Raw genomic sequence first — 228823 nt, forward strand, 5'->3', positions numbered from 1 at the left:
GCCTTGCCCGCGAAGGGGTTGCTCTCGCTGCTGGCCTGCGGGGTCCACGAACCGCTCAGGCTGGAGGCCGTGAACGAGCGGAAGTAGCGCTGCTCGTTCGCGCCCCGAGCCTCGACGATCATCAGGTACTGGTTCTGGCCCTGGACCTTGTAGACCTGCGGCGCCTCGAACAGGTTCTTCGCCGTGTCGCTCATGACCGTCGTGTACGACGAGCCGAAGTTGCCCGGGAAGTTCCCGATCGGCATGCTCGCCCGGTAGATCTTGCCGTTGTCACCGGCGAAGAACAGGTAGATGTTCTGGTCGTCGGCGATCAGTGTCTGGTCGATCGGGCCGGTGGGGGATTCAGTCTTGGGGATGCTGCCGGTGAACAGCGGCTGCGGCGCGGACCAGCCGCCCGGGTTGGTGGGGTCGCTCGACGTGCGGTAGACGAAGGGCGACGCGCCCCACTGGGACGCCAGCACCCAGATCTTCTTGGGCGCGAAGTAGAACAGCGTGGGCGCCACCGTGGACTGGCTCATCCCGGTCTGGCCGGCCGACGCCATGTCCGACCAGTTCGTGAACGGCTTGAACATCATCGAGCCGTACGACGACCCCGACACGCTCGACGCGTAGACCAGGTGCTTGCCGTTGTACACGACGTCGGTGAAGTCCTTCACCGCGTCCCATCCGTTCGCCGGCTGCGCCAACGCACCCGTCGACGTCCACCGGTACGTCGACGGAAGCGCACACGTGCCGCCCGCCGACGCGGGCGTCGACGGCCTGAAGTTCCAGTGCTGGTTGGCGCCGCCGCCCGAGTCCCCGATCTGGACGGGAGTGCCGTTGGCGGTCCGACCGCCGGGGATCTCCAGCGCCCGGCCGCTGGCGACGTTGGTCAGTGTGTAGGAGCCGTCGCTGTTGCGGGCGGCCCGCCAGTGCTGGTTGGCGCCGCCGTTGGAGTCCCAGACCTGCGTCCTCGTCCCGTTGGCCGTCTGGTTGCCCGGCTCGTCCAGTACCCGGCCGCTGGCGACGTTGGTCAGCGTGTAGGAGCCGTCGCTGTTCCGGGCGGCCCGCCACTGCTGGTTGGAAGCACCGCTGGCGTCCCACACCTGGAGCGGGGTGCCGTTGCCGTTGTATCCCGCGGGCTCGTCGAGAACGCGTCCGGCGGCCACGTCGGAGAGCGTGTAGACGGTGCCGGAGGTGATGCCCCCGCCCGGCGTGTCGCCGCTGCTGCCGCTGCCCAGGGCGGTGAGCACCGCGCTGTAGGCGGGCTTCTTGTTGCCGCCCGCGTCGAACAGCAGCGGGTTCTCACCGGTGCGCCAGGAATCACTGTCACGGATGCCCCACACCGTGATGCCCGTGCACCGGGCGACGTTCATGCACGCCTGGACGGCGTTGGCGTACGCCGTCGGCGACGCCTGGGCGATGTCCAGCTCGGTGATCTGGACGTCCACGCCGAGCGCGGCGAACTTGGACAGAGTGGTCTGGAAGCTCGCCGGCGGGCCGCCGGCACCGAAGTGGCTCTGGAAACCGACGCAGTCGATGGGCACACCGCGGGACTTGAAGTCCTTCACCATCGCGTAGACGCCCTGCGTCTTGGCGTCGGTCCAGTTCTCGATGTTGTAGTCGTTGTAGCAGAGCTTGGCGGAGGGGTCGGCGTTCCGGGCGGTGCGGAACGCCTCCTCGATGAAGCCGTTGCCCAGCACGTCCTGGAAGACCGAGCTGCGGTGCTGACCGCTGCCGCCGTCGGCGAACGCCTCGTTGACCACGTCCCAGGCGTAGATCTTGCCCTTGAAGTGGGTCATCTCGGTGGTGATGTGGTTGTCCATCACACTGCGCAGGGTGTTGGCGTCGGTGATGGACTTCACCCAGCCGGGCAGTTGGGAGTGCCAGACCAGGGTGTGGCCCCGCATCCGCTGGCCGTGCGAGGAGGCGTGGCCGACGATCTGGTCGGCGGGACCGAAGTTGAAGGTGCCGCGGGACGGTTCGGTGGTGTCCCACTTCATCTCGTTCTCCGGGGTGATCATGTTGAACTCCCGGTCGAGAATGGTGGAGTACGTCGAGTCGCCGAGCCTGCCCGAGGGCACCGCCGTACCGAAGTAGCGGCCGCTGCCGGCCGCTGCGGCGGCCAGCGTGCGGGCATTCGGCGTGTGTGCGGCCAGAGCGACCAGGGGTACGGCGGCACCCGCGGCGGCGAGCACCACGGCGGCGGCGAGCACACGGCGGGTCGCCGGACGGCGGCGATGAGAGCGGTTCTGATCTGACAACGGCATGTCCTTCTGGCACAGCGGGCCTTGATCCGGCCCCGGTTACCCGCCAGTTGCCGCCACGCACACAAAGGTTGCCGCGATCGAGGGAAGAATTTTCACGGCCGCCGTCACCATCCCCACCCAGTGCCACGGCGACCTGCCGGCCACCATGGAGGCCACCTACGCTTCGCTGGTACTCGACCGGGGGCGCCTCACCGGGATCTGCTCGACCATCGAGCTGTGCGGCAAGGGACTCGTCCCCCTTGCCGCACAGCGGCCTTCACCGGGTCGGGACGAACCCTCCCCGGACCGACGCGGAGCCGCCCGAACCCTGCGCGTCGACGCGGTAGCCGTCGCCCGCGGCACTGCGCTTGCCGGTGCCGTTGTTGAACTGGGCGGCGAACTCATAGCTCCCGGCCGGCACGGTCAGGCCCGGCTTGAGGACCCAGCGGTAGACCAGCGTGCCGCCCGCCTCCTGGGCGGTGACGGTGAAGTCAGCACTCGGCAGGGTCTGCCAGGTGCCGGTGCTCTTCACCCCGCCGGTCTGCACGATCCGCATCTCGATCGTGAGCGCGGTGAGCGGCTGGGTCGTCTTGAGGACGAGGTTGCTCTGCGTCCAGTAGACGGTGCTTTTCGGGTCCACCGAGCCGGCCGACCACAGCGGCCCGTTCTGGCTCTCACCGGCGGCCGGTGACGGACCGGCGGCCGGCGGAGTCGGGTGCGAGCTGCCCGGGGTGGTGACCGGGGCCGGCGCGACAGGGGTGGGGCGGGTCGACGTCGGCTTCCGGGAGGTGGCGTCCGGGGACGGGGTGGCCGGCGTGGTCACGGTGGCCGACGGCGACGAGTGCGTGACGATGGCGGCGACGGCGAGGCCGCCGGTTCCCAGGATGCCGGCCGCGGCGAGCCCGGCGAGCGCGACCCTGGTACCGGACCTCGCGAACGGCCGCGCGCGATGGCGGACGGCGGGGCCGGCCATGCCGCGTTGCACCCGGGCCAGTATCCTCGCGCGGTCGGGCCGGTGGGCCTCGGCGGCCTCGCGCAGCTGACGGGCGATCTCCTCGTTCACCGGTTCCTCCTCCCTGCCACCAGGTCCCCGACTGCTCGCTCGCCCAGTATCCTTTTCAGCTCGGCCATTCCCTTCGAGGTCTGGCTCTTCACCGTTCCGACCGAGATGCCCAGCGCGTCCGCCGTGTCCTTCTCCGACAGGTCGAAGGCGTGCCGCAGCACCACACAGGCCCGCTTGCGGAACGGCAGCCGGGCGAGCGCCGCGCGGACGTCCAGTACGGCCGCCATGTCCGGCCCTTCCACCTTCTCGGGGCTGCGGGACCAGAACAGCGTGATCCTGAGTCGTTCGCGCACCGCGCTGCGGATGCGTCCCCGCGCCAGGTTGGCCACCACACCGCGGGCGTAGGCGAGCGGGTGGTCGGCCTGCCGCAGTCGATCCCAGCGCTGCCACAGGGCGACCAGGGCATCCGCCGCGAGGTCGTCCGCCGCGTCGGTTTCGCCGGTCAGGAGGTGTGCCAGACGGGCGAGTTCGGCATAGTGGCGTTCGAAGAATTCGTGGAACTCCGCGGACGCGTCGTCGAGGAGCATCCCCCGGTCGCCCTCTCCTGGCAATGATGTGCGCGTTGGTTGCGCGTTTAACAACATCGGGGCGCGTAGCCTAACAGTCCCCAGCCCGGGATTCGAACAGCGGTCGTGCTCGGTTGAGGGCCGGTGAAGGCTGACCGGCGGGCTGGTCAATGCCGGGCGAACTGGACGCCGGTCGGCTGCGCGACGTCCGGCCGCACGGCGATGCCGTCGACGGTCAGCCGCTGCCCGTAGATGTCGGTGATCCTGAGCGCCCCGCCGCAGCCGGTGCCATCGGCGGACAGGAAGTAGTTGTAGTCGGTGCGGGGCAGCTGCCGCCAGCCGCCGGCGGTCCGCACCTCCAGCGCGGCCACCGGGTTCCGGTGACCGATCACCTGGATCCCGCACCACCACTTGCTGGACCCGGTCTTGTACCGGACGGCGATCGTGCCCGGCAGGTCCGGGCTCAGCAGCGACCAGGTGATCGGGAGCCGGCCCACCGACAGGTCGGCGAGCTTGGCGAACGCCTGTCGGCTGAGGTCGAGTTGTCCCGGCGCGCAGGGCGATGGGCATTCGTTGACGATCCGTACCGTGACGGTGGCCCCGCCGGCCGCGCGGACCAGCACGTAGGCCCCGCACGCCTTGGCCGACTCGTAGTCGGTGACGTTCATCGCCGCGATCATCAGGTCGTCGGAGGGCCCGTACAGGCAGGAGCCGTTGCCGTCACCAGCGGCGTAGGCGGTGGCGACCCCCCGGTAGCTGACGGCCGGTCCGATCCGTCCGGCCAGGGCCGCCGCCCTGGAGCTCGCGGGCGCGGTACTGGTGGCCGAGGCCGTCGCAGTGACCGAGACCGAAGGCGACGGCGTGGCCGAGGCCGAGGCCGGGATCGTGGGACTGGCCGAGGCCGTCGGCTGCACCGTCGCATCCGCACCGCCGCCCGCCGCCGCCCCGGCATCGGACGGGGCGGCCGCCCGCGCGCCTGCGGCGGACGCGTCGGCTGCCCGCCCGGCACCGGTTCCGCTTCCGGGGAGGACGGTCAGGGCCAGGCACGCCAGCACACCGACGACCAGCAGCGCCAAGGGAATGCCCGTGACCAGTCCGCGCCTGCGCCACGGTTGCGGCGCGGCGTGCTTCGTTGCTCTCATGCCCGTCCATCCGGTAGTTCGACTCGGCCTTCCGGCTCCCAGTTGCCGCAGGGGACGAGAAGGTTGCCGCCCGACGCTGATTTCCCGGCGACCGGTGCACGGCACGAAGGGGACCTGAAGAACATCGGGTACGGCGGCAACCTTTCCCTCCCGAGCGGCCACCTAGGGGTGCACCAACCACGGCGAGCGCGGTCAGCTGCGCCATGTCACCCGTATCCACGCACTCCGATCGGGAGCCACACGTGTCACCTGACGACCCGATAACCACCGAGCAGCCGATGCCCCGGGGCCGTACGCACCGCCGTAGCCGAACGCGCCGCCGCATGGTCGCGGGGGCGGTGGCGGCACTCGTGGCCGGCGTCGGCGCCGGCGCCCTGGCGCTCAGCGCGGGCGCCGCGCCGACCGTCGCGGTCACCGTCGATGCAGGCACCTCCCTGGGTACGGTGCCCAGCACCGGGGTCGGCCTCAACACCGCGGTCTACGACACCTACATGAACGACCCCTCGGCGGCGTCGCTGATGAAGGCCGCCGGAGTCCGGCAGCTGCGCTTCCCCGGCGGCTCGGTCGCGGACGCCTACCACTGGAAGACCCACACCGTCACCGGCGGCAGCTGGGCCGCGCCCGGCACCGACTTCGACCACTTCATGGCCACCGCGAAGAAGGTCGGCGCCCAGCCGATCATCACCGCCAACTACGGGTCCGGCACCCCGCAGGAGGCCGCCGACTGGGTCAGGTACGCCAACGTCGACAAGGGCTACGGCGTGAAGTACTGGGAGATCGGCAACGAGGTCTCCGGCAACGGGTACTACGGCAGCAAATGGGAGGTCGACAACCACGCCGACAAAAGCCCGAGGGAGTACGCGAAGAACCTCCTCGCCTACGCGAAGGCGATGAAGGCCGTGGACCCGAAGGTGAAGATCGGGGCGGTGCTCAACACTCCGGGCTCCTGGCCGGACGGGGTGAAGGCTTCCGGCGACGACGCCGACTGGAACCACACCGTGCTCTCCATCGCGGCCAAGTCGGTCGACTTCGTGATCGTCCACTGGTACCCCGGCGGTTCCAGCACGGCCAACCTGCTGAACAGCCCCGCCAGGATCGCCGGCACCGCCTCCGCGGTGCGCTCGCTGATCAACACCTACGCGGGCCCGCACGCCGCCTCGGTGAAGATCGCGATCACCGAGACCTCCAGTGCCGATTCGGTGGCCCAGACCAGCCAGGCCGCGGCGCTGTTCGCGCCGGACACGTACATGAACTGGCTCGAGCAGGGGGCCGTCAGCGTCGACTGGTGGGATCTGCACAACGGCATGGGCAAGCCCACCACCGTCAACGGCGAGACCGACTACCAGGACGGGGGCGTCCTCTCCGTCGGATCCTGCTCCGGCGGGACCTGCGAGCCGGCCCGCGAGACGCCCTTCTCCACCTACTGGGGCATCCGCTCGCTGACCTCACTCGCGCAGCCCGGCGACACCATGGTCAAGGCATCCTCGGCCAACCCGTCGGTCGCCGTGCACGCGGTACGGAGCAGCAACGGCGGCCTGAACCTCATGCTGATCAACAAGAACCCGCAGAACGCGGCACAGGTGTCGCTGTCCTACAGGGGATACACCCCGGCCCCGGGAACGGTCAGGACCGTTTCCTACACCAAGGGCGGCACCGCCCTGACCACGGCGACACGGGGAACGGCGGCCGCACAGACACTGCCCCCGTACTCGATCACGACGCTCCAACTGAAGCCCTCGTCCGCGGGCACCCGCACCGACACCCCGTCACCTGCCCCCACGCCGACCGCCGCCGCGCCGGTCGCCTCCGCCTCCGGCACGATCGGCACCCGAGCGCAGGCCTCGGCAGCCGGCGTACCCGTCGGCCGGCCGGACCGGAGCGACCCGGCCGGCGGCCTGGCTTCCACCGGGATGGGCAACGCCGTCACCTACAGCGCCCTCGGTGGCCTGCTGGCCCTCGCCGCCGGCTCCGTGCTGGTGCTTCGCATGCGCCGCAGCAGGGGTTCGCACGCCAGGTGAACCCCCGCCGCGCCGGCGCCTGACGGCCCGGCGGCACCGCCGCCCGTCCGCGGCGTGTGCCCCGGGCCGTCGGCCTCCGAGCCGCCGGTCGTCCGGCTGCGGTCACCTGCCCGTCATGCCCGGGCACCCCGGATGTCGACCGGCTGTCCGTATGGTGCGCAGTTCGCCCAGTGCCGAGCGGGCACCCGTTTCGATGGCCCGCAGCGCCTCACGCGCCTGTTCGGGCCGCTGGACGAACACGTCGTCGGCGGCGCCCGCCTGAATGACCAGCACGGAGAGGGTGTGCGCCACGACATCGTGCACCTCGCGCGCGATCCGCGCCCGCTCCTCCACCACAGCCCGGCGCGCCTCCGCCCGTATCCGGTCCTGCTGTGCCCTGCGCCACTGCCCCGCGGTCCACGCCAGGACCACCGCCAGCAGATAGACCGACGGCCCCGCGGCGCCGGCCGCCCCGAGGGCCAGCGGCGCCGGCAGGCACATCGCCGCAAGCGTCCACGCCGACACCCGCCGCGGCCTGGTGGCCGAGAGCACGCACAACGTGACCTGCGCGGCGAGCAGCGCCCCCGTCAAGGACACCGCGGGCAGCAGAGCCCACACCGCGAGCCCCGTCAGCGCGTTGACGGCCAGTACGGCCATGGGTGCGCGCGTCTGCCACCGCAGGGCACATGCCTGAGCAAGGACCAGGACCACGGCCACCGGCAGGCGCCGACCGTGCTCCGCACCGTCGACGAGCACCGAGGTGCCCAGCACGCCGAGCACCAGACCGCCCGACCCCCACCACAACGCCCGGGGCGCCGGCCCGCCCCGGGCTTCTCCGGCGAACGCGCGGTTCGGCTGCGTGCCGCTTGGCCGCACGCCCCGAGCCTGTCCAGCAGCGCCGGCCGGGCCGTTCAGCGACGGGGCGCGTCGTGGCAGACAGCCACCGTGACAGGGCCCCGGCGGCCCACAGCCACTGGCTGAGCCAAGGAGATCGTCCAGGTCTGCGTCCTTGGACGTGGTGTTACGGTCGCGCTCCGCGGCCGAGGCGGGGTGCCGGGCCCCCATGGCCCGGTGGCCCTCTGCACCACGGCCCGTCCAGTTTTCGTGATCGGCGTCCGCCCTCACCCGTCTCATAGGCATGCATGTGACACAACAGATCAGCCGCCGGGCCGTACTCAAGGCCACGGGCGTCGCAGCCGGAGCCGCCTCGATCGCCACCGCCGCCACCCCCTCAGTCGCGGCGGGCGGGGCCTTCGCGCACCCCGGCCTCCTCCACACCGGCGCCGACCTCGCCCGTATGGCCGCCAAGGTGAAGGCCGGCGCCTCCCCCTACACCGCCGGGTACGCGAAGCTGACCGCCAACCGGCATTCGCAGAGCGACTGGACGCCCAATCCGCAGGCCATCGTGTACCGGGGCGTGGAACTGCGCCCCCGCAGCACGTGGAAGCAGAACTACTGGACCCTCTTCAACGACATCCACGCCGCGTACCAGAACGCCCTGCGCTACCACGTCAGTGGCGACAGCGCCCACGCCGACACCGCCGTCGCGATCCTGAACGCCTGGTCGGCGAAGCTGACGAAAGTCGACGGCAGCGCCGACCGGTTCCTGGCCGCCGGGATATACGGGTACCAGGCCGCCAACGCAGCCGAACTCGTCCGCGACCACAAGGACTTCCAGCTCGAGAGATTCCAGAAGATGCTGGTCGACGTCTTCTACTCGGTGAGTGAGGACTTTCTCGTCAGGCACAACAACGGCACCCCGGCCCCTCACTACTGGCCCAACTGGGACCTGTGCAACATGGCCTGCGCGCTGGCCACGGGCATCTTCTGCGACGACCAGGCCAAGGTCGAGCGGGCCGTCGAGTACTTCAAGCACGGCGCCGGCATGGGCTCGATCAAGCACGCCATCCCGGTCGTGCACGACGACGGGCTCGCCGAGTGGATGGAGGCCGGGCGCGACCAGGGGCACTCGCTGATGGGCGTCGGCCTGATGGGCACCTTCTGCGAGATGGCCTGGAACCAGGGCATCGACCTGTACGGCTACGACGACAACCGCTTCCTCAAGGGCGCTCAGTACGTGGCCAAGTGGAGCATGGGCGGGAATGTGCCGTACACGCCCTACGCCCAACTGGACCAGCGTCCGGGAATCCAGCACCCCACCGCGGTCGCCCAGGCCAGCCCGACACAGGTACGGCCGGTCTGGGCCATGGTCGCCAACCACTACACCAAGCGGCGCGGGCTGTCCGCCACGTACCTCACGCAGATCGCCGCCAAGGCCGCGCCCGAGGGTGGCGGCGGGGACTACGGGCCCAACAGCGGCGGGTTCGATCAGCTCGGCTTCGGGACGCTGGCGTTCACGCGGGACAAGGCGACGGACACCAAGGCCGCCCCGAAACCCGCCGCTTCCGCCTCCCCCGCCGTTGGGGGCGGCCTCGCCGCGACCGGCTCCGGGGAGATCGTCGGGTGGACGGCCGCCGCGGGCGTCACCGCCGTCGCCGGCGGCCTGCTCTTCCTGCGCCGCCGCGACCGGGGGCGCCATGGGGCGTCGTAGCACGACGTAGCACATGGCCGGGATCTGTTGCATTCCGGCCAGGGTCTGGTCCGCGAAACCGGGTGGATCCGGCCCTGGCCCCCGGTTCCCACGCCTGCTCGGGGAGCCTGCGCGATCGCCGCCTCGTCCCTCGGGTGTGATCTTCCAGCCGACCGTGTACCGGACCGTGCGCCGCAACAACAGAGCCCTGCGGGTCCTGCCCAAGAGGGACGACGAGGAGAGCCCCTGACCACCAGCCCGGTTACCGGCGAAGAAGGAGATGTGGTTCCAGGAGATCCAGCGCCTCTTCCCAGCGGAAGCGGTCGGGCCCACCGCCGGCTTTGGGCTTGTGGGGCTCGTACGACCCGATAAGGACGCCCATCTCGCGGAGTTGGTCCAGACTCCGGCGGTACGCGGGGTGGGCGGCCTGGGCCGAGTTCAGGTACGGCAGGACGGTGGTGGGGATACCCATGCGGCCCTACCGCTGCTGGCCGCCGCCGCAGCGCTGGGCAGCCCGGTGCAACGGAACAACATCCCCGGCAACACGGATGTCTACGGCACCGACCCCCAGGACGTCCGCGACGGAGTCCTCCACGAAGCCCTGCACCGCCCGCCCGGCGAGGCCGTGGAATACACCCGTATTCCTCCGCTACATGCTCGACCCCGCACAAGCCACCGAGTCACCCGGCTTCGGCCCGGACTGGGTCAAGGAATCCCTGCAGATCCACACGAAGGCGAGTGCGTGTTTGGTGTTGCGCCGGCGCAGGTAGGCGTGCAGGGCCCGGGTCTGAGGGGTCGCCGGCGCCCGCTTCTGGCGCATCCGCCGCCACCGCGAACTGACCAGCCTGGGGCAACAGCGGGGCGGTCGAAGCCATGGACGCCGGCTTCGACCGCCCCATGGGCGTCTGCTGACATGCCCGGGCCGCCGCAGGCGGCCCCGGCCGCCTGCGCTGTGCGGTCTGTCAGCCCAGGTCCGCCAGGAGGGCGTTCAGTTCCTTCTCCTGCTGCGCCGGCGACATCGGAGGGTTCGAGTGATCGATGCCGAAGGTCTTGAGCACCTTGTCCATCTGGGCGTCGATGGAGGTCCAGCCGGTTCCGTCCAGCGGCTGCAGCGAGTCCTGGTCGGCATCCCACAGGTCACGCAGCGACTGGGCGGCCGCGTGGGCGCCGGTCGCGTTCCCCGAGCGTGCGTCCTTGAGGGAGGTGGAGGCGAGGCTCTTCAGCGCGGCGACCTTCGCGGGCGGGAACTTCTTCACCGCCTGGCCGGGAGCCATCTGGACGGCGGAGGTGGCGTCGGTCTCCGGCGCCGGGCCGACGTGCGGCTGACCGTGGGCCCAGACCAGCAGGCCCGCGGTGGCGACGGCCAGCAGTCCGAAGCCGGCCAGCGCGACGCGCTCCTTGCGCGGGTCGCCGATGACGTGTGCGGCGTGGGTCGCCTCGTGGGTCTCGGTCACGTCCGAGCGCGTCACCGTCAGGTAGACCACCGTCGCCAGGATCAGGCCGAGGAAGATCAGGCTGGTGGTGAACGTGCCCAGGTCGAGACCGGTCGGGTCACCCGGGTTCTGGGCGACCTTGGGGGAGGCGAGCCAGTCGCCGATGTTCGCGCCCAGCGGGCGGGTCAGGATGTAGGCGAGCCAGAAGGACAGCACCGGGTTCGCGCCGAACCTCCACAGCGCCGTGATCGCCGCGATGAGGCCGAGCGGCAGCAAAACGGAGACGCCCGGGCTCCAGCCGGTCAGCTCCAGAGTCCAGTCACCGGTCGCGGTGCCGAGCGCGAAGGTGACCAGGACGGTCAGCCAGTAGAACGACTCCCGCGAGAACGTGGTGACCGAGTGGATCGACAGCGTGCGCTCACGCGCCCACCACACGCCGAAGACCACCGCGAGCAGCACCGAGAAGACCGCGGAACTGATCCACAGCGGCACGTTCAGCTGGTCGGTCAGGATGTCGGTGTACAAGGTGCCCGTGACGCTGACAACGACCACGGTCAGCCAGTAGGGGAACGGAACGTACCGCTTCAACCGCAGCTGGACGGCCAGGACCACCACGAACACCGCGGTGAAGATCCAGGCCGTGTTCACCAGGCCGACGCCCAGCTTCATGTTGATCCAGTCGGCGAAGCTCTCACCGACGGTCGTGCACAGGATCTTGATCACCCAGAACCAGATGGTGACCTCGGGGACCTTGTTGAGCATGAGCCGCCCGCTGCGCGTGCGTGCCTCCGTTGTCGTTGTCATGCGGGGAGGTTTACGCGGGGAACCTGCACGCAACCTGACTACGTGGCCGCACGCGCGGCCGGGAGCGTCACCTCGACGTGACCGCGGCCGTCCGCGATCGCGCGGACCTCCACACCGGCCGAGGCGGCGATGCGCCGGACCACCGGCAGCCCCAGCCCGTACCCATCGCCGCCGGTCACACCCGCTTCGAAGACCCGGTCCACATCTGCGGGATCGAACCCGGGGCCGTCGTCCAGGACATCGACCACGACGGCCGCACCCTCGTTGCGGGCGGTGATCCACACACGCGACCGCGCGTGCCGCAGGCCGTTCTCCAGCAGGGGGGAGAGCAGTGATACGGCGACGTCGGGCGCCACGGCCACCTCGACCTTCGCCGGGATGGCGACCTCGACCGCGCGGCTGCCGATCGCCTGCCGTGCGGCCGAGCGCAGATCGCACCAGGTACCGTCGTCCGTCCGTGCGCGCGCGGCGCGCAGAATCGTCGTGATCGCCGCATCGAGGCGGTCGACCTCGCTCAGCACCGCCTCCGGCGGCACCGGCTCGCCGGACAGCTGCGCCAGCTGTGCCTCGCCCCGCAGGACCGTGAGCGGTGTCCGCAGCTCGTGGGCGATCTCATCGGTGAGCCGGCGCTCGTCCGCCAGCGCGTTGTCGACGCGCTCCAGGAGGTGGTCCAGGGTCCGCCCCAGTTCCCCGAACTCGTCGCGGGGGACTCCGAGGTTGAAGCGGCGCCCGGGTTCGTGATGGCCCCAGTCGTCGGCGAGGGCGGCCATCTCCTGCACGACCCGCAGCGCGCGGCGCACCACGAGATGCGCGACACCGCCGGCGAGGAGGATCGTGAGGCCGCCCAGTATCAGCGACAACGCCAGGCTGCGCTGCTCGGATGTCTCGTAGGGCGTGAGGTCCACCCGGACGATCACCATGACGTGGTGGCCGTCGATCGGGACCTTCCGCGCGTACAGGAGGTAGGTGCCGACGGCGGCGGTCTGCGATCGCCCCGAGTCCGCCAGCGCCTCGACGCGCTCGACCATGCTCGCCGGTACGTTCCCGTCGATCAGGCGGCCGTCGGCGTACACCCAGGCGACCTCGTCCAGCGCCTCGCTGCTGTTCTCCGTCAGCACGACACGGCCGCCCACGGCGGTGACGTTCGCCGCGACCGCCTCGGTGCGGGTACGCGCCAGATCGTGCGCGTCGGCGTCCGTCACCCCGCTCAGCAGCACGTGCGAGACCACGACCAGTATCGCGACCACGGCGGTGGCGATCAGCACAGTGAGCGCGACGACCCTGCTGCGAAATCCCGTCACTGCCATCGGTAGCCCACGCCGCGGACAGTCGCCAGACGCTCGGCCACCCCCAGCGGACCGAGCTTGGTCCGCAGTCGGCGCACGAACGAGTCGAGGGTGTTGTCGCTGACCTGCGCTCCGTGCGGCCAGCCGGCGGCGATGAGGGCGTGGCGGCGTACCGCGTCGCCCTGCGAGGCGATCAGGCGGCCCAGTAGCCGGAACTCGGTCGGGGTCAGGCTCATGCTCACCGAATCGTAGGTCACCACATGCTTCGCCGGATCGAGGACGACCTCGCGCGGTGCGGGCGCCACGGTTGCCCGGCGCAGCAGCGCTCGGACGCGGACCAGCAGTTCCGGGATGTCGAAGGGTTTGGTCATGTAGTCGTCGGCGCCGGCCTCGAAGCCGCCCACCTTGTGATGCAGGCCGTCCAAGGCGGTGAGCATCAACACCGGCGCGTCGACGCCGCGAGCCCTAAGGGCCAGGCAGACGTCGCGGCCGTCGGCGTCCGGGAGCCCGAGATCCAGGACGACCAGATGGGGCGCCGGTGCGAGCTGCCGCAGCAGGCTGTCGGCCGTGGCGGCGACGGAGACGGTGTGGCCGTCATGCTCCAGGGCGCGCTTGAGGACGCCGCGGACCGCCGCGTCGTCTTCGCACACCATGATGAAAGCCACGTGCTGACCCTAGATTCGCCCGTCCCAGTTCTCCATCTTCCCTGATCAGCCGCCTGACGGTCGGGAGCAGGCCGCTGGTGCCGCACACGCCCCTGCCCTGCAGGACCACAATGGGTCACATGGACTCTGTGCAGGAGTACATCGACGCCATCGCGCCAGGTCACCGCTCGCTCTTCGACCGGGTGAGCGGGCTGATCCTGGAGGAATTCCCGCAGGCGAGCGTGGCGCTGTCGTACGGAATGCCCACCTACCGGGTCGAAAGGCGCAGGCTGCACATCGGTGTCTGGCAGCACGGTGTCTCGATCTACGGGTGGGGAACAGACCGCGATGGTGGCTTCAGCTCCCGCCATCCCACGCTCATCAGCGGAAAGGCCACCATTCGGCTGCGGTCCACGGACATGGCGGCCGTCACCGACGATGAACTGCGCGCTCTCATCCGTGCCGCGCTGAAGACCTGACCGGGGACCCGGCCCTGCACGCAGGCACAGCCGTGGCCGTGGGACGAGTCCCGGAGCCGCAGCCTTCAATCTCGCTGCACCGCCTTCGCCAGGCCCTCGCTGTCCAGGACCAGGGCACCGCTCATGCGGCCGCCCCGGCATTCGAGGTCCCGCCCGTGAGCCGGGCCCGCTTGGCCGCCACCGCCTCCGGGTCGGCCGGTCCGTGCACCTTGTCGAAGTCGGCGATCAACTCTCCGATCTTGCGCGCAGGTGGCAGGTCGGCCGCTCTGCGTCAAGCGCCGCTCACAGGCGAGGCAGCCGTTGTGTCTCGGTCCCGCCGATCATCGTGACCACGCAGATCGATGGTTCGCAGCGCGGCGGGGAGGTCTGCCCGGGGAGACCTCCGCGCTCGGCTCACCCCCGCGCGCTCCTCCGCTGCGCGGCTTCGGTCAGCGTGGTCGCCGTGTGTACCGCGCTGGCGATGGCGTCGTCGGGGGCGAGGCCGCACAGGTCGGTGAGGGAGAAGAGGGCTTCCGCGCTGACGACCACGGCGAGGTCCCGCTTGAGCTGGGCGAGGGCTTCCGGATCCGTCGCCCCCAGCGTGCCCTCCAGGGGGAGGAGCGCGAGGTCGATCAAACCGAAGCGGACACCTGGCCTGGCGGTCGCCGTCCCGGGGCGGGTGATGGTGGCCGCGATCATGGCGCGCACCGCTCCCTGCCGCAGGAGTACGCCGCGCAACAGGAACTCGCAGGCGTAGGCGACCCGTTCGACGGGGTCGGTGGAGTCCACGACCGGCGCGAGCGCCTCGGCGGGGGGCGGCCAAGCGCCGGCCAGGGCCTCGCTGATCAGCGAGGGGAGGTCGGGGAAGTAACGGTAGGCGGTGGCCTCGGAGACCAGGGCCGCGCGCGCGATCGCGGGCATGGTCACCTCGTCGCCCGTGCCGATGAGTTCGCGGGCGGCTTCGACGATCGCCGCACGCGTGCGCCTCTTCTGATTGCTGCGGCCGGTGTCCGTGTCCGCCTGCGTCGTCGCCACCCGGTACGTCCCCTTTCGTGTCTGTCCATCCGCCGCCATCTTATCACTGACCACTCTCGTCGTGAGAGTCGACTTGCATGCCGAGACCTCACCCTCTAACCTCCTTCGTGAGAGCTGACTCTTACGAAGGAGATGGCGATGACCGAGGTTTCCGTGGTCGGCCCGGACGACGGCGAGACGATCCGGCTGGGACCGGCACAGATCCGCATCCTCGAGGACGGCAGCACCACCGGGCACCGTCTCGGCATCGGCGAGATCACCCTCGCCCCGCACACCGAAGGGCCCCCGCAGCACCGCCACGCCCAGCACGACGAGGGCTTCTACGTGGTCTCCGGCACCGTGCACTTCACCGTCGGGGAGACGACCCACGTCGCGCCGGCCGGCACCCTCGCGATGATCCCGCCCGGTGCCCCGCACACCTTCGCCAACCTCGGCGACGAGCCGGCGGTGATGCTCAACACCTTCACGCCCGACCTGTACGTGCAGTACTTCCGCGACCTGCGGGACATGGTCGCCGGCGGCCGGGAGCTGACCCCGCAGGCGACCGTCCAGGTGATGAGCCGGTACGCCACCGTGCCGGCGACCGACTACGCGTGACGGCCCGGCGCCAGTAACCCCCGCCGCCAGCAACCGACTTGGAGACTTCCATGACCAGCACCGCCCGCACGATCACCCTCACCCTCGACTCCGGCGACGTCGACCTGAGCTTCACCGTCGACGAGCGGGGCAAGGGTCGCCCCTTCCTGCTCCTGCACGGCGGCGGCGGTCCGCAGACCGTCACGGGGTTCGCCGCGCTCCTCGCCGAGCAGCGGCCGGCCCGGGTCATCACCCCGGTCCACCCCGGCTTCGGCGGCACCGCCCGGCCCGACTGGCTCACCGACGTGCCCACCCTCGCCCAGGTCTACGGACGACTGCTGGACGAACTCGGCCTGGCGGACGTCACCGTCGTCGGCAACTCCATAGGCGGCTGGATCGCCGCCGAAATCGCCCTGCTCGGCAGTGACCGGATCAGCGGCGTCGTCCTCGTCAACGCCGCCGGCATCCAGGTCCCCGGCCACCCGGTCGCCGACCCCTTCACCCTGACGCCCGCCGAACTGTCCGCTCTCTCCTTCCACGACGTCGAGAGGTTCCGCATCGACCCCAGCACATTCTCCGACGAGCAGCGCGCCGTCGCGGCCGCCAACCGGGCCGCGCTGCAGGTCTACTCGGGCCCGCACGCCATGGCCGACCCCACCCTGCGCGAGCGCCTGGCCAAGGTCACGTCCCCGGTCCTCGTCGCGTGGGGCGAGAGCGACCAGGTCGTCGACACCGAGTACGGACGTGCGTACGCCGCCGCCGTCCCCGGCGCCGGGTTCGAACTCCTCCCCCGCACCGGTCACATGCCCCAGATCGAGACTCCCGGGCAACTCCTTCCCGTGGTCTGGGACTTCGCCGACGCTCACACCGCCCGTCGGCCCGCCAACTGAACGCGGGAGCCGACGTGCCCGATCCCGCACAGGGGCGGCGCGCCCCCGTCCTGGCCGTCTGCTGCCTGAGCGTGCTGCTGGTCAGTCTCGACGTCACCGTCCTCAACGTCGCACTCCCCTCGATGCAGCGGTCCCTGCACTCCTCCGTCTCCGGCCTGCAGTGGACGCTCGACGCGTACACCATCGTCCTGGCCTCGCTGCTGACCCTGGCCGGAGCCACCGCCGACCGCGTCGGACGACGGCGCGTCTTCCAGCTCGGTCTCGTGCTGTTCACCGGTGGATCGGCCCTGTGCAGTCTGGCGCCCACAACGGGCTGGCTCGTCGTCTTCCGTATGGTGCAGGCGGTGGGCGGCAGCATGCTCACCCCCGTCGCCATGGCCATCCTCACCAACACCTTCACCGCACCACGGGAGCGGGCACGGGCCATCGGCGTCTGGGGCGCGGTGGTCGGCCTGAGCATGGCGGCCGGGCCGGTTCTGGGTGGCGTACTGGTGGAGTCGGCCGGGTGGCGGTCGGTGTTCTGGCTGAACGTGCCGACCGGGCTGGCCGCGCTGACGCTCGCCGCACTGTTCGTCCCGGAGTCCCGCGCGCCGACGGCCCGACGCGCCGACCCCGTGGGCCAGCTGCTGGTGATCAGCCTGCTCGGCACGCTGACGTACGCCGTCATCGAGGCGCCCGGCGAGGGCTGGACCGCGCCGCCGATCGTGGCCTGCCTGATCGTGGCAGCGGGCACGCTGGCCGCCTTCGTACCGTACGAGAACCGGCGCGCCGAACCGCTGATCGAGCCGCGGCTCTTCCGCAGCGCACCTTTCAGCGGGGCCACCGCGACAGCGGTCCTCGCCTTCGGCGCGCTCGGCGGTTTTCTGTTCGCCAACACCCTGTATCTGCAACGGGTGGTGGGACTGAGTTCCCTGGGCACCGGGCTGCACCTGTTGCCGATGGCGGTGCTGTCCCTGGTGTGCCCGCCGCTGTCCGGACGGATCGTGGGCAGCCGCGGTCCGCGGATTCCCCTGGTGCTCGCCGGGGCCGGCATCGCCGCCAGCGGTGTACTGGCCGTCGCCGTCACCCGCTCCGCCCACCCCTCGGACATCCTGCTGGACGTCACGTACGCGCTGTTCGGTCTCGGCTTCGGCTTCGTCAACGCGCCGATCACCTACACAGCGGTGTCCGGCATGCCGCGCGCCCAGGCCGGGGTGGCCGCCGCGGTCGCCGCGACCAGCCGTCAGGTCGGATCCTCGCTCGGCATCGCGGTGATCGGCGCCGCGGTCGCCTCCGGCGCGCGGCCCACGGCTTGGTGGATCATCGCCGGGTGCGGGGCGGCCATCCTGGTACTGGGCACCGTCACCTCCGGCCGCTGGGCCGCCGCCACCGCCGAACGCGTCGCCGCCCCGCTCAAGCCCAACCCGCCGCGCGCCACGGCGGACACCGCGGGGTGACCGCCGGCGGATCCCTCGCCCCTCGCGCCGCATCCCGTGGCAGCCTCCTCGCACGGGGCGGACAGTGGAGGCAGGGGCATCAGGGAAGCGAGATGATCATGGACCGTTACCCGCCCATCGCCGACCACGGCCTCGTCGGCGACCTGCAGACCGCTGCTCTGGTGTCATCCCAGGGGGTCGTCGACTGGTTCGCGGCTCCCCGGTTCGACTCGCCCAGTGTCTTCGCAGCCCTGCTCGACCACGACCGCGGCGGGTACTTCCTGTTCGCTCCGGAAAGCCGGAACACCGCCTGCAAGCAGCTCTACTACCCCGACACCGCGGTCCTGGTGACGCGGTTCATGTCGCCGGACGGAGTCGGCGAGGTTTTCGACTGCATGCCACCGGACCGCACCGGCACCCCCACGGACAGGCATGTACTGATACGCGGCGTGCGGGCGGTGCGCGGGACGGTGCGCTTCACCCTGGAGTGCCGTCCGCGCTTCGACTACGGCCGGGCCACCCACCATCTCGACGTGCGGGACGGTACCGCCACGTTCCGGGCACCGGACACCACCGCCTATCTGCAGAGCACCTTTCCGCTGCGGCAGGACGGCAACGACGTGCGGGCCGAGGTGACCCTGGGACCGGGTGAGGTGGCCGCGGCCGTGTTCACCGTGGGCGGGCCCGATGGTGACACCCCGCCGCCGGTCACCCCGGACAGGGCGTTGGAGCGGTTCTGGGACGTGGTGGACTTCTGGCAGCGCTGGGTACGCCACTCCCGGTACCACGGGCGGTGGCCGGGTGTGGTGCATCGCTCGGCCATCACGCTGAAACTGCTCACCTACGCACCCACGGGTGCTCCCGTCGCCGCCGCCACCATGGGCCTGCCCGAGCAGATCGGGGGTGAACGCAACTGGGACTACCGCTACACCTGGGTCCGCGACGGCTCCCTGTCCGTGCGTGCCCTGCTCGATCTTGGGTTCGCCGAGGAGGCGGCGCAGTTCACGCACTGGATGGGCGACCGCCTCCAGGCCCGGGAGGGCGTCGACGGCGAGCCGCTGCAGATCATGTACCGCGTCGACGGGGACCCGGAGCTGCCGGAGGAGGTTCTCCCGCACTTCGAGGGCTATCGGGGGTCCTCTCCGGTGCGGGCGGGAAACGCGGCGGCCGACCAGCTGCAGCTGGACATCTACGGGGAGGCGCTCTACGGCTTGTCGGAGGGGCATGAGGTCGCCATGGGAGGCAGCTACCACGGCTGGAAGAACGTCGCGCGGACGCTGGACTGGCTGGCCGATTCCTGGGACCGCCCCGACGAGGGCGTCTGGGAGACCCGTGGCGGGCGCCAGGACTTCACCTTCAGCCGGGTGATGGCCTGGGTGGCCTTCGACCGGGGGCTGCGCCTGGCGAGAGAGTTCAGCCGTCCCGCCGACGCCCCTCGGTGGACCGCGGCTCGCGACGCGATCCTCGAACAGGTGATGGAGCGGGGCTGGAACGAGAAGGAGCAGGCCCTCGTCCAGCACTACGGAGGCGATGTCCTCGACGCCTCGCTGCTGCTCATTCCGCGCGTCGGGTTCCTGGCGCCCAGGACGCTGAGCTGGCTGTCGACCCTGGACGCGATGGACCGCACGCTGGTGTCGGACAGCCTCGTGTACCGCTACGACCCGGCAGCCTCCCCGGACGGTCTGCAGGGCTCCGAAGGCACCTTCAGCCTCTGCACCTTCCTCTATGTGGACGCTCTTGCCCGCGCCGGGCGGATTCGTCCGGCGCGCTACGCCTTCGAGAAGATGCAGACCTACGCCAACCACGTCGGCCTGTTCGCAGAGGAGATCGGTCCCAGTGGCGAGCAGTTGGGCAACTTCCCGCAGGCCTTCACCCATCTGTCGCTGATCATGGCCGCCACCACCCTGGACGACGCCCTCGACCAGCAGCGCGACTGAGCACCACGGTCCCGCCCGCTCCTGTGGGGCGCGAGCTCCTGGGCGAGTGTCGCCATCATCATCTGCACGCCGCCCTTGGAGGCGGCGTAGTTGACGTGACCGGCCCACGGGATGAGCTGGTGCACCGAGCTCATGCAGATGATCTGCCGGTGAGGTTGACGTCCAGCACCTGCGAACCGCACGACAGCGGCACCGCGGTGTCCTTCACCATCCCGGCCGGGAGCAGCGAGGCGTACGTCTCCGGGTACCGCCTCTACCGCAGCAGTGACCCCGTGGCCGGCGACAGGAACGGCCAGTTCGGCGAGGGCGCGCCCTCCGGCGTCATCGCCGTCGACCGGGACGTCCAGGCTTACGCCCATCCGAGCCCGCCCCAGCTCACCGTCGTCCAGGAGGGCAGCCGCGGCACCCGGGACGTCGTGGTGGACGTAGCACCCGCCGAGGCGGACAAGAACCACCGACTCAGCGGCTACGAGTGGAGGTTGTCTCCTGACCCTGTGGTGCGTCAGCTGTCCGGAGCGAAGCGCTTGTCGAGTGCGATGCTCAGCAACTGGTCCATGCTCAGCGCCGGTTGGGGACGGGTCACCGGACCGCTCTCGGCGTAGGAGTTGACCTCGCGGACCACCACCCGGCGGCCGTCCGGGTGCACGGTGTCGACCAGCCACACCTGGGCCGCGCCGCCCTTCTCCGAGGGTCCCTGGACCTTCTTGACGCGGGTGCCGTCGGTCAGTGTGGTGGCCTCGCAGTGGCCGGAGACACCGGTGCAGTCCATGTGCCCGGCCAGGAGGTCGGTCATGTGGTACTGCGCGTCGGCCTCGACCATGTTCTTCCCGCGGCCGTCGTCGTAGACCAGCTGAACCAGCCCGTCACCGGCGTTCAGGTCGGAGACGGTCCCGCCCCGGGGCAGGCGGGATGTCAGGACCTGGGTCATACGAGCTCCGGTCACGCGCTTCTGGGGCGTGGACGGGGTGGCGGAGGGGGCTCCCTCCCGGGTCGGCAGTGCGGTGATCGCCTTGTTCCACGCCGGGCTGCGCACGATCGAGGTCAGCTGGTCGATGGACAGCGCCGGATCGGCTCCACCGGTCGTCGCCTTCTCGCCGCCACCGCCGAACTCCTGCACCGTCAGCTGAACTCCGTCAGCGGTGGTGAGCACCACGTACCAGCGCTTCTGCCCGGTTTCACTGCTGGGGTAGGTGAAGGACCTGGTGGTGTTGAGCACCCCGCCCCCGGGGAGTTTCTCGGTGGTGCACGTGTCGTAGGGACGCACCTCCACCGGCAGGCAACCGCCCTCGCCCTGCTGGTCGGCGGGGATGCCGGGGTCCAGGCGTGCGAGGGTGATGTCGAGGCCGGAGGACGCCCGCGCGGTGGAGTACGTGAGCTTGGCTGCCGGCCAGACGACCGGCGGGCCGGCCTGGGACGCCCTGCCCGAGGCCGCCGAGACGGTGCCGCCGGCCGGCAGCAGGCTCTTGAGCGTACGGACCATCTCCGCACCGCTGACCGACGAGGCCGCCCGGGAAGGCGGCTGCTCGGCGGAGCGCACCGGGGCACCGGTCCGCAACCGACCCGGGTCGCCGGCACCGTGGCTGCCGAAGGTGCCCGTGGCCATCAGGGTGCCGCCCGCGGTGACCACCGCGACGGCCGTGACGGCGATACGGGTGGCGGCGAACAGCCGCATCCGGCGGCCCTGGGCGACGGATCGCCGTACCAGGTCGGCGGAGTGGGGCGGGAACCCCCCGGTGGCGCGGCTCATGGCGCGGGTCACCCGGGTCTCGAAGTCCTCGTCGAGGGACATGGCGGGTCTCCGTTCTTCTGGGCGTGCTGAAGCGTTCTGGGACGTGCTGAGGCGTACTTGGGCGTGCTGGAGCGTTCCTGGGCGTGCCGGGACGTACGGGAACGTCCTGCGGCGTTGCGGCGCCGCGGGGTGTGTCAGGGCATGGCCGTCATGCCGTCATGCCGTCATGCGGCCAGGTCGGCCAGGTCGGCGCCGAGGAGGTCGCGCAGCCGGTGCAGAGCCCGCATGCTCCGGGCGCGGACGGCCCCCGGCGACAGCTTGAGGACCTGGGAGGTCTCGTCCACCGAGCGGTCCTCCCAGTAGCGGAGCACCAGCACTGCCCGGTCCTTGGCCGTCAGCCGGGCCAGGCCGTCCAGCAGCGCCATCCGCAACTCCGCGTCCGGCGCCGGCCCTGCCGCCTCGGGCAGCCGGTCGCTGGGACGCTCGGTGGAACTGCGGCGACGGCGCTGGGAGATGTAGGTGCGCACCAGCACGGTGTCGGCATAGGCCACCGGGGAGCCCGCACGGCTGATCCGCCGCCAGGAGCGGTACATCTTGGCGAGGGTTTCCTGGACCAGGTCCTCGGCGAGGTGCCAGTCGCCGGTGAGCAGGCAGGCCGTCCGGAACAGAGGTCCGCTGCGGGCGGCTGCGAACTCCAGGTAGTCCGCGGGTGCTTCCCTCACCGTGTGTGTCCTTTCATGGTCGGACGTCACCTCTTACACGCGGTGAGGGTGCTTCCGCGTTACGCCCCCGGCGGGTGCGCGTCTAGGACAGGGGGGCGTGGCGTTCGACCGCGCGGCCGAGTCTGTCCTCGATGCGGTCCAGGACGCGGATCACCGTGTCCAGTTCGTCCGCCTCCAGACCGGCGACGACGCTGTCCTCGAGCTCCGCCCACACCCGTTCGACCTCCTTGCGCAGCGCGAGGCTGGCGGTGGTGGGTTCGATGATGGAGGCGCGCCTGTCGGTCTCGCTGGGCCGTCGGCGGACGAAGCCGGCGTTCTCCAGCCGCTTGACCGTACGGGTCATGGTGGCCGCGTCCGACCCGAGCAGGCGCACGAGGTCGGTCTGACGCTGTGGGCCGCGGTCCCACAGCTGCATCATGACGAGCTCCTGCCCGGGGTGCAGCCCCACCCGGCGCAGCAACTGCCCGGCGAGCATCCGGTGCAGGCGGGCCACCCGGAAGATCGCGTGGTTCATGGCCCCGGCCCGGACCGAGGGCGGCATCGACACGTCCGACACGTCGTTCACGACTCCTCGGTCTCGAGAGATGGCGGATTGAGGTTGTTTGAACAGGGAGATTTTAAACCGCTCGCCGACGCAGCCCTACTGGGGCCGCTGTTATGCAGTTTACTCCGCCATCAGTGACGTACGTCACACCCGCTCGGGAATGGGTTCCCCGATTTACTTGTTCGAGCAGGTAATCGCTTCGAAAGGAACCCGCCCATGACCACGGCCTTCGCCCCCTACGACCTCGGCGGCATCCCGCTGTCCAACCGCATCGTGATGGCCCCCATGACCCGCAGCCGCGCCTACGGCCCCGGGCAGAGCGCGACGGAGCTGATGGCGACGTACTACGCGCAGCGCGCCGGCGCCGGGCTGATCGTCACCGAGGGCACCCAGCCGTCGGTGGTCGGTCAGGGGTACCCCGACACGCCCGGCATCCACTCCGCCGAGCAGGTCGCGGCCTGGCGGAAGGTCACGGACGCGGTGCACGCGGAAGGCGGCGCGATCTTCCTGCAGCTCATGCACACCGGCCGGGTCGGTCACCCGGGTCTGATGGGGCTCACCCCGGTCGGCCCCTCCGCGGTCCGGGCCGCGGGGCAGGTCTACACACACGACGGGCCGCAGGACTTCGTCACCCCGGACGAGCTGACCGAGGACGGGATCGCGCGGACCGTCGCCGAGTTCGCCGACGCGGCGCGCAACGCCGTGGAAGCGGGCTTCGACGGCGTGGAGCTGCACGGCGCCAACGGCTATCTGATCCACCAGTTCCTCGCGCCCAACTCCAACCAGCGCACCGACGCCTGGGGCGGCACCCCCGAGCGGCGCGTCCGCTTCGCCGTCGAGACCGCCAAGGCCGTGGCCGAGGCCATCGGCCCGGACAAGGTCGGCTTCCGCATCTCGCCCGGCAACCCCTACAACGACATCGACGAGAGCGACCGGGCGGACCTGGAGGCCACGTACACCGCCCTCGTCGAGGCCCTCGCCCCGCTCGGCCTGGCCTATCTGCACCAGATGGAGGCGCCCGAGGTGCGCGACCTGGTGCTGCGGCTGCGCAAGGCATGGCCGGGCACCTTCGTCCTCAACCCCTTCACCGGCATGGAGCCCACCGGACCCGACGCGCTCGGCCTCATCGAGGACGGCACCGCCGACCTGATCGCCTACGGCGGTCTCTTCCTCGCCAACCCCGACCTGCCCGCCCGCCTGGCCGCCGGCGGCCCCTTCAACACCCCTGACCGCGCCACCCACTTCGGCGGCGACCACCGCGGTTACACCGACTACCCCGCCCTCGGCTGAGCTGCCCGCAGCGCCGCATCGGTCCGACCGCTCACGGCGCCAGGAGGCCGGACCCCGGTACGGGTTCGGCCTCCTTCCACACCGTGTGGAAGGCCAGCCGCAGGCAGGCCGCGAGGGCCGGGTGTTCGATGAAGAGCGTGGTGGTGGTGCCCGCGCCGGCCACCGGGTCGGGCATGTCGCACAGGACGAGGGAGGCGTCGGCGATGACGAGCTTCAGCGGCAGTTCGGGGGCCAGGCGGGCCTCCTCCCCGGCGGCGGAGAAACGCCGCACGTGCTCGACCGTCTCGGGGTCGGCCAGGGCGTCGTCCAGGTAGATCGCCCGGACGGTGCCGCCCGTCCGGTGGAGGCGGCGGACCACCTCTATGCCCTCCGTGTTCTCGGTGGGGGCGACGAACGGCGGTTTGCAGAAGGTGAGGAGTTCGTGCCGCGCCTGCCGCTGGATGTCGGCGAAGCGCTCGGAGATCGCCCTCGGGTCACGCAGGATCTCGATGTAGTCCAGCGGGTCGGTGTGGTCCCGCCCCTGGGACCAGAGGGGTTGCAGGAGGCCTGCCAGGTCCTGCGAGACCCGGTCCAGGCGCTCGACGGACTCCCGTTGCAGGGCCATCAGCCGGGCGAGGGCCAACTCCGGCGTGACGGCGGAGTACGTGGCCACGCGCCCGGGGTGGGTGGTGGCCAGCTGCCGCCGTACGAGCGCGTCCAGCACGTCGTACACGCGCTGGCGCGGCACGTCGGCCTCCCGGGCCACCTCGGCGGCCGTGTAAGAACCACGCCTGACGAGGGCCAGGTAGACCCGTGCCTCGTACCGGGCCAGGCCCAGCGACATCAGGTCGTTGACGGTTCCATCATCCAGCTCCATGGCTGCACAAGGTACCGGTTGCCGCTGAGGAGTTGAGGCCAATGTTTTACCAACTGGCTCTGTTCTCTTCGGCAAATCGTCAATAATCTCATCCGTAGCCACCACTGACCGGGGTGGCAGAAGTCAGCAACCAACAGCATGCCCGGAAGTCGGCTCCACTCGGCCACCCCCAACGGCAAGCGCTTGTCATGCACGCGACATTCACATGCGACATCGCTTCCGGCCGCCCACGTGGAGCCCACCCATCCCCCCACGGAGGGCAGTTCATTGCATTCCCATCGCCGAAGGAACCCGATACGCCGCGGCGCGCCCGCCCTGCTGTCCGCAGCGGCCCTGATCACCGGCGGTCTGGCCGTCGCCATACCGTCGGCAGCCTTCGCGACGACAAACACCGCAACACCCACCGCTTCCACGGCCTCCACGGTGCAGACGCACCGGCTCTGTTCGGAGCCGAGCAAGCCCGGCTACATGGCGTGCGAGGCGGTCGTACGGACCGACCTGAAGACGCAGCGGTCGCTCGGCCGCCACGACACCCCCAAGGGCTTCGGACCGGCCGACCTGCAGGCCGCGTACAACCTTCCCAAGGACGGCGGCAAGGGCGCCACCGTCGCGATCGTCGACGCGAACGACGACCCCAACGCCGAGAAGGACCTGGCGGCCTACCGCTCCCAGTACGGCCTGCCGGAGTGCAGCACCGGCAACGGCTGCTTCAAGAAGATCGACCAGGACGGCGGCACCAACTACCCTACGCCCGACTCGGGTTGGGCCGGTGAGATCTCCCTCGACGTCGACATGGTCAGCGCGGCCTGCCCGCAGTGCCACATCCTGCTCGTCGAGGCCAAGTCGGCGAACATGGACGACCTCGGCGCGGCCGTGAACCAGGCCGTCAAGCAGGGCGCCACGTACGTCTCCAACAGCTACGGCGGCGGCGAGGACGCCGGCGACACCAAGGCGGACGACCAGTACTTCAAGCACCCCGGCGTCGCCATCACCGTCAGCTCCGGTGACAGCGGCTACGGCACCGAGTACCCGGCCTCCTCGCAGTACGTGACCGCCGTCGGGGGCACCTCGCTCAAGAAGGACAACAGCACCCGCGGCTGGTCCGAGTCCGTCTGGGGCACGTCCGCCGGCGGTGAGGGAGCGGGCTCGGGCTGCTCGCAGTACGACGCCAAGCCGTCCTGGCAGAAGGACACCGGCTGCGCCAAGCGCGCCGTCGCCGACGTCGCGGCCGTCGCCGACCCGGCCACCGGTCTCGCCGTCTACGACACCTACCAGGCCAGCGGCTGGAACGTGTACGGCGGCACCAGCGCCTCCGCGCCGTTCATCGCCGGCGTCTACGCCCTCGCGGGCACCCCGGGCACGGGTGACGTTCCGGCGTCGTACCCCTACGCCCACCCGGACAAGCTGAACGACGTCACCGACGGCGCCAACGGGTCCTGCAGCGACTACCTGTGCAAGGCGGGCAAGGGTTACGACGGTCCGACAGGGCTGGGTACCCCGAACGGGGTCGCGGCCTTCACCAAGTAGCACGGAGCACCGAACAGCTCACTTCGCCCCGTCGGTTCTCCGGCGGGGCGAAGTGCTGCGTCAACGGCACTTGTGCGCATGGCACTTGGTGCCGGTCCCGGGGACACCCGGACCGGGGGTGGGCGCCGTGGTCGTCCGCCTGCCCGGCCCGCCGGTGTGCTTGGCGGGGGCCGGGGTGTGCGACGGGGACGGGGAGGGGACGCCGGGCTCGTTCGTGCCGGGGCCGAGGGGCGCCGGGGCGGGCAACGGGAGGTCGGGCAGGCCGGTCAGGGCGTCGCGCATGTACCGGGTCCAGATCTCGGTCGGGATGTCGCCGCCGAACACCTTCTGCAGGCCGCCGACACCCGCCAGGGACTGGAGCTGCGGGTGGGCCGGGTCCTCCTTGAACAGGACGACCGAGGTGGCGAGTTGGCGGGTGTAGCCGATGAACCAGGCCGACCGGTAGTCGTCGGTGGTGCCCGTCTTGCCCGCCGCGTTACGACCGAGCGCCTGGGCCCTGGTGCCGGTGCCCCGGGTGATGACGCCGCGCAGGACGTCGGTCACGTTGTCGGCGACCGCCGACGGCAGGGCCCGTACGGGGGCGGGAGCCGTGAAGCCGGGCAGTACCGCGTCGTCGTGGGTCACCTGGGTCACCGAGTACGGCGTGATCCGCGTACCGGAGGCGGCGAACGTCGCGTAGGCGCCCGCCATGCGGATGGCGCTCGGGGTGGAGGTGCCGATGTAGAAGCCGGCGCTGGGCGCGGCGAGGCTCTCCGGGCGCAGGCCCAGGGCCTTCGCCGTGCGGGCCACGTCCGGGTAGCCGGTGTCCTCGCCCAGCTGGACGTACGGCGTGTTGACCGACTGTTCCATCGCGGTGCGCAGCGGGATGTACCCCCAGCGGTGGGTGGTGTCGTTGTGCTGGTGGAGCAGGCCGGTGGGGTCCTTGTCGTCGGTGACGTAACTGCCCTGCTGGTCCTTGATCTGGATGCCGTCGTCACCGTTGAACCTGCTGGCCGGGGTGATCGACGCCGGGGAGGTACCGGGTTTCAGGACGGCGCCGTACTGGAGCGCGGAGGCGAGGACGACCGGTTTGAAGGTCGAGCCCACCGGGACGCCGGAGGTGTCGGCGTTGTCCGCGTAGTGGGCCTGCTCGTAGCCGGGGCCGCCGTAGACGGCGACGATCCGGCCGGTCGCCGGGTCCACCGAGGCGGCACCGGTCTGGACGTTCCGGTCGGCCGCCCGATGGGCGGGGTCGAGGCGCTCGGCACGCACCTTCGCGACCGCCGTGGCCAGTTCCGCGGTCCTCTTCCGGTCGAAGGTGGTGTGGATCTGGTAACCGCCCCGGCTCAGGCTGCTGTCGGTCACGGCGGGGTCGTGCTGCTGGACGTACGAGCGGGCCAGCTGGACCAGATAGCCGGCCTGGCCGGTGAACCCCGAGCCCGGCGTCCACTTCCTCGGCACCGGGAAGCCGGCCGCCGCGTACCGGGCGCGATCCGCCCCCGTCAGCTTGCCGGTCTTCACCATCCGGTCGAGCACCCAGGACCAGCGGGCCTCGGCCTGGGCGCGGGCCCTGGGGTCGGCGTCGGCGTACTGGAAGAGGCTCGGCTCGTTGACCGCGGCGGCGAGGAAGGCGCCCTGGCTCACGTTCAGCTTCTCGACCGGGAGGCCGTAGTACACCCGGGCGGCGGCCTGGATGCCGTTGGCCTGGCGGCCGAAGAAGCAGGTGTTCAGATAGCCCTGGAGGATCCGCTGCTTGCTCATGCTCGCGCCGATCTTGGCGGAGATCAGCAGCTCCTTGACCTTGCGCGAGAGCGTCTGCGACTGGTCGAGGTAGGTGTTCTTGACGAACTGCTGGGTGATCGTCGAACCGGACTGGACGGAACCGCCCTCGGCCATGTGCACGAGCGCCCGCGCGATGCCCTGCGGGTCGATGCCCGGGTCGGAGTAGAAGGAGGCGTTCTCGGCGGCGATGAAGTCCCCCTGCACGTCGGCGGGCACCTGCGCCAGGGAGACGTTCTCCCGGTTGACGCTGCCGTCGGTCGCCAGCACGCTGCCGTCGGACCAGTAGTAGACGTTGTTCTGGAGCAGCGACGAGGGGTTGGGGTCGGGGATGCTGATCGTGGCGTAGGCGTACCCGACGGCCGCGGCCAGGCCGCCGACACAGAACAGGAACGACGCCAGCACCTGACGCCACGACGGCAGCCAGCGGCGGACACCTGTCCGGCCCGCCCTCGGATAGTCGACCAACCGTTTCCGCACTCCGGTACGGCGCCTGCCGCGGTCACCCGCCGCACGGCTGCCGGAGGGGGTGCGCTGCGGTGGTCGGCGCCGGGTTCCGCTCATGGGCTCGGATCACTCTGCTTTCAGTACCGCTGGCGGGTGTCGTAAGGGGTGGGGTGCGAAGGGCCCCCGTACGACCATGGGTCCGGGTGGGCGTCGTACGGCCCGGGGTCCGGGACGGCCGCGTACGGGTCTGGCTGCGGGACGGCCGCGTGTGGTCCCTCGTACGGCCCCGACCGCACAGGGACCGCAGTTCCGTCCTCCCCGGAGGGCTCCGCGCCCGCCGGGGCCTTCAGGCTGCCGTAGCGCTCCATGCGCTGCCAGCGCAGGCGGGAGCCGGAGACGGCGGTGAAGACGGACTGGATCACGACCAGGTACATGAGCTGGCGGTAGACGAACTGCTGCAGCGGCAGGCTCCACAGCGGGCCGGGGCGTTCGCCGTCCAGGCGGAAGGCGTACAGGCCCATGCCGAGTTGCAGGAGAAGGAAGGCGAGCCACAGGCCGGTGATCCGGACCGGATCCAGGAAGACCAGGCCGTACAGGGCGAAGATGTCCACGACCGGGGCGAGCAGGGGCAGCAGCACCTGGAAGAGGAGGAGGTAGACCAGGCCCCGGCGGCCCAGCTTCCCGGCGGCGCCGCGCTGCACCAGTGCGCCGCGGTGCTTCCACATCGCCTGCAGGGTGCCGTAGCACCAGCGGTACCGCTGCCGCCACAGCGCGCCGAGGGACGCGGGCGCCTCGGTCCAGGCCACCGCGCCCTCCTCGTACACCACGCGCCAGCCGGCCCGGCACAGCGCCATGGTGAGGTCGGTGTCCTCGGCGAGGGTGACGTCGCTGACGCCGCCGAGGTCCAGCAGGGCCCGGCGGCGGAACGCGCCGACGGCGCCCGGCACGGTCGGCATGCACTCGGCGAGGTCGAACAGACGGCGGTCGAGGTTGAAGCCGACCACGTACTCGATGTGCTGCCAACGCCCCAGCAGGCCGCCGCGGTTGACGACCTTGGCGTTGCCCGAGACGGCGCCGACGCCGGGGTCGGCGAAGGGCTGCACGATCGTGCGGACGGCGTCCGGTTCGAAGACCGTGTCCCCGTCGACCATGACCACCAGTTCGCAACTCGCCGCGGCGAGGCCGGTGTTGAGCGCGGCCGGCTTGCCCGCGTTCTCCTGCCGGATCACCCGCACCCCCGGCAGCCCGAGCGACTCCACCAGGTCGGCGGTGCCGTCGGTGGAGCCGTCGTCCACCACGATGATCTCCACCGGATGGTCCGAGGCGAGCAGCGAGCGTACGGCCGCCTCGATGCCGGCGCTCTCGTTGTACGCGGGCACGATCACGCTGACCGGTTCGGTCACCGGCGGCCCCCAGGACCTGCCCCGGCGCCCCCTGCGCTGCCGTCGGTGCCGGCGGGCCGCGACCACCACGACCACCGCGCGCAGCGCGCTGATCACTCCGGCCGCGTACATCAGCACGCCCAGCAGCCATACGATCCAGTCGCCGGCCCGCAACACGTCGACGAAGGCCATTCCCTGGAGGTGGTCGCCGAGTCCGGCGGGCTGGACGGGCCCGGCCATGCCGACGGCGGCGCCGACCGTCGTGAACCGGAAGCCCCGCGCCTGGAGGCGGGGGATCAGGGTGTTCAGGGCGGCGACGGTCTGGGAGCGGTCACCGCCGCCGTCGTGCATCAGCAGGATCTGTCCCGCGTTCCCGTGCGGGGTCGCGTTCGCGACGATGCGGGCGGTGCCGGGCCGCTGCCAGTCCTCGGCGTCCTGGGTGGAGAGCACCGTGACATAGCCCGCCGCGTCCGCCTGCTTCAGCACGGCCCAGTCGGCGTCGCTCAGCGCGTCGTTGTGCGAGGAGTACGGCGGTCTCAGCAGGGCGCTGGTGACCCCGGCCGCGCCGGCCACCGCCAGCTGGGTCTCGCGCAGCTCCAGGGAGCGCTGCCAGGGGGCGAGGCGGGACAGGTCGGGGTGGGTGAAGGTGTGGATGCCGATCTGGTGGCCCTCGGCGACGATCCGGCGGACCAGTTCCGGGTGGGCCACGACCTCGGTCCCGACGACGAAGAAGGTCGCCTGCACATGGTCGCGGCGCAGCACGTCGAGGATGCGCGGCGTCCAGACGGGGTCGGGGCCGTCGTCGAAGGTGAGGGCGATGGTGCGGGCCTTCGGCCGGGCGGTGTGCACGGCGCCGGCGGCGTTCGCGATCACCGGGCCGCCGTGGGCCACCTGGCCGGGCACCGCCTCGCCGCTTCCGCGGGAACCGGTCACGTCGTCCGAGCTGATCCCGAACATGTGGTGGGTGTACCCCTGGAGCAGCAGGGCCGTCGCCAGGGTCACCGTGAGCACGCTCAGCAGCAGCCAGTGGGTGCGGGGGGTGATCTGGCGGGTACGGCCGTGGCGGCGAGCAGGTGCGGCGCGGCGGCGGTCGGTCACGTCAGGGCCTCGGGTCACTTCACGGGCTTGTGGGACGAGCCGAGGGCGCGCCCCCGGGAGGTGTGCGCGGGGACCGGGGTGGCGGTGGCGGTGGCGGTCGGGGAGACGGTCCGGGTCCCGGACGTGGCGGCGGGGGCTGCCGGGCGGCCGGCCGGACCGGAGGTCTGCCGTGCCGTGGGGCCGGCGTTCTTGTGCGGCGCGGCGGAGTTCGTGCTCCCCGCCGAGTGGCCGCCGGACGGGGAGTCGGGGGCGCTCGCGCTGGGCGCGGCCGGGTGCGGGGCGGCGGACTGCGGGACGAACGGGGCGCTGATGCCGGGGCCGCCCAGCAGGGTGCTGACCAGCAGGGCGACATAGCCGCCGGCGGGGATCACCAGCAGCCGGGCGGCGCGCAGCACACGGCGCTGGCGTCGGCCCGAGGAGTCCACGAAGACGGGGCGCGCCGGGTCGTTCTCCGGCGGCTGCGGTGTCTGCGTCGTCCGCGTCGTCCGCGGGTCCGGCTCGGATTCCGGTACCGGCACGAAGGGGATGGGCTGTGTGTCGGGCTCCGGGGCCCAGGTCAGCGTGGCCGTGTGCCCCCCGTACACCTCGCCGCCGTACCCGTCATGGCCGTAGGCATACGCGTACCCGGCGCCGCCGTACGGATTCCCGTCGTACGGATTCCCGTCGTACGGATTCCCGTCGTACGGATTCCCGTCGTACGGGGCCCCTCCGTACGGTCCGCCGCTTCCGTCCGTCCACTGCACGAGTCGTGTCCCCTGTCCTGGCCGGCCGACGCGGCCGTCCGCATGGACAGAGCGCGGCGGGCCGGAACTGTTACACCTCACGCACAACTCACACCTCGGGAAGCCACTTCACCACCGCGTCCCCACGCTCGGCCGTGCGCGCGTAGAACGCCCTCAGCTCCTGGTGCGCCGCCGCGAACGCGCCCCACGTCTCGGGCTCCGCGGCCTTGCCGCCGTAGCGCGGCAACAGCTCGTCCCGGGCGAAGTCCCACAGCGCGTCGAAGTCGGCCTCCGCCAGGAACCCGGCCACCCGGCGGGCCTGGGCCGCCGTCAGCACCAGGAGCGGCGGCTTGTGCCGGTCGGCGCGGAACACCGGCCGGCCGCCGAGCACCACCTGGGCCGGGGGCCGGTCCTGGGCAAGGGGATAGGGATGGGGATGGGGATGGGGATGCGGGGGAGCGCCGGCGTAGATGCGCTCCTGGTCCCGGTAGCGCCGGACGGTCTCCGCGTCGCCGTCGAAGACCCGTTCCAGCCACGTCACGCTGTTGCGCAGGGCCGGGGGCGGCACCGCGCGCAGTCGGAGGTACGCACTCATGCCAGAAGGAGCGCACGGGGACGCCCGGGCATCACGCGGCGGTACGGGACCGGGTCGCCTCCGCCGAGCCGCCGCCGGTGCCTCCCTCGCCCTCGCCCGGCCGCCCGATGGGGCGCACGGGGCGGCCGGGGCCCAGGTCAGTGGTCAGGGCGCCCGGCCGCCCCCTTCCTCTCCGCGCCGCTCACGGGGGGAGACACGAACGGCACGCAGAGGGGTCCGGGGGCCGCGGCGCCGGCGTCGACGGGCGAGCGCCCCCGGCCCGACGGCAGCGGACTCGTACTGACCCAGCGCACGGGCTGCGCGGAACGTCACCGGGTGGCGACGCCCGGTGCCTTGTGACATTTCCGTGACTACGGACGCTGGTCATCATGGGCCGTCGACACGACCGGAGCGCGACGGACGGCAGGGACTCGCTATGAACCGGCGTGAACGAGGACGATCTTGGGCCAGGCAGGGCAACTCCGACGCGTACCGGCATACGACGGGGAACTGGGCGCGGCGGTGGCGCGGGCCCAGGGCGGCGACGAGGCCGCCTTCGCGGTCGCCTACCGGATCGTCCAGCCGGGCCTGCTCGGCTACCTGCGCGGCATCGTCGGCGACGACGCGGAGGACGTGGCCTCCGACGCCTGGCTGGAGATAGCCCGAGACCTGGGGCGGTTCAAGGGTGACGGCGCGGGCTTCCGCGGCTGGACCGCGACCATCGCCCGGCACCGTGCGCTGGACCATCTGCGTCGCCAGCGCGCACGGCCCCGGGCAGGCGGGACCGAGCAGGACGTACTGGACCTGCCCAGTCCGTACAGCACCCATGACCAGGCCCTGGAGTCCCTCTCCACCGAGCGGGCCCTGGAACTGGTCCACGAACTGCCCCGGGACCAGGCCGAGGCCGTGCTCCTGCGGGTCGTGGTCGGCCTGGACGGTCCCGCCGCCGCACGCGTCCTCGGCAAGCGCCCGGGAGCGGTGCGCACAGCGGCCCACCGCGGCCTGAAACGCCTCGCACGCCAGCTGGGCTTCGGCGGCGAGGCGCAGCAGGGTGTGACGGATGGGGCCGCTCGCACGCTGGGGGAGTCGGCATGAACGACGACAGCGGGCGGCCGGGCGGCGCACCACGCCGAACGAACAGAATCTGCCGCACAGGTCGGGCAGATCGGACAGGAACGGAAGCGGACATGAGTGAAGGGCGGAGCGGCGGCGGAGTCCCGGGCCGTCGACGTGAGCCTGACGGCGCTCTGTCCGGCCCCCGGTACGGGCATGATGGTGCCACCCTGGAGACGGTGCTGGCCGCCGCCATCCGCGGGGGCGACGTCGACCCCCGGGCCAAGCAGCGGGCCGTGGCCGCCTTCCTGGCCGCCCGCGACACGGGCGCGCACCGGGCCCGTACCCGGCGCCGGGACGACTGGCGGCTGCCCGGGGAACGGCGGGCCCGGCGTCCTGTGCGGATGACGTTCGGCGTGGTGTTCGCGAGCCTCACCCTGGGGGGTGTCGCCGTCGCGGCCATCGGTTCCGTCGGCTCCCACGCCGACGGTGCCGGCACCGGCCGGGGCTCCGCACACCCGTCGGCCGTCGCTCCCGGCCGGCCGGGCGGCACGGCCTCCTCGACGTCCACCGGCGGCCCCCGGCCGACGGACCGACCGGCCACCGCCCAGGACACCGAAGCCCACTGCCGCGCCTACGAGCAGGTCCAGGGGCGCGGCAAGGCGCTCGACGCGAAAGCCTGGCAGCAGCTCGTCACGGCCGCCGGCGGCAAGGACGAGGTCGCCGCGTACTGCTCCGAGCACCTGGCCCGGGCGACGGCCGCGCCGGGCAAGTCCGGCAGGGGCGCCGCGGGTGCCGACGGTGCGACGGGCAGGACCGGCGCCTCCGGCAACGGCAAGGCCGGCGACTCGGGCAACGGCGGGTCCGGTACCCACTCCGGCGGCACGGGCAAGGCGGGCGGGAGCGGCCAGGGCGGCGGCGGGAAGCACAAGTAGCGCTGTACCGGCGCGTCGTGCATCCGGTGTGACGCCGGCTGCCTGGGGTCACGTCGGCCCGTCACCGCACGCGGCCCCAGAGCAGGAAGCCGGTTCGGGCGGAGAGGGGCCGCAGGAGACCGAGGCCGAGCAAGGCGGCGCCTTCTTCTCCGCCTTCGCTCACGCGTGCCGTGCCCGCCGCTCGGCCTCCCTCTTGATCACCGACAGAGAGGCGGCGACCGTGTCCTCCCAACGGCGCGCCACCGCCTGCCCCCAGCGCTCCCCCGGTGCCCATCCGTCGGTGCCCAGCTCGCCCGCGTACACCAGCCGGGTGCCGGAGCCGTCCCCGGTCAGCAGGATGGACTCGGCCACGGCGGCCACCGGTCCTCGTACCAGCCGGAAGTCGACGCGCTCCGGGCGGGTGAAGCGCACCGTCTCCACGGTCGTCGCCGTGAGCCGGCCGCCCGCCAGCGGGGTGAAGTGCGCGGCGAGCACCATGTCGCGGCCGCGCTCCAGCACCCGTACCTTCTCCCGTGTCGCCCGGGTGGCCCGGCCGAGATACGGCCCCGCGATCACGTCGAAGACGACCTCCCGGGGCGCCGCGATGTCGACCCGTCGCGGTCCCAGCCGACGGGTACGCCGGCCGACGCCCAGGTCCGGGGCGAGCGCACCGCTCACCAGGCCCAGGCAACCGGCCGCCACACCGCCTCCCACGGCCACCGCGGCCGCCCCGACCGTCACCCGTCCGAGCCAGGCCATCACCCACGCCCCTTTCACGACCACTGCCTGGGACACGACGCTACGGTCGGCGCCCGTGGACGCGCTCACGTTCCCGGTGCGGGTCCGCCCCATACGGTGAGCGCGTCACCCGAGCGCACGCACAGACGGGAGCCTCAGTGTCCGCCGACGGCGAGTTCGTAGTCGCCGATCAGGTCGCCGAGGAGGGTGCCGGCGGTGAGGTCGCTGGTGACGTGGCCGGCCATGTAGAGGCGGGAGTAGAGGACCTCGGCCTGCATCCACCGGTAGTCCTCGGCGCGGTGCGGGGCGAGGGCGCTGAGGAGGGTGACGGCGGCGGCCGAACGGGTCGCGTGGCGCGAGGGGTAGGAGTACGGGCCCTTGGCGCCGGGCTTGATGTGCTTGTCCGGGCGCAGACTCGGGTCCAGGACGAACGGGGCCGGCTGCCTGTCCTTGGCGGCGACCTGGTCGCTGATCGTCTTGGCCAGCGTCAGGGCCGACTTGAGCTCGGCCTTCTCCGCCGTGCCCCGCGCGGCGGGGACCAGTTCGCACTGGTCGTGGAGGTAGAGCTGCCAGATGTCCTTCTTGCCGTGCAGCTCCAGCCAGGTCGCGGCCTTCTTCCCCGCCGCCGTGCGGGTCCTGGCGAGCATCTGGTCCTGACGGAGTTCGGCGGTGCGCTGCGCGGCCGACGGCGGTGCCGGGACCTGCGCGGCCGCCCAGGCGGCGAACGCCTTGTCGTCGCGGGTGGTGCCGTGCGCCTTCCTCCACTGCGCGAAGAGGGCGTCCGCCTCCGCGCGCTGGGCCGCCGCCTGCTTGCCGATCGTGGCGGTCTCGGCGTCGGTGAAGAGCGTGGGCGGCGGGTTCTGCTTGATCTTCTGCGTCGCGCCGGGCTTCTTCACGAGGCCGACGGCGGCCGAGACCAGCTGCGGTCGCAGCGCGCCGATGCCGACGGCCGCGACGGCGAGCAGCGCGATGACGGCGTACGGCCATTTGATGCCGCGCAGGACGTTCATGCGGCGGAGGTCCTTTCGTAGAGCGGAGCCGGGTGCGCCTCTGTGCTGAAGTGGGTGCGGGCGAGGCGGCGTATGTCGTTGTCGGGCAGGCCCGGGGTGAGCAGGGAGCGGCCGACGACGTACTTGCTGAGGGAGACGGGCCTGCCGCCCAGGGTCAGCAGGAGCCGGTCGGCGGGGGCCGGCCGGACCCCGCCCTTGGTCTCGACGAGCACGTGGCCGGAGTCGAGCGCGGCGGTGCGGTCGTCGTGGTGGCAGGTGAGGAGGCCGTCGAGGGTGACGCGGGTGCCGTGGTCCAGGTCGGCGAGGGCGGCGCGGACGTAGCGGACCTCGGCAGCGGGGGCCAGCTCGTGCACCGTGACGGGGATGCCGGACGCGCGCAGCACCTGGTCCACGAACTCGGCTGCCCGCGGGCCGAGTTCGCCGTACGCCGTGGCCGGGACCGTGAGGGCGTGCTTGACCGTGGCGCCGCGGCCGTCCTTGGTCTTCACCTCGACCCGGCACAGCCCGTCCTCCGCGTACAGCCGGGTACGGACCTTCCAACGCCGGCGCCGCCCCTGGACGTGGGCCCGCCAGGCGCCGAGCTGCTCGGTGTCGAAATAGGTGCTGAGGTAGCTCGTCGTACGGCGGCCCGCCAGGTCGAGGACGCGGTGGCTGTCGGCGAGCCGGGCGACGAGGTCGCAGGCGCGGTCGAGGGGGACGAGGTACTTGCGGTCGGTGCGGTGCTGGAGGGCCGCGGCCGCGTCCACCTCGGCCAGCGTCGCGCCGCGCAGGGCGGGCAGGCCGAGGGCGGCGGCGAGGCTCATGCGGCGGTCACCTGCTCGCGCGGGTCCGCGTCCGGGGCAGGCGTCGACTCGCTCGGCTCGGCGGGGTAGCGGGCCGAGACCCGGGTGGTCTCGCGGACGTAGTCGACCTCGTCCACGACCACGGACAGGGGCGCCTGGCCGAAGCGGAGTGCCACGTCGTGGGCGATGAGCGCGGGCTCCGGGTAGATCCGGTCGAGGGTGAGCCGGACCGTGCGGGTCGGGGGGTCGTACGACCTCGGGTCGTCCACCAGCAGCACCGTCAGCAGCACCACGGCGTCCACGGCGAGCAGCCAGGTCGGCCGGTGCGGCAGTCCCGTGCACAGGGCGATGACGAGGGCCGCGAAGGTGTAGGCGACGTCGCGCAGGGTGAAGGCGGCGCTGCGCAGCCGGACCAGGGAGAGGATGCCGAACAGGCCGAAGCCGACGCCCGTCGGGAACTTGCCCGCGCTGATCGTGGTCATCGCCGCGAACAGGCCGATGTTCAGGGTGGCCAGGACCAGCGGCATCGCCGGTACGCTCGGGCGGCGGCGGTAGAGCCAGCCGACCAGGATCAGCAGCGCGAGGACGTCGATGCCGCCGCGCGTCAGCAGGGCGGCGGGCGCGATCTGGTCGGTGATGCTCTTGGCGGCGAGCGCCAACATGTGCATGTCTGTCCCTTCCGTCCCGGCGCACGTCGGACGGCGGACCGGTCGCGGCCCGCGGGGCGCCGCGACGTGAACGACGGTAGGGATGTCACATGAACAGACCATGAAGCCTCACCTGGCGGCCTGCCGTGGCCCCCTCGCGGCTAGCCTGACCGGCATGCACTGCCTGGTCGTCGACGACGAGACACGCCTCACGGACCTGGTCGTCCGCTACCTGACCGAGTCCGGGCACACCGCCGAGGGCCACTACGACGGCCCCTCCGGGCTCGCCGCCGCCCGCGACCCGCGCGTGGACGCCGTGGTCCTCGACGTCATGCTGCCGGGCATGGGCGGGATCGAGGTCGCCCGGACGCTGCGCGGCGAGGGCATCGACGTCCCGGTGATCCTGCTCACCGCGCGCGGAGCGATCAGCGAGCGGGTGGCCGGGCTGGACGCCGGCGCCGACGACTACGTGGTCAAGCCGTTCGCCATGGAGGAGCTGCTGGCGCGGCTGCGCGCGATATCCCGGCGCCGCCCCGAACACTCCGGACGCCTGAAGGTCGGCGACCTCGTCCTCGACGCCGAACAGCAGCGGGCATGGCGCGCGGACACCGAACTCGACCTGTCCCGCCGGGAGTTCGACGTCCTGCGGGTGCTGATGATGAACGCCGGGTGCGTGGTGACCCGCCTCAACCTGCTGGAGGAGGTCTGGGACGGCGAGACCGACCTGCGCAGCAACGCCATCGACGTACACGTCTCCAAGGTGCGCGCCAAGGTCGACCGTGCCTTCGGCCGTACGACGATCACGACCCTGCGCGGCCGCGGCTACCGGCTGGAGACCGCCCCGTGACCACCCCGGCCGGCCGGCTGACTCCGCGAGGTGGGCCACGGGTGTGGTTCCGGCGGTTGCCCGTGGTCGCACGGCTCGTACTGGCCGTCGCCCTCACCATGTCGCTGGTCCTGACCGGCGCGGCGGGGCTGGTGTACTGGCGGGTCCAGACCGCCCTCGACCAGCAGCTGAACGACGACCTGACCACCTACCGGCACAGTCTCGACCAGGCCGTGCGCGCCGGGACCCGGCTGCCTCCCGGCCCCAGCGGCAGCCTCCGGCAGGTCCTGGACGGGCACGGCCGCGTCCTGCGCTCCAGCGGCGCCCTGCCCCGCCGGCCGCTGCTCACCCCCGCCGAACTCCGCGCCGTCACACGGGGGGCCACCGTCCGGCGGGACGTGGGCTCCCTGCTCCCGATCACCCCGGGCACCCTGCGCCTGCAGGCCACGCGCGTCGCGGCGGGCGGACGGAGCAGGATCGTGATCGCCGCCGTACGGCGCGGCCACCGGGACGAGGCGCTGCGCGAACTCCTCGCCCAGCTGGCGATCGCCTCCGGACTGACCCTGATCGCCGCCTCGTACGTCGGCTACCGCACCGCCCGCGCCGCCCTGCGCCCCGTCGAGCGCTACCGCGTCGGTGCCGCCACCCTCGCCGACGGCACCCAGAACCTGCGTCTCGACGTGCCGGCCGACCGGGACGACGAGATCACCCGCCTCGGCCACACCCTCAACCACATGCTCGAACGTCTCGAGGCTGCGGCGGAACGCGAGCGCCGGTTCGTCGCGGACGCCAGCCACGAGCTTCGCACCCCGCTGTCACTGCTGCGGGCCGAGGTCGACGTCGCCCTGCACCGCCCCCGCTCCGCCGAGGAACTCACCGAGACCCTGCGCTCCGTGGACGCCGAGGTGCAACGCCTGATCGACCTCTCCAACGCGCTGCTCGACCTGGAGGAACTCGGCAGCACCGGCCACATCACCCGGGCGCCCGTACGGCTCACGGACCTGGTCACCACCGCCGTGTCCCCGCACCGGCGCACCGCCGAACGGACCGGACGCGCCCTGCGCACCGACGCGGACGGGGCGACCGCCGACGTCGACGCCCGCTGGCTGGTACCCGCGCTCGGCAACCTCGTCGACAACGCCCTGCGCCACGGACACGGGACCGTCCGCCTCACGGCCGCGGTCCACGAGGGCAGGCTGCGGGTACGCGTCACGGACGACGGCCCCGGATTCCCGCCCGACTTCCTGCCCCGCGCCTTCGACCGCTTCGCCCGCGCCGAAGCGAGCCGCACCGGCAAGGGCTCCGGCCTCGGCCTCGCCTTCGTCCACGCCGTTGCCACCGCCCACGACGGCACCGCCCACGCCGAGAACACCGAGCAGGGGACCACGGTCACCCTCGACCTCCCCTGCTGAGCGGCCTCTCACTGGGTACGACTCGGGATCACGCAGTTCTTCGGTTGTTCGTGGCCCGTGGGCCAGCCGAGGCCTATGAACTTCAGGGTGCCGCGGCCCTGGCGGCCCGGGTCCAGATCGACCACGGGGACCGGTTTGTCGTAGGGGTTTCCGCCGCTGGTGAGGCAGATCAGGCCGCTGGTGCCCGGCACACGGTGGCGGGACTGGAGTTGGGACCACTCCCTGCCGACATCCTCCAGGCCGGGCACCGTCCGGGCGTCTCCGCTCTGCACCTGGTGCAGAGCGGTGCCGATGGTGACGAGGCCGTCGTAGACGAGCATCGTCCGGGAGTCCTCCAGGTCCGGGGTGGAGCCGAGGTCCGTGCCCTTCGTGGTCCGGATCAGTTGGTTCAGGTTGTCCAGGGCCGCCTTGGGCTCGGCGAGATACTGGGGGAGTTCGTCCTTGGCGGGCTCGCGGTGGTGGGCCGCCTTGAACTGCTTGCTCCAGGCGGCCAGTTCGGTGCTCCAGGCGTCCGGGTGCGCGGGTGCGGCGTACTGCACCGTCACCTTCGCCCGGCCGTCGTCGCCGCGCAGGTTCTGCCAGTCCTTCTCCGACATGCTCTGCCGCAGCGAGGCGGCGTCGGCACCGGTGATGATGGTGTAGTGCCGGTTCACGCAGCCCACCTCGGCGAGCTTGAGCGCGAAGAGGCGCAAGTGCAGTGAGCGCCCCGCGAAGTAGACGGTGTCGGCCGTACTGTCGCAGATGTTGTTGGCTATCTGGGTGAACTGGTTGCCGGTCGACCCCGCCTCGTCGATCGCCGGGGAGGTGAAGGACATCGCGGCGGGACCGGGCGGACCCGTCTCCTCGATCCCGCTGAACGCCTTCGCCAGCGTCTGGACGTAGCCGTCCGGACGCGTGTCGTAGACCAGCACCGTCCTGCGGTCCTCCCGGCCCTGCGCACCGTTGAAGCTGGCCAGCGCCTGGGCCGCGTCGTGGTTGGTGGGGATGATCCGGGCCAGGCCGGGGAACTGCGGGTTCGCCATCCCGTCCGCCCCGTCCGCGTTCGCTATCCGGTCTCCGGTGATCCGGGAGGCGAGCACCGGGATCCGGTGTGCCGTCAGCCGTTTGACGGCCTCCTCCGTGGCGTCGAGGCTGAGGTTGAAACCGGTGACGGCGCGCAGCCGGTCCTCGTTCGAGCCGGCCATGCGCAGCAGGGTGTCCACGACCGTCGACTGGTGCCGGTAGTCCTGCCCGGGGTTGGCCAGCACGAGCCGGATCTTCGGCGGTTGCCCCTCGCCCTCGTTGGCCTGGAGCTGCCCCAGATACGCGCCCTGGAGGTCGCTCCGTATCTGCCGCCGCAGTGCCGCTATGTCCGACCGCAGCGGCAGCACCATCGCCACCGTCACATGGGGCTGGCCCTGGATCTTCTTGTTCTCCTGGGCGATGGCGCGGGCCACGGCGCTGATCTCCGGGGTGCCGAAGTCGTAGCCCGAGCCGTTCACGCCTACGCACTCGCCGTCGATCCGCTCGACCCCGTCGGCGCAGGTGTCCGGCCGCTGCAGGTACGACCAGCCGAACCAGCCCCCGGCCACGACCACGGCCGTGACGAGCAGCGCGTAGAGCATCTTCTGCCACCTGGGCATCCCCGCTACCTCCTTCGCCCGAGCTGATCGGTGCAGGCGCAGCGCAGCAACGGCAGCTCGTGCTCCGCCCGGCCGCGCCAGTCGGTGGCCGTGCTGCCGAGCTGCCCGGCGCCCTCGAACTCCATGATCGAGAGCAGCTTCAGCAGCGTGGCCAGCGTGTCGGCGGTCTCCCGTCCGGTCGGCCGGGTCCGCTCCTCGCACAGCCACACCGCGTGCAGCAGTTGGTCGACCGTGCGGCGCAGCGCCGGTCCGTCCACCTCCACCCGGCCCCGGGAGCGCTCCCGGCGCGTGTCCGCACCACCCGGATACGGCGCCTGGGCGATCTCCAGCAGCTCCGCGCACCACTCCCGCGGCCGGCCGGGCAGCGTGGCGGCGAGATGGCGGACCACGTCGTCCACCCCGCCGGACACCAGGTGATGGTTCATCCGGTGGGCCATGACCGAACCGAACGCCCCGCCGCCCGGCGCCGCCTCGTCCGCCACGCGCTCTGTGTAGTGGTCCCGCAGCAGATGATGGTCGGCGTACCAGGCGGCGCCGCCGGGCCGCAGCCCGTACAGCCGGTGCACCAGCATCTGGCGCAGCCCGAAGTCCCCGATGAAGTGCCGCTCGCAGTGGGGCCACCCGGTGTCGGTGAGCAGCTGCGTGACTTCATGCGCCGTCAGGCGGTGCACGCCCAGCTGATGATGGCGGAGCAGGACGTCCGCGCACTCCGCGTCATGCGCCACGGAGAGATGGGTGAGCAGATCGAGCCACTGGTCGTGGTGCTCGTCCGGCAGCCGCACCGGCAGCTGCTCCAGGATCAGCTCCCGCAGCAGTACGTCGGCCACGGGCCGCTCGTCGCTGTCGGCTGCGCGCAGCGGGGCGTCCAGGATGTCCCGGTCATTGGCGTCCGCCGGCATCCGGAAGGCGGCTGCGGCCGCGGCCAGCCGGATCACGGTGTGCGGCCGTCCGCCGCTCAGCCGGGCCACGGCGGCGTCGACACGGCGGCGGTTGGTGCCGCCCTCCGGCTCCGCGGCCGGCTGTCTGCGCTCGATCTCCTGGCGGAGCTGCTTGCTGGTGAGCAGGGGCATGCGCAGCAGGAGCACCCCGTCGGCCAGCGGTGCCAGGTCCGGCCCCGGGTCCGGAGGTCGGGACCATGCGGGCAGCACGCCGACGGCGGGCCGGAACTCCGCCGGAGGCGACACCTCCTCCGGCGGCAGGCCTCCGTACAGGAAGGCGCCGCCGTCCGCCCGGCGGGCGGTGCCCACGATCACCACCCGGTCGCGCTGCCCGCCCCGGCGGTCGGTGAGTACGGCGCGCAACAGCTGCTCCCCGAGCGGTGTTTCGGCGCGGTCCAGCAGGACAGCCGGGCGGCCGACCCGCGTCAGCCACCCCTTCGTCCCTGTGTACTCCGCCTCCAGGTCCTCGCGCAGCGCCCGGAAGAGGAAGCTTTCCGCCACCTCCCGGTCCTCGCCGCCGATCCGGAAGCCGGCGGCGAGGTTGCGCAGCCCGTGCTCAGGCTGACCGGCCGCGCCCGGATACGCGCCGTAAATCCGCGCCAGTTCCGTCCTGCCCTTGGGGGTGAGGCACGCGAAGAGGTCGTCCAGGAGCGCGTTCGGGTCGAGGGCCTGCCCGGCCAGGTTCGCCAGCAGGTTCCGGATGACCCCGCGCAGCGCGCCCCGCCAGAAGTCTCCGGTGCCGAGGCCCCACAGGCCCTGCTTCTGGGGCAGCTTCTCGTACCGTTCCACCTCCGCCGCGACCGTGTCGGGCGTGGCACCGGTCGCGATCATCACAAGGCCTGCGGAGAGCCGGGGGAAGGCGAACGAGCCGCCCGTCCCCCGCCAGGTCGCGAGCCGCCGGGCGGCCTCGACCAGGACCTCGCTCGCGGCCGACCGGGCGTACGGCTCCTGGTCCGCCCGGTCCGCGTACACCGGCGAGCCGCAGTCCAGGTAGACCACCGGCACCTTGGCGGCGAACCGGTCCCGTACCTTCCGCAGCAGCCGCCCCTTGCCCATACCCGGGCCGCCGGTGAGCAGCACGACGGGCAGATCGGCGTCGTACAGCACGTCACGGCCGCCGCCCGACGGTGACCGCCCGAGCAGCCGCGTGAAAAAATCCTCCTCACCGAGGAGTCCTTCGAACCCCAGGTCATCACACACGGATCCCCCATGGATGCTCTCCCGCCCAGGAGCAGGTGACCGTTGTGGCGAAAGGAGATTAGTGGAACATGGAGCCTTCTGTTCGGACAACGGTGCCCACACACACGGAAGTTGCCGATGAGGGGTAAAACACTCCTGACAGCAGGACCTCCCGACGTGATCGCCGCCATCGACGCCGTCAACTGGTCGGCCCTGCCCAACCCGACCTGGCACGACGGCGACGCCCCCGAGCGCGTCGCACACGCGCTCCGGCTGCTCGCCGTATCCACCACCGCCAACGAAACCGGCAACGCGGCATCCCTGCTCTCCGGGGCCGGCTTCGTCTGCGGGCACGCGGCGATGGTGTTCCCCGCCGCCCACGCCGCCACCCCGATCCTGCTGGACCTCGCCGAACACGGGCAACGGCCCCGCATCCGGGACGTGTCCGTGAGCCTTCTGTCCGATGCGCTGGCCTGCTTCCCGCCCGCCGGCCACCACCGCGTCCGCACGCCGTACGGCGATGACGTTCCGCTCTGCTGCGCCATCGCCCGGCACATCCGCGGCCGACGGAGCGCCCTGCTCGCCCACGGACGCCACGGCAAGCAACTCCTGGCCGAGGCAGGCCTGCACTGGCGGCTGACGATCGAGGAGACCGAGCGCCACCCCGACGGCTCCCTGACCGCCCTCGCCGTCCTGGAAGGCGCACCCTTCGGCACTCCGGTCGACGCCGAGGTACACACCTCGCCCCGCGCACAACCCGCTCCGACCGCACACACCCGCATCGACGACCTGACCACCGACGCGGCCGGAGCCGCCTACCTCCACCTCGGCAGACCTCCGGCGGAGCCCCTCCCCGCAGGCACCGTCCTCTACTCGGCCGAGTGCGGACTCCGCGCACACTGACGACCACCTCAGCGGCGCCCTGCGGCCCGGCGGCCGGGCCGGCTATGCCGCCTGTCGGGGGTTCGGCTTCAGGATCGCGAAGACCGCGCCGATCGGGTCGGCCAGCCAGGCGATGCGGCCGACGTCGGGGACGTCCGCGGCCGGCATCAGGACCGTGCCGCCGTTGTTCTCGGCCCTGGCGGCGGTCGCGTCCACGTCGGCCACGGCGAAGTACGGCACCCAGCGCGCCTGCTCCTGACCGCCCCGCAGCGGGGCCGCACCGCCGAAGGAGCCTTCCTGCTGGTCGCCGTCGGCGATGCTGAGGACGCGGTACGTCATGCCCGGCGCCTGCATCTGGGCCGAGCGCCAGCCGAACAGTCCGCGGTAGAAGGCGATGGCCGCCTCCGGGTCGCCGACGTGCAGCTCCACCCACACCAGCGCGTCGTTCTCCGACGTCCGCCCGAGGCCCTCGCCGGACTGGAGCACGGCGAACTGCGCGCCCTGCGGGTCGGTGAACTGGGCCATCCAGACCTCGCCCATGCTCATCGGCTCGGCGCGCACCGTGCCGCCCGCCGAGGTCACGGCGTCGGCGGTGGCGCGGGCGTCGGCGGTGTTGAAGTACGTCATCCACGCGGGCGTCGCGCCCTGTTCGGTCAGCGGGCCGACCGCGGCCACGGTCGCGCCGTCCTTCTGGAAGAAGCCGTAACCGCCCGCCTCGGGACCGGCGGACACGAATCGCCAGCCGAAGACCTCGCCGTAGAAGGCGGTGGTCGCGTCGATGTCGGGGCTGCCGAGGTCGAGCCAGACGGGTGAGCCGGTGCGGAAGTCCGTGCCGAGCATGCGTTTCCTCCTGCCGATTGCCGAGCCGCCGCCCGCCACTATGCCCACGATCCGGGCAGGCACGGGCGCACCGGGCGGGACGCCCCACCGGTTTCACCCGGGCGTCGGCGTCGAATCTGCGCAGGAGTGCCACACGGACTGCACACAGCCTTTCGAAAGGCTCGTTAGCGTGTCTGATCGCTCGATCTCCCGTACGGGCGTGACCAGGCCGAGGTCCCGGTGACCAACGGCGCAGTCGACTCAGGAAGACCGGAAGACCGCAGATGGACTACTGCTCCTCGTGCCGTCGGCACCTCAACGGCGCCCTGGTCTGCCCCGGGTGCGGCGCCTACGCCCCGGACATCGCCCCGCCCGGCACCGCCGGTACGGCCGCGTCGGTGCCCGCTGCACGGACGCCGGCCGCCGCCGAGCCGCCGTACACCTGGTACGACGACGAACCCGGCACCGATGCCGAGGCGGAGCCGGCGGCCGCCGACGTCACCGACGCCCCGCCCGCGCCGCAGGGACGGGCGGCCCGGCGGCGCCAGCTGGCCCGCTGGAAGAAGAGCCAGCGCCGGGCCGTGGTGGCGACCGCCGTCGCGCTCGTCGGCGGCGGGCTGACGCTCGCCTCGATGGACCGCGGCTCCGGCGACCGCGCCCAGGCGGCCTCCGCACCGGACCACCGCAGCATGGGCATCGGCGAGCAGCCGGCCTCGCCCAGCCTGCCGTCCGCCGGCACGCCCACACCGGCCGGCTCGCACCGGCAGGCGACCGGCACACCCCACACGTCGACGCCCCGGACGGCACCGGTCGGCTACGTCGACTCCGGCGCCACCGTCCCGCAGCAGCGGACCCAGTCCTCCGCGCCGCGCCATGCCGCTCCCGCGAGCAGGACGGACACCGCCCCCACGACGCCCCGTTCCACGGGAAGCACGGACCCGACGTCCACCCCCGTTCCGCAGAGCGGCGGCACCTCGTCGGCCTCCTCCGGCACGGGGACGACGGCCGCCCCGACGCCCGGCACCGGCAGCGGTTCCGGCACGAGCACCGGCACCAGCACCGGCGGCTCCTCCGATTCGGGCCAGGCGCCGACGTCGTCCTCGTCCGACAAGCTCTGCCTCGTCCTGGTCTGCCTCGGCTGAACCCCCTTAGTTCACAGAACCGTTGACGAGCCGCGCCCCCAGCCCGGTGAACGCGCGGATCTTCGCGGTCTCGGCGTCCGCGCGCCACACGAGGGCGCCGTTCGCCGGGGGCAGGCCGGTCAGGGGGCGGTGGACGACGCCGGGGTGGGCGTAGGTGTGGAAGAGGCCCTCGTGGGTCGTCCACACCATCTCGCCGGCGGCGACCCGGTGCAGCGCCTCCTGGTAGGTACGGCCGCCCTTCCCGCGGCGCAGCGGGCGGCCGAGCGGGGTGAACGGCGGGCAGAAGCCGTGCCGGAGGGCCTCCGGCAGTTCGGCGGGGCCGTCGAGCAGCACCAAGTCGGCGAGGTCCTCGATGTCGACCGCGTCCCGCCCGGCCAGCTCGTGCTCCCGGGCGACGGCCACCACCCGCCCGTGCGCGACCAGCACCGGGCCCACCCGCAGATCCGGTTCGTCCAGCGGCAGCAGGGTGAACAGGACGTCGATCTCGCCGGAGCGCAGCGGCCCGTAGGGGTCGGCCCAGGCCACCTCGGTCACCGTGATCTCGCAGGCCGGGTGCAGGCGGCCGAAGGCGAGGACCAGGTCGGTCAGCGGCGGCCCGTTGAGACAGCCGAGGAAGCCGGCGCACAGTGTGCCGACCATGCCCTGGGCGAGGGCGCACGTCTCCTCGTAACTCTTCCTCAGGCCCGCGTAGGCCGCGCCGACCGTGGCCCGGGTGTGTACCCCGAGCGGGGTCAGCGCGACCCGCCGGCTGGTCCGGGTGAACAGCGGTGCGCCCACCCGGCGTTCCAGCGAGCGGATCAGCTGGCTGACCCGGGACTGGGACAGCCGCAGCCGCTCGGCGGTACGGCCGAAGTGCAGCTCCTCCGCCAGCGTGAGAAACGCCTCGATCTCCGTCAGCTCCACTTCGGTCCCCCCGAGCCGTATCGATGAGCCTGGCTGAAGGATCGTGCATCACTTCCGCCTTGATCAAGCAACTCCCCGCTGCGATCGTCTCGTTGAAGCCTTACACGACATGGGGGAGACAGATGATCGTCGTCACCGGAGCGACCGGGACCGTCGGTTCCGACGTGGTCAGCGGCCTGCGGGCGCGGGGCGAGCGGGTGCGGGCGCTGGTGCGGGCCGGCTCGGCCGTACCCGCCCAGTGGGATGCCGAAGTGGAGGCGGTGGCCGCCGACTTCGCGGACCCGGCGTCGCTGGACCGGGCGCTGGCCGGAGCCGACGCCGTGTACGTGCTGGCGGCCGTGCACCCGGAGATGGACGCGCACGAGCGGAACGTGATCGACGCCGCCGTACGCACCGGCCGCCGCCCACACGTCGTGCTGCACGCCGCCGCCGGGGTCGGGGAACACGGCGAGGGCATCCGGTTCCTCGCCGCGCACACCGCCGGGTTCGGGTACCTGGGCGCGTCCGGGCTGCCCTGGACGGTGCTGGCGCCGAACGGCTTCTACCAGAACTTCCTCGGCATGGCGCCCGCCCTGCGCACCGGCCGGCTGGCGCTGCCGGGCGGCACGGGCGCGGTGTCGTACGTCGACACGCGTGACGTCGCCGAGGCCGCGGTAGCGGTGCTGACCGGCGACGGCCACGAGAACGCCGTCTACACGCTGACCGGTCCGGCCGCCCTGACGCACGCCGAGATCGCCGCGGTGCTCGGCGAGACGGTCGGGCACCCGGTGGCGTACGAGGCGCTGGAGCCCGAGGCCGCGCTCGCCGGGATGCTCGCCGCCGGCTGGGATCCCTGGCGGGCGGAGGGCATGGTCGAGCTGTACGGCCTCTACGCGGCCGGCGGTGCGTCGGCCGTCACGGACGACGTGGAGAAGCTGACCGGCCGGCCGGCCCGCCCGTTCGCCGCCTTCGCCGCCGAGCACGCGGCCGCCTTCCGCGCGGAGACGGACCGCTGAACAGCCAGGCAGGCCGGCCGCGTCGCCTGGTGGTCGGGATCAGCGGCGCGACCGGCATCGCCTACGGCGTCCGCGTCCTGGAACTGGCCCGCAAGGCCGGGGTCGAGACACACCTGGTCGTGACTCCCGCGGGCCAGCAGACCAGGGCCTACGAGACGGACCTGAGCGCGCGTGACCTGGCCGCCCTCGCGGACGTCAGCCATCGCCCCGCCGACATCGGGGCCGCGATCGCGTCGGGCTCGTTCCCGGCCGACGGGATGATCGTGGCGCCCTGCTCCGTGCACACCCTGTCCGCGATCGCGTACGCGGGCGGCGACAACCTGCTCACCCGCGCAGCGGACGTGCCCCTGAAGGAACGCCGGCGCCTGGTGTTGCTGGTCCGCGAGACACCGCTGACCCTGGCGCATCTGCGCGCGATGACGGCGGTGACCGAGGCGGGCGGGATCGTCATGCCCCCGGTGCCGGCCTTCTACCTGCGGCCCGGCACGGCCTGGGACATCGTCGACCACACCGCCGGCCGCGCCCTTGACCTGCTCGGCATCGAGATGCCCGAGCTCCCGCGCTGGGACGGCAGCGCCGCCCGGCGCCCGAATGACGAGGAAACCCGTGCAGCATCTGCGCAGTCTGCGTGAGTTCATCGCGGAACTGGCCGCGATCGGCGAGGTCAACGAGATCGACGCCGAGGTCGACTGGAACCTGGAGATCGGCGCGGTCGTCCGCCGCTCCTACGACCTGAAGGCGCCGGCCCCGCTGTTCAACACGATCACCGGCTACACCGGCACCGGCTTCCGGGTGCTCGGCGCGCCCGGCGGCCTGTCCGGTCCGGCGCACCGGCTGGCCCGGATCGCGCTCGCCCTGGGGCTGCCGGCCGAGTCGTCGGGACGGGAGATCATGGAGGCCGTGGTCGCCGCCCGCACCCGCCCCGGCATCCCGCCGGTCGAGGTGCCCGCGTCCGGGGCACCCTGCAAGCAGAACGTCCTCCTCGGCGACGACATCGACCTGTACGCCTTCCCGACCCCGCTGATCCACGGCAACGACGGCGGACGGTACATCCAGACGTACGGCATGAACATCGCCCGCACGCCCGACGGTTCCTGGACGAACTGGTCCGTCAACCGCATGATGATCGCCGGCAGGGACCGCCTGTCCTGCCTCATCCCCGGCCCCCAGCACCTCGGCATCATCCGCGCCCAGTGGGCGGCCCGCGGCGAACCGATGCCGATCGCGCTCGCCCTCGGGGTCGAGCCCGCCCTGCCGTACGCGGGCGCGATGCCACTGCCGGAAGGGGCGGACGAGAGCCACTTCGTCGGCGCCCTGTTCGGCGAGGGCATCGAGGTCGTCCCCGCCGAGACCGTGGACCTCTCCGTGCCGGCCAGCGCCGAGATCGTCATCGAGGGGCACATCGCCTTCGACGAGACGGCCGACGAGGGGCCGATGAACGAGTACCCCGGCTACAACAGCTTCGAGGCCTCGCCCAAGCCGGTCTTCCACGTCAGTGCGATCACCCACCGGGACGGGGCGATCCTGCCGGTCGTCGCGGCCGGCCCGCCGGTGGAGGAGGACCACACGGGCACCGGCACCATGCACGCCGCCGAGATCCTCTACCAGCTCCGCGCGGCCGGGCTGCCGGCGGCCTCGGCCTGGTTCTCCTACGAGTCCGCCCTGCACTGGCTGATCGTCTCGGTGAGCCGCGACTGGTACGAGACGCTCGGCGTCCACTCCACCGAACTCGCCCAGCGTGTCGGCGAGATCGTCTTCACCGGCAAGGCGGGCTTCGGCGTCCCCAAGGTGCTGCTGGTCGAGGACGACATCGACATCACCGACGTGAACGAGGTCGTCTGGGCCTTCGCCACCCGCACGCACCCCGAGCGCGGCGAGGTCCACTTCCCCGCCAAGCCCACCGCCGCGCTCTCCGTCTACCTCTCCGAGGAGGAACAGCACACCTACCGGGCAGGCAAGGTCGTGCACAACTGCCTCCTGGCCGACCGCTTCCCCAAGGAGCAGCGCCCGGTCAAGGGCAGCTTCACCAACGGCTGGCCCGCCGAGGTCCGCGACCGCGTCCTCGCCAACTGGTCCACGGCGTACGGCTATCCGGCCGGGCGCCCCCGGTAGGCCACAGGTGAGTACGAGAGCGGATGTCCCGGACGTCGGCGCCTCACCAGGATGGCGGCATGACCTCATCCTCCTCCGCCGCACCGGACCGTGGCCCGGTCGTCGCGCTGCTGGTGCCGACCGTGCTCCTGCTGCTGCCGCTGCTGTACGGCTGGTACCGCTTCAGCCATGACTCGCTCGCCTGTGTCAGCGAACCGGCCGGCTGCCGGGGGCAGCGCGACTCGGTGATGTCGTCGGTGCACTGGGGGCTGTCGCTCGTCGCCGGGCCGGTCTGCGGTGCCGTGCTCCTCGGCGTCACCGGCGCGCTGCTCCGGCGCCGGGCCGCGGTCTGGGCGGCGGCCGGTGCGCTCCTCGGCACGCTGGTGATGTGGGCCGTCGCGGTCTACGCCCTGGGCGAGGGTTTCCAGCACTCGAACATCGACTTCTGACCTCGGCGGGTCAGCGCTCCCCTCCCTGCGGGCGGACCCGGCTGATCGCCGACTCCACCGCCGCCACCCGGTCCGCCAGCAACCCCAGGGCGGCCACGGCACGCGTCACCGGATCGTCCTCGGGGCCGCCGAGCGTGCGGGCGCGGACGTGGGCGGTCTTCACCTCGGCCCAGCGGGCGGCCTGGCCGGGGTCGAGGGTGCCGCGCAGCTCGGCCAGTTTCAGCAGGTTGGCCTCGGCGCCGGTGGTGAGGGTCTGGGCCTCGGCGGTGTAGTGGTCGTGGACGACGGCCTCGCGTTCGGCGTCGTTCATGACCGGGCGCAGCCGCTGGGCGATCTTGTTCATATCGCGGTAGGAGCCCTGGAGCCGGAACGGGGGTTCCGTGCGGGCGGCCTCCGACTGGGCGGCGGAGGCGATGTAGGCCGCGTTCACGGTCAGGACCGTCTCGCGGACGGCGATGGCGTGGCGCAACACGGCCAGCACCCGCTCCAGTTCGGCGGTCGGCATCGGCTGGGTCAGGCGGTCGGCGCGCGCCGTGGGATCGGCGGCGGCCAGCCGGACCAGCAGGTCCAGGTCGGCGCGGTCGCGGGCGGCGAGCGGGGCGAGGACCGGGTTGGCGGTGAGGGCGTTCTCGACGAAGCTGAGCGCGAAGACGTCCTCCTTGCCGGTGAGGACGTCACCGAGATTCCACACGTCGGCCCGGTTGGCGAGCATGTCGGGGATGCGGAACCGCTCACCGGACTCGGTGTAGGGGTTGCCGGCCATGCACACCGCGAACCGCTTGCCGCGCAGGTCGTAGGTGCGCGGCCGGCCCTCCCACACGCCGTCCACCCGGCGGGTCGCGTCGCACAGCGGGATGAACTTCTGCAGCAGCTCGGGCGAGGTGTGCTGGATGTCGTCCAGGTACAGGAGCGTGTTGTTGCCGGCCGCCAGCGCGAAGTTGATCTTCTCGATCTCGTGCCGGGCGGTGACGTTCGGGGCGTCGGCCGGGTCCAGCGAGGTGACCGCGTGGCCGAGCGCCGGGCCGCTGACCTTGACCAGCATCAGGCCGAGCCGGTCGGCGACGTACTCCATCAGCGTCGTCTTGCCGTAGCCGGGCGGGGAGACCAGCAGGAGCAGCCCGCCGGTGTCGGTGCGCTTCGACGCGCCGGTGGTGCCGAGTTGGCGGGCCAGGCTGTCGCCGATCAGCGGGAGGTACACCTCGTCGACCAGCCGGTTGCGGACGAACGCCGACATCACCCGGGGACGGTGGTCGTCCAGGCGGAGCCGGTCGCGTTCGGCCGCCACCAGGGTCGTACGGCGGTGCTGGTAGGCGCGGAAGGCGGGGACCTCCTCGGCCGCGAAACGGGCGGTGCGGGACAGGAACTCGTCGATCTTCAGAGGCAGTTGTCCGCCCACGACCCTCGGGTGGGTGCCGAGCAGGCCCTCCGCCGTCGCGGTCAGCGGGGCGTCGCCGTCGTAACGGGGCAGGCCGGGGCACAGCTCGGCGGCGACCGCCTCCGCCAGCTCCCCCGGCCCCGCCTCGGTGCCGGTGGCGGCGGCGAACGCGCCGAGCCAGGCCGCCGCCACCTGCCGGCGCGCGCCGAGATCGGTCAGGTCCGCCACGTCGTCGGCGTACCTCCCGGCCGCGTGGCGGAACTTCTCCAGCAGGGTGCGGGCGGTGGCGCCGAGGACGAAGCCCTCGGGGCCGGTCGTCAGCTCCTCGAAGAGGTACGCGGCGGCCGGACCGCCCGCCTGGGACGGCTCCCAGGCCTCGATCGCACCGGCCAGCTCCCGCTCCAGCTCGCCGACGGCCGGTACGGCACCGAAGGCGTCCCGGGCGCGGGCCAGCGACACCGCCCGCCGGGTCCAGGCCGTACGGGCCTCCTCGGTGGTGCCGTGCGCCCAGTACAGCTGGGCGGCGGCGCGGGCGGCGGGCTCGTGGCGCAGGGTCCCGGCGCCCTCGTACAGCGGCAGCAGGGCGGTGAGCACGACGGTCGCGTCCTGGTCGTGGACGCCGCGCTCGTAGCCCTCGTCGTACGACTCCTGCGCCGCCCGGCGCACCAGGCCCGGCAGGTCGTCGGCGGCGGCGAGGGCGGCCGGCCCGTGCTCGGCGAGCAGGCGGGCGGCCAGGTACTCGGCGCGGTACACCCCGGGTGACTCGGACGGCAGGTGCCGCTCCCAGTAGGGGCGGTACGCGGCGAAGTCGGGGTCGGTGACCGGGGCGCGGTAGTCCGTGCCGGTCACCGCGAAGGCGAGGGCGTCGCCGTGCGGGACGAGGGTGAGGTCCAGCGGCTGGGTGTTGACGGCGAAGCGGTGGCCGCCGAGCAGCAGGGTGCGGCCGTCGTCGGCGTACAGATCGCTGCGGTCGCGCAGGGCGCGGGCCGCCTCCTGGCGGGCGGTCTTCAGCCGGCCGTCCAGCTCCTCGGCGCGCACGCTGTCGCCGAGGGCGCGCAGGTCGTCGGCGGTGCGGCGGACCTTGGAGACCAGCGGGTCGGAGGCGAAGTAGGTGGTGACCGCGTCCGTGTCGGCGAGGGTGGCCGCGCGGCGGGCGATCGTCTCCAGCATGCGTCCGGCCGAGACGGCGAGCTGCTCGGCGCGGCGGGCGCGGGCGTCGGCGAGGGACTGCTTGCGGGCGGCGAAGGCCTCGTAGATCTCGTTGCGGCGGTCGGCCAGCTCGGCGAGGAAGTCGTCGAACTCGGCGAACCGTCCGTCCAGGTCCTCCAACCGGCCGAGCACGGAGGTGAGTTGGTCGTCGCACTCCTCCGGCGTGCCGGAGGCGGCGAGCGCGGCGGTGACGGCCTGGGCGAGCAGGGCGGTCTCGGCGGCGAACTCGGCGCGGCCCTCACTGTCCTGGAGGCCCCGGCGGCGGGCGTCCAGGGTCGCGCGGGCCCGGTTGACGCCGCCGAGCACGTCGGCGATCCGCTCCAGCACGGCCGTACGGACGGTGGCGTCGGCGATGTCGAGACCGGTGACGACCTCGGTGACCGTGCGCAGCCCGTCGGCGAGATCGTCCAGCCGGGCGGCGACGGGCGCGGCACCGGCGACGGTCTCGATGCCCGCCGCGTCGGCCACGAGCCGTTCGACCTCCGCCCGCGGCCCGGTGAAGGCGTCCTCGCGGGCCAGGAACGCCACGGCCCGCCGCCCGAACGCGGCGAGGTCGCCCTCGGCGCCGTCGGCCAGCTCCTCGAGCCGGGCCGCATCGACGTACCGGAGCTCCCGCAGGGTGAGCAGGTGCCCGTGCGCATACCGGAGTTCGGTGAGCCCTCGCACCCAGGCGGCGGCCTCGCGGGGGGCCTCGCCGCGCAGCCGGCGCACGACGGCGGCGATCCGCTCGGCCGCCTCGTCCAGGGCGTCGGCGGCCTGCCGGGTCAGTTCCCGTACGGTCTCGAACTCGGCCAGCACCTGTTCGGCGGTGACCCGCAGTTCACCCAACGGGTCGGCCAGACCGCCGAGTTCGGGATCGGTGAGCCAGTGGTGGGTGTCGGCGGCGCGGACGCAGGCGGCGGCCAGCGCCCGGTACCCCTCGCTGCTCTCGATGCCGTCGGCGACGAGCCGGGCGACGGAGAGGCAGTCCGCGAGCCCGCGCACGAGATCGGCGTTGCCGACGCGGGCGAGCGGGCCGGTGCCGGTGCGCAGGGCGACCGCATGGGTGTCGGAGACGTACGGCGAGGTCCACCACTGGAGGGGATGGGTGTGCGCGGGCTCGTCGCCGCCGTCGCGCAGCACGGCGAGCCCGCCGTCCTCGAACAGCGCCCAGCCCCGGCACGGCAGCGGGGTCTCCACCTCCTTGCGCAGGGTGTTGTACGGCAGCAGCAGCGTGCGGCCCCCGGCGCGGGAGCGGAACGCGTACAGCACGTCCTCGCCGTTAGGCGCGCGTACCTCGCGCTCGAACTCCAGCCCGTCGATGTCGAGTTCGTACGTCTTGTGCCCGCCCCCGGCCAGGCAGTAGCCGCCGGGGAAGACGATGCCCTGCTCCTCGGGCAGCCGCCGACAGGCCTGCCCGATGCCGTCGAGCCGGACGACGGTACGGGTCAGCGTGTCGAAGACCAGGTGACGGTCGGCGTCCTCCTTGTACGGCCGGATCCGCAGCAGCACCAGCGGGCCGGCCTGCGCGTGCGCGACGGCCGCGTCGGCGAGGGCCTGGAGGGGCTCCTGCACGGGTTCGGTGTGCAGTTCCTCGCCGTCCGTGGTGCGTACCGTGAGGGAGCCGCCGACGGTGGTGACCCCGAGCCCGCCGGGTACGGCCACGTAGGGATCGCGGCCGAGGACGTGGTCCTCGCGGCTGGTCTCCGTCCAGGTGACGTCCTGGCCGGGCGGGAAGACGTCGTCGCGGTCGCCGCGCGCGTCCAGGAACGCCACGCGGCCGTCGTCGGCGAGGCTCCAGCGCAGCACGCGGACGTCGTCGGCCTTCTCGCCGGTACGGAACACCGCGAGCAGCCGTCCGTCGACCCGGCGCAGCCGCAGCAGCCGGGCCTGCCGGTAGTACCGGTGCAGCGCGGTGAACTCCCGGACGAACGCCGGGTCGTCGAGCAGTCCGGGTACGGCGGTCTCGGGCAGCGGCTCGCCGTCACGGTCGTAGAGGGTGAGAACGTCGGCCACGGCGACATCGGTACCGTCGGCGGTTGTGCCGGTCCCACCGAAGAGGAGGGTGTCGCCGACGGCCACGATGTCGCAGGGCACGCAGGGATGTCCGGTGCCGAGCCGGTCGGTGGCGGCCAGCTCGACCCGGGCCGAGCCGAACTCCTCGGCCCGCCGGACATTGAGCACCTCGGCTCTGCGGGCCAACTCGGCCGCGTGTCCGGCCAGCCGGTCACGCAGCACCTCGTAGGTACCGGCGTCGACACCGGTTGCCTGCGGCGCCTCAGCGGTGGCCATGGGGTGTGCTTCCCTTCCTGGGCTGTGCGGCTACGAGCTCGGGGCTGCGAGTCGTATGCCGAGTGCGGGTGAGTGGTGGGCTGGTCGCGCAGTTCCTCGCGCCCCTTCGGGGCACTCGTAGCTGCGCCCCAGCCCCGCCTCAGTTCAGCGCACTCCCGTTCAGCGCGGTCAGCGGTGTGTCCTGCAGGCCCAGTTCGCTGGCCCGGTCGAGGAGTTTCTGGAGCTGTCCCGCCTCGGGACCGCCGCCCTTGATCTGCTTCATCAACAGCGCCGACACCGTCAGGTTCCGCACATCCGCCGAGCCCAGCGAGCCGAGGACGCGGCTCAGGTCCTCCGTGAAGCTGCCCGAGCCGTCCAGCCAGGGCTTCGCCAGGGCCTGGGCGGTGCGGGAGTTGTCGACGAAGCCGTCCACGCCCTTGCCGAGCGAGATGGAGGACACCAGCCGGTCGAAGAAGACGGACTCGCCGCCGACGATGTCGATGTCGGCGTTCTCGAGGCCGGTCGCCAGCACCGTGGCCTGGGCCTCGGCGACCTGCCGCTGCGTCTCCAGCCCGGCCAGCCGGATCTCCTTCTCCGCCTGGAGGCGGAGCCGGTACTCCTCGTGCCCGCGCGAGGCCTCGTCGAGGGCGGCCATCGCGGCGGCCTTCTCGGTCAGGCCCTCGGCCTCGGCCTTCAGCTTCTCGCCGATGGCGGTGGCCTCCGCGAGCGCCTTCGCCTTCGCGCCCTCCGCCTCGGCCAGGCTCTTGGCCCGCGCACCCTCGGCTTCCGCCTTGAGCCGCACCTCGGTGGCCTCCGCCGCCGCCCGCGCGCCTTCCGCCTCCGCGAGACCCTTCGCTCGCGCACCCTCGGCTTCCGCCTTGAGCCGCACCTCGGTGGCCTCCGCCGCCGCCCGCGCGCCCTCGGCCTCCGCGAGGCCCTTGGCGCGCGCACCCTCCGCCTCGGCGAGCGCCTTGGCCTGGGTGCCCTCGGCCTCGGCGCGCAGCCGGGCCTCCGTGGCCTCCGCCTCCGCACGCCCGGCCTTGACGGTGACCTCGGCCTCCTTGTCCCGGACCTGCACGGCGGCCAGCCCCTCCGCGGCGGCCTCGGCCTGGACGCCCTCGGCGAGCCGCAGCTTGGCCCGCGCGTCCATGTCGGCTGTCTTCAACCGCGCCTCGGCCAGGGTGAGTTCCTCCGCGGCCCGGTGCGTGGCGGCCTGCTCGGCGGCCTCGGCGGCCTTGATGTCCTTGACCAGCTTCTCCTGCGCCTCCGCCTCGGCGGCGATGACGAGGGCCTGCCGCTCGCGCTCCGCCTCCTCGACGACGCGCAGCTTCTTGATGGACTCCTCCTGCTCGGCGACCGTACGGTCCACCGCGACCCGCTCCCGGATGACCTCGGCGATCTCCCGCTTCTCCGCCTCGACCTCCTTCTCGGCGGAGATCCGGGTCAGCTGGGTCTCCCGCTCCCGCGCGATGACCTCGAGCAGCCGGTCCTTCTCGATGCGCTCGTTCTCGACGGCGATGACCCGCTCGCGGTTCTTCGCGGCGACGGCGATCTCCCGGGCCTGGTTCTCCCGCTGGACGCCCAACTGCTCCTCGGTCCGCAGGAAGGCGCCCTGCGCGCGCAGCCGCTCCTCCTCCACCACGCGGGCGGTCTCGGCCTCCTCGCGGGCGCGGGACGTCTCGATCTCCCGCTTCTTCTTGATCTCGGCGTCCGCCTGCCGGCGCTCCAGCTCCAGGATGGCCTCGCGGGCGTCGACGTCCTGGCGGGTGATCTCCATCTGCTCGTTGCGCTTGGCCTCGTTGGTGCGCACGTGCTCGACGGCCGTCAGCTCGGTGATCTTGCGGATGCCCTGGGCGTCGAGGACGTTGGCCGGGTCGAGCTGGGTGAGCGGGGTCTGCTCCAGGTAGTCGATCGCGGCGTCCTCGAGGTGGTAGCCGTTGAGGTCGATGCCGATCAACTCGATGATGTGGTACCGGAGTTCCTCGCGCTTGGTGTAGAGGTCGGTGAAGTCCATCTGCTTGCCGACGGTCTTCAGCGCCTCGGAGAACTTCGCGTGGAACAGCTCCTGGAGCGTGTCCTGGTGGCTGGCGCGCTCGGTGCCGACGGTCTGGGCGACCTTGATGACGTCCGGGACGGTCTTGTTGACCTTCACGAAGAACAGGATCCGGATGTCGGCCCGGATGTTGTCCCGGCAGATCAGACCGTCCCGGCCGGCACGGCTGATCTCGATGGTCTTCACCGAGATGTCCATGACCTCGGCCTTGTGCAGGATCGGCAGCACGACCTGGCCGGTGAAGGACACAGCCACCTGGCGCGTCTTCGACACGATCAGGGCCTGGCTCTGGTCCACCTTGCGGTACAGCCGGGAGAACCCGAACAGCGCGAGCAGTACGACGACGAGACAGCCGGCGACGAGCACGCCGAGGACTTCCATGACACACGTCCTTGCGTCAGACGACGAGTTACGGAGCCCCCCGAGGCAGCGGTGCCGGACCCCCCGTATCGACGTCCGGCACCGCGGCCCCCCGTAGTGCTCCCCGTGGGACATGGTGCGAGACGGGCGCACACCAGCGCATTGCCGGTTTCCGGCAGTGTTGACTAGGGTCTGGATGCCGGACAGACGCTAAGAAAACGTCACCGGAGCGTCAAGATCGCAAAACGGCGAGCGACGCGGGGGAACGGGGACACGGGGGGCGTGACAGCGTGCCGGAACGGCAGGGGATACCGCACGGACCACAGCACGGCATGGCGCAGGGGCCGTACGGCCGCTATCTGGACGGATTCCCCCGGGCGTTGGCCGAGGTCACGGCCACCGGGCGGCGGCTGAGCCGGGAGGAACTGAAGACCCGGCGGACGCTGGGCGAGCAGGCCGCCGAGGACGGGCACGGGCTGCGCGACCTGGTCGTCGCCCACCTCGCCGCCGCCCGCGCCGCCTGGCCGGCCGGGCCCGGCTCGACGGAGAGCACACTGGCCGCGCTGGCCGCCGTGGAGCAGGCGGTCGACGCGTTCGCCGAGGGCTACGAGCGCGCCCAACGGCTCACCGTGCGCCGCGAGGAGGCCGCACGCCGGGAGTTCATCGACGACCTGCTCTACGGCCGCAGCGACCTGGGCCGCCTCGCCGAGCGCGCCGAACGCTTCGGCCTGCGTCTGTCCCAGGCCCACGCGGTGGCGGTAGCCGAAGGCCCGACGGCCTACGGCGAGGACGGCCCGACCGCCCGCCGGGTGTCCGCCGCCGTCCTGGCCCGGTACGACTCCCGCAACATCCTGCTCACGACGAAGAACGGCCGCCTCCTCTGCATCGCCCCCGGTGACGAGGACGAGATCCTCACCCACTTCGCCCAGCAGGCCCACGCGGCGACGGACGGCGGCCGCATCGCCATCGGCCGCCCGCGTCCGGGCCCCGGCGGTGTCGTCCAGTCCTACGAGGAAGCCCTCACGGCCCTGGAAATGGCGGACCGCCTGAACCTGCCGGATCCGGTCCTCCAGGCCGCCGACCTCCTGGTCTACCCGGTCCTGGCCCGCGACCGCCAGGCGATGGCCGACCTGGTCTCCCACACCCTGGGCCCCCTCACGGAGGCGAGAGGCGGCGCGGGCCCGTTGCTGGAAACCCTGACGGCCTACTTCGACTCCGGCTGCATAGCGGCCGAGGCCGCCCGCCGCCTCAACCTCAGCGTCCGCGCCCTCACCTACCGCCTGGAACGCATCCACCACCTCACCGCCGCCAACCCCGCCGACCCGGCACACCGGTACACGCTCCAGACGGCGGTGATCGGAGCCCGCCTGCTGGACTGGCCGAACCGGCCGCTGTGACCGCCGACCGGCGTCGGGAAAATACTTGCATTCATGGAAAGTAGTGTCCATGCTGACAGTACGAACCCGGGGCGGACCGACCAACCGCCCCGCCCGTACCGGAGGTTGACACATGGACAACACGGGGGAACCGATGGACGCGCGGCGGGCGCAGGACGCGCTGGCCGCTGCCTGTGCCGCGCGGAGTGCGGCGCGGAAGGCCGGGGAGCGTGAGCGGCCTCGGGGGTATGCCGTCGGGCAGGGGCTGACCTGTGCGGTCGGCTTCACGGCGCTGGGGCTGGCCAACCTCGTGCCGCGGTACGGGGGTTGGCTGGTGCTCGCCGGGATGGTGAGTCTGGGCGGCTTCCTCGTGCTGATCTGGCTCGGCGCCCATCACGGCGGGGTGACCCGGTGGTTCCACCGGGACCGCGGACCCGGTCGCCCGGCCTGGTACGCATGGGTGGTGCCGTTCGTGCCGCTCGCCATCGGACTGCTGGCCTGGATCCCGTACGGCGCGACGGGCTGGCTCGTCGCGTTCGGCGTGGCCTCCGGAGCGGACTACGCACTGCGCGGGATCCGCCGGCCGCAGGGCGGCACCCCCGCATGACCGGCCCCGGAGACGCCGCGCCGCCGCCCCTCGACCGCGAGCTGCACCACCCGACGCGGCTAGCCCTCGCCGCCTATCTCTCGGCGTGCGGCGAGGCGGAGTTCGCCGTTCTGCGGGACTACTGCCAGGTCTCCGACTCCACGCTGAGCAAGACCCTGTCCGCGCTGGAGAAGACGGGCTATGTGAGCGTCCGCAAGGGCTACCTGGGCAAGCGGCCCCGCACCTGGGCCTCGCTCACCCTCACCGGCCGCCGGGCGCTGACCCGGCACCTGGCGGCGCTGGAGGAGATCGCGGCGGCGGCCCGGCGGGCGGCCGGTGCCTGCGCCGGCGACCCGTCCGCACCTGGATGTTGAGAGCTACTTGTCGACCGTCCGCACCGGAGTCGACTCCCCGGGCTCCCGCGGCGCCGGCGTCCGCGAGCGCACCAGCAGGACGTCGCCGACGAACAGGTCGTACACGACGATCCCGGCCACCCCGCCGATCAGCGGACCGACGATCGGGATCCACCAGTAGGAGCTGAACGAGCCGGACACACTGCCCGGGAAGGCCAGACTCCGCCAGCCCTCGATCCAGGTCAAAAAGCGCGGCCCGAAGTCGCGGGCCGGGTTGATGGCGTACCCCGCGTTCGCGCCGTAGGACATGCCGATCGCGGCGACGACGAGGCCCACGACGAAGGGGGCCAGGTTGGACTGCACGGCCTGGTTGCGTACGTCGACGACGGCGGCGATCAGCATGAGCAGGAACGCCGTACCGACGATCTGGTCGATCAGCGGGCCCCAGATGCCGCCGTGGAAGTAAGGGGCCGGGAAGGTCGCGAAGATGGAGAACGTGGCGTTCGTGCGGCCGTTCACCTTCGGGCCGGGCGCCGCCTGGTCGTAGGCGTGGATCGCGGCGTGGTAGACGAGGTAGACCAGCGCCGCGCCGGTGAAGGCGCCGAGGACCTGGGAGAACCAGAACGGCACGACCTTGGCCCAGGCGAAGCCGCGGCGCACGGCCATGGCGAGGGTGACCGCCGGGTTGAGATGGGCCCCGCTGACCCCGCCGCCCACGTAGACGCCGAAGGTGACGGCCAACGCCCAGCCCCACGTGATCAGCAGCCAGTCGCCGGCCGCGAGGAAGATCGTGACGGGCGTGGCGGCGCGGCCCGAACCGGGCAGCGCGGCGACCGCCATCGCGACCACACCGCAGCCGAAGGAGATGAGCACGAAGGTCCCGAGGAACTCGGCGAGGCACTCACCGAGCAGCCCTCCCCGCCTTCTGAACCGGGACGGCTTGATGATCGCGGGGATTTCCACAGCCATTCCAGGCCCCCTTGGAAGAGAGCGATACGGCCAACGTCACCATGTTGGCGTACAAACCCTCGCCCCGCAGGTTGACGGTGCGCCGTCAGCGGCTGTCGAGGTCGTCGGCGAAGTGCCGGAACCCGTGCCGCTCCTGGTGCATGCCCCACAGCAGCTCCGCGAGCACGTCCGGGTCCTTGCGGGCGTGCCCGGGTGTGATGGCCCCGGGAATCACCAGCTGGGCCACGTGGATGCCCTCGTCGGCGAGGCGCTCGTGGAGCAGATGGCCGTACGCGCTCTCGGCCGCGAACGCGATCGAGGTTCCGGCGCGTTCGGGATGGGGTACGGCGGCGGTCCCGCCGTTGACGAAGAGGATCGTGCCGTGCCCGAGCCGCCGCATGCCCGGCAGCACGGCCTGTACGGCGGCGACGGCGCCGTACACGGAGAACTCGACCGGCCCGACCAGATCGCGGTGCCGGGTCTCCAGCACGGGCCGCATGAAGTCCCGGTGCGGCACCGGGCTGTACTGCAGCACCTCGACGGTCCCCAGCTCCTCGCCGGCCCGCTTCAGCGCCGCGACCAGCTCCTCCGGCCTGCGCACATCGGCGACGTAACCGCGGGCCCGCACCCCCTTGCCCGCCAGCTCCTCCACCAGCCGGTCGAGCCGCTCCCGGTCCCGTGCGACGAGCCCGACGGCGAACCCCTCCCGGCCGAACCGCCGGGCGACGGCGGCTCCCAGCCCCGGCCCGGCACCCACGATGACGACAGTGCTCATGCCAGCCATCCGTACCGCACCCGGCACCGGGCCACACCCCGCTGTGAACGGGGTCTACGACACCCCGACGGGCGCGACCCCCACCGCGCCGGCGGTCCGCATCCGCTCCGCCTGTGCGGCGGTCACGGCCCGTACCGCGAAGAAGCCGGCGATCGCCGCCCCGACGACGGCGCTGTCGGACACGAGCAGGGGCCAGGCCTCGTGATAGGCGCGGGCGATGAGTTCGTCGGTGGAGTCGCGGTAGACGATGCCGACCCCGCTGAGCATGCCGATCAGCCACAGGGCCCACCACACGTCGACGGAGGCGGGCAGCCTGCGGCCGGGGGCGCTGCTCCGGAACGCGTCGACGACGATCCCGCGCGGGAACCACAGGTTGACCACGGGCACGATCCAGCCCAGGTACACCCAGATGCCCAGGTACTTCGGCCGGTCCCCCGACAGCGCGCGGGCGTTGTCGCGCAGCCGCCACAGCCAGGAGACGAAGAGCAGCGCGCTGAGCGCTACGGCCGCGCCGCCGATCGATGTCACCAAGTGGTACGAGTTCTCAAGGGAGTTGAGCGAGCGGTGCACGCCGTCACCCTGGTCCGGCGGGCCGGACGCCGGTTCCCCGGCGAGGGCGAGCCGTATCTCCCACACCCCTCGTACCACCCAGGCGAGCCCGGCTGTCAGCAGTCCCCCCGCAGCCAACCGCCCGGACACCCGGATCGGCCGCAGCGCGAGCGGGCGGGCGGAGAGCTGGTCCATGTGTTCGGTCACCGGCTCATGGTGCCAGCCGGTACCGGGTCAGGCGGTGATCTCCGGCTGTTCCGGGCTGAGGAAGTACAGGGTGGTGCGGGCGGCGTGCGGGGCGAGCAGGCCCTGGAGTTCGTCGGCGGCCGTCTTCAGCAGGTCGCCGTCGCGGGTGGCGTGCAGGGTCTCCAGGGCGAAGGCGATGTCGGCGGAGTCGCCGGTGACGCGGGTGCGGTGGGCGTCGCGGTGGTTCCAGTGGCGGGTCAGGACGCCGGCCGCGTCGGCGTAGATGATCTCGCCGGGCTTGGGCGTCTCGACGGTGTCGGGCTCGCCGAGCGGGGTGAAGGACTCGGTGCCGTCCGCGTGGCGGATGTCGACGTCGCCCTTCACCTGGCCCAGGTCGAAGGCGCCGGCGGGCAGGCCGTGCCGTACGGAGACGGCGTTGTAGGAGTCGACGGCCGGGTTGATGCGCGGCAGGCTGCCCTTCTTGGCGAGCCGGCGGCCGAGCGCGTCGACGCTGGGGCGGATCCGGCGCGGGTTGGTGCCGAAGGAACGGTAGGCGGTGTGCCAGGCCTCGATCCGGGGGTCGGTCTCGTCGGCGGGGGCCCAGCTGCCCTCGGCGAGCCGCTGCTCCAGCTCCGCCAGCGCGGTGACGGTGTGCGGCCAGGGCTCGTGACCGCGCACACCGGTGGCGGTGACCAGGGCGATGAGGGTGTCAGGGAAGGCCTCCGCGACGGCGGGGGTGAGGCGGAAGGCGGGCATGAGCGGGGCCTTTCGTGCCATATCCATTCAAGGACTGTTCAATGGAATGACTTCACCGTACAACAGACCGACCATCCGGTGTCAACCGAACGACCTCGAGGTACATTCCAGCAGTACGGAAGGATGGTGATCAGGTGGCCGAGACAGACACGGCCCTGCGGACAGTCGCGCACAACGTCCGGTCGGCCCGGGTCCGCGCGGGCCTGTCCCTGGAGGAGCTGGGCCGGCGCGCCCAGGTCAGCAAGGGCGCCCTGGTGGCGCTGGAGAAGGCACAGGGCAACCCCAACCTGGCCACCCTGGTCCGGCTGGCCGACACCCTCGGCATCTCCGTCTCCGCCCTGATGCAGGGACCGCACGAGGGCCGGGTCCGCGTCGTGGCCGCCGACTCCGTGGACCCGCTGTGGACCGGCGAACGGGGCAGCGAGGCCCGGCTGATGCTCACGACCTCCGGCGCCGCCCCGGTCGAGGTCTGGCGCTGGCGGCTGGAGCCGGGCGAGGAGTACCCGAGCCATCCGCACCAGGCCGGGGTCGTGGAGACCATCAGCGTCACCGCCGGCCGGATGACCCTGGTCGTCGACGGCACCGAGCACACCCTGGACGCCGGTCGGACCGCCACCTTCGACGGCGACACCCCGCACACCTACCGCGGCGCCGGCACCGACACCTGCCACCTGATCATGACGGTCCAGCTGCCCCCCGGCCCGACGACGGCCTGACGGCGCCGGTCCCGCGACGGCGCCCGTTCGAGCGCGCCGCCCCGGCTCCCTGTGGGTCAGTACGGCGTACACGCCGGGGTGCCTGAGCGCGGGTCCGATGTCGATCGAGATGATCCGCGCGTAGGGGTGGGGGCTGCGCAGGGTGGCACCCCAGAGCATGTCCTCCGCCCACAGGTCGGAGGAGTAGGCGTACTCCCCGCTCACCTTGAGGATGCCGTCCGGGCGCAGCGGGCTGTCTCCGATGCCGCCGCTGATCGCCTCGTTGAGATCCTGGGGTGCGGGCGGGGGAGGTCGGGGCGGTCGGCAGCTCGGCCGGCCGACCGGGGTCAGCCAGGAGTGGAAGACATGAAAGGGCCCGCGGGCTGAGGAATCTCCGGTTCCGTCACGCCATCCAGAAGAAGACCGCCGTCATGCGCTTCTCCTCCAGGGCGCTCCCGAAGTAACCCGTCGCGCTGTGCACCAGGTTGGCGTTGTAGAGGAGCAGGCGGTTGTACTTGTGCGGGACGCTGACGTCCTCCTCGAAGTGGTCACCGGGGACGAAGCGCGTCCCCAGGGCCTCGACGAGGTTGTTGTGCGGGGCCTGGACGATGTTGCCGCCGAGCCGGCCGCCGGGCAGGGACTGCCGGTAGAAGGCGGTGCCGCAGTTCTTGGGCACGCCGGGGTTGAGGTAGAGCACGGCCGCGTACCGGCACAGCGCGCGCGAGTCGGTGTGCGGGCGGGGCTCGCTCTCGCCCTCGCCGACCACCTGGACGCAGTTGTGGTTCAGGGTGCCGCCGCCGGGCGCCTGCTGCACCCACAGCTTCTTCGCCCCGGTCGCCCGCTTCACCAGCCGCTCGACGACGGCGAGTTCACCGGGCTCCAGTCCGGGCATGGCCCGCAGCCCCGGCCAGGTCTCGGAGGTGTACGGATACCCCTGCACCCAGTCGTCCTTGGCCAGACACCGCTCCCGTACGGCGTCGACGTCGGGCAGGGCGTCGTCGAAGACCCAGTAGTCGCGGCCCTTGGTGGGCTTGCGGTACGGCAGCACGGGCAGCGCGGCGGGCATCCTGGGGGGCGGCTGTGGGGGCATGCGGCGAATCTATGGCAGCGTTTCCCCACGCCTCTCCCAGGAAGAGGTCAACGTCTCCCGACGAACAGTCAACTCTTCTTTACCTAACGCACAGAGACGAACGTCTTCCGCATCCGTACTGCTGTGTGTCCGAACCGCCCCGCGCCGTCAGGTGGGCGGCTACCCCGACCGGGCAGGAGGCACGGTGCGCTTTTCGCGGAACGCGACGGGAACTCTCTTCGTGGGCGGTGCGATGGCCGTCACCCTCGTGGCACTCGCCTACCCGAGCATGCTCGGCGTCACCAAGGTCACGACCGCCCAGGACCGCGTCATCGCCAACACCCAGTGGGGTCCGCTCACCGAGCAGGACCGGGACTTCGTGGTGAAGGTGCGGGCGGCCGGCCTCTGGGAGTACCCGGTGGGGCAGATCGGACTGCAGAAGGGCACCACACAGGGCGTCAAGACGGCCAGCCAGCACCTGGTCGACGGGCACGCGGCGCTGGACACCACCTGCCGCAAGATCGCGCCGATGCTGAACATCACGCTGCCCAACATCGCGAGCCCCCAACAGGAGGGCTTCGTCAAGCAGCTGCAGGGGGACAGCGGGAAGAAGTTCGACTCCGACTTCGCCAACATCCTGCGGATGACGCACGGTTCGATCTTCAACACGGTGGCGAAGATCCGCTCCACCACGAAGAACACCCTGGTGCGGGCCCTCGCCGACCAGGCCAACAACACCGTCCTCGACCACATCGAGGTGATGGAGAAGACCGGCCTGGTCGACTTCGACCAGACCCTGTTCCAGCAGACGACCCCGCCGAAGCTCCCCGACTCCGACCTGACCCCACCACCGCCTCCGGCGGGCCAGCCGCAGGTCGTACTGACACCGCCGCCGGGGGCGACGTCGACTCCGGTGGACATCAACGGCATTGCCGGTGGCGGGGGTGGTGCAGGCGCGTCGCCGGGGGTAAGTCCCGCACCGACGGCGGGTTAGCAACTGCTCACGCCAGCCAGACCGTCGTATCCGGCGGGAGCACCCCACTCCCGTCCATCGGCACACTCGCCAGCAACACCTCCCCCGACGGCAACGGCACCGGCACACCCCCAAGGTTGGTGACACACCGCCAGCCCGGAGAACGGCTGAAGTACAGGACGTCGGCGGGACTGTCGGTGGACCACGTCAAGGTCTCGGTCTCCACCAGCTTCCGCCGCAACCGCAGGGCCGTGCGGTACAGCTCCAGGGTCGACCCCTCCGCCCCCGCCTGGGCCGCCACGGCGTACGACGCGAAGGACGGCGGCTGAGGGAGCCAGCCGACGCCCGGCCCGAAGCCGTACGACGGTCCGCTCGTCGTCCACGGCAGCGGCACCCGGCACCCGTCGCGGCCCTTGCGGGTGTGGCCGGTCTGCTCCCAGATGGGGTCCCGCAGGGCCTCGGCGGGCAGGTCGGCGACCTCGGGCAGGCCCAGTTCCTCGCCCTGGTAGAGGTACGCCGAGCCGGGCAGCGCCAGCATCAGCAGGGTCGCCGCCCGGGCCCGGCGCAGCCCGGCGGCGGGGTCGAGGGCGGGGACCGTGCCGCCCGACAGCAGCCAGGCCCGGGGGTCGGTGCCGGGCGGGAGCCGGAGGCGGGAGGTGTGGCGGACGACGTCGTGGTTGGACAGCACCCAGGTGGCGGAGGCTCCGGCGGACCGGGCCACGGCGAGCGAGCCGCTGATCACCTCGCGCAGGTCGTCCGCGTCCCAACCCGCCTCGAGATACTCGAAGTTGAAGGCCTGACCGAGTTCGTCCGGGCGGGCGTACCGCGCCCTGCGGGCACCGGGGACCCAGGCCTCGGCGACGGCGGTGCGCGGCGGGGAGTACGTGTCGAAGAGGGTGCGCCAGTCGCGGTAGATCTCGTGGACCTCGTCCCGGTCCCAGTACGGGTGGCTGCCCGGCGCCACCCGCAGCAGGGACGCCTCGCCGGTCGCGCCGATGCCCCCGATGTCCCGCAGCGGTGCGGCGAGGTCCTTGGCGAGGCCGTGGGCGACGTCGATGCGGAAGCCGTCGACGCCCCGGTCGGACCAGAAACGCAGGGTGGTGCGGAAGTCGGCACGGACCTCCTCGCTGTCCCAGTTCAGGTCGGGCTGCTCGGGGGCGAAGAGGTGCAGGTACCACTCGCCGTCGGACGTCCGCCGCCAGGCGCTGCCACCGAACACCGACTGCCAGTCGGTGGGCGGGAGTTCACCGTGCGCACCCCTGCCGGGACGGAACACGTACCGCTCACGGGCGGCCGACCCGGGCCCCTCGCGCAGCGCCTCCTGGAACCAGGGGTGCAGATGCGAGGTGTGGTTCGGGACGATGTCCACGACGACCTTCAGCCCGAGCCGGTGCGCCTCGGCCACGAGGGCGTCGAAGTCGTCCAGGGTGCCGAGGCGCGGGTCGACGTCCCGGTGGTCGGCGATGTCGTAACCGCCGTCGGCCAGTTCGGACGGGTAGAAGGGGCTCAGCCACAGCGCGTCGACACCCAGCGTGGCGAGGTGGTTGAGGCGCTCGGTGATCCCCCGCAGGTCGCCGAGGCCGTCACCGTCGGCATCGGCGAAACTGCGGGGATAGACCTGGTAGACGACGGCCTGCCGCCACCAGTCGGGGTTCCTGGAAGAAAGGTCCGGTGCGAGGTCCGGGGAGACGTCTGCCATGCGGGCTCCGTTCGGGCTCCGTACGGGCACATCCGCGCGGCCCCACTGCCGTACTGCCCTAGGGCCGCGCCACCGTCTCCAAGTACAGCTTCACGTACCGCTCCACGTCCACCTCCAACGCCACGTCCACCAGAGCCTGTTCGCGGCCGCCCTCGTGGATCTCGGACTCGCCGGGGCGGGGGCGCAGGTCGACGATCGTCTGGCCGCGGGTCGGGCCGGGGGCCAGCGAGACCTCGACCGGCAGCCGGCGGGTGGTGATGCCCTGCGGGTCGGCGACCGCGCACACCGCGCCCGCGTCGCCGAGGCCGCCCGCCTCCTCCGCCTCCGGCTCCCCGCCGATCGCGGTCGGCCGGTGCGCGAGGAGTTCGCCGGCCAGCCGGGTGCCGGGCTCACCGCTGGTACGCAGCCGGTGGACGTCCTCGGCGTCCACGACGACCTGCATGAAGACGTCGAGGCCGTACATCGTGATCGGCACCCCGGCCGTGAGCAGGATCGCGGCCGCCTCCGGATCGTGCCAGACGTTGAACTCGGCGACCGGTGTGGCGTTCCCGCTGCCCACGGCCCCGCCCATGAAGACGATCCGCTCGATGTTGCGGGTCACCTCCGGGTGGGTGCGCAGGAGCAGGGCGATGTTCGTCAGGGGCGCGGTGGGGATGAGCGTGACCGGGCGCGGGGAGGCGAGGATCTCGCGGCGCAGCAGGGCCACGGCGTCCAGTTCGGACGCGCTGCGCTTCGGCGCGGGCAGGCCGAGGTCGCCCATGCCGTCGGTGCCGTGCACATGCTGGGCCGAGCGGGCCGGCTCGATCAGCGGGCGCTCGGCGCCCCGGCCCACCGGGATGTCGGGGGCGCCCGCCTGTTCCAGCACGGTCAGGGTGTTGCGGACCACGCCGTCGACGTCCGTGTTCCCGGCCACGCAGGTCACCGCCCGCAGATCGATCCCGGGGTGGCGCACGGCGAACAGCAGGGCGAGGGCGTCGTCGACACCCGTGTCACAGTCGATGATCACGGAGATGGGCTGACCGGTCACAGCGGACTCCTTCCGTCGAGCCGACCCTAGATCACTCACGTCACTCCCACAGGGCGGTGCCACGCGCCGCGACCCGGTCCGCGATCCGCCGCAGCAGCTCGGGCACCGGCAGCTCCCCGGGACGGCGGCCGTCCCGCAGCCGTACGGCGGCCAGGCCCTCCGCGGCCTCCCGGGCGCCGACCACCGCCTGGTACGGCACCAGCCGCACGCCCCGGATCCGGGCGCCGAGGGAGCCGTCGGCGGGCCCGGCGAGTTCGGCCCGCAGGCCCAGCTCCACCGCCTGGCGGACGACCGCCACCGCCTGCTCGACCTGCTCCTGCGCCACCGGCAGCACGACCACCTGCACCGGCGCCAGCCAGGCCGGGAAGGCGCCCCGGTGGGCCTCGATGAGGTGGGCGACGGCGCGTTCGACGCTGCCGATGATGCTGCGGTGGACCATCACCGGGCGGTGTTTCGCGCCGTCGGCACCGATGTACCGCAGGTCGAAGCGGGCCGGCTGGTGGAAGTCGATCTGCACGGTGGACAGGGTGGACTCACGGCCGGCCGGGTCCGCGATCTGCACGTCGATCTTGGGGCCGTAGAACGCGGCCTCGCCCTCGGCCTCCTCGTAGTCGATGCCGGACTCGTCCAGCACCTCCCGCAGCAGCGCGGTCGCCCGCCGCCACAGCTCCGGGTCGGCGACGTACTTGCCGCCCTCGCCCGGCAGCGACAGCCGGTGGCGTACGGCCTCGATACCGAGGTCGGCGTAGGCGCGGGCGATCAGCTCCAGCGCGGCGCGGGCCTCCTCCACCGCCTGGTCCAGGGTGCAGAAGATGTGCGCGTCGTTGAGCTGGATGGCGCGCACGCGGGTCAGCCCGCCGAGGACGCCGGACAGCTCGGCGCGGTGCATGCTGCCCAACTCGGCGATGCGGAGCGGCAGTTCGCGGTAGCTGTGGGAGCGGGAGCGGTAGATGAGGGCGTGGTGGGGACAGAGGCTGGGCCGCAGCACGACCTCGTCCGCCCCGACCTGCATGGCCGGATACATGTCGTCCCGGTAGTGCCCCCAGTGCCCGGAGATCTCGTACAGCTCCCGTTTGCCGAGCGCGGGCGAGTACACGTGCCGGTACCCGGCCCGGCGCTCGGCCTCGCGGATGTACTCCTCCAGGGTGTGCCGGACGACCGCGCCGTCCGGCAGCCAGTACGGCAGTCCGGCGCCCATCAGCGGGTCGGTGTCGAACAGGCCGAGCTCGCGGCCGAGGCGGCGGTGGTCGGGAAGCGCGTCGTTCATGGTTCTCCTCCTCGGAGGGAGGCGAGCGCCCCGCGACACGCAGAAGCCCCGGGGCGCTCGCCCCGGGGCTTGTGTGCTGCTGGTCAGGTGTCAGCGCGCCGGGACGGTGTCCGGCGTCGTCGTGCTCGACGGGCACGGCTGGCACTGCTGGGCGCGCTGCATACGGCGACCGTAACAGGCCCGAAGTCACGGGGCGAGGCGTTTTCCCCGGGCCACTCACCCGTACGGCCCGGAGCGCTGGTGAGGCGGGCGGGGCGGTGGTGCCGTGAGAACAGGCACCCCAGCAGGCACCCACCCGCAGACACCCACGGGCCGGCACCCCAGGAGGCACCGCGATGCCGTCGATGTCCTCGTTGACCTCGTTGATTGACGCGATTCGCTCCCGCCCCCGCCTCCAGCTCACCCTCATCGCCACCGGCCTCATCGCCGTCGGCGGCTGCGCGGCCCTCAGCCTGAAGCACCCGGTGGCCGCGCCCCAGCCCCTCCCCACGATCGACAAGCTGACCCCGATCCCGCGGGCGTCCGGGCGGGCGAACGGTGCCACGCTCACCGACGAGCAGGCGCAGGCCGCGCTCATCACCCAGAACGACCTCGGCGCCCCCTGGACGACGACCCGCGGCGCGGCCACCTGGCGGGACGGCCTGCTGAAGGCGACCAGCACGGCGGCGGAGTGCGGACGCCTCATGGAGGCCCTCTACACCGACCAGCTCCTCGGCGGCCCGCCCCGCACCGCGATCGGCCTGGACAACGCCGACACCAACGCCCAGCTCCGCTACCAGATCGGCGCCCGCCGCCCCACCGACGTCGACGCGACCCTCGCCTGGCTGAAGACACTGCCGGCCCAGTGCGCGCGCTTCACGGCCAACACCGACAACGGGCTGACGGAGGACGTCCGGGTCAACGAGGCCCCCCTGCCGAATGTCGGCGACGCCCGCCAGGGCCTGCACATCACCATCGCCACGACCCACAACGGCCAGGACTACGTCCTCACCCTGGACCTGGCCGCCGTCCGCATCGGCCAGGACTCCTTCGCGCTCACCAACGCGGGCCTCGGCGACGTACCGAACAACGCCACCCAGGCCGCGGTCCAGGTGGGCGCGTTGCGCTTGGCGGATGTGCGGAGGCAGGGGCGGGCGCAGGTGTGATCCGTGCCGGTCGTCACAACGGCGGCTGCGCCGGCGCCGGACCCAACGTCGTCGTGCCCGGGGCCGTGCGGTGGCCGAGGCCGGTGCGGTAGGCGTCCAGGGCTGCCTCCACGCGGCCCGTGCGGCGCAGGAGGTCGCCGAGGAGGCGGGCGAGGTCGGCCAGGTCGCCGGCCGCGCCCGCGCGTTCCAGGAGGCTGAGGGCGCGGACGTAGTGTTCCTCGGCGGCCTCGGTGTCCCGGGCGTCCTCGGCGATGATGCCGAGCAGGCGGTGGGCGGCGGCGGAGTGCACCGCGCCGCGTTCGGAGGAGAAGTCGCCCAGGACTCCTTCCAGCAGGACCGCGGCCTCCTCCGACTTGCCCCGGCGGTGGAGGACATCGGCCAGTTCCACCGCCGCCTGGCTGCGGTACAGGGCCGCCCGGGTCTCCGAGAGCATCGCGTATGCCTGCCTCAACTCACTTTCCGCGCGCTCCAGTTCGCCGTTCTGCGCGCAGACGTAGCCGCGCATCCAGTGGCAGTTGGCCAGCTCGGTGCGCAGGCGCAGCCGACGGTACAGTTCGGCCGCCTTGGCGAGGGAGGCGTCGGCCTCGGCGAGGCGGCCCTCGGCGAGCAGGGTGCGGGCCACCGAGCGGTGCATGCGGGCGATCAGCGCCTGGTCGCCGGCCTGCGGGGCGAGCGCGAGGGCGAACTCGGCGGCCTGGGCGGCGCGGGCGTGTGTGCCCATGTCCATGTACGGGCCGATGATGCTGGCGTAGAGGAGGAGCAGTGCGTCAGGGTCATGCAGGCCGCCTCGGTTCAGCTCGTCCAGGGTGGACTCCAGCAGGTACACCGCGTAGCGGAGTTCACCGGCCAGGTAGTGCGAGACCGCGCGCCCGCGGACGGCCGGTACGCGCACCGGCAGCGACTCGTCGGCCAGGCATTGCTCGGCGCGTTCGAAGAACTCCCTCGCTCCACCCAACTCCCCGGTCTCCAGGGCGCATTCGCCGAGTCCGAGCAGTGCGTCGGCCTGCTCGCAGCCCAGCCCGTGCCCCTCGGCCTCCGTGAGCAGCGACCCGTACTGGACGGCGGCCTCCTCGGCGCGGCCGTCGGCGAGGATCCGCTGGGCCTCGGTGAGCCGCAGGCGCAGAGCGGTGGCGAGATGGGCGGGGCGGCCCACGGCCAGCTCCTCGTAGGCCACGCCGAGCCGGCCGGCGATGTGCCGCAGCGCCTCGTCGGAGGCCCGCACCCGGCCCGCCTCCAGGGTGGAGATGTACGCGGGCGTGTAGGCGGGCTCCGCCAACTGCCGCTGGGTCAGTCCGCGTTCGGTGCGCAGTTGCTGTACGCGCCGTCCGATGACCGCCGGATCGTCCCGCTCCAGCATCCGTCGATTCCCCCCAACTCCCCTGGTGCCCCTTGCCGTTCGAGCCTGACAGCCCTAGGTTAAACGGCGGATTAAGCGTGCTTAATACATCGCTGTTGTGTTCGTCGTTGTGTTCGTCGCTGTTGTGTTGCGAGGTCGCCGTGCAAGGACGTACGCCCGCCCGTTACGGACCCCCCACCCCCGCACCCCTGATCCCTTCCCGGAATCGCGTCAGCGCAGGCACCCCGACCGTGCGGGGTGTGGCGGCGGCCGTGATCGCCGCCGCCACCCTCATCCTCGCGGCCAACACCGGCCCGGCCCACGCGGCGGACCTGACGCCGGCACCGGCCGCGCGGACGCAGCAGTCGGTGCCGGCGCACCCCTGAACGGCGGGGGCGGGTCAGCTCACTTGCACTTCCACGTGGCCCAGTACAGGTTCCCCTTGATCGAACCGTCCGGCCACGCGACCGCCGTGTCGATCCGGAAGCCGTTGGAGCCCTGGCCCGAGTAGTACCAGAAGTAGTGGCCGTAGTTCCGCCTGCCGTAGTGCACCTCGACCCAGCCCTGGGAGTGCCGGACGTCGCCCACCGTCCAGGTCTCGGTGGACGAGGCGCTGGCCTTCATCCCCTCCTGTTGACCGCAGGCGAAGAAGAGGCGACACCGGGTGATCGACTTCCGCCCGGCTCGATTGATTGTCCTGACAAAGGGACGTGTCCATCAACGTCCCGGTTGCGAGCATCGGTGACGGCAAGACCGCCTCCCGGCGGGACACTCCCCCCTGTCCCGCCGGGAGGCCTACGCTGCGGCCATGACCTCACCGACCTCCCCCGCCGCCCGCACCGCCCTGGACCTCACCTCCGAGCTGCCGGTGGCGCGGCTGGAGGAGCTGTACCGGGACCTGCACCGGCACCCCGAGCTGTCGCTGCGCGAGCACCGCACCGCGGGCACGCTGGCCGGGCGGTTGCAGGGGGCCGGGTTCGAGACCGTCGAGGGGGTCGGCGGGACCGGGGTCGTGGGGCGGCTGCGCAACGGGGACGGGCCGGTCGTGCTGCTGCGGGCCGACATGGACGCGCTGCCGGTGCGGGAGGAGAGCGGGTTGTCGTACGCCTCCGAGGCGGACGGCGTGATGCACGCCTGCGGGCACGATCTGCACGTCACCTGGCTGACCGGCGCCGCCGAGACGCTGGCCGCCGGGCGGGACACCTGGCGCGGCACCCTGCTGGTGGTGGGCCAGCCCGCCGAGGAGACCGGGCAGGGCGCGCAGCGGATGGTGGCGGACGGGCTGTACGAGCGGTTCGGGCGGCCGGACGTCCTGCTCGGCCAGCACGCCGCCCCCGGCCCGGCGGGCCTGTACCCGCACGCGCCCGGCCTGATCATGTCGGCGGCGACAAACGTGGACATCGTCGTACACGGCCGGGGCGGGCACGGCTCGCGTCCGGAGGCGACCGTGGATCCCGTGGTGACCGCCGCCTATCTCGTCACCCGCCTGCAGACGGTGGTCTCCCGGGAGATCGCCGCCGGTGAGTCCGCCGTCCTGACCGTGGGCCGGATCGAGGCGGGCACCCGGCACAACATCATCCCGTCCGAGGCGCGTATCTCCCTCAACCTGCGCAGCCAGTCGGAGGCGGTACGGCAGCGGATGCTGACCGCGATCGAGCGCATCGCGCGCGGCGAGTGCCTGGCCGCCGGCTGCCCGCGCGAGCCCGAGGTCACCATCGGCAACGCCTTCCCGGTGACCGTGAACGACGCGGCCACCGACACCGCCGTGGCCGCCGTGCACGGCGAGGTGTTCGGCGCGGGCACGGTGTTCGACCCGGGCCCGGCGATGGGCAGCGAGGACTTCCCCCAACTGGCCCTCGACGGCGCCATCCCGTACTCGTACTGGTTCGTGACCACCACCCCGGCCGACGTCTGGGAACAGGCCCCCGGCGAGACCCTCCCGGAAAAGTTCACGGCCGTGCCGAGCAACCACAGCCCGCACTTCGCACCCGATCTGTCCACGATCGCCCCGGGTGTCCGCACCCTCGTCTCGGGGGCCCTTGCACTGTTGTCAGTGGCATGACCTAGTCTTCGCTCACTCGCCACACGAGGCACACACATCGCTCACAGGGACCCAAGTGGATCCACGCAGCCCGCAGTTCGCCGTGCCCGAGTGACAGATCGACTCTTCATCCGATCCGGGGGGTTCGAATCAACGTGCGTATGCGCACTCTTCCCGCGGCCGCGGCACTCGCGGCCCTGTTCGGCTCGATGGCCCTTGCCACACCGGCGTACGCCGACGCCGACCTGCCCACTCCGCTCGGGAGCAACGGCGACACGGTGGCGGACGCCGTCCACCAGCAGCTCTTCCTCGCCGACGGCGATCACAACCAGATCGTGGTCACCGACTCCACGGGCAGGGTGACCGGCACGATCACCGGGCTGCCGCAGGTCAAGGACCTCGTGCTGAGCCCGGACGACAGCACCCTGTACGCGGCCGTGTACGGCGCCGACAAGATCGTCGCGATCGACACGGCCCAGCTCAAGCAGACCGCCGAGTATCCGACCGGCGCCCACACCATCCCCTCCCACCTGGCCTACGCCGACGGAAAGATCTGGTTCGGCTACGGCGACCAGTGGGACTCCGGTCTCGGTGTGGTCGACCTGACCGCCCCGACGCCGACGGTCACCCTCGACCTGAACGCGGGCCACGACTACGCCAGTCCGCCCAAGGTGTACGCCGATCCGCACAACCCCGGCACGCTGCTCGCCCTCGACGCGGGCATCAGCTCGGGCCCGATCATCGTGTACGACGTGTCCTCCGGCACCCCGGTGATCCGCGTCACCGAGAACAAGGGCGGCTTCTACCACGACGCCGCCCTCACGCCCGACGGGCAGGACGTCGTGGTCACCGGCCCCGGCACCCGTGCCCTCACCGAGTACCGGCTCTCCGATCTGGCCCAGGTGCGCACCTACCCGGTCAAGGACGAGCCCGAGACGGTGAGCATCGCCCCGGACGGCACGATCGCGGCCACCGTCCTCGACACCGACAACGTCGGGGACACCTACGTCTTCACCAAGGGCTCCGACACGCCCATCGTCCGCAACGTCTCCTACAACTGGATGCCGTGGGGCGCGCACGCGATCAGCTGGTCGCCGGACGGTACGAAGCTGTTCGTGCAGACGGGCATGAGCGCACCCGTGCAACTGCACCGCATCGACGAACCCCGCAAGTACGAGGCGGCCCTGACCGTCGACGCCCCGGCCAGTGCGACCCGCGCCAAGCCCCTCACGGTGACCGGCAGGCTCACCGCCGGGCTCGTCCTGCCCGCGGGCACCCCCCTGCAGGTCACCCGCACCGACACGGAGTCACCGACCGGCAAGTCGCTCGGCACCAAGTCCCTCGGCAGCGGCGGCACGTTCTCCTTCACCGACACCCCGCCGGCCGGCGGCAAGGTGACGTACACGGTGACGTACGCGGGCGACGCCACGCACACCGCGGCGAAGGCCGCCGACTCGGTGTCCGTCTCCCGGGCGGGGACAACGCTGACGCTGGACAACAACCGCAAGGTGTACGACTACGGCAAGGCCGTGAAGTTCACCGCCCACCTCGGGACGACGTACAAGAACCGCACGGTGGAGATCTGGGCCGACCCCTACGGCCCCGACAAGCCCAACAAGCTGGTGAAGTCCGGCAAGGTCGACTCCCACGGCAACCTCTCGGCCACCCTGAACCTGTGGCGGGACGCCACGGTCACCGCGAAGTTCGCGGGCGACGCGCGCTACCAGCCGGCCTCGGCCAGGGTCACGGTCGGCGCCCGGGTGAGCATCTCCACGTCGGTGGGCAACCAGTACAAGTCGGCGTACGCCTGGGGCCAGACGTACGCCTACTTCCACACGAACAAGAACCCGCTGATCACGACGAAGATGCCGTACTACCCGGGCCGGGCGCAGAAGTTCGAGTTCCAGGTGTACTACCAGGGCACGTGGTACCCGGGCGACCCCGCGTACTTCAAGCTCGGCAGCGACGGCGTCTCCCGGGTGCAGATCACCGGCGACCACAGCAAGGACGTCGGCTGGCGCTTCCGCATCCGCTCCTCGTACATCGACGGCTCCTCCGGCGACATCGTGAACTCCACGACGAACGGCCCGTGGAAGTACTTCACGTTCACCAGGTGAGCGGGTAACTACCGGGCCGCCGCCGCCTGGAGTTGGCGCAACTGCCGCTGGACGTTCTCCAGCGCGCCCTCCCGGCGGCCCGGCACCCGTAGCCGCAACTCCGCGAGCGCGGGCCCGAGTTCGCGGGCCCGCGCCGTGTCCCTGATCCGGCCCCACTGGTGGTGCGCCCGGTCCACGGCCGCCTCCACGGCGGGCGTGTCCACCGCCTGCCCGGCGGCCAGCCGCACCCCGGCCACCGCGAGCCAGGCCCGGCAGCTCCCCACCGCGTCCCCCGCGAACATCGCCAGATCGGCCCGCACCTCGGCCCAGTGCAGGGCCGCGTCGGAGGCGGGACCGTGCGCCCGTACGGCGTCGGCCTCGTACCGGGCGGCGAGCACATCGGCATCGGTATGCCGCCCGGCCTGCACGGCGGCGCTGATGGCGGTGTGCGGGTCATGGGTGAGGGTACGGGGGTCGGCGAGCGGCCGCGTGTTCTCGCGGGCGAGGACCAGACTCCTCGCGGCCTCCTCCCCCAGCCGGCCGAGGGCCTGCTGGTGCAGCACCCCGAGCGGGGGCCGGTGCCCGCTGCGCAGCAGCGTCGCCACCGCCTTCATGTACGCCGGCTCACCCAGCCCGCGCCGCCCGGACGCCGGGGCGACACGGCCGTACACCGCCGCGTTGGGCCCGGAGTCGAGGCCCCGCTCGGCGACGTACTGCCACGCCTCCGCGTCCGCGTGCAGGTCCACGAGGAGCGCGGTGTCCGCGGCGGAGCGCAGCCGCAGTTCCTCGCGGATCCAGTGCCAGGGCAGCGCGGTGTAGCGGACGGTCGCCGCGGTGGTGCGGGCCAGCGCGAGATGCGGCAGCCGCTGCTTGCGGTCCAGTTGGAGCTGACCGGTGACGTACACGGTCAGCGGTCCCGGCGCGGCCGCCGCGGCGCGCAGCCGGGTCAGTACGGCCTGCGGCTCCAGCGGGTCGGCGAGTTCGACCACGTTGGCGGTCTCGGTGCCGGACAGGATCGCCGGGGCGACCGCGGCCAGCACCGGCAGTACACCGGCCGCGTCCACCAGGCGCCCCCTGCCCAGCGGCGAGGCCGCGAGCAGCAGCACGGTTCCGGGCATCGTCCCTCCCCCAGCAGTCCTCCGAGTCCCTCCAGCCAGCACCGTAACCGCTGCGGCTGCAAACGCGCGCCTCAGGACCGCAAACGTCCCTGTTCGGCCGCTTCGCCCTCCCTCTCGTCCAGCCGCCGTACGGCGAACACGGTGGTGTCGTCGCCGAGCCGCCCCGCGCTGTGCCGCAGCACGGCGTCGCGGACCGTGCGCACCAGGCGCTGGGGCTCGGTGCGGTCCGGGTCCGGGTCGGCGGCGACCACACGGGCGAGGTCCCGGACCAGCGGATAGAAGACGCCGGAGCCGTCCCGCGCCTCGGTCACCCCGTCGGTGACCAGCAGCAGCGTCTCGTCGGCGGCCAGCGGCACCCGGCGCACGGGCGGCAGCCCCGCCGCGAGATCGCCGAGCCCGAGCGGCAGCCCGTCGCCGCTCGGCAGCTCCCGCAGCCCGCGCGGCCCGACGGCGAGCGGGGGCTCGTGCCCGAAGTTGACGGTCTCGATCATGTCCCGGGCGTCCTCGGGAAAGCCGATCAGCACGGCGGTGGCGAACCGGTCGCCGTCGTCCCGGCCGAGCGCGGTGGTGTGCCGGCGGTGCCGCAGCATCCGGATCTCCAGGCGTTCGGCGACGGTCGCGAGGTCCTTCTCGTGGTAGCCGGCCTCGCGGAAGGTGCCGAGCAGCGCGGCCGCGGTCTCCACCGCGCCGAGCCCCTTGCCCTGGACGTCGCCGACGAGGACCCGGGTGCCGTGCGGGCCGGGCTGGATGTCGTAGAAGTCGCCGCCGACCTGGGCCTCGACGTCGGCGGCCAGATACACGCCCGCGTGCTCCAGCCCGGCCCAGCGCGCCGGCAGCGGGCGCAGCACGGTACGCCGGGTGGTCTCGGCGATGTCCATGATGTGCAGGGTCTGCCGCTCCTTGCGCTCGCGCACGGCCGCGGCCAGCGTGGCGAGGATGCCGCCGAGGGCGACCAGGACGAAGTCCCCGAGACCGGCCCGGTACTCGTCGGGCCAGGCGTGGTCGACGGCGAAGTACGTCACCACCGCGAGCACGGCGAAGGCCCCCGTCGTCCACACCCCGCAGATCGCGGCGGCCGTCCCCGGGACCAGCACGATCCAGGAGATGATCCGGAAGCGTTCGGGGGTGTTGAGGTCCACCAGCACGATGCCGGCGAGCAGCAGCAGCGACGGCACCCAGGCGACGCTCCGCCCGCGGAAGCGCAGCATCTGACGCTCCCGCCCGTGTTCCCTCTCCGTCACGGCGTCTCTGTCACGGCGGGCAGCCCTCCATGCACCCAGCGAAACATGCCGGACATCCGCCCGCATCCGGGCGCGCTTCACCTTCTTTCCCCGTCTTTCCCTCTTTTCCTCCGTACGGCCGACTTGCCGGGCGTCGGGCCCAGGTGTGCTCTGGAAGGCGGGGGCGAGGCGAGAGAGGAGCGCGCTCATGGCTCAAGCGGCACCGGTTCCCGGTGGAATGGCCCGACGCGGACCGACCGAGGTCGAGGGCCGGGCGGCCAAGGCGCCCAGCCGCCCGCCCGACATCTTCGACGAGCGCACCCACCGCATCGCCCACATCGCCGTCCCGGTCGTGCTCGGCCTGGTCTACGGCTACTGGGTCGCGGCCAACGACCGCGACGGCGGCGCCATCACCGGCTGGAACCTGCTGCTCGGGTTCGTCAGCGCGCTCGTCTTCGCGGTGGTGTGCGTCGCCCTGCTGACGCTGGCCCCGCGGATGTGGCGGGAGGTGCACGCGCTGCTGTGGACGGCGTTCGTGGGCTGCGCGTTCGGCTTCCTGTACAGCCAGGCCGGGGAGACGGCCCTGCGGTCGACGGGGATGGCGCTGGCGGTGTCGGCGGCGACGTTCATCGTGTTCTTCTACCGCTACTACACGCGGGAGGACGCGGTCGGCCACCGTATCCGCTGAACACGCACGGTGTGTGCGTGGGCCCCGGCCGACTCCGGACCGGGGCCCACGCGCTCCCCTGGTGTTCCCTCTTCCCACACCGACCCCACGGGCCGGTTTCCGTCTCCCCAGCACCAGGAAACACCCGTTCGGGTGAACCCTCCACCGGAGAGGCCGAACCCGGCTCGCGCCGGCTCCGGGAGAACCGTTGTCTGAAAAGGTGCCCCCACGTCTCAGGAGCGCCCTGTCGGCCGCACTGATCGCCCTGTCCTGCCTCCTCGTGCCGTTCGGCGCGCTGGCGGCCTGGGCGGCGTACGGGCTCGTGGACACGGGCCGGTACGTCACCACGATGGCTCCGCTCGCCACCGACCCGGACGTACGGGACGCCGTCGTGGCCACCGTCGGCGACGGCATCATGCGCGCGGTGGACCAGCACCTGGACGTCCGCCCGGCTGGGGATACCCCCTCTGGGGGTGGTTCCATGCGCCCGTTCGTGCACGACGCGGTGCGCTCCTTCACCCAGACCGAGGCCTTCCGGCTGGCCTGGGACACCGGCAACCGGGTCACCCACGACGCGGTGCTGCGGGCCCTGCGCGACGAGCAGGACGTGACGTCCGGGCAGCCCGTCACCGTCGACCTCGCCTCCGTCACGGACACGGTCAAGCGCCGGCTCGCCGAGGACCACGTACCGCTGGCCGCGCGCATCCCGGTGGCGCACACCCCGGTCGCCGTGCTCCCGGGCGACGAACTGGCCGCCTTCCGCAAGGGATTCCATGTGCTGGAGGTCGCCGGCTTCTGGCTCCCGGTGGCGGCGGTGACCTTCGCCGCGACGGGCATCGCCCTGGCCGTCCACCGCCGCCGCGCCATCACCGCGACGGCCCTGGGCACGGCCCTGGGCGGCGCCCTGCTGGCCGTCGCCCTGCTGGTGGGCCGCGCCCTGACCCTCGCCGACCTCCCGGCCGACGTCCCCCACCCCGCCGCGGCCGCGGTCTACGACGCCCTCACCGCCACCCTGCGCTGGACGGCCTGGCTCCTCTTCGCCCTGGGCCTGACGGCGGCCCTGACGACCTGGCTGACCCGCAACGTACGCAGGCGGCGGACGCCGAAGGTATAGCCGGAACGGCACCGGATAATGGGCGCATGCCCAGAGAGTTCCCCATCGGCCTCACCCCTCCCGACTGGCTGGTGCGGACCCTCCAAGCCCAGCAGGCCCCCGTCAACGGGCCCGCCATGGCCCGCGCCGCGATCGCCCTGGCCCTGCCCCTGGCGACCGGCCTCGCGGCCGGTCACCCGGCCTACGGCGCCCTCGCCTCCATGGGCGCCCTGTCCGGCGTCATCAGCGACACCGCCGACGCGTACCGCATGCGCATCCTCAACATCGCCGTACCGCAGCTCTTCGGCGCGGTGGGCGTCACGCTGGGCACGCTGGTGTACGGCCACGGCTGGTACGCCGTAGCGGCCGTCACCGGCGTGGCCCTGGTCTCCGGCATGATCTCGACGATCGGCGCGGTGGCCTCGGTCTCCGGCCTGCTCCTGCTCCTGAACTGCGTGGTGGGCGCGGGCCTCCCGCTGCCCCGCCCCTGGTGGCTGGCCCCGGCCCTGCTCAGCGGCGGCGGCCTCCTCGTCCTCCTCCTCGCCCTCCTCGCCTGGCCGTTGCGCTCGGGCGTCCCGGAACGCGCGGCGGTGGCGGCGACGTACCGCACGGTCGCCGCACTCCTCAGCGTCTCGGGCACGGACCGCACGGAGGAGTTCGAGGAGGCCCGCCGCGACGTCACCCAGTCCCTGAACCAGTCGTACGACCTGATCCTGGCCCGGCGCGCCCGCCACCACGGCCGCAGCCCCGAACTCACCCGCCTGCTCGCCCAGTTGAACGCCATCACGCCCGTGCTGGAGGCGGCCCCCGCGACCCACTGGGCGGGCCGTCCCCTCCCCGGAGAGATCCCGGAAGCGATCCGCCACCTGGCCCGCGCGGTGGAGACGGGCGCCGCCCCGACAGCCCTGTCCCTCCCCCTCCCGGAGACGGAGACGGCCCGGGCGCTGGACCACGCCCTGCGCCACACGGCCGAGGTGGTGGCATCGCCGGACGTCGACCCGAGGGGAATCGACGACCGCCTGGGCCGGCCGGCCGCCCTGGGCATCCGCACGGCACGAGCGGCCCGCAACGTCGTGCTGTCCGCCAACTCCTGGCGCTACGGCCTGCGCCTGGCGGTCTGCATCGGCATCGCCCAGGCCCTGGTCTCCCTGATCCCGGTCCCGCGTTCGTACTGGGTGGCCCTGACGATCACCTTCGTCCTGAAGCCCGACTTCGGCTCGGTCTTCTCCCGCGCCCTGCTGCGCGCGCTGGGCACGGTGGCGGGGCTGGTGATCGCGGCGGTGGTCCTGCGGGAGGTCCCGCTGGGCTGGTGGGACGTCCCGGCGATGCTGCTCCTGGCCCCCCTGATCCCGGCCCTCACTCCCCGGGGCTACGGCTACCAGACGGCGGCGATCACCCCGGCGATCCTCCTCCTGTCGGACATCCTGAACCACCAGGGCACGGCCCTGCTGCTCCCCCGCCTGACGGACTCCCTCCTGGGCTGCGCGATCGCGCTGACGGCGGGCTATCTCCTCTGGCCGGAGAGCTGGCGCACGCGCGTCGGCGACCGCCTGGCGGACGCGGTGGCGGACACGGCCCAGTACGTGGAGGCGGCGTTCACCACCGGTCCGGCCACGGACCCCGCGGCCAGGGCCCGCATGCGCCGCCGTCTGTACCGCGACCTGTCGGTGATCCGTACGGAGTTCCAGCGGGCCCTGACCGAACCGCCGCCGACCGGCCGACGCGCCGCCGCCTGGTGGCCGCTGGTGGTCGCGGTGGAACGCATCGTGGACGCGACGACGGCCGCCCGGGTCCGGGTGAAGCACGGAGCGCCGGCCCCGTCGCCGGCCGAGGTCACCCAGATCAGCCTGCAGTTGCGGGAGCTGTCGGACGGGGTGCGCGACGCGGAAACGTTGACCCCGGTTCGCACGGATCTCACCGGCCCGGCAGGCAGCGTTCTCGAACCTCTTCGCCAGGAGGTCGCCGCGGCCCGGTCGATCGCTTCCCCCCACTGATCCCTTCGCTAACCTTACGTGTCCGTCCTGGCCAGGGATCTACGGGCATCAACTCACGCGAAGGGTTGCGCACATGGGCATTCTCACTCTCCTGCGGAACGCATTCGGCCGCTCACGCAAGGAACGAGCCGCCGAGGCAGAGGGTGCGCTCGCCCCCGAAACCCCGTCTCCCGAGCCGGCCCCCACAGTCCCCGAGCCCCGCCGCGAGGCCCATGACCTGGTGGCAGCGGCCTTCGACAACGTCCAGGTCCCCCACCCGGCCGAACCGGAACCCGGGGAGCCGGCCGAGGCGAAGACCGAGGCCGAGGAGAAGGCCGAGCCGGAGGCCCGGACCGACGCCGAGAAGAAGGCTGAGGCTGAGGAGCCGGGGGCCGAGGGCGGGGAGGGGGCCGAGGCCGAGGAGCCCGTCGCGGCGAAGACCGAGGACAGCACCGAGCCCGAGCCCGAGAAGACGGCAGCCCCGGAGGTCGAGGCGGAGGCTGAGGAGAAGGCCGAGGAGAAGGCCGAGGCCGAGGAGCTCATCGCGGCGAAGACCGGGGCCAACACCGAGCCCGCCGAGGCAGCGGCCGAGGACAGCGCCGAACCCGAGGCCGAGGAGACGGCGGAGCCGGAGATCCAGGCCGAGGCTGAGGAGGCAGCGCCGGAGGTCCGGGCGGAGGCCGAGGTCGAGGTCGAGGCTGAGGAGGCAGCGCCGGAGGTCCGGGCGGAGGCCGAGGTCGAGGTCGAGGTCGAGGCTGAGGAGGCAGCGCCGGAGGTCCGGGCGGAGGCCGAGGCGGAGGCCGAGGCGGAGGCGGAGGCCGAGGCGGAGGCGGAGGCCAAGGTCGAGGTCGAGGCCAAGGTCGAGGTCGAGGTCGAGGTCGAGCCGGAGGTTCAGGCCGAGGTCGAGGCGGAGGTCGGGAACGAGGAGCCGCAGGCCGGGGACAGCGCCGAGCAGGAGGCGGAGGAGACGGCCGAGCCCACGGCCAACGACACCACCCCGGCTGCGGAAGCAGAGCCCGAGCAGGCCGAGGCGGACACCCCGGAGCCGACCGAGGGCGTGGCGGCAGAGCCGGCGGCAGCCGCCGAGCCCGAGCCGAACACGGCGGAGGCCACCGAGCCGACGGCCGACACCACCACCCCGGAGCCGGAAGCAGAGCCCACGGCGGACTCCACCGAGCCGGAGCCCGAGCCTCAGGCCGAGTCCGAGCCGGTGTCGGAACCGGAACAGGTCGCGACGGAGGCAGCCGAACAAACCACGGAAGCGGAGCCCACAACCGACGAGGCAGCCGAGCCGGCCGAAGAGGCTGCTGCACTCACCGAGGAAGCCCCCGCGCCGGCCGAAGAAGCTGCGGCACCCGCCGAAGAAGCCCCGATCGCCCCGCAAGCCGCCGACGGCGAGGACGCCCCACAGGGGCCACCCGCACCCGCCGACGAAACCGCCACGGGTGGTGCGGGTGGGAACGCAACCGCCGAAGCGCCGCAGGCCGAGGCACCCGCCGAACTGACCCCCGCCCTGGCCACCGCCCACACCGCCGCCACGGCCACCCTCACCAAGACCGACCTCACCGGCACCCGAGCGAAGCTCTACCTCGTGCTGGACCGCTCCGCGAGCATGCGCCCGTACTACAAGGACGGATCGGCCCAGGCCCTCGCCGACCAGTCCCTCGCCCTCGCCGCCCACCTGGACCCCGAGAAGACCACGGTCCACGTCGTCTTCTTCTCGACGGAGGTCGACGGCACCACCGACCTCACCCTCACCCCGGACCACGAGACGAAGATCGACGACGTCCACGCCGGCCTCGGCCGCATGGGCCGTACCAGCTACCACGCCGCCGTAGAGGCCGTACTCGCCCACTACGACGAGAACAGCACCCCCGGTACTCCCGCCCTCGTCGTGTTCCAGACCGACGGCGCCCCCGACGCCAAGACCCCCGCCACCCAGGCCCTCACCGAGGCCGCCAGGACCCACCCCGCCGTCTTCTTCTCCTTCGTCGCCTTCGGAGAGCACGACAACAAGGCCTTCGACTACCTCCGCAAGCTGAAGGCCCCCAACACGTCCTTCTTCCACGCGGGCCCCGCTCCCCGCGAACTGACGGACACGGAACTCTACGAAGGCGTACTGGCCGCCTGGCGGCCGTAACCGACCGTAACCACCCCGCACTCACCGGGCCGCCCCTTCCCACCCTGCAAAACGGGAAGCGGGCGGCCCACCCCTGTCGGCTACGATTTCAAGGTTCGAAACCGCAGAAAAAGCAGCAACCGCAGCGACCTGGGAGCAGCCACGATGGCTCGACACCTCATCACCAGCGCCCTTCCGTACATCAACGGGATCAAGCACCTGGGCAACATGGTGGGGTCCATGCTCCCGGCGGACGTGTACTCCCGGTACCTCCGCCAGCGCGGCCACGACGTCCTCTACATCTGCGCCACGGACGAGCACGGCACCCCCGCCGAGCTGGCCGCCAAGGAGCAGGGCCTGCCGGTCGCCGAGTTCTGCGCGCAGGCCCACGACGCGCAGAAGGCGGTCTACGACGGCTTCGCGCTGGCCTTCGACTACTTCGGCCGGAGCTCGAGCCCCGAGAACCGCGAGATCACCCAGCACTTCGCCCGCAGGCTGCACGAGAACGGCTTCATCGAGGAGCGGGCGATCCGCCAGGTGTACAGCCCCGCCGACGGCCGCTTCCTCCCGGACCGCTACGTCGAGGGCACCTGCCCCCACTGCGGTTACGACAAGGCCCGCGGCGACCAGTGCGAGAACTGCACCCGCGTCCTGGACCCGACCGACCTGATCAACCCGCGCTCGGCGATCTCCGGCTCCACGGACCTCGAGGTCCGCGAGACCAAGCACCTCTTCCTCCTCCAGTCCAAGCTGGAGAACGAGGTCCGCGAGTGGGTCGCCCGGCACGACAAGGACTGGCCGCAGCTGGCCTCCTCCATCGCCCACAAGTGGCTGACCGAGGGCCTGCACGACCGCGCGATCACCCGTGACCTGGACTGGGGCGTCCCGGTCCCGGCCGACACCTGGCCGGAGCTGGCCGCCGAGGGCAAGGTCTTCTACGTCTGGTTCGACGCCCCGATCGAGTACATCGGCGCGACGAAGGAATGGTCCGACCAGGACCCGGAGAACCGCGACTGGAAGTCGTGGTGGTACGAGGCGAACGACGTCCGGTACACCGAGTTCATGGCCAAGGACAACGTCCCCTTCCACACGGTGATGTTCCCGGCCACGGAGCTCGGCATCCGCGAGCCCTGGAAGATGGTCGACTACGTCAAGGCCTTCAACTGGCTGACGTACTACGGCGGCAAGTTCTCCACCTCGCAGAAGCGCGGCGTCTTCACCGACCAGGCCCTGGACATCCTCCCGGCGGACTACTGGCGCTACTTCCTCATCGCCAACGCCCCCGAGTCCGACGACTCCTCCTTCACCTGGGAGCACTTCACCGCCACGGTCAACAAGGACCTCGCCGACACGCTCGGCAACTTCGTCAACCGCGTGCTGTCCTTCTCCAGGAAGCGGTTCGGCGACGAGGTCCCGGCCGGCGGCACCCCCGGCGAGCCGGAGGCGAAGCTGGGCGAGGAGATCGCCCGCCTGCTCGCCGAGTACGAGCAGCAGATGGAGGCGCTCCAGTTCCGCAAGGCGGCCGCCGCCCTGCGCGCCCTGTGGTCGGCCGGCAACTCCTACCTGGAGGAGAAGGCCCCCTGGCTGGAGATCAAGACCGACAAGGACGCGGCCGCCCTGACGCTGCGTACGGCGATGAACCTGATCCATCTGTACGCGGTGGTCTCCGAGCCGCTGATCCCGGCCACGGCCAAGGCGATGCGCGAGGCCTTCTCGCTCACGGAAGACACCGCCACCTGGGTCACCGCGGACGAGGCGAAGTCCCTGGCCTTCGTCCCGGCCGGCACCGCCTTCACGGTCCCGCCGGTCCTGTTCGCCAAGCTGACGGACGAGGACCTGGCGGCGTACAAGGAGCGCTTCGGCGGCGACGAGGGCTGACCTCCGTAGCCGAGAGGGCGCCGAGCTTCAGCACTCGGCGCCCTTTCGTATGCCTGCTGTCAAGGGGGCTTACTTCAGCACCCCGGCCCCGGTCGTCGTGGCCAGCTCCGCCGGCAGGTTCTTCACGGACGACTCCAGGCCCGCCGTGAGCGTCGGCGTCCAGTTCACGGTCGTCTTGATCTTCTTGGAGTTCGCGGCGTTGTACACGGCGACGAGGTCGGTCGCCGTGCCGTTGACGAGGTTGCCGCTGCCCGCGATCGACCCGGTGCCGTCGCCGCTGAGCAGCTGGGCGACCTTGCCGCCGCTCGGCACCTTCCAGACGTTGTTCTGGGCCACGACCTGGGCCTTGGCGCGGGAGTTGATGCTGTAGAGCGGGGCGTACCCGTCGACGGTCGTCGTGTCGTACAGGTTGTCGTAGACGTGGATCTGACCGATCCGGGCGAGCGGGGCGCGCTGGACGATGCCCTTCCACACGTTGTGGTGGATGGAGACGCGCAGCTTACCGGTGCTGTCCTTGTCGCTGCTGCCGATCAGCATCGTCTTGTCGTGGTCGGTGAACTGGTTGTGCTCGACGGTGACCAGGTCAGAGCCGTTGGTGATGTCGAGGTCGCCGTCGTGGACCTGGTACTGGCGGCCGTAGTAGTGGGGCGTGGCGCTGTCGAAGTGCGGCGCGTCGGTGAACGTGTTGTGGTCCGCCCAGACATGGGTCGCGCCGCGCAGGGTGACCGTGTCGTACTGCGAGTTCCAGTTGCCCTTGTCGCCGTCCGTCGGGTCCCACTGCGGGAAGCAGTCCTCGGTGGCGGAGAAGGTCAGGTTGCGGATGATGACGTTGTCGACGCCCTTCACCGTGAGGTCGCCGCCGGTGATGCCGGCCTTCGTGCCGGGCACGCCCACGATGGTGGTGTTGGCCGGGACCTTGAGGACGACGTTCTTCGCCTGGTTCTGCTGGGCGGCGGCGCGGGCCTTCTCCTGGGTGCCGGAGGGCAGCTTGGAGCGGCCGTAGGTGGCGGGGGCGTAGGCCTTGAGGTAGGCCGAGAGCGAGTAGCCCGTCCCCTTCGCGTAGTCGGCGCAGGTCAGCTTCTTGCCGCTGTCGTCGGTGTTGGCGTCGATCGTGCCCTTGACCTTGATGATCCGGGGCGTGGTGTCGGAGGCCGAGCCGAGCGCCTTCACCAGCTGGGCGCGGGTGGAGACGGTGAAGGTGTGCGCGGAGTCGGCCTTCGCGCCGCCGGTGGTCCCGGTACCGGAGGCCGCCCAGCCGTCCTTGGCGGCGAGCGTCTGGTGGTACAGGTCGGCGGCGGTCGCGTTGGCGTTCATCACGAACACCCCGGCGCCGACGCCCGCGGCCACGACGGCGGCGGACACGGCGAGGGTGCGCCGCTTGCGGAGGGACCGGCGGTGGGAGGCAGCTGCCACGGGGAGTCCTTAAAGGGTTGCTGAACGTGCCTTACGACTCGTCAGTGGCCGCCGCGCCGGGAAGAGTTGCCGCCCGTGGAGCAGATTTCCTGGCGGAGTCTGGCAGAGTAACGATCTCGTGAGCCTCCCCGAACCCCACCACCGGCTGCTCGCCGACCTCGTCACCGCGGGCGGCCCGTACGGGCTCGTCCTCGCCGGCGGCTACGCCCTCGAGGCGCACGGCCTGGTACGCCGGCCTCACGCGAACCTCGACTTCGCCACGGAGAGCGCCGAGGGCATGGGGGTGATCGCCGGTGCCGTGGCCGCCGTACTGGAGGCGCGGGGCCGGCAGGTGCGCGTGGACACCGTCAGCGTGCTCACCGCGCAGCTGACGGTCACCGACCCGGAGAGCGGCGAGCGGTGCGCGCTCGCGCTGCACAAGGAGGCGTTCTGGCAGCCGCCGGGCCTCACCGACTACGGCCCCACGCTGTCCCTGGAGGACGCCGTCGGTACGAAGATCCGCGCCCTGTACGACCGTGGCGCGGCCGTCGACCTGATCGACGCGCGGGCCGCCGCCGCGCACTTCTCCCTGCCCGGCCTGGAGGAACTGGGCCGCCGGCACGCCCACGACCCCTTCGACCTGCCCACCCTCCAGTCCCGGCTGACCGGCACGGACTTCTACGCCGACCGCGACTTCCTGCGCCACGGCCTGACCGAGGACGAGGTCCTCGCCCTGCGCGCCTGGGCCCAGCACTGGTCCGACGACATCGCCGAACGCCTCTTGGAGGAGGGCGCGTCCCCCGACGAGGAGTCCCCCGACGAGGACTGACGAGGACCACGGAGACGGCTGAGGCCCGGAGCCCCTTCTCGGGGGTCCGGGCCTCAGCCACACACACGGGTTACTTCGGCTGCGGCTTCCTGATGTTCAGGTGCAGCTCGCGCAGGCGGGTCTCGTCCAGCTCGGTCGGGGCGCCCATCATCAGGTCCTGGGCGTTGCCGTTGAGCGGGAAGGAGATCGTCTCGCGGATGTTGGGCTCGTCCGCGAGGAGCATGACGATGCGGTCCACGCCGGGGGCGATGCCGCCGTGCGGCGGGGCGCCGAAGCGGAACGCGCGAAGCATGCCCGCGAACTTCTCCTCGACGGTCTCGCGGTCGTAACCGGCGATCTCGAAGGCCTTGAGCATGATGTCCGGCTCGTGGTTCCGGATCGCGCCGGAGGACAGCTCGACACCGTTGCAGACGATGTCGTACTGCCAGCCCAGGATGTCCAGCGGGTCCTGGGTCTCCAGGGCCTCCAGACCGCCCTGCGGCATGGAGAAGGGGTTATGCGAGAAGTCGATCGCGCCGGTCTCCTCGTCCTTCTCGTACATCGGGAAGTCGACGATCCAGCAGAACCGGAAGACGCCCTCCTCGAAGTGCCCGGCACGCTTGGCGGCCTCGACCCGCACCGCGCCCATGATCTTCGAGACCTCGTCGAACTCGCCCGCGCCGAAGAACACCGCGTGACCGGGGGCCAGCGAGAGGCGCTTGGTCAGCTCGGCGACGTTCTCCTCGGTGAGGAACTTCGCGATCGGGCCGGACAGCGCGCCGTCCTCGCCGACACGGACCCAGGCCAGGCCCTTGGCGCCGAGCGAGATCGCGAACTCGCCGAGCTGGTCGAAGAACTTGCGCGGCTGGTCCTGGACCGCCGGCACCGCCAGCGCGCGCACGTGCTTGCCGGCGAACGCCTTGAACTCCGAGCCCTCGAAGACGTCGGTGATGTCGACCAGCTCGAGCTTGGCGCGCAGGTCCGGCTTGTCGGAGCCGTACTTCAGCATCGCCTCGCGGAACGGGATGCGGGGGAAGGGGGAGGTGACGTGGCGGCCGCCGCCGAACTCCTCGAACAGCTCGGTCATGAGCTTCTCGATCGGCTGGAAGACGTCCTCCTGCTCGACGAAGCTCATCTCGACGTCGAGCTGGTAGAACTCGCCCGGCGAGCGGTCGGCGCGGGCGTCCTCGTCGCGGAAGCAGGGCGCGATCTGGAAGTAGCGGTCGAAGCCGGAGATCATCAGCAGCTGCTTGAACTGCTGCGGGGCCTGCGGCAGCGCGTAGAACTTGCCGGGGTGGACGCGCGAGGGGACCACGTAGTCGCGGGCGCCCTCGGGAGAGGTGGCGGACAGGATCGGCGTCGCCATCTCGTTGAAGCCCATCGCCGCCATCTTCTGCCGCATCGCGGAGATCACGGCCGTACGCAGCATGATGTTGCGGTGCATGCGCTCGCGGCGCAGGTCCAGGAAGCGGTACTCCAGGCGCCGCTCCTCGTTGACCCCGTCCTCGGCGTTGATCGTGAAGGGCAGCGGGGCGGCCGCGCCGAGCAGCTCGACCGCCTCGACCTCGACCTCGACCTCACCGGTGGGCAGGTCGGGGTTCACGTTCTCGGTTCCACGTGAAACAACGCGGCCGTCGACGCGGACCACGGACTCCTTGGAGATCTTGTCCAGGGCCTCGTACGCGGGCGTGCCGGGACGGGCGACCAGCTGCGTGATGCCGTAGTGGTCGCGCAGATCGATGAAGAGGATGCCGCCCAGGTCGCGCCGATTGTGCAGCCAGCCACTCAGCCGGACGTCGGTGCCGACGTCAGAGGAGCGGAGCTGGCCGCAGGTGTGGGACCTGTACCGATGCATCGTCGTTCTTCCAGTCTTTGCGAATCGGGTGTCGCCCGGCGGATACGGCCTAGGCCACCCCAAGGGTACCGGGCACCCCAAGATCGGCTCCCCACCATTACCGCCCGCCCGCGCGGCACAGGGCCCCGGCTCTCGGCGAGTCCTCCAAGAGCGGCCCTCGCCAATCGGGTCTTCTTACAGTGGCACCTATCCGGAAGATCTTCTTAAAGTGGGGCAATGCGCACAGGCGAGCCCCTACCGTCCCTCGAGGACGTCCTCGCCGCCCTCGCGACCGGGCTGTGGCACTGGGACACGGCCGCCGGTCTGGTCACCGTCGACGCGGAGGCGGCGCGGCTGCTCGGGCTGCCCGCGGAACCGGTCACCCTCACGGAGGCCCAGGCCCGGGCCCGGCTGCACCCGGTCGACTGGAACGAGATCACCGGGGTGGTCCCGCTGGCGGTCGCCGAGGGCACGCTCGCCGAGGTGCGCATCCGGGTCATGGACGAGCAGGGGAACATCCTGCGGGTCGTCCGCAGCCGGTCGAAGCCGTCGTACGACCCCGAGCGGCAGGCGTACGAGCTGATCGGCACCCTCCAGGAGGTCACCGAGCCCGCCCCGGGCACCCCGGCCGGGCGCAGCGCGGTCACCGGGGACTGGCGGCGTTCACGGGAGGCGTTCCTGCTGGACGCGGGCCGGGCGCTGGCGGAGGCCCGGTCGACGGCGGAGGTGCTGCGCGTGGCGGGCGGCCTGTCGATGCCGGGCTTCTCCCCGGACGGGCTCGTGGTCTTCGGCGCCGAGGGCGACCAGCTGACGATCACCGGCCAGCACGGGCACGAACCCGCCGACATGAACCCCTTCTCGAACATGCCGCTGACCACCGACTACCCGGCCGCCGAGGTCGCCCGCACCGGACGCGCCGTCTACCTCTCCTCCCCGGAGGAGTACAAGGAGCGCTACCCGGTCACCTGGCCGCTCGCCCGGCCGTTCGGCCGCCGGTCCTGGGCCTTCCTGCCGCTGACGGTCGCCGGGCGCACGATGGGCGCCTGGATGGCCGGTTTCACCTATCCGGTGGCGTTCACCCCGGACGAGCGCGCGGTTCTCACCACGGTCGCCCGGATGCTCGCCCAGGCCCTGTCCCGGGCCGGTGCCGCCGAGGAGGAGCGGGAGCTGACGGAGGGCCTGCAGCGCTCCATGCTGCCCTCGCTCGGCCCCGAGATCCCGGGCCTGCGGGTGGCCGCCCGCTACATCCCGACCGGCGGCGGACTCCAGGTCGGCGGCGACTGGTACGACATGATCCCGCTGCCCTCCGGCCGCTACGCCCTGGTCGTCGGGGACGTCCAGGGCCACGACGTACGGGCCGCCGGGCTGATGGGCCAGCTGCGCATCGCCCTGCGCGCCTACGCCTCCGAGGGCCACCGCCCGGACGCCGTCCTCTCCCGCGCCTCCCGCTTCCTGCACGGCATCACGCACGACGCCCAGGACGACGACACCCCCGACCAGCCGGCCGACCTGCGCTTCGCGACCTGCGTGTACGCGGAGGTCTGCCCGGCGACCGGGATGCTGGAGATCGCCCGCGCCGGGCATCCGGACCCGGCGATCCGGATGGCCGACGGCACGGTGATGGTGCGGCCGACGGCGGGCGGGCTGCCGCTGGGCATCGACCCGGACGCCGACTATCCGACGACCCGGTTCGCCCTCGAACCCGGCGAGACGGTGGTGCTGTGCACCGACGGCCTGATCGAGACCGGCGGGCACGACATGGAGAGCGGCTGGCACCGGCTGCGCGCGATCCTGAAGGAGCACGACGACAACCACGCGGAGGACCAGGGAGGCGACCCCGACCTGGAGTCGCTGGCGGACGCGCTGGTGCAGGGCGTGCACGGGCCGTCCTCGCACCACACCACCGGCCCGCTGGCCGACCGCCGCGAGGACGACATCGCGCTGGTGCTGCTGAACCGGCCGCAGGAGGGCACCGTACGGCCCGCGGTCCGGCGCACCCTGCTGTCGGTGGCCCAGGACGAGCCGGACCGGATCGCCGAAGCCCGCCGGCACCTGCGCGAACTGCTCCACGACTGGGCCTCGCCCGAGCAGGTCGACGCGGCGGTGCTGCTGGTCTCGGAGATGGTCACCAACGTCCTCGTCCACACCGACACCGACGCCCTGCTGCTGGCCGAGGTCACCGGCGAGCCGGGCGCACGCCGGCTCCGGGTCGAGGTCACCGACGCCGGCGACGACCTCCCCCACCGCCGCCGCCCCGGCGAACTCGCCTCCTCCGGCCGCGGCCTGATGCTGATCGAACTACTCGCCGACGCCTGGGGAGTGGACCCGCGGGGCGAGGGCAAGAGCATCTGGTTCGCGCTCTATGAATCGGGAGGTGCGTCGGAGGAGGAGCCGGGGGACGCGTCGGGGGACGAGTCGCAGGGGGCTGGGGAGGGGGTCGCGTAACGCGTTCGTACCTCCTGGACGACCCCGAAGGCGGCGGCGGTCAGCGGTACGGCGAGCAGCATGCCGAGGATCCCCGCGACGGACGCCCCAGCGGTGATGGCGAGCATGACGACCGCCGGATGCATCTGCACGGTCCGGCTCTGGATGACCGGCTGGAGCACATGCCCCTCCAGCACCTGCACGGCGAGCACGACCCCGAGCGCCCACAGCGCGATGACGAAGCCGCGGTCGGCGAGGGCGACCAGGACGGCCACGGCACCCGAGAGGAAGGCGCCGAGGTAGGGGATGTAGGCGCCGACGAAGACCAGTGCGCCGAGCCCGATCGCGCCGGGCACCTGGAGGATCAGCAGACCGACGGTGATGCAGAGGGCGTCGATGAGCGCGATCACCGTGGTCCCCCGCATGAACCCCTCCACCGCCTCGAACGCCCGCCGGGCGACGGCCTCCAGCGTGTCGGCGCTGCCGCCGGGCGCGAGGGCCCGGAGCGTCTCGACGGCCCGGTGGGAGTCGCGCAGGAAGAAGAAGACGAGCAGCAGGGCGAGTACGGCCATGGCGACGCTCTCGGCGGCCACACTGACCCCGCTGATCACATTGGACGCGGCCGTCCCGCCGAACCTGCTCAGCAGCTGACGCGAGTTGGCGGCGAGATTGTCGAGCCCGGTCCCGGCGGCCCCGAAGTGCTGGGAGACCCCCTTGGCGGCATGGCGCAGCGAGGCGATGATCTGGTCCCCGGTGTCGATGAGCGCGGCGACGACGATGTACACGGCACCGCCGACGACGGCCAGGACGGCGACACAGGTCAGCCCGGCCGCGATGGACGGCTGCACCCGCGCCCGCACCAGCTGCCGGTACAACGGCCCGAGCAACGCGGTCCCGAGCAACGCGAGCAGCACCGGCGTGACGGCCGTACGAAACTCCTCGCACAACCGCACCCCGACCCACACCACGCCCGCGACGAGCAACAGCACGACACACCAGGCGGCGATCCGGCGAACGGCCTCGGGCAACAGCTGCACGCGTCCAGCGGATCATGACCGCCGACGGGTGTCCTGCCGTACGGGGCTGGGCGGGTGAGGCCCGCCCAGCCCCGTGGCCCGGTGGTCCGGCGTCAGCCCTGCGGGCCGCTCTCGGTCATCCCGTGCACCGCGGGAATGGTCCCCAGCCGGCCCTTCTGGAAGTCCTCGAAGGCCTGCTGGAGTTCCTCGCGGGTGTTCATGACGAACGGGCCGTAGTGGGCCATGGGCTCACGGATCGGCTGTCCGCCGAGGAGGACGACCTCCAGGTCCGGGGTGTGGCCGTCCTGCTTCTCGTCCGCGCGGACGGTGAGCGAGGACCCGGCACCGAACACCGCGGTCTGGCCGAGGTGGATCGGCCGGCGGTCCGTACCGACGCTGCCGCGCCCCGCGAGGACGTAGGCCAGGCCGTTGAAGTCCGCACGCCAGGGCAGGGTGATCTCCGCGCCCGGAGCGAGGGTCGCGTGGATCATCGTGATCGGCGTGTGCGTGATGCCGGGGCCCTGGTGACCGTCCAGCTCACCCGCGATGACCCGCAGCAGCGCACCGCCGTCGGGGGAGGTGAGCAGCTGCACCTGTCCACCGCGGATGTCCTGGTACCGCGGGGCCATCATCTTGTCCTTGGCGGGCAGGTTCACCCACAGCTGCAGGCCGTGGAAGAGACCTCCGGACATGACGAGGGACTCCGGCGGCGCCTCGATGTGCAGCAGACCCGAGCCCGCCGTCATCCACTGGGTGTCACCGTTGGTGATGGTGCCGCCGCCACCGTTGCTGTCCTGGTGGTCGAAGGTGCCGTCGATGATGTACGTGACGGTCTCGAAGCCACGGTGCGGGTGCCAGGGGGTGCCCTTGGGCTCGCCCGGCGCGTACTCCACCTCGCCCATCTGGTCCATCATGATGAACGGGTCGAGGTGACGGTAGTTGATCCCGGCGAACGCCCGGCGCACCGGGAATCCCTCACCCTCGAAACCGCTCGGCGCGGTCGTCACGGCCAGCACGGGGCGTGCCACGGCGTCGGCCGGCGCGGTCACGCGGGGCAGCGTCAACGGGTTCTCGACGGTCACTGCAGGCATGGTCGGTACCTCCTTGTGTGCCCACTTTAGTTGAGCGTTGAACTTTCTGCCACCCCCAACAGAGAGAGCCCGGAGGGAATTCCCTCCGGGCTCCGGGCGCCGGACGTCAGCCGAAGGCGAAGAGCACGGCGAACACGGCCGCCCCCGCTCCGCCCACCAGAACCGGAATCCCGAACACCAGCAGCAGCACGACACCGAAGACGAGCAGCCCGGACACGTGGCGCCGCACGAGGGCGTCCTCGACGCTCTCCACGTACGACGACTCCAGCCGCCCCTCCGCCACGACCCCCCGCGTGCGCAGTACCCACACCGCGCGCAGCGACCGCCGGCCGCCCAGCGCGGCCATGCCACCACAGGCGAGGAGGGCGGGGGCGCAGAACCGGACCACGACGGCCACCACACCTCCGGCGACCCCCAGCACGCAGGCCGCCGACGCGAAGAGGCCGCCGCCGGCCCACCACATCCGGCGCCTGCGCACCGCGGGCGAGGCGTCGGTCGACGTCACGCGGGCACCGTAGGTCGAACCGCCGGCCGGAAGGGAGGGTTCAGCCGCCGTACATCCGGCGCATCGCGAAGTCGACCATCTGCTCGACCGCCTTCGCGTCGAACACCATCCGGTGCTCGCCCTCCATGTCCAGGACGAAGCCGTAGCCGGTCGGCAGCAGGTCGATCACCTCGGCGCCGGTGATCACGAAGTACTTGGACTCCTTGCCCGCGTACCGGCGCAGCTCCTTCAGCGAGGTGAACATCGGGATCACCGGCTGCTGGGTGTTGTGCAGGGCGAGGAAGCCGGGGGTGTCGCCGCGCGGGCAGTACACCTTCGACGTGGCGAAGATCTGCTGGAAGTCCTCGGCGGCCATCTGCCCGGTGGTGAAGGCCCGCACCGCGTCCGCGAGCGAGGGCGGGGACGGCTCCGGGTAGAGCGGCGGCTGCTGCCCGTACCCGCCGACACCGCCCGGCATCTGCTGCTGCGGCGGGGCGTACTGCTGCTGAGCGGCGCCCCCGTCCATGGGCTGGCCGTATCCGTACATGAGCGACAGCGTACCGAGGGGAAGCCGGACAAGGGCGCCCGGGAGAATTTATGTAGCGACCGCTAGAGAATACTGCTACGGTTTTCTTTATCGACCGATACAGATAGCGCGCACTCGGGAGTACGTCATGCCCGGCACCGGCACCGCTTCCCACCCCACCCTGCTCCTCGCCCACGGCGCGGACGGCTCCCTCTCGGCCGACTACGGCACGACGAGAGATCACTTGGCGGCCCGGTTCACCCTGATCGGCGCCAACCACCCGAACTCGGACACCACTCCACGCGCGACCGCCGCGCTCCACCTCGACCAGCCGGCCGACCAGTTGACGGCGGCGGCCGACGCGGCCGGGATACGGCGGTTCGCCCTCTCGGGATGTTCGCTGGGCGGCACGGTGGCGATCCGGCCGGCCGCGCAGCATCCGGAGCAGGTGACCTCCCTGATACCGACCGCACCCTTCGCCCGGAGACCGGAGCTGGCGAGCCGGGACCGAGTGGAGACCGAGTAGACCCTTCTCACACTTGAACGGGTAGGGGTTGCGCCTTATTACCGGCGGGTAGCATCATCGTAGCTACTTGTTGGTATGTGAATTAGGTTGCGAGGAGTCAGTGCCTCGCCGATCCCTCTACGGAGCCGTGGCCATGGGGCACTACAAGTCGAATCTCCGCGACATCGAGTTCAACCTCTTCGAAGTACTGGGGCGCGACAAGGTGTACGGCACCGGCCCGTTCGAGGAGATGGACGTCGACACCGCCAAGAGCGTCCTGGAGGAGCTGACCCGCCTCTCCGAGAACGAGCTGGCCGAGTCCTTCGCCGACGCCGACCGCAACCCGCCGGTCTTCGACCCCGAGACCAACACCGCGCCCGTCCCGGCGTCCTTCAAGAAGAGCTACCAGGCCTTCATGGACTCCGAGTACTGGCGGCTCGGCCTGCCCGAGGAGATCGGCGGCACCACCTCGCCGCGCTCCCTGATCTGGGCCTACGCCGAGCTGATCCTGGGCGCCAACCCGGCCGTGTGGATGTACTCCTCGGGCCCGGCGTTCGCCGGCATCCTCTTCGAGGAGGGCAACGAGGTCCAGAAGCACATCGCCTCGATCGCCGTGGAGAAGCAGTGGGGCTCCACCATGGTGCTCACCGAGCCCGACGCGGGCTCCGACGTGGGCGCCGGCCGCACGAAGGCGGTCCAGCAGGAGGACGGCTCCTGGCACATCGAGGGCGTGAAGCGCTTCATCACCTCCGGTGAGCACGACATGTCGGAGAACATCCTCCACTACGTCCTCGCCCGCCCCGAGGGCGCCGGCCCCGGCACCAAGGGCCTGTCCCTCTTCCTCGTCCCGAAGTACGAGTTCGACTTCGAGACCGGCGAGCTGGGCGAGCGCAACGGCGTCTACGCCACCAACGTCGAGCACAAGATGGGCCTGAAGGCCTCCAACACCTGCGAGATGACCTTCGGCGACCAGCACCCCGCCAAGGGCTGGCTCATCGGTGACAAGCACGAGGGCATCCGCCAGATGTTCCGCATCATCGAGTTCGCCCGCATGATGGTCGGCACGAAGGCGATCTCCACGCTGTCCACGGGCTACCTGAACGCGCTGGAGTACGCCAAGGAGCGCGTCCAGGGTCCCGACCTCGCGCAGTTCATGGACAAGTCCGCGCCCAAGGTCACCATCACCCACCACCCGGACGTGCGCCGCTCGCTGATGACGCAGAAGGCGTACGCGGAGGGCATGCGCGCCCTGGTGCTGTACACCGCCTCGGTCCAGGACGCCATCCAGCTCAAGGAGGCGGCCGGCGAGGACGCCTCCGCCGAGCACGCGCTCAACGACCTGCTGCTGCCCATCGTCAAGGGCTACGGCTCCGAGAAGGGCTACGAGCAGCTGGCCCAGTCGCTGCAGACCTTCGGCGGCTCCGGCTTCCTGCAGGAGTACCCGATCGAGCAGTACATCCGGGACTCCAAGATCGACACCCTGTACGAGGGCACCACGGCGATCCAGGGCCAGGACTTCTTCTTCCGGAAGATCGTCCGCAACCAGGGCGCCGCGCTGAACGCCCTCGCCGAGGACATCAAGAAGTTCCTGGCGCTCGGCACCGGCGGCGAGGAGCTGGCCGGCGCCCGTGAGCACCTGGCCAAGGCGGCCGTGGAGCTGGAGGCGATCGTCGGTGTGATGCTGACCGACCTCGCGGCCACCGAGCAGGACACCAAGAACATCTACAAGGTGGGCCTGAACACCACCCGCCTGCTGCTGGCCTCCGGTGACGTCGTCGTCGGCTACCTGCTGCTCAAGGGCGCCGCGGTCGCCGCCGAGAAGCTGGCCACGGCCTCGGCGAAGGACCAGGCGTTCTACACCGGCAAGATCGCCGCGGCGAAGTTCTTCGCGGCGAACGTGCTGCCGGGCGTCACCCTGGCCCGCAAGGTCGCCGGAAACGTCGAGCTGGACCTGATGGAGCTGGACGAGGCCGCGTTCTAGTCCGTCTTACGAGCCGCCGATCCGGTCCCACGGGCTCGCTCCCTTTTCGGGGAGCGAGCCCGTGCACGTCGTTAAGGTGAATCCATGAGCGCACCAGCCCGCTTCGACCGCGGCCACACCGACGACCTGATGTCCTTCCTGGCGGCCGGACCGTCGCCGTACCACGCGGTGGCCACCACCGCGGAGCGGCTGGAGAAGGCGGGCTTCCGGCAGGTCGCGGAGACGGACGCCTGGGACGGGACGAGCGGCGGCAAGTACGTGCTGCGCGGCGGCGCGATCGTCGCCTGGTACGTCCCCGAGGGCGCCGAACCGCACACCCCCTTCCACATCATCGGCGCGCACACCGACTCCCCCAACCTGCGGGTCAAGCCGCGGCCGGACAGCGGGGCCCACGGCTGGCGCCAGGTCGCCGTGGAGATCTACGGCGGCCCGCTGATGAACTCCTGGCTGGACCGGGACCTGGGCCTGGCCGGCCGGCTGACCCTGCGCGACGGTTCCTCGGTCCTGGTGAACGTGGACCGCCCGCTGCTGCGCGTCCCCCAGCTGGCGATCCACCTGGACCGCTCGGTCTCCTCGGAGGGCCTGAAACTCGACAAGCAGCGCCACCTCCAGCCGGTGTGGGGCCTCGGCAACGACGTGACGGAGGGCGACCTGATCGCCTTCCTGGAGCAGGAGGCGGGGCTCGCGGCCGGCTCGGTGGCGGGCTGGGACCTGATGGTGCATCCGGTGGAGCCGCCGACCTACCTCGGCCGGGACCGGGAGCTGGTCGCCGGGCCCCGCATGGACAACCTGCTGTCGGTGCACGCCGGCACGGCCGCCCTGGCCGCCGTCGCGACCTCCGGCGCCCCGCTCACCCGCATCCCCGTGCTGGCCGCGTTCGACCACGAGGAGAACGGCTCCCAGTCGGACACCGGCGCCGACGGCCCGCTGCTCGGCTCCGTCCTGGAGCGCTCGGTCTTCGCACGCGGCGGCTCCTACGAGGACCGGGCCCGCGCCTTCGCCGCCACGGTCTGCCTGTCCTCCGACACGGGCCACGCCGTCCACCCCAACTACGCCGAGCGCCACGACCCCACCCATCACCCCCGGGTCAACGGCGGCCCCATCCTCAAGGTCAACGTCAACAACCGCTATGCGACGGACGGTTCGGGCCGGGCGATCTTCACGGCGGCCTGCGAGAAGGCGAACGTCCCCTTCCAGTCCTTCGTCTCCAACAACTCCATGCCGTGCGGCACCACGATCGGCCCCATCACCGCGGCCCGGCACGGCATCCGCACGGTCGACATCGGCGTCGCGATCCTCTCGATGCACAGCGCCCGCGAACTGTGCGGAGCCGACGACCCGTTCCTACTGGCGAACGCCCTCACGGCCTTCCTGGAGGGCTAGTTCGCGAACCGCGGGGTACCCGGCCGGCACCGGAGATTCCGGAACCGGAAAGGGAGGCGAATTCCCATGGGGCTCGGCGGATGCATCATCCTCCTCGCTGCGGGGGCCATCCTGACGTTCGCGACCGACTGGCACATGAAGGGCGTCAACCTCCCGGTCGTCGGGCTGATCCTGATGGCCGTGGGACTGATCGGCGTCGTGACGTTCACGGGGATCGCGCGTCGTCGGCGGGTCGTGGTCCCGCCGACGACACCGATGGTGGAGGAGGAACCCCGCCGCCACCACCATGTCGGCGGCTACCACGACGGCTACGGCGTCTGACGGCAACGCCCGGCTACTGCTCGTCCATCCCGGCCAGGACGAGCGGCAGCCGCTCCGCCCCGCCCGCTATGAGCCGGACCGGAACACCCCAGTCCTGCTGATGGACATGGCAGGCGGGGTACTCGTTGGCCACATCGTCGTCGCAGCTCGCCGCCATCGCCGAGACGTGCAACACCCCTTCCGGCACGGCGGGGTTCAGCTCCAGCTCACGCCCGAGGTCCGTGTCCGCGCCCTCTCCCTTGAGCAGCAGCTCGGGCGGGGTCGAGGAGACCAGCAGACGGGTGGACGGACCGTACCGCGTGTCCAGCTTCTGGCCCGCGGGGGCCTGGAAGATGACGTCCAGGCGGAGGCGGCCGGGAGCCACCTCGGTCGCCGCGCGCTGGGTGCGGTGGGCGACCGACTCCACCCGCACCGCCTCCTCCGGCAGCCGCAGCCGGGTCAGCCGGTGCCGGGCCGACTCCACGACCACGATGTCCTCGCCGACGAGCACGGCGTCACTGGGCTCACGCAGATCGGTGGCGAGCGTGGTGACCTCACCGGTCGCGGGGTCGTAGCGGCGCAGGGCGTGGTTGTAGGTGTCGGCGACCGCGACCGAGCCGTCCGGCAGGGCGGTGACCCCCAGCGGGTGCTGGAACAGGGCCTGCCCGGCGGCGCCGTCCCGGTGGCCGAAGTCGAACAGGCCGGTGCCGACGGCGGTGTGGACATGTCCGTCCGGGTCCACCCAGCGCAGCGCCGAGGTCTCGGAGTCGGCCAGCCACAGCCGCTCGGCGGTGGCCGCGAGGCCGGAGGGCTGGGCGAACCAGGCCTCGGCGCCGGGGCCGTCCACCAGGCCCTCGTTGGTGGTGCCCGCCGCCACGGCTACGGTCCGCGCGGCCGGGTCGTACGTCCACAGCTGGTGCACACCGGCCATGGCGATCCACACCTTGCCGCCGAAGACCGCTACGTCCCACGGGGAGGACAGGTCCACCTCGCGGGCCGGACCGGAGGTGGCCGACCCCTGCCACCACTGCCGGCCGGTGCCGGCCAGGGTGGTCACCGTGCCCGTGGCGAGGTCGAGGCGGCGCAGGGCGTGGTTGACGGTGTCGGCCACGACCACCGAGCCGTCGTCGAGGAGGGCGAGGCCCTGCGGCTCGTTGAAGGACGCCTCCTCGGGGCCGCCGTCCGTGAAGCCGCGCACGCCGGAGCCGATGCGCCGTACGACGGTCTCGGCGTCCTCGGCCAGCTCCACCAGCTGGTGCCGGGTGGTGTCGCTGACCAGCACATGCCCCGCCGGCAGCAGCAGCGCCTTGCCCGGGAAGCGCAGGGTCGTCGGCTCCGGCTCCGGCGGCACGTACGGTCCGTCGCCGCGGCGCAGGGTGCCCTTCGCCTCGTGCTCGGCCTCCAGCTCCTCGACCAGCCGCTCGATCGCGTGCGCGTGCCCCTCGCCCGCGTGCTGGGCGACGACGTACCCCTCCGGGTCGATGACGACCAGCGTCGGCCACGCACGCACCGCGTACTGCTTCCAGGTGGCCAGCTCCGGGTCGTCCAGCACCGGGTGCTCCACGCCGTAGCGCTCGACCGCGTCCACGACCGCCTGATGCTCCGCCTCGTGCACGAACTTCGGCGAGTGCACCCCGGTGATCACCACCGTGTCCCGGTGCTTCTCCTCCAGCTCGCGCAGCTCGTCCAGCACGTGCAGGCAGTTGATGCAGCAGAAGGTCCAAAAATCCAAGATCAATATGCGACCTCGGAAATCGGCGAGCTTCAGATCCTTGCCGCCCGTGTTCAGCCAGCCGCCCTTGCCGATCAGCTCGGGGGCGCGGACACGGGCTCGGCGGGGTGCGGAGTCGGTCATGCCCCCAAGACTGCCACCCGGCTCCGACACCCGCTGAAGCGCCTGTGGATAACTCCGCCCGGCTCCTTCCGGTGGTGGGTCAGATCAGGGCGTGGCCGGTGGTGACGTCCACGTGATCGGGCACCTCCTCGTGCCGGTCGCCGACCGAGAGGGTGCCGGTGGGCTCGAAGAGGAGGACTTCGGCGCGCCGGGGCGCGGACGGCTTGTGATAGACGCCGCGCGGGACGGTGAACACCGATCCCTTGGTCAGGACGACCGTGCGCTCACCGGCCGGCTCGCGCAGGCCGATGTGCACCTCGCCGTCGAGAACCAGGAAGAACTCGTCGGTGTCCTCGTGCACATGCCACACGTGCTCGCCCTCGAACTTGGCGAGACGGACGTCGTAGTCGTTGACGGCGGCGACGATGCGGGGGCTCCAGCACTCGTCGAAGGAGGCGAGGGCCTTGTCCAGGGAGATGGGTTCCATGGGTTCAATCGTCGGGGGCGACGAGGCGGCCGGCGAGTGCTAGGAATAGCACATGCCGCAAGGATCCTCTCACCGTGTCGTGCTGCTGGTCGACGAGAACTCCAACCCCTTCGAGATGAGCTGCGCCATCGAGATCTTCGGGCTGCCCCGGCCCGAACTGGGCCGGGAGCTGTACGACTTCCAGCTCTGCGCGGCCGGTCCGCGGACCCGGATGCGGGACGGTTTCTTCACGCTCAGCGGGGTCGCCGGACTGGAGGCCGCCGAGGACGCCGACACGCTGATCGTGCCGAACCGGCCCGACACCGAGGTCCCGCGCGCGGAGCGTGTGCTGGATGTCGTACGCCGGGCACACGCGCGTGGCGCCCGGCTCGTCGGGTTCTGCTCCGGCGCGTTCACGATCGCGGAAGCCGGGCTGCTGGACGGGCGCCGGGCGGCCTGCCACTGGATGTGGGAACAGGGCTTCCGCGAACGCTTCCCGAAGGTACGGCTGGAGCCGGACGTGCTCTTCGTGGACGACGGCGACATCCTCACCGCCTCCGGCAGCGCCTCGGCGCTCGACCTGGGCCTGCACATCGTGCGCCGGGACCACGGCGCGGAGATCGCCAACCACGTCTCCCGGCGCCTCGTCTTCGCCGCCCACCGGGACGGCGGCCAGCGGCAGTTCGTCGAGCGCCCGCTGCCCCACGTGCCCGACGAGTCGCTCGGCCCGCTGCTCGCCTGGGCGCAGGAACGGCTGGACGCGCCGCTGACCGTGGCCGGCCTCGCCGCCCGCGCGGCCGTCAGCCCCGCCACACTGCACCGCCGCTTCCGCGCCCAGCTGGGCACGACCCCGCTGGCCTGGCTCACCGGAGAGCGGGTGGCGCTGGCCTGCCGGCTGATCGAGCGGGGCGAGGAGCGCCTGGACGTCGTCGCGGCCCGCAGCGGCCTGGGCACGGCGGCCAATCTGCGGGACCGGCTGCGCCGGGAGACAGGGCTGAGCCCGTCGGCGTACCGCAGGCGCTTCGGCCCGGCGGGCCGGTGACGGCCGATGGACGGTCACGACCGATGGACGGCCGATGGACGGCCGATGGACGGTGATGATCGGCGAACGGCGGGGAACGGTACCCGCATGAGATTCCACGTACGCGACCGGCTCCTCGGCATCGGTGAGGACTACTGGATCGAGGACGAGCACGGCCGCAAGGTGTACCTCGTCGACGGCAAGGCGATGCGGCTGCGGGACACCTTCGAGCTGAAGGACGCCCACGGCCGCGTCCTGATCGACATCCACCAGAAGATGTTCGCCCTGCGCGACACGATGGTGATCGAGCGGGACGGCGAGGGCCTGGCCAGGATCAGGCGCAAGCGGCTGTCCCTGCTGCGCAACCACTACCGGGTCACCCTGGCGGACGGCACCGAACTGGACGTCAGCGGAAAGATCATGGACCGCGAGTTCGTCGTCGAGTACGACGGCGAACTCCTCGCGGTGATCTCCCGCCGCTGGCTGCACCTGCGCGAGACCTACGGCGTCGACGTCGTACGGGAGGACGCGGACCCGGCGCTGCTCATCGCGGTGGCGGTGTGCGTGATCCACCTGGCGGAGAAGGAGCGGGAGAGGGAGCGGGAGGAGGACTGACGGCGGACTACCGGGGCGGTCGCAGCCCGAGCACCCGGTCCTTCAGGGCCGGGAACTGCTCACGGGTGGCCGCCACCTTCGCCGGGTCGAAGTCGACGGTGAGGACCTCCTCGTCCGGGCCCGCCTCGGCGAGCACCTCGCCCCACGGATCCACCACGATCGAGTGACCCGCCTGCGGAACTCCCGCGTGGGCCCCGGCCGTTCCACAGGCGAGCACGAACGCCTGGTTCTCCACCGCCCGCGCCTGAGCCAGCAGCGTCCAGTGCGCACGCCGCCGCTCGGGCCAGCCCGCGGGGAGTACGAGGGTCTCGGCGCCGGCGTCGACAAGTCCGCGGAAGAGTTCGGGGAAACGGAGGTCGTAACAGGTGGCCAGGCCCAGCGTGGTCCCGGGCAGCCGGACCGTCACCAGCTCCTGCCCCGCGCCCATCAGCACGGCCTCGCCCTTGTCGAAGCCGAAGCGGTGGATCTTGCGGTAGGCGGCGGCCAGCTCACCGGAGGGGGAGAAGACGAGAGAGGTGTTGTAGAGCGGCCCGTCGGGGTCTCGCTCCGGAATCGATCCCGCGTGCAGCCACACACCCGCGTCACTCGCGGCCTTGGCCATGACCTCGTACGTCGGCCCGTCGAGCGGCTCGGCCTCGCGGCCGAACTCCTCGTAGGCGAAGGCTCCGATGGTCCACAGTTCGGGCAGGACGACGAGATCGGCCCCGGCCTGCCGGCGGACCAGTGCGGCCACCCGCTGCCGCCGGGAGTCGACCGATTCGTCCTCGTTCACGGCGATCTGGATCAGCGAGGCGCGCACACTACCACCGTCCTGGCATTCGAGTCGTCCACACAGGCCTACGATCGTCACACGAAAGCACTGCCGGGCTGCCTGAAGGCAGCGTAACTTAGCCACTCAGACACCCGCCGCCGTGCCGCCGCCACCCGCTGGCAACGCCGCCACAACCTGCCCGTGTACCGACCGCCGAGGGGTCCCGTTCCGTGAGTCTGCATCCCACCCTCCAGCCCTACGCCGACGCCTGGACGCACTCCATCGAAGCGATATCCGAGATGGCCCAGTCGCTCGTCGAGGGCGAGTGGAACCGGCGGACGCCCTGCCCGGGTTGGTCGGTGCGCGATGTCGTGTCCCACGTGATCGGCATGGACTGCGAGATGCTCGGCGACCCGCGCCCGATCCACTCGCTGCCGCGCGACCTCTTCCACGTCAGGACCGAGCACCAGCGCTACATGGAGATGCAGGTCGACAGCCGCCGGCATCACACCGGGCCGGAGATGACGGCCGAGCTGGAGTACACGGTCATCCGCCGCAACCGCCAGCTGCGCAACGAGTCCCGCGACCCCGGCACCACGGTGCGCGGCCCGCTCGGCAAGGACATCACCCTGGAAGAGGCCTACCGCACCCGGGCCTTCGACGTCTGGGTGCACGAACAGGACCTGCGTACGGCCCTGGGCCGCCCCGGCAACCTCGACTCACCCGGCGCCCACGTGGTCCGCGACCTCCTCCTCGAAGCACTCCCCAAGGTCGTGGCGAAGGACGCGAACGCCCCGCGCAGCTCGGCGATCGTCTTCGACGTGCACGGCCCGGTCGAATTCCTCCGCACGATCCGCGTCGACATCCAGGGCCGAGGCACCCTGGAAACCGCCCCGGCCCTCGGCCCCGCCGCCACCCTCACCCTCGACTGGGAAACCTACGTCCGCCTCGCCTGCGGCCGCGTCACCCCGGAAGCGGCAGCAGACCGAGTGAAGACAGAGGGCGACCCGGAACTGACGGCAGCGATCCTCCGGAACTTCGCGGTCACGCCGTAGGGACGGTAGGGGGTTACACCTGTTGGGCGGCGTGGGCCGCAGCGTGGGAGAGCCGGGCGGAGCTAAGCCGCAGGCACGTGCACCGTTTCCACCCGGCTCGCAACCAACCGCTCACGCTCACGCCGGGCGGCCCGCCCACGAAGCCGCAGGATCTGGCTCACGCCCAGCGCCTGCAGCACGAACACCGCCGAGAACGCGACGCCGTAATCGTCGCCGGTGGCGTCCAGCAGCACCCCGATCGCGAACAACGTCGTCATCGAGGCGATGAACCCACCCATGTTGGTGATCCCCGACGCCGTCCCCTGCCGCTCGGGCGGATTGGCCGGCCGCGCGAAATCGAAGCCGAGCATCGACGCCGGCCCACACGCCCCGAGCACGACACACAGCACCACCAGCAGCCACATCGGCGCATGCGCACCCGGATACACCAGCGTCGAAGCCCACAGCACCGCCGTCGCCCCCACCGTCCCGAGCGCCAGCGGCAGCCGCGCCGCATGGTGCCGGGCGACGATCTGGCCGTAGACGAGCCCGATCACCATGTTGGCCAGCACGACCAGCGTGAGCATTTCACCGGCCGTGGCCCGGCTGAGCCCCTGCGCCTGGACCAGGAACGGCATGCCCCACAGCAGCAGGAACACCATCGCCGGGAACTGGGTGGTGAAGTGCACCCACAGCCCGAGCCGCGTCCCCGGCTCCCGCCAGGCCGCCGCGATCTGCCGCCGTACATACGCCGCGCCCTGATGCGGGGACGGCTCCGGCTCGTACCCCTCGGGGTGGTCCTTCAGGAACAGCATCGTCAGCACCAGCACCACGACCCCCGCGAGCGCGCTGCCCGCGAACGCCGGGGTCCAGCCGATGCCGTGCAGCAGCTGGGCGATGACCAGGGTGGAGACCAGGTTGCCCGCCATGCCGACCAGCCCCGCGAACTGCGCGACCAGCGGCCCGCGCCGCGCCGGGAACCAGCGGGTGCCGAGCCGCAGCACGCTGATGAAGGTCATCGCGTCCCCGCAGCCCAGCAGGGCCCGCGAGGCGAGCGCGGTGCCGTACGACGGTGAGAAGGCGAAGCCGAGCTGTCCGGCCGTGAACAGCACGGCGCCGATGCTCAGCACCTTCTTGGTGCCGAGCCGGTCGACCAGCAGCCCGACGGGTATCTGCATCCCGGCGTAGACCAGCAGCTGGAGTATGGAGAACGTGGACAGCGCGGAGGCGTTGACGTGGAAGCGGTCGGCCGCGTCCAGGCCCGCGACGCCCAGTGACGTACGGAAGATGACGGCGACGAAGTAGACGGCGACGCCTATGGACCACACGGTGACGGCGCGTCGGCCGCCCGGTGGGTCACCCGGGAGGGTGGCCTTGCTGGTCGTGGCGCTCATCGCACCTCACCCCGCGCGAGGTGCGAGAACCAGCTCACGTGCCGGTGCACGACCCCGACGGCCGCGTCCGCGTCCCCGGCGCGCAGCGCGTCCAGGATCTCCTCGTGCTCGGTGAGTGTCTTGGCGATCCGGTCCGGGTGCGAGTGCATGACGGCGACGCCCATCCGCAGCTGACGGTCGCGCAGTTGGTCGTAGAGCCGGGACAGGATCTCGTTGCCGCCGCTGCGCACGATCTCGGCGTGGAAGGCGCGGTCGGTCACCGCGGCCGCGGCCAGATCACCGGCCGCCGCCTGCGCCTTCTGCTGCTCCAGCAGCTCGGCCAGCCGCTCCAGCAGACCCGGCGGTGCGGGTACGGCCTTGCGCGCGGCGTGCTCCTCGACCAGCTGCCGGGTCTCCACGACGTCGGCGATCTCCTGCGCGGAGACGGGCAGCACGAGGGCGCCCTTCTTCGGGTAGAGCCGGATCAGGCCCTCGACCTCCAGCCGCAGCAGCGCCTCACGCACAGGAGTGCGCGAGACCCCGACGGCCTCGGCCAGCTCGCCCTCGGTGAGCAGGGTCCCACCCTCGTAACGGCGGTCGAGCACGCCCTGTTTGACATGGGTGTAGACACGGTCGGCGGCAGGCGGCTGCTTCATCGACTGGCTCGTCGGCTGATTCGTCGGCTCGTTCATCGGCTGGTTCATCGAAGGGGCGGGCTGCTGGACGGCCGTTTTCATGCCCACAGGATAGATACAACACGTACGCATGCGGGGGAGGCGTCCATCATGCGGACGTGACCGAAGTCACCTCCAGCAATCGCACAACCCTCTGTGCTACTTACGTGTCAGACATGTGCGGCCCCCTGCTCTTGCCACCTCAACTCGGCCGCACTTCAGGGGCATTCAAGACAATCGGGGTACTTCACTTTGATTACCGGCATTCACGGCACCCGCAGGACCCGTATCCGCAGAGGCGCCGCCGTCGCCGTCACCTCCGGCGCGCTGCTCGCGACCGGTGCCCTCACCGCGGTGCCCGCGCAGGCCGTCACGGCACCCTCGATCGTGGCCAAGGGCGGCTACGTGATGAACAACGCGAACGGCGCGACGCTGTACAACAAGACGGCGGACACCCGACGCTCCACCGGCTCCACCACCAAGATCATGACCGCCAAGGTCGTGCTCGCGCAGTCGAACCTCAACCTCGACCGCAAGGTGACGATCCAGAAGATCTACAGCGACTACGTCGTCAAGAACAACGCCTCCCAGGCGCACCTGATCGTCGGCGACAAGGTCACCGTCCGCCAGCTGCTCTACGGCCTGATGCTGCCGTCCGGCTGCGACGCCGCCTACGCGCTCGCCGACACCTACGGCTCCGGCACCACCCGTGACGCGCGCGTGAAGAACTTCATCGGCAAGATGAACGCCGCCGCCAGCAGCCTGGGTCTGAAGAACACCCACTTCGACTCGTTCGACGGCATCGGCAACGGCAACAACTACTCGACGCCGCGCGACCTGACGAAGATCGCCAGCAGCGCGATGAAGAACTCCACGTTCCGCGCGATCGTCAAGACGAAGTCGTACACCGCGAAGACGATCACCAAGACGAACACCATCCGCACGATGACCCCCTGGACCAACACCAACACGCTGCTCTCCAGCTACAGCGGCGCCATCGGCGTGAAGACCGGCTCCGGCCCCGAGGCCGGTGCGTGCCTCGTCTTCGCCGCCACCCGCAACGGCAAGACGGTCATCGGCACGGTCCTCGCGTCCACCTCGTACGCGCAGCGCGCCACGGACGCCACGAAGCTCCTCAACTACGGCTTCGCCAGGCTCGGCTGACGCCACCCCAGTCCCCCTTCCACGGGCCCGTCGCGGTAAGCGGCGGGCCCGTTGTCGTTCCCCGGTGCGGCCGTCGGACGGGCTCCCACGATGAAGTGAATGGTGCTAGTGTCATTGGCACCATGCTGCTGCGTCTGGACAAGACCGACACCCGCCCCCTGCACGAGCAGGTCGCGGCGGCGATCCGGCGGGCCGTCGCCGAGGGCGAGTGCCGCGCCGGCGACCGGCTGCCCTCCGCCCGCGACCTCTCCGACGCCCTGGACATCAACGTCAACACCGTCCTGCGCGGCCTGCGCGAACTGCGGGACGAAGGACTGCTGGAGTTCCGCCGGGGCCGCGGGATCACCGTCGCCGAGGGGGCCGCCCGGCGTTCCGGACTGCAGATCAGGGTGCGCGAGCTGGTCGCGGAGGCATCCCGGCTCGGCTACAGCCGCACCGACCTCATCGACATGATCCGGGGGATCTCATGACGGACGCGGACGCCAGGAAACAGAGGGGCGGGCGGACCGCTCGCTGGGACACCGCAAGGCGGGGGACCGCGAGATGGGGAACCGCGGGGTGGGTCGCGGCCGTCACCGCGCTGCTCGTCGGCCTCCCCTGGGCCGCGCACAGCCGGCTTCCGGACCGGCTGGCCACCCACTGGAGCGGCGGCGACACCCCGGACGGCTCGATGCCCCTGTGGGCGAACTCCCTCCTCCCGGCCGGGATCTGGCTGCTGATCTCCCTCGCGGTGTCCGTGCGCCGGCGCCGCTCCTGGCCGACCGCGCGCCCCTGGCGGGCGATCGCACTGGCACCCACGGGCGTGGTCCTCGTCGGCGCGCAGGCCTCCATCGTCCTGGCGAACCTCGACCACACGGACTGGCACCAGGCCCGCCAGCCGGCCTGGGTCGTCGCGCTGATCCTGGCCCTGACGGCGGCCGCGCTGGTCCTCGCCTGGCGGATGACCGTCCGCACCACCTCCACCAAGCCCGCCACCGCACCTCCCGAGCTGGACCTGCCCGAGGGCGAGCGACTGGTCTGGTTCTCGCACGCCGCCAACCCCTGGCTGCAACTGCTGTCGGCGGCGGCCGGCCTGATCGCCGTCGTCGCGCTGGTGGCCCTGGCCGTCGGCCTGGCCGACCCCGCCGTGCTGTGGCCGGTGTGCACGGTCGGCGGTGTCGCCGCCCTCACCGGCGCCGTCTTCTCCTCTCTCCGGGCGAAGGTGTCGGACGCGGGCCTGGAGGTGGCGTTCGGGCCGCTCGGCTGGCCGGCCCGCCGCTGGTCCCCGGCCGCCATCGAGTCCGCGCACGCCGAGCAGCGGCTGCCCTCCCAGGTCGGCGGCTGGGGCTACCGGCTCAGCGGCCTCGGCACGACGGTCATGCTCCGCGCCGGGGACTGCCTGGTCGTACGCCCCCGGGGCCGCCGTAGCGACTTCGCCTTCAGCGTGGACGACGCCGAACGGGGCGCGGCCCTGCTGAACGCACTCCGCCGACGCGACTGAGCCGCCGTGGACACCCAGGAGAAGGATGGTGGGGGAGCCGGGGAGGGCCGGGCGGGGCCCTGGGACACGGCCGCCCCGTTGGTCCGGGCCGCGCAGGACGGAGACGCCCTGGCGATGGACGAACTGCTGAACCTCATCACGCCGTACGTGACCCGGCTGTGCCGCCCGCTCGCCCCGCACGACGTGGCCGACGCCGTCCAGGAATCGCTGCTCGCGGTCTTCAGGGGGCTGGGCACCCTGCGCGATCCTCAGGCTTTCTACGGCTGGGTCCGCACGGCCACCGTGCGCGAGGCGGTACGGATCGCCCGCCGCACGTCCGCCGAGGAACCGGCCGACCCCGCCGACCTGGCCCGTCTCGGCGGACTGGGCACCCACGCCGACGGGGACCTGCCGGCCGACGTACGGGACGTACTGGCCCGGCTGCCCGTCCGGCATCGCGCCGTCCTGGTCCTGCGCGAACTCGAGGGCCTGGACGAGGCCACCGTCGCCGCGCTGCTCGGGGTGCCGCAGGGCACCGTCAAGTCCCGGCTGCACCGGGCCCGTTCCTCGTTCCGGAAGGCATGGTCACGATGAGTTCCTCCGATCCCGTACGTCGACTGCGGGTGCTGGCGGCAGGTCTGCGCGCCGGTATGTACGCCGAGGACCATCTGGCGCTGCCCTACGACCGGGTCTGGGCGGTGATCGCGGACCTCCAGTCGGAACTGCCCCATCTGGTGCCGTTCCTACGGGAGTTCCGCGTGTCGCCCGGTGACGCGGACCGCAAACAGGCGCTGGCTGTGGGCCGTTCGGGCCTGACGGAGGCCTTCGAGGTGCGACTCGCCCCCGGCTGGTGCCTGATGCAGTCCCGCTTGACCGTCGGCGGCATGGCCGCCGTCCCCGAGGCCGGCGGCACCCGCTTCGCCGTCCTCGGTGCCACCCGCCCCACCGTCTTGCGCCCCGTCCAGTGGCTCTACGGCCGGCGGCTCGGCGAACGACGCGGCCGAGCATTCGTCGACCGCGTCGCCGGGCGGGCGGCGCTCCGCTAGATCCGGATGTGTCCTAGAAGCTGCCGAAGCCTGACTGTTTCTGGAGTTTGAAGAGTTCGCGCACTGCCGCCGCCACCTCCTCCGGCCGCTCCTGCGGCAGATAGTGCCCCGCCCCTTCCACCAGCCGTACACGCAGCTCGTCGGCGTACGGCTCCGCGCCCGCCAGCATCGACGGTACGACGACGTTGTCCCGCTCACCGCCGAGCAGCAGCGTCGGCACGGTCAGCCGGTGCCTCCGCCAGGTGCCTCGCACCAGCGCCGGGATATCGTGCAGGACGTACTGCCAGAACATCGACTGCGCTGCGGCGGCGCTCACCGAGGTCGCGGCGCCGTACTCGGCCAGCTCGAACGGCGACCACACGGCCGGGTCGGCAGCCTGGTGGCGCAGCAGGAACCGAGTGAAGCCGGGCAGGTGCCGAAGGACGGCCCTGCCGGGCACCGGGTACTCGACGCATGCCGTGTACCACAGTCGCCACAGGTTGGGCAGCACCGCGCGGTGCCGGGGCCACGGGTGGGACATGTTGAGCGCGAGATACCCGGTGAACCGCTCCGGAGCCCGCAGACACAGCCGGAATCCGAGATGCGCTCCCCAGTCGTGCCCGACCAGCCCGACCCGCTCCAGCCCGAGCGCGTCGAGCAGAGCGAGGGCGTCCGCCGCCAGGCCGTCCATGTCGTAGCCACGCGAAGTGATGCCGGACCAGCCGAAGCCACGCAGGTCCGGGCAGAGCAGCCGGTACCCGTCGGGAAGCAGAGCGGCGACCCTGTGCCAGGCGTACCAGTGCTGCGGGAAGCCGTGCAGCATGAGCAGCGGGGTGCCGGTGCCGCCGTCGCCGTACTCGGCGACATGCAGCCGGGTGCCGCGGACGTCGAGTCGCCGGTGTGTGCTGCGTATGTCCTCGGGCATCAGCCGCTCGGACACGACCACGGTGTGCGGTGCCATGCGGGCCCCCTCTCGGGCCGGTGCGGTCCCCCGTCGGGCCCGCGTCGCCGGGTCAGGAGGCGGAGTCAGTGCGAAAGGTTCCCTCCTTTCGTCGGGAGCTGGTCGTAGGTCTTGAAGGTGTACGAGGCGTCGTACGACATCAGGTTCCCCTCGGCCGCCGGCAGACCCAGCCGTCGGTTGAGGAATCCGGTGAGCGGTCCGCAGTGTTCGGCGGCCGGAGCGGTGAAGGTGTCGTCGTACGCCGAGAACTCGATCACCGGAGGGTCCTGGGATATCCACTTCGAGGGGCCCGAGCGCTTCAGCTGGAAGTCGACGGGTTGACTCGCCCCGACCGTGCAACCGTGCGGCAGCAGCGGGCTCAGGAGCCGGAAGCGGAGTCTGAACTGCCCGGTGTAGAAGTCGGACCGGCCCCCGTACTCCGGCTGTATCGCCAGCCCCAGGGCGGCTGCGTGATCACCCGCCGGGGTACCGGTCAGGCCGCCCGGCACGGCGGTCGGGGAGCTGTGCATCGCACCCCACACCTGACCGTTGCTGCCGTCCGGCAACGGCCCCTCGGCGTGCGTCATGGTGATCGGGGCGAGAGTGACGGTGACCTTGCCCATCGTCAACCGTGGGGCCGCGGTGTGCACTTCGCATCTCCACCGTGCCGGGTCGACCCCCTCGGGCAGGGCGGGGCAGTCCCCGAAGTCGGTCGCGGAGGGAGTGGAGGGACCGGAGGAAGCGGAGGTGCTGGAAGGGGTGGAGGGGATGGAGGCGGCGGCCGGCGCGGAGTAGGCAACTCCCGGCGCGGCCACCGCCGCCGTACCGGCGAGAAGGGCGACGCCCGTGACGCCGGCGATGCGACGGACGAGGGCTGAACGAGGACGAGCAGCAGCGGATTTCGTCATGCCACCAGCGTGCCGCCCAGCGCCACACCACCACCATCGGTGACGTCCCCAGCACCACCCTGACCAACCCCTGATGCAACATCAGGGACGGTCACCCCTCCGGCTTCAGCCAAGCCCCGGAATCCGCCGTAGCCCGTCGACCTTCAACGCCCGGCCCAGCACCAGATAGACGAGGGCAAGCGCGAGCGTCCCGGCCGTCGTGGTCAGGATCTCGCCCGCCGTGCCGTCCCCGAGGGCACCGGCGCAGCCCCGCGCCGCCGCCCAGCCGGCCACCGCGCCCCCGGCGCCGGCACACAGCAGCTTGGCGTACGTGCCACGCAGGGAACCGTCGTCGAGCCGACCGCCGGTGCGGCGGGCCAGCAGCCGGGAGGTGAGGGCGAGACCGGCGAGGTAGGAGAGGGTGTAGGCGCCGGCCATACCGGTGACCGCCCAGCGCGCGGACAGCAGCAGATGACAGGCGGTGGCGAGGGCGATGTTGACGACGCCGATCCACACGGCCATGAAGAACGGCGTACGCGTGTCCTCGAAGGCGTAGAAGCCGCGCAGCAGCAGGTACTGCGCGGAGAACGGGATCAGGCCGAGCCCGAAGGCCTGGAGCATGTGGCCGAGCGGCGCGGCGGTGGCCGGGTCGGCGGCGCCGTGGGCGAAGAGGAGGGTGGCGATGTCCGGGCCGAGCACGGTGAACAGGAAGGCGGCCGGGACGATCACGACTCCGCTGACCCGCAGCGCCCGGGACAGATCGGCGCGCAGGTCGGCGATCCGCCCCTCGGCCGCCGCCTTGCTCATGCGCGGCAGCAGAGCCGTGACCAGCGACACGGTGACGATGGACTGGGGCAGCATCCAGATGGTCTGCGCGTAGCTGTACGCCGTGTAGCCGACGCCCGCGTGCGGCAGCTGCTGGTCGGCTGCGTTGGCGTAGTTGGTGACGACGGTGAGGGCGACCAGGTTGGTCAGCACGAACAGCAGTGTCCACTTGGCCGCGTGGATTCCGGAGCCGAGCCCCGCGCCGCGCCAGTCGAACCGGGGCCGGAAGCGGAAACCGGCGGCGCGGGCGAACGGGACGAGGGCGAGGGCCTGGACGGCGATCCCGAGGGTCGTCCCGATGCCGAGCCAGCGGACCTGGGTGTCGGTGACGTCGGCGACGGAGTGCGGGACGGTCATCATCCCGAGATAGACGCCGAACATCGCCACGAGCACGACGTTGTTGAGCACCGGTGTCCACATCATCGCGCCGAACTTCTCGCGGGCGTTGAGGACTTGGCCGTAGATGGCGAACAGGCCGTAGAAGAAGATCTGCGGGAGCAGGAACCGGGCGAAGACCACGGTCAGCCGGAAGGCGGCATGCTCCTTGGGCGTGTCCCGGATGTACAGGCTCACGATCTCCGGCGCCGCCCACACCGCGAGCGCGGTCCCGACGGCCAGCACACTGACGACGAGGGTCACGAGCCGCTGCTCGTACGCCCGCCCGCCATCGGCATGCGTGGCCCGCGCCCGCACCAGCTGCGGCACCAGCACGGCGTTCAGCGCACCGCCGATCAGCAGGGTGTACAGGCTCGTCGGGACGGTGTTGGCCGTGTTGTACGTGGTGGCGAGCAGCCCCGTGCCGAGCGCGGCCCCCTGCAGCACCTGCCGGATCAGCCCACTGGCCCGCGAGACGACGGTGCCCCCTGCCATGAGCACGGACGCTCGCCCGACGCCTGCTTCAGCTTTGGGCTTCGCATGCCGGGCCGCGGTCTTCTCCCCCGTAACCATGCGGTAAATCTACGGCAGTTGGGATCAGCGGCTCTGCGCGAGGTGCGCGGCGAAGGCCTTCATGGAACGGGCGCCGACGGCAAGGACCGACGGCACGAGGCGATCGACGTCAGCGACTTCGTGTATGCGGCTACGGGCCCGAGTCCGACGGCTGACGATGCCGGACGGGACCCGCTGGTTTCCGGCGGTGGATGTGTGCAAGGAAATCGGGCACACCAGCCCGACCAAGGCACTCGCTGATCATGTTCCCGAGGTGCACCGAGGGCGCCTCGAGACCGTCAGTGGGGCCTACGGTCTCAGCGTTCCGGCAGGTAGGGAGTGGCGTCGAGACTTGCAACTCATCGATCTTCCGGCTCGAGGCGCACAACCTTCAGCTGGACGAGGAGCTGGCGAACGGGCAGCGCAAGTCGATCGAATTGCAGGAGGCCACCCTCGCCGTACAGCAGGCCATGGTCCGGGCGATGGAACGGATCGCGGCCGGCTCGACGCCCTGGTACCGGCCCCTCGGACGCCGGATGGGCATGTCACGGTACTGCCCTCCACGGCCTCCGTCCTGGCCGACTGGCGGCAGCGCCTGTCCGTGACGGAGGACGTGTGGACGGTCGCCGTCGTGATCGCCCCCGCTCTCGTCGAGAAGGGTGAGCTGCGAGAGCCGCTGGAATCCCTTGCCGCCCGTACGGGACTCTCGGTGCACCGCGTCAACGAATGTCTGCGCCCGCTGCGAAAGCACGCCTGCATCCGCTCACGCGGCGGAGCCGAGGACGGTGCACCGGTGTACGTGCTGAACCAGTGAGCGTCTGAGCACAGAGGGAGCGGCCGCAAGACGAAGTTGCGGCCGCCCCCTTAGGCTTTCCAACGCTACCGGCCCCGGACCGTCACGCCCAGGTGATCAACCTCTTCGGCTGCTCCAGGATCGCCGCCACATCCGCCAGCACCTTCGAGCCCAACTCGCCGTCCACCAAGCGGTGGTCGAAGCTCAGCGCCAGGGTCGTCACCTGGCGCGGCTTGACCTTGCCCTTGTGGACCCACGGCTGGAGCTTGATCGCGCCGACCGCGAGGATCGCCGACTCGCCGGGGTTGAGGATCGGCGTGCCGGTGTCGACGCCGAAGACGCCGACGTTGGTGATCGTCACCGTGCCGCCCTGCATCGCGGCCGGGGACGTCTTGCCGTCGCGGGCCGTCGACACCAACTCGCCCAGGGCCTCGGCCAGCTGCGGGAGCGTCTTGTCGTGCGCGTCCTTGATGTTCGGCACGATCAGGCCGCGCGGAGTCGCCGCCGCAATGCCCAGGTTCACGTAGTGCTTGAGGACGATCTCCTGCGCCGCCTCGTCCCAGGACGCGTTGATGTCCGGGTTGCGCTTGATGGCGACCAGCAGGGCCTTGGCGATCAGCAGCAGCGGGTTGACCCGCAGGCCCTGCATCTCCTTGTCCTGCTTCAGCTCCTCGACCAGCTTCATCGTGCGGGTCACGTCGACCGTCACGAACTCCGTGACGTGCGGCGCCGTGAAGGCGGAGCCGACCATCGCCGCCGCCGTGGCCTTGCGGACGCCCTTGACCGGGATGCGGGTCTCGCGCGCGGTGTCGTACGACGCAACCGGTGCGGGGGCGACAACGGGGGCCGCGGTGACCGGGGGAGTCAGCGGCTCGGCCGGCTTCGGTGTGGCCGCCGCGTGGACGTCCTCGCGCGTGATGACGCCGTCGGGGCCGGACGGGGTGATCGTGTCCAGGTCGACGCCGAGGTCCTTGGCCAGCTTGCGCACCGGCGGCTTGGCCAGCGGACGGGGCTTCTCGGCGACCGGTGCGTGGCCGTTCAGCTCGGACTGGATCGCCTGGGCCGGTACCGGGACACTCACCTCGGGGCCCTTGCGGGGGCGGCGCTTGGTGGAGGACGTCGCCACGCCGTAGCCGACCAGGACCGGCTGGCGGCCCTCCGGCTTCGGCTCCTCCGCGGGAGCCTCGACGGGCGCGGCAGGCTCCGCCTTCACCGGCTCCGGCGCTCCGCCCGCCACGGCCACCGCGATGATAGCCGTGCCCACGTCCACCGTGGTGCCCTCGGGGAAGTGCAGTTCGCGGACCACGCCGTCGTAGGGGATGGGCAGTTCGACGGCCGCCTTGGCGGTCTCGACCTCACACACCACCTGGCCGTCGGTGACGGTGTCACCCGGCTGGACGTACCACTTGAGGATCTCGGCCTCGGTGAGTCCCTCGCCGACGTCCGGCATCTTGAACTCGCGTACGGACGCTTCCGTCATCGTCGTCACGACCCTCTCCTCAGTACGCCAGCGAGCGGTCGACGGCGTCGAGCACGCGGTCCAGGTCCGGCAGGTACTCCTCCTCCAGGCGGGCCGGGGGGTACGGGGCGTGGTAGCCGCCCACCCGCAGGACCGGGGCCTCCAGGTGGTAGAAGCAGCGCTCGGTGATCCGGGCGGCGATCTCCGCGCCGGAGCCGAAGAACACCGGTGCCTCGTGGACGACGACCAGACGGCGGGTCTTCTCGACCGAGGCCTGGATGGCGTCGAAGTCGAGGGGCGACACCGACCGCAGGTCCAGGACCTCCAGGGACTTGCCCTCCTCGGCGGCCGCGGCCGCGACCTCCTGGCACAGCTTCACCATCGGGCCGTACGCCGCCAGGGTCAGGTCGGTGCCCTCGCGGACCACCTGCGCCTTGTGCAGGGGCGCCGGGATCGCCTCGACGTCCACCTCGCCCTTGTCCCAGTAGCGGCGCTTGGGCTCGAAGTAGATCACCGGGTCGTCGCTCTGGATGGCCTGCTGCATCATCCAGTACGCGTCCGACGCGTTCGACGGAGACACGATCTTCAGGCCCGCCACGTGCGCGAAGAGCGCTTCGGGGGACTCGGAGTGGTGCTCGACCGCGCCGATGCCGCCGCCGTAGGGGATGCGGACGACGACCGGCATCTTGACCTTGCCCAGCGAGCGCGCGTGCATCTTCGCGAGCTGGGTGACGATCTGGTCGTAGGCCGGGAAGACGAAGCCGTCGAACTGGATCTCCACCACCGGGCGGTAGCCGCGCAGGGCCAGGCCGATGGCCGTGCCGACAATGCCGGACTCCGCCAGCGGGGTGTCGATGACACGGCTCTCGCCGAAGTCCTTCTGGAGGCCGTCCGTCACCCGGAACACGCCGCCGAGCTTGCCGACGTCCTCGCCCATGACCAGGACCTTGGGGTCCTCCTCCAGGGCACGGCGCAGCGACTCGTTGATGGCCTTCGCCATCGCCATCTTCTCGGCCATCTCAGCGACCCCCTTCAGCTGCGTCCGCGAACGACGCCTGGTAGGCGGCGAACTGCGCTCGCTCCTCGTCGACGAGCGCGTGCCCGTCCGCGTACACGTTCTCGAAGATGGCGAAGTGGTCCGGGTCGGGCATGGCACGGACCGCTTCGCGCACTCGTTTGCCCAACGCCTCGGACTCGGTCTCGAGTTCCGCGAAGAATCCATCGTCCGCGTGGTTTGAGGTCTCCAGGTACCGGCGAAGGCGCAGGATCGGGTCCTTCGCCTCCCAGGCCAGGCGCTCCTCGTCGCCCCGGTAGCGGGTGGGGTCGTCGGAGGTGGTGTGGGCGCCCATGCGGTAGGTGTACGCCTCGACCAGGGTGGGGCCCTCGCCGTTGCGGGCACGCTCCAGGGCCCACTTGGTGACCGCGAGGCAGGCCAGCACGTCGTTGCCGTCCACGCGCACGCCCGGGAAGCCGAAGCCCTGCGCACGCTGGTAGAGCGGCACGCGGGTCTGCTTCTCGGTCGGCTCGGAGATCGCCCACTGGTTGTTCTGGCAGAAGAACACCACGGGGGCGTTGTAGACCGCGGAGAAGGTGAACGATTCAGCCACGTCGCCCTGGCTGCTCGCGCCGTCGCCGAAGTAGGCGATCACCGCGCTGTCCGCGCCGTCCTTGGCGATGCCCATCGCGTAGCCGGTGGCGTGCAGCGTCTGGGAGCCGATGACGATCGTGTACAGGTGGAAGTTGTTGCTGTTGGGGTCCCAGCCGCCGTTGTTCACGCCGCGGAACATGCCGAGCAGGTTGGTCGGGTCGACGTCGCGGCACCAGGCGACCCCGTGCTCGCGGTAGGTCGGGAAGACGTAGTCGTCGTCGCGCAGCGCCCGGCCGGAGCCGATCTGGGCGGCCTCCTGGCCCAGCAGGGAGGCCCACAGACCCAGCTCGCCCTGGCGTTGCAGGGCGGTGGCCTCGGCGTCGAAGCGACGGGTGAGCACCATGTCGCGGTACAGGCCGCGCAGGTCTTCGGGGGTGATGCCGGCGACGTAGGCGTCGTACTCGGCGTTCTTGACCCGCTTGCCCTCGGGCGTCAGGAGCTGTACGAGCTCGGGCTCGGCGCTCTTCTTCGCGCGCGTGGCGCGGGCGGGGGTGGTGCGGGTGCGCTTGGTGCCGGTGGCTCCGGACGCGGTCCCGGCCTTGCCGGATTTCGTCCCGGTGCCGGTCCTGCTGCCGGTGGTGCCGGCCTTGCCTGCGGCGCTGCGTCGCGGCTGGCGCGCGGCACTGCTGTCCACGGTCACGTGTGCTCCTCCGTCGTTCCGGCCCCCGGGGTTGCCGGTAGGCCAGTGCGGCTCACCTGTTTCGACCACCGGGCACGGGGTGGGTGCCACTCGGCCGGGAACAGGCGTGACAGGTGCCCCGGCGAGCGCCCTGCAACCATCACGTTACCCAGAGGTCCACATTTCTGTGAAACCCCATCTGACCTGCGACTTTGCTTGGATTTCCAAGTAAATTCGAGCCGAAGTGGAAGCGTGCTGGTCACAGCCTTGCGAAAGGCCGGAGCATGCGCACGTTATCCCGCGCACCCAGGTCACGGGAAGAGTTTGTGTGGGAGACCGCGCCCGTGCGCGAAGACGGAAAAATCACCGTTTTCCTCCTCGATGACCACGCGGTCGTGCGCCGGCCACCCCGCCAATCCCCGAACTGATCGGCGAGCGGTTGCATCTCGCAGAGAAGACGATCAAGAATTACGCAGGCGAAAAGAGCGGAAGCAGCGGAACTCTCTGATAAAGCCCGCCATGTGACCGAAAGCGACCACCAGCGACTGCTTGTGACAAGCCCCAGCTCGCGGCCCCTTTTTCGTGCCCTACCATCTGCGGCGTGCCGCGCTCATGTGTACCACCCCTCGTGCCCCATGCGCCCCCTCTGGGCGACTTGCTCCGCCTGTACTCCGCCGGTACCGCGCTCACCTGTGAACCGGTCATGCAAGGCCTGCTCAATCGCGGCTACCGGCTGTGCACCACTCGCGGCCGCTATTTCCTCAAGCACCATTTCGACCCCGACACCGCCGACCCGGCCGCCATCGAGCGCCGCCACCGGGCCACCCAGCGCCTGGCCGCCCTCGGCGTCCCCGTCCCCGTGCCGCTCGCGCACCGCGAGGGCCGTACGGTCGCCGTCGTCGGCGGCCACGCCTACGCCCTGCACCCCTGGATCGACGGCAGACACCGCCACGGCGGCCAGCTCACGCGCGCGGAGAGCGCACGGCTCGGGGCAGTCCTGGGCGCCGTACACGCCTGTCTGGAGCGGGTGATGCCACCCAAGGGGCGCACGCGCCCGGCCACGAGCCCCCATCCCGTGGAGAGCGCCGACCCGGCCGACACCTTCGACCTCATCGACGCCCTGCTCCGCCATGTCCGGCGCCAGCGCCCCGCCGACGCCTTCGACGAACTGGCCCGGCACCGGCTCCTGGAACGCCGCGCCCTGCTGGAGCAGCACGCCGGCCGGCGCCCTCCGCGCGGCGGCTCGGTGGGCTGGGTGCACGGGGACTTCCACCCGTTCAACCTGCTCTACAAGGACGACATGCCCGCGGCCATCGTCGACTGGGACCGGCTCGGCGTGCAGCCCCGCGCGGAGGAGGCCGTACGTGCCGCCGTGATCTTCTTCGTCCGGCCCGCGGGCGCGCTGGACCTGCCGAAAGTACGCGCCTACGCGCGCGCGTACCGGCGCGCGGCCCGGGCCACGCCCTCGGAGCTGGCGGCGGCCGTGCACCGGGTGTGGTGGGAGCGGCTGAACGACTTCTGGATGCTGCGCTGGCACTACGAACGCCGTGACACGCGCGCGGACTGCCAGTTCCCGGCCGCGTCGGCGCTCGTGGTGTGGTGGACGCGCGAGTACGACGCCGTCTGCGACGCGTTCACCGGCTGACGGAGCCCGCCCGCCCCCGGAAGCTCCCGGAGCCGGTCCGGCTCACGGAGACCTCACGGAGACGCCGTCGCGGGCGTCGTACGGGTCCTTCAACCAGTGGGGGCGCCCGGGACGCCGGCCGTCGCGCCCGTGCCGGTCGTGCCACCCGTGTCCGTGCCGGCGTTGGTGGTACCGCCGGTGTCGGTGCCGCCGTTGGTCGTACCGCCCGTATCCGTGCCGCCGTTGGTGGTACCACCGGTGCCGGTACCGCCGTTGGTCGTACCGCCGGTGCCCGTGGACTGCGACGGCGAGGTCTGCGGGTCCGTCGGCTTTTCGGTCGGGGCGGTCTGCGACTGCGTCGGGGTGTACGACGGGGTGTAGCCGGAGCCGCCCGAGGTCGAGTCCGACCCGTTCTCCGTACTGGGGTCCGTGGGCTGGTCGGTGGTGCTGTCCGACGGGCTCGGGGAGCCCGTGTCGTCCGTGGCGGACACCGAGGGCGTCGTCGTGTGCTTGGTGTCGCTGCCACCGCTGCTGCCGCTGCCCGCGTTGTTCAGCGCCAGCGCGACGCCCGCCGCGATCGCGATCACCGCGAGGACGGCGACGATCCACAGCTTGCCGCGGCCGCTGCCCTCGTTGCCGTGCCCGTCGAAGCCGCCGTCGTCGCCGTTGCCGTAACGGGAGGGCAGGATCGGCTGGGGGATCTGCGCGGTGCCCGCCCCGAAGTCGCCCGGGTGCTGCATCGCGGTCGTCCTGGTGAAGCCGCCCGCCGGGGTGTGCCGACCGTCGTGCGCCTCCACCGGGCCGGTGTTCCAGGTGCCGGTGTGGCCGCCCGCCTCGTAGAGCATCTGCAGGCCGTACTGGATCAGCCCGCGCATCTCCTCGGCCGTCTGGAACCGGTCGTCCGGCTCCTTGGCGAGCGAGCGCATGACCAGGCCGTCCAGCTCGGGCGGGCAGCCCCCGTCGCCGACCTGGGACGGCGGCACCGGCATGTCCTGAACGTGCTGGTAGACCACCGACAGCGGGGTCTCACCGGTGAACGGGGGCCGCAGCGCGAGCAGTTCGTACAGCAGGCAGCCGGTCGCGTACAGGTCGGAGCGGTGGTCGACGGCCTTGCCGAGCGCCTGCTCCGGGGAGAGGTACTGCGGCGTGCCCATGACCATGCCGGTCTGCGTCATCGTCGTGGACGCGCCGTGCAGGGCGCGGGCGATGCCGAAGTCCATGACCTTGACGGCGCCGCTGTGGGTGATGATCACATTCGCCGGCTTGATGTCACGGTGCACGATGCCATGCTGATGCGAGTAGGCAAGGGCTTCCAGCACGCCCGAGACGATGATCAGGGCCTGCTCGGGGCCCGGCGCCTCGGCGTTCATCAGCAGGTCCCGGATGGTGCGGCCCTCGACCAGCTCCATCACGATGTACGGCACGGACTGGCCGCCCACGAAGTCCTCGCCGGAGTCGTACACGGCGACGATCGCGTGGTGATTGAGACCGGCGACCGACTGGGCCTCACGCGTGAAGCGGGCCTTGGAGACCGGGTCCTCGGCCAGGTCGGCGCGGAGCAGCTTGACCGCGACGGTCCGGCCCAGCCGGACGTCCTCGGCGGCGAAGACCTCGGCCATGCCGCCCCGGCCCAGCCGGTGGGTCAGCCGGTAGCGGCCGTCGCCGACGAGCCCCCCGTTGCCCCACATCTCCGGCGCGTCCGACATGCCGCCGCCAGTCGCCTCGGGGTCGGACGGGCCCTGGGCGCGCTGCGTCTGTGCCATCAGTCCTCGCCGTCGTTTCTGCCCGCGGTGCGCGCGGTGTTGTCACGGTCTCCGTCGGCCACGCTACAGCCTCCGTGGGGGCCGCCGGTCCGGAACGGGCACCCGGACCAGCCACGAGCGTGACCGGCCATGAAACCCGTAGCACGCGCTGTCGTGCAAATTCTGTGTGCTGGTCGTACGCCCCCTGTAACGCTTGCGCGACGCTTCTTGCGCGTACGGTCACGGAACGGGCACCGAGCTTGACGTGTCAGTGCCCTGGGGCAGACTTGGCCGGGAATGACACATTCGATCAAGGCCCATGCGATGAGCGAAGGCGCCGGACGGCCGGTGGGGGACGGGGAGAGATGAGCCAGGACGGCGCACATGGCCGGTACGCGGGACAGGCCCTGGCCGGCGGCCGCTACCAGCTGCGGGATCTGCTCGGCGAGGGCGGCATGGCCTCGGTGCACCTGGCCTACGACGCGGTGCTCGACCGCCAGGTCGCGATCAAGACACTCCACACCGAGCTGGGCCGGGAGCAGGCCTTCCGCGAGCGCTTCCGCCGCGAGGCCCAGGCCGTGGCCAAGCTCACGCACACCAACATCGTCTCGGTCTTCGACACCGGCGAGGACGATCTCGGCGGCACGGCGATGCCGTACATCGTCATGGAGTACGTCGAGGGCCGCCCGCTGGGCTCGGTCCTCGAGGCGGACATCCGGCAGTACGGCGCGATGCCCGCCGACAAGGCGCTGAAGGTCACCGCCGATGTGCTGGCGGCGCTGGAGATCAGCCACGAGATGGGGCTGGTCCACCGCGACATCAAGCCGGGCAACGTGATGGTGACCAAGCGCGGCGTGGTCAAGGTCATGGACTTCGGCATCGCCCGCGCCATGCAGTCCGGGGTCACCTCGATGACCCAGACCGGCATGGTCGTCGGCACCCCGCAGTACCTCTCGCCCGAGCAGGCCCTCGGCCGCGGTGTGGACGCCCGCTCCGATCTCTACTCGGTCGGCATCATGCTGTTCCAGCTGGTCACCGGGCGGCTGCCGTTCGACGCGGACTCGCCGCTGGCGATCGCGTACGCGCATGTGCAGGAGGAGCCGGTCGCGCCCTCCTCGATCAACCGTTCGCTGCCGCCCGCGGTGGACGCGCTGGTCGCCCGCGCGCTGAAGAAGAACCCGAACGAGCGCTTCCCGACCGCCGAGGCCATGCGCGACGAGTGCCTGCGCGTCGCCGCCTCCTTCCAGGCGGCCGCGCCGAGCATCGTGCCGGGCGCGGGTCCGCAGGTGAGCGGCTCGGGCGTCGGCTCCGCGGTGTTCCCGCCGGTCGACCAGACCGCGCAGGCCGCCCCCGGCCCGGTGCAGACGCCGTACCAGCCGGGCCCGTACGGCGCGCCGCAGACGCCCGCTCCGGCCTACGGCTACCCGCAGCAGGGCGGCTACCAGACGCCGGCCCCGGCGGGCTACGCCCCGCAGGCGCCGACCCCGCCGCCCTACGGGGTCGCGCCCCAGACGGCCGCGCAGCCGTCCGGCGCGGGCGGTTCCGGTGGCGGCAAGAGCAACAAGCCGGTGATCATCGGCTCGATCGCGGTGTCGCTGGCCGCGGTCATCGGCCTGATCGTCGCGCTGACCGTGAACAGCGGCGGGAGCGACGACAAGGGCGGCAGCGGCGGGGCGAGCGCCTCGGCGTCCTCCTCGCACCAAGCGGGCTACCGCGGCCCGGACACCACCCGCGTCATCGACAAGACCAAGTGCACCGAGCCGACGGAGTCCTACGACGACCCGAAGAAGGTCACCCTGCCGGACTTCCGCTACAAGGACATCACCTCGGTGAAGGCGTGCCTCCAGGCCGCGACCTGGAAGTACGACGTCAAGCGCGTGCCCGACAACACCTGGGGCGACGGCACGGTGCTGAACCAGTTCCCCACGCAGGGCACGGACGTCGACCCGAAGAACCCGGGCACCATCGAGCTGAGCGTCTCCACGGGCAATCCCTCCTGAAAACGCCACGAGCGGGAGGACGTTGACCCGTCCGTGGGCTCCCTCCGCACAAGGCCTCCGCGCAAGGCAAGGCCCGGCACATCGCGTGCCGGGCCTCGGTCGTTGCAGATTCGACTGTGCAGGTAGGGCTTACAGGTACGGCCCGCCCGCGCGGCCGCCGGGGTGGTGGTCGTCGCCCTCGTGGCCCGTCACACCGGGCGGGAGAGCGCGGCGCATCTGCTCCAGCTGGGCCCGCGCGGCCATCTGCTGGGCGAACAGCGTCGTCTGGATCCCGTGGAAGAGGCCTTCGAGCCAGCCCACCAACTGCGCCTGGGCGATCCGCAGTTCCGCGTCGCTCGGGGTCGCGTCGTCGGTGAACGGCAGCGAGAGCCGCTCCAGCTCCTCGACCAGCTCCGGCGCCAGGCCGTCCTCCAGCTCCTTCACCGAACTGCGGTGGATCTCCTTGAGCCGGACCCGGCTCGCCTCGTCCAGCGGAGCCGCGCGCACCTCCTCGAGGAGCTGCTTGATCATGCTGCCGATCCGCATGACCTTGGCCGGCTGCTCCACCTGCTCCGTCACCGGGATCTCGCGGGAGTCCTCGTCCCCGTTGACGCCGCCGAGTGCCATCCCGTCCTGGCCCACGACGAGGATCTGGGGATTCTCCGGCGATCGTTCGTTCCTCGGCATCTCCATGCCGCCATTCTCTCGCACCCGTACACCTCATCACCGTGGTGCCCCCTCCTGGGCCTGATCCACCGTTTGGACCCGACGGAGCATTATGAAATGCCCTTTTTGTCAATGAATGTGAGGGTTATTCCCGTCGGTCATCCATCCATCACGCCATCCGGGCTCCGGGAGGTCACCCACGTGGCTCCATGGCTGCGACTCGCACTCCGCTCCGTACGGCTGCTGCTCGCCCTCACGGTGGCGGCCCTGCCGGCGTACGGCGCCGTCACCGCGTACGCCCCGGCCGCGCAGGCCGCCGAGCCCGGTCCCGGGACCTCTGCCGGTCCGGACCGCTCCGGCTTCCTCGCACACAGTGACCGTGGCTCCCCCGCCGCCGGTCCCTCGCTACTCCCCATGCCCTCCGACTCCGCCTCCGCCTCGTACCGCCCGCCGGCCGCCGAGCCCAGCCGGGCGGGCAGTCTGGCCGGCGAGGGGCGGCGGCGGCCGGGCCGGACGGACGGGCCCGCGGCCGAGGTGGAGGGCAACGACACCCCCGTACCCACCCGGGCACCCGCCTCCGTCCGCCCGGAGGAGCCGGAGACCACCGACCTGTCGACCGCGGCCCTGCCGACCGCAGGCCTGTCGACCGCGGCCCTGCCGACCGCAGGCCTGTCGACCGCGGCCCTGCCGACCGTCGCGCCCACGGCCCCGGCCGCCACGGACGAGGCCGGTCTCGACGCCGCGCGGCCCCCGCACCGGCCGCCCGCCCAGAACGCCGCCCAGAAGAGCGAGGGCGCGGGCGGGCCGGTCCTGCAGATCCTCCCGCTGGGCAGCGGCCTGGTCCTCATCGGCCTCGGCCTGGGCCTGGCCTTCCTGGGGCTGAGAATCCGCAGGAGCTGAGCGGCCGGGATCCGGTCGGGGACGCGCCGTCACGGCTAGGGCTGAACGGCCCGCGTGTCCGCCGTGGCTGCGGGCAGCCTGCCTCCCCCGAGCTCTGGTGGGCGCAGGGACTCCCGCCCGGCACCAGCGCGGGGCGTCGGTCGAGCCCGTGAGCGAACCGGCCGGGTTACGGCGCCACCAGCAGCACCTTGCCGACGTGGCCGCTGGCCTCGACCACCCGGTGCGCCTCGGCCGCCTGCGGCATGGGCAGCTCGCGGTCCACGACCGGGCGGACGTGCCCGGAGGCGAGCAGGGGCCACACATGCTCGCGTACGGCGGCCACGATGGCCGCCTTCTCGGTCAGCGGACGGGCCCGCAGCGAGGTCGCGCTGACCGCGGCCCGCTTGTTGAGCAGGGTGCCGATGTTCAACTCGCCCTTCGCACCGCCCTGCAGGCCGATGATCGCGAGGCGTCCGCTGACGGCGAGGGCCTGGATGTTGCGGTCCAGGTACTTGGCGCCCATGTTGTCGAGGATGACATCGGCGCCCGCGCCGCCCGTGGCCTGCTGCACCTCGGCGACGAAGTCCTGCTCGCGGTAGTTGACGAGGATGTCCGCGCCCAGCTCGGCGCAGCGCTCCAGCTTCTCCTTCGTCCCGGCGGTCACCGCGACCTTGGCGCCGACGGCCTTGGCGAGCTGGATCGCCATGGTGCCGATGCCGCTGGAGCCGCCGTGCACGAGCAGCGTCTCGCCGGGCCGCAGGTGGGCGATCATGAAAACGTTGGACCAGACCGTGCAGACCACCTCGGGCAGCGCGGCCGCCCGCGTAAGGTCGACGCCCTCGGGCACGGGCAGCAGCTGACCGGCCGGTACGACGACCTTCTGGGCGTAACCGCCGCCCGCGAGCAGCGCGCACACCGGGTCGCCGACGGCCCAGCCGGAGACTCCGGTGCCGAGCGCGGCGATCCTGCCGGAGCACTCCAGGCCGGGGTAGGGGGAGGCGCCGGGCGGCGGGTTGTAGAAGCCCTGCCGCTGCAGGATGTCGGCACGGTTGACGGCGCTGGCCACCACCTCGACCAGCACCTCGCCCTCGCCGGGCACCGGGTCGGGGACCTCCGCCCACACCAGCGCCTCGGGACCACCAGGTTCGGGAATCGTGATCGCATGCATGCCGGTGACGCTACTCCCCAGACGTGCGCTCTCCGGGGCAGGCCCGCACGGGTCTTGCCGTCGCCGGGCCGGTCAGTCGCGGGCCAGGGGCCGGATCCCCGGGGACACGCGGACGATCGTGATGAGCCGGTCGGTCAACTGCAGGGTGCCGACGGCCGGGTCGTCGTAGCCGAGCACCCGGTGCCCGCGGACGACGCTCACCACGAGGTCGTCGGTCTCGCGCGGCCGCTTGCCCACCTCGCCGCGGACCACCGGCCGTTCGACGAGGTCCAGACCGCTGCCCTGCTGGATCAGGTCCTCCTTGACCATGCCGGCGGCGGGGCTGAGCACGGACAGGCCGAGCAGCCGGCCGGCCGCGCCGGCACTGGTGATGACCGCGTCGGCGCCGGACTGTTTGAGCAGCGGGGGTTCTCCTCCTCGCGCACGGCGGCCACGATCTTCGCTCCCCGGTTGAGCTGGCGGGCCGTCAGTGTGACGAGGACGGCGGTGTCGTCGCGCTGCGGGGCCACGATGATCTGCCGGGCCTTGTGCAGTTCGGCCCGCTTGAGCACATCACTGCGGGTGGCGTCACCCATGACCCCGGCGTAGCCCTCGGCGGTCGCCGTGTCGACGGCCTTGGCGCTGGGGTCGACCACGACCACCTGTTCCTTCCTCAGCCCGGTCGCGCACACGGTCTGGATCGCCGACCGCCCCTTGGTGCCGAAGCCGATGACGACGGTGTGGTCACGCAAGGCGTTCCTCCAGCGACTCAAGCGCCGACCGGGGTGATGTCGCCGTAGCCCGTGGTGGAGAGCGTGACGGTCGCGTAGGAGAACGCGTCGAGCAGGTCCACCAAGCCGTCGGCGTTGTCGTTGTAGCCGTCGTGGTCGGCGTAGACGATCAGCGCCGTGGCGACCAGCACCAGCAGGGCCATGAGCAGCCGTCTGACGACCCGGCGGATCGGCGCTCCACCACTTTCCTCGGGAGTTTCACCCGATGGGTCACCAGATGTTCGCCCGCCTGGCGGGCTATGGCGTCACGGCCCGGACGTTTCACGTGAAACACACCCCGATCCCGCCGCTCGCCCATGGCAGGTCCAGCAGCTCCGCCTCCGCACCCTGCCGCGCCCCGCCGGGTGGTACGACGGCCAGCGCGTCGGCGGCGGCGACACCGCGGAGCATGGCCGGGCCGTTGTAGTGCAGCGGTACGGCACGGTCGCCGCGCAGCACCACGGGGATGAGCCGGGTGTCGTACGGGTGCCCCTGGATCGCGTCCGTGAGCGGCAGCGCGTACGGCTCGGGGGCCGGGTGGGCGGCGAGGGTGCGCAGCAGCGGTTCGGCGAGCGTGAGCAGGCCGGAGACGGCCGCGAGGGGGTTGCCGGGCAGGCCCACGAGGTGCTGGTCGTCCTTGGTGCGGGCCATCAGCATGGGGTGGCCCGGGCGCACCTTGACGCCGTCGACGAGGAGTTCGGCGCCGATGCGCTCCAGCGTGGGATGGACGTGGTCGACGGGTCCGGCCGCGGTGCCGCCGGTGGTGACGACGAGGTCGGCCGTGGAGCCGGTGATCGCCCGGTGCAGGGCCTTGGCGTCGTCGCCGATCCGGCGCACCGCGACGACCTCGGCGCCGAGCGCGCGCAGCCAGGGCGGCAACATGGGGCCGAGCGCGTCCCGGATCAGCCCGTCGTGCGGCAGGCCCTCGGTCAGCAACTCGTCGCCGAGGACCAGGACTTCGGCACGCGGACGGGGTACGGCGGTGACGGCGTCGTATCCGGCGGCCGCGGCGAGTCCGAGGACGGCGGGGGTGACCAGGGTGCCGACGGGCAGCAACTGGTCGCCGCTGCGGCACTCCTGGCCGCGCGGGCGGATGTCCTGGCCGTGCGCCAGGTCCCGGGCGGCGTGCAGCCGGCCCTGTGCGTCGGTACGGCCGTGCTCGCTGCGCAGCACCGCGGTGGTGTCGGCGGGGATGCGGGCGCCGGTCGCGATGCGCACGGCCTCGCCGTCGGTGAGCGGCTCGTGCTGGGTGTGCCCGGCAAGCACGCCCTCGTCACGCACCTGCCAGGGGCCCGGTCCGGCGACCGCCCAGCCGTCCATCGCGGAGGTGTCGAAGGAGGGCAGGTCGGTGAGGGCATCGAGAGGGGCGGCCAGGGCCAGGCCGAGGGCGTCGCCGAGCGGCACGGAGACGGGGGCGCGCCGGGGGCCGGTGCGCGCGGCGCGGGCGGCGATCTCGCGCGCCAGGTGCCAGGGGGTGGCCCGATGCCGTTCGCCGGGTGATTCGGGCGACGGAGCGGGAGCGTGGCCCGCGCTCTCGGGCCTGGGCTCTCTCACGAGGGCAAGGGCCTCCTCGAGGTCGAGGTCGTCGCTGTCCTGCGCGGGCGCCCCGGGCCGGGTTCCGTGGGCGGTCATCCGGCGTCCGGGGTGCTCGGGCCGCCGCCGCTCGCGTTCCCGCCCCCGTTGTTCTCTTTCCCGCCCTCGCCGCTCTCTTCCTCCCAGCGCAGCGCCAGCGCGGCGGCCTTGCGGGCGGCCTCGGCGACGGCCTCGGGGCCGCCCTTGCCCTGGGCAGCGGCGTAGCCGACGAGGAAGGTGGTCAGCGGGGCGGCGGGGCGGGCCACGCCGTGCGCGGCGTCCCGGGCCAGGTCGAGCAGGACACCGGTGTCGACGTCGAGGTCGATGCCCAGCTCGTCCTTGACTGCGGAGATCCATTCATCCAACACGTGTCCATGCTCCCTGATGCGTGCCCTGGCGTCGGCGATGTCGTCCCAGGTGTCGCAGTCGAAGGACGCGAGCGGGTCCGGGACACGGGTGAGGCGGAGGGCGCCGGTGAGCCGGCGCAGGGGTAGCCCGGTCAGGCCGTCGGGCCCGGCCGCGAGGGCGGCCAGTTCACGGCGGAGCGTGCCGGTGCGGTAGGCGGCCACGAGCGGCTGATCGCGGCCGCCCGCGTCGGTGAGCAGCGCGCCGTCGGCGCCGCTGTCGCACAGGGCAGTCAACAGGCGCTGCAGGGTGGCCGGTTCGAGGAAGGGCAGGTCAGCGGAGAGCACGACGGCGTACTCGGCGGTGGTGCGGCACAGGCCGGCCTCCAGCGCGGCGACCGGTCCGGCGCCGGGCGGCTCCTCGCGCGCCCACAGCACCGGCCGTGCGGTGGGCCGCCGGTCCGCCACGACGACCGTCGTACGGGCGCCCGCGCAGGCCGTGAGCACCCGGTCCAGCAGCGCCCGGCCACCGACCCGCACCCCGGGCTTGTCGGCCCCGCCGAGCCGCCGGGCGGCGCCGCCGGCCAGCACGACGGCGTCGTACGGCACGGGCGCCTGGGGGGCGGCAGGGGCGTTGTCGCTCATCCCCCGAGTATGTCCCGGGCGGGCCCGCTTCTATGCGCCGGGCGGGTGCCCCGACGGCGCCTCGCGGGTGCCACGGGGCTCCGCGTTCGTCTCTGCCGCGGGGCCCTTCGTCCGGGCCCCGCGGGGGTCACAGCGTGCGCAGGAGCACCGCCGGCTGCTCCACGCAGTCCGCCACGCACCGCAGGAAGCCGCCCGCCGTGCCGCCGTCGCACACCCGGTGGTCGAAGGTGAGCGACAGCTGGACGACCTGACGCACCGCCAGCTCACCCTCGTGCACCCAGGGCTTGGGGACGATACGGCCGACACCGAGCATGGCCGCCTCGGGGTGGTTGATGATCGGTGTGGAGCCGTCGACGCCGAAGACCCCGTAGTTGTTCAACGTGAAGGTCCCGCCCGTGAGTTCCCCGGGCGTCAGCGTCCCGGTGCGGGCCGCCTCGGTGAGCCGGGCGAACTCGGCGGTGAGCGACTCGGCATCGCGCGCATGGGCGTCCCGCACGACCGGTACGACCAGCCCGCGTTCGGTCTGCGCGGCGAATCCGAGGTGCACCTGGCCGAGCCGGACGATCTCGCGGGCCTCGGTGTCGACGAAGGAGTTCAGCTCCGGGAACCGGGCGAGCGCGGCCGTGCAGATCCGGGCGAGCAGCGCGAGCAGGGAGATCTTCGGCCCCCCGGCGGCGTTCATCGCGGCACGCGCGCGCATGAGTTCCGTCGCGTCGGCGTCGACCCAGCAGGTGGCGTCCGGGATCTCCCGGCGGCTGCGGGACAGCTTGTCGGCAACGGCTCCGCGAACGCCCTTGAGGGGGATGCGGGTGCCTGCGGCGCCTGTGGCCGATGAGGTGGGAGCGGGCGGGGTCGTGAGAGCGGAGGGCGCCACGGTGGGCGCCTCGGTCGTACGGCTGCCCAGGGCTGCCTCGGCCCGTAGTACGTCCTCGACGTCCGCGCGCAGGATCAGCCCGTCCGGGCCCGAGCCCGCCAGCTGCCGCAGGTCCACGCCGCCCTCCCGGGCGAGCTTGCGCACCAGCGGGGAGATGACAGGCACCGGGCCTTCGGCGTGGAGTGCGGGCACGCGTGCGTGGGCCGTTCCGCTGGAGGCCGGGGTTCCGTCCTGCCACGCCGCTTCGGTGAACGCCGGGGCCGCGCCCCGCTGCCCGGTCCGCCATGTCCCGGGCGGCGCACTCGCGGCGGAGGCGCCGTCTCCACCGGTCCTGCCGTTCGCGCCGCCGCGTGCCACCGGCGTCGACCGCACCCTTCGCCGCCGGGCCGGCGCTTCCGAGGTGCCGTAGCCGACCAGGACGTTGCCGGAGCCCTCCGGCCGCGCCGCCGGTTCACCCACGGCCACCGTCAGTAGCGGTGCCCCGACGGGCAGTTCGGTGCCCTCCTCGCCGAAGCGGGCGGTGACCACGCCGCCGTAGGGACAGGGCACCTCGACCATGGCCTTGGCCGTCTCGACCTCGACGACCGGCTGGTCGACGGCGACGACGTCACCGACCTCCACCAGCCAGCGGACGATCTCCGCCTCGGTGAGCCCTTCGCCGAGGTCGGGAAGCTTGAACTCCAGCACCTGTGCCATCAGCCCTCGGCCTCCCACTGCAGCCGGGCCACGGCGTCCAGGATGCGGTCGACGCCGGGCAGGTGGTGCCGCTCCAGCATGGGCGGCGGGTAGGGCAGGTCGAAGCCGGCCACGCGCAGCACCGGCGCCTCCAGGTGGTGGAAGCAGCGCTCGGTGATCCGGGCCGCGATCTCGCCGCCCGGTCCGCCGAACCCGGTGGACTCGTGGACGACGACCGCGCGTCCGGTGCGCCGGACGGACGCGCAGACCGTCTCGTCGTCGAACGGCACGAGGGAGCGCAGGTCGACCACTTCCAGGTCCCAGCCCTCGGCCCGCGCCGCCTCGGCGGCCTCCAGGCAGACCGGCACGGAGGGGCCGTAGGTGATGAGGGTGGCACTGCGGCCCTGGCGGCGGACGACCGCCCGCCCGATGGGCTCGACGTCCGTGGGGTGCTCGGGGTTCCAGGAGTCCTTCGACCAGTACAGGCGCTTCGGCTCCAGGAAGACCACCGGGTCGTCAGAGGCGATCGCCTGGCGCAGCAGGCCGTAGGCGTCGGCGACGGTCGCGGGCGTGACGACGTGCAGGCCCGGCGTGGCCATGTAGTAGGCCTCGGAGGAGTCGCTGTGGTGCTCGACGCCGCCGATGCCGCCGCCGTAGGGGACGCGGACGGTGATCGGCAGCGGCATCCGGCCGCGCGTGCGGTTGCGCATCCGGGAGACGTGGCTGATCAGCTGCTCGAACGCAGGGTAGGCAAAGGCGTCGAACTGCATCTCCACCACCGGGCGCAGGCCGTACATGGCCATGCCGACGGCGGTGCCGAGGATGCCGGCCTCGGCGAGCGGGGTGTCGGTGCAGCGGTCCTCGCCGAACTCCTTCGCGAGGCCGTCGGTGACCCGGAAGACACCACCGAGGGTGCCGACGTCCTCACCCATGACGTGCACGGTGGGGTCGGCGGCCATCGCGTCGCGCAACGCGCGCGTGAGGGCCTGCGCCATGGTGGCGGGCTTGACGGCGACGGTGGTCATCGAGCGCCGCCTTCCCGCTCGCCGTGCTGCTCCTGCTCGGCTTCCAGCTCGGCCATCAACAGGGCGCGCTGTTCGCGAAGTTGGGCGGTGGTCTCGGCGTAGACGTGGTCGAAGAGGTCCATGGGGTTCAGTTCGGGGTCCCGGTTCATGCGTTCGCGCAAGGAGGCGGCCATGTCCTCGGCGTCCTGACGGACCGCTTCGCGGCCGGCCTCGTCGAGCAGCCCGCGCGCGGTCAGCTCCGCCCCCAGCAACTCGATCGGGTCATGGGCGCGCCAGGCCTCGACCTCGGTGTCGCCGCGGTAGCGGGTGGCGTCGTCGGCGTTGGTGTGGGCGTCGATGCGGTACGTCACCGCCTCCACCAGGGTCGGGCCGCCGCCCACGCGCGCGTGCCGTACGGCGTCGCAGAGGACCTCGTGCACGGCCGCGGCGTCGTTGCCGTCGACCAGCCGGCCCGGCATGCCGTACCCGACGGCCTTGTGGGCCAGGGAGGGCGCGGCGGTCTGCTTGGCGAGCGGGACGGAGATGGCGAAGCCGTTGTTCTGCACGAGGAAGACGACCGGGGCCTGCCAGACGGCAGCGAAGTTCAGCGCCTCGTGGAAGTCGCCCTCGCTGGTGCCGCCGTCGCCGACCAGGGCGAGCGCGACCACGTCGTCGCCCTTGAGGCGGGCGGCGTGCGCGAGGCCGACGGCGTGCGGCAGCTGGGTGGCCAGCGGGGTCGAGAGGGGGGCCACCCGGTGGGCGTGCGGGTCGTAGCCGGAGTGCCAGTCGCCGCGCAGCAGCGTGAGCGCTTCGACGGGGTCGACACCGCGCGCGACGACGGCGAGCGTGTCGCGGTAGCTGGGGAAGAGCCAGTCGCGCTCTTCCAGGGCCAGCGCGGCGGCGACCTGGCAGGCCTCCTGGCCGGTGCTGGAGGGGTAGACGGCGAGGCGGCCCTGCTTGGTGAGCGCGGTGGCCTGCGTGTTGTAGCGGCGGCCGCGCACCAGCTGGGCGTAGAGCCGGCGCAGCAGGTCCGGGTCGGCCTTGGCGGCCGCCTCGGTGCCAAGGACGCGATAGGGCTCGGCGTCGGGCAGCAGCGGCGCGGGGTCCATGCGGGGCTGCCAGGCGGGCGGCGGGGATGGCCGGTACGCGCCCCGCTGCTCCATGACCGTCATGACGGCACCTCCTCGTGGGAGCGGCTACGGGAGACGCGTCGGCTGTGACCCGCCTCACCTACCGATTGTTCGGTCGTCGGCACATTTTGGCTACAGGCACCTCCAGGCTGTGGACAAACGGTTCTCCACAGCCTGGAATGAACGCAGGACGTCCACGGAGAGGGAGCGGGGGGACATGGCAGCTGAACAATTGGCCGACGGACCGCAGGACGGCACCCCGCTTCCGCCGCCCCGTCCGCTGGACGCCATCGATCAGGACATCCTGAAGATCCTGCAGTCGGACGGCCGTGCCTCCATACGGTCGGTCGCCGAACGCGTCCACGTCTCGCGCGCCAACGCCTACGCGCGCATCAACCGGCTCGTCGAGGACGGGGTCATCCGCGGCTTCGGCGCGCGCGTGGACCACGAACGGGCAGGTCACGGCACCTCGGCGTACGTCACGCTGAAGATCGTCCAGAACACCTGGCGCACGGTCCGCGAACAGCTCCGGCAGCTGCCCGGCGCCTCCCACATCGCCCTCGTGGGCGGCGACTTCGACGTCCTGCTGCTGGTGCACACGCCCGACAACCGGGCGCTGCGCGAGCTGGTGCTCACCCGGCTCCAGGCGATCCCCGAGGTGCTCAGCACGCGCACGCTGCTGGTGTTCGAGGAGGAGGACCTGGAGCCGGAAGCCTGACGTCAGTGGTCAGGTGCTGCGCAGCCCCGAGAAGGCGAGCTGGACGACCGCGTCGGCCACCTCGCGGTCGCCCGCGCCGCGCGGGTCCGGCCGGTACCACTCCACGATGGAGTTGATCATGCCGAAGACCAGCCGGGTGGCCAGGCGGACCTCCACGTCGCCGCGTACGTCGCCGTCGGCGGCCGCGGCCTTCAGCAGTTCGGCGACCCGGTGGTCGAAGTCGCGCCGCCGCTCCAGCGCCCACCGCTCGGTCTCGGTGTTGCCGCGCACGCGCAGCAGCAACGTCACGTACGGCAGCTCGCCTATCAGCACCTGGACCATGCGACGCACCACGTGCTCCAGCCGGTCGACGGGCCGCCCCACGCGCGCGTGCTCCTCGTCCAGGATGCCGAACAGGCCGTCCAGGGCCCGGCTGACGGCCCGGCGCAGCAGCTCCTCCTTGCCGCTGACGTGGTGGTATATCGACGACTTGGAGATCCCGGCCGCCTTGGACAGGTGCTCCATGGAGGTGCCGTCGTAGCCGCGCTCGTTGAAGACCTGCACAGCGACGGACAGGAGCGTCTCCGGGGTGTACGTGTCGCGTCTGGCCGTGGTCATGAGGCGCCCTCCCGCTTGTCGACGGCGTATGCGTGGCGGTAGAGCGCGAGCGAGGGTGCGTAGCGTCCGGACGGGTCGCGCTCGTGCATCTCGTCCAGGACGTCGATCGCGAAGTCGCGGCCGAGTTTGCGGTCCCATTCGAAGGGGCCGAGCGGGTAGTTGACCCCGAGACGCATGGCCGTGTCGATGTCCTCCTCGGTGGCCACGCCCTTGGCGACGGCGTCGTGGGCGAGGTCGATGATCCGGGCGACCGTGCGGGCCACGATCATGCCGGGGACGTCGCCGATGACGCTGACGTCCTTGCCGAGCGCCTGGAACAGGCCGGTGGCCTCGGCAAGGGTCTGCGGCGAGGTGTCGTGGCCGGCGGACAGGGCGACACGGGTGGCCGTGCGGTAGTCGAGGGCGAGGTCGAAGTAGACGACGTCCCGGAACTCCACGGAGGTCTGCCCGTCGGCGAGGGCCAGCTGGCCGCCGCCGGGCAGCACCAGGCGGGTGCCGTTGTCCTCGTCCTCCTCGCGGACCTGGATGCCCGCCTCGCGGATCAGGGCGAGCAGCTCGGCGGCGGGGCCCAGGTCGCCCTCGGCGACGACGTACGCGGGCGGCTGCTCCCTGTCGGCGGTGTGCGGCTCGACCCGCTCGGTGTCCTCGGCGTAGTCGTACCAGCCGTGCCCGCTCTTGCGGCCGAGCCGGCCGGACTCCACCAGCCGGCGCTGCGCCAGGGAGGGCGTGAAGCGCACGTCCTGGAAGAAGGACTGCCACACCGAGTGCGTCACCGACTCGTTGACGTCCTGTCCGATCAGGTCGGTCAGCTCGAAGGCACCCATCTTGAAGCCGCCGGAGCCGCGCAGCACGGCGTCGATGGTGGCCGGGTCGGCCGCCTGGGCCTCGTAGACCGCGAAGGCCTCGGCGTAGAACGGCCGGGCGATCCGGTTGACGATGAAGCCCGGGGTGTCCGCGCAGGCCACCGGGGTCTTGCCCCAGGCGCGGGCGGTCTCGTACGCGCGCGTGGCCGACGTGACGTCGGTGGCGAACCCGGAGACGACCTCGACCAGCGGCAGCAGCGGGGCCGGGTTGAAGAAGTGCAGGCCGACGAAGCGGCCGGGATGGCGCAGGGCGCCGCCGATGGCCGTCACCGACAGCGAGGAGGTGTTGGTGGCGAGCAGGCAGTCCTCGGCGACGATGTCCTCCAGCTCGCCGAAGAGCTGCTGTTTGACGTCCAGCCGCTCCACGACGGCCTCCACGACCAGCGTGCAGTCGGCCAGCTCCGTGAGGCTGTCCACCGGCTTCAGACGGTCGTGGGCCGCGTCCCGGTGGGCGGCGCCGAGCCTGCCCTTCTCCACGAGCCGGTCGAGGCGGGCGCGGATCGCTTCGGCCGCGTCCTGGGCCCTCCCGGCGACCGTGTCGTACAGCCGCACGGGGTGGCCGGCGACCAGCGCGACCTGGGCGATGCCCTGGCCCATGGTGCCGGTGCCGACGACGGCCACGGGGCTGCTGAGGTCGAGTCCTGTCATGTGCGCGATCCTCCCGCACGGGGTTTTCCACAGATGCGGCGGTCCCCCTTGTCCCGACCGATCGTTCGGTTACTCTAGCTCTGACGATCCCATCCCGCTGCTCTTTCTGCCAGGTCAATGAACTCGACGAAGAGTTCTTCCAGACGAGGAGTTGGTCCCGCATGGCCGCCGAACTGACCGCGACCGAGCTGATCGCGAAGCACCGGCCCACTCTCGACCAGACGCTGGAAGCGATCCGTACGCGCGCGTACTGGTCCCCGCACCCCGAGCACCCCAAGGCCTACGGCGAGAACGGCAGCCTGGACGCGGCGGCGGGCAAGGCCGCCTTCGACGCCGTGCTGAACACCCGCCTGGACCTCGGCCAGCCCGGCACCGACGACTGGGCGGGCGGCGAGGTCTCGCCGTACGGCATCGAGCTGGGCGTCGAGTACCCGCACGCGGACGTGGACCTGCTGCTGCCCGCGATGAAGGCCGGGCAGCGTGCCTGGCGGGACGCCGGCGCGGAGACGCGCGCGGTGGTCTGTCTGGAGATCCTCAAGCGGATCAGCGACCGCACGCACGAGTTCGCGCATGCCGTCATGCACACCAGCGGCCAGGCCTTCATGATGGCGTTCCAGGCAGGCGGCCCGCACGCCCAGGACCGCGGCCTGGAGGCGGTGGCGTACGCGTACGCGGAGCAGGTCCGCACGCCTGGGACGGCCGAGTGGACCAAGCCCCAGGGCAAGAAGGACCCGCTGGCCCTCACCAAGCAGTTCACCCCGGCCCCGCGCGGCATCGCCCTGCTCATCGGCTGCAACACCTTCCCGACCTGGAACGGCTACCCGGGCCTGTTCGCCTCCCTCGCCACCGGCAACGCGGTCCTGGTCAAGCCCCACCCGCGCGCGGTGCTGCCGCTCGCCCTCACCGTCCAGGTCGCCCGGGACGTGCTGGCCGAGGCGGGCTTCGACCCGAACCTGGTGGCGCTGGCCGCCGAGCGCCCCGGAGAGGGCATCGCCAAGACCCTGGCCACCCGCCCCGAGATCCGGATCATCGACTACACCGGCTCGACGGCCTTCGGCGACTGGCTGGAGGCCAACGCCCGCCAGGCGCAGGTCTACACCGAGAAGGCCGGCGTCAACACGGTGATCGTGCACTCCACGGACAACTACAAGGGCATGCTGTCCAACCTGGCGTTCTCGCTGTCCCTGTACAGCGGCCAGATGTGCACGACCCCGCAGAACCTGCTCGTCCCGCGCGACGGCATCCGCACCGACGAGGGCTCCAAGACCTTCGACGAGGTCACCGCCGACCTCGCCCGCGCGGTCGACGGCCTCCTCGGCGACGACGCGCGCGCGAACGCCCTGCTGGGCGCGATCGTCAACCCGGACGTCAAGGCCCGCCTGGAAGCCGCGGCCGGCCTCGGCGAAGTCGCCCTCGCCTCCCGGGAGATCACCAACCCCGACTTCCCCGGCGCGGTCGTGCGCACCCCCGTCATCGTCAAGCTGGACGGAGCCAAGCCGGACGACCAGGCCGCGTACATGAGCGAGTGCTTCGGCCCGGTCTCCTTCGCCGTCGCGGTCGACTCGGCAGCCGACGCCGTGGACCTGCTGCGCCGTACGGTCCGCGAGAAGGGCGCGATGACGGTCGGCGCCTACACCACCGACCCCGAGGTCGAGCGGGCCGTCGAGGAGGCCTGCCTGGAGGAGGCGGCCCAGCTGTCGCTCAACCTGACCGGCGGGGTGTACGTGAACCAGACGGCCGCCTTCTCCGACTTCCACGGCTCGGGCGGCAACCCGGCGGCCAACGCCGCGCTCACCGACGGCGCCTTCGTGGCCAACCGTTTCCGGGTGGTCGAGGTGCGCCGGGAGGCCTAGGAAGAGGCCTGAGAAGCCGTGGGTGCGCCCCCGGTGAGACTCCAGTGGTACAGCGTCATCGCCACGCTGGTGGCCAGGTTGTAGCTGGAGACCTGGGGGCACATCGGCAGGGACAGCAGCTGGTCGGCACGCGCGCGTAGCTCCGCCGACAGCCCGCTGCGCTCGGATCCGAAGGCGAGGACGGCGTCGTCCGGGAGCTTCACGCCCCGGATGTCCTCGCCCTCGGGGTCGAGGGCGAACAGCGGCCCGGCGGGCAGTTCGTCGACGCCGAGGTGCTCCACGGCGGTGGCGAAGTGCAGCCCGGCGCCGCCGCGCACCACGGTGGGGTGCCACGGGTCGAGCGTGCCCGTGGTGACCACTCCGGTCGCCCCGAAACCGGCGGCCAGCCGGATCACGGCGCCGGCGTTGCCCAGGTTGCGGGGGTTGTCCAGGACCACGACGGGCGCGGTGCGCGGGGTGCGGGCGAGCGCGCGCAGACTGGCCTCGCGGGACGGCCGTACGGCGAGCGCGGCGACCCCTGTGGGATGGGGCCGCTGGACGAGCGAGGCGTACGTCCGTGCCGGCACCTCGGTGAGCAGCGCGTCCAGCACGTCCCGTACGTCCCCGGCCAGCTCCTCGGCCAGGGCGAGCGCGGCCGCCCGGTCGGTGGTGACCGCCACCGGCACCTCGGCGCCGAAACGCAGCGCGTGCTTCAGGGCATGGAAGCCGTCGAGCAGCACGGCACTGCCGGCGTGCTCGCGCCAGCGGGTCAGCGGGTCGGTCATGCGGTGAACCCTACGCGGCCCGCACGGACCCACGGATGCCTACGCGGCCCGCACGGACCCCTAACGCGGTCCCACAGGCCCCTGCGCGGCCTCCACCCGGCCAGGCGTGCTCGCCTCCGCCTCCTCCGCGGAGCGCGGTGCGGGCACCGTACGTTCCGCGCGCCGCGCGATCCGCGCACGCGCGCGTGCCACCAGCGCGCCCAGCCGGCGCAGGAAGGACGTCGGCAGGAAGACCGCGTCCGCGGTGATCATCGCCAGCGAGAAGAACGGCAGGCCGAGGACGACCGCGATCACCGTGTGCTCGAGCATCAGCAGCACCAGCAGGACGTTCTTGACCCGCCGGTTGAACAGGGTGAACGGGAAGGCGACCTGCACCATGACCGTCCCGTAGGCCACCACCATCATGATCGTGCCGCTGGAGGACATCAGATCGGCGAGGCCGGGCCAGGGCGAGAAGTAGTCCAGGTGGAGCGGGTAGTAGACGGCGGTGCCGTCCTGCCAGCGCGATCCCTGGATCTTGTACCAGCCGGCCGTCGCGTAGATCAGGCACGCCTCCGCCATGATCACGGCCAGGGCTCCGTTGTGCAGGATGTTGGCGACGACGTCCAGCAGGATCTTCGGGTCCCGGCCCTTCGCCCAGCGGCCGACGGCCCACCACAGGGCGAGCACCACCAGGACCGTCCACAGCAGCGCGGGGATCAGCCAGCCGTTGTCGAACCGGCCGGTGACCGTCGCGAGGACGAGCGCCAGGCCGAACACCGCCCACAGGGCCGGTCCCACCCGGTCGGCGGGAACCCGCTCCCCACGCGCGCGTGCCGCCTCGTCGCGCTCGGCCCGCCGGGCGTCCAGCGACCACACCTGACCGCAGCGCGTGAACACCAGGTAGAAGGACATCAGGTGCAGGACGTTGTCGCCGCCGTCGCCCACGAAGACGCTGCGGTTCTGCAACGACAGCACACCCACCATGAACAGCACGGACGCCGTCCGGGTACGCCAGCCCAGCAGCAGCGCGGCGCCGGCGAGGAGCGCCAGCAGATAGAAGCACTCGAACCAGAGCTGCGTGTCGGACCACAGCAGGGCCGTGAAGGCGTGGTTGTCGGCGGTCAGCTCCTTGGCGAGGTTCCAGCCCCACGGCCCGGTCGGGCCATACAGCTCCTGGCGGTGCGGGAACTCGCGCAGCAGGAACAGCAGCCAGGTCCCGGCGAACCCGATCCGGATCACGGCGCTCTGGTACGGCCCGAGCGCCGACCCGGTGACCCGGGCGATCCCGCGCGAGAGCGTCAGGGAGAGACGGTTCACAGTGGAGAGATGGTTCACCGCACACCCCCGGCGGCCTCGTCGGCGGTCACGGTCCACCAGGGCAACAGGCGGTAGACGGGCTGGTCGGGCACGCGCTCAGGGCTCCACTTCGGCGGCTGCACATTGGTCGTGCTGGAGCGGACCTGCACCCGTTGTATGACGCCCAGCTTGTCCGGCGGATCGTTCCGGTACAGCCGCATCACCACGATCCGGCGCAGGTACTGCTCGGAGAGGGAGCCACGCATGCCCACGGGCCGGTTGTCCGCGCTGTGCGTGGCGGTGAAGAAGTCCCAGGCCCGGCGCAGCTCGTTCTGCTGGGTGTGGCTGGGCGCCAGGTTTCCGTCGATGGCGGCGCCGTCCTGGGCGGACAGATCGATCCACCCGGTGCTGCGCAGTTCCCCGTCCTTCGTCCGCGCCTCGGCACGCACCTGCACGGCGATGTTCTGCTGCAGCGGGTTCGGGGCGAACAGCTTCCAGTTCTGCTCGAACTCCGGGTACACCCACTCCTCGACCAGCTTGCCGTGCTGCTTCGTCACCGTGTTCGCGGGGGCGAGGCTGAGGAACACCATCAGCACATGCACACAGGCGGCCACACCGACCACGGCAAGGGCCAGCGCCGCCCCGACCTGATAGCGGGGGGAGAGGGCGGCCACACCGGTACGGGGCTCGGCGGGCGGGGAGGCGGGGGCGTCGGGCTGGGCGGGTGTGCCCGGCTGGGTCCAGGTGGTGGACCGGGCCGACGTGCCCGGCTCTGCGGACTGGGTCGGCTGTGCGGACTGGGCCAGGGAGGGTTCCGGGTGTGCCTGGTCCGGTTCGGCATCCTGGTCCCGCCCGGCTGCCCAGCCCGGCACGGCCGCCCGGCCCGGATCCGCCGTCCGGCCTGGCTCGGCTGCTGCCTGGTCCGGCTCTGTCTCCCGGCCCGAATCGCCGCGGCCCGACCGGCCACTGCCCAGGTCACCGTGGCCCGAATCGCCGCTGCCATGGTCACCTGAGCCAGAGGCGGCGCCGACGTCGGCTGCGGCGTCGACCGAAGGCTTGTCCGGGAGACGCGCCCCGGTCGACCCGTCGGGGCCGGGTCGGGCCCCCGGGTCCTCGTCGTACGCGTCCATTCGGTCCCGTCCCCCGTCTCGGCTCGGTCGTCTCGGTTCAGTCGTGCGGTTCAGTGGCCGGCCCGGCGGCCGGCTGGGTGCGGCGGCGCCCGTCCCGAGCGCCCCACGGCTCCCACACGCCACTGTGCGGCGTCCGCACGGAACGGTACTCAGAGCCAGCCACCGGGCGCAGCCCCGGGTACGGGCCGACCTCGTGGTCCTCGCCACGCCGGTAGGGCACCCGAACCTGGCGGTACCGGCTGCCGCCGGAGTTGTCCACAGCCCACCCGCCGGAGTTTTCCACAGCGGTTGACACCCCACAGCGGCCCGGCACACCATTGATATCGCACGGACCGAACGATCGGTCGGGACAGAGCCCACCGCAGAGCCCGAGGTCAGGGGGACCGCATGGCCACAGCAGCCGCGCAGCGCACGGCCCGTACGGAGGCGGACGGCGCGCCGGACACCGTCGACACGACGGCCTACCAACGCGCCTTCGACACGGCCGTGGCCGCCGACGAGCGGATCGAACCACGCGACTGGATGCCCGACGCCTACCGCGCGACCCTGGTCCGGCAGATCGCCCAGCACGCGCACTCCGAGATCATCGGCATGCAGCCGGAGGCCAACTGGATCACCCGCGCCCCCAGCCTGCGCCGCAAGGCGATCCTGATGGCCAAGGTCCAGGACGAGGCCGGCCATGGCCTGTACCTGTACAGCGCGGCGGAAACCCTCGGCACCAGCCGCGACGAGCTGCTCGACAAGCTCCACAGCGGCCGCCAGAAGTACTCCTCGATCTTCAACTACCCGACCCTGACCTGGGCCGACGTCGGCGCGATCGGCTGGCTGGTGGACGGCGCCGCGATCACCAACCAGGTCCCGCTGTGCCGCTGCTCCTACGGCCCGTACGCGCGCGCCATGGTGCGGATCTGCAAGGAGGAGTCCTTCCACCAGCGCCAGGGCTACGAGCTGCTGCTGGCCCTGAGCAAGGGCACCGACGAGCAGCACGCGATGGCGCAGGACGCGGTGAACCGCTGGTGGTGGCCCTCACTGATGATGTTCGGCCCGCCCGACGACGAGTCCCAGCACTCCGCACAGTCCATGGAGTGGAAGATCAAGCGCCACTCCAACGACGAGCTGCGCCAGCGCTTCGTCGACATCTGCGTCCCCCAGGCCGAGTCCCTGGACCTCACCCTCCCCGACCCGGACCTGCGGTGGAACGAGGAGCGGGGGCACTACGACTTCGGCCCGATCGACTGGACGGAGTTCTGGGAGGTCCTCAAGGGCAACGGCCCGTGCAACGAACAGCGGATCACCCAGCGCAGACGCGCCCACGACGAGGGCGCCTGGGTACGGGAAGCGGCGGCAGCGTACGCGGCCAAGCACTCCGGCAGCACCAGTGCGTCCGGACACGAGACAGGAGCGGAGCGAGCATGAGCACCACCGACTGGCCTCTGTGGGAGGTCTTCGTGCGCTCCCGGCGCGGCCTCTCCCACACCCACGCCGGCAGCCTGCACGCCCCGGACGCCGAGCTGGCCCTGCGCAACGCCCGCGACCTGTACACCCGGCGCGGCGAGGGCGTCTCCATCTGGGTCGTCCCGGCCGCCGCGATCACCGCCTCCTCGCCGGACGAGAAGGACCCGTTCTTCGAGCCGGCCGCCGACAAGCCCTACCGGCACCCGACCTTCTACGAGATCCCGGAAGGGGTGAAGCACCTGTGACCGCCACCCCCGCCGCCGTCCCGGTGACCGCCGCGCTCGCCCTCGGCGACGACGCCCTGGTGCTCTCCCACCGGCTGGGGGAGTGGGCCGGCCACGCCCCCGTACTGGAGGAGGAGGTCGCCCTCGCCAACATCGCCCTGGACCTGCTCGGCCAGGCCCGGGTGCTGCTGTCGATGGCCGGCGACGAGGACGAACTGGCCTATCTGCGCGAGGAGCGGTCCTTCCGCAACCTTCAGCTGGTGGAACAGCCGGGCGGTGACTTCGCCCACACGATCGTCCGCCAGCTGTACTTCTCCACCTACCAGCAGCTGCTCTACACCGAACTGGCCGCAGGCGACGGCCCGTTCGCGCCCCTCGCCGCGAAGGCGGTGAAGGAGGTCGCCTACCACCGCGACCACGCCGAGCAGTGGACCCTGCGCCTCGGCGACGGCACCGAGACGAGCCACGGGCGGATACGGCGGGCGTGCGAGGAGCTGTGGCGGTTCACCGGCGAGATGTTCCAGCCGGTGGAGGGCCTGGACGACATCAACTGGCCGGACCTGGACGCCCGTTGGCTCCAGTCGGTCACCGACGTCCTCGGCCGGGCCACTCTCCCCCTCCCCGAAGGGCCGCGCACCGGCGCCTGGACGGCGGGCGCCGGCCGGCAGGGCCTGCACACCGAGCCGTTCGGGCGGATGCTCGCCGAGATGCAGCATCTGCACCGTAGCCACCCGGGGGCGACATGGTGACCGCCACCGCCCTGGAGGCGGAACTGCTGGAGCTGGCCGGCTCGGTGCCCGACCCCGAACTGCCCGTGCTCACCCTGCGGGAACTGGGCGTACTGCGCGCGGTGCACGTCGAGGACGGCGACACGGTCGAGGTCGACCTGACCCCCACCTACACCGGCTGCCCCGCCATCGAGGCGATGGCCCTCGACATCGAGCGGGTCCTGCACGCCCACGGCATGCGCGAGGTCACGGTCCGCACGGTCCTCGCGCCCGCCTGGTCGACCGACGACATCACCCCCGAAGGCCGCCGCAAACTGCGGGAGTTCGGCATAGCTCCCCCGCGGGTGCGCGAGGACTCCGGCCCGGTGCCACTGGCTCTCGGCCCGACCCGCACGAGCACGGCGGAAGGCGCGGAGGACCCGGACCCGGTCCGCTGCCCGCACTGCGGGTCGGCCGAGACGGAGCTGCTGAGCAGGTTCTCCTCCACCGCCTGCAAGGCGCTGCGCCGCTGCCTGGCCTGCCGTGAACCGTTCGACCACTTCAAGGAGTTGTGATGGCGCGCTTCCACCCGCTCCAGGTGGCCGCGGTCGACCGGATCACCGACGACGCCGTCGCCCTCACCCTCACCGTCCCGCCCGGACTGCGCGAGGAGTACCGGCACGCACCCGGCCAGCACCTCGCGCTGCGCCGGACGGTCGACGGCACGGAGATCCGGCGCACGTACTCGATCTGCTCCCCCGCCCCCGACCCGGCCGGCGCGGGCCCGGACACCCTGCGGGTCGGCGTGCGGATGGTGGAAGGCGGCGCCTTCTCGGCCTACGCGCTGAAGGAGATCAACGTCGGCGACGAGCTGGACGTGATGACCCCGGCGGGCCGCTTCACCCTGGACCCGGCGCCGGGGCTGTACGCGGCGATCGTCGGCGGCAGCGGCATCACCCCCGTGCTGTCCATCGCCTCCACGCTGCTGGCCCGCGAGCCGGAGGCCCGGTTCTGCCTGATACGCAGTGACCGTACGGCGGCCTCGACGATGTTCCTGGAGGAGGTCGCCGACCTGAAGGACCGCTGTCCGGAGCGGTTCCAGCTGGTGACCGTGCTCTCCCGGGAGGAGCAGCAGGCGGGTCTGCCGTCCGGCCGGCTCGACCGGGAGCGGCTGACCGGACTGCTTCCCGCACTGCTGCCGGTCGACCAGGTCGCGGGGTGGTTCCTGTGCGGGCCGTACGGGCTGGTGCAGGGCGCGGAGCAGGCGCTGCGCAAGCTGGACGTGGAGCGTTCCCGCATCCACCAGGAGATCTTCCACGTGGACGCGGGCTCGCCCCCGCCCAGCCCGGCCCAGGCTCCGGCGCACAGCACGGTCACCGCCCGCCTCGACGGACGCGGCGGCACCTGGCCGGTGCGTGACGGCGAGACCCTGCTGGAGACGGTCCTGCGCAACCGCCCGGACGCGCCCTACGCCTGCAAGGGCGGAGTGTGCGGCACCTGCCGTGCCTTCCTGGTCTCCGGCGAGGTCCGCATGGACCGCAACTTCGCACTGGAGACGGACGAGACGGAGGCCGGCTATGTACTGGCCTGCCAGTCCCATCCGCTGACGGAACAGGTGGAACTGGACTTCGACCGCTGAGGACGCTGTCGGTCGGTACTCCTGGGGCCCACAACACCATTCCCTTCTCCTAGAACCTGTTCTATCTTGACGCGCCGTCAGGCAACTGGGACGCGTCGGAGGGACAGGCCGTGGACTTCACCTTCAGCGAGGAGCAGCGGGCGGCGGGCGAGGCGGCGCGTGGGGTGTTCGCGGGCGTCACGCCGGACGCGGTGCCCAGCCCGGCGCTCACCACCGGTGCCGTGGCCGAGGGCTTCGACCGGGAGCTGTGGGCCCGGCTCGCCGGGGCGGACCTGCTGAGTCTGCTGCTCGACGAGGCGCACGGCGGCTCCGGGCTGGACGCGATCGCGCTGTGCCTGGTGCTGCGCGAGTCGGCGAAGGTACTCGCCCGGGTGCCGCTGCTGGAGCACAGCGCGGCCGCAGCGGCCGTACAGGCTTACGGCGGACCGGAGTTGGCCGAGCGGGTGCTGGCTCGGGCCGGGCGGGGTGAGCTGGTGCTGACCGTCGCCGCCAACGGCCGTACCGGACATGATCCGGCCGAACTGGCCGTCGGCGCACGGCGGGACGGGGCGGCGTGGGTGCTGGACGGGGTGCAGACGGCGGTGCCGTGGGCGTACGACGCGGACCTCTTCGTCGTACCCGCGCAGGGCGAAGGGACGACCGTGCTGGCGCTGGTACCCCGTGGGCGGGACGGAGTGGTCCTCGCCGAGCAGGTGTCCACCAGCGGAGAGCGGCTGGCCGAGCTGCGGCTGGCGTCGGTCCGGTTGGACCCGGGCGAGGTCATCGAGGCCGACGGCGCCTGGCAGTGGCTGCACGCGCTGCTCGCCACCGGCACCTGTGCGCTGGCACTCGGGCTGGGCGAACGGGTGCTGCGGATGACGGCCGAGTACACGGGCAAGCGGGAGCAGTTCGGGCATCCGCTCGCGACCTTCCAGGCGGTGGCCGTGCAGGCCGCGGACCGGTACATCGATCTGCGCGCCATGGAGGCCACCCTCTGGCAGGCCGCCTGGCGGATCGCCTCGGGGTCCCCGGGGGCGCTGCCCGCCGCCGGGGACGTGGCGGTGGCGAAGATCTGGGCGGCCGAGGGTGTGCGCCGGGTGGTGCAGACGGCGCAGCATCTGCATGGCGGGTTCGGCGCCGACACCGACTATCCGCTGCACCGCTATCACGCCTGGGCCAAGCACCTGGAGCTGGCGCTCGGCCCGGCAGCGGCGTATGAGGAGCGGCTCGGGGATCTGCTGGCGGCCCATCCGCTGGGCTGACCTCGCCCACGCGGCAGAGATACGAGCGGGAGCACGGACCGGCCGGGCAGTCGCCCATGGGAACTACAGGACGTGCCCGGGGTCACCCGCGTCCGTGATCACCGGGCGCCCCGCGGCCTCCCAGATCTGCATGCCACCCTCGACGTTCACCGCGTCGATGCCCTGCTGGACCAGGTACATGGTGACCTGGGCCGAGCGGCCGCCGGAGCGGCAGATGACGTGGACGCGGCCGTCCTGCGGGGCGGCCTCGGTCAGCTCGCCGTAGCGGGCGACGAAGTCGCTCATGGGGATGTGCAGCGCCCCCTCGGCGTGACCCGCCTGCCACTCGTCGTCCTCACGGACGTCCAGCAGGAAGTCGCCGTCCTTGAGGTCCGTGACCCCGACCGTGGGCACACCAGCTCCGAAATTCATGTCCCCGACGCTACCCGAAGGCGGCTGAGGCTCAGCCCTGGCCCAGCAGAGCGGCCAGCTCGGCCTCCCGCTGGGCGATGTCGGCGCGCAGCCGGCCGGCGATCTCCTCGAGCAGAGCGTCGGGGTCGTCCGGGGCGAGCCGGAGCATGCCGGCGATCGCGCCCTCCTCCAGTTCGCGGGCGACGAGGGTGAGCAGTTCCTTGCGCTGGGCGAGCCACTCGAGGCGGGCGTACAGCTCCTCGGCCGCGCTCGGCCGCCGCTCGGGCGGCACCGGGCCGGCCGCCCACTCCTCGGCCAGCTCCCTGAGCAGGACCTCGTCACCGCGGGCGTAGGCGGCGTTGACGCGGGTGAGGAACTCCTCCCGCCGCTGCTGCTCCTCCTCCCCCTGCGCGAGGTCGGGGTGGGCCTTGCGGGCCAGCTCGCGGTAGAGCTTGCGGGCCTCCTCGCTGGGCCGCACCCGCTGCGGGGGCCGTACGGCCTGGTCGGTGAGCATGGCGGCGGCCTCCGGGAACAGGCCGTGGCCGTCCATCCAGCCGCCCAGCAGTTCCTCGGCACCGGGAATCGGCAGCACCCGGGAGCGGGCCTCCTCGGCGCGGCGGATGTCCTCCGGGTCGCCGGTACGGGCGGCCTGCGCCTCGGCGATCTCGGCGTCCAGTTCCTCGATGCGGAGGTAGAGCGGGCCGAGTCGCTGTTCGTGCAGGCGGGAGAAGTTCTCGACCTCGACGCGGAAGGTCTCCACGGCGATCTCGTACTCGATCAACGCCTGCTCGGCGGCCCGTACGGCCTGCTCGAGCCGTTCCTCGGGCCGGGGGGCCTGTTCGGCTTCCGGGGTCGTCATCCGACCAGAGTAGGTGGAACCGCGGCCGGGCCCCCTCACACCCCCGACTCCGCCGCGATCCTCCCCGCCTTGATCCCCGCCACCAGCTCCGCGTGATCCGCCTCCGTCCGGTCGGCGTAGGCGACGGCGAACGCGGCGATCGCCTCGTCCAGCTCCCCGTTCTTCCCGCAGTACCCGGCGATCAGCCGCGGGTCGACGCTGTGGGAGTGGGCGCGGGCCAGCAGGGCGCCGGTCATGCGGCCGTAGTCGTCGATCTGGTCGGGGGCGAGGGCGGCGGGGTCGACGCTGCCCTTGCGGTTGCGGAACTGGCGGACCTGGAAGGGGCGCCCGTCGACGGTCGTCCAGCCGAGCAGGATGTCGCTGACGACCTGCATGTGCTTCTGGCCGAGGACGACACGGCGGCCCTCGTGCTCCACCGCCGGCGTCTCGAAACCGGCCGTGGCCAGGTGCGGGACCAGCGCGGAGGGGCGGGCCTCCTTCACCTGGAGCACGAGCGGCTGCTCGCGGTGGTCGAGGAGCAGGACGACGTAGGAGCGGGTACCGACGCTGCCGGTGCCGACCACGCGGAAGGCCACGTCGTGCACGGCGTGCCGGGCGAGCAGCGGGTGCCGGTCCTCGCTGAGGGTGTGGACGTACGGCTCCAGGGACGCGGCGACCGCGGCGGCCTCGGAATCCGGGACACGGCGCAGCACGGGGGCCGCGTCCACGAACCGCCGTCCGCCGTCCTCGACCGTCTCGGTCGACTTGGCCGCGAACCGGCCGCTGGTGTTGGCGCGGGCCTTCTCCGAGACCCGCTGGAGGGTGCCGAGCAGATCGTGGGCGTCGGTGTGGGAGACCAGCTCCTCGTCGGCGATGGCGTTCCACGCGTCCAGCACCGGCAGCCTGGCCAGCAGCCGCATGGTGCGCCGGTAGGCGCCGACGGCGTCCCGTGCCGCCGCCCGGCACATGTCCTCGTCGGCACCGGCCTCGCGTCCGGCGAGCACCAGGGAGGCGGCGAGCCGCTTCAGATCCCACTCCCAGGGGCCGTGCACGGTCTCGTCGAAGTCGTTGAGGTCGATGACGAGGTCACCGCGGGCGTCGCCGTACAGGCCGAAGTTGGCCGCGTGGGCGTCTCCGCATATCTGGGTGCCGATCCTGGTCATCGGGGTGCGGGCAAGGTCATAGGCCATGAGTCCGGCCGAGCCGCGCAGGAAGGCGAACGGGGTGGCCGCCATCCGTCCGACGCGGATGGGGGTCAGCTCCTTGATCCGGCCGGTGTTGGACTCGACGACCGCGCTCACCGCGTCGGGGCGGGAGGCGTCCACGTCGAGCGTGCGATGCGCGTCACGCGGCACGCCGGCCCGCAGCGCCTTGCCCTCCTCCTTGGGCGAACCCTGCCGCGGCCACTCGGCGAACCCACGCACGCGCGGCAGCCGACGGCTCCCCCCGGCCACGTCCGTCCCCATGTCCCCACCGGCACCGGTCACCACGACCGCCTCCCCCGAACCACCGTCCGCGTTCAACATCAACTCGTGCAGACCGTACAGCCGGAGCGAACACTTGGACGAGAGCTTCCTCACATCCTACGAAGGACCGTCGTACACACAACTGTCGACATACGACTACGGGCCCATCGTTTTCACGATGGGCCCGTAGTCGTATGTGTGCGCGAGGGGGGAGTTGAACCCCCACGCCCTTGCGGGCACTGGAACCTGAATCCAGCGCGTCTGCCTATTCCGCCACCCGCGCATTGGGTGTGTCTTCCGGTTCCTTCCCTTTCGGGCTGGCCCCTTCCGACATCCAGAACATTAGCACGCCGTACGGGGTGGGTTCACATCCCTTCCGGCCCCCGCCCGACCGCCCCCTGCGCCCCACCTGTCCCACGCGACACCCCACGTATCGCCCCGCGGCGCACCGCCCGCGTATCAACGAGACACGGTTCACGTATCAACCTCGTACCGGTGACGGGCATCTCCCCAGGAGCGGGACCGGCCCACAGCCGGGTGCGGGACACTGGTCTTCGCCCGCCTCTACGATCCATGGCAGGAACCGGCTGATCGCCGGACGCGTAGATACGATCAGTGAGCACAGCGAGCGGTACACGGCAGAGCGAGTAGTACAGAGCACGGCAAGACAGGCGGCAGAAACGGAGGAGGTGCCCCATGGGAGTCCTGAAGAAGTTCGAGCAGCGTCTCGAAGGTCTGGTGAACGGCACCTTCGCCAAGGTCTTCAAGTCCGAGGTCCAGCCCGTGGAGATCGCCGGCGCGCTCCAGCGTGAGTGCGACAACAACGCGACGATCTGGAACCGCGACCGGACCGTCGTACCCAACGACTTCATCGTGGAGCTGAGCGCGCCGGACTACGAGCGCCTGAGCCCCTACTCCGGGCAGCTCGGCGACGAGCTGGCCGGCATGGTGCGCGACTACGCCAAGCAGCAGCGCTACACCTTCATGGGACCGATCAAGGTCAATCTGGAGAAGGCGGACGACCTCGACACCGGTCTGTACCGGGTGCGCAGCCGCACCCTCGCCTCCTCCAGCAGCCAGCCGGGACAGCAGGCACCCCAGGCGCCCCAGGCGCGGCAGGGCGCCCCGGGCGGGTACGGCCAGCCGCCGGCCGCCACGCCCGCCGGCGCGCCCCCGATGCCGTCCGCGCCGCCGCCCGGCGCCCGGCCCGGCGGTTACGGCTACCCCCAGCCCGCGGCCCCCACGAGCGGCGGACGCACCCGCTACTGGATCGAGATCAACGGCAACCGCCACCAGATCTCCCGCCCGACGCTGGTGCTGGGCCGCAGCACCGAGGCCGACGTGCGGATCGACGACCCCGGCGTCTCGCGCCGGCACTGCGAGATCCGGACCGGAACGCCCTCGACGATCCAGGATCTCGGCTCCACCAACGGCATCGTGGTGGACGGGCAGCACACCACCCGCGCTACGCTCCGCGACGGCTCGCGGATCGTCGTGGGCAGCACCACCATCATTTACCGGCAAGCCGAAGGGTGAAGCGGGGGCAATGTCAGAGCTGACCCTCACGGTCATGCGGCTGGGTTTCCTGGCCGTACTGTGGCTGTTCGTGATCGTGGCCGTGCAGGTCATCCGGAGCGACCTGTTCGGTACGCGCGTCACCCAGCGCGGATCGCGTAGGGAGGCCGGGCGCCAGCAGCAGGCCCCCCGGCAGCAGGCCGCCGCGCCCCCGCCGCAGCGCGGCCAGCAGCGCGGGCAGCAGAGCGGCGGCCGGCGCGGGCGGGGCGCCCCCACCAAGCTGGTCGTGACGGAAGGCACACTGACCGGCACCACGGTCGCCCTGCAGGGCCAGACGATCACGCTGGGCCGGGCGCACGACTCCACGATCGTGCTGGACGACGACTACGCCTCCAGCCGCCATGCCAGGATCTACCCGGACCGCGACGGTCAGTGGATCGTCGAGGACCTGGGCTCCACCAACGGCACCTATCTGGACCGGTCCCGGCTGACGACCCCCACGCCGATCCCGCCGGGCGCGCCGATCCGCATCGGCAAGACCGTCATCGAGCTGCGGAAGTAGTACGAGAATGAGCGAGCGGAGCGAGCACGCAGCGGCAGGCCGCCACCCGGCCGCCGGCGCGCTCCCGACCGGAGGGTGGGCAGTGTGGCTCGACACGACCGGCTGTACCCGGAGCCGACGGGCGAGGTGGGCATGAGTCTGTCACTGCGCTTTGCCGCCGGATCGCACAAGGGCATGATCCGGGAGGGCAACGAGGACTCCGGTTACGCCGGTCCCCGCCTGCTCGCGATCGCCGACGGCATGGGCGGCCAGGCGGCCGGCGAGGTCGCCTCCTCGGAGGTCATCTCCACCCTGGTCACGCTCGACGACGACGTACCCGGCTCCGACATCCTCACCTCGCTCGGCGCGGCCGTACAGCGCGCCAACGACCAGCTGCGCGCCATGGTCGAGGAGGACCCCCAGCTCGAGGGCATGGGGACGACGCTGACCGCGCTGCTGTGGACCGGGCAGCGGCTCGGCCTCGTGCACGTCGGCGACTCGCGGGCGTATCTGCTGCGTGACGGGGTGCTCACGCAGATCACCCAGGACCACACCTGGGTGCAGCGGCTCGTGGACGAGGGCCGGATCACCGAGGAAGAGGCCACCACACATCCGCAGCGTTCCCTGCTGATGCGCGCCCTCGGCAGCGGCGAGCACGTCGAGCCGGACCTGTCGATCCGCGAGGTCCGGGCCGGCGACCGCTATCTGATCTGCTCCGACGGCCTGTCCGGCGTGGTCTCCCACCAGACGATGGAGGAGACCCTCGCCAGCTACCAGGGCCCCCAGGAGACCGTGCAGGAGCTGATCCAGCTCGCGCTGCGCGGCGGCGGCCCCGACAACATCACCGTGATCGTCGCGGACGTACTCGACCTGGACACCGGCGACACCCTCGCCGGGCAGCTGTCCGACCAGCCGGTCGTGGTCGGCGCGGTCGCCGAGAACCAGCACCATCTGCACGACAACGGCATCATGCAGACCCCGGCCGGCCGCGCCTCGCACCTGGGCCGCCAGGGGCACGGGCACGGCGGCGGCGAGTTCGGCCCGCCCGGCTCCGGCGACACCACCGGCTACGTACCGGCGGGCAGCTTCGGCGACTACACCGACGACGACTTCACCAAACCACGGCGGAGCCGCACGTGGCTGAAGGGCTCCCTGTACGGCGCCCTCGCCCTCGCGGTCATCGGCGGCGGCCTGTACGGCGGTTACCGCTGGACCCAGACGCAGTACTACGTCGGCGCCAAGGACGAGCACGTGGCGCTGTACCGCGGGATCAGCCAGGACCTGGCCTGGGTCTCGTTGTCGAAGGTGGAGAAGGACCACCCCGAGATCGAACTCAAGTACCTGCCGCCGTACCAGCAGAAGCAGGTCAAGAACACGATCGCGGCGGGCGGTCTGCAGCAGGCCGAGACGAAGATCCAGGCGCTGTCGGTGCAGGCCTCGGCGTGCAGGAAGCAGGCGGAGCACACGACCGCCGGATCGCAGAGCAACGCGAAGACGGGGCAGGGCCAGGCCGGAGGCACCACGGGAACCACCCGTACCGCTCTCACGTCCAAAGCGACACCGACACCGCACCCATCCGGTTCGACGCCCGCTACGAAGACCCCTTCGAAGTCCCCGTCCGCGACCGCCAGCCCCACCCCCGGCCCGAGCCTCTCCGAGGATGAGCAGAAGGTCGTCGATCAGTGCGGCAAGCAGTAACCCAGCCGCGAGAGGCCCTGTCACACGATGAGCAGTACGACTAACTCGCCGACGCACCACACGTCCACGATCGGCGCGATCGGCGCGCCGAGCCGCCGTAACACCGAACTGGCCCTGCTGGTCTTCGCCGTGGTCATCCCGGTGTTCGCCTACGCCAACGTGGGCCTGGCCATCGACGGCAAGGTGCCCGCCGGGCTGCTGAGCTACGGCCTGGGCCTCGGCCTGCTGGCCGGGGTCGCCCATCTCGTCGTACGGAAGTTCGCCCCGTACGCCGACCCGCTGCTGCTGCCGCTGGCCACCCTGCTCAACGGGCTCGGCCTGGTCTGCATCTGGCGCCTGGACCAGTCCAAGCTACTCCAGCAGCTCCACGTCAGCGGCGGCAAAGCCACCAACCAGCTGCTGTACACGGCGATGGGCATCGCCCTGTTCGTCGCGGTGCTGATCCTCCTCAAGGACCACCGCACGCTCCAGCGCTACACCTACATCTCCATGGTGACCGCACTGGTCCTGCTGCTGCTCCCGCTGGTCCCTGGCCTGGGCGCCGACGTGTACGGCGCCAAGATCTGGATCCACGTCGGCAGCTTCACCATCCAGCCCGGTGAGTTCGCCAAGATCGTGCTCGCGGTGTTCTTCGCCGGCTACCTCATGGTGAAGCGGGACGCGCTGGCCCTCGCCAGCCGCCGCTTCATGGGGCTCTACCTGCCGCGCGGACGTGACCTCGGCCCGATCCTCGTCGTCTGGGCGATGTCGATCCTGATCCTGGTCTTCGAGACCGACCTCGGTACGTCGCTGCTGTTCTTCGGCATGTTCGTGATCATGCTGTACGTCGCCACCGAGCGGACCAGCTGGATCGTGTTCGGTCTGCTGATGTCCGCGGTCGGCGCGGTCGGCGTGGCGAGCTTCGAGTCGCACATCCAGACCCGTGTGCAGGCCTGGCTCAACCCGTTCCACGAGTACCAGCTGAGCCGTCAGGTCACCCACGACGGCATCATCCACTCCGACCAGCTCCAGCAGGCCCTGTGGGCGTTCGGCTCCGGCGGCACCCTGGGCACCGGCTGGGGCCAGGGCCACTCCGAGCTGATCCGGTTCGCCGCGAACTCCGACTTCATCTTCGCCACCTTCGGCGAAGAGCTGGGCCTCGCGGGCATCATGGCGATCCTGCTGATCTACGGCCTGATCGCCGAGCGCGGCGTCCGTACCGCCCTCGCCGCCCGCGACCCGTTCGGCAAGCTGCTGGCCATCGGCCTGTCCGGTGGCTTCGCGCTCCAGGTCTTCGTCGTGGCCGGCGGTGTGATGGGTCTCATCCCGCTGACCGGTATGACCATGCCGTTCCTCGCGTACGGCGGTTCGTCCGTGATCGCGAACTGGGCGCTGATCGGCATCCTGATCCGGATCAGCGACACCGCCCGCCGCCCGGCGCCCGCCCCCGCCGCCAACCCCGACGCCGAGATGACCCAGGTGGTCCGCCCGTCATGAACAAGCCCCTGCGCCGGATCGCGATCTTCTGCGGCCTCCTCGTGCTGGCCCTGATGATCCGCGACAACTGGCTCCAATACGTCAAGGCCGACGAGCTGCGCACCGCCCCGGACAACCGCCGGGTCGCCATCGAGCGGTACGCGACCCCGCGCGGCGACATCATCGTCGACGGCAACCCGATCACGGGCTCCGTCGAGGCCAAGCACGGCGACTTCAAGTACAAGCGGACCTACAAGGACGGGCCCATGTGGGCCCCGGTGACCGGCTACTCGTCGCAGGCGTTCGGCAGCACCCAGCTGGAGAGCATCGACGACGGCATCCTCAGCGGCACCGACGACCGGCTGTTCTTCCGCAACACCCTGGACATGATCACGGGCAAGCAGAAGCAGGGCGGCAACGTCGTCACCACGCTGAACCAGGCCGCGCAGAAGGCGGCGTTCGACGGTCTGAAGGCGCAAGGAGGCAAGGGCGCGGTCGTCGCGCTGGAGCCGTCCACCGGCAAGATACTGGCGCTGGCCTCGTACCCGTCGTACGACCCGTCGTCCTTCGCGGGCAACTCCACGGACGTGGACTCCAAGAACTGGACCAAGCTCCAGAAGAGCAACGACCCGGCCGACCCGATGCTGAACCGGGCGCTGCGCGAGACCTACCCGCCGGGCTCCACCTTCAAGGTGGTCACCGCGGCCGCGGCGCTGGAGAACGGCCTGTACAAGTCGGCCGACGAGCAGACGAACTCGCCGCTGCCGTGGATCATGCCGGGCACCACGACCCCGTTGAAGAACGAGGGCAACATCCCCTGCAAGAACGCCACGCTGCGGGCCGCCCTCCAGTACTCCTGCAACAGCGTCTTCGGCAAGATCGGCGCCGACCTCGGCAACGACAAGATGCTGGCTGAGGCGAAGAAGTTCGGCTTCGACTCCCCGCTGGACACACCGGTCCGCGCCTACCCCTCGGTCTTCTCCGACAAAATGAACCAGTCGCAGACCGCCCTGTCCTCCATCGGCCAGTTCAACACCGCCGCCACCCCGCTGCAGATGGCCATGGTCGCCTCGGCCGTCGCCAACGACGGCAAACTGATGAAGCCGTACATGGTGGACAAACTCCAGTCGTCCAACGTCGACACGGTCTCGCAGACCCAGCCGGAGGAGATGAGCCGCCCGCTGTCCTCGCAGAACGCGCAGGTCCTGCAGGACATGATGAAGACGGTCGTCGAGCAGGGCACCGGTACGAACGCGAAGATCGACGGCGTCACCGTCGGCGGTAAGACCGGTACCGCGCAGCACGGTGTGGCGAACAGCGCCAACCCGTACGCGTGGTTCATCTCCTTCGCCAAGCTGCCCGACGGCAGCTCCCCGGTGGCCGTGGCCGTGGTGATCGAGGACGGGAGCGCCAACCGCGACGACATCTCCGGTGGCGGTCTCGCCGCACCGATCGCCAAGAGCGTCATGCAGGCGGTCATCAACTCCAAGAAGTGACCACGCCGACCCCGGAGGGTGACGCCCGTCACGTCATCTTCACATCGTTGCACGTTGCGATACCGGTCCTGTATCGGGTTGCGGGCTTGGCCAGGTCATACAAAGCGAGCCGGGTACGGTAGGCCCGGACGGCAGCCTCCGGCCGCGCACGACGATGCGGGGCCGGGACCGACGGAGAGGGCTGGTAGGTAGCTATGGAAGAGCCGCGTCGCCTCGGCGGCCGGTACGAACTGGGCCAGGTGCTCGGTCGTGGTGGCATGGCCGAGGTCTACCTCGCGCATGACACCCGCCTCGGCCGCACCGTGGCGGTGAAGACGCTGCGCGCGGACCTCGCGCGTGATCCGTCCTTCCAGGCCCGGTTCCGCCGGGAGGCCCAGTCGGCCGCCTCGCTCAACCATCCCGCGATCGTCGCGGTCTACGACACGGGCGAGGACTACATCGACGGGGTCTCCATCCCGTACATCGTGATGGAGTACGTCGACGGTTCCACCCTGCGTGAACTGCTTCACAGTGGCCGCAAACTCCTGCCCGAGCGCGCGATGGAAATGACCATCGGCATCCTCCAGGGCCTGGAGTACGCCCACCGCAGCGGCATCGTGCACCGCGACATCAAGCCGGCGAACGTCATGCTGACGCGCAACGGCCAGGTCAAGGTGATGGACTTCGGCATCGCCCGCGCCATGGGCGACTCCGGCATGACGATGACGCAGACGGCGGCAGTCATCGGCACGGCCCAGTACCTCTCGCCGGAGCAGGCCAAGGGCGAACAGGTCGACGCGCGGTCGGACCTGTACTCGACCGGCTGCCTGCTGTACGAGCTGCTCACGGTCCGCCCGCCGTTCGTGGGCGACTCCCCGGTGGCCGTGGCGTACCAGCACGTACGGGAAGAACCGCAGTCCCCGTCGGTCTTCGACCCGGAGATCACGCCGGAGATGGACGCGATCGTCCTGAAGGCGCTGGTCAAGGACCCGAACTACCGCTACCAGTCGGCCGACGAGATGCGCGCCGACATCGAGGCCTGCCTGGACGGCCAGCCGGTCGGGGCCACGGCCGCGATGGGCGCGGTGGGCTACGGCGGCTACCCCGACGACCAGCCGACGACGGCCCTGCGCCCGGACGCCGGGGCCGCGGGGGCGACCACCATGCTCCCGCCGATGCGCCCGGACGACGGCGGCTACGGCTACGACGACTCCCCGGGCCGCCGGCGCCAGCAGCCGAAGAAGTCCCACACCTCCACGATCCTGCTGGTCGTCGCGGGCGCGCTGGTCCTGATCGGCGCGATCCTGATCAGCAAGTGGGCATTCAGCGGAAACAGCGCGGACCAGTCTTTCGACGCCCCGAACTTCGTCGGCCACACCTACGCCGACGCCCAGAAGATGGCGGTCAACTCCGACCTGAAACTGGGCGCGCCCACCCGCAAGGAGTGCGCGGACCAGCCCAAGGGCTCGGTCTGCTCCCAGGACCCGGCGGCGGGCTCGCCGGTGAAGAAGAACGACACGATCACGCTGGTGGTGTCGACGGGGGCGCCGAAGGTCCAGGTACCGGACGTCCGCGGCATCCAGTTCGACCAGGCCGAGTCCCAGCTGAAGGACAAGGGCTTCCAGGTCGACAGGAAGGACGTGGTGTCCACCCAGACCCCGGGCGTCGTCACCGACCAGAACCCCCAGGGCGGCACGGAGAAGGAGAAGGGCACCACGATCACCCTCACCGTCGCCAAGGCGGAGGAGAAGGTGACCATCCCCGGCGACCTCGTCGGCAAGTCCTGTGACGACGCGAAGGCCGAGCTGACCCAGCTGGGTCTGGCACCGACCTGCAACGACGTAGCCGTGACCGACCAGACCCAGGACGGCAAGGTCCAGCAGACCAACCCGCAGGCGGGCCAGCAGGTTTCCAAGAACACGCCCGTCGCGATCAACGTCGGCAAGTTCCAGGGCCAGACACAGGGCCAGGTCCCGAACGTCTTCGGCAAGACCCTGAAGGAAGCCCAGCAGATCCTGCAGCAGAACGGCTTCACCCAGATCCAGGTCCAGGGCCCGACCGACGACAAGGCACGGGTCCTCGCCCAGACCCCGCCCGCCGGCACCCAGGGCGACCCGGGCACCACCCAGATCCTCCTGACCACCCAGGACTTCGGCGGCGGCAACAACGGCGGCAACAACGGCGGCCTCTTCGGAGGCGGCGGCTGACGCCTCGCACCAACGAGAGGGCCCTCGGATCGCACGGATCCGAGGGCCCTCTGCTTGTTGGGTGGCAGACCTACTCCGTCGTGACGGATGCACCGAAGGCGTCGTACGGCAGGCTCACAGCGACCGCGGCATCGACATCACCGGACGCACAGCGGCGGTAAGCGCCCCTGAAAAGAAGGGCCCGAAGTCGCAAAAGGACGTTGCGGCTTCGGGCCCCCGTCATGCTGGAGGACAGAGTTACTCAAAGAAACTCTGTCAGCCCCGCAGCTCCGCCGGCGGCGTCCGCTTGCTGTCCACCTTCTCCACCCGGACCAGCTCACCCCACACCACGTACCGGTACTCCGAGGTGTACACCGGGGTGCACGTCGTCAGGGTGATGTAGTGGCCCGGCTTGGACTTGCCGGACTCCTTGGGGATCTGGGAGATGACCTTGACGTTGTACTTCGAGGTCTCGGGGAGGATCGAGTAGACCTTGTAGACGTACCAGTCGTCCCGGGTCTCGAAGACGATCGGGTCGCCGTTCTTCAGCTTGTCGATGTTGTGGAACTTGGCGCCGTGGCCGTCGCGGTGGGCGGCGAGGGTGAAGTTGCCGTCCTTGCCGGTTATGGGGAGCGCGGCCTTGACCGGGTCGGTGTAGTAGCCGGCCACGCCGTCGTTGAGGACGTCCGTGCCCGTGCCCTTCTCGACCAGCACCACGCCGTTCCTCATCGCCGGCACGTGCAAGAAGCCGATGCCGTCCTTGGTGTCCAGCGCCCCGGGCCCGGAGTCCTTCTCCTGCGCCCAGTGCTGGCGGACCTTGTCGGCCTCCTTGTTCGCCTTGCGGTCCGCTATCACGTTCGTCCACCACAGGGAGTAGACGACGAACAGGGCGAGCAACAGGCCCGCCGTGATGAGGAGTTCACCGAAGGCGCTGATCGCCATCGCGATCCGGCCAGGGCGCCGACGGCGCGCCACCGGCTCAGGCTCGGACGCGTCCGTGTGTTCTTCGGTGTCGTCGGCGGTCGCTGCCACTGTCTTCCTCTGCCCCTGTGTGATGAGCCCTACTCGATGAGCGCGTCCGGCTTGCCCTCGCTGCGCGGGCGTTCCTGGACCATCTTGCCCCAGACGATCAGCCGGTACTTGCTGGTGAACTCCGGCGTACAGGTGGTGAGGGTGATGTAGCGGCCCGGCTGGGTGAAACCGGAACCCCTCGGGATCGGGTCCAGCACGCTGGTGTTGGACGGCGAGGTCACCGGAAGCGTCGACGTCACCTTGTACACGAAGTACGTGTCCTGCGTCTCGACCACGACCGCGTCGCCGGGCTTGAGCCGGTTGATGTACCGGAACGGTTCACCGTGGGTGTTGCGGTGCGCCGCGAGCCCGAAGTTGCCGGTCTTCGCGTCGGGCATCGCCGTCTTCAGCGGGGCCTCGCCGTAGTGCCCGACCATGCCCTTGTCGAGCACCTTGGCGTTGCTGACGCCCTCCGCGATCGGCGCCACCACGTCCAGCTTGGGGATGTGCAGGATGGCGAAGCCCTGCCCCGGCGCGAAGACACCCGGGCTGCGCTTGCCGCTGGCCCAGTCGTCCTGGAGCTGGTGCGTCTCGCTGCCCGCCTGCGCGTGCGCACGGACGTTGGTCCACCACAGCTGGTAGGTGACGAACAGCAGCATCAGCACGCCGGTGGTGATGAACACCTCGCCGATCGCCCGGCTCGCGATCGTGGCCGGGGACGGCTTGCGCAGCCGCGCCTGCCGCCGGGCCTCCACCCGCGACAGCGGCCGGCCCGACTCCGGTGCCGTGGGAGGCGCGGTCTCCTGGCTCCCGCCGTGCCGACCACCACCACGCCCGCCTCCGTGCCCGCCCCCGCGACGCTTGGCGGCCCTTCTGCGGGCCGCACGGCCGCCAACGACGTCTCCGGGTGAGGAGGAGGCTGAAGAGCCCGCAGAGGCCCGCATGGGCTCACTCTCGGGGATCCGCAGCGCCATCGTCTCGTCGTCGAGAGGATCCCGGTACGGCTCCCGGCCCCCCGCCGCGTCCCACTGCTGCCCGAGCGCACCGGATGCCTCGTACGACTGATCCCCGTACGAGGCATCGGTCTCGCGCTCCGGGCGCAGCGCGGTCACGCCGTGGCCCTGCCCACCACCGGGGCGAGCCCCGCCGACCTCGCCACGGCACCCTCGTCGCCGCACTCCGCCAGCCAGTTGGCCAGCATCCGGTGCCCGTGCTCGGTCAGCACCGACTCGGGGTGGAACTGCACGCCCTCGACCAGGAGTTCACGGTGACGCAGGCCCATGATGATGCCGTCGTGGGTGCGGGCGGTCACCTCCAGCTCGGCCGGAACCGTGTCCGGCTCGGCGGCCAGCGAGTGGTAGCGGGTCGCCGTGAAGGGCGAGGGCAGACCCGCGAAGACGCCCTTGCCCTCGTGCTCGACCAGCGAGGTCTTGCCGTGCAGCAGCTCGGGCGCCCGGTCCACCACACCGCCGTACGCCACCTGCATCGACTGCATGCCCAGGCAGACCCCGAAGACGGGGACGCCGGTGGCCGCGCAGTGCCGGACCATCTCCACACACACGCCCGCCTGCTCGGGCGTCCCCGGGCCGGGCGAGAGGAGCACGCCGTCGAAACCGTCCTGGGCGTGCGAGGTCGCGACCTCGTCGTTGCGCAGCACCTCGCACTCGGCACCCAGCTGGTACAGGTACTGGACGAGGTTGAAGACGAAGCTGTCGTAGTTGTCGACGACGAGAATCCGCGCTCTCACTGGTTGTTCACCGTCACATCGTTGAAGGGCAGCAGCGGTTCGGCCCACGGGAAGACGTACTGGAACAGGACGTAGACCACGGCCAGGATCAGTACGAGCGAGACGAGCGCCTTCGCCCACGCGTTCCCCGGCAGATGCCGCCAGATCCAGCCGTACATGCCGTTCCTTCCGTATCCCCACGGCACCTGACTCACGCCGTACGGCACCAGACTAACGGCGCAGAGCCTCCGGTTCGCCGTCCTCCACAGGCTGGGTGGAATCGAGGTGCGCCCAGACGATCAGCCGGTGACTGTGCCCCCATTCCGGATCGCACGTGGTCAGCGTCAGATACCGGCCCGGACGCGGGTACCCGGACTTACCCGGCACAGGGTCGATGACCTGGACGTCCGTCGGCACGGTTTTGTAAGGGCCTTTGTCGATCCGATACGTGAACCAGGTCGCCCCGTCCGTGAGCACCACCGCGTCGCCCCGCCGCAGCTCGGGGAAGTCCAGGAACGGGTCGCCGTAGGTGCGCCGGTGGCCGGCCACCGCGAAGTTGCCCACCTGGCCGAGCCGGGCCGTGCCCTGGTAGTGGGCGAGCCCCTTCGCCAGCACGTCCCGGCCGGTGCCCTCCAGAACGGGCTTGTTCCACGTGAAACCGAACCGCGGGATGTACATGATCGCGAAGGCCTTGCCGTAGTGGTACGGCACCGGGTCCGTCACGGTCACCGTCTTCTCACCCGGCGTGTCGGCGGCCGGCCGCACACTCTCCTTCGACCACTGCCGGTGCAACTGGTCGATCTGGTCGCTCATGGCACCGTCGGCCCGCACGCCCGTCCAGAACAGCACATAGACGACGAAGAGCACGATCAGGGTGCCGACGGTGATGCACAGTTCGCTGAACGTCCGGACGATCACGCGCACCGGCGCCTCCGTGAAGGACGGCTGACGGATGGCTACTGCACGGGCTTGGCGTAGTGCAGATCCACTGTGCCCGAGTAGCCGGGAAGAGTCACCGTCCCGTCGTCGGTGACTTTCCAGCCGAGGCCGTAGACGTTGACGTACATCATGTAGGTCTGGATCGCCTTGCTGTCCGCGAGCGCCTGCTGGAGCTTCCCCGGGTCCCCGACCGCCGTGATCGTGTACGGCGGTGAGTAGACGCGGCCCTGGAGGATCAGGGTGTTGCCGACGCAGCGCACCGCGCTGGTGGAGATCAGCCGCTGGTCCATGACCTTGACGCCCTTCGCGCCCCCCTGCCACAGGGCGTTCACCACAGCCTGCAGGTCCTGCTGGTGGATGACCAGGTAGTCGGGCTGGGGCGCGGGATAGCCGGGGAGCTTGGCGGTGGCGTTGGGCGGGGCGTCGTTCAGGGTGACGCTGACGCCGCGGCCGGTCAGCGGCCGGGTGCCGGCGCTCGACTCCAGCCCGCTCAGCTTGCGGTCCTGCGCCTTGCTGGTGCCGCCGTCGCTCTTGGCGAGGGATTCGACGTTGCCGCGCAGGGCGGCGTTGGACTCGTCCAGGTCCTTGTTCTTGCGGCTGCGCTGCTGGATCAGGTCGGACAGCTTCAGCAGGGAGCCGTCCTGGCGGATGTCGGTGCCCTTGGCCGTGTTGAAGCTGGTGAAGAAGATGAGCCCGGCGAGAGCGAAGACGGCGGCCGTCAGGATCCGCGCGGGTCGGAAACTCAGACGGGGGCCAGGGCCGGAACCCGTTGATCCCGTCCCGGGGGAGTCGGCAGAATTGCTCAACGTACCCTTATCTCCTTCGGCGCCACGGAAGCACTACGCTAACGGACGCGCCCGACCCAGTTACCTGCGCGGCCACGCAGCGCATCGACAGGAGAGACCCTCGTGCCGAAGTCACGTATCCGCAAGAAGGCTGATTTCACGCCGCCGCCGGCGAAGCAGGCGCAGGCGATCAAGCTGACCAGCCGTGGCTGGGTCGCGCCCGTCATGCTGGCCATGTTCGTCATCGGTCTGGCCTGGATCGTCGTCTTCTACGTGACCAACGGCTCGCTGCCCATCGACGCGCTGGACAACTGGAACATCGTGGTCGGCTTCGGCTTCATCGCCGCCGGCTTCGCCGTCTCCACGCAGTGGAAGTAGCTCTGCCCAGGGCTCTCCGCTGAGTTATCCACAGGCCAGGGGTGCTGTCCACATCTCCCTGGGGAAAAGAAACTACGATCTGTGGATAACCCATCGGGCATTGACGCCGGTGTGACTGACCTACCGGCCCTCACACACGTGTGCGCCCCCTGCCTGACCTGCGGAAACACATCCGAGCGACAGGGGGCACAGCCGTGCTCGCACGGTCTGCACAAGATCCGGCACACCCTGTGGACAACGGTTCGGTATCAGACTCGGATCAGGTCAGCTGAGCGGTTCTGACCAGCGTGAGCACCACCACGACGGCGAGGACGACGGCGCAGGCGCCGTACTGGATCAGCGTCCGCTTCTCACGCGGGGCGTGGACCATGGCGTAGCCGACGGCGACACCGGCGACCAGGCCGCCGATGTGGGCCTGCCAGGCGATGTTCGCCCAGGTGAAGGTGATGATGAGGTTGATCACCAGCAGGGCGATGATCGGCCGCAGGTCGTAGTTGAGCCGGCGCATCAGCACGCCGGTCGCGCCGAAGAGGCCGAAGATCGCTCCGGAGGCACCCAGTGACGGTTGATTGGGCGCGGCGAGCAGATAGGTGAGGGCGCCGCCCGCCAGGCCCGAGACGAAGTAGAGGGACAGATAGCGGGCCCGGCCCAGGGCGGCTTCCAGGGGGCCGCCGATCCACCACAGGCTGAGCATGTTGAACAGGATGTGGGTGATGTTGCCGTGCAGGAACATCGCGGTCAGCAGGCGGTAGTACTGCCCCTCGGCGACGCCCTCGAAGGGGCCGAACTGGGAGTACTGGGCCCGGCCGATCAGCTCGAAGTGCTCGGTGACGGTGTCGCCGATGGCCTGCTGCGCCAGGAAGACGGCGATGTTGATGCCGATCAGTATCTTGGTGAGGAGCCGGGGGTCGGCGGTCATGGTGCCGCCGGTGATGGTGCGCGGCCTGGCCGCGGTCGGGGCGTGTCCGGTGCCGGATCCTGCGCGCACGCACTCGGGGCACTGGAAGCCGACCGAGGCGCTGATCATGCATTCGGGGCAGATGGGGCGTTCGCAGCGGGTGCAGCGCACGCCGGTCTCGCGGTCCGGGTGCCGGTAGCACCCGGGCACGCTGTGGGCGGCGCCGCCCTGCGTACTGCCTTCGGCCTGGTCCATCGGTTCCCCTTGCTCGTCGTGGGCCGCCCCCGCAAGTGCTCCGCCCCGCTCATCCTTGGTACGGACGAGCGGGGCGTTTGGTTCCCCACGGGGCCGGGGTGCGGTGATCAGCCCTGGCGTGTCTCGACGACGACCGACTGTATGACGACGTCGTCGACGGGCCGGTCGTTACGGCCGGTCGGCACGTTCGCGATCTTGTCGACGACCGCTTGGCTGGCCCTGTCGGTGACCTCGCCGAAGATGGTGCGTTTGCGGTTCAGCCACGTCGTCGGGGCGACGGTGATGAAGAACTGTGAGCCGTTGGTGCCGGGGCCGGCGTTGGCCATGGCCAGCAGGTACGGCCGGTCGAAGGTCTTCTCCGGGGAGTACTCGTCGTCGAACTGGTAGCCGGGGCCGCCTATGCCGGTGCCGAGGGGGTCGCCGCCCTGGATCATGAAGCCGCTGATGACGCTGTGGAAGATCGTGCCGTCGTAGAGCGGCCTGGTGGTCTTCTCGCCCGTGCCGGGGTGGGTCCACTGACGCTCGCCCTTGGCCAGTTCGACGAAGTTGCGGACCGTCACCGGCGCGTGGTGCGGGAAGAGCTCGACCACGATGTCGCCGTGGTTGGTCTTCAGGGTGGCGTACAGCTGCTCGGCCACGGTCTGCCTTCCCTTGTCTTGCTGTGACTCCCCGATCCTCGCACGGTCCTGGGTGTACGTCGCCGGGCGGTGGAAGAGGAATCGGCACCCATATGCCCGCCCTCACGTGCCGCGCGGGCCGTTTGCAGGCATGATCCGTAAATGGGTGGAAAGTCGAAATACCGTACGCCACCGAGGAGGAGGAAACCCGTGACCCGCATTGACAGCGTGCGCGCCGCGACCGGCTCGGCGAAGGACAGCGTGCTGCACGCCGCGGAAGTGGTGGCGCCCTACGCCGACACGGCCAAGGAGCGTGCCGCGCTCTACGCGCAGGAGGCACGCGTACGGCTGGCGCCCGTGATGTCGCAGGCCGCTGAACAGGCCCGCGTGCAGTACGACGCCCGGCTGGCCCCGCGTCTGGAGCAGGCCCGTGCGCATGTGCCGCCGAAGGTGGACCTCGCCGCGCAGGAGGCTGCCGTCCGCACCCGCAGGGCCGCTCGGCAGGCCGCCGAGTACTCACGCCCGAAGATCGAGCAGGCCAGGTCCGCGGCCGCGCCGGTACGGGACGAGGCCGCCGCCCGTGGCGCGGCCGCCCTGGCCGCGCTGCGCGGGCATGTGTCGGCCGAGGACATCCAGAAGCTGGCCCGCAGGAACCAGCGCCGTTGCCGGGGTGCCCGTGCCGTCAAGGGGCTGGCCGTGCTGGCGCTGCTGGCCGGTGGTGCCTTCGCGGCCTGGAAGTGGTGGGACAAGCAGGCCAACCCGGACTGGCTGGTCGAGCCCCCGGCCGCGACGGAGGTCCCCGAAGGGGGCCGCCTCACCTCGGCCGACGCCTCGCCTCTGGACCCGGAGGTCCAGGCGAAGCAGGCGGAGGAGGAGAGGGGGAACGGGGAGGACCGGGAGTAGCTCCCACGCCCTGTTTCACGTGAAACCATCACTGCCGACTCTCACCTTTGATGGGCACCGTCCGGCCGCGCGCCTGGGCCGGACGGCCCAAGCGGCATTGTTCGCCCTCCGGCGAAGCTGAACGTGCGGGATGTTCCGGGGTTACGGATCCCCGCGACGGACCGACCGGTGAGGGGCGCCATGAAGGGCTTTGTCTTCCACGGTGTCGGGCAGGCGTCCTGGCAGGACGTCCCGGATCCCGGCCTCAAGGAGCCGACCGACGCGATCGTGAAGGTCGACGCCGTCACCATCTGCGGGACGGACCTGCACATCCTCGGGGGCGACGTACCCGAGGTGCGGCCCGGCACGGTGCTCGGCCATGAGGCGGTCGGCGAGATCGTCGAGACCGGCGGCGACGTACGCACCGTGCGGCCCGGGGACCGGGTGCTGATCTCCTGCATCACCTCCTGCGGCCGCTGCCGGTTCTGCCGGGACGGCTCCTACGGTCAGTGCCGGGGCGGCGGAGGCTGGATCCTCGGCCACCTCGTCGACGGCACCCAGGCGGAGTACGTCCGCGTCCCCTATGCCGACCTGTCCGTGCATCCGCTGCCGGGCACGGTGCGCAGCGAGGACGCCGTCCTGCTCGCGGACATCTTCCCGACCTCGTACGAGGTGGGTGTCCTCAACGGGCACGTGCGGCCGGGCGACACGGTCGTGATCGTCGGTGCCGGTCCCATCGGGCTCGCGGCGGTCGCCACGGCCGGGCTGTTCTCTCCAGAGCGGATCATCGCCGTCGATCTGGTCCCGGCCCGGCTGGAGGCCGCCCGGCGGCTCGGCGCGGACGCGGTGGCCGACGTACGGGAGGCGCCTGACCAGCTGGTCGACGATCTGACCGAGGGGCTCGGCGCGGACGTGGTCATGGAGGCGGTGGGTGTGCCGGAGAGCTTCGAGCTGTGCGCCCGGATGGTCCGTCCCGGCGGGCACCTCGCCAACATCGGTGTGCACGGCCGGCCGGCGACACTGCACCTCGAGGACCTGTGGGCCAGGAACGTGACGATCACGACCGGCCTGGTGGACACCCGCTCCACGCCGACCCTGCTGCGGATGGCCGCGGCCGGCCGGCTGCCGACCGGGCAACTGGTCACCCACACCTTCCCGCTGGAGCAGATGGAGGAGGCGTACGACGTCTTCGCCAAGGCCGCCGAGACCGGCGCGCTCAAGGTGGTGCTCGGTGGGGAACAGCACGCGGAAGTGGCCGTTCCCGCGGCCTGATCGAGCGTGACGTGGCGGCGGAGGCGCCGCTGGGCGATCTGGGCCGCCGCCTGGCCGCCCGCCGCACACAGCTGGGCCTGACCCGGGATGAGGTGGCGGCGCGGGCGGACCTCACGGTCGGCTTTCCTGGCTCGCTGATCAGGCTGGCCGAGGTGCTGGAGACCACCGTCACGGACCTGACCGGCGGCGCCGTCGACCTGCCTCCCGGCCCCGGACGTGCCGCACGGGAGCCCCGCTTCACGAAACTGGGCCCCGCCGAGTGCCGGGTCCCTGCCGGGCTCGCACGGCGTGGGCCGGCCGGCCGTGCCGACGAGTGATGGACCGTTGATCGTGCCGGTCAACTACAGCGTCGTTCACCGGGCCCGGCGGACGCGCCGGCGAGCCGGACGCCGGTGACCAGCTCGGGTCGGATGCGGACCGCCTGGTCCATGCCGTGCTGCGGCACCCAGGGAGTCACCATCCCGCGGATGCGCGCCAGTTCGGCGGGGTCGGTGACCAGGCGGGCGTAGCCGGTGACGACCACGCTCCAGCCGAGGTGGGTGTCGGGGTCGATGGCGTCGGCCTCGTAGGCGACGACCACGCCGGTGCCGGCGGCCTGCCGGGTCCGTGAGGTCAGGGCCGTGGCTTCGCACGTACGGATCACGATGTCGCCGCCGTCCAGGACGTGTTTGACCGGGCGGACGGTGGGCAGCGCCTGCCGGGTGAAGACGACCCTGCCCAGGGGCACGCTGCCGAGCAGGCGCAGTGCCTCGGCCGGGTCGAGGTCGATACGGCGGTGCGGTACATCGTGAGAAGGGATCATGGCTGGCTTCTTCGCGGGTGCGGGAGGTTCGGGCCGCTCATGACTGCACTGTCGCCCGTGGCCCTGTGCCGCTCCAGTGCCGTTCGGCCTCGGCCGAGGGCCGGTCGTCCCCGCACTCCTCGTGTGGTCAGGCCGCCTCGCCGAGGGGCGCCTCCTCGGGGACGGGTGGTTGATGCCGTGGCATGAGCAGTACGGTCGCGGCGGCCAGTGCGACGCCGACGCAGGAGAGGTTCATCATCGCCACGATGCCCAGCGTCCCGCTCAGCGGCGAGCCCGCCACCATGCCCAGCGGGGAGGCCCCGTCCTGGAGGAAACCGCTGGTGGTGTCCGAGGGTCTGCGGTGAGGTGTGCAGGACCTGGCCCATGTACGGCGCACCGGCCGCGAGCAGGGTCGCCGGCCAGGTGTTGTGCCGGACCTCCGCGGCGCCGGCGCGTATCTCGTCGATCAGCCGGCGCACCTGGCCGCCCTGTGCCCCGGTCCTCGGGCTCGCCGTCATGGGGGGCCGGTACCGGATCCTGGACAGACACAGTGCCAAGCACGCGTAGCCGACCGCGTCGAAGGCGACGACCACCGTGAACCCCAGGCCGCCATGGACGGCGCCTCCCAGCGGGCCGCCGACGAGCCGGATGGCCCCGGTGATCAGGGCGTTCAGGGAGTTGGCCGCGTGCAGGTCGCTTCCACGTCCGACGAGTTCGGGCAGCGGGGCGGCGGCGGCCGGGGTGAACAGCGCCGATCTGATCCGCAGGGTGGCGGTGTCGCTGATGCTGTGGGCGAACAGCCCGGACCAACTCCCGTCCGACGGCGCCGCCGATGGCAATGTCGACCTCAAGTAGGAGTAGAGAACTCCTACTTGAGGCTGGCCGACAGGGCGGCCAGGACCACGAAGAACCGCACGCGGTAGGCACGCCGCCCGCACCGCACCGGTCGGTGCGCCACGGATCGTCCGTGGCGCACCGGCGCCGCGTCATCGGCCCTGCGCATCGAGTCGGAGCGCCTTGCGCACTCCCGGACTCAGGGCCACGTGGTTGTCCTTCCCGGCGACCGCCGCACCGCCCTCGACCTCGTACCAGCCCTGCGTGGTGTTCACCAGGACATAACGCCCGCCGGCGCCCCTGTCGAGCAGGAGGACGTACTCCTGCCCGGCGATGAATCCGACGGTCCCGGGCCCGGAACCGGGCGTCGTGTAGGCCACCTGGATGGAATCGCCCGAGGTCTCGCCCTTGGCGGTCGCCACCACCTTCGCCGAGGCCACCGTCGTGCTGACGCCGTCGACGTCCTCCTCGTGCCCGGCGCCGAGCCGCGCCCGTACCATCACCTTCGCCGCGCCTTCCAGCTTGGCCGTGCTGCCGTAGTAGGGCTCGTCGACCATGGCGTCGCCGCCCGGTCCCCTGCCCGGCCCGGCGTGGCGGCCGGCCGGTGCGGCCTGGTGGCTGCCCGGCCCGGCCGGGTCGCCGTGGAGGCTGAAGAAGGTGACGCCGCCGTCGGCGATGGTGCGGTGCAGCTCCGTCAGGCGCGTCATCGAGCGGTGGTGGTTGCTCAGCAGGTTGCGCGTGGTGACGAAAAGCCACCCGGTTCCCACCTCATGACCTGCCGTCATGCGCTCCCACGCGGTACGGAAGACCTCGGCGGTCAGTTCCTCCGCCGCTCCTCGGTCGCCCGACCGCCGGTGCACATAAGCGCACACCCGTGGGTGGTCACGGACATACAAGGCCGTGAATCGCGCGGTGCGCTCACGGTCGCTCCGGGTCCTCAAGGGCTCCACACCTCTTCTGTGTCGTGGACCCGGTGCATCCTTACCGACGGGAAGAAAAAGACCCCTCCAACCGCGTTTCCGCAGGTCGGAGGGGTCATCCAGGGTGGAGCCTAGGGGAGTCGAACCCCTGACATCCGCCATGCAAAGACGGCGCTCTACCAACTGAGCTAAGGCCCCGGGAAGCAGCGGCCGGCCGGAGGAATCGTGTTCCGACGGGCGCCGGACACCAGAGTACCGGGTCACCCCCCGTATCCCGCAAAAAGATTGGGGGTCCCCGCGGATGACCACTCTCCGTAAGATGCTCGGCGTGGTTCGCTACAGCGAACCGCGGTTTTCAGGGGAAGCGATGGGGAGACGCAATGGACGCCGCACAGCAGGAAGCCACCGCCAGAGCGCGGGAGCTGCAGCGGAACTGGTACGGAGAGCCGCTGGGGGCGCTCTTCCGTAAGCTCATCGAGGATCTCGGCCTCAATCAGGCCCGTCTCGCGGCGGTCCTCGGGCTGTCCGCTCCGATGCTCTCGCAGCTGATGAGCGGCCAGCGGGCCAAGATCGGCAATCCCGCCGTGGTCCAGCGGGTGCAGCTGCTGCAGGAGCTGGCGGCCCAGGTGGCGGACGGCAGCGTCAGCGCCGCCGAGGCGACCGAGCGCATGGAAGAGATCAAGAAGTCGCAGGGGGGCTCCGTGCTCAGCAACACCACCCACACCACGAGCGGTTCGGGCGCGCCGACCGTCAAGCGGGTGGTCCGCGAGATCCAGTCGCTGCTGCGCTCGGTGGCCGCCGCCGGCGACATCATCGACGCAGCGAACAGCCTCGCCCCGGCCCATCCCGAGCTGGCGGAGTTCCTCCGCGTCTACGGCGCCGGCCGCACCTCCGACGCCGTCGCCCACTACCAGTCCCACCAGAGCTGACTCCTCGGAGAGACAGAAACCGGTGGGGGCCGAGTGACTGAGGGGGCAGGGGGGTAGCGAGGGTAGTGGGGGGCTTGGCGGTCGGGGGACATCGCGGGCTAGGGGGAGGAGCGGCGGGCTGCCATGGGTGAGGTCTTCGCCGGCCGGTACGAACTGGCCGACCCGATCGGACGGGGTGGCGTGGGCGCCGTATGGCGTGCCTGGGACCACCGCCGACGCCGTTATGTGGCCGCCAAGGTGCTCCAGCAGCGCGACGCCCACTCCCTGCTGCGCTTCGTGCGCGAGCAGGCCCTGCGCATCGACCACCCCCATGTCCTCGCCCCGGCCAGCTGGGCCGCCGACGACGACAAGGTGCTGTTCACCATGGACCTGGTCGCCGGTGGCTCGCTGGTCCACCTCGTCGGCGACTACGGCCCCCTGCCGCCGCCGTACGTGTGCACCCTGCTCGACCAGCTCCTGTCCGGCCTCGGCGCCGTCCACGAGGAGGGCGTCATCCACCGGGACATCAAGCCCGCCAACCTCCTCCTCGAAGCCACCGGCACCGGCCGCCCCCGGCTGCGGCTGTCCGATTTCGGCATCGCCATGCGGCTCGGCGAACCCCGCCTGACGGAGACCAACCTCGTGGTGGGCACGCCCGGTTACCTCGCCCCCGAGCAGCTGCTCGGCGCCGAACCCGACTTCCCGGCCGACCTGTTCGCCGTGGGCCTGGTCGCCCTGTATCTCCTCGAAGGCGCCAAGCCGGACGCCAAGGCGCTCGTGCAGTACTTCGCCGAGCACGGCACGCCCGGCCCGCCCAAGGGCGTCCCCGAACCGCTCTGGCAGGTCGTCGCGGGCCTGCTCCAGCCCGACCCGGCCGCCCGCTTCCGCACCGCCACGGGTGCGCGCAAGGCGCTCGCCTCCGCCACGGAACTCCTGCCGGAGTCCGACCTCGACGACGAGCTGATCGAGATCTTCGACCAACTCGGCCCGCTGCCCGCGGGGTTCGGCCCGGACGGCCCCCTCGCCCTGGCCTCCGGGGTGGCCGGGGAGCTGGTCCCGGGAGCGGATACAGCGGATACGGCGGACACGGACGCGGGTGGCGAAGCGACAGGCACCGGCTCCCTCTCCGACACCGGAAGCTTCCGGCTGCCGCCACCCCAGGGCACCTCCACCCCCACTCCCATCCCCACCCCCGCCCCCGCCCCCGCCCCCGAGCCGTACGTCTCCCCCCACACGCCGGCGGATCCGCCCCCGCCCGCCTATCCACCCGCCCGGCTCCCGTCCCCCACGCCCCATCCCCTGGCCCCCTGGCACGCCGGTCCGGTCCCGGGCGAGCCGTCCCTCACCGCCTCGTACACCACCCGGGACCCGCAGCCCCCAGCCCTGCCTGTTCCCCCCGTCCCGGCCCACGGCCGTCGCGGCCGCCGGGCGCGTCGGCAGCGCAGGCCCGGGCCGCCCGCCAAGGCCGTGATACCGATCCTGCTACTGGCGCTGGCCTGCTACGCGGTGGGTTTCTGGGCGCTGGCCCGGGTCTGAGGCCGGCGGGCCGCCAGGGTCCACGCGCCGAGCACCAGCAGGAGCAGTGTGCCCAGGCCGATGCCGCCGGCCGCGACCAGCTTCATGACCGGGTCGCCGCCGCCCCCGGTGCCCGTCGGGCCCCCGCTGCCCCCGCCGCTCCCGGTGAGCGCGGCCGCCCGGTCCTCGTCCGTGACCGTGAAGAGGTCCACGGGTACGGGCCGGCCGGCGTACTCCGGCCCCGCGTGGGCATGCCCGGCCACCCGGACCCGCAGGGTCACGGGGAACGGCCCCCGCCCGAACGTCCCGGTCAGCTGCTCGCTGAGGTGCAGCACCAGGTAGTAGTCGCCGGCGAAGCGGACGGAGGTCACCGCGGCGGGGACGGCGTAGCGGTTGGCGTACTCCACCGGCGGGACGGGGGCGAGCACGGCGGGCTTGCGGGTGCCGGTGTAGCCGAGGACGGTGTCCTCGACGAGGCCGCGGACGGGGTTGTGGAGGGAGAGGGTCAGGGCGCCGCCGACGTAGCCGTGCCCTGCGGCGTCGCCCAGCTCGGCGGAGGCCGCCAGCTGCCGGCCCCAGTCGAGCGGCACCTTGTAGAACCGTGTCTCGCCGGGTGTCAGCTCGGTGCGCCAGACCCCCTGGCCCAGCGGGCGGGCGGAGGCGAAGCCGGCGCCGCCGGTGCGCTGTGCCGGGGTCCCGTCGAGCGGCTCGGGTGTGGCGGAGTCCCAGGTCTCCGGCGCGGTGGTGGCCCCGGCGCGTGCCGGGCGCGGTTCCGTGGCGGGCGCGATCTCCAGGTCCCAGGGCCCTGCCGAGGCGGCGCCCCCGGTGCCGAGGCGCTGGACGGTCACGTAGTACGTGCCGCCGCCCCGGCACATCGAGTGGCCGGTCTCGCGCTGCCCGAGCGCGGTGACGGGGCGCGGGCTGAGTCCGGCGCCGAGGCGGGCGTCGGCGTAGGAGCAGCGCGTGCCGTGCGCGTCCTGGACCGTCACGCTGATGCCGTCGGTGCTGGCGACGGTCGCGTTCGCGGGCGGTACGGCGGTGACGGGGACGTACGCCGTGTCCGCGGCCGTCAGCCGGAGCCGGTAGTAGAGCCTGCCGTCGCCCGGCAGGGAACTGCGGTAGACCCGGCCGGCCTCCAGCCGCCCGGCGTCCGCGGTGGCGTCCCCGCCCGCGACCGTACGGGCGCCGGGCGCGAAGGCGTACGGCTCGTCGCCGCCGGCGGCGGCCGCCGGGGTGCCGGGCAGCGTGACCAGGGCGCAGAGCCCCGGCAGCAGCAGGGCCGACCACCACGCCGTACGCCGTCTCAGCCCTCGCCCCCGCACGTGCCGGCCTCCCTGTCGTCGCCCGCCTCGTCGCCCGCCGTGATGTCACCGCCGTACCGGACCGTGCCCATCCTGCCCCGCGCACCCCTGTGCCATCCGGGGAACGCGTACGGCCGTCCGAAACACCCGGCACCGTCCGACGGGATCCGTACGACGGCCCGTCGGCCCCGTGCGACGCCTAACCCACCCCGCGCGCCCCCGCAAACGCAGAACCCCGGCCGCTCGGGCAGCCGGGGTCTGTTCAGATTCTGGTATCGGCACTCACGAACCCGTGGGCACGGAGTCAGTCGCCTCCGTCCACAGATCCTGCTCGGCGCGATCCGCCTGGATCTGGCGGTACACGAGGAGCCCGCCGATGGCGGCCAGTGCGACCAGGAGCAGCTTCTTCACCGCGCGACCTCGTCTTTCCTTGACGTAGGGGACCTCTGGCGCCCGACTATACACACCGGCCGATACCGAACGGTGACCTGCGCCGGAGCTCAACTCCCGCCTCCAGCAGCGCGATACGGCAGGTCCGGGGCCGATCCGATCGGAGGGTGATCACACCCGCACGGACGGTTACTTTGCTCCCTCTTCGCTCGTCCTCACCTGCTTTGCGGGGTTTTCCGACCCGCTTGCCGCCATCCGGGTGGTGTTCATCGGAACATCGACGCGCCACGGGCGTCGGTCCCCCACTTCGCGACCCGCATACACATCATGAGGAAAGTACGCAAATCGCCCAACCCGAAAGTGAGGGGCCATGGCCCAGAACAAGGTCATGAAGCTGTGGACCGCCATCGTCACCGCCTTCCTCGCGCTGTGCACGGCGCTCGGACTCGTCGCCGCCGCGACCGCCACGACCGCGACGGCCGCGCCCCGGACCGAGACCCCGAGCACGGACGGCGCGGAGCGGACCGCTCCGACGATCCCGGCGCCACGCCACTGGGCCTGGTCCCATGCCAGGGCCCTGCCCCCCACGATGAAGCAGCGGATCCGGGCCGAGGCCCACGGCAAGACCCCCAGCTGCCGGCACCGGACCCCCGACACGGAAGCGGAGAGCACGGCCGCACTCGACCACCCCTCGTCGGCCTCCCTCGACTGCTGATACCCGCCCGCTCCGCACCGCCGCAGCCGTCTCGACGAAAAGGCGACTTGCGTACCATCAGTCGACACGGAACGACCCCCGGCCGGGCTCGGCCGGGGGTCTCGCGTTGTTCAAGGCGTTGCAGCCGGAAGGGTGGTGAGTGCTGCCGTGATACGGCGCGTCACCGTTGTCACCGCGGTCCACGGCCCGTCCGCGCCGTTCCTGCCCGACGCTTACGCGTCACTGGGCGCACAGCGGCTCCCCGACGGCTGGGAGTGGGACTGGGTGATCCAGCAGGACGGTACGACGGACGAGGTCCGCCCCCACGTCCCCGACGACACGCGCGTCAGCTTCCGGCAGGGCCGGGCGGGCGGGCCCGGGGTCGCCCGGACGATCGCGCTGGCGCGCGCCGAGGGCGAGTACGTCAAGGTCCTGGACGCCGACGACCGGCTCACCCCGGGCGCGCTGGCGCGTGACGTGGCCGTACTGGAGGCCGACCGCACCCTCGGCTGGACCACCTCCCGGGTCCTGGACCTGCTGCCCGACGGCTCCACGCTGGGCTTTCCCGGCGATCCGGACGACGGCCCGCTCGAACGCGGTGCCGTGCTCGACCACTGGAAACGCCACGACTTCCGCCCGCCGGTCCACCCGGCGTCCCTGTGCGTCCGCCGGGACCTGCTGACCGCCCTGGGCGGCTGGATGGCCCTGCCCGCCTCCGAGGACACGGGCCTGCTGCTGGCGCTGAACGCGGTGAGCCGCGGCTGGTTCTCGGCGGAGGCCGGCCTGCTGTACCGCAAGTGGGAGGGCCAGGTCACGGGCCAGGCGTCGCATGTCGACCCCGCCGAACGCGCGGCGCGGACGGCGGTGGCGGAGGCCAGGGCGCGGGCGCTGGCGGACTTCGGCTGGGTCTACCCACCGGCGCCGTCCGGCGTGTCTACTCCGCCTGTTCCCTGAGCACGATCGCCTGCGACGGGCACTTCTCGGCCGCTTCCCGGACCTCCGGGTCGCCGCCGGATTCCGCGCGGCCGGGCCGTACGACGCCGTACCCGTCCTCGAACGCGAACACGGCCGGTGCCCGGTGCGCGCACTCGGCGGAGCCGTAACACAGGGCGCGGTCGACGGAGACCTTCATGCGTCCTCCAGTCGTGTGATGACTTCCAGGACGTCACTGCCCCACGAACCGCGCGCCGAACCAGCCCCGTCGCCCTACCGCTGTCCGCCCGCGGCCGAGAGCCAGTGGGCCACCCGGCGGACCGTGGGCTCGTCCAGCAGGTCGGCCAGCGCCCGGACCGCCTCGTCGTCCTCGGGGCCCAGGTCGTACAGGCCCGCCTTGCCCAGGGCGGCCATCAGCACCTGGTGCCGGCGGTCCGTCATGCGTTCCGCGAGCCTTTCCGGTTCGGCGGCCGGTGCGGGTACGTCGGCCGAGCCGGCGGGCGCCTCGGCGGTGGCCGGGGTGTCGTAGAGATGCCAGGCGCCGTTCTCGGGCCCCCACAGGGCGACGGTCGCCTCCTCGCCGCGCGCCCGCACGGTCCGGGTCATGTCCGCGACGGCGTAGAGCACGGGAGCCCGGTCCGGGGACTCGGCGCCCACCGTCCAGGAGTCCTGCGCCGACTGGTGGAACAGCGCGACCCAGCGCGGAGCGCCGGGCGGGCACGGGGGACGCTTCTCCGCCTTCTCCATGACACTCACCCCTTCGGGAACGGCCGACCGGCCCGTACCGTAACTGACGGCACGTCAGATAGCCAGGTACCCGCAACGGGCTGGATCTGAGCGGAAATGAGCGCATCCTGGCGAAAAGTTGACGGATGAGTCCTGTATGAGCCAGGTATGAGTCCGCCGCCCGCTCGGCACCGGTCCCTCCCCTCGTGGGGACCGGTGCCGAGCGGTGCGGGGCTGTCGGCCCGTGACGCGTCGGCTCGTCACGGGTCGCTGAAGGGGAGTCGGCTGCCGAAGTGGTCGCGACATCACGCGACGTTCTCGCAGCCGCTCCCTGCTGCGGAGCCCGCTCGCCCACCCCCGGTGGAAGTTGGCCGAGATCGTTCGACGACACGGTCTGTCGGTTCGAGCACCAGGCCGTTGGCCTGTCCGGACGGTGTGTGACGGGTCCACTACCGGGTCCGGATCCTGCCATCTGTTGCCGCCGACGAGGAGGTTCCGGTCTCCGGTCCAGTGCTTATTCGCAGGTCAGGCGTATAAGGTGAGTTTTCCGGTCCGGACGTCCAGATACGGGGGGAAAGAAAAGGGGAGGGGCCTTGAGTTCCGACTCAGGGGCACGCACAGCTTTCGCCGAGCGCCTCGCGCTGCTGTACAAGGAGGCCGGAAACCCTCCCCTCAAGAGCGTCGCCGAGGCGGTCGTACGGCTGCAGCGGGTCGACGAGCGCGGGCGGCCGGTGCGGGTGTCCGCGCAGCGGATCAGTGACTGGCGCCGTGCCAGAAACGTTCCGGCCCAGTTCACCGCCCTCGCGGCGGTGCTGCACATCCTGATCCCGGAGGCGCGCCGGCTGCGGCCCGGTCCGGTCTCCGCCGGCCTGTACGACCTCGCGCACTGGCAGCGGCTGTGGGAGCGCGCGCTGGCCGACCCGGTCGGCGACCGGCCCGCACCGCCCGACGAGGAGGACCAGCGGCCGGCGGCCCAGGCCCCGTCCGTCGCCGGTGGCGTGTGCCCCTACCGGGGACTGGCCCCGTACCGGCAGGAGGACGCCCGCTGGTTCTTCGGCCGCGAGCGCAGCACGAGCGCGCTCGTCGACCAGCTGCGGGCCACCGAGCGCACCGGCGGCCTGGTGATGCTGGTGGGCGCCTCCGGAGCGGGCAAGTCCTCCCTCCTCAACGCCGGTCTGGTGCCCGCGGTCCGCGGCGGCTGCCTGGCGCAGGACCGGCCCGGGCGAGCGCAGCGAGATGGGGGCTCCCCCGGACGAAGTCCGGGGGAGGGCCCCGTGCTCCAGCTGGTGCCGGGCGCCGATCCGCTGGGCGAGCTGGTCCGCCGGATACCCGAGCTGGGTCCGGTCGCCGCCGACGCACGCGAGGCCGAGCGCCAGGCGACCCGGAACCCCGCCGTACCCGGCTCCGACGCCCCCCGCCTCGCCCGGGCGGCCCGCGAGGCGGTCACGGCGTGGGCACACCGGGAGACGGCCACCGTCGAAAGCCGACCCACGAACGGCGACCTGGCACCCACCGAGCCGAAGCCCGCCGACGCCCCGTCGCCCAACCGCCACGCACCCGCCGGGAGCAAGCCCGCCGACAGCCGGCCGCCCCACCGTGAGGCATCCGCCGACGGCCGGCTCGTGGGCCGTGAGACGCGCGGCGACCTCCGCCTCGCGCGTCTCGGCACGCCCGTCGGCGGCCAGGCCCCCGCGCCCCGGTCCCGCCCGGTCGTCATCGTCGACCAGTTCGAGGAGGCGTTCACCCTCTGCCCCGACGAGGCGGACCGCCGTACCTTCATCCAGCTGCTGCACGCCGTCTGCACCCCGGCCGCCGGTACGGACGGCCCCGCGCCGGTCGTCGTCGTGCTCGGCATCCGCGCCGACTTCTACGAGCAGTGCCTCGGCTACCCGGAACTCGCCGACGCCCTCCAGCACCGGCACATGGTGCTCGGCCCGCTGACCAGCACCGAGCTGCGCGAGGCGGTGACCGGCCCGGCCAAGGCGGTGGGGCTGGAGCTGGAGCCGGGGCTCGCCGAACTGATCGTGCGCGAGGTGAGCGCCGACGGCCCGCGCGGGGCGCACGACGCGGGCGTGCTCCCGCTGCTGTCCCACGCCCTGCTCGCCACCTGGCAGCGCCGGAAGGCCGGAAAGCTGACCCTGGCCGGCTACCGCGCGGCCGGCGGCATCCAGGGCGCGGTCGCGGCGACCGCCGAGCGCGCCTGGTCCGGGCTCGACCCCGCGGCCCGGACGGCGGCCCGGCTGCTCCTGCTGCGCCTGGTCCGCCTCGGCGAGGACACCCAGGCCACGCGCCGGCGCGGCACCCGGCGCCAGCTCGCGGCGGAGTCGGCGGACCCCGGCAAGACGGAGGAGTCGCTCGAGGCGCTGGTGCGGGCCCGGCTGGTGACCCTGGACGCGGACACCGTGGAGATCACCCACGAGGCGCTGCTGCACGCCTGGCCGCGGCTGCGGCACTGGATCGACGACAACCGCAACGACCATCTGCTGCGCCAGCGGCTGGAGGAGGACGGCCGGGCCTGGGAGGACTCCGGCCGGGACAGCTCGCTGCTGTACCGGGGCTCCCGGCTGGAGCAGGCCCGCGGCTGGGCCAGGTCGGCGGGCGACACCTTCCTGACCCGTAGTGCGGTGGAGTTCCTGGCCGCCGCGGTCCGGCTGCGCCGGCGCACGGTGCTGCTGAGCCGGGCCGCGGTGGCCGCACTGGTGGTGCTGGCCCTGGTGGCCGGCGGGTCGGCCGTGATCGCCTGGCAGCAGCGGGACGACGCCGTCTTCGAGCAGGTGCTCGCCGAGGCCGACCGGGTCCAGCACACGGATCCGTCCCTCGCCGCCCAGCTGGACCTGGTCGCGCACCGGCTGCGCCCGGGTGACGAGGGCACGTACAGCAGGCTGATCTCGATCGTGAACGCCCCGCTGGCCACCCCGCTGTCCGGCCACACCGGCGCCGTCTACCTCACCTCCTTCAGCCCCGACGGCAAGACCCTGGCCACGGCCAGCTACGACCGCACGGTCCGGCTGTGGAACGTGGCCGACCCGAACCGCCCGAAGCCCCTCGGCAAGCCGCTGACCGGGCACACCAGCTGGGTGAGCAGCGCGGTCTTCAGCCCGGACGGGCACACCCTCGCGAGCGCCGGGGACGACGGCACGATCCGGCTGTGGGACGTCACCGACCGCGCCCGTCCGGTGCCCCTCGGCGCACCCCTGGCCGGGCACAGGGGCACGATCTATCTGATCGCCTTCAGCCCGGACGGCCGTACGCTCGCCTCCGCCGGCGAGGACCACACGGTACGGCTGTGGAACATGGCCGACCCGCGGCACCCGCGGCAGCTCGGCGCCCTCACCGGCCACACCGCCGCCGTACGCTGCGTGGCCTTCAGCCCCGACGGGCGCACGCTCGCGGCGAGCGGTGACGACGCCACGATCCTGCTGTGGAACGTGGCCGACCCGCGCCGGCCGAAGCAGTACGGCACGGCGCTGAAGGGTCACACCGACCTGGTGCACTCGGTGGCGTTCAGCCCCGACGGGCACACCCTCGCCTCCGGCAGCGCGGACGACACGATCCGCCTGTGGAACGTGACCGACCCGGCCCGTCCGTCCGCGCTCGGCTCACCGCTGACCGGGCACACCGGCCCGATCTGGTCGGTGGCCTTCAGCCCGGACGGCGGCCGGCTCGCCGCCGCGAGCGCGGACAGCACGGCCAGCCTGTGGAACGTGACCGATCCGACGTCCGCCTCGCAGATAGGCTCGCCGCTCGCGGGCAGCAGCGGGGAGATGTACGCCCTGGGGTTCAGCCCCGACGGCAGGACCCTCGCCACCGGCAGCGGTGACAGCAAGGTGCGCCTGTGGTCGCTGCCCACCGCGGACCTCATCGGCCGCACCGGCGCGTTCCGGCCGGACGGGCGGGTGCTGGGCACGGCTGAGCGGGACGGCAGACTCCGGCTGTGGGACGTGAGGCGGCCCGCCCGGCCGGTGCTGCTGAGCAAGCCGTTCATGGCGGGCGACGCGGGCCATCGCGCGCTGCGGTTCTCCCCCGACGGCCGTCTCCTCGCCGTCCTCACCTACGACCACGAGGTGTATCTGTGGAACGTCGGCGATCCGTCCCATCCGGTCGCCGCCCGATCGCCGATCCTCCTGCGGACGCGCTTCGCGGGGCCCGGCACGCTCGCCTTCAGCCCGGACGGGCACGTGCTGGCCACCGCCTACGACGACACCACCATCCAGCTGTGGGACGTCACCGACCCCGCGCACCCCGCCGCGCTCGGCAGACCGCTGACGGGCCACCGGGGCTACGTCAACGCGATCACCTTCAGCCCTGACGGCCGCACCCTCGCCTCCGGCAGCGCGGACAGCACGGTCCGGCTCTGGAACGTCGCCGACCCGGCCCACGCGACCGCGCTCGCCCGGCTCACCAAGCACTCCGGCCCCGTCAACGCGATCGCCTTCAGCCCGGACGGGCACGTGCTGGCCAGCGGCAGCGACGACGACACCGTCCGCCTGTGGAACGTCGCCGACCCCGCCTCGGCGACCGAGCTGGGCGCACCGCTCACCGGTCACACCGAGGCGGTCAAGCTGCTGACGTTCAGCCCGCATGGGCACATTCTGGCCAGCGGCGGCAACGACAACACGATCCGGATCTGGAACGTCCGCCACCCGTCCTCGGCGACCCCCATCGGCCAGTCGATGAGCCCCAACGCCAGATCGGGAACGTTCCTGTCCTTCAGCCCCCGGAGCAACGTCCTGGGCGTCTCCAGCGGCACCGACACGGTCCGCCTGTGGAGCCTGGACGACGACGCGGCGATCAGCCACATCTGCGCGATCACCCGGAACGTCCTGACCCCGCAGAAGTGGCACGAGTACCTCCCCCGCCTCTCCTACGACCCCCCGTGCGGTCGCTGATCGGCCAACCTGCCCGATTCCCCGCCGACTTGCCCCCGCAAGCCGCCCAACCTTGTTACCCTTGGCCATAACCCGATCGCTGGTGCATCCCCCGTCGCCAGCGGTCGGGCCTTTTCGTTCCCGCCCGGCTGATGCCGGCCGTGGGTGTCGTGGACGGCGAAGACCCCCAACCATGATCGGTCGGGGGTCTTCGTCAGGGGGCTTCTCACGGACGCCGCCGAGTCCAGGCAGATCGTTGGTGTCAAAACCCCCGGTCCTGTGGGCCGGGGGTTTTCTCGCTGTGGGGCTAACAGGATCTGAACCTGTGGCCTCATCCTTATCAGGTCGATCACAGGGGTCTGTCAACGTCGGCCAACGGCCCTTGCGCCTTGGTCGATCGTTCAGTACCCGTCCTACTCCTCCGGGTCCCACGCGCGGAGCAGGTCGAACAAACCTGCGTCTCCCTCGATCTGCAGGGAGTCCGCCGGGATACGGTCGTACACGAAGAGAACCAGCTCACTGGCCGTGCCGCGAACGGAGACGCCAGCCGCGTTCGGGCCCTCGTCGGCAGCGGCGACAGGCGTCGTGCCGGGCGCGGAGATACGGGTGGAGCGTGCGCCGTCGCCGTCGACCGTGAGGCGCCAGGAGTGGCCCTCGGTGGCGTGGAAGTCGAAGGCAGTGGGCTTGTGCGGCCAGGCACTCGTCGTTGCGACGCAGGTGGACAGGAACTCCTCGACACCGTCGAGTGCCACCTCGTCCGGCAGCGGCTCCGGGGCACCCACAGTGACCTGGGCGTCGTAGGTGTGCACCGCGATCTGCTGGAGCTGGTGCCGGGCGACGGCGCCACAGGTCTGCGGCGACTGGGACGCACCCCACCACGTCCAGCAACCGCGATCCGGGCCGGCCTCCCGCAGTGCGTCCAGCAACTCCTGCGTCGACGCGGCCAACCAGGCCGGCAGGGCCTCGCGCTCCCGAGGCGCAGCCGGGGCGCCCTCCGCTGCGGACTTGGCCGGAGCAGGCCCTGCGGCGACGGTCGCGGCCCAGGCGCGGCGCCCCTCGCCGATGTGCTGCGCCAGATCGAACAGCGTCCACTCGGGGCAGGTCGGCACCTGTACCTCGAGGCTGGGCGCGGAGGCGACAGCGGCGCGGAAGGCGCTCGACCGTTCATCGATCAGTCGCAACAGAACGGGGAACGTAAGTGTCGTTGTCACATGGACTCTCTATCACCGTGTTCCGACAATCGGACAGTGATTTTCACAGCCGAGGCGGCGAGCGCGCGGCACGGGCCGGACGCCCTCAGATGACGCCGTATCACGATGTGCCGGCACTCGCATACGTCGCCCCGCCCATCCCGGAGTCTCGAGGGGCACGGCTGGTTGACCCTGCATGCCGTGGCAAAGCTGACGACCAAGAACGCGAACCCACGGGTCCTCGTGTTGGAGGTTGATCAGGTAGACCGGGTCCTTCGACGGGTCGCGTCACCGCCCCCGCACCCAACAGCACTGTCACCCGAATGGCGCAACATCACGTGCCACCCACATGGGTGAAGATCAAGCTGGCTAGTGGCCCCAACCGAGGCAATCCGTGAAAGGGGAACCACATGCGCATTCGACGAATCCTCGCCGCCGCCATCGCCACGGCAGCCCTCGCCGGACTCGGCCTCACAGGCGCCGCCGCAGCCACCGCCGCCACCGCACAGGGCGCCCCGTCCTACGTCACCCCTTCTCAGTGCAAGCAGGGCGGCGGAACGGCCGATCTGACGGACAACACCTGCAAGGGCGGTACGTACGACGGGCAGAAGATCGACTGAACCCCACAAGGCGCCCCGCAGCCACGCGCCGCGGGGCGCTCCCGCGCGAGCGCAGCCGGGAGAGTCGCAGGGAATGTGCGGTGGAGCCATGCCGCGCCTGGAACGAAAGATCGCCGGTGAGCACTGGTCGCAGGCGCCGGACCATGACCTGATCTTCTCGTCGGAGCACGGCGGCCTGATCGATCCGGTCGGTTTCTCCCGGACCTTCGAGCGGCTTGTGAAGCGCGCCGGCGTTCGCCGGATCACGGTTCGGCCCGCCCGGCACACCTGCGGCACCCTGCTCGCCCTCAGGGAAGCTGTCGGGATGCTCGCCGAACTCCTGGAGGACCCGCTCATCGGCTGACCGTCGCAATTCACGGCCGTTGATGTCAGCCGCAGATGTCAAAGACCCCCAGGCTTGATCGCCTGGGGGTCTTCTCGCTGGTGGGGCTAACAGGATTTGAACCTGTGGCCTCATCCTTATCAGGGATGCGCTCTAACCAACTGAGCTATAGCCCCGCCGCGCTGTGCGGTGTGTGTCCCGCGCGCTGACTCCTGAAGATTAGCGCACGACCACGCCAGTCCCAAAATCCGTTGTCGGGGGACCGTCAGGTCAGGGACCCGCGAGGCGCCCGGAGGACCTCATTCGTCCTCTGCCAGGGTCAGCTCGATGCCGCCCACGAAGCCCGCGGAGAGGTTGTAGATGAACGCGCCGAGCGTCGCGAGCGCGGTGGCCAGGACCACGTCGATGACCGCGATGATCGTCGTGAACGTCAGGACGTGGGGGAGGGACAGGAACGACTGCAGGTCGAAGCCGTTCGCCTCGTTCGACCCCGTGGCCTCCGAGATCGTGCCGCCCACCGTCGAGAAGACGCCCATCGCGTCCAGGACCATCCACAGCACCGCCGAGGCCACGACCGTGCAGATGCCGAGCGCGATGGAGAGCAGGAAGCTGACCTTCATCACCGACCACGGATCGGCCTTGGCCACCCGCAGCCGCGCCTTGCGGGTCCGCGGCGTCGTCCGCACCCCCGTACGCGGCCGGCGTACGGCACCGGCGGGCGCCTGCGCCGGATAGGCCTGCGGCGGGTGGTACGGCCCGGCGGGCTGCTCGGGGCTCCGCTCACCGGGCAGCGGCGACGACGCCTGCGCCTCGCCGGCCGGGGCCGGGCCTCGGGTGTCCGTCACTGTTCCCCCCTGGGGTGCAGACGTGCCGGAGGAATCCTTCTCGGACACCTTCACCGGCTTCAGGTTGGTCGTGTGCGGGTCGCCGGCACCACTGGCACTCCCCGCACGCCCCCCGCGCGCGGCGGAGCCACGGCCGCCGCCGTCCGTTTCCGTACCCGTGGAGGTACCGGCCGATCCGGCGCCCGTGGCTCCGCTCACGATGACTCACTCCTCGTGCTACTCGGCCGAGGGCGACTCACCCTCGTCCGTGCCGGCGGTCGCGGCACCCTCGGCGGTCTCGTCGACGGCGTCCTCGCCATCGACCTCCTCCGCCTCGCGCCCCGCCTCGGCGTTACGTGCGATACCGACCACGGCATCGCGCTTGCCCAGGTTGATCAGTTGGACGCCCATGGTGTCACGGCCCGTCTCCCTGACCTCGTTGACTCGCGTACGAATCACACCGCCCGAGAGCGTGATCGCGAGGATCTCATCGGTCTCCTCGACGACCAGCGCACCGACGAGCGAACCGCGGTCCTCCACGATCTTGGCGGCCTTGATACCGAGGCCGCCGCGACCCTGGACGCGGTACTCGTCGACGGCGGTCCGCTTCGCGTACCCGCCGTCCGTGGCAGTGAACACGAACGTACCGGGTCGAACGACATTCATCGAGAGAAGCTCGTCGCCCTCACGGAAACTCATGCCCTTGACACCGGAGGTGGCGCGGCCCATCGGACGCAGGGAGTCGTCGGTGGCGGTGAACCGGATCGACTGTGCCTTCTTGCTGATCAGAAGGAGATCGTCATCGGCCGAGACCAGCTCGGCACCGATCAGTTCGTCGTCCGAACCGTCCTCGCGCTCCCGCAGGTTGATCGCGATCACACCGCCGGAGCGGGGCGAATCGTAATCCTTCAGAGGCGTCTTCTTGACCAAGCCGGACTTGGTGGCCAGCACCAGGTACGGCGCCGCCTCGTAGTCACGGATGGCGAGGATCTCGGCGATCGCCTCGTCCGGCTGGAAGGCGAGCAGGTTCGCCACGTGCTGGCCGCGCGCGTCCCGGCCGGCCTCGGGCAGCTCGTACGCCTTCGCCCGGTACACCCGGCCCTTGTTGGTGAAGAACAGCAGCCAGTGGTGCGTGGTGGAGACGAAGAAGTGGTCGACGATGTCGTCTTCCTTCAGCTTCGTACCGCGCACGCCCTTGCCGCCGCGCTTCTGCGCCCGGTAGTCGTCCGTCTTCGTCCGCTTGACGTAGCCGCCGCGCGAGACGGTGACGACGATGTCCTCCTCGGCGATCAGGTCCTCGATGGACATGTCGCCGTCGTAGGGCACCAGCATGGTCTTGCGGTCGTCGCCGTACTTCTCGACGATCGCGGTGAGTTCCTCGCTGACGATGCCGCGCTGGCGGACCGGCGAGGCGAGGATCGCGTTGTACTCGGTGATCTTCGCCTGGAGTTCGTCGTGCTCCTGGACGATCTTCTGCCGCTCCAGGGCCGCGAGGCGCCGCAGCTGCATCTCCAGGATCGCGTTCGCCTGGATCTCGTCGATCTCCAGCAGGCCCATCAGGCCCGTGCGCGCGATCTCGACGGTCTCACTGCGCCGGATCAGCGCGATGACCTCGTCGATGGCGTCCAGAGCCTTCAGCAGACCGCGCAGGATGTGCGCGCGCTCCTCGGCCTTGCGCAGCCGGAAGCGCGTACGGCGGACGACGACCTCGATCTGGTGCGTCACCCAGTGCCGGATGAACGCGTCCAGGGACAGGGTGCGCGGCACGCCGTCGACCAGCGCCAGCATGTTCGCGCCGAAGTTCGTCTGCAGGTCGGTGTGCTTGTACAGGTTGTTCAGCACGACCTTGGCGACCGCGTCCCGCTTCAGGACGATGACGAGCCGCTGGCCGGTCCGGGAGCTGGTCTCGTCGCGGACGTCCGCGATGCCGCCGATCTTGCCGTCCTTCACCAGGTCGGCGATCTTCTGCGCCAGGTTGTCCGGGTTGACCTGGTACGGCAGCTCGGTGACGACCAGGCACTGGCGGTTCTGGATCTCCTCGACCTCGACCACCGCGCGCATCGTGATGGAGCCGCGCCCGGTGCGGTACGCCTCCTCGATGCCCTTGCGGCCGACCACCAGGGCGCCGGTCGGGAAGTCCGGGCCCTTGATGCGCTCGATCAGCGCGTCCAGCAGCTCCTCGTGGGACGCCTCCGGGTTCTCCAGGTACCACTGGGCGCCGGCCGCGACCTCGCGCAGGTTGTGCGGCGGGATGTTGGTCGCCATACCGACCGCGATACCGGCCGAGCCGTTGATCAGCAGGTTCGGGAAGCGGGAGGGCAGGACGGTCGGCTCCTGGGAGCGGCCGTCGTAGTTGTCCGTGAAGTCGACGGTCTCCTCGTCGATGTCGCGGACCATCTCCATCGACAGCGGCGCCATCTTGCACTCGGTGTAGCGCATGGCGGCCGCCGGGTCGTTGCCCGGAGAGCCGAAGTTGCCGTTGGAGTCCACCAGCGGCATCCGCATCGACCACGGCTGGGCGAGGCGGACCAGGGCGTCGTAGATCGAACTGTCGCCGTGGGGGTGGTAGTTGCCCATGACGTCACCGACGACACGGGCGCACTTGTAGAAGCCGCGCTCGGGACGGTAGCCACCGTCGTACATCGCGTACAGCACGCGCCGGTGCACGGGCTTGAGACCGTCCCGGACGTCGGGCAGCGCACGCGAGACGATGACGGACATCGCGTAGTCGAGGTACGAGCGCTGCATCTCCGTCTCGAGCCCGACGGGCTCTACGCGCATCGCGAGTTCGCCGCCCTCTTCAGGCGTCGTGGGGGTGTTCTCGTCGGCCATTGCTGGTGAGGATCCTTCCTGGTGCGGTCAGCTGAGACCGACTCAGATGTCGAGGAAGCGGACGTCCTTGGCGTTGCGCTGGATGAACTGGCGGCGGGCCTCCACGTCCTCGCCCATGAGGACCGAGAACAGGTCGTCGGCCTGGGCGGCGTCGTCGAGGGTGACCTGGCCGAGGACCCGGTGCTCCTGGTCCATCGTGGTCACGCGCAGCTCCTCGGCGTTCATCTCGCCGAGACCCTTGAAGCGCTGGATCGAGTCCTCGCGGACGCGCTTGCCACGCTGACGGCCCATCTCCAGCAGCGCGTCACGCTCGCGGTCCGAGTACGCGTACTCCACGTCGTCCCGGCCCCACTTGATCTTGTACAGCGGGGGACGGGAGAGGTACACGTGCCCGGCCTCGACCAGCGGCCGCATGAAGCGGAACAGGAAGGTCAGCAGCAGGGTGTTGATGTGCTGGCCGTCGACGTCGGCGTCCGCCATCAGGATGATCTTGTGATAGCGGAGCTTCTCGATGTCGAAGTCCTCGTGCACACCCGTACCGAAGGCCGAGATCAGTGCCTGGATCTCCTGGTTCTGCAGGATCTTGTCGATCCTGGCCTTCTCCACGTTCAGGATCTTGCCGCGGATCGGGAGGATCGCCTGGTACTGCGGGTTGCGGCCGGACTTGGCCGAGCCGCCGGCGGAGTCACCCTCGACGATGAAGATCTCGCACTTGGTGGGGTCGTTCGACTGGCAGTCGGACAGCTTGCCCGGCAGCGACGCCGACTCCAGCAGGCCCTTGCGACGCGTCAGGTCACGGGCCTTGCGGGCCGCCACGCGCGCGGTGGCCGCCTGGATGCCCTTGCGGACGATGTCCGCGGCCTCGACCGGATTGCGGTCCAGCCAGTCGTTGAGGTGCTCGTAGACCGCCTTCTGCACGAAGGTCTTGGCCTCCGTGTTGCCCAGCTTGGTCTTCGTCTGGCCCTCGAACTGCGGCTCGCTCAGCTTGACCGAGATGATCGCGGTCAGACCCTCACGGATGTCGTCACCGGTGAGGTTGTCGTCCTTCTCACGCAGCAGCTTCTTGTCACGCGCGTACTTGTTGATCAGCGACGTCAGCGCGGCCCGGAAACCCTCTTCGTGGGTACCGCCCTCGTGGGTGTGGATGATGTTCGCGAACGAGTACACACCCTCGCTGTAGCCGCTGTTCCACTGCATCGCGACCTCGAGGGACAGGCTCTTGTCCTTGTCCTCGGCCTCCAGGTCGATGACGGTGCTGTGGACCGCCTCTCCCTTGCGGGAGTTGAGGTACTTCACGAAGTCGACGATGCCGCCCTCGTAGTAGTACGTGACGGTCTTGACCTCGGCCTTCTCGTCCGCACCCGCCTCGTCCGCACCGCTGGTGGCCTTCGCCGACTCACGCTCGTCGGTGAGCCTGAGGGTCAGGCCCTTGTTGAGGAAGGCCATCTCCTGGAAGCGCCGGGACAGCGTCTCGAAGGAGTACTCGGTGGTCTCGAAGATGTCCGGGTCGGCCCAGAAGGTGACCGAGGTGCCGGTCTCGTCCGTCGCCTCGTGCTGGTCGAGCGGGGCCGTCGGGACGCCGAGCTTGTAGTCCTGCGTCCAGCGGTGGCCGTCCGTCCTGATCTCGACCGACACCTTGGTCGACAGGGCGTTCACGACGGAGACACCGACGCCGTGCAGACCGCCGGAGACCGCGTAGCCGCCGCCGCCGAACTTGCCGCCCGCGTGCAGCACGGTCAGCACGACCTCGACCGCGGGCTTGCCCTCGGACGCCACGATGCCGACGGGGATGCCACGGCCGTTGTCGACGACACGCACGCCACCGTCGGCGAGGATCGTCACGTCGATGGTGTCCGCGTAACCGGCCAGCGCCTCGTCGACCGAGTTGTCGACGACCTCGTACACCAGGTGGTGCAGACCGCGCTCACCGGTGGAACCGATGTACATACCGGGTCGCTTGCGGACCGCGTCCAGCCCTTCGAGCACGGTGATGGCGCTGGCGTCGTACGACGCCGAGGCGGTGGCCTCGGCGTTCACGCCGGCGTCGGCGGACGGGATGTTCTCGTTGGGGTTGCCGGAATCGGCCACGAAGCGCCCTTTCTGGCACAGCACGAGCCGGGCTCGTCGGCAGGTTGCCGGAGCGGCTGCGGCATGTTGCGTTGGTAAGCCTTGATCAGCGTTGCTCAGCTTTTCCCGGGCGGTCCCCACGTTGGGGCGGGATTGTCTTCCAGTCTACCGGTAGCACTGACATCGATGGGGGTTTGCCGGTACCTGAGTCCCCATGTGCCGCCCTCAACCGGTCTCGGCCGGGTCCCGATATACGGATGGGGGCTCCAAGGGGCTCACAGCGGCACTCAGCGCTTCGGCCCGTCAACCCTTGGCTACCGGGGGGTCAGAAGGCGCGGCACGCGCGCGCGTGGGGGTACGACAAGAGATGCGACGGGCTACGAAGACCCCGCCGGAGCGACTCACGACGTGAGGTACGTCACCCGTACGTATCGCCCGGCCCGCTGCTCCCCGGAGCCCGCAGCGGCCCGTAGCGACGGGCCGGACCGCCCGGATTGAGCACCTTGATCATCCGCACGGTGCCGTGCCCCAGATCCTCGTTGAGCCGGGCGACCAGCGCGGGCGCGAGATGCCGCAGCTGGGTCGCCCAGGCCGTGGAATCGCAGCCCACGACCAGGACGCGCTCGTCCTCGTCGTACCGCTGCGGCACACAGTGCTTGGCCAGGTCCTCGCCCACGATCTCCGGCCAGCGGCCCATCACCCCGCCCACCGCCGCCGGAGTCTCCCAGCCGCGCTCGGTCAGCAACCGGTTGATCGCGGCCCCCAGCGCCATCGGGTCACGGCCGTCGGCGCGCGCCCCGGAGCGCAGCCCGCCGCCACGCCGGGCCTGCTTCTTCTGCAACGCCGCGTCCCCACGCGCGCGTGCCTGCTCCTTCGCCGCGCGCAACGCCACGCGCGCGAGGTCGACACCGGAGGGCTCGTTCTTCTTCGCGTCCCCGGAGGTGGGCTCCCCCGTGCTGCCGGTGCTTCCGCCGCTCATACCCGCTCCACCGTCCCGCCGGACACCGCGTACCGGGCGCCGACCAGGACATCCGGTACGTCGTCGTCCACAGCCGCCGTCACCAGCACCTGCTCGCCGGGCGCGACCAGCTCGGCCAGCCGCTCCCTACGGCGCGCGTCCAGCTCGGCGAAGACGTCGTCCAGCACCAGCACCGGCTCGTTGCCCTCGGCCCGCAGCAGGTCGTAGGAGGCCAGCCGCAGCGCGAGCGCGTACGACCAGGACTCGCCGTGCGAGGCGTACCCCTTGGCGGGCAGCTGACCGAGCTTGAGGACGAGGTCGTCCCGATGCGGCCCCACCAGGGTCACCCCGCGCTCGATCTCCTGCTTGCGGGCGTCGGACAGGGCCGCCATCAGCTGGGCGTAGAGATCCTCGCGCGCGTGCGCCTCACCGGGCGCCGTCGGCCGGTACTCCAGCGCGAGCGGCCCGCCGCCGGGGGCCAACTGCTCGTACGCCTTGTCGGCCAGCGGCTGCAGCGCGGCGATGAGATCAAGCCGCTGGGCGAGCAACTCGGCCCCCGCGCGCGCGAGATGCTGGTCCCACACGTCCAGCGTGGACAGGTCCATGGACCGCCCGCCGTGCCGCCGGGCGAGGGCCGCGGTCTTCAGCAGCGTGTTCCGCTGCTTGAGCACCCGCTCGTAGTCGGACCGCACGCCCGCCATGCGCGGCGACCGGGCGGTGATCAGCTCGTCGAGGAACCGCCGCCGCTCACCGGGATCCCCCTTGACGAGAGCGAGATCCTCGGGCGCGAACAGGACGGTCCGTACGATCCCCAGCACATCCCGCGGCCTGACCTGCGAGGACCGGTTGATCCGGGCGCGGTTGGCCTTACCGGGGTTCAGCTCCAGCTCGACCAGCTGCTGCCGGTCCCCCTGCCGTACCTGCGCCCGGATGACGGCACGCTCGGCGCCCATACGGACCAGGGGCGCGTCGGAGGCGACCCGATGGCTGCCCAGGGTCGCGAGATACCCGATCGCCTCGACCAGATTGGTCTTGCCCTGCCCGTTGGGACCGACGAAGGCGGTGACGCCCGGGTCGAGCGGAACCTCGGCCCGGACGTACGAGCGGAAGTCGGCCAGCGAAAGATGCGTGACGTGCATGAGCGTTCCGCCGGCCTTCCTCGGACTGGTGATCGGGCTGTGGATCGAGGTCCGCAGACCTGTGGATCTGTGGATTACTTCTTCGCCACGGCGTGACCGCCGAACTGGTTGCGCAGCGCGGCGATCATCTTCATCTGCGGCGAGTCCTCCTGGCGCGAGGCGAACCGCGCGAACAGCGACGCGGTGATCGCCGGCAGCGGCACCGCGTTGTCGATCGCGGCCTCCACAGTCCAGCGTCCCTCACCCGAGTCCTGTGCATAACCGCGCAGGCCGTCCAGGTGCTCGTCCTCGTCGAGCGCGTTGACGGCGAGGTCGAGCAGCCAGGAGCGGATGACGGTGCCCTCCTGCCAGGAACGGAACACCTCACGGACGTCCGTGACGGAGTCGACCTTCTCCAGCAGCTCCCAGCCCTCGGCGTAGGCCTGCATCATCGCGTACTCGATGCCGTTGTGGACCATTTTCGCGAAGTGGCCCGCACCGACCTTGCCGGCGTGCACCGAGCCGAAGTCGCCCTCGGGCTTGAGCGCGTCGAAGACCGGCCGCACCTGGGCGACGTGCTCGGCGTCGCCGCCGTACATCAGCGCGTAGCCGTTCTCCAGGCCCCAGACACCGCCGGAGACGCCGCAGTCGACGAAGCCTATCCCCTTGGCCGCCAGCTCCTCGGCGTGCTTCTCGTCGTCCGTCCAGCGGGAGTTGCCGCCGTCCACGACCACGTCACCGGGCTCCAGCAGCTCGGCCAGCTCGTCGATGGTCGACTGGGTGGGCGCACCGGCCGGGACCATCACCCAGACCACGCGCGGGCCGCTGAGCTTGCCCACAAGCTCTTCCAGGCTGTGGACATCCGCGAGGTCCGCGTTGCGGTCGTATCCGATGACGGTGTGGCCCGCGCGGCGGATCCGCTCGCGCATGTTGCCGCCCATCTTGCCGAGGCCGACGAGACCGAGCTCCATCAGTTGTGATCCTTAAGGTCGCTGTGCGGGTGAGGGGCACGAGGTGCCGAAGGCGAGCCTAAACCCGACCACTCCCGCACAGCTGTGGGCATACGCGCTCATGCGTTACAGCCCTGACCTGCGGCTTTCTCAGGAGGCGGTACGCGACACCACCCCCGCCCAGCCACAGTGCCGGGCACCCACAAGAGCACCCGGCACTGTCAACAGCTGTGGACAACCGGTCAGCCGCTCAAGCGCACCGGCATGATCAGGTACTTGTACGCGTCGTCGGCCTCGGCATCCACCGCCGGCTTCCCACTGAGCAGCGCGGGCTTCGTGGACGTCGTGAACGACAACTGCGCCACCGGGGAGTCGATCGCGCTCAGACCGTCCAGCAGGAACGTCGGGTTGAAGGCGATCGAGATGTCGTCGCCGTCCAGCTGCGCGTCGACCCTTTCCACAGCCTGTGCGTCGTCGCTGGAGCCCGCCTCCAGGATCAGCACACCCTTCTCGAAGCTCAGCCGCACCGGGGTGTTCCGCTCGGCGACCAGCGCCACACGCTTGACGGCTTCCACGAACGGCGCGGTCTCGATCACGGCGACGGAGTTGAACTCGGTCGGGAACAGCGTCCGGTACTTCGGCAGGTCGCCCTCGAGCAGACGCGTGGTCGTACGACGCCCGGCACCCTCGAAACCGATCAGCCCCTCACCCGCGCCCGAACCGGACAGCGCGAGCGTCACGCTGTCACCGGCACCGAGCGACTTGGCGGTGTCCAGGAGCGTCTTGGCCGGGACCAGGGCGACCGCGGAGGCGTCCGGGTTCTCCGGCTTCCACAGGAACTCGCGGACCGCGAAGCGGTAGCGGTCGGTGGAGGCCAGGGTGACCGTGTCGCCCTCGATCTCGATGCGCACACCGGTGAGTACGGGCAGCGTGTCGTCACGGCCGGCGGCGATGGCCACCTGGGACACGGCGGCCGCGAAGACCTCGCCCGGGACGGTGCCCGTGGCGTTCGGCATCTGCGGCAGCGACGGGTACTCCTCCACAGGCAGGGTGTGCAGGGTGAACCGGGAGGATCCACAGACCACGGTCGCCCGTACACCGTCTGTGGAAATCTCCACCGGCCGGTTGGGCAGGGCACGCGAGATGTCGGCGAGCAGCCGGCCGGAGACGAGGACGGTGCCCTCCTCCTCGACCTCGGCCTCCACGGACACGCGCGCGGAGACCTCGTAGTCGAAGCTCGACAGGCTCAGCTGGCCGTCCTCGGCCTTGAGGAGAAGGCCGGCGAGGACAGGCGCCGGCGGACGGGCCGGGAGGCTGCGTGCCGCCCACGCCACTGCCTCCGCGAGTACGTCGCGTTCCACCCGGATCTTCACCGTAAGCCGCCTCCTGCTGCTGTTGCCTCTGAGTCCTCCGACTCGGTGTCACCGCCCACTGCGGAGGGAAGGACACCGGGGACCAGTCTGACGCACCGCACTGACAGTAGGTGCCCGTCGGGGTCAAGTCGGTCCGGGAGGCAGCCGGACGCGAGACAGCGAGTTGTGCACAGCCCCCGCTTCAAAGCGATTGCCGAGCTCTCTCTAGTCGGGAGTAGTAGTAGGGCCTGTGGATACCGTGGATAACCACGTTTGCCCAGCTCAGCACGGAAATTTTATCCACCGGGCCTGTGGGTGGAGCCCGTGGACAACTGGGCCGATCTGTGGAGAACGGAAAGTTCTGCACACCTCGCCCACAGCCAGGGGGCAGTTCTCCCCAGCTGCGTCCCCAGGTTTACCCACGTTTCCCACACCCCAACCCGGCACCTTCGTGTGACGCCTTTCACTCGACGCGGTGACGGGGTGCGTCGCGTTGCCGAACAGTGGACAGCCATGTGGAGAAGCCGGGGATCACTGGGGACAACCGCCGCAGACCTGTGGGTCGTCAGTGGAAAACTCCGTGCACAGCCTGTGGATCTTCCCTTCGTCCACAACCTGTGGAGATCGTTCGTCCACGATTCCACAGGCACCTGAGCTGGGCGAATCCCCCACGAACAGGCTCCCTGTGGACACCGCTCGGGACAACTTCACAGTCCCCAGCATGTGGACGGAAGAAAGTCACCGAATCTGTGGAGAGTGGCCGTAACCCGGCAGGTAATCGAACAGCTGGTGGCAGGCGAGTAACCGCCTCAGCTGCCGGCAGTCGTGCCGCTGGGGCGGCTCTCGTCCCCAAGCAAAGGCGGCCGGCCCCCGCGCGGTGCCGGTAAGCGAGAGGGCGCCCCCGGGACACAGATCCCGAAGGCGCCCTCGACGTCGGCGTAGGCCCGGCGTGGCCGCTGTCAGCCGTTCTTGATGCGGTTGGTCAGCTCGGTGACCTGGTTGTAGATCGACCGCCGCTCGGCCATCAGCGCACGGATCTTGCGATCGGCGTGCATGACGGTCGTATGGTCCCGCCCCCCGAACTGCGCCCCGATCTTCGGCAGCGACAGATCCGTCAGCTCACGGCACAGATACATGGCGATCTGCCGCGCGGTGACGAGCGCGCGCCCGCGCGAGGTGCCGCACAGGTCCTCCACCGTCAGCCCGAAGTAGTCGGCGGTGGCTCCCATGATCGCCGTCGCGGTGATCTCGGGCGCGCTGTCCTCGCCGCCGGGGATCAGGTCCTTCAGGACGATCTCGGTCAGGCCCAGGTCCACCGGCTGCCGGTTGAGCGAGGCGAACGCCGTCACCCGGATCAGCGCGCCCTCCAGCTCACGGATGTTCCGCGAGATCCGGGAGGCGATGAACTCCAGCACCTCCGGCGGGGCGTTGAGCTGCTCCTGCACCGCCTTCTTGCGCAGGATCGCGATACGCGTCTCCAGCTCGGGCGGCTGGACGTCGGTGATCAGACCCCACTCGAAACGGTTCCGCAGCCGGTCCTCCAGCGTCACCAGCTGCTTGGGCGGCCGGTCGCTGGACAGCACGATCTGCTTGTTCGCGTTGTGGAGCGTGTTGAAGGTGTGGAAGAACTCCTCCTGCGTCGACTCCTTGTCCGCGAGGAACTGGATGTCGTCGACGAGCAGGATGTCCATCTCGCGGTACCGCTTGCGGAAGCTGTCGCCCTTGCCGTCGCGGATGGAGTTGATGAACTCGTTGGTGAACTCCTCCGAGCTGACGTACCGCACGCGCGTGCCCGGATAGAGGCTGCGCGCATAGTGCCCGATCGCGTGCAGCAGATGCGTCTTGCCGAGCCCCGACTCCCCGTAGATGAACAGGGGGTTGTACGCCTTCGCCGGGGCCTCGGCGACAGCCACCGCGGCCGCGTGCGCGAACCGGTTGGAGGCACCGATGACGAAGGTGTCGAAGAGGTACTTCGGGTTCAGCCGGGCCGTCGGCTCACCGGGCCCGCTCGGCACCGCCGACTGCGCGGCCGACGGACCGGGCGCGGGCACGTCAGGGCGGCCGGGCCCCCCGCGGTGTGCCGGGCCACCGCCCGCCGCACGCTCGGGCAGTTCCCGGCGGACGGGGTCGCGCTGGTCGTATTCGGCCCGCGACGGCTCGTACTCGCCGCGTCCGGAGTCGTAGTCGGAACGCGCCGAGTCGTAGTCGGGACGGGACGGCTCGTAGTCCCCGCGCTGCTGCTCGTACGACGGCCGGTCCATGCCCTGCGAGCGGTAGTCCTGGGACGGCGGGCTGTAGGGGGCGGGTCCGGAGCCGTAGGCGTCCTGGGACGACGGCGAGGCGTACGGGTCGCGCTCGGGGAAGCCGAGCCGCGGCTGCTGCCAGCCGTACTCGTCCTGCGCGGGACGCGGCCAGGCGCCCGGCTCGCGGCGCTGGTACTCGGACGGGTAGGCCGGGCGGACGACGGGGAGCTGGTCGGCGCGGCCCTGGGGGCCGTCGGCCGGCTGCTGCTCGGCGGCGCGGTGGCGGCCGTAGCCCTCGTACGACCGTTCCTCGTACGACGGCCCGGACGGCAGCTCCGGCTCCTCGTAGCGCGGCTTGGGCTGCTCCCGCACCGGCGCGGGCACCGGCGGCTCGCCCGCGGAGTCGTCCACGGTGATCGCGATGCGGATGGGCCGGCCGCACTCGCGGCTCAGCGTCTCGCTGACGATCGGCGCGAGACGGCCCTCCAGTACGTTTTTCGCGAATTCGTTCGGCACGGCGAGCAGGGCGGTGTCCGCGACCAGCGCGAGCGGCTGGCAGCGCCGGATCCAGTGCTCGTCCTTTGCCTCCACACCCTGTCCGCGGCCCTCGCCGAGGAGCTGCTCCAGTACTCGCGGCCACACTGCGGCAAGATCGGCAGGTACGTCAGCCACAGGGCACGCTCTCTCACAGGTCCCACGAACGTGTGACGCGGGACGGGTCGGGGGGTACTTCGGGTGTTCGGAACGAATGGGAGTTCAGCCACGGTAGTCAGCGCGGCGGGTACGGTTCAAGTTGTTGTCCCCAGCCTGTGGATAGTGTCTCTCCGTGACCCTCGGTTTGACCGGATGGCGCGGCCCCGCGTACCGTAACCAGGTCGAGTTGTCGATGGCTGCTGCCGCCTGCCTCCGATGGGCACAGGTCACTCCAGGTGATCGGGAAGCGGTGCACTCGGGCGTGACGCGAGCTACTCGTGGGCGCACGGTGACAGCCAAGACGGCACCCGCCACCACCGATTTGATTTCTGGAGCCCCCGAGTGAGCAAGCGCACCTTCCAGCCGAACAACCGTCGTCGCGCGAAGACCCACGGCTTCCGGCTGCGTATGCGCACCCGTGCCGGCCGCGCGATTCTCGCGTCCCGCCGTAGCAAGGGTCGCGCCCGCCTGTCCGCCTGATCCCGATCAGGTCGTGACGTCGTGCTGCCTACCGACAACCGGCTGAGGCGGCGCGAGGACTTCGCGACCGCGGTCCGACGAGGACGCCGGGCAGGACGCCCGACTCTCGTCGTCCACCTTCGTAGCGGTGCCACGGACCCGCACGCGCCTGGGGAGAGCGCTCCCCCGACGCGTGCGGGTTTCGTCGTGAGCAAGGCCGTGGGTGGCGCGGTCGTGCGCAACAAAGTGAAGCGCAGACTGCGTCATCTGATGCGTGACCGAGTCGCCCTGTTTCTCCCCGGTAGCCTGGTAGTCGTACGAGCGCTGCCCGGAGCGGGCGACGCAGACCATGCACAGCTGGCCCGAGACCTGGATGCCGCCGTTCAGCGGCTACTGGGAGGGGGCGCGCGATGAAGTACCCGCTGCTGGCTCTGATCAAGCTGTACCAGTGGACGATCAGTCCATTGCTGGGGCCGGTGTGCAAGTACTATCCGTCGTGCTCCCACTACGGCTACACGGCCATCGACCGGCACGGTGCGATCAAGGGAACGGCACTCACTGCCTGGCGCATCCTCCGGTGCAATCCGTGGTCGCTCGGTGGTGTGGACCATGTCCCGCCGCGCAAGCGTCCGCGGTGGCACGAAATGCTGCGCAGCGCTTGGCGCGCACGCAGGGGCGGGCCCTCCGCCGCCGAACCGGCCATCGAAGCGAAGCCCGAGAGCCCTTCTACCGAGCCTCCTCCGAGCCCGGCCGCAGAGACCTCGTCCCATGCCCAAGGAGCATGATTAGTGGACACGATTGCCAGCCTTTTCAGCTTCATCACGACACCCGTTTCATGGGTCATCGTCCAGTTCCACAAGATGTACGGCGCGATCTTCGGCGCCGACACCGGGTGGGCCTGGGGCCTGTCCATCGTGTCCCTGGTGATCCTGATCCGCATCTGCCTGATCCCGCTCTTCGTGAAGCAGATCAAGTCGACGCGCGCGATGCAGACGCTCCAGCCGGAGATGAAGAAGATCCAGGAGCGCTACAAGAACGACAAGCAGCGTCAGTCCGAAGAGATGATGAAGCTGTACAAGGAGACGGGCACCAATCCGCTCTCCTCGTGCCTTCCCATCCTGGCGCAGTCCCCGTTCTTCTTCGCCTTGTACCACGTGCTCAACGGCATCGCGTCGGGCAAGACCATCGGCGTCATCAACGACTCGCTGCTGGCCAGCGCGCGTAAGGCGCACATCTTCGGGGCCCCGCTCGCGGCGAAGTTCAAGGACGGCTCCGCCACCGTCCACGCCCTGGGTGCCACGGTCACCGATGTGCGGGTCGTCACCGCGCTCATGATCGTCCTGATGTCGGCGTCGCAGTTCTACACGCAGCGCCAGCTGATGACGAAGAACGTCGACACCACGGTGAAGACGCCGTTCATGCAGCAGCAGAAGATGCTGATGTACGTCTTCCCGCTGATGTTCGCCGTCTTCGGCATCAACTTCCCGGTCGGTGTCCTCGTCTACTGGCTGACCACCAACGTGTGGACCATGGGCCAGCAGATGTACGTCATTCGCAACAACCCGACCCCGGGTTCCAAGGCCCAGGCCGCCTACCTGGAGCGCCTGACCAAGCACGTCACGCACGCCGGCAAGGTCAGCCGCCGCAGCGAGAAGACCATCGTCAAGGCGATCGTCGCCAAGGGCCGCGACCGTAACGAGTTCGAGCGCAAGTTCGTCAACGCGCTGAACAAGGCCGGTCTCGCCGCCCAGGCCGACGGCTCCGTGGTGAAGAGCACGGCCCAGGCCGCGGTGCAGACCGAGGACGGCGCGACCACCACCACGACCGGCACCGCGACCGCCGCCGTGAAGCGCCAGCAGCCCAAGCGCCAGTCCAAGGCCCAGCGTCAGTCCGGTGGGTCCAAGTCGGCCGATGAGTCCACCTCGCCGGAGAAGTCCGACGAGCCGCAGGACGCCAAGCCCTCCGCTGCCGAGCAGCCCTCGAAGCCCGGCTCCGGCACCCGTAGCAGGGCCCAGTCCGGCCAGCGCAAGGGTGGCCCGCAGCGGCCCAAGTCCCCGTCCAAGAAGTAAGAAGGAGCCCATCCCGTGACGGAAGGCACCACCTCTGCCGCTGCCGAGGGTGCAGACACCCTGACCCGCCTGGAGCAGGAGGGTGAGATCGCGGCGGACTACCTGGAGGGTCTGCTCGACATCGCCGACCTCGACGGCGACATCGACATGGACGTCGAGGCCGACCGCGCCTCTGTGTCGATCATCAGCGACACCGGCGGCCGCGACCTGCAGAAGCTGGTCGGCCGGGACGGCGAGGTGCTGGAGGCACTGCAGGAGCTGACCCGCCTGGCCGTGCACCGGGAGACCGGCGACCGCAGTCGGCTCATGCTGGACATCGCGGGTTACCGGGCCAAGAAGCGGGCCGAGCTGTCCGAGATCGGCGCGAAGGCCGCCGCCGAGGTCAAGAGCACCGGCGAGCCCGTCAAGCTCAAGCCGATGACCCCGTTCGAGCGCAAGGTCGTGCACGACGCGGTCAAGGCCGCGGGACTGCGCAGTGAGTCCGAGGGCGAGGAGCCGGAGCGGTTCGTCGTCGTGCTCCCCGCCTGATCGGTTCCCACGTTTCACCGGCCCCGTCTGTTGAGCAGGCGGGGCCGAACTTTGTCAGCCTGGTAGTTCTCGGTGACCGGTGCGCGAAGCACCGGCGCTGTACGGAAGGACGGTCCCCGTGACGGAGGCAGCGGAGCTTCCCCCCGCGCCCGAGCAGGCGCGGGAAGTGTTTGGTGATCGCTTCGCCGATGCGGTCCGCTACGCGGAGCTGCTCGCCGAGGCGGGCGTGCAGCGCGGCCTGATCGGTCCGCGTGAAGTGCCCCGCCTATGGGAGCGGCACATCCTCAACTGCGCGGTGCTCTCGGAGGCCGTTCCCGAGGGCGTGACGGTCTGCGACGTCGGCTCCGGCGCCGGGCTGCCGGGTATCCCGCTGGCCCTGGTCCGGGAGGACCTGAACATCACCCTGTTGGAGCCCCTGCTGCGGCGCACCAACTTCCTCACCGAGGTCGTCGAACTGCTGGGCCTGGACCATGTCACGGTCGTGCGGGGCCGCGCCGAGGAGGTCCTGGGCAAGCTGCCGCCGGTGCATGTGGTGACCGCCCGGGCCGTGGCCCCGCTGGACCGTCTGGCCGCCTGGGGCATTCCGCTGCTGCGGCCCTACGGCGAGATGCTGGCACTCAAGGGGGACACCGCGGAGGAGGAGCTGAAGGCCGCGGCCACGGCCCTCAGCAAGCTCGGCGCGGTGGAGACGTCCATCCTGCAGGTGGGTGAGGGCATTGTGGACCCGCTGTCGACCGTGGTCCGGGTCGAGGTCGGGGAGAGCCCCGGTGGTGTGCGGTTCGCGGCGAAGCGGGCGAAGGCGGCGCGTGCGGGCCGGGCGCGCCGGCGCCGCTGATCCGTCCTGACGAGGAGACGTACTCCACACAAGCTGCCAAACCTACGCACGACGGAGTGTCGCAGGGGTCCGGTCGTAGTGGCTGTGCATCGTGTTTCACGTGAAACGTCGCTCACTGCTGCACGGCATCATCAGTCGGGGCCGCGCTGCGGCCGAACCTCGCGACCGCAGGCCTCTCGGTTCACTCGGAGGGGCAGCGGAGTTGTCCACAGAGGTGGATTTCTCCACAGAACACCAGGCCTCACTGGTTCACGACCCCGAAGACATGGGAGGCTCTGTTCATTGCGAGCCTGAAGTCGAGGAGAGTGAATCCTTGCGGTCCGACGCCAACATCGCGGGACCGATGACCGATCCGGTCCCCGGTCCCCGTACCGAGTCGATGGGGGCGGATGTTTCACGTGAAACACCGCCTCCGATGGACGACACTCCGATCGGTCGTGCGGCCCAACTGGCGGTAGAGGCTCTGGGCCGCGCCGGCGAAGGTCTGCCGCGACCGGAGCAGACGCGAGTCATCGTGGTCGCCAACCAGAAGGGCGGCGTGGGCAAGACGACGACGACCGTCAACCTTGCCGCTTCGCTGGCCCTGCACGGTGGGCGTGTCCTGGTGATCGACCTCGACCCCCAGGGCAACGCGTCCACGGCCCTCGGAATCGACCACCACGCCGAAGTCCCTTCCATCTACGACGTGTTGGTGGAGAGCAAGCCGCTCGCCGAGGTCGTTCAGCCCGTCCAGGACGTCGAAGGTCTCTTCTGCGCTCCCGCCACCATCGATCTCGCTGGTGCGGAGATCGAGTTGGTGTCGCTCGTGGCCCGGGAGAGCCGGCTTCAGCGGGCGATTCAGGCGTACGAGCAGCCGTTGGACTACATCCTCATCGACTGCCCGCCCTCACTCGGCCTGTTGACCGTCAACGCCCTGGTGGCGGGCCAGGAGGTCCTCATCCCGATCCAGTGCGAGTACTACGCACTCGAGGGCCTGGGCCAGCTGCTGCGCAACGTCGACCTGGTGCGGGGGCACCTCAACCCCACGCTGCATGTGTCGACCATCCTGCTCACCATGTACGACGGCCGGACGCGTCTCGCCTCCCAGGTCGCGGAAGAGGTGCGCACCCACTTCGGCGACGAGGTGCTGCGGACGAGCATTCCCCGCTCGGTCCGTATCTCCGAGGCGCCGAGTTACGGGCAGACGGTGCTGACCTACGATCCTGGATCGAGCGGCGCCCTCTCCTATCTTGAGGCGGCCCGAGAAATCGCGCTGAAGGGCATCGGCATCAGCTACGACGCGAGCCAGGCCCATATCGGCGCCCAGAACGACCCGAGCATGGTGGAGGGGATCCAGTGAGCGAGCGACGGAGGGGGCTGGGACGTGGTCTCGGCGCACTGATCCCCGCTGCACCGACCGAGAAGAACCCGGCTCCGGCCGCGATGGGAGCCGGAGCCTCCGCCTCCCCGGCGGCCGTCCCGGTACTGACGACCGACCGCGGAGTGGCCGCGGCGAAGGTGGCCACGCTGCCGCCGGTCGTCCAGGAAACCGAGGAGCCCCCGGCCGCCCCGGCCGTGGAGATGCCGGCTTCTCCGATGGGCGCGCACTTCGCCGAGATCCCCCTTGACGCCATCTCGCCCAACCCGCGCCAGCCGCGCGATGTCTTCGACGAGGACGCGCTCCAGGAACTGGTCACCTCCATCAAGGAGGTCGGTCTGCTGCAGCCGGTCGTCGTACGGCAGTTGGGGCCCGCCCGCTATGAGCTGATCATGGGCGAGCGCCGCTGGCGGGCCTGTCGCGAGGCCGGCCTGGAGGCGATCCCGGCGATCGTCCGGGCCACGGAGGACGAGAAGCTCCTCCTGGACGCGTTGCTGGAGAACCTGCACCGCGCGCAGCTGAACCCGCTGGAAGAGGCGGCCGCCTACGACCAGCTGCTGAAGGACTTCAACTGCACGCACGACCAGCTGGCCGACCGGATCGGGCGTTCCCGTCCCCAGGTCTCCAACACGCTGCGTCTGCTGAAGCTCTCGCCGACGGTTCAGAAGCGGGTCGCCGCCGGGGTGCTCTCCGCCGGTCATGCCCGGGCGCTGCTGTCGGTGACGGATCCCGAGGAGCAGGACCGGCTGGCGCACCGCATCGTGGCCGAGGGGCTGTCGGTGCGTGCCGTCGAGGAGATTGTGACCCTCATGGGTTCGCGGCCCCAGAAGCCTCAGCGCCCCAAGGGCCCGCGGGCCGGCTCCCGGCTCTCCCCGGCGCTGAACGAGCTGGCGACCCGTCTGTCGGACCGGTTCGAGACCCGGGTGAAGGTCGACCTCGGCCAGAAGAAGGGCAAGATCACCGTCGAGTTCGCCTCCGTGGACGACCTCCAGCGGATCCTGAGCACCCTCGCACCGGGTGAGGGCCCGGTACTCCAGCACGAGCTACAGGAGAACACGGCGGAGGATCAGGACGACTGATCCCGTCCGACCGTCTCGTCGTACAGGAAGCGGGCCGTGTCCGGTGTGTACCGGACACGGCCCGCTCTTTGCTGTGAGGCGGTATCGAGTGAATCGCTTCGTGGATACGATGCGAAAAGGTATGGCGCATCCACCGGACAGCGACTGCATCTCTGAGTGGGGAGACGGGGCCATGCGATCGATGAGCCGCACCGGACTGGTGAGCGCGGGTCTGAGCCTTGGAGCGGTCGGCGGATTCGTCGGCAGCCTGCTCAGGCAACGTAGCGCTCTGACAGCCGCGCGGGATGCGGCGAGCGAAGGAAGCGAGGAACAGCCTTCATGGGGCGTCGGCTCGTGCCGCTCACGCTGGACAACCTTCAGGATCTTCCCCCACGCTGCCGCTCGTGCGTCTTCTGGGAGCTCGACCCCGTCAGCGGAGAAGCGGCCGTAAAGGGGGGAACCTCCGCGCTGGAGAAGGAAGCCTGGATCTCCGCCGTCCTGCTGGACTGGGGGTCGTGCGGGCGGGTGGTGTACATCGATGACGTGCCGGTGGGGTTTGTGCTCTACGCCCCTCCCGCCTATGTCCCGCGCTCGACGGCCTTTCCCACGAGCCCGGTGTCGCCCGACGCCGTCCAGCTGATGACGGCCTTCGTCCTGCCTGGCTATCAGGGGCAGGGGCTGGGCCGGGTGCTGGTGCAGACGGTCGCCAAGGATCTGCTGCGCCGGGGCTTCAAGGCGATAGAGGCCTTCGGCGACGCCCGCTGGAAGGAGCCCGCTTGTCTGCTGCCGGCGGACCATCTGCTGGCCGTGGGCTTCAAGACGGTACGGCAGCATCCGACGCATCCCCGGCTCCGGCTGGAGCTGCGCTCGACGCTCTCCTGGAAGGAAGACGTGGAGATGGCGCTGGACCGGCTGCTGGGAGCGGTGCAGAAGGAGCCGGCGCTGAGGCCGCTGTAACCACCGCGTCAGTGGCGGTACATAAGTGAATGGGCCAACCCCTGGGGGTTGGCCCATTCGTGTTTCACGTGAAACGTCACTCGGCGATGAAGTCCTCGAGGTCGCGGAGGATCGCGGCCTTGGGCTTGGCACCGACGATGGTCTTGGCGACCTCGCCGCCCTGGTAGACGTTCAGGGTCGGAATGGACATGACGCCGTACTTGGCGGCCGTGGCCGGGTTCTCGTCAATGTTGAGCTTGACGATCTCGATCTTGTCGCCGTGCTCGGCGGCGATCGCCTCCAGGGACGGGGCGATCTGGCGGCACGGACCGCACCAGGCTGCCCAGAAGTCCACCAGGACGGGCTTGTCGCTCTTCAGGACGTCCTCGTCGAAGGAGGCGTCGGTCACGTTCTTCAGGTCGGCCACAGCGGGCTCCTCAACTCGTTCGTGCGGTGGGGCGGGGAAGGGGAAGGTCAGACGGCGGCGGTCTCGGACTCAGCCTTGTCCTCGTCCGCGAGGGCGGAGAGGAAGCGCTCGGCGTCCAGGGCGGCGGAGCAGCCGGTACCGGCCGCGGTGATCGCCTGGCGGTAGGTGTGGTCGACCACGTCGCCGGCGGCGAAGACACCGGTGAGGTTGGTGCGGGTGGACGGCGCGGCCACCTTCAGGTAGCCCTCCTCGTCCAGGTCCAGCTGGCCCTTGAACAGCTCGGTGCGCGGGTCGTGGCCGATCGCGATGAACAGGCCCGTCACGGGCAGCTCGGACAGCTCGCCGGTCTTGACGTTGCGCAGCTTCAGACCGGAGAGCTTCTGCTCGCCCTGGACCTCCGCGACCTCGCTGTCCCAGACGAACTTGATCTTCGGGTCGTTGAAGGCGCGCTCCTGCATCGCCTTGGAGGCGCGCAGGGTGTCCCGGCGGTGGACGATCGTCACGGACTTGGCGAAGCGCGATAGGAAGGTGGCCTCCTCCATCGCGGTGTCGCCGCCGCCGATCACGGCGATGTCATTGTCCTTGAAGAAGAACCCGTCACAGGTGGCGCACCAGGAGACACCGCGACCGGAGAGGGCGTCCTCGTTCGGCAGGCCGAGCTTGCGGTGCTGGGAGCCGGTGGTGACGATGACGGCCTTCGCCTTGTGGATCGTGCCCGCGGTGTCGGTGACGGTCTTGATCTCACCGGTCAGATCGACGGAGACGATGTCGTCGGGGATGAGCTCGGCGCCGAAGCGCTCGGCCTGCGCCCGCATGTTGTCCATGAGCTCGGGGCCCATGATGCCGTCACGGAAGCCCGGGAAGTTCTCGACCTCGGTGGTGTTCATCAGCGCGCCACCTGCGGTGACGGCGCCCTCGAACACCAGGGGCTTCAGCGACGCGCGCGCGGTGTAGAGGGCCGCCGTGTAGCCTGCCGGCCCGGAGCCGATGATGATCACGTTACGGACGTCGCTCACGGCTTGATTCCTCGTCTCTGGTCTGCGTCAGTCGACCGGTGGGAGCACCTTTCGGAGCTCTCACACCACCCAACGGATCCTACGGGGCGCGCATTCCCGGTGTGTCCGGGCACACGCATACCGGGTGGGGGTGACTGACAGACCGCTCCAGCGGACTCAGTGCCGGGCGAAAGTGTGCTTCAGAAGCACAGTCCCGGCCGTGCCGGGCTGCTGGCGGACGCAGGCCGCGTCGACAACGTAGGCCGTGACCTGTGTGCTGTCGTCGGGGTCCGGCAGGACGACCAGGTACGCACTCTTCCCGCCGTAGCTGCCGGTCTTCGCCGCCAGGGCCTGACCACTCCGGGGGATCGCCAGCCGGACGCAGTCGGGGACGGAGATCTGCGTCTGCAGCAAGGTGTTCGCGCTCTCGGTGCCCGTCGGGGTGCTGTGGTCGTCCGTGACCCCGGACCGTGGGCGCTGACTGTTGTAGCCCGGCTGCAGCGTCTTCTTCGTGACGAGCAGATCGTGCACCTGGTTCTGGACGCTGGTACCGGAGAAGGCACTGATGGACGGGCTCGGCGTGCTGTGAGCCGTCGTGGTGGAGCTCCCGCCGGTGAGTGACTGGATCACCAGGGAGCCGGCTCCCAGGACGGTGGCGGTGAGCACGGTTCCCAGGAGCACGGTCCTGCGGCGCCGGCCACGTCCGCTCTTCTTCCGGCCGGGGCCGGTCGTCGCCTGTGGGTGTCCGGCAGGGCGATCGGCGGGACGATCGGCCGGGGCCGATGTTTCACGTGAAACATGCCCCTCGGCGGCGAGGGCGGCATCGATACGAGCGGCCACGTCGGCGGGCATGGGCTCGGCCTCCGGCGCGGACCCCAGGAACCCGCGGATCTCCTCCAGCGAGGCATGGACGTCCGCACAGGGGTCGCAGGTCTCCAGATGGCGCCGTATGTCCGTGCTGCGGTCCGGCGAGAGAAGGCCTTCGGTGAGGTCGGAGATTTCCTCGACGTCCGGGTGTCCGGCCGTGTCGGTCATGGAAGTCACGCTCGCCCACCTCCGCCCTTCACTACGGCTGAGTCGCTCGGTCCCGTGTCCCTGGGGCTCTGATGCGGAGTCCCCGTTGCCGGTGGGACGGATGTCCCCTCCACCCGGTTCCGTCCGGGCCCGGGTTCCTTTCCGCCTCCGCCTCTGCCCCCACCTCCACCGCCTTCGGGCCGTAGATGGGTCAGCAAGGGCAGGAGTCTCGCTCTGCCCCGGGCGCACCGGCTCTTCACCGTCCCCGTGGGCACGTCGAGGATCCGGGCAGCCTCCGCCACGGGATATCCCTGCATGTCCACCAGGACCAGAGCGGCCCGCTGATCCTGCGGCAGCGTGCCGAGGGCCTCGAGCAGCTGGCGGTGCACATCGTTGCGTTCGGCCGGCGCCGAGGCCGACTCGTGCGGCTCCAGCAGCTGCTCCAGCCGCTCGGTGTCGTCGACCGGCGACGTCTTCCGCGAGGCCGCCTTGCGGGCACGGTCCAGGCAGGCGTTCACCGTGATCCGGTGCAGCCACGTCGTGACAGCCGACTGCCCCCGGAAGGTGTGGGCAGCCCGATAGGCCGACACCAGGGCGTCCTGAACGGCGTCGGCGGCCTCCTCACGGTCCCCCAGCGTCCGCAGAGCGACCGCCCAGAGCCGGTCCCGATGCCGCCGCACGATCTCACCGAAGGCCTCGGGATCGCCTTCCACGTGGCGGGCGAGCAGGTCCGCATCCGTTGCCTCGGCGTCTATGTGATCACCTCTCGCCCTGCGACCGTGCCGTCGTCCGACAGTTTTTGTTCTGCCGGGGAGTGAGTCAAGGCGTCTTCTTCCTCACGGACCGGAGGAGCGGTGCGCTGCCCTTTCCATAGCTCAGCTGGTCACCTTGACGTCCGCCAACCTGCCGCGCCAGTGGCCTTCCCCGTCCGAGGGCAGCTTGGTCAGCCACACCAAGAGGTACCGGGTCTTGAGGGACTTGCCGGGCTTGAGCACCACCGTCGTGCCCGATCCGCCGGCAACCTTGGCGTAGGCGTCGAACGAGGTCGGCTCCGACCCCACGTCCGCGCCGGCGGCACGGAGCTCGACCGACGTCTCGCCCACGAAGGTGACGGTTGCCTTTCCGACCTGCTGGACCTTGCCGAGGTCGAGGATCAGACCGACACCCGGCTTGAGATTGCCGAACTCCGGGCTCAGGTAGAAGCTCGTCTCCCAGTTGGTGGACGGGCTGTTGTCGAAGGCCTTCGTCACGTCGTTGGGGTTCTCGGAGCCGTCGTTGCCGAACGGGTCGAAGTCGCGGCCGCCCTTGATGGAAATGGGGCGGCCGGAAGGCGACGCCTTCGTGCCCTTGTCGCCGTCGTCCGTCTGCTGGCTCTTGTTGGTGTCGTCGGACTTGCCGCCCTGGCCCATCAGGGCGTCCGCCAGCTGCCAGCTGCCCAGGCCGAGGGCCGCGATGAGGAGGGCCGAGACCGCCCACTTCAGGGCCTTGCCGGTGCGGCTCTGCAGCGGGGGCGGCGGGGGCGCGATCGGCTGGGTGGCGCCGGGGTGCGGCGCCGGGCGGCCGTAGGTGCCCTGCTGGTAGGTCGTGCGCTGGTACTCCGGCGGGGCCGTGAACGCCGGCTCCGGCGGGCGGATGCGGGGCATCTCGCCGATCGCCTTCACCAGCTCCTCCGGCGTGGTGCACGGAGCCTCGTGCCGGGACGCGGTGGCCCCGTTGTTGGCGAGCGCGCGCATGGCCAGTTCGGACAGACCCCGGTGGACACCGGCGCGCACCTGGTCCGGCGCGATGAGGCCGACGCCCTTGGGGAGGCCGGACAGGCCGTACGCGTCGTTGTCGTACGGCCAGCGCTGGGTCAGCGCCGCGTACAGCAGGGCGCCGATGGCCTCGGTGTCCGTGCGTTGCGGGGTGTCGGAGCTGATGCCGCGCAGCGCGGCGTTCACGGCGAGGCCGCGGATGCGCCACTGGCCGGTCGACGTACGCAGGACGGCGTTGGGGTTCAGCCGCAGATGGGCGAGGCCCTCGCGGTGCGCCGCGGCCATGGCGGAGGCGATCTGACTGACCATCTGGTAGGCGTCGTGCGGCTCCAGCGGAGTGGCCGCGAGCAGCGTGGTCAGCTCGGTGGCGTCAGGCAGCCACTCGTGCACGACGTAGACGAGGTCGTTCTCCTCGACGGCGTCCAGGACCTGGACGAAGCGCGGGTCGCCGAGCAGGGCGGAGGAGCGGGCGGCGGCCAGGACGGAACGGGCCCGCGTGTGGTCCGCGGGCAGGATGTGGACGCCGACGGCACGACGGAGTTTCTCGTCGACCGCACGCCAACTGCTGAATCCGTCCAGACGGGTGACGCACTCCTCCAGTCGGTAGCGTCTGGCGAGCTTGTGGCCGCTGTGCAGTTCGGGAGGCGACGTCTTCTCTCCAGGACCGTCGATTGAGCTGCTCCCCTGCGCCTCGTCGCTGTCCTTGTCCCGCTCCGGGTTCATGGCCACCCCGTCGGCCGTGGACTGGTCCGCCTTGGCGGTCAGCGGCTGCTCACCGCTGTTGTCTGCCACGTCGACGGCAGCCGTGCTCCGTTCCGCCACCGTCGTCCCTGCCTCCCCATCCGTTGCATGCTGTCCGACGCCGAAACCAATTGTGCCCACAGTCCGCCGCTATGCACGACACACGGCGGCGGACGAAGGTTGTGCGGCTGCCCCCGCCTCAGCGACCCAGTCGCCCGCGCACCATGCCCACGAGCGAGTTGAGTTCGTCGATCCGCATCCGGCGGGCGGCGACGAAGAAGACGCCGAGCAGGACGGCACCGCCGACGAGCAGCGCGGCGAAGGAGCCGACGACGCCCTGGCCGAGGGTGTGTCCGATGCCGTAGCAGGCCGCGCCGCTGAGCAGGGCCGCCGGGACCGAGGCGATGCACAGCCGCGCGTACGTCCGCAGCACCCGGACGCCGTCCAGGTCGCCGCCCAGCCGCTTGCGCAGTCTGCGCCAGGCGACGCCCACACCGATCGCGTAGGCCAGGCCGTACGCGGCGGCCATACCGGCGACCGCCCAGCGGGCGGGCAGCAGGAAGTAGCACAGCACCGAGGCGCCCGCGTTGACGGCGGCGACGATGACGGTGTTGTAGAAGGGCGTGCGGGTGTCCTCGTAGGCGTAAAAAGCGCGCAGGACGACGTACTGCACCGAGTACGGGATCAGGCCGAGGCCGAAGGCCATCAGCATGTAGCCCATGTTGGTGGCCGCGTCGGTGCCCGAGGAGCCGAAGATCAGCGTGCACATCGGGATGCCGAGCGACAGGAAGCCGAAGGCGATCGGGACGATGGCGACCGCGGTGGTCCGCAGGCCCTGAGAGATGTCGTCACGGACCGCGCCCGCGTCGCCCTCGGCCGCCGAGCGGGAGATGCGCGGCAGCAGGGCGGCCATCAGGGACACCGTGATGATGGCCTGCGGCAGGCCCCAGATCAGCTGGGCGTTGGCGTAGGCGGCGAAGCCGGTGCCCGCGACGCCGGAGTCCTTTCCGGACGCCGTGGACAGCTGGGTGACGATCATGGCGCCGGCCTGGTTGGCCAGCACGAACAGGACCGTCCACTTGGCGAGCATCGCGGCCTTGCCGAGGCCGTGGCCCCGCCAGTCGAACCGCAGCCGGATCCGGAAGCCCGTCTCGCGCAGGTAGGGGATCATCGCCAGCGCCTGGACGACCAGGCCGAGCAGCACACCGATCCCGAGCAGCCGCTGGCCCTCCGCCGGGATGTTGGTGACCGTCATGTGGGAGTGAGAGGCGGTGCCGTAGACCCAGATGAACATGCCGAGCGTCACGATGATGACGATGTTGTTCAGTACCGGGGTCCACATCATCGCGCCGAACTTCCCGCGCGCGTTGAGGATCTGACCCATCACCACGTGGACGCCCATGAAGAAGATCGAGGGCAGGAAGTAGCGGGTGAAGGTGACCGCGACGTCGTTGGCCGCCGGGTTGGAGGCGACCGGGTTGGACAGCATGCGCACCAGCAGCGGCGCCGCGAACATCGCGAGACCGGTCAGCGCGGCCAGTGCCACCATCACCAGGGTCAGCAGCCGGTTGGCGAACGCCTCGCCGCCGTCGTCGTCCTCCTTCATGGCCCGCACCAGCTGCGGCACGAAGACCGAGTTGAGGCCGCCGCCGACGGTGAGGATGTAGATCATCGTCGGCAGCTGGTAGGCGACCTGGAAGGAGTCGCCGAGGAAGTAGAGGCCGAGCGCGGAGACGATCAGTGCGGAGCGGACGAAGCCGGTGAGGCGGGAGACCATCGTGCCCGCCGCCATCACCGCGCTGGACTTGAGCAGGTTGGCCGCCTTGCCGCCCTTCTTCGCGGGCGCGGCGGGCGCGGACTGGGCGGCGGCCATGGCAACGGTCGGAGCGGCGGCTGCGGACTCCGCGGCACCGTGCGCCCCGGCGGGCTCCGGTGCCATGGCCGGGGACGGAACGGGGGGCTGCGCCGGGTTCCCGGGCGGGGCCGGATAGCCGGCCCCGGCATACGGGACGCCCTGCTGCCGGCCCTGGCCGTACGCCTGCGGGTACTGGCCCGCCGGGCCGTATCCGTTGCCCGGCGCGGCGGCCGGGCCGGGGAAGGACGGGGGATCGGCGGGCATGTGCCCGCCGCCCTGCTGCTGGTCCTTGAAGAGGTGCGCGAAGGCGTCCGGCTCGTGGTACTCCTCACCGGAGTGCGTGACCAGGTCGTCCACGCCCACGAACTGGGTCGTGCGCGGGTCGTCGCCGTACGGCAGGTACGGGTTGGCGCCCTCCGGCTCCGGCGCCGGGGTCTGCGCCCACACCTGCGGGTCGGGGGCGTACGGCGACTGGGCGGGCGGGGCGTACATCTGCTGCTGGTCGTGGCTGCCCGGCAGGGGCGGCGGGTGCGCGGCACGGTCGTAGAGCGCCTCGGCGACCGGGTCCTGGGCGGTCAGGTCATGCGCCCGGTAGGGGTCCTGGTCGTAGGCGTCCTGGAGGTACATGTCCGCCGCGTGCTGCGGCGGTACCTGACCGGGCTCCGGCGGCGGCTCGGGGTAGCCCGAGCCGGCCGCGCCCTGGCCGCGATCACCGTCGTACGGCGCGTTCATGCCTTACCCCACCTCATCGTCCCGGGCCCACCGGCCACGACATCGCTCAACGGTCCACTCTCTCACCCGTCCCGGACGGGTCGGCGCTTTCCGGTGCGGTGTCCGGCGCGGGGTCACTCGGCTGCTCCGGGTCGTCTGCCCCGGCGGGGGCGTCGGAATCCTCCGGTTCCTGCGGGAGACGATCCGAGGGCGCGCCGGGGTTCCCGGGCCCGTCGGTGTCCTCCCCCGCCGCGTCCGGGCCGTCCTCCCCGGCCTGGCGGGCGGCCGCGCGCTTGCGCTGGGTGTACATCCGGAAGCCGGCGAGGACGAGAAGGAGCACGCCGCCGCCGATGACCAGCATGACGGTGGGCGTGACCTCGGTGACCTTCACGTCGAAGCTGACGGGGTCGCCGTACTCCTGGCCGTCCTCGGTGTACAGCTGGGCGACGACCGTGACCCGGCCGTTGGCGTTGGCCGCGGTGGCGAACTTCACGGACTGGCTGTGCCCGCCGGAGACCTCGACCGGCTGCTCGGCGTAGGCCTTGCCGCCGATCTTCAGACGCGTCGGATTGGACGAGGTGAGGCGCAGGACCAGGTGGCCGACGGGCTGGACCAGGTTGTTCTGGACGGTCACCGGGATGGTGGCGCTGCGGCCGGAGAGTTTGGTCTCCGACTTCTCGATCAGCTTGACCTGGGCGGCCAGCTCGTCGAGCCACCCCTCCACGCCGTTGCGGTAGCTGTCCGCGTGCCCGTTTTTGCCCCGCCACGACGTGGACATCTCACGGTTTATGGCCCGCCCGAACGGCGTGACGACACGGGAGCGGTCGGTGAGGACCACCTGGAAGTTGTCGAGCTTGTCCTGGGTGCGCGCGATCTGCTGGAAGGCCGACACCGGCAGCTCCTGCCGCCGCAGCGAGGAGGGGTAGGACCGGGTCGACGGGATCTGCGTGGTGGCGTTCGGGTCGGGCTTGTCCTTGGCCGCCGAGGTGAGGTCCTGGGACTGCGACCAGTTCGCGCCCTCGAGCGCCTTCAGCGCCGCTGCCATCGCCTGGGCCTGGCTCGCCGTGGGCATCCGCTGCGGGGCGACGACGATGCTGCGCTGCTTGTCCGTCTGCTCGTTCACCTCGAGGCTCTGCGCCAGGAACTCCTGCACGGCCAGCGTCGACGGATCCGCCTTGGCCAGGTCGCCCTCGAAGGCCGTGGAGAGCCGGTCGTCGGCAACGACCGCGGTGATACCGCCACCGACCGGGCGGGCGGCCGAGGGCGTGTACGTCAGCCCGGCGGTCTCCTGGAGGCTGTCGCTGCGGGCGATCACCCGGTCGGCTCCGGCGGAGGTCGCGACCTTCATGATCGCCGGGTCCACGGCACCTTCCACCGGCCAGGCGAAGTCGGTGGTCGGTGTGACATGGAGCACGGTCTTGACGGTGGTGGCGGCCACGTCGGTGGCGTCCTTGAGGTGGCTGAGCGAGCCGGTGACGCTGGTGCCGTTGTGCGCGAGGGACGCCAGGTCCGGGTCGGCGAACGGCAGCGCGACGACCTCCTTGCCTGCCACCGCGTCCTGCAGGTTGGCCAGCCACTGCTTCGCGAGCACCTGGTGCTCCTTGGGGCCGGGCGTGGTGGTGCCGTTGTCCCCGGGCAGCCGGTAGTTGCCGGTCGCCATCGCGTCCACCGAGGCCAGCAGGTCCGGGTCGATCACCCAGGTGACGTCGAGGTCCTTGCCCAGGTCCACCATCTGGGACAGCCGGCCGCCCGGCGCCAGTTCCTTGGCGAGGTCGTCGTTGAGGAACACCGGCGTCTGCAGCTCGCCGGCCCCCGTCCTGGCCGTCATGTGGACCGTGGAGAGCAGCGGCCACAGGAACGTCGTCTTCGTCTTGGTGTCCGCCTCCGACGGCTGCCACGGCAGGAACGTCCGCTGGATGCCGAGCACCTGGGACCAGGGCTGGGCGGCGGTCTGGCCGGACAGGGAGACCCCGAACTCGTAGACACCGTTCGCGCCGAGGTCGAGCTTGTCCACGGGGACGGAGATGCTGAAGTGCTCGGCGACGCCCGGGGCCAGCGAGGCGAACTTCTCCGCGTACTTCCCGCCGACCTCGGGTCCGGTGGCGCTCTCCACGTCGTCGGAGTGCTGGGCCACGCTGTCGATCGCCGAGCGGGTGGTCAGCGGGGGCCCCACCCGCAGGCCCACATGGGCGCCGGTGACGGTCTGCTTGCCGTTGTTGGTCACCGTGCCAGACACGGTCAGCGTGTCGCCGTCCGTGGGGGCGTTCGGGGTGAGCGAGTCCAGGGCCACGGACACCGTGTCCGAGGAGGCGGCCTGAGCGGGCGCTGCGGCGGGCAGCTGGAGCAGACCGGCCAGTAGAGGCGCCCCGGCGAGCAGCGCTCCGGTGCGCCGCAGCCAGCGGCGCGCAGGGGAGGCACTGGTTGCCTGGAAGTCAGCCGCCTCGGCCACGCGCTCGCCCGTCCCTCGTCGTCAGTGGTCGTCGGAATGTGCGTCCACGCATGGTAACGAGGCGCGCTGAGGGGAAGTGCCGCGGTCTCCTCCACAAGATCGAAGAAGTCCGGCGACCTGTCCTCTATATCCAGTATCGAGGGGAGAGTTTCTGTACGCCGTAAGAGCAGTGCTTGCGCGGGTATGCCGAGAGCTGTCCTCGGCCACTTTCACCGGGTCGTCCCGCGATCTTCACCGGGCAGCCCCCGGAAGAAATCGAGGACACCCCTGGCCGCCGGGGCACGTACCCTCTTCTGTTGTGCCGAACCCCAACGAAGACACTCCCTCCGCCCTGAGCCAGGCGCAGCACCGCGCGGTCGCCGAGCTGCTGCGGGTGGCCCCTGTCGCCGACGATCTCGCCCGCCGATTCCAGGAGGCCGGGTTCTCCCTCGCCCTGGTCGGCGGGTCGGTGCGCGACGCTCTGCTCGGCCGGCTCGGCAACGACCTGGACTTCACCACCGACGCCCGCCCCGAGGACGTACTGAAGATCGTCCGGCCCTGGGCGGACGCCGTGTGGGAGGTTGGAATCGCCTTCGGCACGGTCGGCGCGCAGAAGGACGGCTACCTGATCGAGGTGACCACCTACCGGTCGGAGGCGTACGACCGCACCTCGCGCAAGCCCGAGGTGTCGTACGGCCACTCCATCGAGGAGGACCTGGTCCGCCGGGATTTCACGGTCAACGCGATGGCTGTGGCGCTGCCGGAGAAGGAGTTCGTGGACCCGTACGGCGGCCTGGAGGATCTCGCGGCACGGGTGCTGCGTACGCCGGGCACCCCCGAGGAGTCGTTCTCGGACGACCCGCTGCGGATGATGCGGGCTGCCCGGTTCGCCGCCCAGCTGGACTTCGCGGTCGCCCCCGAGGTCGTCACCGCGATGACCGAGATGGCGGGACGCATCGAGATCGTCTCCGCCGAGCGGGTCCGGGACGAGCTGAACAAACTGATCCTCTCCTCCCACCCGCGCAAGGGCCTGACCCTGCTCGTCGAGACCGGGCTCGCCGACCACGTCCTGCCCGAGCTTCCGGAGCTGAGCCTGGAGCGGGACGAGCACCACCGGCACAAGGACGTCTACGAGCACACGCTGATCGTCCTGGAGCAGGCGATCGCCCTGGAGCAGGACGGCCCCGACCTCACGCTCCGGCTGGCCGCGCTGCTGCATGACATCGGCAAACCGCGCACGCGCCGCTTCGAGAAGGACGGCCGGGTCTCCTTCCACCACCACGAGGTGGTCGGCGCCAAGCTGACGAAGAAGCGCATGACCGCCCTGAAGTACTCCAATGAGCTGGTGAAGGACGTCTCGCGGCTGGTCGAACTGCATCTGCGCTTCCATGGCTACGGTACCGGGGAGTGGACAGACTCGGCGGTCCGCCGTTACGTCCGTGACGCGGGCCCGCTGCTGGACCGCCTGCACAAGCTGACCCGCTCTGACTGCACCACCCGCAACAAGCGGAAGGCGGCCGCGCTGTCCCGGGCCTACGACGGCCTGGAGGGGCGCATCGCCCAGCTCCAGAAGCAGGAGGAGCTGGACGCTATCCGCCCGGACCTGGACGGAAACCAGATCATGGAGATCCTGGGCGTCGGCCCCGGCCCAGCCGTCGGCAAGGCGTACAAGCACATGCTGGAGCTGCGGCTGGACAACGGGCCGATGGAGCACGATGCGACGGTGGCGGCGCTCAAGGAGTGGTGGGCCGAGCAGAACTGAGGTCGCGGGCGAGGTCATGTTTCACGTGAAACATGACCGGGACGCTAGCGAGGGGGCGATGTTTCACGTGAAACATCGCCCCCTTCGCCGTCCCGGCTCCCCTCATAACGGGCCATGGATACGGTGACCCCGGCATAGATCAGGGCGACGAAGACCACCAGCACCGCCGAGCGGCCGTCCGGTGGAAGCATCAGGGCGGCCACTCCGGCAGCACCGACGAAGGCAACGTTGAAGAGGACGTCGTACACGGAGAAGATCCGGCCCCGGAAGCCGTCATCGATGCGGGCCTGGATGATCGTGTCCGTGGAGATCTTGGCGCCCTGGGTGATCAGGCCCAGGACGAAGGCCGCGACCAGCAGAGGACCGGTGGCGAACGGGAGACCGAGGGCGGGTACCAGGATCGTGGCGGCTCCGGCGCACACCACGATCCACCGGCCGGGCCCGAGCCGTCCCGCCGCCCCCGGCGTCACCACGGCAGCCGCGAAGAAGCCCGCGCCGGACACGGCCAGCGCGAGGCCGAGCAGCTTGAGTCCCTCATTGGGGGTGGCGGTGAGGGTGTAGCGGCTCAGCATGAGCAGCAGGACCAGGAGTGCGCCGTAGCAGAAGCGCATCAGCGTCATCGAGGCCAGCGCCCAGACGGCTTCCCGGCGCCGGGGCTCGGCCAGATGCCGGATGGCCGCGACCAGTTCGCGCGCGGTGACGACGAGGGTGGTGTGCAGAGGGGGCCGCACCGCCTGTCGGTCAGGGCCGAGCAGCGTGCGGGGCATGCTCAGGGACGCGAGGCTCGCGCTCAGGTACAGGCAGGCGCTGAGCAGGACCACCGCTGCATCGGAGTCCGACGCCACCAGGCGTACGACGAAGGCCAGGCCACCGCCGGCGGTTGCGGCGAGTGTGCCGGCCGTCGGGGACAGGGAGTTGGCCAGCACCAGACGCTCGGCGTCCACCACCCGGGGCAGGGACGCGGACAGCCCGGCGAGAACGAAGCGGTTGACGGCTGTGACGCACAGCGCGGAGATATAGAAGAGCCAGTCCGGGACATGGCTGACCACCAGTACGGCGGTGATCGCCGCCAGCACCGCGCGCAGCAGATTGCCGTGGACGAGGACCTGCCGGCGCCGCCAGCGGTCCAGCAGGACGCCCGCGAAGGGGCCGACCAGGGAGTAGGGGAGCAGCAGCACGGCCATCGCCGAGGCGATCGCCGCGGCCGAGGTCTGTTTCTCCGGGGAGAACACGACATACGCGGCGAGCGCGACCTGGTAGACGCCGTCGGCGCCCTGGGACAGCAGACGGACGCAGAGCAGGCGTCGGAAGTACCGCAGACGCAGCAGGATGCGCAGGTCACGCAGGACGGGCATGGGCCCAGCCTCACATATGCGGAAGGTCCCCGGGTCGGGAAACCCGGGGACCTTCACAGCCCTGGCAGGAGCGATCTCGGCGAGCGGAGTGTTTAGCGCTCGACCTCGCCGCGGATGAACTTCTCGACGTTCTCGCGGGCCTCGTCGTCGAAGTACTGGACCGGCGGGGACTTCATGAAGTACGAGGACGCCGACAGGATCGGGCCGCCGATGCCGCGGTCCTTGGCGATCTTCGCGGCGCGCAGGGCATCGATGATGACACCCGCGGAGTTCGGGGAGTCCCAGACCTCGAGCTTGTACTCCAGGTTCAGCGGGACGTCACCGAAGGCGCGGCCCTCGAGGCGGACGTAGGCCCACTTGCGGTCGTCCAGCCAGGCCACGTAGTCGGACGGGCCGATGTGGACGTTCTTCTCGCCGAGGTCCCGGTCGGGGATCTGGGAGGTGACTGCCTGCGTCTTGGAGATCTTCTTGGACTCCAGGCGCTCGCGCTCGAGCATGTTCTTGAAGTCCATGTTGCCGCCGACGTTCAGCTGCATCGTGCGGTCCAGGATGACACCGCGGTCCTCGAACAGCTTCGCCATGACGCGGTGCGTGATGGTGGCGCCGACCTGGGACTTGATGTCGTCACCGACGATCGGCACACCGGCCTCGGTGAACTTGTCCGCCCACTCCTTGGTGCCGGCGATGAAGACCGGGAGGGCGTTGACGAAGGCGACCTTGGCGTCGATGGCGCACTGGGCGTAGAACTTCGCCGCGTCCTCGGAGCCCACGGGCAGGTAGCAGACCAGGACGTCGACCTGCTTGTCCTTCAGGATCTGGACGACGTCGACCGGCTCGGCCTCGGACTCCTCGATGGTCTGGCGGTAGTACTTGCCGAGGCCGTCGAGGGTGTGGCCGCGCTGGACGGTGACACCGGTGGTGGGCACGTCGCAGATCTTGATGGTGTTGTTCTCGGAGGCGCCGATCGCGTCCGCGAGGTCGAGGCCGACCTTCTTGGCATCGACGTCGAACGCGGCGACGAACTCGATGTCGCGCACGTGGTAGTCACCGAACTGCACGTGCATCAGGCCGGGGGCCTTGGACGCCGGGTCGGCGTCCTTGTAGTACTCGACTCCCTGCACCAGCGACGCGGCGCAGTTGCCCACGCCGACGACGGCTACGCGAACCGAACCCATTCCGGTTGCTCCCTGTGTGTACGAGTGAGGCCCTGACTGGGACTCACGTGGCGGTGTCGCCGGGCGTATCCGTCCGGGGGGTCTCCCCGGGACGAGGCAGGCCGCCCGTCGATCCAGTGGTGGTGTCCTGCTGAGCGGACCCCCCGGACGCGGAACCCCTCAGGTCGCGCCCGGCCCGCTCGCTCTCGATGAGCTCGTTCAGCCAGCGCACTTCGCGCTCCACGGACTCCATCCCGTGGCGCTGGAGCTCAAGTGTGTAGTCGTCGAGGCGCTCCCGCGTGCGGGCCAGAGAGGCGCGCATCTTCTCCAGGCGCTCCTCCAGGCGGCTGCGCCGGCCCTCCAGCACGCGCATGCGCACATCGCGCGAGGTCTGCCCGAAGAAGGCGAACCGTGCGGCGAAGTGCTCGTCCTCGTACGCGTCGGGGCCCGTCTGCGAGAGCAGTTCCTCGAAGTGCTCCTTACCCTCCGCCGTCAGCCGGTAGACGATCTTGGCGCGGCGTCCGGCGAGCGGAGCGGCGAGGGCGTCCTCGTGGGTGTTGCCCGGTTCCTCGATCAACCAGCCGCTGGCGACCAGCGTCTTGAGGCAGGGGTACAGGGTCCCGTAGCTGAACGCACGGAACACCCCCAGGGACGTGTTGAGGCGTTTGCGCAGCTCATAGCCGTGCATCGGGGACTCGCGCAGCAGGCCGAGCACGGCGAACTCAAGGATGCCGGAACGTCGGCTCATCGTCGCCTCCTCTCGGTCCCGCAGTCACTCCCGCGGGTCTCGCAGTGCCTCTCAGCGTCTTTATCTCGCGCTGATGTATCGACTCGATACATCCCGACGATAGAACGGCCTTCCGCAGGGGACAAGAGGGGCGACGGTGAACGGGATCACATCACCGATTCATACGATGCAAGTTGCCTGTTTTGGGGTGAACTTCAGGGCTCAGCGGGTTTTGGCGGTGCGTAGTCTGTGCGGCATGCACATCACCGGGAACCGAGTGACGTCTGGGGAGCGTCGTCGTCCCCGGTGCAGTACGGGTGAATGCAGGACCGACCACATCCGTACTCCGGGGGGACCGGAAATCAGCCGCCGTTCCAGGCGCGCACGGGTGCGCCTGCCCGAGGAGTAATCGTTCGATGAGCGAGCACCGTCGCAAACCGCCGCAGCCGCAGGGAGGCGGACGTGCCGCGGCCCGACGCGGTCAGTCCGACTCGTCCTCCGGCCGCCGTGCGGCGCCGCGTGGCGCCACCGGATCTTCTGCCGACTCCTATGGGTCCAGTTCCTATGGGTCGGACAGCGGTCCGGGAGGTGAGGACCGTACCTACGGCGGCCGTGCCGAGGCCCGCCGGGCGGCGCAGAGAGGCGGCCGCCGCAGAGGCGCCGACACCGCGGGTCCGGGCGGTCGGCGCGGCGGCCCGGGCGGTCCCGGCGGCCCCGGGCGCGGCAGGGGCCGCGCGACGACCGCACCCGGCAAGAAGAGGTTCATCGACTATCCCCGGTCCGGGAAGTACGGCTGGCGCCGCTGGATGCCGTCCTGGAAGCTCGTGACCGGCATGTTCATCGGCTTCATCGGAAGCCTGGTGGCAGTGGCGGGCATCGGGTACGCCATGGTCTCGATCCCCAGCGAGAACGATGCGGCCAAGTCCCAGAACAACGTCTACTACTGGGCCGACGGCACGCAGATGGTGGCCACGGGTACCGGCGTCAACCGGCAGAACGTCAACATCGACCAGATCCCCGCGGCGATGCAGTGGGCTGTGATCTCGGCCGAGAACAAGAGCTTCTACCAGGACTCGGGTGTCGACCCCCAGGGGCTCCTGCGCGCCCTGGTCAACATGGCGCGGGGCGGCCAGACCCAGGGTGGTTCGACGATCACCCAGCAGTTCGTGAAGAACACCTACCTGAGCCAGGAGCAGACCCTCACCCGTAAGTTCAAGGAGATGTTCATCTCCGTCAAGGTGGGGACGAAGCTCAAGAAGCAGCAGATCCTTCAGGGCTACCTGAACACGTCGTACTTCGGCCGCGGCGCCTACGGCATCCAGGCGGCGGCGCAGACGTACTACGGCAAGGACGCGAAGGACCTCACGCCGAGCGAGTGCGCGGTGCTCGCGGCGCTGCTCAAGGGTCCGACGTACTTCGACCCGGCCGGCAACCCGGACTTCGACAAATCCGCGACCCAGCAGGCCAACACGAAGCGTTCGCAGGACCGCTGGGGGTGGATCCTCCAGCAGATGCACAACGACCACCACCTCACCGACGCCCAGTACCAGGAGGCCATCAAGCAGTACCCCATGCCCGACGGCCGTAAGGCGACGAAGGGCATGACCGGCCAGATCAGCTACCTGGTGGACACGGCGAAGAAGTACGTCCTCGCGCACTCGGACATCACTGAGACGCAGTTCGACCAGGGCGGGTACCAGATCAGGACGACCTTCGACAAGGACAAGGTCAACGAGCTGGCCGCGGCCGTGAAGAAGGTCCAGAAGGACCGCCTCGACCCGAAACACCGTGACCTGGACAAGTACGTCCAGTTCGGTGCGGCGTCGGTCAAGCCCAAGGACGGCGCGATCGTTGCCCTCTACGGCGGTGACGGATACGAGAACGGCCACTTCACGAACAACGCCGACACCTCCGGCGTGCCGGTCGGTTCGACGTGGAAGCCGTTCGTGCTCGCGGCGGCCATGCAGTACGGGACCTACAAGACCGAGCCGCAGGGTATCTCCCCGTTGAGCAAGTACAACGGCGACGACCACCTCAAGGTGTTCAAACCCGACGGGTCGTACTACCTCAACAAGGACAACTCGCCCTTCTATCAGAACAACGAGAGCAAGTACAAGTGGGGGTACATCTCCCTCCGTAAGGCGATGGAGCAGTCCATCAACACGCCGTTCGTGCAGCTCGGTGTGGATGTGGGACTGACGAAGGTCCGGGACGTGGCCAAGGCGTCCGGCATCCTCGACGACAGCTTCTCGACGCTGAACCCGTCCTTCGCCATCGGTACCTCGACCCCGAGCGCGATCCGTATGGCCGACGCGTACGCGACGTTCGCCGCGTCCGGTGAGCACGCGGATCCGTATTCGGTGACCTCCGTGAAGAAGGACGGTCAGGAGGTGCCGGGCTTCACCAAGCCGAAGACCACCACGGCGATGGACGGGAACGTGGCGAACAACGTCACGGACGTCCTGCAGAACGTGATCCAGAACGGTACGGGTGAGAACGCCAAGGCCCTGGGCCGTACTGCGGCGGGCAAGACCGGTACCACCGACAGCAACAAGTCGGCCTGGTTCGTCGGCTACACCCAGCAGCTGTCCACCTCGGTGGCGATGTTCCGTGAGAACCCGAAGGACCACGAGCTGTTGTCCATGAACGGCACGGCCGGCGTTGCGTCGATCCACGGTGGTGACATCCCGACGTCGGTGTGGACCGAGTACATGAAGGGCGCGCTGAAGAACGCCAACGACCAGGGCTTCCCGGCGGCCACCGAGATCGGCAAGGTCCAGGACGAGGCAGGTGCTCCCACCCCGACTCCGACCCCGAGCATCACGCCGAGCCCGACGGCGAGCGCGTCGCCGAGCCCGACGCCGAGCGCGACGAACACGTCCCCGTCCCCGACGGCGAGCGACACCTGCCAGTGGAACTGGGGCAACCCCTGCAACGGCACCAACGGCGGCAACGGCAACGGTGGCACGGGCACGGGTGGCACCACCGGAGGTGGCTCTCCCACGCCCACGCCGACGGATACGACCGGCACCGGAACCACGCGAGGCAACGGCAACGGAGGCATCTTCGCGGGCCAGAACGGTTAACAGCCGGGCCTGACCGGTTGGCGTCCTTTCGCCCATCGCGGGTGTTTCACGTGAAACATGGGCCGCTGCACCCCACCAGGTGCGGCGGCCCTCGGCTTTTTCCCAGGCGCGTACGGCAGGATGTGCCCCATGCCCAGTGCAGAGATGATGCCCGCGAGCATGCACGAGCCCGAGCATGTGCGGCCCGCCGAGGCAGAACCGGTGCAGCCGACCAGGGAGGACGAGGTCGCCGCGGCCGGCAGTGAGCTGATCGGTGGCCCCATCGGACGGCGTGCCCTGCTCGGGATGTCCTGGTGGACGCCCGTACGGGTCGTCGCGCTCGTGGCGATCGGCATGTTCGCCCTCGGCATGGTCCAGAAGGCGCCCTGCTACAACAGCGCCTGGTTCTTCGGCGCGAGCTCCCAGTACACCAAGGCCTGCTATTCGGACATCCCGCACCTCTACCAGGGGCGCGGATTCGCCGACCATCTCGTGCCGTACTTCGACAGACTTCCGGACGACATGTCCGGCGGCATGGGCTACCTCGAATACCCGGTGCTGACCGGTGTGTTCATGGAGGTGGCCTCCTGGCTGACCCCGCACAGCGGCACCATCCAGCACCAGGAGCAGTGGTACTGGTTCGTCAACGCCGCAATGCTGCTGGTGTGCGCGGTCGTCATCGCCGTCTGCGTGGCCCGCACCCAGCGCCGGCGCCCCTGGGACGGTCTCCTCGTCGCCCTGGCGCCCGCTTTCGTGCTGAACGCGACCGTCAACTGGGACCTGCTGGCCGTGGCGCTCACGGCCGCCGCGATGCTGATGTGGTCCCGGAGCCGTCCCGTCGCCTTCGGTGTCCTTCTGGGCCTCGCCACGGCCGCCAAGCTCTATCCGGTGTTCCTGCTCGGCCCCCTGTTCGTGCTGTGCTGGCGGGCCGGCAAGTGGCGGGAGTTCGCCCAGGCCACGCTCAGCACGGTGATCGCCTGGCTCGTGGTGAACCTGCCGGTGATGCTGTTCGCCTTCCAGGGCTGGTCGAAGTTCTACACGTTCAGCCAGGAACGGGGCGTCGACTTCGGCTCCTTCTGGCTGATCTGGGCGCAGAACTCGACCAACCCGCCCTCCACCGGCTTTGTGAACACCGCCGCCACGGTGCTGGTGCTGCTGTGCTGCCTGGGTATCGCCGTGCTGACGTTCACCGCCCCGCGCCGGCCGCGCTTCGCCCAGCTGGTTTTCCTGGTGGTGGCGGCCTTCATCGTCACCAACAAGGTCTACTCCCCGCAGTACGTCCTGTGGTTGGTGCCGCTGGCGGTGCTCGCCCGGCCCAAGTGGCGTGACTTCCTGATCTGGCAGGCCTGCGAGGTGGCGTACTTCCTGGGGATCTGGATGTACCTCGCGTACACCACCAGCGGAGACGCCCACAAGGGGCTGCCGACGCAGGGCTACCACTGGGCGGTCGTGCTGCACCTGGTGGGCACGCTGTACCTGTGCGCCGTCGTCGTACGCGACATCCTCATGCCGGAGCGGGACGTGGTGCGCCGCGCCGGTGACGACGACCCCTCGGGCGGGGTGCTCGACGGCGCGGAGGACGTCTTCGTGCTCGGTGCGGCGGCCTACCAGCCGCGCCACGCCGCCCACTTCGAGGGGCCTCAGGTGGACTGGGGCAGGCCGCTGCCGCCTTCCCCCGAGGACCGTTCGCTCTGAGCGAACTGCCTTTCAGGGGGCCCACGCAGAAGGCCGTACCCGGGTGCTCCGGGTACGGCCTTCTCGCTGTATTGAAGCTGTCGTGAAGCCGTCCTGAAGGGGACTCGGCGTCCTGGACCGGGCTTCAGCGGTCCACGATGCGGTCGAACTGGGTCGTGGTGTGCCGCAGATGGGCCACCAGCTCATCGCCGACCTGAGGCTCCGGGGCGTCCGAGGGCACGAACAGGATCGACACCTGCATGTGCGGCGGCTCGGCGAACCAGCGCTGCTTGCCGCCCCAGACGAACGGAGAAAGGTTCCGGTTGACCGTGGCGAGGCCGGCCCGTGCGACGCCCTTGGCGCGCGGCATGACGCCGTGCAGGGCCTTCGGGGCCTCCAGCCCCACCCCGTGCGACGTTCCGCCCGCCACGACCACCAGGTAGCCGTCCGAGGCCGCCTTCTGCTGCCGGTAGCCGAACCGGTCGCCCTTCGCCACGCGCGTGACGTCCAGGACGGCACCGCGGTACTCGGTGGAGTCGTGGTCGCCCAGCCACAGCCGCGTGCCGATGCGGGCACGGAACCGGGTCTGCGGGAACTGCTGCTGGAGCCGGATGAGATCGTCCGCCTTGAGGTGGCTGACGAACATCGTGTGCAGCGGCAGCCGGGCCGCGCGCAGCCGGTCCATCCAGCCGATGACCTCCTCGACGGCGTCCGAGCCGTCGGTGCGGTCCAGCGGCAGATGGATGGCGAATCCTTCCAGCCGGACGTTCTCTATGGCCTGGTGCAGCTGCGGCAGGTCCTGCTCGCTGATGCCGTGCCGCTTCATCGAGGACATCACCTCGATGACGACACGGGCGCCGACAAGGCCGTACACACCGTCCACCGACGACACCGAGCGCACCACCCGGTCGGGCAGCGGCACGGGCTCCTCGCCGCGCCGGTACGGCGTCAGCACCAGCAGGTCACCGCCGAAGAAGTCCTTGACGCGCGCGGCCTCGTAGGTCGTGCCGACGGCGAGCAGGTCCGCGCCGAGCCGCGTGGCCTCCTCGGACAGGCGCTCGTGCCCGAAGCCGTAGCCGTTGCCCTTGCAGACCGGGACGAGTCCCGGGAACTGCTCCTGCACGTGCTTGTGGTGCGCACGCCAGCGCGCGGTGTCGACGTAGAGCGTGAGCGCCATGGCCGGACCTGGAACCTTTCTCGTGACTGCGGTGTGGCAGGGGTGTCAGAGCTGTGAAGGCTATGGAATCAAACGCCTACGGCTCAACGGCGCGACATGTAGATGTCGAGCGCCTTGTGGAGCAGCTTGTTCAGCGGGAAGTCCCACTCGCCCAGGTACTCGGCGGCCTGGCCGCCCGTGCCGACCTTGAACTGGATCAGGCCGAACAGGTGGTCCGTCTCGTCCAGCGAGTCGGAGATGCCGCGCAGGTCGTAGACGGTGGCGCCGAGCGCGTAGGCGTCGCGCAGCATCGTCCACTGCATCGCGTTCGAGGGCCGGACCTCACGGCCGATGTTGTCGGAGGCACCGTAGGAGTACCAGACGTGCCCGCCGACGACCAGCATCGTCGCGGCGGAAAGGTTCACACCGTTGTGCCGGGCGAAGTACAGCCGCATCCGGTTGGGGTCCTCGGTGTTGAGGGCCGTCCACATGCGCTGGAAGTACGACAGCGGACGCGGCCGGAAGTGGTCGCGCACAGCAGTGATCTCGTACAGCCGCTGCCACTCGGCCAGGTCCTGGTAGCCGCCCTGGACGACCTCGACGCCGGCCTTCTCGGCCTTCTTGATGTTGCGGCGCCACAGCTGGTTGAAGTTCTTGTGGACCTCTTCCAGGGAACGGTTCGCCAGCGGCACCTGGAAGACGTAGCGGGGCTGCACGTCGCCGAAGCCGGCGCCGCCGTCCTCGCCCTGCTGCCAGCCCATACGGCGCAGCTTGTCGGCCACCTCGAAGGCGCGCGGCTCGATGAAGTCGGCCTCCATGTCGCGCAGCCGCTTGACGTCCTGGTCCTGGATGCCCTTCTTGATGGTCTCCGCGTGCCAGCGGCGGATGATCACCGGCGGGCCCATCTTCACGGAGAACGCGCCCTGCTGCTTCAGGTGCGCCAGCATCGGCTGGATCCAGTCGTCCAGATTCGGCGCGAACCAGTTGATGACCGGGCCCTCGGGGAGGTAGGCGAGGTAGCGCTTGATCTTGGGCAGCTGGCGGTAGAGGACCAGGCCCGCGCCGACCATTTCGCCGGTGCGCTCGTCGAACCAGCCGAGGTTCTCCGAGCGCCACTCCGCCTTGACATCGGCCCAGGCCGGGACCTGCATGTGGCTCGCCGCCGGCAGGCTCTGGATGTAGGCCAGATGCTGCTCGCGGCTGATGGTCCTCAGGGTCAGGCTCATTCGGGGCGCTCCTCGGGCTGGTGTGTCCCCATGGGTACAGGGGCTCCGGCTCTCGCGCCGAAGCCTACTGCGCCTTGCGAGCGCCCCGACTGGGCGTACGGGCCTTAGTCCCGGCCGGATGGGCGACCGGGACGGTCTGTGGGGTTTCGAAAGGGCGTCCGACGGGCGTCGTTCGTCGCTCAGCTGCCGATGAGCCCGCCGAACAGTCCGCCGTGCGCCATGCCGATCAGGAAGCCGACCCCCGCGGCGCCGAGGCCCAGGATCAGACCGAAGCGCTCGCGTGTCGTCACCGAGATCCACTGTCCGTAGATGCCGACGCCCAGCCCCACCAGGCCCGTCCACGAGGTCAGCAGGTGGAGGCCGTGGAAGAAGGACGTGATGAAGGACAGCAGGCCGAGGGCGAGCGTGACCCCCATCAGGGCGTCCTGAAGCGGACGGCGCTTGCCGTCCGTGGCGAAGAGGGAACCGGCGACGGTGGGATGCATTGCCTGTGCCATGGGCACCTCCTGCGGAAGGCGGCGCACAGTAGCGCCGTACACACCCGACGTGTACAGAGTGACGGCCCTCCCCGCGGGATTTCAACCGGAAGCGGGTGTGCGGGTAGTCTGTACCGTCTGCACCGGTGTCTGCCCACCCTTGGCCCAGGTCACACTGCGGGAGCCCGAGACGGCCCCCGATTGTCGGTGGTGGCCGATACTGTTGCGTACGCATCACAACCCTCCTGCCACGGAACGACCGTGGCCGCTGAGTCCAAAGGAGGTGGGTTCCACATGCGTCACTACGAGGTGATGGTCATCCTCGACCCCGATCTGGAGGAGCGCGCTGTCGCCCCCCTGATCGAGAACTTCCTCTCCGTCGTCCGTGAGGGCAACGGCAAGGTGGAGAAGGTCGACACCTGGGGCCGTCGTCGTCTCTCGTACGAGATCAAGAAGAAGCCCGAGGGCATCTACTCGGTCATCGACCTGCAGGCCGAGCCTGCGGTCGTCAAGGAGCTCGACCGCCAGATGAACCTGAACGAGTCGGTCCTCCGGACCAAGGTCCTCCGCCCCGAGACCCACTGAGCTTCCCCGCTCAGCTGATCCCGGGATTCGAGTAGCAAGCAAGCAGCCAGAGCAGCAAACCCGCCGAGAGGTTCCCCATGGCAGGCGAGACCGTCATCACGGTCATCGGCAATCTTGTCGACGACCCCGAGCTGCGCTTCACCCCGTCCGGTGCGGCGGTCGCGAAGTTCCGCGTCGCGTCCACTCCCCGCACCTTCGACCGCCAGACGAACGAGTGGAAGGACGGCGAGAGCCTCTTCCTGACCTGCTCGGTCTGGCGTCAGGCGGCGGAGAACGTCGCCGAGTCGCTCCAGCGAGGCATGCGCGTGATCGTGCAGGGCCGGCTGAAGCAGCGGTCCTACGAGGACCGTGACGGCGTCAAGCGCACGGTCTACGAGCTGGACGTCGAGGAAGTCGGCCCCAGCCTGCGCAACGCCACGGCCAAGGTCACCAAGACCGCCGGTGGCGGCCGCGGTGGCCAGGGCGGTTACGGCGGCGGTGGCGGCCAGCAGGGCGGC

198 protein-coding genes, 3 tRNA genes and 6 pseudogenes (1 of these 207 cut by a window edge) are annotated in these 228823 nt (G+C 71.2%); 91 read left to right on the top strand and 116 right to left on the bottom strand.

Annotated features, from left to right (window positions below):
* From ACH47Z_RS13675 to ACH47Z_RS13690, 4 genes are all read right to left on the bottom strand, one after another.
* Nucleotides 1-2249 (bottom strand): non-reducing end alpha-L-arabinofuranosidase family hydrolase (locus ACH47Z_RS13675; RefSeq protein WP_399073419.1); only part of this gene is annotated, 2249 nt, incomplete at its 3' end.
* Between the two features lie 256 nt (nucleotides 2250-2505).
* On the bottom strand, nucleotides 2506-3291 hold the full coding sequence (locus ACH47Z_RS13680) for a hypothetical protein (protein ID WP_399073420.1): 786 nt from the start codon (nucleotides 3289-3291) through the stop codon (nucleotides 2506-2508).
* A complete protein-coding gene (locus tag ACH47Z_RS13685) occupies nucleotides 3288-3818 on the bottom strand; it encodes a SigE family RNA polymerase sigma factor (RefSeq protein ID WP_399073422.1) in 531 nt (176 codons plus the stop codon). Before ACH47Z_RS13685 ends, ACH47Z_RS13680 begins: the two co-directional genes overlap by 4 nt.
* A 146-nt stretch (nucleotides 3819-3964) precedes the next feature.
* Nucleotides 3965-4939, bottom strand: a complete 975-nt coding sequence (locus ACH47Z_RS13690; RefSeq protein ID WP_399073423.1) for an expansin EXLX1 family cellulose-binding protein — start codon at nucleotides 4937-4939, stop codon at nucleotides 3965-3967.
* Nucleotides 4940-5181: 242 nt separating this feature from the next.
* Here ACH47Z_RS13690 and ACH47Z_RS13695 point away from each other — a divergent pair, with 242 nt between their 5' ends.
* On the top strand, nucleotides 5182-6957 hold the full coding sequence (locus ACH47Z_RS13695) for a cellulose-binding protein (protein ID WP_399073424.1): 1776 nt from the start codon (nucleotides 5182-5184) through the stop codon (nucleotides 6955-6957).
* Between the two features lie 135 nt (nucleotides 6958-7092).
* Here ACH47Z_RS13695 and ACH47Z_RS13700 read toward each other — a convergent pair.
* Nucleotides 7093-7740, bottom strand: a pseudogene (locus ACH47Z_RS13700) (sensor histidine kinase); the annotation flags it as partial.
* A gap of 334 nt (nucleotides 7741-8074) precedes the next feature.
* On the opposite strand from ACH47Z_RS13700, the gene ACH47Z_RS13705 reads away from it, so the two are divergent.
* A complete protein-coding gene (locus ACH47Z_RS13705; protein WP_399073425.1) occupies nucleotides 8075-9487 on the top strand; it encodes an alginate lyase family protein in 1413 nt (470 codons plus the stop codon).
* Nucleotides 9488-9728: 241 nt separating this feature from the next.
* On the opposite strand, the pseudogene ACH47Z_RS13710 reads toward ACH47Z_RS13705, so the two are convergent.
* The 4 genes and pseudogenes from ACH47Z_RS13710 to ACH47Z_RS13725 all read right to left on the bottom strand — a co-directional run.
* Nucleotides 9729-9938: pseudogene (locus tag ACH47Z_RS13710) on the bottom strand (flavoprotein); the annotation flags it as partial.
* A gap of 490 nt (nucleotides 9939-10428) precedes the next feature.
* Nucleotides 10429-11703, bottom strand: a complete 1275-nt coding sequence (locus ACH47Z_RS13715) for a hypothetical protein (protein WP_399073426.1) — start codon at nucleotides 11701-11703, stop codon at nucleotides 10429-10431.
* A gap of 38 nt (nucleotides 11704-11741) precedes the next feature.
* Nucleotides 11742-13010 (bottom strand): sensor histidine kinase, encoded by a 1269-nt coding sequence (locus tag ACH47Z_RS13720; protein ID WP_399073427.1) that lies wholly within the window; start codon nucleotides 13008-13010, stop codon nucleotides 11742-11744.
* Nucleotides 13001-13654, bottom strand: a complete 654-nt coding sequence (locus tag ACH47Z_RS13725; protein WP_399073428.1) for a response regulator transcription factor — start codon at nucleotides 13652-13654, stop codon at nucleotides 13001-13003. Before ACH47Z_RS13725 ends, ACH47Z_RS13720 begins: the two co-directional genes overlap by 10 nt.
* A gap of 119 nt (nucleotides 13655-13773) precedes the next feature.
* Here ACH47Z_RS13725 and ACH47Z_RS13730 point away from each other — a divergent pair, with 119 nt between their 5' ends.
* On the top strand, nucleotides 13774-14112 hold the full coding sequence (locus tag ACH47Z_RS13730; protein ID WP_399073430.1) for a DUF1801 domain-containing protein: 339 nt from the start codon (nucleotides 13774-13776) through the stop codon (nucleotides 14110-14112).
* Between the two features lie 393 nt (nucleotides 14113-14505).
* On the opposite strand, the gene ACH47Z_RS13735 is transcribed toward ACH47Z_RS13730, so the two are convergent.
* The gene (locus tag ACH47Z_RS13735; protein ID WP_399073431.1) at nucleotides 14506-15126 is read right to left on the bottom strand and encodes a TetR/AcrR family transcriptional regulator; all 621 of its coding nucleotides are present in this window, start codon (nucleotides 15124-15126) and stop codon (nucleotides 14506-14508) included.
* A 138-nt stretch (nucleotides 15127-15264) separates the two neighbouring features.
* Between ACH47Z_RS13735 and ACH47Z_RS13740 the strand changes: the two genes are divergently transcribed.
* From ACH47Z_RS13740 to ACH47Z_RS13755, 4 genes are all read left to right on the top strand, one after another.
* Nucleotides 15265-15723 (top strand): cupin domain-containing protein, encoded by a 459-nt coding sequence (locus ACH47Z_RS13740; protein ID WP_399073432.1) that lies wholly within the window; start codon nucleotides 15265-15267, stop codon nucleotides 15721-15723.
* A gap of 50 nt (nucleotides 15724-15773) precedes the next feature.
* A complete protein-coding gene (locus tag ACH47Z_RS13745; protein ID WP_399073433.1) occupies nucleotides 15774-16592 on the top strand; it encodes an alpha/beta fold hydrolase in 819 nt (272 codons plus the stop codon).
* Between the two features lie 14 nt (nucleotides 16593-16606).
* Nucleotides 16607-18028 (top strand): DHA2 family efflux MFS transporter permease subunit, encoded by a 1422-nt coding sequence (locus tag ACH47Z_RS13750; protein WP_399073434.1) that lies wholly within the window; start codon nucleotides 16607-16609, stop codon nucleotides 18026-18028.
* A gap of 98 nt (nucleotides 18029-18126) precedes the next feature.
* Complete coding sequence (locus ACH47Z_RS13755; protein WP_399073718.1) at nucleotides 18127-19944, top strand: glycoside hydrolase family 15 protein; 1818 nt, start codon at nucleotides 18127-18129, stop codon at nucleotides 19942-19944.
* 20 nt (nucleotides 19945-19964) lie between these two features.
* On the opposite strand, the pseudogene ACH47Z_RS13760 reads toward ACH47Z_RS13755, so the two are convergent.
* Nucleotides 19965-20090 (bottom strand): annotated as a pseudogene (locus ACH47Z_RS13760) (SDR family NAD(P)-dependent oxidoreductase); the annotation flags it as partial.
* 3 nt (nucleotides 20091-20093) lie between these two features.
* Here ACH47Z_RS13760 and ACH47Z_RS13765 point away from each other — a divergent pair.
* On the top strand, nucleotides 20094-20546 hold the full coding sequence (locus tag ACH47Z_RS13765; protein WP_399073746.1) for a hypothetical protein: 453 nt from the start codon (nucleotides 20094-20096) through the stop codon (nucleotides 20544-20546).
* Here the strand turns inward: ACH47Z_RS13765 and ACH47Z_RS13770 are convergent.
* From ACH47Z_RS13770 to ACH47Z_RS13780, 3 genes are all read right to left on the bottom strand, one after another.
* On the bottom strand, nucleotides 20447-21733 hold the full coding sequence (locus ACH47Z_RS13770; protein ID WP_399073435.1) for a hypothetical protein: 1287 nt from the start codon (nucleotides 21731-21733) through the stop codon (nucleotides 20447-20449). The two genes, ACH47Z_RS13765 and ACH47Z_RS13770, sit on opposite strands and share 100 nt — an antisense overlap.
* A 164-nt stretch (nucleotides 21734-21897) precedes the next feature.
* On the bottom strand, nucleotides 21898-22395 hold the full coding sequence (locus ACH47Z_RS13775) for a SigE family RNA polymerase sigma factor (protein WP_399073436.1): 498 nt from the start codon (nucleotides 22393-22395) through the stop codon (nucleotides 21898-21900).
* Nucleotides 22396-22477: 82 nt separating this feature from the next.
* The gene (locus tag ACH47Z_RS13780) at nucleotides 22478-22936 is read right to left on the bottom strand and encodes a MarR family winged helix-turn-helix transcriptional regulator (protein ID WP_399073719.1); all 459 of its coding nucleotides are present in this window, start codon (nucleotides 22934-22936) and stop codon (nucleotides 22478-22480) included.
* Between the two features lie 219 nt (nucleotides 22937-23155).
* Here ACH47Z_RS13780 and ACH47Z_RS13785 point away from each other — a divergent pair, with 219 nt between their 5' ends.
* On the top strand, nucleotides 23156-24229 hold the full coding sequence (locus tag ACH47Z_RS13785) for an alkene reductase (protein ID WP_399073438.1): 1074 nt from the start codon (nucleotides 23156-23158) through the stop codon (nucleotides 24227-24229).
* A 31-nt stretch (nucleotides 24230-24260) separates the two neighbouring features.
* Here the strand turns inward: ACH47Z_RS13785 and ACH47Z_RS13790 are convergent, their stop codons facing one another.
* The gene (locus ACH47Z_RS13790; RefSeq protein WP_399073439.1) at nucleotides 24261-25085 is read right to left on the bottom strand and encodes a TrmB family transcriptional regulator; all 825 of its coding nucleotides are present in this window, start codon (nucleotides 25083-25085) and stop codon (nucleotides 24261-24263) included.
* A gap of 267 nt (nucleotides 25086-25352) precedes the next feature.
* Here ACH47Z_RS13790 and ACH47Z_RS13795 point away from each other — a divergent pair, with 267 nt between their 5' ends.
* On the top strand, nucleotides 25353-26612 hold the full coding sequence (locus ACH47Z_RS13795; RefSeq protein WP_399073440.1) for a S8 family serine peptidase: 1260 nt from the start codon (nucleotides 25353-25355) through the stop codon (nucleotides 26610-26612).
* A gap of 60 nt (nucleotides 26613-26672) precedes the next feature.
* Here ACH47Z_RS13795 and ACH47Z_RS13800 read toward each other — a convergent pair whose 3' ends face one another.
* From ACH47Z_RS13800 to ACH47Z_RS13815, 4 genes are all read right to left on the bottom strand, one after another.
* Complete coding sequence (locus ACH47Z_RS13800; RefSeq protein ID WP_399073442.1) at nucleotides 26673-28934, bottom strand: transglycosylase domain-containing protein; 2262 nt, start codon at nucleotides 28932-28934, stop codon at nucleotides 26673-26675.
* A 20-nt stretch (nucleotides 28935-28954) separates the two neighbouring features.
* Complete coding sequence (locus tag ACH47Z_RS13805) at nucleotides 28955-31297, bottom strand: bifunctional polysaccharide deacetylase/glycosyltransferase family 2 protein (RefSeq protein ID WP_399073444.1); 2343 nt, start codon at nucleotides 31295-31297, stop codon at nucleotides 28955-28957.
* A gap of 14 nt (nucleotides 31298-31311) precedes the next feature.
* Nucleotides 31312-32040 carry a hypothetical protein gene (locus ACH47Z_RS13810; protein WP_399073445.1) on the bottom strand — a complete coding sequence of 243 codons (729 nt, stop codon included), beginning with the start codon at nucleotides 32038-32040 and terminating at the stop codon, nucleotides 31312-31314.
* A gap of 88 nt (nucleotides 32041-32128) precedes the next feature.
* Complete coding sequence (locus ACH47Z_RS13815; RefSeq protein ID WP_399073446.1) at nucleotides 32129-32614, bottom strand: DUF1877 family protein; 486 nt, start codon at nucleotides 32612-32614, stop codon at nucleotides 32129-32131.
* Between the two features lie 441 nt (nucleotides 32615-33055).
* Here ACH47Z_RS13815 and ACH47Z_RS13820 point away from each other — a divergent pair, with 441 nt between their 5' ends.
* Both ACH47Z_RS13820 and ACH47Z_RS13825 read left to right on the top strand, forming a co-directional pair.
* On the top strand, nucleotides 33056-33688 hold the full coding sequence (locus ACH47Z_RS13820) for an RNA polymerase sigma factor (protein ID WP_399073447.1): 633 nt from the start codon (nucleotides 33056-33058) through the stop codon (nucleotides 33686-33688).
* 92 nt (nucleotides 33689-33780) lie between these two features.
* Complete coding sequence (locus ACH47Z_RS13825; RefSeq protein ID WP_399073448.1) at nucleotides 33781-34581, top strand: hypothetical protein; 801 nt, start codon at nucleotides 33781-33783, stop codon at nucleotides 34579-34581.
* A gap of 159 nt (nucleotides 34582-34740) precedes the next feature.
* On the opposite strand, the gene ACH47Z_RS13830 is transcribed toward ACH47Z_RS13825, so the two are convergent.
* From ACH47Z_RS13830 to ACH47Z_RS13845, 4 genes are all read right to left on the bottom strand, one after another.
* Nucleotides 34741-35355, bottom strand: a complete 615-nt coding sequence (locus tag ACH47Z_RS13830; protein WP_399073449.1) for an SRPBCC family protein — start codon at nucleotides 35353-35355, stop codon at nucleotides 34741-34743.
* A gap of 98 nt (nucleotides 35356-35453) precedes the next feature.
* Nucleotides 35454-36308 carry a phosphatase PAP2 family protein gene (locus ACH47Z_RS13835; protein WP_399073450.1) on the bottom strand — a complete coding sequence of 285 codons (855 nt, stop codon included), beginning with the start codon at nucleotides 36306-36308 and terminating at the stop codon, nucleotides 35454-35456.
* Nucleotides 36305-37111: a polyphosphate polymerase domain-containing protein gene (locus ACH47Z_RS13840; RefSeq protein WP_399073451.1), complete on the bottom strand. Its 807-nt coding sequence runs from the start codon at nucleotides 37109-37111 to the stop codon at nucleotides 36305-36307. Before ACH47Z_RS13840 ends, ACH47Z_RS13835 begins: the two co-directional genes overlap by 4 nt.
* Nucleotides 37108-37758: a DUF4956 domain-containing protein gene (locus ACH47Z_RS13845; protein WP_399073452.1), complete on the bottom strand. Its 651-nt coding sequence runs from the start codon at nucleotides 37756-37758 to the stop codon at nucleotides 37108-37110. Before ACH47Z_RS13845 ends, ACH47Z_RS13840 begins: the two co-directional genes overlap by 4 nt.
* A gap of 100 nt (nucleotides 37759-37858) precedes the next feature.
* Between ACH47Z_RS13845 and ACH47Z_RS13850 the strand changes: the two genes are divergently transcribed.
* Both ACH47Z_RS13850 and ACH47Z_RS13855 read left to right on the top strand, forming a co-directional pair.
* A complete protein-coding gene (locus tag ACH47Z_RS13850) occupies nucleotides 37859-38584 on the top strand; it encodes a response regulator transcription factor (protein WP_399073453.1) in 726 nt (241 codons plus the stop codon).
* Nucleotides 38581-39975 carry an ATP-binding protein gene (locus ACH47Z_RS13855; protein WP_399073454.1) on the top strand — a complete coding sequence of 465 codons (1395 nt, stop codon included), beginning with the start codon at nucleotides 38581-38583 and terminating at the stop codon, nucleotides 39973-39975. Before ACH47Z_RS13850 ends, ACH47Z_RS13855 begins: the two co-directional genes overlap by 4 nt.
* A gap of 8 nt (nucleotides 39976-39983) precedes the next feature.
* On the opposite strand, the gene ACH47Z_RS13860 is transcribed toward ACH47Z_RS13855, so the two are convergent.
* Together ACH47Z_RS13860 and ACH47Z_RS13865 are read right to left on the bottom strand one after the other, a co-directional pair.
* Nucleotides 39984-41597, bottom strand: coding sequence for an amino acid ABC transporter substrate-binding protein (locus ACH47Z_RS13860; RefSeq protein WP_399073455.1), 1614 nt, complete (start codon nucleotides 41595-41597; stop codon nucleotides 39984-39986).
* Between the two features lie 5 nt (nucleotides 41598-41602).
* Nucleotides 41603-43735, bottom strand: a complete 2133-nt coding sequence (locus tag ACH47Z_RS13865; protein ID WP_399073456.1) for a hypothetical protein — start codon at nucleotides 43733-43735, stop codon at nucleotides 41603-41605.
* Nucleotides 43736-43891: 156 nt separating this feature from the next.
* On the opposite strand from ACH47Z_RS13865, the gene ACH47Z_RS13870 reads away from it, so the two are divergent.
* Nucleotides 43892-44617: a hypothetical protein gene (locus ACH47Z_RS13870; protein ID WP_399073457.1), complete on the top strand. Its 726-nt coding sequence runs from the start codon at nucleotides 43892-43894 to the stop codon at nucleotides 44615-44617.
* Between the two features lie 42 nt (nucleotides 44618-44659).
* Here the strand turns inward: ACH47Z_RS13870 and ACH47Z_RS13875 are convergent, their stop codons facing one another.
* The gene (locus ACH47Z_RS13875; protein ID WP_399073458.1) at nucleotides 44660-45436 is read right to left on the bottom strand and encodes a VOC family protein; all 777 of its coding nucleotides are present in this window, start codon (nucleotides 45434-45436) and stop codon (nucleotides 44660-44662) included.
* A gap of 263 nt (nucleotides 45437-45699) precedes the next feature.
* Here ACH47Z_RS13875 and ACH47Z_RS13880 point away from each other — a divergent pair, with 263 nt between their 5' ends.
* Nucleotides 45700-46557 carry a hypothetical protein gene (locus ACH47Z_RS13880; protein WP_399073459.1) on the top strand — a complete coding sequence of 286 codons (858 nt, stop codon included), beginning with the start codon at nucleotides 45700-45702 and terminating at the stop codon, nucleotides 46555-46557.
* 6 nt (nucleotides 46558-46563) lie between these two features.
* On the opposite strand, the gene ACH47Z_RS13885 is transcribed toward ACH47Z_RS13880, so the two are convergent.
* Nucleotides 46564-47460, bottom strand: a complete 897-nt coding sequence (locus ACH47Z_RS13885) for a LysR family transcriptional regulator (protein ID WP_399073460.1) — start codon at nucleotides 47458-47460, stop codon at nucleotides 46564-46566.
* Between the two features lie 122 nt (nucleotides 47461-47582).
* On the opposite strand from ACH47Z_RS13885, the gene ACH47Z_RS13890 reads away from it, so the two are divergent.
* From ACH47Z_RS13890 to ACH47Z_RS13905, 4 genes are read left to right on the top strand one after another with little or no spacing between them, the layout of a single operon-like run.
* Nucleotides 47583-48455, top strand: a complete 873-nt coding sequence (locus ACH47Z_RS13890) for an SDR family oxidoreductase (RefSeq protein ID WP_399073461.1) — start codon at nucleotides 47583-47585, stop codon at nucleotides 48453-48455.
* Between the two features lie 29 nt (nucleotides 48456-48484).
* Nucleotides 48485-49087: a UbiX family flavin prenyltransferase gene (locus ACH47Z_RS13895; RefSeq protein WP_399073463.1), complete on the top strand. Its 603-nt coding sequence runs from the start codon at nucleotides 48485-48487 to the stop codon at nucleotides 49085-49087.
* Nucleotides 49062-50567 (top strand): UbiD family decarboxylase, encoded by a 1506-nt coding sequence (locus ACH47Z_RS13900; protein WP_399073464.1) that lies wholly within the window; start codon nucleotides 49062-49064, stop codon nucleotides 50565-50567. The genes ACH47Z_RS13895 and ACH47Z_RS13900 overlap by 26 nt, the downstream gene beginning before the upstream one ends.
* 59 nt (nucleotides 50568-50626) lie before the next feature.
* Nucleotides 50627-50995 (top strand): hypothetical protein, encoded by a 369-nt coding sequence (locus ACH47Z_RS13905; protein ID WP_399073465.1) that lies wholly within the window; start codon nucleotides 50627-50629, stop codon nucleotides 50993-50995.
* Nucleotides 50996-51005: 10 nt separating this feature from the next.
* Here the strand turns inward: ACH47Z_RS13905 and ACH47Z_RS13910 are convergent, their stop codons facing one another.
* The gene (locus tag ACH47Z_RS13910; RefSeq protein WP_399073467.1) at nucleotides 51006-55850 is read right to left on the bottom strand and encodes a DNA repair ATPase; all 4845 of its coding nucleotides are present in this window, start codon (nucleotides 55848-55850) and stop codon (nucleotides 51006-51008) included.
* A 139-nt stretch (nucleotides 55851-55989) separates the two neighbouring features.
* A complete protein-coding gene (locus tag ACH47Z_RS13915; RefSeq protein ID WP_399073468.1) occupies nucleotides 55990-58263 on the bottom strand; it encodes a flotillin family protein in 2274 nt (757 codons plus the stop codon).
* Nucleotides 58264-58574: 311 nt separating this feature from the next.
* Here ACH47Z_RS13915 and ACH47Z_RS13920 point away from each other — a divergent pair, with 311 nt between their 5' ends.
* From ACH47Z_RS13920 to ACH47Z_RS13930, 3 genes are all read left to right on the top strand, one after another.
* Nucleotides 58575-59639: a PucR family transcriptional regulator gene (locus ACH47Z_RS13920; RefSeq protein ID WP_399073469.1), complete on the top strand. Its 1065-nt coding sequence runs from the start codon at nucleotides 58575-58577 to the stop codon at nucleotides 59637-59639.
* Nucleotides 59640-59751: 112 nt separating this feature from the next.
* A complete protein-coding gene (locus ACH47Z_RS13925) occupies nucleotides 59752-60225 on the top strand; it encodes a hypothetical protein (RefSeq protein ID WP_399073470.1) in 474 nt (157 codons plus the stop codon).
* Entirely contained in the window at nucleotides 60222-60578 is a 357-nt protein-coding gene (locus ACH47Z_RS13930) for a transcriptional regulator (protein WP_399073471.1), read from the top strand. The genes ACH47Z_RS13925 and ACH47Z_RS13930 overlap by 4 nt, the downstream gene beginning before the upstream one ends.
* 3 nt (nucleotides 60579-60581) lie before the next feature.
* Here ACH47Z_RS13930 and ACH47Z_RS13935 read toward each other — a convergent pair whose 3' ends face one another.
* The 4 genes from ACH47Z_RS13935 to ACH47Z_RS13950 form a co-directional block, all read right to left on the bottom strand.
* Nucleotides 60582-61526, bottom strand: a complete 945-nt coding sequence (locus tag ACH47Z_RS13935) for an MIP/aquaporin family protein (RefSeq protein WP_399073472.1) — start codon at nucleotides 61524-61526, stop codon at nucleotides 60582-60584.
* Between the two features lie 85 nt (nucleotides 61527-61611).
* Entirely contained in the window at nucleotides 61612-62280 is a 669-nt protein-coding gene (locus tag ACH47Z_RS13940) for an SDR family NAD(P)-dependent oxidoreductase (protein ID WP_399073473.1), read from the bottom strand.
* Nucleotides 62281-62334: 54 nt separating this feature from the next.
* Entirely contained in the window at nucleotides 62335-63024 is a 690-nt protein-coding gene (locus ACH47Z_RS13945; RefSeq protein WP_399073720.1) for a DUF4328 domain-containing protein, read from the bottom strand.
* 39 nt (nucleotides 63025-63063) lie between these two features.
* A complete protein-coding gene (locus tag ACH47Z_RS13950) occupies nucleotides 63064-63771 on the bottom strand; it encodes a B3/4 domain-containing protein (RefSeq protein ID WP_399073721.1) in 708 nt (235 codons plus the stop codon).
* A gap of 134 nt (nucleotides 63772-63905) precedes the next feature.
* Between ACH47Z_RS13950 and ACH47Z_RS13955 the strand changes: the two genes are divergently transcribed.
* Nucleotides 63906-64487 (top strand): helix-turn-helix domain-containing protein, encoded by a 582-nt coding sequence (locus ACH47Z_RS13955; RefSeq protein WP_399073475.1) that lies wholly within the window; start codon nucleotides 63906-63908, stop codon nucleotides 64485-64487.
* 39 nt (nucleotides 64488-64526) lie between these two features.
* Here the strand turns inward: ACH47Z_RS13955 and ACH47Z_RS13960 are convergent.
* Both ACH47Z_RS13960 and ACH47Z_RS13965 read right to left on the bottom strand, forming a co-directional pair.
* A pseudogene (locus ACH47Z_RS13960) lies at nucleotides 64527-64794 on the bottom strand (xanthine dehydrogenase subunit D); the annotation flags it as partial.
* A gap of 75 nt (nucleotides 64795-64869) precedes the next feature.
* On the bottom strand, nucleotides 64870-65556 hold the full coding sequence (locus ACH47Z_RS13965) for a DUF6445 family protein (protein ID WP_399073477.1): 687 nt from the start codon (nucleotides 65554-65556) through the stop codon (nucleotides 64870-64872).
* Between the two features lie 232 nt (nucleotides 65557-65788).
* On the opposite strand from ACH47Z_RS13965, the gene ACH47Z_RS13970 reads away from it, so the two are divergent.
* Complete coding sequence (locus ACH47Z_RS13970) at nucleotides 65789-66529, top strand: DUF4142 domain-containing protein (protein WP_399073722.1); 741 nt, start codon at nucleotides 65789-65791, stop codon at nucleotides 66527-66529.
* 7 nt (nucleotides 66530-66536) lie between these two features.
* Here ACH47Z_RS13970 and ACH47Z_RS13975 read toward each other — a convergent pair whose 3' ends face one another.
* Genes ACH47Z_RS13975 through thrS form a run of 3 tightly spaced genes read right to left on the bottom strand, consistent with a single transcriptional unit; the run spans nucleotide 66537 to nucleotide 70501 of the window.
* Nucleotides 66537-68207, bottom strand: a complete 1671-nt coding sequence (locus ACH47Z_RS13975) for a glycoside hydrolase family 13 protein (RefSeq protein WP_399073479.1) — start codon at nucleotides 68205-68207, stop codon at nucleotides 66537-66539.
* Between the two features lie 58 nt (nucleotides 68208-68265).
* Nucleotides 68266-69234: a nucleoside hydrolase gene (locus tag ACH47Z_RS13980; RefSeq protein WP_399073480.1), complete on the bottom strand. Its 969-nt coding sequence runs from the start codon at nucleotides 69232-69234 to the stop codon at nucleotides 68266-68268.
* A gap of 40 nt (nucleotides 69235-69274) precedes the next feature.
* On the bottom strand, nucleotides 69275-70501 hold the full coding sequence (thrS, locus tag ACH47Z_RS13985; protein ID WP_399073481.1) for a threonine--tRNA ligase: 1227 nt from the start codon (nucleotides 70499-70501) through the stop codon (nucleotides 69275-69277).
* Nucleotides 70502-70836: 335 nt separating this feature from the next.
* On the opposite strand from thrS, the gene ACH47Z_RS13990 reads away from it, so the two are divergent.
* Nucleotides 70837-71646, top strand: coding sequence for a hypothetical protein (locus tag ACH47Z_RS13990; protein ID WP_399073482.1), 810 nt, complete (start codon nucleotides 70837-70839; stop codon nucleotides 71644-71646).
* Nucleotides 71647-71659: 13 nt separating this feature from the next.
* Here the strand turns inward: ACH47Z_RS13990 and ACH47Z_RS13995 are convergent, their stop codons facing one another.
* The gene (locus ACH47Z_RS13995; protein WP_399073484.1) at nucleotides 71660-73003 is read right to left on the bottom strand and encodes a tetratricopeptide repeat protein; all 1344 of its coding nucleotides are present in this window, start codon (nucleotides 73001-73003) and stop codon (nucleotides 71660-71662) included.
* 239 nt (nucleotides 73004-73242) lie between these two features.
* Here ACH47Z_RS13995 and ACH47Z_RS14000 point away from each other — a divergent pair, with 239 nt between their 5' ends.
* Nucleotides 73243-73368, top strand: a complete 126-nt coding sequence (locus ACH47Z_RS14000; RefSeq protein ID WP_399073485.1) for a hypothetical protein — start codon at nucleotides 73243-73245, stop codon at nucleotides 73366-73368.
* A gap of 19 nt (nucleotides 73369-73387) precedes the next feature.
* On the opposite strand, the gene ACH47Z_RS14005 is transcribed toward ACH47Z_RS14000, so the two are convergent.
* A complete protein-coding gene (locus ACH47Z_RS14005; RefSeq protein WP_399073487.1) occupies nucleotides 73388-73606 on the bottom strand; it encodes a hypothetical protein in 219 nt (72 codons plus the stop codon).
* Between the two features lie 184 nt (nucleotides 73607-73790).
* Here ACH47Z_RS14005 and ACH47Z_RS14010 point away from each other — a divergent pair, with 184 nt between their 5' ends.
* Both ACH47Z_RS14010 and ACH47Z_RS14015 read left to right on the top strand, forming a co-directional pair.
* Nucleotides 73791-75044 (top strand): amidohydrolase, encoded by a 1254-nt coding sequence (locus ACH47Z_RS14010; RefSeq protein WP_399073488.1) that lies wholly within the window; start codon nucleotides 73791-73793, stop codon nucleotides 75042-75044.
* A gap of 140 nt (nucleotides 75045-75184) precedes the next feature.
* Nucleotides 75185-77140 carry a YncE family protein gene (locus ACH47Z_RS14015; protein WP_399073489.1) on the top strand — a complete coding sequence of 652 codons (1956 nt, stop codon included), beginning with the start codon at nucleotides 75185-75187 and terminating at the stop codon, nucleotides 77138-77140.
* Nucleotides 77141-77148: 8 nt separating this feature from the next.
* On the opposite strand, the gene ACH47Z_RS14020 is transcribed toward ACH47Z_RS14015, so the two are convergent.
* Nucleotides 77149-78237, bottom strand: coding sequence for a hypothetical protein (locus tag ACH47Z_RS14020; RefSeq protein ID WP_399073490.1), 1089 nt, complete (start codon nucleotides 78235-78237; stop codon nucleotides 77149-77151).
* Nucleotides 78238-78308: 71 nt separating this feature from the next.
* Nucleotides 78309-79445: a PP2C family protein-serine/threonine phosphatase gene (locus ACH47Z_RS14025; protein WP_399073723.1), complete on the bottom strand. Its 1137-nt coding sequence runs from the start codon at nucleotides 79443-79445 to the stop codon at nucleotides 78309-78311.
* 220 nt (nucleotides 79446-79665) lie between these two features.
* On the opposite strand from ACH47Z_RS14025, the gene ACH47Z_RS14030 reads away from it, so the two are divergent.
* From ACH47Z_RS14030 to metG, 5 genes are all read left to right on the top strand, one after another.
* Complete coding sequence (locus ACH47Z_RS14030) at nucleotides 79666-80145, top strand: hypothetical protein (RefSeq protein WP_399073491.1); 480 nt, start codon at nucleotides 79666-79668, stop codon at nucleotides 80143-80145.
* A 199-nt stretch (nucleotides 80146-80344) separates the two neighbouring features.
* Complete coding sequence (locus ACH47Z_RS14035) at nucleotides 80345-81238, top strand: hypothetical protein (protein WP_399073492.1); 894 nt, start codon at nucleotides 80345-80347, stop codon at nucleotides 81236-81238.
* A 26-nt stretch (nucleotides 81239-81264) separates the two neighbouring features.
* A complete protein-coding gene (locus ACH47Z_RS14040) occupies nucleotides 81265-83211 on the top strand; it encodes an FUSC family protein (protein WP_399073493.1) in 1947 nt (648 codons plus the stop codon).
* A 73-nt stretch (nucleotides 83212-83284) separates the two neighbouring features.
* The gene (locus ACH47Z_RS14045; protein WP_399073494.1) at nucleotides 83285-85330 is read left to right on the top strand and encodes a VWA domain-containing protein; all 2046 of its coding nucleotides are present in this window, start codon (nucleotides 83285-83287) and stop codon (nucleotides 85328-85330) included.
* Between the two features lie 144 nt (nucleotides 85331-85474).
* Complete coding sequence (gene metG, locus ACH47Z_RS14050; protein WP_399073495.1) at nucleotides 85475-87187, top strand: methionine--tRNA ligase; 1713 nt, start codon at nucleotides 85475-85477, stop codon at nucleotides 87185-87187.
* 69 nt (nucleotides 87188-87256) lie between these two features.
* Here metG and ACH47Z_RS14055 read toward each other — a convergent pair whose 3' ends face one another.
* Nucleotides 87257-88600, bottom strand: a complete 1344-nt coding sequence (locus tag ACH47Z_RS14055; RefSeq protein WP_399073496.1) for a polysaccharide lyase family 1 protein — start codon at nucleotides 88598-88600, stop codon at nucleotides 87257-87259.
* Nucleotides 88601-88718: 118 nt separating this feature from the next.
* Between ACH47Z_RS14055 and ACH47Z_RS14060 the strand changes: the two genes are divergently transcribed.
* Nucleotides 88719-89408 (top strand): hypothetical protein, encoded by a 690-nt coding sequence (locus ACH47Z_RS14060; protein WP_399073497.1) that lies wholly within the window; start codon nucleotides 88719-88721, stop codon nucleotides 89406-89408.
* Nucleotides 89409-89478: 70 nt separating this feature from the next.
* Here ACH47Z_RS14060 and aspS read toward each other — a convergent pair whose 3' ends face one another.
* Nucleotides 89479-91242, bottom strand: coding sequence for an aspartate--tRNA ligase (aspS, locus tag ACH47Z_RS14065; protein WP_399073498.1), 1764 nt, complete (start codon nucleotides 91240-91242; stop codon nucleotides 89479-89481).
* 216 nt (nucleotides 91243-91458) lie between these two features.
* Here aspS and ACH47Z_RS14070 point away from each other — a divergent pair, with 216 nt between their 5' ends.
* Nucleotides 91459-93666 (top strand): SpoIIE family protein phosphatase, encoded by a 2208-nt coding sequence (locus ACH47Z_RS14070; protein WP_399073499.1) that lies wholly within the window; start codon nucleotides 91459-91461, stop codon nucleotides 93664-93666.
* Here the strand turns inward: ACH47Z_RS14070 and ACH47Z_RS14075 are convergent.
* From ACH47Z_RS14075 to ACH47Z_RS14090, 4 genes are all read right to left on the bottom strand, one after another.
* Nucleotides 93582-94682: an AI-2E family transporter gene (locus ACH47Z_RS14075; RefSeq protein ID WP_399073500.1), complete on the bottom strand. Its 1101-nt coding sequence runs from the start codon at nucleotides 94680-94682 to the stop codon at nucleotides 93582-93584. The two genes, ACH47Z_RS14070 and ACH47Z_RS14075, sit on opposite strands and share 85 nt — an antisense overlap.
* Nucleotides 94683-94774: 92 nt before the next feature.
* Complete coding sequence (locus ACH47Z_RS14080; protein WP_399073501.1) at nucleotides 94775-95752, bottom strand: pirin family protein; 978 nt, start codon at nucleotides 95750-95752, stop codon at nucleotides 94775-94777.
* A 106-nt stretch (nucleotides 95753-95858) separates the two neighbouring features.
* The gene (locus tag ACH47Z_RS14085; protein WP_399073502.1) at nucleotides 95859-96257 is read right to left on the bottom strand and encodes a hypothetical protein; all 399 of its coding nucleotides are present in this window, start codon (nucleotides 96255-96257) and stop codon (nucleotides 95859-95861) included.
* Between the two features lie 40 nt (nucleotides 96258-96297).
* Nucleotides 96298-96783 carry an SseB family protein gene (locus ACH47Z_RS14090; protein ID WP_399073503.1) on the bottom strand — a complete coding sequence of 162 codons (486 nt, stop codon included), beginning with the start codon at nucleotides 96781-96783 and terminating at the stop codon, nucleotides 96298-96300.
* Between the two features lie 127 nt (nucleotides 96784-96910).
* Between ACH47Z_RS14090 and ACH47Z_RS14095 the strand changes: the two genes are divergently transcribed.
* From ACH47Z_RS14095 to ACH47Z_RS14110, 4 genes are all read left to right on the top strand, one after another.
* Complete coding sequence (locus ACH47Z_RS14095; RefSeq protein WP_399073504.1) at nucleotides 96911-97288, top strand: alpha/beta fold hydrolase; 378 nt, start codon at nucleotides 96911-96913, stop codon at nucleotides 97286-97288.
* Nucleotides 97289-97421: 133 nt separating this feature from the next.
* On the top strand, nucleotides 97422-99248 hold the full coding sequence (locus ACH47Z_RS14100; RefSeq protein WP_399073724.1) for an acyl-CoA dehydrogenase: 1827 nt from the start codon (nucleotides 97422-97424) through the stop codon (nucleotides 99246-99248).
* 84 nt (nucleotides 99249-99332) lie between these two features.
* On the top strand, nucleotides 99333-100631 hold the full coding sequence (locus ACH47Z_RS14105) for a M18 family aminopeptidase (protein ID WP_399073505.1): 1299 nt from the start codon (nucleotides 99333-99335) through the stop codon (nucleotides 100629-100631).
* A gap of 66 nt (nucleotides 100632-100697) precedes the next feature.
* On the top strand, nucleotides 100698-100952 hold the full coding sequence (locus tag ACH47Z_RS14110) for a DUF6458 family protein (RefSeq protein ID WP_399073506.1): 255 nt from the start codon (nucleotides 100698-100700) through the stop codon (nucleotides 100950-100952).
* 13 nt (nucleotides 100953-100965) lie between these two features.
* Here the strand turns inward: ACH47Z_RS14110 and ACH47Z_RS14115 are convergent, their stop codons facing one another.
* Together ACH47Z_RS14115 and ACH47Z_RS14120 are read right to left on the bottom strand one after the other, a co-directional pair.
* On the bottom strand, nucleotides 100966-102786 hold the full coding sequence (locus ACH47Z_RS14115; RefSeq protein WP_399073507.1) for an NHL domain-containing thioredoxin family protein: 1821 nt from the start codon (nucleotides 102784-102786) through the stop codon (nucleotides 100966-100968).
* 79 nt (nucleotides 102787-102865) lie between these two features.
* Nucleotides 102866-103252 (bottom strand): cupin domain-containing protein, encoded by a 387-nt coding sequence (locus tag ACH47Z_RS14120; protein WP_399073508.1) that lies wholly within the window; start codon nucleotides 103250-103252, stop codon nucleotides 102866-102868.
* A 52-nt stretch (nucleotides 103253-103304) separates the two neighbouring features.
* Here ACH47Z_RS14120 and ACH47Z_RS14125 point away from each other — a divergent pair, with 52 nt between their 5' ends.
* Both ACH47Z_RS14125 and ACH47Z_RS14130 read left to right on the top strand, forming a co-directional pair.
* Nucleotides 103305-104273: a GlxA family transcriptional regulator gene (locus ACH47Z_RS14125; RefSeq protein ID WP_399073509.1), complete on the top strand. Its 969-nt coding sequence runs from the start codon at nucleotides 103305-103307 to the stop codon at nucleotides 104271-104273.
* Between the two features lie 87 nt (nucleotides 104274-104360).
* Complete coding sequence (locus ACH47Z_RS14130; RefSeq protein WP_399073510.1) at nucleotides 104361-104867, top strand: LURP-one-related/scramblase family protein; 507 nt, start codon at nucleotides 104361-104363, stop codon at nucleotides 104865-104867.
* 7 nt (nucleotides 104868-104874) lie between these two features.
* On the opposite strand, the gene ACH47Z_RS14135 is transcribed toward ACH47Z_RS14130, so the two are convergent.
* Nucleotides 104875-105666 (bottom strand): carbon-nitrogen family hydrolase, encoded by a 792-nt coding sequence (locus tag ACH47Z_RS14135; RefSeq protein WP_399073511.1) that lies wholly within the window; start codon nucleotides 105664-105666, stop codon nucleotides 104875-104877.
* A 182-nt stretch (nucleotides 105667-105848) separates the two neighbouring features.
* Between ACH47Z_RS14135 and ACH47Z_RS14140 the strand changes: the two genes are divergently transcribed.
* Nucleotides 105849-106673: a maleylpyruvate isomerase family mycothiol-dependent enzyme gene (locus ACH47Z_RS14140; protein WP_399073512.1), complete on the top strand. Its 825-nt coding sequence runs from the start codon at nucleotides 105849-105851 to the stop codon at nucleotides 106671-106673.
* A 62-nt stretch (nucleotides 106674-106735) separates the two neighbouring features.
* On the opposite strand, the gene ACH47Z_RS14145 is transcribed toward ACH47Z_RS14140, so the two are convergent.
* Complete coding sequence (locus ACH47Z_RS14145; RefSeq protein ID WP_399073513.1) at nucleotides 106736-108046, bottom strand: nitrate/nitrite transporter; 1311 nt, start codon at nucleotides 108044-108046, stop codon at nucleotides 106736-106738.
* Nucleotides 108043-108717, bottom strand: a complete 675-nt coding sequence (locus ACH47Z_RS14150; RefSeq protein ID WP_399073725.1) for a GntR family transcriptional regulator — start codon at nucleotides 108715-108717, stop codon at nucleotides 108043-108045. The genes ACH47Z_RS14145 and ACH47Z_RS14150 overlap by 4 nt, the downstream gene beginning before the upstream one ends.
* Before the next feature lie 234 nt (nucleotides 108718-108951).
* On the opposite strand from ACH47Z_RS14150, the gene ACH47Z_RS14155 reads away from it, so the two are divergent.
* The 5 genes from ACH47Z_RS14155 to ACH47Z_RS14175 all read left to right on the top strand — a co-directional run bounded on the left by ACH47Z_RS14155 (nucleotide 108952) and on the right by ACH47Z_RS14175 (nucleotide 112368).
* Nucleotides 108952-109863 carry a D-alanyl-D-alanine carboxypeptidase family protein gene (locus ACH47Z_RS14155; RefSeq protein WP_399073514.1) on the top strand — a complete coding sequence of 304 codons (912 nt, stop codon included), beginning with the start codon at nucleotides 108952-108954 and terminating at the stop codon, nucleotides 109861-109863.
* Between the two features lie 122 nt (nucleotides 109864-109985).
* Nucleotides 109986-110333: a GntR family transcriptional regulator gene (locus ACH47Z_RS14160; RefSeq protein WP_399073515.1), complete on the top strand. Its 348-nt coding sequence runs from the start codon at nucleotides 109986-109988 to the stop codon at nucleotides 110331-110333.
* Nucleotides 110330-111343 (top strand): DUF1648 domain-containing protein, encoded by a 1014-nt coding sequence (locus ACH47Z_RS14165; RefSeq protein ID WP_399073516.1) that lies wholly within the window; start codon nucleotides 110330-110332, stop codon nucleotides 111341-111343. Before ACH47Z_RS14160 ends, ACH47Z_RS14165 begins: the two co-directional genes overlap by 4 nt.
* Nucleotides 111344-111457: 114 nt before the next feature.
* The gene (locus ACH47Z_RS14170; protein ID WP_399073726.1) at nucleotides 111458-111916 is read left to right on the top strand and encodes an RNA polymerase sigma factor; all 459 of its coding nucleotides are present in this window, start codon (nucleotides 111458-111460) and stop codon (nucleotides 111914-111916) included.
* Nucleotides 111913-112368 carry a hypothetical protein gene (locus ACH47Z_RS14175; RefSeq protein WP_399073517.1) on the top strand — a complete coding sequence of 152 codons (456 nt, stop codon included), beginning with the start codon at nucleotides 111913-111915 and terminating at the stop codon, nucleotides 112366-112368. The genes ACH47Z_RS14170 and ACH47Z_RS14175 overlap by 4 nt, the downstream gene beginning before the upstream one ends.
* Nucleotides 112369-112381: 13 nt before the next feature.
* Here the strand turns inward: ACH47Z_RS14175 and ACH47Z_RS14180 are convergent, their stop codons facing one another.
* The 3 genes from ACH47Z_RS14180 to murJ (ACH47Z_RS14190) all read right to left on the bottom strand — a co-directional run bounded on the left by ACH47Z_RS14180 (nucleotide 112382) and on the right by murJ (ACH47Z_RS14190) (nucleotide 115869).
* Nucleotides 112382-113308: an alpha/beta fold hydrolase gene (locus ACH47Z_RS14180; protein WP_399073518.1), complete on the bottom strand. Its 927-nt coding sequence runs from the start codon at nucleotides 113306-113308 to the stop codon at nucleotides 112382-112384.
* 65 nt (nucleotides 113309-113373) lie between these two features.
* The gene (locus ACH47Z_RS14185; protein WP_399073519.1) at nucleotides 113374-114195 is read right to left on the bottom strand and encodes a hypothetical protein; all 822 of its coding nucleotides are present in this window, start codon (nucleotides 114193-114195) and stop codon (nucleotides 113374-113376) included.
* Nucleotides 114196-114300: 105 nt separating this feature from the next.
* Nucleotides 114301-115869 (bottom strand): murein biosynthesis integral membrane protein MurJ, encoded by a 1569-nt coding sequence (gene murJ, locus ACH47Z_RS14190; protein WP_399073520.1) that lies wholly within the window; start codon nucleotides 115867-115869, stop codon nucleotides 114301-114303.
* A gap of 120 nt (nucleotides 115870-115989) precedes the next feature.
* Between murJ (ACH47Z_RS14190) and ACH47Z_RS14195 the strand changes: the two are divergent.
* Nucleotides 115990-116740, top strand: a pseudogene (locus ACH47Z_RS14195) (Bro-N domain-containing protein).
* Between the two features lie 82 nt (nucleotides 116741-116822).
* Here the strand turns inward: ACH47Z_RS14195 and ACH47Z_RS14200 are convergent.
* The 3 genes from ACH47Z_RS14200 to pdhA (ACH47Z_RS14210) are packed head-to-tail and all read right to left on the bottom strand — an operon-like array spanning nucleotide 116823 to nucleotide 120466.
* Nucleotides 116823-118208 (bottom strand): dihydrolipoamide acetyltransferase family protein, encoded by a 1386-nt coding sequence (locus tag ACH47Z_RS14200; protein WP_399073521.1) that lies wholly within the window; start codon nucleotides 118206-118208, stop codon nucleotides 116823-116825.
* Nucleotides 118209-118218: 10 nt separating this feature from the next.
* Nucleotides 118219-119196: an alpha-ketoacid dehydrogenase subunit beta gene (locus ACH47Z_RS14205; protein WP_399073522.1), complete on the bottom strand. Its 978-nt coding sequence runs from the start codon at nucleotides 119194-119196 to the stop codon at nucleotides 118219-118221.
* Between the two features lies 1 nt (nucleotide 119197).
* Nucleotides 119198-120466 (bottom strand): pyruvate dehydrogenase (acetyl-transferring) E1 component subunit alpha, encoded by a 1269-nt coding sequence (pdhA, locus tag ACH47Z_RS14210; protein ID WP_399073523.1) that lies wholly within the window; start codon nucleotides 120464-120466, stop codon nucleotides 119198-119200.
* A 607-nt stretch (nucleotides 120467-121073) separates the two neighbouring features.
* Between pdhA (ACH47Z_RS14210) and ACH47Z_RS14215 the strand changes: the two genes are divergently transcribed.
* The gene (locus tag ACH47Z_RS14215; protein WP_399073727.1) at nucleotides 121074-122090 is read left to right on the top strand and encodes a phosphotransferase; all 1017 of its coding nucleotides are present in this window, start codon (nucleotides 121074-121076) and stop codon (nucleotides 122088-122090) included.
* An 89-nt stretch (nucleotides 122091-122179) separates the two neighbouring features.
* Here ACH47Z_RS14215 and ACH47Z_RS14220 read toward each other — a convergent pair whose 3' ends face one another.
* A complete protein-coding gene (locus ACH47Z_RS14220; RefSeq protein ID WP_399073524.1) occupies nucleotides 122180-123832 on the bottom strand; it encodes a protein kinase in 1653 nt (550 codons plus the stop codon).
* Nucleotides 123833-124176: 344 nt separating this feature from the next.
* Here ACH47Z_RS14220 and ACH47Z_RS14225 point away from each other — a divergent pair, with 344 nt between their 5' ends.
* Complete coding sequence (locus tag ACH47Z_RS14225; protein ID WP_399073525.1) at nucleotides 124177-125811, top strand: protein kinase; 1635 nt, start codon at nucleotides 124177-124179, stop codon at nucleotides 125809-125811.
* 129 nt (nucleotides 125812-125940) lie between these two features.
* On the opposite strand, the gene ACH47Z_RS14230 is transcribed toward ACH47Z_RS14225, so the two are convergent.
* Complete coding sequence (locus ACH47Z_RS14230) at nucleotides 125941-126483, bottom strand: bacterial proteasome activator family protein (RefSeq protein WP_399073526.1); 543 nt, start codon at nucleotides 126481-126483, stop codon at nucleotides 125941-125943.
* 174 nt (nucleotides 126484-126657) lie between these two features.
* Between ACH47Z_RS14230 and ACH47Z_RS14235 the strand changes: the two genes are divergently transcribed.
* Nucleotides 126658-127356, top strand: a complete 699-nt coding sequence (locus ACH47Z_RS14235) for a hypothetical protein (protein WP_399073527.1) — start codon at nucleotides 126658-126660, stop codon at nucleotides 127354-127356.
* A gap of 166 nt (nucleotides 127357-127522) precedes the next feature.
* Here ACH47Z_RS14235 and ACH47Z_RS14240 read toward each other — a convergent pair whose 3' ends face one another.
* The 7 genes and pseudogenes from ACH47Z_RS14240 to pdhA (ACH47Z_RS14270) all read right to left on the bottom strand — a co-directional run bounded on the left by ACH47Z_RS14240 (nucleotide 127523) and on the right by pdhA (ACH47Z_RS14270) (nucleotide 135538).
* Nucleotides 127523-128503 carry an NAD(P)H-quinone oxidoreductase gene (locus tag ACH47Z_RS14240; RefSeq protein WP_399073528.1) on the bottom strand — a complete coding sequence of 327 codons (981 nt, stop codon included), beginning with the start codon at nucleotides 128501-128503 and terminating at the stop codon, nucleotides 127523-127525.
* 72 nt (nucleotides 128504-128575) lie between these two features.
* Nucleotides 128576-129538 (bottom strand): annotated as a pseudogene (locus tag ACH47Z_RS14245) (potassium channel family protein).
* Nucleotides 129535-130884 carry a molybdopterin molybdotransferase MoeA gene (locus ACH47Z_RS14250; RefSeq protein WP_399073529.1) on the bottom strand — a complete coding sequence of 450 codons (1350 nt, stop codon included), beginning with the start codon at nucleotides 130882-130884 and terminating at the stop codon, nucleotides 129535-129537. Before ACH47Z_RS14250 ends, ACH47Z_RS14245 begins: the two are co-directional and overlap by 4 nt.
* Nucleotides 130881-131813 (bottom strand): NTP transferase domain-containing protein, encoded by a 933-nt coding sequence (locus tag ACH47Z_RS14255; protein WP_399073530.1) that lies wholly within the window; start codon nucleotides 131811-131813, stop codon nucleotides 130881-130883. Before ACH47Z_RS14255 ends, ACH47Z_RS14250 begins: the two co-directional genes overlap by 4 nt.
* 127 nt (nucleotides 131814-131940) lie before the next feature.
* The gene (locus ACH47Z_RS14260; RefSeq protein WP_399073531.1) at nucleotides 131941-133383 is read right to left on the bottom strand and encodes a dihydrolipoamide acetyltransferase family protein; all 1443 of its coding nucleotides are present in this window, start codon (nucleotides 133381-133383) and stop codon (nucleotides 131941-131943) included.
* Nucleotides 133383-134387, bottom strand: a complete 1005-nt coding sequence (locus ACH47Z_RS14265; protein ID WP_399073532.1) for an alpha-ketoacid dehydrogenase subunit beta — start codon at nucleotides 134385-134387, stop codon at nucleotides 133383-133385. Before ACH47Z_RS14265 ends, ACH47Z_RS14260 begins: the two co-directional genes overlap by 1 nt.
* Nucleotides 134384-135538 carry a pyruvate dehydrogenase (acetyl-transferring) E1 component subunit alpha gene (gene pdhA / locus ACH47Z_RS14270; RefSeq protein ID WP_399073533.1) on the bottom strand — a complete coding sequence of 385 codons (1155 nt, stop codon included), beginning with the start codon at nucleotides 135536-135538 and terminating at the stop codon, nucleotides 134384-134386. Before pdhA (ACH47Z_RS14270) ends, ACH47Z_RS14265 begins: the two co-directional genes overlap by 4 nt.
* Before the next feature lie 175 nt (nucleotides 135539-135713).
* On the opposite strand from pdhA (ACH47Z_RS14270), the gene ACH47Z_RS14275 reads away from it, so the two are divergent.
* Nucleotides 135714-136214 carry an Lrp/AsnC family transcriptional regulator gene (locus ACH47Z_RS14275; RefSeq protein ID WP_399073534.1) on the top strand — a complete coding sequence of 167 codons (501 nt, stop codon included), beginning with the start codon at nucleotides 135714-135716 and terminating at the stop codon, nucleotides 136212-136214.
* Nucleotides 136215-136223: 9 nt separating this feature from the next.
* Here the strand turns inward: ACH47Z_RS14275 and ACH47Z_RS14280 are convergent, their stop codons facing one another.
* Nucleotides 136224-136811 carry a TetR/AcrR family transcriptional regulator gene (locus ACH47Z_RS14280; protein ID WP_399073535.1) on the bottom strand — a complete coding sequence of 196 codons (588 nt, stop codon included), beginning with the start codon at nucleotides 136809-136811 and terminating at the stop codon, nucleotides 136224-136226.
* Entirely contained in the window at nucleotides 136808-138322 is a 1515-nt protein-coding gene (locus ACH47Z_RS14285; protein ID WP_399073536.1) for a 3-hydroxyacyl-CoA dehydrogenase, read from the bottom strand. The genes ACH47Z_RS14280 and ACH47Z_RS14285 overlap by 4 nt, the downstream gene beginning before the upstream one ends.
* 161 nt (nucleotides 138323-138483) lie before the next feature.
* Between ACH47Z_RS14285 and paaN the strand changes: the two genes are divergently transcribed.
* On the top strand, nucleotides 138484-140175 hold the full coding sequence (gene paaN / locus ACH47Z_RS14290) for a phenylacetic acid degradation protein PaaN (protein ID WP_399073537.1): 1692 nt from the start codon (nucleotides 138484-138486) through the stop codon (nucleotides 140173-140175).
* Here the strand turns inward: paaN and ACH47Z_RS14295 are convergent.
* Genes ACH47Z_RS14295 through ACH47Z_RS14305 form a run of 3 tightly spaced genes read right to left on the bottom strand, consistent with a single transcriptional unit; the run spans nucleotide 140172 to nucleotide 143089 of the window.
* Nucleotides 140172-140939: a TrmH family RNA methyltransferase gene (locus ACH47Z_RS14295; protein ID WP_399073538.1), complete on the bottom strand. Its 768-nt coding sequence runs from the start codon at nucleotides 140937-140939 to the stop codon at nucleotides 140172-140174. The genes paaN and ACH47Z_RS14295 overlap by 4 nt on opposite strands.
* Nucleotides 140940-140999: 60 nt before the next feature.
* Nucleotides 141000-142238 (bottom strand): HTTM domain-containing protein, encoded by a 1239-nt coding sequence (locus tag ACH47Z_RS14300; protein ID WP_399073539.1) that lies wholly within the window; start codon nucleotides 142236-142238, stop codon nucleotides 141000-141002.
* 14 nt (nucleotides 142239-142252) lie between these two features.
* Nucleotides 142253-143089: a DUF5819 family protein gene (locus ACH47Z_RS14305; RefSeq protein ID WP_399073540.1), complete on the bottom strand. Its 837-nt coding sequence runs from the start codon at nucleotides 143087-143089 to the stop codon at nucleotides 142253-142255.
* Nucleotides 143090-143734: 645 nt separating this feature from the next.
* Between ACH47Z_RS14305 and paaA the strand changes: the two genes are divergently transcribed.
* The 6 genes from paaA (at nucleotide 143735) to ACH47Z_RS14335 (ending at nucleotide 148613) form a co-directional block, all read left to right on the top strand.
* Complete coding sequence (gene paaA / locus ACH47Z_RS14310; RefSeq protein WP_399073541.1) at nucleotides 143735-144763, top strand: 1,2-phenylacetyl-CoA epoxidase subunit PaaA; 1029 nt, start codon at nucleotides 143735-143737, stop codon at nucleotides 144761-144763.
* On the top strand, nucleotides 144760-145047 hold the full coding sequence (paaB, locus tag ACH47Z_RS14315) for a 1,2-phenylacetyl-CoA epoxidase subunit PaaB (protein WP_014673816.1): 288 nt from the start codon (nucleotides 144760-144762) through the stop codon (nucleotides 145045-145047). Before paaA ends, paaB begins: the two co-directional genes overlap by 4 nt.
* A complete protein-coding gene (gene paaC, locus ACH47Z_RS14320) occupies nucleotides 145044-145775 on the top strand; it encodes a 1,2-phenylacetyl-CoA epoxidase subunit PaaC (RefSeq protein WP_399073542.1) in 732 nt (243 codons plus the stop codon). The genes paaB and paaC overlap by 4 nt, the downstream gene beginning before the upstream one ends.
* The gene (gene paaD, locus ACH47Z_RS14325) at nucleotides 145769-146308 is read left to right on the top strand and encodes a 1,2-phenylacetyl-CoA epoxidase subunit PaaD (protein WP_399073543.1); all 540 of its coding nucleotides are present in this window, start codon (nucleotides 145769-145771) and stop codon (nucleotides 146306-146308) included. Before paaC ends, paaD begins: the two co-directional genes overlap by 7 nt.
* Nucleotides 146308-147372, top strand: coding sequence for a 2Fe-2S iron-sulfur cluster-binding protein (locus ACH47Z_RS14330; protein WP_399073544.1), 1065 nt, complete (start codon nucleotides 146308-146310; stop codon nucleotides 147370-147372). Before paaD ends, ACH47Z_RS14330 begins: the two co-directional genes overlap by 1 nt.
* 110 nt (nucleotides 147373-147482) lie before the next feature.
* The gene (locus ACH47Z_RS14335; protein WP_399073545.1) at nucleotides 147483-148613 is read left to right on the top strand and encodes an acyl-CoA dehydrogenase family protein; all 1131 of its coding nucleotides are present in this window, start codon (nucleotides 147483-147485) and stop codon (nucleotides 148611-148613) included.
* A gap of 63 nt (nucleotides 148614-148676) precedes the next feature.
* On the opposite strand, the gene ACH47Z_RS14340 is transcribed toward ACH47Z_RS14335, so the two are convergent.
* From ACH47Z_RS14340 to ACH47Z_RS14355, 4 genes are all read right to left on the bottom strand, one after another.
* The gene (locus ACH47Z_RS14340; protein ID WP_399073728.1) at nucleotides 148677-149006 is read right to left on the bottom strand and encodes a rhodanese-like domain-containing protein; all 330 of its coding nucleotides are present in this window, start codon (nucleotides 149004-149006) and stop codon (nucleotides 148677-148679) included.
* Nucleotides 149007-149055: 49 nt separating this feature from the next.
* Nucleotides 149056-149862: a hypothetical protein gene (locus tag ACH47Z_RS14345; RefSeq protein WP_399073546.1), complete on the bottom strand. Its 807-nt coding sequence runs from the start codon at nucleotides 149860-149862 to the stop codon at nucleotides 149056-149058.
* Nucleotides 149863-149897: 35 nt separating this feature from the next.
* On the bottom strand, nucleotides 149898-151367 hold the full coding sequence (locus tag ACH47Z_RS14350; RefSeq protein WP_399073547.1) for a DUF2252 domain-containing protein: 1470 nt from the start codon (nucleotides 151365-151367) through the stop codon (nucleotides 149898-149900).
* A 139-nt stretch (nucleotides 151368-151506) separates the two neighbouring features.
* A tRNA-Leu gene (locus ACH47Z_RS14355) sits at nucleotides 151507-151590 on the bottom strand.
* Between the two features lie 413 nt (nucleotides 151591-152003).
* Between ACH47Z_RS14355 and ACH47Z_RS14360 the strand changes: the two genes are divergently transcribed.
* The 6 genes from ACH47Z_RS14360 (at nucleotide 152004) to pknB (ending at nucleotide 160198) form a co-directional block, all read left to right on the top strand.
* Entirely contained in the window at nucleotides 152004-152843 is an 840-nt protein-coding gene (locus ACH47Z_RS14360) for an FhaA domain-containing protein (protein ID WP_399073548.1), read from the top strand.
* A 10-nt stretch (nucleotides 152844-152853) separates the two neighbouring features.
* Entirely contained in the window at nucleotides 152854-153384 is a 531-nt protein-coding gene (locus ACH47Z_RS14365; RefSeq protein WP_399073549.1) for an FHA domain-containing protein, read from the top strand.
* A gap of 132 nt (nucleotides 153385-153516) precedes the next feature.
* Nucleotides 153517-155061 carry a Stp1/IreP family PP2C-type Ser/Thr phosphatase gene (locus ACH47Z_RS14370; RefSeq protein ID WP_399073729.1) on the top strand — a complete coding sequence of 515 codons (1545 nt, stop codon included), beginning with the start codon at nucleotides 153517-153519 and terminating at the stop codon, nucleotides 155059-155061.
* Between the two features lie 27 nt (nucleotides 155062-155088).
* Entirely contained in the window at nucleotides 155089-156537 is a 1449-nt protein-coding gene (locus ACH47Z_RS14375) for an FtsW/RodA/SpoVE family cell cycle protein (RefSeq protein WP_399073550.1), read from the top strand.
* Nucleotides 156534-158012, top strand: coding sequence for a peptidoglycan D,D-transpeptidase FtsI family protein (locus tag ACH47Z_RS14380; protein ID WP_399073551.1), 1479 nt, complete (start codon nucleotides 156534-156536; stop codon nucleotides 158010-158012). Before ACH47Z_RS14375 ends, ACH47Z_RS14380 begins: the two co-directional genes overlap by 4 nt.
* A gap of 194 nt (nucleotides 158013-158206) precedes the next feature.
* Nucleotides 158207-160198: a Stk1 family PASTA domain-containing Ser/Thr kinase gene (gene pknB / locus ACH47Z_RS14385; RefSeq protein WP_399073552.1), complete on the top strand. Its 1992-nt coding sequence runs from the start codon at nucleotides 158207-158209 to the stop codon at nucleotides 160196-160198.
* 255 nt (nucleotides 160199-160453) lie between these two features.
* Here pknB and ACH47Z_RS14390 read toward each other — a convergent pair whose 3' ends face one another.
* The 6 genes from ACH47Z_RS14390 to ACH47Z_RS14415 are packed head-to-tail and all read right to left on the bottom strand — an operon-like array spanning nucleotide 160454 to nucleotide 164659.
* Nucleotides 160454-161209 carry a class E sortase gene (locus ACH47Z_RS14390; RefSeq protein ID WP_399073553.1) on the bottom strand — a complete coding sequence of 252 codons (756 nt, stop codon included), beginning with the start codon at nucleotides 161207-161209 and terminating at the stop codon, nucleotides 160454-160456.
* Nucleotides 161210-161238: 29 nt separating this feature from the next.
* Entirely contained in the window at nucleotides 161239-162300 is a 1062-nt protein-coding gene (locus ACH47Z_RS14395; RefSeq protein ID WP_399073554.1) for a class E sortase, read from the bottom strand.
* Nucleotides 162297-162935 (bottom strand): aminodeoxychorismate/anthranilate synthase component II, encoded by a 639-nt coding sequence (locus ACH47Z_RS14400; protein ID WP_399073555.1) that lies wholly within the window; start codon nucleotides 162933-162935, stop codon nucleotides 162297-162299. The genes ACH47Z_RS14395 and ACH47Z_RS14400 overlap by 4 nt, the downstream gene beginning before the upstream one ends.
* Nucleotides 162932-163093 carry a hypothetical protein gene (locus ACH47Z_RS14405; protein ID WP_399073556.1) on the bottom strand — a complete coding sequence of 54 codons (162 nt, stop codon included), beginning with the start codon at nucleotides 163091-163093 and terminating at the stop codon, nucleotides 162932-162934. The genes ACH47Z_RS14400 and ACH47Z_RS14405 overlap by 4 nt, the downstream gene beginning before the upstream one ends.
* Nucleotides 163094-163145: 52 nt before the next feature.
* On the bottom strand, nucleotides 163146-163838 hold the full coding sequence (locus tag ACH47Z_RS14410) for a class E sortase (protein WP_399073557.1): 693 nt from the start codon (nucleotides 163836-163838) through the stop codon (nucleotides 163146-163148).
* Between the two features lie 32 nt (nucleotides 163839-163870).
* A complete protein-coding gene (locus ACH47Z_RS14415) occupies nucleotides 163871-164659 on the bottom strand; it encodes a DUF881 domain-containing protein (protein ID WP_399073558.1) in 789 nt (262 codons plus the stop codon).
* A 102-nt stretch (nucleotides 164660-164761) separates the two neighbouring features.
* Here ACH47Z_RS14415 and crgA point away from each other — a divergent pair, with 102 nt between their 5' ends.
* Nucleotides 164762-165016 (top strand): cell division protein CrgA, encoded by a 255-nt coding sequence (gene crgA, locus ACH47Z_RS14420; protein WP_399073559.1) that lies wholly within the window; start codon nucleotides 164762-164764, stop codon nucleotides 165014-165016.
* 259 nt (nucleotides 165017-165275) lie between these two features.
* Here crgA and ACH47Z_RS14425 read toward each other — a convergent pair whose 3' ends face one another.
* Together ACH47Z_RS14425 and ACH47Z_RS14430 are read right to left on the bottom strand one after the other, a co-directional pair.
* Complete coding sequence (locus tag ACH47Z_RS14425) at nucleotides 165276-166169, bottom strand: rhomboid family intramembrane serine protease (RefSeq protein ID WP_399073560.1); 894 nt, start codon at nucleotides 166167-166169, stop codon at nucleotides 165276-165278.
* 107 nt (nucleotides 166170-166276) lie between these two features.
* Nucleotides 166277-166807 (bottom strand): peptidylprolyl isomerase, encoded by a 531-nt coding sequence (locus ACH47Z_RS14430; RefSeq protein WP_399073561.1) that lies wholly within the window; start codon nucleotides 166805-166807, stop codon nucleotides 166277-166279.
* A 189-nt stretch (nucleotides 166808-166996) separates the two neighbouring features.
* On the opposite strand from ACH47Z_RS14430, the gene ACH47Z_RS14435 reads away from it, so the two are divergent.
* The 3 genes from ACH47Z_RS14435 to ACH47Z_RS14445 all read left to right on the top strand — a co-directional run bounded on the left by ACH47Z_RS14435 (nucleotide 166997) and on the right by ACH47Z_RS14445 (nucleotide 169257).
* Nucleotides 166997-167689 carry a DUF5324 family protein gene (locus tag ACH47Z_RS14435; RefSeq protein WP_399073562.1) on the top strand — a complete coding sequence of 231 codons (693 nt, stop codon included), beginning with the start codon at nucleotides 166997-166999 and terminating at the stop codon, nucleotides 167687-167689.
* 180 nt (nucleotides 167690-167869) lie between these two features.
* Complete coding sequence (locus ACH47Z_RS14440; RefSeq protein WP_399073563.1) at nucleotides 167870-168940, top strand: zinc-dependent alcohol dehydrogenase family protein; 1071 nt, start codon at nucleotides 167870-167872, stop codon at nucleotides 168938-168940.
* A gap of 11 nt (nucleotides 168941-168951) precedes the next feature.
* On the top strand, nucleotides 168952-169257 hold the full coding sequence (locus tag ACH47Z_RS14445; protein ID WP_399073564.1) for a helix-turn-helix domain-containing protein: 306 nt from the start codon (nucleotides 168952-168954) through the stop codon (nucleotides 169255-169257).
* 20 nt (nucleotides 169258-169277) lie between these two features.
* Here the strand turns inward: ACH47Z_RS14445 and ACH47Z_RS14450 are convergent, their stop codons facing one another.
* The 4 genes from ACH47Z_RS14450 to ACH47Z_RS14465 all read right to left on the bottom strand — a co-directional run bounded on the left by ACH47Z_RS14450 (nucleotide 169278) and on the right by ACH47Z_RS14465 (nucleotide 171673).
* Nucleotides 169278-169742, bottom strand: coding sequence for a pyridoxamine 5'-phosphate oxidase family protein (locus tag ACH47Z_RS14450; protein WP_399073565.1), 465 nt, complete (start codon nucleotides 169740-169742; stop codon nucleotides 169278-169280).
* 127 nt (nucleotides 169743-169869) lie between these two features.
* Nucleotides 169870-170118: a hypothetical protein gene (locus ACH47Z_RS14455; RefSeq protein ID WP_399073566.1), complete on the bottom strand. Its 249-nt coding sequence runs from the start codon at nucleotides 170116-170118 to the stop codon at nucleotides 169870-169872.
* Nucleotides 170119-170707: 589 nt separating this feature from the next.
* Nucleotides 170708-171637 (bottom strand): RNA polymerase sigma factor, encoded by a 930-nt coding sequence (locus tag ACH47Z_RS14460; protein ID WP_399073730.1) that lies wholly within the window; start codon nucleotides 171635-171637, stop codon nucleotides 170708-170710.
* Nucleotides 171601-171673, bottom strand: a tRNA-Ala gene (locus ACH47Z_RS14465). The genes ACH47Z_RS14460 and ACH47Z_RS14465 overlap by 37 nt, the downstream gene beginning before the upstream one ends.
* Before the next feature lie 182 nt (nucleotides 171674-171855).
* On the opposite strand from ACH47Z_RS14465, the gene ACH47Z_RS14470 reads away from it, so the two are divergent.
* On the top strand, nucleotides 171856-172404 hold the full coding sequence (locus ACH47Z_RS14470; RefSeq protein ID WP_399073567.1) for a helix-turn-helix domain-containing protein: 549 nt from the start codon (nucleotides 171856-171858) through the stop codon (nucleotides 172402-172404).
* A 123-nt stretch (nucleotides 172405-172527) separates the two neighbouring features.
* Nucleotides 172528-173919 (top strand): serine/threonine-protein kinase, encoded by a 1392-nt coding sequence (locus tag ACH47Z_RS14475; protein ID WP_399073568.1) that lies wholly within the window; start codon nucleotides 172528-172530, stop codon nucleotides 173917-173919.
* Here ACH47Z_RS14475 and ACH47Z_RS14480 read toward each other — a convergent pair.
* Nucleotides 173883-175220, bottom strand: a complete 1338-nt coding sequence (locus ACH47Z_RS14480) for a hypothetical protein (protein WP_399073569.1) — start codon at nucleotides 175218-175220, stop codon at nucleotides 173883-173885. The two genes, ACH47Z_RS14475 and ACH47Z_RS14480, sit on opposite strands and share 37 nt — an antisense overlap.
* Nucleotides 175221-175481: 261 nt before the next feature.
* A complete protein-coding gene (locus ACH47Z_RS14485; protein ID WP_003999697.1) occupies nucleotides 175482-175610 on the bottom strand; it encodes a DLW-39 family protein in 129 nt (42 codons plus the stop codon).
* Nucleotides 175611-175959: 349 nt separating this feature from the next.
* Here ACH47Z_RS14485 and ACH47Z_RS14490 point away from each other — a divergent pair, with 349 nt between their 5' ends.
* Nucleotides 175960-176304 (top strand): DUF6344 domain-containing protein, encoded by a 345-nt coding sequence (locus ACH47Z_RS14490; RefSeq protein ID WP_399073570.1) that lies wholly within the window; start codon nucleotides 175960-175962, stop codon nucleotides 176302-176304.
* A 135-nt stretch (nucleotides 176305-176439) separates the two neighbouring features.
* Complete coding sequence (locus ACH47Z_RS14495; RefSeq protein WP_399073571.1) at nucleotides 176440-177237, top strand: glycosyltransferase family 2 protein; 798 nt, start codon at nucleotides 176440-176442, stop codon at nucleotides 177235-177237.
* Here ACH47Z_RS14495 and ACH47Z_RS14500 read toward each other — a convergent pair.
* Together ACH47Z_RS14500 and ACH47Z_RS14505 are read right to left on the bottom strand one after the other, a co-directional pair.
* Nucleotides 177218-177415 (bottom strand): ferredoxin, encoded by a 198-nt coding sequence (locus ACH47Z_RS14500; protein ID WP_399073572.1) that lies wholly within the window; start codon nucleotides 177413-177415, stop codon nucleotides 177218-177220. The two genes, ACH47Z_RS14495 and ACH47Z_RS14500, sit on opposite strands and share 20 nt — an antisense overlap.
* A gap of 74 nt (nucleotides 177416-177489) precedes the next feature.
* Nucleotides 177490-177963 (bottom strand): hypothetical protein, encoded by a 474-nt coding sequence (locus tag ACH47Z_RS14505; RefSeq protein WP_399073573.1) that lies wholly within the window; start codon nucleotides 177961-177963, stop codon nucleotides 177490-177492.
* A 572-nt stretch (nucleotides 177964-178535) separates the two neighbouring features.
* Here ACH47Z_RS14505 and ACH47Z_RS14510 point away from each other — a divergent pair.
* Complete coding sequence (locus tag ACH47Z_RS14510) at nucleotides 178536-182831, top strand: hypothetical protein (RefSeq protein WP_399073574.1); 4296 nt, start codon at nucleotides 178536-178538, stop codon at nucleotides 182829-182831.
* 392 nt (nucleotides 182832-183223) lie between these two features.
* Here ACH47Z_RS14510 and ACH47Z_RS14515 read toward each other — a convergent pair whose 3' ends face one another.
* Nucleotides 183224-184021 carry a maleylpyruvate isomerase family mycothiol-dependent enzyme gene (locus ACH47Z_RS14515; protein ID WP_399073575.1) on the bottom strand — a complete coding sequence of 266 codons (798 nt, stop codon included), beginning with the start codon at nucleotides 184019-184021 and terminating at the stop codon, nucleotides 183224-183226.
* Between the two features lie 389 nt (nucleotides 184022-184410).
* On the opposite strand from ACH47Z_RS14515, the gene ACH47Z_RS14520 reads away from it, so the two are divergent.
* Both ACH47Z_RS14520 and ACH47Z_RS14525 read left to right on the top strand, forming a co-directional pair.
* Nucleotides 184411-184620: a hypothetical protein gene (locus ACH47Z_RS14520; protein ID WP_399073576.1), complete on the top strand. Its 210-nt coding sequence runs from the start codon at nucleotides 184411-184413 to the stop codon at nucleotides 184618-184620.
* A gap of 88 nt (nucleotides 184621-184708) precedes the next feature.
* Nucleotides 184709-184963, top strand: a complete 255-nt coding sequence (locus ACH47Z_RS14525; protein ID WP_399073577.1) for a tyrosine-type recombinase/integrase — start codon at nucleotides 184709-184711, stop codon at nucleotides 184961-184963.
* A gap of 78 nt (nucleotides 184964-185041) precedes the next feature.
* Here the strand turns inward: ACH47Z_RS14525 and ACH47Z_RS14530 are convergent.
* The 9 genes from ACH47Z_RS14530 to dnaA form a co-directional block, all read right to left on the bottom strand.
* Nucleotides 185042-185118 (bottom strand) — tRNA-Ile (locus ACH47Z_RS14530).
* A gap of 123 nt (nucleotides 185119-185241) precedes the next feature.
* Nucleotides 185242-185985, bottom strand: a complete 744-nt coding sequence (locus ACH47Z_RS14535; RefSeq protein WP_399073578.1) for a DUF3566 domain-containing protein — start codon at nucleotides 185983-185985, stop codon at nucleotides 185242-185244.
* Between the two features lie 18 nt (nucleotides 185986-186003).
* Nucleotides 186004-188598 (bottom strand): DNA gyrase subunit A, encoded by a 2595-nt coding sequence (gyrA, locus tag ACH47Z_RS14540; RefSeq protein WP_399073579.1) that lies wholly within the window; start codon nucleotides 188596-188598, stop codon nucleotides 186004-186006.
* Between the two features lie 42 nt (nucleotides 188599-188640).
* A complete protein-coding gene (gyrB, locus tag ACH47Z_RS14545) occupies nucleotides 188641-190710 on the bottom strand; it encodes a DNA topoisomerase (ATP-hydrolyzing) subunit B (protein ID WP_399073580.1) in 2070 nt (689 codons plus the stop codon).
* A gap of 373 nt (nucleotides 190711-191083) precedes the next feature.
* A complete protein-coding gene (locus ACH47Z_RS14550; RefSeq protein WP_399073581.1) occupies nucleotides 191084-191644 on the bottom strand; it encodes a DUF721 domain-containing protein in 561 nt (186 codons plus the stop codon).
* Nucleotides 191641-192762: a DNA replication/repair protein RecF gene (gene recF / locus ACH47Z_RS14555; RefSeq protein WP_399073582.1), complete on the bottom strand. Its 1122-nt coding sequence runs from the start codon at nucleotides 192760-192762 to the stop codon at nucleotides 191641-191643. The genes ACH47Z_RS14550 and recF overlap by 4 nt, the downstream gene beginning before the upstream one ends.
* A 74-nt stretch (nucleotides 192763-192836) precedes the next feature.
* Nucleotides 192837-193712 (bottom strand): phosphogluconate dehydrogenase (NAD(+)-dependent, decarboxylating), encoded by an 876-nt coding sequence (gene gnd, locus ACH47Z_RS14560; protein WP_399073583.1) that lies wholly within the window; start codon nucleotides 193710-193712, stop codon nucleotides 192837-192839.
* A 221-nt stretch (nucleotides 193713-193933) separates the two neighbouring features.
* Entirely contained in the window at nucleotides 193934-195064 is a 1131-nt protein-coding gene (dnaN, locus tag ACH47Z_RS14565; RefSeq protein WP_399073584.1) for a DNA polymerase III subunit beta, read from the bottom strand.
* 938 nt (nucleotides 195065-196002) lie between these two features.
* On the bottom strand, nucleotides 196003-197958 hold the full coding sequence (gene dnaA, locus ACH47Z_RS14570; protein WP_399073585.1) for a chromosomal replication initiator protein DnaA: 1956 nt from the start codon (nucleotides 197956-197958) through the stop codon (nucleotides 196003-196005).
* Nucleotides 197959-198321: 363 nt separating this feature from the next.
* Between dnaA and rpmH the strand changes: the two genes are divergently transcribed.
* The 9 genes from rpmH to ACH47Z_RS14615 all read left to right on the top strand — a co-directional run bounded on the left by rpmH (nucleotide 198322) and on the right by ACH47Z_RS14615 (nucleotide 205242).
* The gene (gene rpmH / locus ACH47Z_RS14575) at nucleotides 198322-198459 is read left to right on the top strand and encodes a 50S ribosomal protein L34 (RefSeq protein ID WP_003956500.1); all 138 of its coding nucleotides are present in this window, start codon (nucleotides 198322-198324) and stop codon (nucleotides 198457-198459) included.
* 21 nt (nucleotides 198460-198480) lie between these two features.
* Entirely contained in the window at nucleotides 198481-198852 is a 372-nt protein-coding gene (gene rnpA / locus ACH47Z_RS14580) for a ribonuclease P protein component (protein WP_399073586.1), read from the top strand.
* Complete coding sequence (gene yidD / locus ACH47Z_RS14585) at nucleotides 198849-199223, top strand: membrane protein insertion efficiency factor YidD (protein WP_399073587.1); 375 nt, start codon at nucleotides 198849-198851, stop codon at nucleotides 199221-199223. The genes rnpA and yidD overlap by 4 nt, the downstream gene beginning before the upstream one ends.
* A 3-nt stretch (nucleotides 199224-199226) precedes the next feature.
* Nucleotides 199227-200507, top strand: a complete 1281-nt coding sequence (gene yidC / locus ACH47Z_RS14590) for a membrane protein insertase YidC (protein WP_399073588.1) — start codon at nucleotides 199227-199229, stop codon at nucleotides 200505-200507.
* A 15-nt stretch (nucleotides 200508-200522) separates the two neighbouring features.
* On the top strand, nucleotides 200523-201035 hold the full coding sequence (locus ACH47Z_RS14595; protein ID WP_399073589.1) for a protein jag: 513 nt from the start codon (nucleotides 200523-200525) through the stop codon (nucleotides 201033-201035).
* Between the two features lie 118 nt (nucleotides 201036-201153).
* Nucleotides 201154-201870, top strand: coding sequence for a 16S rRNA (guanine(527)-N(7))-methyltransferase RsmG (gene rsmG, locus ACH47Z_RS14600; RefSeq protein WP_399073590.1), 717 nt, complete (start codon nucleotides 201154-201156; stop codon nucleotides 201868-201870).
* A gap of 265 nt (nucleotides 201871-202135) precedes the next feature.
* The gene (locus ACH47Z_RS14605; protein ID WP_270086482.1) at nucleotides 202136-203209 is read left to right on the top strand and encodes a ParA family protein; all 1074 of its coding nucleotides are present in this window, start codon (nucleotides 202136-202138) and stop codon (nucleotides 203207-203209) included.
* Entirely contained in the window at nucleotides 203206-204306 is a 1101-nt protein-coding gene (locus ACH47Z_RS14610) for a ParB/RepB/Spo0J family partition protein (protein ID WP_399073591.1), read from the top strand. Before ACH47Z_RS14605 ends, ACH47Z_RS14610 begins: the two co-directional genes overlap by 4 nt.
* 318 nt (nucleotides 204307-204624) lie before the next feature.
* The gene (locus ACH47Z_RS14615; protein WP_399073592.1) at nucleotides 204625-205242 is read left to right on the top strand and encodes a GNAT family N-acetyltransferase; all 618 of its coding nucleotides are present in this window, start codon (nucleotides 204625-204627) and stop codon (nucleotides 205240-205242) included.
* Between the two features lie 76 nt (nucleotides 205243-205318).
* Here ACH47Z_RS14615 and trxA read toward each other — a convergent pair whose 3' ends face one another.
* The 7 genes from trxA to ACH47Z_RS14650 all read right to left on the bottom strand — a co-directional run bounded on the left by trxA (nucleotide 205319) and on the right by ACH47Z_RS14650 (nucleotide 215167).
* Entirely contained in the window at nucleotides 205319-205648 is a 330-nt protein-coding gene (gene trxA / locus ACH47Z_RS14620) for a thioredoxin (protein WP_399073593.1), read from the bottom strand.
* A 47-nt stretch (nucleotides 205649-205695) separates the two neighbouring features.
* Nucleotides 205696-206664, bottom strand: a complete 969-nt coding sequence (gene trxB, locus ACH47Z_RS14625; protein WP_399073594.1) for a thioredoxin-disulfide reductase — start codon at nucleotides 206662-206664, stop codon at nucleotides 205696-205698.
* 156 nt (nucleotides 206665-206820) lie between these two features.
* Complete coding sequence (locus tag ACH47Z_RS14630) at nucleotides 206821-207678, bottom strand: anti-sigma factor family protein (protein ID WP_399073731.1); 858 nt, start codon at nucleotides 207676-207678, stop codon at nucleotides 206821-206823.
* Between the two features lie 5 nt (nucleotides 207679-207683).
* Nucleotides 207684-208412: an RNA polymerase sigma factor SigM gene (gene sigM / locus ACH47Z_RS14635; RefSeq protein ID WP_399073732.1), complete on the bottom strand. Its 729-nt coding sequence runs from the start codon at nucleotides 208410-208412 to the stop codon at nucleotides 207684-207686.
* Nucleotides 208413-208532: 120 nt separating this feature from the next.
* A complete protein-coding gene (locus ACH47Z_RS14640) occupies nucleotides 208533-210233 on the bottom strand; it encodes a protein kinase family protein (protein WP_399073595.1) in 1701 nt (566 codons plus the stop codon).
* 118 nt (nucleotides 210234-210351) lie between these two features.
* Entirely contained in the window at nucleotides 210352-212739 is a 2388-nt protein-coding gene (gene murJ, locus ACH47Z_RS14645) for a murein biosynthesis integral membrane protein MurJ (protein ID WP_399073596.1), read from the bottom strand.
* Nucleotides 212740-212785: 46 nt separating this feature from the next.
* Entirely contained in the window at nucleotides 212786-215167 is a 2382-nt protein-coding gene (locus tag ACH47Z_RS14650; protein ID WP_399073597.1) for a DUF6049 family protein, read from the bottom strand.
* 298 nt (nucleotides 215168-215465) lie between these two features.
* Here ACH47Z_RS14650 and ACH47Z_RS14655 point away from each other — a divergent pair, with 298 nt between their 5' ends.
* Complete coding sequence (locus ACH47Z_RS14655) at nucleotides 215466-216908, top strand: CCA tRNA nucleotidyltransferase (protein ID WP_399073598.1); 1443 nt, start codon at nucleotides 215466-215468, stop codon at nucleotides 216906-216908.
* Between the two features lie 44 nt (nucleotides 216909-216952).
* Here the strand turns inward: ACH47Z_RS14655 and ACH47Z_RS14660 are convergent, their stop codons facing one another.
* From ACH47Z_RS14660 to ACH47Z_RS14670, 3 genes are all read right to left on the bottom strand, one after another.
* Nucleotides 216953-218263 carry an MFS transporter gene (locus ACH47Z_RS14660; RefSeq protein WP_399073599.1) on the bottom strand — a complete coding sequence of 437 codons (1311 nt, stop codon included), beginning with the start codon at nucleotides 218261-218263 and terminating at the stop codon, nucleotides 216953-216955.
* A 92-nt stretch (nucleotides 218264-218355) separates the two neighbouring features.
* The gene (locus tag ACH47Z_RS14665; RefSeq protein WP_399073600.1) at nucleotides 218356-219438 is read right to left on the bottom strand and encodes an inositol-3-phosphate synthase; all 1083 of its coding nucleotides are present in this window, start codon (nucleotides 219436-219438) and stop codon (nucleotides 218356-218358) included.
* A 43-nt stretch (nucleotides 219439-219481) separates the two neighbouring features.
* On the bottom strand, nucleotides 219482-220165 hold the full coding sequence (locus ACH47Z_RS14670) for a helix-turn-helix transcriptional regulator (RefSeq protein ID WP_399073601.1): 684 nt from the start codon (nucleotides 220163-220165) through the stop codon (nucleotides 219482-219484).
* Between the two features lie 785 nt (nucleotides 220166-220950).
* Between ACH47Z_RS14670 and ACH47Z_RS14675 the strand changes: the two genes are divergently transcribed.
* Nucleotides 220951-223230, top strand: a complete 2280-nt coding sequence (locus ACH47Z_RS14675) for a transglycosylase domain-containing protein (RefSeq protein ID WP_399073733.1) — start codon at nucleotides 220951-220953, stop codon at nucleotides 223228-223230.
* A 129-nt stretch (nucleotides 223231-223359) separates the two neighbouring features.
* Entirely contained in the window at nucleotides 223360-224904 is a 1545-nt protein-coding gene (locus ACH47Z_RS14680) for a glycosyltransferase family 87 protein (protein ID WP_399073602.1), read from the top strand.
* A gap of 124 nt (nucleotides 224905-225028) precedes the next feature.
* On the opposite strand, the gene ACH47Z_RS14685 is transcribed toward ACH47Z_RS14680, so the two are convergent.
* From ACH47Z_RS14685 to ACH47Z_RS14695, 3 genes are all read right to left on the bottom strand, one after another.
* A complete protein-coding gene (locus tag ACH47Z_RS14685) occupies nucleotides 225029-226060 on the bottom strand; it encodes an alanine racemase (protein ID WP_399073603.1) in 1032 nt (343 codons plus the stop codon).
* A gap of 83 nt (nucleotides 226061-226143) precedes the next feature.
* Nucleotides 226144-227265 (bottom strand): peptidoglycan bridge formation glycyltransferase FemX, encoded by a 1122-nt coding sequence (gene femX / locus ACH47Z_RS14690; protein WP_399073604.1) that lies wholly within the window; start codon nucleotides 227263-227265, stop codon nucleotides 226144-226146.
* A 179-nt stretch (nucleotides 227266-227444) separates the two neighbouring features.
* Nucleotides 227445-227762 (bottom strand): hypothetical protein, encoded by a 318-nt coding sequence (locus ACH47Z_RS14695; RefSeq protein WP_399073605.1) that lies wholly within the window; start codon nucleotides 227760-227762, stop codon nucleotides 227445-227447.
* Nucleotides 227763-228035: 273 nt separating this feature from the next.
* On the opposite strand from ACH47Z_RS14695, the gene rpsF reads away from it, so the two are divergent.
* Both rpsF and ACH47Z_RS14705 read left to right on the top strand, forming a co-directional pair.
* On the top strand, nucleotides 228036-228326 hold the full coding sequence (rpsF, locus tag ACH47Z_RS14700; protein ID WP_005482942.1) for a 30S ribosomal protein S6: 291 nt from the start codon (nucleotides 228036-228038) through the stop codon (nucleotides 228324-228326).
* Between the two features lie 77 nt (nucleotides 228327-228403).
* Nucleotides 228404-228823: the 5' portion of a single-stranded DNA-binding protein gene (locus tag ACH47Z_RS14705; RefSeq protein ID WP_399073606.1), read on the top strand. The gene runs 159 nt beyond the window's last position; only the first 420 of its 579 coding nucleotides appear in the window; the start codon lies at nucleotides 228404-228406; its stop codon lies off the right edge, out of view.

This window comes from Streptomyces sp. NPDC020192, assembly GCF_044388685.1.
In the GTDB taxonomy this organism is placed as follows: Bacteria; Actinomycetota; Actinomycetes; order Streptomycetales; family Streptomycetaceae; genus Streptomyces.

Coding starts and splice junctions, on each gene's coding strand:
- ACH47Z_RS14175 (WP_399073517.1), top strand. CDS start 111,913: ATGAGTTCCTCCGATCCCGTACGTCGACTGCGGGTGCTGGCGGCAGGT.
- ACH47Z_RS14345 (WP_399073546.1), bottom strand. CDS start 149,862: ATGACGACCCCGGAAGCCGAACAGGCCCCCCGGCCCGAGGAACGGCTC.
- ACH47Z_RS14220 (WP_399073524.1), bottom strand. CDS start 123,832: ATGGCACAGACGCAGCGCGCCCAGGGCCCGTCCGACCCCGAGGCGACT.
- ACH47Z_RS14550 (WP_399073581.1), bottom strand. CDS start 191,644: ATGAGCGGCGGAAGCACCGGCAGCACGGGGGAGCCCACCTCCGGGGAC.
- ACH47Z_RS14260 (WP_399073531.1), bottom strand. CDS start 133,383: ATGGCACAGGTGCTGGAGTTCAAGCTTCCCGACCTCGGCGAAGGGCTC.
- ACH47Z_RS14170 (WP_399073726.1), top strand. CDS start 111,458: ATGGACGAACTGCTGAACCTCATCACGCCGTACGTGACCCGGCTGTGC.
- ACH47Z_RS13920 (WP_399073469.1), top strand. CDS start 58,575: ATGGCGCAGGGGCCGTACGGCCGCTATCTGGACGGATTCCCCCGGGCG.
- ACH47Z_RS14160 (WP_399073515.1), top strand. CDS start 109,986: ATGCTGCTGCGTCTGGACAAGACCGACACCCGCCCCCTGCACGAGCAG.
- ACH47Z_RS14070 (WP_399073499.1), top strand. CDS start 91,459: ATGCGCACAGGCGAGCCCCTACCGTCCCTCGAGGACGTCCTCGCCGCC.
- ACH47Z_RS14225 (WP_399073525.1), top strand. CDS start 124,177: ATGAGCCAGGACGGCGCACATGGCCGGTACGCGGGACAGGCCCTGGCC.
- ACH47Z_RS13740 (WP_399073432.1), top strand. CDS start 15,265: ATGACCGAGGTTTCCGTGGTCGGCCCGGACGACGGCGAGACGATCCGG.
- ACH47Z_RS13815 (WP_399073446.1), bottom strand. CDS start 32,614: ATGAGTGCGTACCTCCGACTGCGCGCGGTGCCGCCCCCGGCCCTGCGC.
- ACH47Z_RS14380 (WP_399073551.1), top strand. CDS start 156,534: ATGAACAAGCCCCTGCGCCGGATCGCGATCTTCTGCGGCCTCCTCGTG.
- ACH47Z_RS14005 (WP_399073487.1), bottom strand. CDS start 73,606: ATGAAGGCCAGCGCCTCGTCCACCGAGACCTGGACGGTGGGCGACGTC.
- ACH47Z_RS14030 (WP_399073491.1), top strand. CDS start 79,666: ATGGCTCAAGCGGCACCGGTTCCCGGTGGAATGGCCCGACGCGGACCG.
- ACH47Z_RS13905 (WP_399073465.1), top strand. CDS start 50,627: ATGACCTCATCCTCCTCCGCCGCACCGGACCGTGGCCCGGTCGTCGCG.
- ACH47Z_RS13930 (WP_399073471.1), top strand. CDS start 60,222: ATGACCGGCCCCGGAGACGCCGCGCCGCCGCCCCTCGACCGCGAGCTG.
- ACH47Z_RS14405 (WP_399073556.1), bottom strand. CDS start 163,093: ATGTACGGCTGGATCTGGCGGCATCTGCCGGGGAACGCGTGGGCGAAG.
- ACH47Z_RS13995 (WP_399073484.1), bottom strand. CDS start 73,003: ATGCTGGAGCGGGACGATCCGGCGGTCATCGGACGGCGCGTACAGCAA.
- ACH47Z_RS14450 (WP_399073565.1), bottom strand. CDS start 169,742: ATGATCCCTTCTCACGATGTACCGCACCGCCGTATCGACCTCGACCCG.
- ACH47Z_RS14525 (WP_399073577.1), top strand. CDS start 184,709: ATGCCGCGCCTGGAACGAAAGATCGCCGGTGAGCACTGGTCGCAGGCG.
- ACH47Z_RS13975 (WP_399073479.1), bottom strand. CDS start 68,207: ATGGCAGACGTCTCCCCGGACCTCGCACCGGACCTTTCTTCCAGGAAC.
- ACH47Z_RS14360 (WP_399073548.1), top strand. CDS start 152,004: ATGGGAGTCCTGAAGAAGTTCGAGCAGCGTCTCGAAGGTCTGGTGAAC.
- ACH47Z_RS14185 (WP_399073519.1), bottom strand. CDS start 114,195: ATGACGAAATCCGCTGCTGCTCGTCCTCGTTCAGCCCTCGTCCGTCGC.
- ACH47Z_RS14295 (WP_399073538.1), bottom strand. CDS start 140,939: ATGACCGACCCGCTGACCCGCTGGCGCGAGCACGCCGGCAGTGCCGTG.
- ACH47Z_RS14250 (WP_399073529.1), bottom strand. CDS start 130,884: ATGACCGCCCACGGAACCCGGCCCGGGGCGCCCGCGCAGGACAGCGAC.
- ACH47Z_RS14470 (WP_399073567.1), top strand. CDS start 171,856: ATGGACGCCGCACAGCAGGAAGCCACCGCCAGAGCGCGGGAGCTGCAG.
- ACH47Z_RS14255 (WP_399073530.1), bottom strand. CDS start 131,813: ATGAGCGACAACGCCCCTGCCGCCCCCCAGGCGCCCGTGCCGTACGAC.
- ACH47Z_RS14130 (WP_399073510.1), top strand. CDS start 104,361: ATGAGATTCCACGTACGCGACCGGCTCCTCGGCATCGGTGAGGACTAC.
- murJ (WP_399073596.1), bottom strand. CDS start 212,739: ATGAACGCGCCGTACGACGGTGATCGCGGCCAGGGCGCGGCCGGCTCG.
- ACH47Z_RS13850 (WP_399073453.1), top strand. CDS start 37,859: ATGAAGCCTCACCTGGCGGCCTGCCGTGGCCCCCTCGCGGCTAGCCTG.
- ACH47Z_RS13845 (WP_399073452.1), bottom strand. CDS start 37,758: ATGCACATGTTGGCGCTCGCCGCCAAGAGCATCACCGACCAGATCGCG.
- ACH47Z_RS14370 (WP_399073729.1), top strand. CDS start 153,517: ATGAGTCTGTCACTGCGCTTTGCCGCCGGATCGCACAAGGGCATGATC.
- ACH47Z_RS14125 (WP_399073509.1), top strand. CDS start 103,305: ATGCCGCAAGGATCCTCTCACCGTGTCGTGCTGCTGGTCGACGAGAAC.
- ACH47Z_RS14460 (WP_399073730.1), bottom strand. CDS start 171,637: ATGGCGGATGTCAGGGGTTCGACTCCCCTAGGCTCCACCCTGGATGAC.
- ACH47Z_RS13835 (WP_399073450.1), bottom strand. CDS start 36,308: ATGAACGTCCTGCGCGGCATCAAATGGCCGTACGCCGTCATCGCGCTG.
- ACH47Z_RS13690 (WP_399073423.1), bottom strand. CDS start 4,939: ATGAGAGCAACGAAGCACGCCGCGCCGCAACCGTGGCGCAGGCGCGGA.
- ACH47Z_RS14500 (WP_399073572.1), bottom strand. CDS start 177,415: ATGAAGGTCTCCGTCGACCGCGCCCTGTGTTACGGCTCCGCCGAGTGC.
- ACH47Z_RS13970 (WP_399073722.1), top strand. CDS start 65,789: ATGGCCGTCACCCTCGTGGCACTCGCCTACCCGAGCATGCTCGGCGTC.
- murJ (WP_399073520.1), bottom strand. CDS start 115,869: ATGGCAGGGGGCACCGTCGTCTCGCGGGCCAGTGGGCTGATCCGGCAG.
- ACH47Z_RS13790 (WP_399073439.1), bottom strand. CDS start 25,085: ATGGAGCTGGATGATGGAACCGTCAACGACCTGATGTCGCTGGGCCTG.
- ACH47Z_RS14120 (WP_399073508.1), bottom strand. CDS start 103,252: ATGGAACCCATCTCCCTGGACAAGGCCCTCGCCTCCTTCGACGAGTGC.
- ACH47Z_RS14695 (WP_399073605.1), bottom strand. CDS start 227,762: ATGGCACAGGCAATGCATCCCACCGTCGCCGGTTCCCTCTTCGCCACG.
- ACH47Z_RS13840 (WP_399073451.1), bottom strand. CDS start 37,111: ATGAGCCTCGCCGCCGCCCTCGGCCTGCCCGCCCTGCGCGGCGCGACG.
- ACH47Z_RS13925 (WP_399073470.1), top strand. CDS start 59,752: ATGGACAACACGGGGGAACCGATGGACGCGCGGCGGGCGCAGGACGCG.
- yidD (WP_399073587.1), top strand. CDS start 198,849: ATGAAGTACCCGCTGCTGGCTCTGATCAAGCTGTACCAGTGGACGATC.
- ACH47Z_RS14475 (WP_399073568.1), top strand. CDS start 172,528: ATGGGTGAGGTCTTCGCCGGCCGGTACGAACTGGCCGACCCGATCGGA.
- ACH47Z_RS13715 (WP_399073426.1), bottom strand. CDS start 11,703: ATGACAACGACAACGGAGGCACGCACGCGCAGCGGGCGGCTCATGCTC.
- rpsF (WP_005482942.1), top strand. CDS start 228,036: ATGCGTCACTACGAGGTGATGGTCATCCTCGACCCCGATCTGGAGGAG.
- ACH47Z_RS14365 (WP_399073549.1), top strand. CDS start 152,854: ATGTCAGAGCTGACCCTCACGGTCATGCGGCTGGGTTTCCTGGCCGTA.
- ACH47Z_RS14165 (WP_399073516.1), top strand. CDS start 110,330: ATGACGGACGCGGACGCCAGGAAACAGAGGGGCGGGCGGACCGCTCGC.
- ACH47Z_RS14090 (WP_399073503.1), bottom strand. CDS start 96,783: ATGTACGGATACGGCCAGCCCATGGACGGGGGCGCCGCTCAGCAGCAG.
- ACH47Z_RS13935 (WP_399073472.1), bottom strand. CDS start 61,526: ATGGCTGTGGAAATCCCCGCGATCATCAAGCCGTCCCGGTTCAGAAGG.
- ACH47Z_RS14630 (WP_399073731.1), bottom strand. CDS start 207,678: ATGACCGACACGGCCGGACACCCGGACGTCGAGGAAATCTCCGACCTC.
- ACH47Z_RS14105 (WP_399073505.1), top strand. CDS start 99,333: ATGAGCGCACCAGCCCGCTTCGACCGCGGCCACACCGACGACCTGATG.
- ACH47Z_RS14015 (WP_399073489.1), top strand. CDS start 75,185: ATGCGCACTCTTCCCGCGGCCGCGGCACTCGCGGCCCTGTTCGGCTCG.
- ACH47Z_RS14685 (WP_399073603.1), bottom strand. CDS start 226,060: ATGGCGCTCACGCTCTACGTCGACACCGCGCGCTGGCGTGCGCACCAC.
- ACH47Z_RS14615 (WP_399073592.1), top strand. CDS start 204,625: ATGGGGCGTCGGCTCGTGCCGCTCACGCTGGACAACCTTCAGGATCTT.
- ACH47Z_RS14240 (WP_399073528.1), bottom strand. CDS start 128,503: ATGCATGCGATCACGATTCCCGAACCTGGTGGTCCCGAGGCGCTGGTG.
- ACH47Z_RS13745 (WP_399073433.1), top strand. CDS start 15,774: ATGACCAGCACCGCCCGCACGATCACCCTCACCCTCGACTCCGGCGAC.
- ACH47Z_RS14275 (WP_399073534.1), top strand. CDS start 135,714: ATGGCAGCTGAACAATTGGCCGACGGACCGCAGGACGGCACCCCGCTT.
- ACH47Z_RS14520 (WP_399073576.1), top strand. CDS start 184,411: ATGCGCATTCGACGAATCCTCGCCGCCGCCATCGCCACGGCAGCCCTC.
- metG (WP_399073495.1), top strand. CDS start 85,475: ATGGCTCGACACCTCATCACCAGCGCCCTTCCGTACATCAACGGGATC.
- ACH47Z_RS14280 (WP_399073535.1), bottom strand. CDS start 136,811: ATGACCACGGCCAGACGCGACACGTACACCCCGGAGACGCTCCTGTCC.
- ACH47Z_RS14150 (WP_399073725.1), bottom strand. CDS start 108,717: ATGAACGAGCCGACGAATCAGCCGACGAGCCAGTCGATGAAGCAGCCG.
- ACH47Z_RS14670 (WP_399073601.1), bottom strand. CDS start 220,165: ATGAGCCGACGTTCCGGCATCCTTGAGTTCGCCGTGCTCGGCCTGCTG.
- ACH47Z_RS13800 (WP_399073442.1), bottom strand. CDS start 28,934: ATGAGCGGAACCCGGCGCCGACCACCGCAGCGCACCCCCTCCGGCAGC.
- ACH47Z_RS13915 (WP_399073468.1), bottom strand. CDS start 58,263: ATGGAAGTCCTCGGCGTGCTCGTCGCCGGCTGTCTCGTCGTCGTACTG.
- ACH47Z_RS13785 (WP_399073438.1), top strand. CDS start 23,156: ATGACCACGGCCTTCGCCCCCTACGACCTCGGCGGCATCCCGCTGTCC.
- ACH47Z_RS13770 (WP_399073435.1), bottom strand. CDS start 21,733: ATGTCCCTCGACGAGGACTTCGAGACCCGGGTGACCCGCGCCATGAGC.
- ACH47Z_RS13875 (WP_399073458.1), bottom strand. CDS start 45,436: ATGCTCGGCACGGACTTCCGCACCGGCTCACCCGTCTGGCTCGACCTC.
- ACH47Z_RS13860 (WP_399073455.1), bottom strand. CDS start 41,597: ATGCCCAGGTGGCAGAAGATGCTCTACGCGCTGCTCGTCACGGCCGTG.
- ACH47Z_RS14095 (WP_399073504.1), top strand. CDS start 96,911: ATGCCCGGCACCGGCACCGCTTCCCACCCCACCCTGCTCCTCGCCCAC.
- ACH47Z_RS14025 (WP_399073723.1), bottom strand. CDS start 79,445: ATGCTGCGCTTCCGCGGGCGGAGCGTCGCCTGGGTGCCGTCGCTGCTG.
- gnd (WP_399073583.1), bottom strand. CDS start 193,712: ATGGAGCTCGGTCTCGTCGGCCTCGGCAAGATGGGCGGCAACATGCGC.
- ACH47Z_RS14350 (WP_399073547.1), bottom strand. CDS start 151,367: ATGTTGAACGCGGACGGTGGTTCGGGGGAGGCGGTCGTGGTGACCGGT.
- ACH47Z_RS13780 (WP_399073719.1), bottom strand. CDS start 22,936: ATGCCGCCCTCGGTCCGGGCCGGGGCCATGAACCACGCGATCTTCCGG.
- ACH47Z_RS13990 (WP_399073482.1), top strand. CDS start 70,837: ATGCCGTCGATGTCCTCGTTGACCTCGTTGATTGACGCGATTCGCTCC.
- ACH47Z_RS13720 (WP_399073427.1), bottom strand. CDS start 13,010: ATGGCAGTGACGGGATTTCGCAGCAGGGTCGTCGCGCTCACTGTGCTG.
- ACH47Z_RS14680 (WP_399073602.1), top strand. CDS start 223,360: ATGCCCAGTGCAGAGATGATGCCCGCGAGCATGCACGAGCCCGAGCAT.
- recF (WP_399073582.1), bottom strand. CDS start 192,762: ATGCACGTCACGCATCTTTCGCTGGCCGACTTCCGCTCGTACGTCCGG.
- ACH47Z_RS13825 (WP_399073448.1), top strand. CDS start 33,781: ATGAGTGAAGGGCGGAGCGGCGGCGGAGTCCCGGGCCGTCGACGTGAG.
- ACH47Z_RS13705 (WP_399073425.1), top strand. CDS start 8,075: ATGCATGTGACACAACAGATCAGCCGCCGGGCCGTACTCAAGGCCACG.
- ACH47Z_RS14375 (WP_399073550.1), top strand. CDS start 155,089: ATGAGCAGTACGACTAACTCGCCGACGCACCACACGTCCACGATCGGC.
- ACH47Z_RS13890 (WP_399073461.1), top strand. CDS start 47,583: ATGATCGTCGTCACCGGAGCGACCGGGACCGTCGGTTCCGACGTGGTC.
- ACH47Z_RS14440 (WP_399073563.1), top strand. CDS start 167,870: ATGAAGGGCTTTGTCTTCCACGGTGTCGGGCAGGCGTCCTGGCAGGAC.
- ACH47Z_RS14100 (WP_399073724.1), top strand. CDS start 97,422: ATGGGGCACTACAAGTCGAATCTCCGCGACATCGAGTTCAACCTCTTC.
- ACH47Z_RS14665 (WP_399073600.1), bottom strand. CDS start 219,438: ATGGGTTCGGTTCGCGTAGCCGTCGTCGGCGTGGGCAACTGCGCCGCG.
- ACH47Z_RS14490 (WP_399073570.1), top strand. CDS start 175,960: ATGGCCCAGAACAAGGTCATGAAGCTGTGGACCGCCATCGTCACCGCC.
- gyrA (WP_399073579.1), bottom strand. CDS start 188,598: ATGGCCGACGAGAACACCCCCACGACGCCTGAAGAGGGCGGCGAACTC.
- ACH47Z_RS14040 (WP_399073493.1), top strand. CDS start 81,265: ATGCCCAGAGAGTTCCCCATCGGCCTCACCCCTCCCGACTGGCTGGTG.
- ACH47Z_RS13940 (WP_399073473.1), bottom strand. CDS start 62,280: ATGAGCACTGTCGTCATCGTGGGTGCCGGGCCGGGGCTGGGAGCCGCC.
- ACH47Z_RS14080 (WP_399073501.1), bottom strand. CDS start 95,752: ATGCCTGCAGTGACCGTCGAGAACCCGTTGACGCTGCCCCGCGTGACC.
- ACH47Z_RS14285 (WP_399073536.1), bottom strand. CDS start 138,322: ATGACAGGACTCGACCTCAGCAGCCCCGTGGCCGTCGTCGGCACCGGC.
- ACH47Z_RS14110 (WP_399073506.1), top strand. CDS start 100,698: ATGGGGCTCGGCGGATGCATCATCCTCCTCGCTGCGGGGGCCATCCTG.
- ACH47Z_RS14505 (WP_399073573.1), bottom strand. CDS start 177,963: ATGGAGAAGGCGGAGAAGCGTCCCCCGTGCCCGCCCGGCGCTCCGCGC.
- ACH47Z_RS14145 (WP_399073513.1), bottom strand. CDS start 108,046: ATGAGCGCCACGACCAGCAAGGCCACCCTCCCGGGTGACCCACCGGGC.
- paaD (WP_399073543.1), top strand. CDS start 145,769: ATGGTGACCGCCACCGCCCTGGAGGCGGAACTGCTGGAGCTGGCCGGC.
- ACH47Z_RS14330 (WP_399073544.1), top strand. CDS start 146,308: ATGGCGCGCTTCCACCCGCTCCAGGTGGCCGCGGTCGACCGGATCACC.
- ACH47Z_RS13965 (WP_399073477.1), bottom strand. CDS start 65,556: ATGCCCCCACAGCCGCCCCCCAGGATGCCCGCCGCGCTGCCCGTGCTG.
- ACH47Z_RS13755 (WP_399073718.1), top strand. CDS start 18,127: ATGGACCGTTACCCGCCCATCGCCGACCACGGCCTCGTCGGCGACCTG.
- ACH47Z_RS14045 (WP_399073494.1), top strand. CDS start 83,285: ATGGGCATTCTCACTCTCCTGCGGAACGCATTCGGCCGCTCACGCAAG.
- pknB (WP_399073552.1), top strand. CDS start 158,207: ATGGAAGAGCCGCGTCGCCTCGGCGGCCGGTACGAACTGGGCCAGGTG.
- ACH47Z_RS14675 (WP_399073733.1), top strand. CDS start 220,951: ATGCCGTCCTGGAAGCTCGTGACCGGCATGTTCATCGGCTTCATCGGA.
- ACH47Z_RS14010 (WP_399073488.1), top strand. CDS start 73,791: ATGACCTCACCGACCTCCCCCGCCGCCCGCACCGCCCTGGACCTCACC.
- ACH47Z_RS13910 (WP_399073467.1), bottom strand. CDS start 55,850: ATGGCCACCGCTGAGGCGCCGCAGGCAACCGGTGTCGACGCCGGTACC.
- femX (WP_399073604.1), bottom strand. CDS start 227,265: ATGAGCCTGACCCTGAGGACCATCAGCCGCGAGCAGCATCTGGCCTAC.
- ACH47Z_RS13945 (WP_399073720.1), bottom strand. CDS start 63,024: ATGGACCAGCTCTCCGCCCGCCCGCTCGCGCTGCGGCCGATCCGGGTG.
- thrS (WP_399073481.1), bottom strand. CDS start 70,501: ATGAACGACGCGCTTCCCGACCACCGCCGCCTCGGCCGCGAGCTCGGC.
- aspS (WP_399073498.1), bottom strand. CDS start 91,242: ATGCATCGGTACAGGTCCCACACCTGCGGCCAGCTCCGCTCCTCTGAC.
- ACH47Z_RS13880 (WP_399073459.1), top strand. CDS start 45,700: ATGGACTACTGCTCCTCGTGCCGTCGGCACCTCAACGGCGCCCTGGTC.
- pdhA (WP_399073533.1), bottom strand. CDS start 135,538: ATGACGGTCATGGAGCAGCGGGGCGCGTACCGGCCATCCCCGCCGCCC.
- ACH47Z_RS14605 (WP_270086482.1), top strand. CDS start 202,136: ATGGGAGGCTCTGTTCATTGCGAGCCTGAAGTCGAGGAGAGTGAATCC.
- ACH47Z_RS13950 (WP_399073721.1), bottom strand. CDS start 63,771: ATGCCCGCCTTCCGCCTCACCCCCGCCGTCGCGGAGGCCTTCCCTGAC.
- ACH47Z_RS13685 (WP_399073422.1), bottom strand. CDS start 3,818: ATGCTCCTCGACGACGCGTCCGCGGAGTTCCACGAATTCTTCGAACGC.
- ACH47Z_RS13730 (WP_399073430.1), top strand. CDS start 13,774: ATGGACTCTGTGCAGGAGTACATCGACGCCATCGCGCCAGGTCACCGC.
- ACH47Z_RS14425 (WP_399073560.1), bottom strand. CDS start 166,169: ATGGACCAGGCCGAAGGCAGTACGCAGGGCGGCGCCGCCCACAGCGTG.
- ACH47Z_RS14205 (WP_399073522.1), bottom strand. CDS start 119,196: ATGGCCGAGAAGATGGCGATGGCGAAGGCCATCAACGAGTCGCTGCGC.
- paaN (WP_399073537.1), top strand. CDS start 138,484: ATGGCCGCCGAACTGACCGCGACCGAGCTGATCGCGAAGCACCGGCCC.
- ACH47Z_RS14180 (WP_399073518.1), bottom strand. CDS start 113,308: ATGGCACCGCACACCGTGGTCGTGTCCGAGCGGCTGATGCCCGAGGAC.
- ACH47Z_RS14115 (WP_399073507.1), bottom strand. CDS start 102,786: ATGACCGACTCCGCACCCCGCCGAGCCCGTGTCCGCGCCCCCGAGCTG.
- ACH47Z_RS14660 (WP_399073599.1), bottom strand. CDS start 218,263: ATGCCCGTCCTGCGTGACCTGCGCATCCTGCTGCGTCTGCGGTACTTC.
- paaB (WP_014673816.1), top strand. CDS start 144,760: ATGAGCACCACCGACTGGCCTCTGTGGGAGGTCTTCGTGCGCTCCCGG.
- ACH47Z_RS14020 (WP_399073490.1), bottom strand. CDS start 78,237: ATGCCCGGAACCGTGCTGCTGCTCGCGGCCTCGCCGCTGGGCAGGGGG.
- ACH47Z_RS14230 (WP_399073526.1), bottom strand. CDS start 126,483: ATGGAGATGCCGAGGAACGAACGATCGCCGGAGAATCCCCAGATCCTC.
- paaA (WP_399073541.1), top strand. CDS start 143,735: ATGGCCACAGCAGCCGCGCAGCGCACGGCCCGTACGGAGGCGGACGGC.
- ACH47Z_RS14265 (WP_399073532.1), bottom strand. CDS start 134,387: ATGACCACCGTCGCCGTCAAGCCCGCCACCATGGCGCAGGCCCTCACG.